Origin of the sequence: Nonomuraea sp. NPDC052634 (genome assembly GCF_040678535.1) — a bacterium.
Lineage (GTDB): Bacteria > Actinomycetota > Actinomycetes > Streptosporangiales > Streptosporangiaceae > Nonomuraea > Nonomuraea fastidiosa.
In genome coordinates, this window is record NZ_JBFATY010000011.1 from 1 (window position 1) to 229847 (window position 229847).

Here is a 229847-nt window from a genome sequence, read left to right on the forward strand (position 1 = left end):
GGCGACGGCACCAATATCGAGCGCGCCTCTGCCACCAGCGATGGCATACCTACGCCGAGACAACACCATGATCACAACAATCTACGGCTGCCGTATTTGAGCTGCACAACCGCTACGGTAGGAGCTCGACTCGCAGCGCTCCCCTGCAAGTTCCTCTCACCCAGGACGAGATAGCAAATTGGATGGGCTGCAGTCGGCAAACGGTCAATCACGCACTAGCAGAACTGGTAGCAGAAGGCATCATCGAATCAGGGCATCCCATCACCGTTCGGGATGAAAACCTGCTACGCGATCGAGCGTTCCAAGAGCCTCGTCGCCGCTCCGCACGCAATTGATTCGAGCCTTCGCAGCCGAGACGCTGCTAATTGTTCTGTACAGACGCTGCAAGCGGGAAATCATTCCCGCTTGCAATCTTGTGTTGGCCGCTCTACCCCAGCAGCACGTGGCATGCCCGGTTGCGGATCCGCTGCTCGGGCCGGGACGGCGGGAACATCTGGTCGCACCTGTTGCCGAACATCGAAAGCCTGCGCGGCGCGCGGTGAACGTGCCGACGTGCCTCGGCCCGCTTGGGACGGTGCACCCGGTGCTGCTGTCCCCCACGACTCCTCACCGGAGGCGGGAGCGGACGACGCACGGCTGGTGCGGCTCGTCGCCGATGCTTCCTGTCCTGTTTCGCAGCCTTAGGTGGACGCGGCCGGGCCTTCGCCTTCGCGGAGGGCGGCGGTGTTCGGGGAGGCCCGCTGGAAGGCGGGGAGGTCGGAGACGGCGTAAGCGTCGTCACCGGGGCCTCCGCAGTGGGCATCGCGGCGGTTGCTTTCTGCGGCGAGGAGCCGTTGGCCTGCCATGAGATCGACCAGACGCCGACGCTGATGCACCCGAGCAGCCCGGCGACGATCACGGCCCTGGGCAGCCGCAGACGCCGGCCGCGAGGACCGGGCGGGGTCGGCGTGGCGTACCGTCTCCAGCTGAGCGAGTCGGACAAGGCGGTGGACCGGCGCCGGTCACGCATCGGCAGTCCGTACGGCGGGCGCCCCACGCGGCGCGGCTCTTCGGAGGTTCTCGGATCGCTGGTCATGGTCCTCCTCTCGCTGCCCGTGCACGTCAGAGTGGCCCAGCACGACGGGCACCTGCGGGAACGACTCGGGTATCGAAGGTCAAGGCCCCGGCCGGACCGGGGCCAAAACTGGTGAGAACGGGATCAGCCGTTCAGAGCGTTGTGGATCTTGCCGTTGATCCGGTCCTGCTGCCCGTCGATGCATTTGGCATAGACCCGCAGGAGGACGTCGACGCTGTGACCGGCGCGCTTGGCGACCTCGACGGCCGGGACTCCGGCGTTGAGCCAGAGCGAGACGGCCGCGTGACGCAGGTCGTACGGGCGGGCGGCCAGCGACGAGGCGACCTGCTCCGGCGTGAGGGCGAGCCTCCGCGCCTCCTGCCAGACGTAGGAGTGCGCCGAGCTGGAGTAGGTGCCGCCGGTGCTCGTATGGAAAATGCGCCCGTCGTCGGCGGTGCCGTACGTGGCGATGTGCTCCCGAAGCATCGTGACGAGGACGGGCGGGATCGGGATCTCGCGGGTCTCCCTGTCGGCGCGGTGCTTGAGGCTGCGCGACTCGTGGGTCTCGCCGGAGTTGGTCCACCGTTTCGTGCCCTGCGGCCGGGCCTTCTCCAGCACGATCAGCCCCCATCCCTCCTCGGGCAGCGTGCAGTTCCGCAGCCGCAGGTCGGCGGCCTCCTCCGGCCGGAGCGCCGCGTAGTACATGCAGGCGAACATCGCCTTGAGCCGCGCCCCTCGCTTGCGGCCGACCTTGGCCACGGCCTCCAGAAGCATCCGGGCTTGAGCCGGGTTGACGACGGTGCGGGGATCGACGGAGGTGACCGCCTTTGGCACGTTCCATTTGATGCCGTCGAGCGGGTTGCTGCTGAACGCCTTCTGCTCCACCGCATGCTCCAGCAGGTGATGCAGGACGGCTCGCTTGCGGCGCACCGTGTTCGCCCCTGCCGGGGTTCCGGAGAACGTGACCGTGATGGCATCGAGCGCCCTGTGCAGCACGTCCGCCTCCCCCAGCGCCGACAGAGGCAGAGACGCTCCTTCCAGCCAGCGCAACGCCGCGGCTTGCGACGGGTTCAGCGGGACGCGCCTGCTCTCCGGAAGGAGGGCGTGGATGCGCAGCACCTCGCGCAGTGCCTCGTCGGCGGGGCGGTACGGAGCGTCCTCGACCAAAGCGGGGATCAGCGTGAGCAGCGCGTACGCGTCTGTCTCGCGGGTCCGGGCCGCCGAGGAGTTCCAGCGCCGCAAGACGTACGCCTGCCCGAACTCCAGGAACGACGGCCCCTCCGGCTCGGCCGCCAGCATCGACACCGGCAGGCCGGTGGCGACGTCGAACTCCTCCCCTGCCTTCGCCGCCTGCCACAGGTCCGATATGAAGGCGTTGGCCAGCCCCTTGGTGCGGAAGCTCTTCGACCTCTGCTTGCCGGCCACCCGCCAGCGGGCGATGAACGAGCTGGCCCGGTCGGTGCGCTGCTGGACCTGGTCGAGCTTGACGTCGTACGTGGTCTTCACTTTCCCTCCCGCCGCGCGTTGAGCCAGGTCATGAGGTCGCTCCGCCAGATACGGAGCTCGTGGTTGGGAAGCTGGACGCAGGCCGGTGCCTGGCCGAGCTCCCGCCAGCGGTAGAAGGTGCGGCGAGAAACCCCGCCCAGTTCGGCGCAGACCTCCGGGACGGTCATCAGCCGGTCGTTCCTGGTCATCGAGGACCACCACCCACGCTCGGTAGGGGGACGCCGGTCAGCGCCGCCGCCAGGAGTTGCTCGCCCAGGGACAGGCCCTGTCCGGCGTACTGCCAATGCGCGACCACCAGGACGGTGTCCTCATCGAGGAGCGGCAGGCGCCCGGTGGTGATCTCCTCCGTACGCCGGTGCTCCTCGCGGGCGGCACGCAGAGCGCCCAGGGTGGTGGAGTACCGGCGGCTCTTGGTGGAGAAGTGACCGCGGAAGCCGAGCATGTGCGCCCAGTGAGTGAGCCGCAGGTCGGCCAGCGCGACGTCGCTGCCCAGGCGCATGCAGGCGGCGATCAGGCGGCGGGCGTGGTCGCGAACGGGAAGGGCGTCGAGGTCGTCGAGCGGCTGGACGCGGCGGTCCAGGGTGCCGACGCATTCGGCGGCCTTGGTGGCGTACTTGGCGATGTACGCGGCCACGGCCTGCTCGGTGAGGTCGCCGTCCAGGCTGATACGGCGGATGTCGAGCTGCGTCCCCCAGCGGAAGGTCCGGCCCAGCGGTTTGACCTCCGCCGTCACGACGGCCGCCGCATGACGGACGGCCTCCTCAAGAGAGTCAGCCCAGGGCGGTGGCGGTGAGCTGGGCCCGTCCGGGCCGTCGAGGCGGATGACGGCGTGGAAGTGGACGACGCCGCGTCGCTGGTATTCGGCGACCTTGGCGAACGCGATTCCGGCGTACTCGCTGAGCGCTTTGACGGTCAGGCCGTTGAGCCGGGCGAAGCGGCGGCGCAGGGCGAGCGTGAAGCGCCGCCACAGCTCGGGGCTGATCGCGTTGAACAGGACCGAGCCGTCGTAGTCGTAGCAGTCCGGGCAGAGCGGTTCGCCCAGGCAGGGATCGTCGGCGCGGTGCCGTTGAGTGCAGGACATCGTCCGGCCGTGCGGGCAGGTCCCGGCGTCGCGGCGGGCGTGGCAGGGCAGGGCCTTGCCGTTGTTCTCCCGTCGCGTGTGGACGGCTCCGAAGGACGGTGCGGTGAGGGTGATGAACAGGCACGGGTGCGTGCTGACCGTCTCCGGCACGCCCTTGCCACCGACGAGGCCGGCCCGGATGAGCTGGTAGGTGTCGGCGCGGTAGACCTCGGCGCAGGCCGGGCAGCGGGAGGCGCGGCGGGTTTTGCAGGGCACGCGCAGGACGCCGTTCGGCTCGTGCAGCGTGCTGTATCGGCGCAGGAGGCGGCCGGTCGCGCGGTCGTAGTGCTCGACCTTGCCGCGCAGGTGGATCGGCTGGCGGCAACCGCCGGCGCGCTTGATCTGGCACGCCCAGCGGCTGAATTCTGGGTCATGGAGCCGGGCGATCATCCCGGCGATGGCGTGTGGGTGATGCAAGATGGATCCGTCCTATCCGGATGAGATCTGGATGGGGATGGCCCCTCACCTGGCGCGGAACTTGGCGGTTGTGTGGCCAGGTGAGGGGTTCTTCGGCTATGCGCCGTGGTTGTCGATGCCGGTGCCGTGGCAGTCGCGGCAGGTCTCGCCGTCTCCGTCGAGGCCGGTGCCGTTGCAGGTGCAGCAGCGGCCGCGCGTGACGGGTTCTTCAGCGGTCATCGGTCACTGGTCCTTGCGCGGGCTGATCGTCAGATAGATGCGGTACTGCCGGGCCCGATGGCGGGCGGGGTAGGCGCGCGACATGGAGGTGACGGTGAAGAGCTGCCGGAGGTGGATCATGCCGAGGGTGAGTTCGGCTCGGCTGCCTTCGAGGCGGATGCGCATGGTGCTGTCTCCCTAGAGGTTGTCGATCTGGATGGAGTCGCGGTAGCTGTCGACGGCGGCGTGGCGGGCACGCGCGGCGGCGAGGATGGCGGTGAACTCGTACCGGACCGGCCCGAACTCGATGGCCGTCTTGTAGTGGCCGTACGGCGTGAGGTCGGGGTCGATCTCGGTGCCGAGCAGGGCGGCGACCCGATCGACCTCGGCGCGCATCTCGTCGTCCGGTCCCTTGGCCGGGAAGGCATGGGCGATGACCGGGAACGGCAGGGGCAGCTCGGGCTCGGCCTTGAGGAGGCCGGCCAGGGCGATGAGGCCGGCGATGAGGGTGTCTCGGTCGTTCTGCATGGTGATCTGGCCTTTCATGTGGTGTGCAGGGTGTGGAGGAGGTCGGTGGCGAGCTGGTCGGACACGCCCAGGCGGGCGCGGAGCGCGTCCCGGGTGATCGCCTTGCCGTGCTTGGCGTGGTGCTCGGCGGCGACCCGGCGGGCGAAGTCGACGAGTGCGGGTGACGGTCCGGGCCGCTCGTCCTGGCCGGTGTCGAGGGCGGGACGATCAGGGGCGGGTACGGCTGGTGGCGCCGTCTCAGGGGCCTGGACCGGCGGAGCGGTGTCAGCGCCCGACGCCCGGCGTTCGAGCATCGAGACGGCGACGAGGAAGGCGGCCGGTGGTGTCGCGGCGGTGATCCAGCCCCAGACGGTCGGTTCGGCTTGGGCGAGGTTGGCGGCGAGTGACAGGACGATTCCTCCGGTCAGGACGAGGACGGGCCAGGAGATCGGGCCACGCCGGGCGCGGCCGGTCTTCTTGTCGCGCTGGCGTTCGCGGGCGGCCATGACGCAGGTCAGCTCGATGCAGACGGCCACGGCCCAGGCCATCCAGCCGGACTGGCCGTGCTCGCGGGCGGTGTCGCGGATGTGGGTGAACGAGCCCGCCCCGGCGATGACCGCCAGGACCAGAACGGGGCCGGTGTCGATGAGCCAGCGGGCCAGGCATCGCATCGGCCTCACGCCTTCCGCGGGTTCGGGATGGAGTCGAGGAAGTCGGCGAGGTCGGCGTCGCTCATCCGGGCGGCATTGCCGGAGACGAGGTCCTCCCATGACGGGGCCAGCTCGGCGTACGCGGTGGCGGCGTGTTCGGCGTCCTGCTCGCTGACGTAGAAGGAGCGGGCGCGGTACCACTGGCCGTCCTGCGAGGCGACGATCGCGACGCCCGGAGTCTCGGCGGGGATGGCCCGCGCCGAGGCGAGGGCGGCGGGGTCGAGGTCGCCGAGGGTCATGGTGGCGGTCTCGGGATCGTTGACCCGGTGGCAGATCCGCCCGGAGCACTGCGCGCGCAGGGCGGTGACGCCGGGACCGAGGTCGGAGCCGATGCGCTGCCCGGAGCAGAACAGGTAGATCCCGAACGCCCTTCCGAGCTGCGCGACCCGCAGGAGCGCGGTGGAGGTCCTGGCGACCTCGTCCTTCTCGCTCTTGTCGGCCATCAGATACAGCTCGGCCAGCTCGTCCACCAGGACCACGACGGGTGTGGGGCGCTGCTCGTCCGGCAGTTGCCAGATGTTGCGGGCGCCGGCCTCGCGGCACACGGCCATGCGGCTGGTCATCAGGCTGACAAGGTCGTCGAGGAGCGTGACGGACTCGGCCCTCGTGGTGGCCAGCGCCGAGAGCCTCGGCCCGTACGGCGTCAGCTCCACACCGCCTTTGAGGTCGAAACCGACCAGAGCGACCGGTTGCGGGGCGAGGCCCTGTACCAGGACGTTCGCGAGGTTGGACTTGCCGGACTGCGTGGCACCGGCGTTGAGCCAGTGCGGGACGGTCCTGAAGTCGATCACCCACGGCCCGCCGGTCTCCAGCCTGCCTACGATGACCTTGAGCAGTTCGGGCGAGGCGGGCACCGTATCGACCCGGACGAGCGGATCCCGCACTGTGGCGGCCAGGACGACGCGCCCGGGTCGCGGCGAGGAGACGCGAACGGCATGGACGCCCCAGGAGTGCGCCAGCCGTTCGGCGGCGTTCGCATAGTCGGCCGGGATCTGTCCTTCGAGGGTGTGGACGGTGACCCGCCATCCGTGCCGGGTCGGCTTGGGCAGCCACATGAACGGCCTGGTGTCCACGGCCACGCGCTGGAACCTGCGCCTGACCCGTACGACGCCGGTCGAGGCGACCATCCCCGGCACGGTGGTGAACCAGAAGCACTGCCGCTTCTTGGTCAGCCCGCAGCCGAGGGCGACCTTGCGCCAGGTGGCCCACACGCTGATCGCAGCGAGCGGGAAGGCGACCACCAGCCAGTACGACCGGTAGTGCCAGCGGCGCCAGGCCCAGAGCCCGGCCGCCGCAGCGGCCAGGACTCCGAGCACCAGGGAGAGCGTGTCAGACACGGAGGGGCTCCCCCGTGTCGGCCGGGACGATCGTGTCGGCGCGGTACGAGATGCCCCACCGGCCGGCCATCTCCCACACGTAGCCGACGAGGCCGGTCGGGTTGACCTGCTGGCCGGCGGTGATGGGCGGCTCGCCCGAGGTGCCGATCCTGACGAGCTCGATCCGGCCGAACTCGTCCTCGACCGACACGGTCACCTCGTACACGGTGTTGCCGTTCTTGTCGGTCTTGATCTCGCCCGTGTCCTTGTTGAGGAGCCGCGGCTTGGGCGACTTCACGCAGGTGATCACGAGCTTGGAGGTGTCGACAGGGATAGGGATAGTGCGCATGAGAGCTGATCTCCTTGAGTCGATGTTCTAGATACAAAGATACCTAGGTATCTAGACTTCGAAACTGAGTTAGCTGGTGGGAGCCCCAAGTTTCCCGAACCATTGCCCAGAGACCTAGGCACCTAGAACCGCTACTGTGGAGGTATGGCAACCACCGACCGGCGCCGGCCCTACCTGAGGATCGCCGACGACATCCGCCGCGACATCGCATCAGGCCGGTACGCGGTCGGCGAGCGCCTCCCGGTGGCCCGCGAGCTGGCCGACAAGTACGGCGTCGCCATGATGACCATCGGCAACGCCCTGGCCGTCCTCCGCGATGAAGGACTCATCGAGACCCGCCAGGGCGCCGGCAGCTTCGTCAGCCGTACACCCGACGACGACACCGCCGCCGGCACCACTCCGGGCGGATACAGCGAAGAGTTCCGCATCATCTCCGAGCAGCTACGCGAGATCCGCGAGCACGTGGAGAAGCTGACGATCAGGTTGGACGAGCTGGACGCTCGGACTCGCCCTGATCGAGACGAGAAGTGATCCTGCTTGCACGGCGCTGAAGCTCGGCCAGGTCCGCCGCGAGTTCTGCCAGCTCGCGGAGCAAGACCTGCCTTTCCATCTCACTGAGACCCACGAGTTGCTTCCCCGTTCGTGAAGGCAGGCCGCCGAAGCGACCCCGGGTTACCTGACGGGTGGGGATTCGGCCCACCACTGCGGTGAGCCGCGTTGTCGAGGCCGAGCATCCCGCCCACCGCCTCGGCGGGCATGATGCTGTCGTGCCGTCGGATGTCCAGCCCGTACGCCGGCGGCTCCCCCGATACCGCCGACGTCTCCTCCGGCCGGGCGCGAGGAGGCATCACTCGGCGCCCTTGAGACCGTCCTCTTCCTTGTGGGTGAGCGTCGCGGATCGCGCCGTACGCGTCTCCGCCGTCATGAACGAGTACACCGCGCGGCCTCGCCGGCCCGCACGGACCTTCGCCGCCGCGTCGACCTCAGCCTGCACCTGAGCGAACGACGGCGAGAGGAGCGTTTCCAGCACTTCCCCCGATACGTTGTTGACCGCCGTGGCCCCAAGCCACGGGCTACCTTCCGGCGACGACACGGAGCGCACCCGTCCAGCCGTAGCCTTGTCCCGCACCGCCGGGACCAGTCGATGCTTCATGCTCTTGCCGAGCACCCTGGACCTTCTCCTCACAGCTCGCAACCGCGCGACCGGGCGGTTGTGCGTACAGCGAGGACAGGACCTTGCAGGGCCAATCGCAACTCCTTGCGCGAGCTTGTCGGTACGCCAGAGTAACGGTTCGGCTACATTCCGCAGTTCCCGTGTTTTCGCAGCTCAGAGCCGCGGCTATGAGTCGGGAGGCAGATGAGCCACCCCCCGATAGCACCCCAAACGCGGCAATTACCGACACTCCCCCGCACCGACAAAGGGGCTACATCGCCGCAATGATCGCACCGATGAGCCGCTGCTGTGATTCACATCACATTGGCTCGCAAGCGAGGTCTTGCACCCACAGACGACCTCCGGGCGTCACCTGGCCTCACCGGTCATGAGCCGCTGCCACAGAAGCTGCGCCTCGGAAACCCTCACCCAAGGACTGTCCGCTATGACCACTGCAGCGCCCGTACGGTCATAGCGCCTGACGAACCCGAGCCCGCCGGCCACGCACTGCTCGAAGAACACAGGCACACAGTCGCAGGTGTACGCGCGTACGCGGACACTGCCCGCCCGCTTCTGCTTCCGCCCCCACTGGACCGGAACCGCGTCGGGACGAGGCGGGACGGGGTGCACGCCGTAACACTCACCGAACTCAGCCATCAGGCCACCACCCTTCGCGCGCCCACATCCGCGCCCGCCGACCGGACGTCCAAGAGCCACGGATACAGAGAGGGCGTTGGTGAGCGAGCATCGGACGTCAGCCGTGCAGCGCGCTCTAGCGGGACCCGCCTGGGAGCGCGCGAGATACCCCACCCGGAGGGGCTCGCGGCCGTCGCTCACCAACGCCACACCCTGAGGCTACCAAGCCTGTAAGTACCTGTCCACACCATGCAGCTCCATGGAACTGCGTGATCCGGTAAGAAGGGCCGTGAAACGCCCTCCTACTCTCATATCGTGGCCAGATATGTCGAGCACACGCGCACCTGGGTCTTCGACGAGGACCGCTCCCGCTGGGAACAGATCCTTGAGGTCCTGCTTGAGCGCATCGACTCGGCCGAGTGGGGGCCGAAGTTCAAGATCTCCGAGGTCAAGCTGATGGAGGAGTTCGGCGTCTCCCGCCCCACCATACGTAAGGCCATGGAGCGGCTGAGGGCCGCCGACAAGATCTACACCGTCCCCAACCTCGGCAGCTTCGTCAAACCCCACGACCAGGCCGGCGAAAGCACCCCGTCCAGCGACGCCAAGAGCTGAGCGAGACATGGCAGCTGTGAAGGCAGCCACGCCGATAGCCGTGCCCCCGCCGCATCGACAACCGCTAAGACAGCTACTCGACCGCAGCCACGGCTATAGGGCCACGGAACCGCAGGTCAGAGCCCTCACACCTTCGAACACAAGATCGCTCGATGAGGACTTTCTTCACGACTTCAAGGCCGGCCCGCCTACGGCGGCCCGGCGCGCGTCGGGGCGGCAAGCGGGCCGCGCTGCGGCTCTCCGGCCGGTCGCGGCCCGCGCCACCCACGCGCTAGATGTTCTGACCTGAGAGGTTAGGTACGCGGCTAGCTGGTGGGTGCCCGCCGAGTGCGGTGTGTGCTCGGTGGTGATTGTAGGCATGCAGCCAGGGTCCGAACGCTTGTCGGCGTTCGGACTCGCTGGTGTAGGGCTGGGCATAGGCCCACTCGTCGGCCAGGGTGCGGTGGAAGCGTTCCACCTTGCCGTTGGTCTGGGGCCGGTAAGGGCGTGTGCGTTTGTGGCTGATGCCCAGGCCGGCGAGGGTGTCGCGCCACAGGAAGGACGTGTAGCAACTGCCATTGTCGGTCAGCACCCGGCGGATGGTGATGCCCAGGCCGGCGAAGTGGGCGTGGGCGCGGTGCCAGAAGGCGGCCGCGGTCTGCTTGGTCTCATCCGGCAGGATCTCGGTGTAGGCCAGCCGGGAGTGATCGTCGAGCGCGGTGTGCAGGTAGCTGTAGCCGATCTTGGGTTTGCCGTGCGGGTAGCGGGCGGTCGTGGTGGCCTTGCGATGGTGGTGTCCGGTTTGCCGGTCGGTGATCCGGTGGCCGCCGCCATCGGGGATGTTGCCGAGTTTCTTGACGTCCACGTGCACCAGATCGCCGGGTCGGTCGTGTTCGTAGCGCCGAACCGGACGGGCGGTAGCCCGATCCAGGTGCCGCAGTCGGGCCAGGCCGTAGCGGGACAGGACCCGGTGCACCGTGGAGGGATGCAGGCCCAGCAGATAGGCGATGCGGGCCGGTCCCCACCGGCGCAGGATGCGTATCTTGATGGTGCGTCGTTCGGTCCGGGTCGGGGTGCGGCGGGGGCTGTGATGCGGTCGGGAGGATCGATCGGTCATCCCAGCGGGGCCGAGCTGGCGGTAGCGGTCGGCCCAGCGCTTGGCCGTGCTCACCGCCACCTGGAAGCGTTCCGCGGCACGACGCAGGGGCCAGCCGTCCTCCACGACACAGCGGGCGAGGCAAAGCCGCCCGCGCTCAGACAGCAGCGCGTTACTGTGGGGCATGAAGGGCCTCCGGAGCTTGGCGTAGATATCGCAATCCACACCGAATCCGCAGGCCCTTCCTCCTTTCAACGACCCGAGAGATCGTGTCGCCCCATGTACTCAACCTCTGTGGTCAGTACAGCTAGACGAGTAAGTCCTAAGTCGTTTGGGATGCAAGCACGACGAAGGGTGTTGACGATCGGTTCGTGACAACAGACCTCAACACCCTTCTCACCGCACTGTATGTGACGATCGACGACTGGCTCGGCAAATCACCCCGGATGGGACGTCCGCCCAAGCTGACCGACGCCGAATTGCTGACCCTGGCGGTGGCCCAGGTCCTGCTCGGCATCGACTCTCAGGCACGCTGGCTCCGCTACGTGCCCGGGCATCTGCCCGGGGCCTTTCCGTACCTGCCCGGCCAGTCCGGCTACAACAAACGCCTGCACAAGGCCCTACCCCTGCTCAAATCCGCGATCCGTGTCCTGGCAGCCGACACCGACCTGTGGCAAGACCCCGGTCTGGGTGGTCGATTCCACCCCCGTCGAATGCGGCCGCTCCCGGCCCACCGTCCGCCGCTCGGCGCTGGCCGGCTGGGCCGGCTATGGCTACTGCCGCGCCCACTCCCGCTGGTATTGGGGCCTGCACCTGATCTGCACCCCCGCCGGGCTGCCCATCACCTGGGCCCTGGCCAGCCCGACGATCGATGAACGCCAGGTGCTGATGGCCATCTGCGACCACGACCCGCAGTTGCTGGCCGAGCGCCCCGGCCTGCTCCTCATCGCCGACAAGGGCTACATCTCCGCCGAACTGGACGCCTTCCTGGCCGAGCGCGGCGTGCGGCTGCTGCGCCCGTCCTACCGCAACCGCACCCCTCGTCCCGGCGAGCACCTGCTCAAACCGATCCGCCAGCGCATCGAATCGGTCAACGACACCCTCAAAGGCCAGCTCGGCCTGGAGTTACACGGCGGCCGCACGGTCAGTGGCGTAGGCGCTCGCATCGCCCAGCGCATCCTGGCCCTGACCGCGGCCATCTGGCACAACCGGGCCACCGGCCAGCCCATCACCCGATCCTTGATCGCCTACGACCACTAACCGACTTAGGACTTACTCGTCTAGACGTCCACCGGGCAAACATTCGGGCCAGGAACGCCTTCCGGGCTAGCAGCAATTCCTCCGAAGGCTGTCGCATGGCTTCAGTTGCTCAGACCTGGCGGTCTGCAATGCGGGTCCACTCGCCATCGAATGAGGCAATGACGTCCTTCTGAAGGCGGCAACGGCCCGCTTCACGGAGAGCATCCGCGAGGCGGGCCTGAGCAGTTGGGCACATGAACCAGCCCTTCAGAGGTGGCAGACAGAGCAGCCAGCCTCGTCATCATCGGAGTCGAGGGCGTCGCTGAGAACTTCCAGGAGGGGGCGGTTGGGCTTGACGCGCTTGGCGGCGCGCTCCAAGGCCTCCTGGTGCTTAGCCTCGATCTCATCCTTGCGCGCTATTAGCTCCAGAAGGGACTCACCCTGCGACCAGGTGTAGTTGCGGCCCTTCATGGCAGTGTGGCGGTATCGGACCTTCTTCTCGTACTCGACGGCCCGTTCAAACAGGTCGGGGTGACGCTCCTTGAGGCCGACCCACTCGTGCTTGCGCTGGAAGAAGCAGAAGTAGCAGCCTGAGCGAGTGCGCCACTCGTAGTAGTCGGGAAGACCGATGCCAGCCTCGTCGAGGATCCGCATCACGCCGTCCTTGTCGATGCCGTCCTCGCGGAAGGGAAAGACGGCCTCGATGTTCGGCTTGGTGCTGACGTAGCCGAGGCGGTTCTCGTCAGCGCGGATGGCTACGTAGGAGATGACCTTGTCATCGCCAACCCAGTCTTCCAGGGGCTTGATCTTTAGGTTCTTCGTGCACCAACGCATCTGGGGGCTGGGCAGGGTGCCCTGGTAGACCTCCATCCAGTGGTCGAAGTCACGGTCGGCGTTCAGCCGCACGATTGACTTGCCCAAGGCGGCCTCAAGCCGGTTGAGGTACTCGTAGGTCTCAGGCAGCTCGGCGCCGGTGTCGCAAAAGAAGTATTCCATCTCCGGGACTCGGTCGCGCATATAGACAGCGAGCGCGGAGGAGTCCTTGCCGCCGGAGATACCGAGCACGTGTCGGACCTTCTTGGTGCCGGCTCCTTCAATCATCCCTCTGCCTTCCTTTCACTTGCCGCTGTGGCGGCATCGGTCACGCGCTGGACGAGGGCAGCGAGCAGAATGCGTGCTCCATCCGGGCCGAGCGTCTTCTCGGCCTGGTTTAGAACGTCGACGGCGAGAGTGTCGGCCTCGCCGCGGACCTGTTCGGGCATGTAGATCAGGGTGCGCTGCTCTACGCCGGCACTGTCGGTCAAGGTCAACAGCTGCGCGTCGAGCTTCTCTTCCCGGCCACGGATCTCACGCCCGGCATGGTGCAGGTGCCCGACGCGGTCGAGGGCTGCAGCCATTGCCCGGGCTTTCTGGGGGAAGACCTTGGCTTCGTGGTCGTCCCAGTCTCCGAGGGCGGAGTTGGTCAGGCGTACGACGATGGGCTCAAGCCAGTCGTCGTCTTCGAGGCTGTCACTGAGGACGAAGTCGACGAAGCCCCGCAGTTCCGGTGTCAGCACGGCGTCTGCGAAGCCTCGCAGACGGGCCGCGAGCTGGGTACGCAGCTGGGACAGTTCGGCCGGTAGGCGGAACTCCTTGGCCAGTACTCGGACGACCTCCGCGCGCAGCCGCTTGTCGATCGCGACGAGTTCGTCGGCAGCCGCGGTGAGGCGTTCGACGTAAGTATTTGCCGCCTCCGTGTTGGCGCGCGTGCGTGCGGGGACCTCTGGGAGGCCGAGAGCCTTCGGCAGTGCGTGGAAGACTAGCTCGTCGGGATCCACCGCCTTCGCGATGGTCTCGCGCACGGCGCGAGCATCGGCGGAGATATTCTTGGTGGTGCGGGCGTACTTGCTGAGGTCGGCCACCCGCATGATCAGGGCACTGGCGACCGCGAGCAGGTCGGGGTTGCGCAGAGCCTTAGAGCGTGGTGCTTCCACGCCGAGAGAGACCATCAGCTTCTTAATAATGCTGCCGCGCTGGCCGTCCCCGGCTGGCGTGTACTTCACCGAGAAGCGTCCCGGGCCCTTGACGAGGCGTTCGACCACGTCGATGGTCAGCCGAGGCAGGTAGGTGCCTTCCTCGAACAGGGCGACGTCGTGCCGGCGAATGACGAGGGCTGGCACGAGGAACACCGGAATGACTCCGGCCTTGAGCCCGAAGGGCGGGCTCATCAGGGTCCGGATGACCTTCTCCATGCTCAGGCGCTCGGTGGCACCGGTGAGTACCTCGTTCAACGCGTTCCAGGCGGGCTGGGCGTGCTCGTGACCTTCGCCAGGCGGGGAGAAGCCGTACGGGAGCAGGCTTTCCTGCTGGCTCTCGGCCTGGGCCACGCCGTTCTCGCGGTGCAGGCCGAGGTAGGCCAGCGCGCCGCTGTACATGGCGCGCTCGGGCTTGTAGCCGTCCGTGAAGCCGAGGTTCTTCTGCCCTGAGGCGGACAACATAGCCGTCAGCAGTATGCCGCGGGCCTGGGCGGCCTGGCTGGTCAGGACGTGGCGGCCGAGCATCTCGTTGCGGATGTGAGGCGTGTGCGGGTACACCGACTCGCAGGCCAGGGAGACCAGTCCGCTGAGGCTCCGGGCCGTCAGGTTGGAGGCGGTCGGTTCTTCGCCGGGGGCGATGCCGCTCTGCCACAGGCTCCATGACGCCTTGGAGGATGGCGGGTAGAAGGCGTCCTGCATCAGCTCCAGCAGTTCCGCTTCGGCCTGCACGATCCGCTCGGTGACTTCCCGCCGGGCGACGTGGTCGAGGCCCAGGTCATTACTGAGTTCCTTCAGCGCGACCAGGTAGGTCGCCGTTGTGAGCACCACGTCGGGGTGTGGCGTGGTGCCGACGAGCACTGGCAGGGGTGAGTCGACATTCGGCCGGTCGGCGTCGGTGCCGAGGTGGAAGACGACGAGACCGTCGGCAGGCTCCCTCAATTCGTCCGGGGCGGCAACTGTCTTGGTCCCCGGACCGCTGACCGCGGTGTAGAACACGCGCATCATGCCGGTGACCTGGCTATGGCGGCCAGCTACGAATGCCTGCGGGACGAGACTGCCGAGACGATCGATGACCGAGGCTTCATCGAAGCGGCTAATGATTTCCTTGAGCCGGCCGTCGATGTCGACGTCCGTGCCCTGCCAAACCCGGTACTCACCACTGAACTCACGGTGGACCACGAAACCCCGGCGGACAAGGTCGGCGAGTCGCTCTTCGAGCGCCGCGAAGGCCTCGGGATCGGCGACCTCAGTAGGGTCGTGGAGAGCGAAGTGGATCATCGGCGCGGTGGCGCTGAGGACCCCATCGGAGTCGATCAGGTTGAGGACACCGATGGTCTTCAGAATGTCCTGATCGGTGTCCGGAAGGCCGTTGGCCTCCCGAATGCGCGAGTCGACCTCGATCCATCGGCTGGCGTTGGCGGAAGCGAGCAGGGTGGTGCGCCCAGAGTTGAGGAAGTAGTCGTACAGCTGCGGCAGTCGCACCGTGCTGGCACGGTCGGCCTTCTCGCTGCTGTGCCGGGCTAGCGAGTGGCGGACGGTATTGGGCTCCCCGCTGTTGAGGAAGCCTGAGATGCTGCGGTCGTGCTGGCCGATTTGGGCAGCGAGGATCGGTGCAGCGAGGGCCGTGATCGGGTGCAGCGGATAGAGGTCCGCGAAGTGATCGGGTCCGAGTTCAGCTAGAACCCCGAGACCACGCTCTGTCCAGATCTCCGCGGATGCCTGGGCCGACACGGCAATCAGTGCATGCCCTGCGGGGCTGACGGCCGAGTGGTCGAGGCAGCGGCGCAGCAGGTGCAGGGAGTCGCCGTGGTGAGGGACGAAGGTGATGTCCTCGAAGCGCCCCTGAATCTTGGCCCATTCGCGGGTTTTGAGTTCGCTGGATCGTGAGGCGTAATCCATGAACGACAGGTGCTGGAGGGTCATCAGGTAGACGGGCAGCCCATTGGGGCCGGCCGACTTCTCGGCGAGTTCCTGCAGCAGGAATAGGTCGTGCTGGGCGTCGGCGAACTCATTGTGGCCGGCGAGGTGTTCCAGCGTCTTACCGAACTCGTCGATGATGAGGAGTAGGGGCTGCTGCCCATCCGCCGTCAGTGCGGTAACGGCGTCGAGGATGTCCTTGGCGCTGGCAGTGTCGGGGTCGTCGCATGCCGCGAGGGCCGCAGTGATGGCCTTAGAGATGTGCTTGCCCCAGCGTCGCTCCACCGCAGTGTGCAGGGCCCGGGCGAGCGTAGCCACCAAGGATTCGCGGCGTGCGGTGGCTACGGCGCCGAGGAACCCGTCGGGGGCGATGGCGTCGCGTGCTGCGGCCAGGCGCTGGGCGAGGGCCGGGCTGGCCTCGTCGAGGATGCGCTCGGCCTGGCTACGCCGCTTGGCGTCCCGCCCGAGCAAGGCGTCGATGAAGTTGGCCAGGGTGGACTTGCCGGATCCGTATGGGCCGGTGAACGACCAGGCGCGGGTCCGGCGTTGGTCGGCCAGCGCGCTTGCGATGCGTTCCAGAACGTCGACCGCTCGGGCGCCGACGTAGGGGTCGTGCAGTGCATCCGTGACGTCCCGCTCGAGGTTCGTCGAGCGCATCTGGGAGCCGACGAGTTTGATGCCGGCGGGAAACTGCGGGGCGGAGGTTGCGGGGCTGCTAGGGGTCCGCGTGGGGATTGTGGTGGTCACGCGGTCTCCTCAAAGAGTGGCTCGGCGGTGTCGGCGGTATTGATGGTGAGTTCCTTCTGCTCGGCCTCGGCGAGCTTGGGGAACTTGGCGGCCCAATCTTCGCGGGTAGGGAAACCGGGGCGGTGGGTGACGAAGCCGTACTGCTCGTCGAGCACCTCCCAAGCCAGGACGAAGGGGTCGGCCGCGAATGCGAGGCTGCGCTGTCCCACGGCCTCGGTCAGGTTGAGTTGCGGGTGGTCCGCGGCGACCTTCTGCAGCGCCATGACGATCTCGTTTTCTCTAACGCGGAAGGCGCGCCCCGGGGAACCCGGCTCGTTGGCCAGGCGGGCAACAGAGATCGAGTTGGCCTGACGGGAAAACTTGGCGGCGTAGTCGAGGCAGGCATAAGCCAGGACCCGGGCGGGTAGCGTGGTGCGGTGCCCGCTAGTGAACTGCCACTCCGGCTTGCCACGCGTGCCAACAAAGGTAAGCAGGTCAAGGTCGCGGAAGGGGCAAGCGAGCAAGTCCTCATAGCTGCCCGGGGAGCCGGCCTTCTCCGGAGCGCTGCGCGCGTACATCTTGGTCAAGCAGTCGATATCACGGACGATCGAGGCTTCGACCGGGCTCTCCTTGTAGGAAAAGTTCACGTGCCGGGTAACAACCTGCGTCATGTCCGCCACCGTGAACCGGGAGAACGGCGCGAGATGGAAGGCCGTGTACCAGGTCGGCGCCCAGCATTTAGCCCCGGGACGGGAAGAGACCAGCCACCAGTGCAGCAACCATAGGCTGCCGTTTTCTTCCAGGTAGGGGTCAGCGCCGTCATCGTCGAGCAGCCAGCGGGCCTCCCACGTGGGGAAGGAGTACTTGGAGCGCGCCCCACTCGTCGGGTAGTGCTCGCGGGTCAGCTTGAAGGCCCGCGACCAGTAGCGCATGGCGTTGACCATGTTCTTGCCCACGCCGAACAGCACCGGGGCGTCATCCGCGAGGAACGCACTCGGGTCGTCTTTGATCTGCGTATACGCCTTGCGTAGCCAGCCGAAGCGGGGCGCGAAGGTCTCATGTCGCGCGAAGGAAAAATGGGCGGCTTCCCCAAGCCGGCTGTCTGACATTAGGAACCTCTCCGTGTTCAAGTACGGTTGCCCTAAGGAGGTGTTTAAACGGGGTAACAGTTAGCGAGGGCCATCGGCTTCGGCCAGCGCAGAACGAACCTGCGTCACGGCCCGTACCACGGCTCGCGCCGCGTGCTCAATCTCGTCGTCCGTGGTGGCGTAGCCCAGCGAGAAGCGGATCGTGCTGTCTGCGTCCTCACGCGACAGTCCCATCGCCAGGAGCACGTGACTCGGCGTCGGGGCACCGGATGCACACGCGCTGCCCTCCGAAGCAGCGACGTCGGGCATGGCCGCCAGCACAGCATCCGCTGGCACCCCCGAGAAGGTGATGCTTGTCACACCGGGGAGCCGCTGATCCCGCCGGCCATTGATACGACAGTCAGGCAGAGCACGGGTCAGCAGGCTTTCGAGGCGGTCGCGCAGTGCGGCGACACGCTCGGCTTCCTCACCGAGGTTGCGTCGTGCAGCGTCGGCCGCAGCACCCAGACCAATAATCCCCGCCACGTTCAAAGTACCCGCGCGCCAGCCACGCTCTTGTCCGCCACCCACCAGGAGTGGCCGGTGCCGCAGTGGCGTGCCACGTCGCACATACAGCGCGCCGACGCCCTGCGGGCCACCGAACTTGTGAGCCGACAGCGACAGCAGATCAACATCGAGTTCAGCAACGTCTACAGGCAGGCGGCCGACGATTTGGGTGGCGTCCGTATGAACGAGGGCGCCAGCCTCACGGGCCGCCTTGGCCACGACTCGAAGGTCGGTTAGGACACCAGTCTCGTTGTTCGCTGCCATCAGGGAGACGATCCCACCGCTTCGTTTCGCGAAGACCTGCTCTAAGGCGTTGAGATCCACCAGGCCGTCGGAGCCGACCGGCAGCAGCACAAGATCCTCTGGCCGTTCGGCGGTCATCATCCGGGCTGTCTCTAGAACAGCAGGATGCTCTACCGGGCTCGTCACCAGGGAATTTCCAGGGATGTATGTAGAGTGGAGGGCCAGGTTGTTCGCCTCCGTCGCCCCGGACGTGAAGATGATCTCGCCCGGTGAGCAGTTGAGCAGGTCGGCTAGCTGTCGACGAGCAAGGTCGACCCGATGCGCCGCCTGTCGTCCCGGTTGGTGCGTACTTGAGGCGTTTCCGACCAACTGCATGGCTTCAATGACGGCTGCGGCGGCCTCGGGTCGGATCGGTGCGGTGGCATTGTAGTCAAGGTAGGCGATGCCCGACCCATTGAGCCTGTTCATCATCTGCCACTCCGTCTCACTTGTGTCACACCCAATGTACTACTGGGGGAAAGCGCGCCCCGCATCCGGGTTTCCACCAGGAGCAAGTCGATCCTAGTCATACAGCAAGATCCACTGCTCGAATCACTCAAACGCATGGCGTCAGAGGCCACTTACTGAACGAATGTTCTACACCTGGCACTTGGGCGTGGCGCGCAGCTCGCCTGTAGCAAGAGGCGCTCAAGGGCCGAGGATTCTGGTCGAAAAGGTGACAAATCCCCGCCCTTGGCTGGGTTTTCGACTAATAGTGCCCCTGCTGTCAGTGCCCCTTATTAAGGTGGTTCGCACGCTGCGACGTTGCAGTCCCTGGGCGTTGGGGTGGTGCTTGGCGTCATGGAGGTGGGGATGGAAGTTCATGACAACTATGCCGACCGAGGCGCATGTGGGCTGTTGTCTGCTCCGCATCGGCAGGTGAATCCGTGACGACTTGGTCACCGGGGATGTCCTTCAAGGCGCTCCTCGCTGATGCGCCCGTGTCGTACATCCGGGCACATCTCGGCGAGCGGCTGTGTGCCCTGCTCGATCTGATCGAGGGGGGCACAGCGCCAGACGACCGGCTGAGGGCTGTTGCCCCGATCGTAATCGACGCCGAGCGCCTGGTCGCTGACGAGGCCGAACGCTCAGCTCTCTTAGAGATGGTTCCGAGCCCCAAGCAGGCTGAGCTGGCACAGCGGCTTGGCTCCGTAGGCGATGTACAGGCACCGCTGGACTATCTGCAAAGCCTGAAGTGGACGGCTGACGAGCGGCGCGAGCTGCTTGAGTTCTTCGGCTTCACGATCGACCGGGCGCCGCCCCTCCCGCCAGCGTTCAAGCAGGAGGCGACGCCCGAGTATGCCTTGTTCCCGCATCAGCGTCATGCGGCGGCTCGGGTCAAGGAACTGCTGTACGACGGCTCGCGGCGGACAGTGCTCCATCTGCCCACTGGCGTTGGCAAGACCCGAACAGGCATGAGCCTGATCTGCGATCATCTACGGCAGCGCGAACCGACCGTGGTGGTGTGGCTGGCGCACGGGCAAGAGCTGCTGGAGCAGGCCGCCTCAGAGTTTGAGCGCGCCTGGGCCAAGGTCGGTGACCGTCCGCTCCCCGTTCTTCGTGTATGGGGCAACGCCCCTGTAGAGCTCACGGGGATGACCGATGGGCTGGTCGTCCTCGGCCTGGAGAAGGCCGTCTCGACAGCCAAGTCGGATCCGCAATTCCTGGCCACTCTTGCGGCACGCAACACCCTTACCGTCTTCGATGAGGCTCATCAGATCATCGCTCCCACCTTCCAACGAGTGGTCGATGAACTGACGATCCGCCATGACGCTAGCCTCCTGGGGTTGACGGCCACGCCGGGACGAACGTGGGCGGATATCTCGAAGGACGAGGAGCTCTCCGACTACTTTTCGCGGCAAAAGGTCATGTTGGAGATCGAGGGCTACACCAATCCGGTGACGGCCCTAATTGAGCAGGGATACCTGGCCAAGCCGCTGATGAGAACAGTGGCCTCTGAGCCAGGTATACACCTGTCGGCTCGAGATCAACAACTCCTTGCGCGGTCGTTCGACATTCCGGCTGTGATGATGGCCGAGATCGCGCGGGACGAGCAATGGAACCTCAAGATCATCCAGGTGATCATGGAGCTGCTCCAGCAGCACCGCCGGATTCTGGTTTTCGCCGCCTCTGTCGACCATTGCCGGCTGATCGCGGCCGTCCTGTCCGCGGCTGGCATCGATGCTGAGTTCGTGACCGGCGAGTCCTCCCCTCGACATCGCAGCCAGGTGATCTCTCGGTTCAAGGGCGCCAGTCGGCGCCCCATGGTTCTGTGTAACTTCGGGGTCTTGACGACCGGCTTCGACGCCCCCGCCGCTAGCGCTGCAGTGATCGCCCGCCCGACCAAGTCCCTGGTGCTCTACAGCCAGATGGTCGGCCGCGTCATCCGCGGTCCAAAGGCTGGCGGGACTGCCACCTGCGAGATCATCACCGTCGTGAACCCAGAGCTTCCCGGGTTCGGCGACGTGGCAGAGGCATTCACCAACTGGGAAGACGTATGGGAGACAGCGTGACCAGTGACGGCAGCAACTACCGGATCGTCAGTCCCTCGCTGACCGTCAAGGCCATGCGGGACAGTGGCTACAAGAACACCGCCTACGCCCTCGCCGAACTGATTGACAACAGCATCGACGCCAAGGCCACCCTCGTAGAGGTCTTTGCCTGCGAAAACCCCGTGAAAGTCGGCGCTCGGACCAACCACCGTGTGGAGACCATCGCTGTCCTCGACAACGGCCACGGCATGGAGCCGACGCAACTGCGGCGCGCCCTGAAGTACGGTGATGGACAGGGCGCCGACCCCACCCGCATCGGCCGTTTCGGCATGGGCCTGCCTAACTCCAGCATGTCCCAGTGCACCCGTCTCGACGTCTGGTCCTGGACCAACGGCGCGGGCAACGCCATGCACACCTACCTCGATCTCGAGGAGATCGAAATGGGGCTGAGCGATGACGTCCCCGAACCCACACACGACCCGCTGCCCGACTACTGGCGGAACCTGAGCGAGGGGCTCGGCGATACCGGCACGCTTGTCGTCTGGACCAAGCTGGACAAGGTCAACTGGTACGGAGCCGCGGCCACCCTGAAGAACACCGCCGAGCTGATCGGCCGCGTCTACCGGCACTACCTCCATGAAGGACGGGTCGACATCCGAATGGCGCCCGTCCGAGAGGGCAAGGTCGTCGATGGCGAATACCACGCTGTACCCAACGACCCCCTCTACCTGATGGCGCCCACTTCCACCCCGGCGCCGTTCTCAGATAGGCCGATGTTCATGCCTTTCTCCATGGGCAGCGAGTCCGAGCCCGGCGTGACACGCTTCCCCGTGCTCCATGAGGGCAAGAAGCACAACATCACGGTCCGGGCCTCCATCGCTCGCCCGGAGGCACGCCGCGCCGATGTCGAAGGCTACCCGTGGCCCGACGGAATCAGCCGCGCGACCGACCCTGGAACTCTTCCGTGGGGCAAGCACGCCAGGCGCAACGTCGGCATCTCGCTCGTACGCCAGGGCAGGGAACTCGACCTCGACGCATCCTGGGCCATCGGGTACGACCCGACAGAACGGTGGTGGGGCATCGAGGTGGAGTTCCCGCCGGAACTCGACGCCATCTTCGGCGTGACGAACAACAAGCAGAGTGCCACCGTCTTCTCCTCCCTGGCTCACTTCGACTGGAAGGCCCACGCTGAGGCCGGCGAGTCCTTCAAGGGGTTCAAGGAGCGTCTTGCCGAGTTCAGCGATCCGCGTCTTCCTCTCATCGATCTCGTGCTCTACCTAGAGGAGAAGCTCCTGCCAGCCATTCGGCGGCAGCTGAAGCAGCAGACGGTCGGCACACGTAAGAGCAAGAAGCGGCACGACGATGACGTCGCTTCCAGGGCCACCGACGCCGTCAAGCGCCGAAGCGAGGAGGGCTACACCGGAAAGACGGACGAGCTGGAGGAAGGGGCGACCACCGAGACCAAGCGGCAAGAACAGGTCGAGGCCCTCACCCAGCGACACCATCTTGACGAGGACACTGCACAGTCCATGGTCGAAGAGGCCCTGGAGAAGGATCTCCGCGCGCGGTGGATCTCCAGCTTCCAGGACACCCCCGCCTTCTTCAGCATCGACCTCATGGCCGGCATGCTGCAGGTGATTTTCAACGAGAAGCACCCCCTGCACGCTCAGTTGATGGCGGTCCTTGAAGACGTCCCGGAAGACGCGGACGTGGACGACCTGCGCGACCGGCTCAACCGTGTCGCGGAGACCTTCAAGCTGCTGCTCTTCTCCTGGGCGCGTATGGAGGACGAGACCTACCCCGAACGCGAACGCGAACGCATCGCGGACGCCCGCCGTGAGTGGGGAAAGTACGCCCGCGACTTTGTGGACGGAAAGGCCAGCGACGCGTGACCGACCCTGCCCACATCTGGCGGCAGATCGAAGAACTGATGATGGGCGCCTATGGACGCGTAACCCTTGTGGCGCCCTTCATCAAGCGAGAAGTTCTGATAGCCGCACTCTCCGCCGTCCCCGCCTCTGTCGAGAGCATCGAGTGCACCACACGATGGGTCCCCGAGGAGGTGGCGGCAGGAGTATCGGACCCCGAGATCATTGAGCTCGCAGAGAACGACAAGCGGCTGCGCATCGCCCTGTGCCCGAGCCTGCACGCCAAGCTCTACCTCGCAGACGAGCGTTGTCTGATCGGGTCGGCCAACTTGACAGGGAAGGCCACCGGGCGGGTCACGAATCCGAACATTGAGATCCTTATCGAGGCATCCGCGGCACATCCGGAAGTCGGACGCGTACTCGCTGAGATCGAGGCATGTGCAATCGAGGCGACGCCCCACATGGCCGCCTTGGTGAGAAGACAAGCGGAGCTGCTGAAGGAACACCGCCCAACTGCCTCCGACCAGCTACGAGAGGAAGCACGGCAGGGCTGGTACCCGGTTACACGACGCCCGGAGGCCGTCTACCTGTACTACAGCGGAAGGGCTCGATTCGGGCGATCCGTGGAAACAGCCATCCTGCGGGACCTTGCGTTCCTGGGCGTACCGGTAGGCTTGACCGAGGCGGAGTTCTCAGACTGGGTCGAAAGCCGCCTGCGGGAGATTCCTGCCCTCCGGGCGCTGGTGGAGGGTGATCGCCTGACCAACGTGGAGCTGCAGCATGCGCTGCAGGACCAGGCAGGCTTGACCGATGAGCAAGCCAAAAGAGCGACCGAGACCATCGCCGCGTGGCTTCGGCACTTCGGCCGCTTCTATACCGATGTCGGGACGTGGGAGATCAGGCACGGACGGGAGCTGTCGTAGCCGCCCGCCTGAAGTGACGCCGACATCGGTACTGAGGTCGGCCGCTACCCGAAACCTGATTGATGTTGAGTCGCTGTCGGCCCCGGCCCTGACCCGCTGGTGTGCCTAGGATCTGTACGGACAGCCAGGTGTGGCAGCAGCGTACCGCCTGGCGGTCTTACGGTAGGAGCGCAGATGCTGGGATGGTTCTCATGGCTCAAGTGCGGGTCCCGTACCTGCTCGGGCACGCTGAGATCGCTTCCCTCTTCCGAGTCGCGCGCCAAACGTCACAGAAGTGGCGCACAGAAGGCACACTTCCCGAGCCCGACCTAGTCGCTTCCGGCAATCCGTACTGGCTGCTGGCGACGGTATTGCGCATCAGCGATATCGGAGACCGTCAGGTTGATGAGAGGCAGCTCGAGGCCTACAAGGCCGCCATCCCTCACGGCTATGTCCTGCAGGACAACGAACAACTGCCTGTCATCCTCGGCATTCAGGAGGTAGGTCGTGTCCTCGGTCGAGATGCCCAGACGGTTTCCCGGTGGCGTAACCGGCGACGTATCGCCGAGGCAGACCTCGTCCTCTCCGGTTCTCCCCTCTGGCTCCTAGAAACGATTCTCGCGGACGCGCAACACCGGCAGCGATCCGTGGTTCCCGCCGAAATCACCATGCTCCGCGCGGGACAGCGCGCTCCACAGAAGCCCCGCGGCCGCAGGTCCGGCAGCCCCACCGTGGTGCGTCCACCGCAAGAGGTGCTGCCCGCAGCACGTACGTTCACGGGCGCCGACCAGGCCGCCGCTGTGGAGTTCCTCGCATCGATACTGGCCCAGGGCTACTCCGTCGTGATCAAGCCTCAGCCCTGAGTCAACTGTCCGTCCACAGTTACGACGCACGGTGCCCAACGCCGCCTGCGACTGGGTACCCCATCGGCCGACAGCTATGAGATAAACACTTGATGTGCTAGCGGGGGATCCATAATATCTCTCACATGTCGATCCTGCAGCGTACCCCCGGAGCCCATGGCGCCAACCCAACCGCCTCCGATCTCCAGGCCGCTTCCGGCCAGCCGAGCCTCACCTCCGTGAAGGTCGTCTCCTACGGAGGTGGCGTGCAATCAACAGCGCTGCTCGTGCTAGCGGCTCGTAGACAGATCGATTTCCAGACCTTCCTCTTCGCCAACGTGGGCGACGACAGCGAGCATCCGGCGACACTCGCCTACGTTCGTGAGATCGCCATCCCGTACGCGGCCCGAGCGGGGCTCGAAGTCCATGAGCTCAGGCGGCGCCAACGTGACGGAACCACCGAGACGCTCATGCAGCGCATGAACCGGCCGGCCACGCGATCGATCCCCATCCCAGTGCGTATGGCGAACGGGGCTCCGGGCCGGCGTAACTGCACGACGGACTTCAAAATCAAGGTGATCGGGCGGTGGCTCCGAGAGCACGGAGCCACCGCAGAGCATCCTGCTGCGGTGGGGATCGGTATATCGCTCGACGAGATCCACCGCGCCAACCGGCGCCGACGAGAGCCCCACGAGCTCATCGAGTACCCCCTTCTCGATCTTGGGCTCCGCAGGAGCGACTGCGAGCACATCATCACGGAGGCCGGCATGCCGGTGCCACCAAAAAGCTCCTGCTTCTTCTGCCCCTTTCGCACCGTCGACGAGTGGCGACACCAACGTAGGCACGAACCCGAGCTGTTCGCCCTTTCAGTGCGGCTTGAGAAGACGATCAACGAACGCCGGGCTGCGCTTGGGCGAGATTCTGTGTATCTCACGAGGTACGGTCGCCCGCTCGCGCAGGCAATCCCTGAAGACGGCTTGGCAGACAGCACCGTCGACCAGGGGGATGGTTCCTGCGACTCCGGCTGGTGCATGACCTGAATCAGCGGGACGGGGGAAGCCTAGCTTCCGTCCCCGTCCGTCGTTCCCTCCTGCCAGATGCAGAACAGAGCCGACCGCCAAGTTGGAGCACCTGAGTCAGCGCTCGGGCGGCTCGCCAGGCTCAAGGTGGAGAACTGCAAGATACTCGCTGTAGGGCATCTCTTCATCCACCCACCGGCTGCCGCCAGCGCGATCGGGGATCCACCTGCCATCGAAGAGGTACTTGTCCTCGTCGAGAACCGCGACCCTCCCCTCGGCCAGCGCTGCCGCCAGCAAGCTGGATGCCCAGCATTACGGCCGTGGAAGCCTCCCTGGCGGCGCAAATTTCCTCGTGACCGGCTGCGTGGATCTTCGCATCCGCGTCGGTGATCGGCTCGGGGACTCCTGCGAGGCCGTGCACCGCCTGACGGTGCACGGCGATCGCCTGGGCGACACCGGACGCGACGGACACAGTGGTGCTGTCAGCCCGATCCCGGGCGTGGGCCGTGAGGTGCTGGGCGACTTCGCGTGCGTGTAGTGGCCAGACGTCGGTGCGGCGAGACAGCTGGTGCTCCGCCCTTTCGATGGCGATAGCGGGCTGCGAGCCGTCCGAGCACAGCACTCTGACGAATCCTTCGAGCGCCGCTCGAACATAGCCGAGCCGCACTAGGTGCAGCTGCCACTCCGCCATCATCTCCGACCAGACGGCGTCGAAGTCGCCGCCGACGGCGCACATATCCCCATCGTCATACGACATGTCGAAGGTCACTGTGCGTAGCCCCTGGGCAAGCCGGAGCCACTTATAAGCGCTCTCCCAACCTGCCCGTTCGGCAGCCCCACCGCGTACGACAGAGGCGTGCTCCACCCAATCGGTGAGCTCACGGACGTGTTCCTCGGGCGCAGCGAGCGCGAGTGCCGCCAGCGTGCGGTAGGAGGGCAGGCAAACGCCCTCCGTGTGATTGGTGGTCATAGGGGGGAGCGTCTCACGCCTGACTGACAACACCAACCGAGCTAACCAAGTTGAACTCGTAGAGTTCGAGCGATCACCAGGGCTCGACGGCCAGGCCGGTCTTGGCTAGACAGCCCTCGATCAGGTGGAGCTGATACTAGATCTTCTTCAGCTTGCGTTTGATGATGCGGACCAGGCAGTCCACGTTGGCCGCGGTGAAGTTGGCCATGGCGCGCTTGAGCAGGGACCAGACGCCTTCGGCAGGGCTGAGCTCGGGGGCGTAGGACGGCATCTGGAACACCCGCAGCCACTGCTTGTTCTCCCGGGCAAAGTCGGCCAGCGCCGACGCCAGGCGAAGGTTGAGGTTATCCCAGCACCACACCACCGGCGCGTCCAGCCGCCGATGCACCGAGATGATCAGGTCCCGGTAGTGGTACCAGGCAAACCCCTTCGGCTCGCCCTTGCGTCGACGCCAGACCAACACCTGGTAGAACAGGCGCGAGCGATCGCCGGGGCGAAAGCACACCACGCCGGCGATGCCGACCTGACCCCCTCCCGCGCCACGCACGACCACCACCGGGCGGGCCCCGCGCGGCGCCCAGGTGCGTCCCTTGGGCGGACTCAGCCCTTGCCCCGCCTCGTCCTCGAAACAGATATAGGCGCCCAGATCCGCGGCCACGCTTTTACCTGCGGCCACACCTCGGCCTTCCGTGCCTCGATCGCCTCGGCGTCCCGTTCGGTCGCCTGGCGGACCGGGACCTGGACCGGCCAGCCGTGCCGCCGCATCAGCTTGCCCGCCCCCTGAACCGTGTATCCCACATGGAACAACCGGCCAATCACGGTCTTGATCCGCTTCAGCGTCCAGCGCTGGTCATCGGCGAACCCGTGGACCAGGGGCCCTTTGGCCAGTTCGGCCTCCAGCCGGGCCCACTGCCGGGGGCTCAGCCTCTCGCGCGAGACCGGCCCGGTCGACTTCAGTGCCTCGGTCCCGCCCTGGCGCCAGGCCCGGCGCCACCGCCGCACGCTGCTTGCCGTGATCCGCAGGTCGGCGGCGATGCCGCCGGCGCTGTCTCCGTGCGCGAACCGCTCGGCCGCCTGCAGCCGCAACCGCTCACGCCGCTGCCGCTCGGCGGGCGTGTACCCGCCCCGCTGCGCATACCTCATACTCCCGGCATACGCCAGCAACCACAAGATCACGACCCGGCGGACTCTACGAGTTCAACTCGGTTAGCGGGCACATGGGCGTATGAGCCAGCCTTCGCGCTTCCAGTTCGTCCCGGGTCACCGCCAATCCCCTTGCTATCGGGGTGATTCCTTTGACGATTAGCCGTTCCAATGTGGATGATGTTGTGGTCGCCGGCGGATCAGCTTTCACCCCGGCGTTGTGTCGACAGGGCATGGTGGAGGTGAGAGAACTGACCGCGTCTGGATGGATCGGTCCGCCCCAACCAGCCGTGGACACGTATCATCGACGTGTTCGATGATGTCCTCGTGGAGGACGGTGGCGATGACGCCTGCATGGCGTGCCATACCTAACCTGACCAACCTGTTACATTCGAAGGACGACCCATGCCCACCCAGGCCAGAGAGATATTTGAGGCGCAGAGCAAGAGCCTTCGTGAGTTGCTGTCGGACAATGGCCTCGGCCTGTACCTTCCCCCGTATCAGCGACCGTATGGCTGGGGCAGGGACAAGGTCGAGAAGCTGCTCGACGACACCCTTCATGGTTTGAAGAATCTCGGCGAGGCTCCCGACAGCTTCACCTTCCTGGGCACCGTGATTACCATCCATGACGTCAACCACGTTACGGTACAGCCGATTGTAAAGCCCGAAGTGCCGTCCAAGGTGCTCACTGTGATCGACGGGCAGCAACGTCTGTCGAGCCTGCTCCTTATGCTCGTGTGCCTTCACAATCTGATCCGCCAGCACTCATGGAAGGTCTTCAAGGGTCAGACATCCGATTTTACGGACGCTGCGCACGCCTCGCTCTACTCAGAAACCGTCGGCATCTTGCAGACCCTCAGCACTGCTTTCTACGAGCGAAAGAACTTCGGCGACGCGCCGATCTACCCCCGCTTGATCCGTGCCTTCGTCGACCAGTGGTCCAAGGATGCAAAGCTCAAACTTTATGAGTCTCCGATTGCGAATCTGATCTATACTTACTCAGTCAAGGCAGACGCGGAGCCGCCGACCGCGAAGCCGACTGACTTCAAGCCGAAGGCGCGTTCCGGTGCGGGTGAAGGCGAAGACGATCTAATCAAGCGGTTCGGCGAGATCCGTGCTGCCCTGATCAAGCTTGCTCACCTTAAAACGATTGAGGAGCTTGAGGATTTGCCGCCGCTCTCAATCTTGGCTGATAAGATCGAGTTTCAGCGTGCGCTGTTCAACCATGAACTCGATCCCGAGCTGTGCAAGTGGCTTCGTGAGCTGGAGAACGAGCCCGAGGCTGTGCTGATGCGGCTCGTGATGTTTGCCGCGTACGTCCTGAACCGCATCGCGCTGACTGTGGTGCAGGGCAAGGACGAGGACTACGCCTTTACCATCTTCGAGTCACTGAACACGACCGGTGAGCCCTTGACTGCCTTCGAGACGTTCTTGCCGCGCGTAGTGATGGCGGAAAGAGTTCAGGACTACCAGGGCTCTGACGCGCACAAGCACATGAAGGCCGTCCAGAGCTACCTCAATCGATTTGGCGTGGGAGAGAAGCTGCAAAATGCGACCCGCGAGCTGCTGGTGACGTTTGCCCTAGCAGAGACGGCCAAGAAGCTCTCGAAGCGGCTACCTGAGCAACGCGTCTACATGAAGGACACCTTCGACCGTCATAAGGATTCCGACGATGATCGCGTTGCTTACTTACGTCATCTGAGTGACACGGCGACCTTCATTGGCGCGACATGGGAGCCGGCGAAGGATGATCCTCGTCAGCTCGTCGGGCTCCCCGCCTCCGCCATGACGGACACGGTCAAGCTCTGTCTAGGGTTCTTAAAAGATCTCAACCACACGATCGCCATTGCACCCCTGGTGCGGTTCTACTCCGAGGCTGTTCATGCAGAAGAGGGTGAGGAGCGGGATAAACGAGTCGCGGAGTTTGAAACGGCTATCAAAGCGATTACCGCCTTCACGGTCTTCTGGCGAGCAACGCGACGTGGCACCGGGAACATCGACAGCCAGTATCGAGCCGTCATGGCGGGTGACTCGCTGACTGGCATGGGACCTCTCGCGCGTCAGTGGGCAGTGCCAAACTCAGAGAAGCCTGAGCCAACGGTGGACGCTGAAGCCCTGAAGAAGGAGCTCGCGGCGCGCTTGTCCAATACGGACAAGAAATACGGCGGCATCCCGAATCTTGCGTCGTTTCTGGCGGCGGCAAAAGCTCTGCCTCTCTACAAGATCAGCCGACCGCTGACACGCTTCCTTCTGCTGGCGGCCTACCACGACACCATTGAAGACCCTGAAAATCCAGGCCTTATAAAGCAGGGAAAGGCAGGGGTGGCTCCGTGCTTCACATCAGACGGCTGGTCTGATGAAACTCACTTCACGATCGAGCACATCGCTCCGCAGCAAGAGACTGGTGGATGGGATCAGGGCTTTTACAGTGAGAAGGAGACCGTTGACAAGATCGGCAACTTGGTCCTTGCACCAGGGGCCGCCAACGCGTCACTAAGTTCGCGACCATGGACTGAGAAGAAGGTGCTGTACGCGGCACTTGGTGCTACGACCACCGAGGAGGCAAAGGCCATCCTCAAGGGTTCGGGCTTCGCGTTCGCGCAGTCGACCGAGGAACTGGCCAAGATGTCTCGATACCTGCCGCACCTGCGAGCACTCGGGCAACGCGATGTGGAGTGGGACCCAGAGTTCATGGATCGGCGAGCTGATGTTCTCCTTCGACTCGCCTACGCACGGCTGAAGGACTGGCTCGGCATCGCGTGGTCGGAATCGACGACTGATCCAGTGGTCCGCCATGTCGATGACGAGGTTGAACCTGACGAAGATGACGACTCCACGCAGGCCACCGTCTGATTCGGCTCGAGATCGCATGGCAATCCACGCATCGGTTCACTTGGCGAGTCGCCGACGTGATTGGAGAAACTACGGCCTCTGAGCGTACGGCTGCCTTACAGCAGCCGTACCGCAACGCCGTCCTACACAATCACAACTCACCAGCCAGTACCTATCGACCGAGCAGAGCGGCAGGCCATCGCGAGAGGCCTGCCTTTCCTATGGATCACGTCGGGTCTTATCACTGAGTGACGTGATGTGGCCAGCCTCGGAGGGTGCGGAACATGTACGAGATGATCTTGCAAAGGACGCGGGTTGAGCGGGACGTTCACGCAGTTCACATCGGTTGAGCCAGCCGTACAGCCACCGCTCTCCTAAAGCGGGTGCCGCAGGTTCGAATCCTGCCGGGGGCACTCACCTAGATCGCCAGAAATGGCCCCTGACCTGCGGTTTCACAGCCGCAACTCTTGTGTTTCGCCACCCTCGACAGGGCAGCGGACAGCGCCCGTACGCAGCCGTACGACCATGATCAGGGGGCATATGGGGGATGATCTTGGCGCTGTTTCCCCAGGTCAAGGCTGTAATTCCGGCCGCTCCAGCCTCCGGCTACCGCTGAAACCGCCCGAGCACGCACCAGCTCATCCGCTGATCGTGCCGAATACGTGCGCAACGCAGAGCGGCCGGTGATCAGATCCGCGCCCCGCCATGCCAGGAACGGCGTGGCCGTCATCATCGACAGGCGGACGGCAGCGTGATCCTTCCATGAGATCAACGGCGTGGGATTCAAGACGCGTCGGAATAGCCGCCAACGGCGTAGCCGACAACCGGCTCGGTCAACTCCGCCGATCCGGCCTGGCTGACGTGGTCGGCGACCATGCCGCGCCAGGAGTCGGCAGGGCGTCCAGAGGACGGATGCGCGTCTCTGCCAGATGGCGGCGTAGCGGTATGGAGCCCGTCTTGCCGAGGGCGGTTGGACAGTAGGTGACGACCTCGTCGCGGACGTCGCGGGCGGTCAAGCTGCGGGCTTGCGCGGCATCTGGGTCGACCGAGGGACGTGGCCAGGGCATTTGGCAGGCCCGCACTGCGTGTCTTCCACCGAGATTGCTCGTCGGCCGCGGCAAGGGGCCGGTGTTCATCACCGAGCGGCGCGCCCCCGGATCACGCCTCGGTCGCCAGTCTGGCCCGCTACACCCGCCTATATCTTTCGACGCCCTCACCCGTTGGCAAGCCCGGTCCCCATCGCGGAGTCTGACCGGACCGAACTTCTCTCGGCGGCCCCTTTCCGCCGCATTCCGGTGGCACCCCATGGGGAGGGGACAGCGCAGCCAGGGCGATGCTGCCGCCCGCTCGGGCCGCCAGATCCATTCCATCGGCCTGGCGGCCCCACCGGCGGGCCTCACGCTCGCGTACCTCGGCGCTCAACCGGTCCAGCGGGCCGCTGAGGTCGGCCGGCTCGCTCGCGCGGACCGCCGCTCCGGATGAGCTGCTGCTCCTTCTCCGCCGGCAACCAGGCGAACTCCGGGGACACGGGGTCGAATACGGCCGGCTCGGCGGCCTCGGCCGGTCAGGAGCGGGCGGGCGCTCAGGTGGCCGGTACGGCGACGGGTGAAGGAGCGGCGAGCAGTTCCCGCACCGCGGCGTCGATGAAGGCGGCGTCTGCGGGATTGGCGCCGCCACCCGACATATGGCCCCAGATCCCCGGGATCACGCGGACTTCCCCGTTCGGGATGTGCCGGACAGCACGGACCTCGTCCTCCGGAGGGAAGTACAGGTCCTTCTCCGCGGGAAGCGCGATGAGCTTGGCCTGGATGGAGCCGAGGGCCGCTTCGATGTCACCGTCGTGTCCTGGGGTGCCCGAGACGTCGGCGTCCTGCCACGTACGGAGCATCGCGAGGAGGTTGTTGGCGTCCTGGCCGATGAAGTTGGCCTCCCAGAAGCCGATCACGAACTCCTCCCGCGACCCGAAGCCCAGCCGCCGCCACGCTTCCTCCCAGTAGAAGGCCTGGGAGAAGCCCCATCCCGCATAGATGCGGGCGAACGCCCTGATACCGGCCAACGGCGGCTCCTGATAGCGCCCGCCGTCGAAGGCCGCGTCGAGCGTGAGAGCCGCCCGCAGGCTCTCGATGAAGACCGCATTGTGCGGCGAGGTCCTCGGGGACCCGCAGTACGGCAGGGCGCGCTCGACCATGTTCGGATGGCTGACCGCCCACTGATAGGTCTGCAGGGCTCCCATAGAGCAGCCGAGGACCAGCGCCAGCCGTTCGATGCCGAAGTGCTCAGTGACCAGCCGGTGCTGCGCCCTGACGTTGTCACGGATGGTGATCGTGGGGAAGTCGGCGGCGGCGTGGGGCGGTGGGGTGTTCGACGGCGAGGAGGACAGGCCGTTGCCGAAGAGATTCGGCACGATGATGAAGTACTTCCGCGGGTCCAGCGCCTTGCCCGGACCGATGAGCCATTCGTTGGAGGTGTGGTCCCCGGCGAACCAGGTGGGGAAGAGGACGGCGTTCGTCCGGGTCGCGTTCAACTCGCCGTACGTCCGGTAGGCGAGCCTGGCCGGGTCGAGGACGGCGCCGCCGTCGAGGTGGAACGACGGCAGCTCGTAGATCTCATACATGGACTTCTCCGGTAGATGTGCAGAGTGCGGCGGTCTGAAAGAGCAGATGCTCACGGCCGGGCAGGCAGACGAGCTGAAGGCCGACGGGGAGACCGTCCACCGTTCCGGCGGTGATGCTGAGCGCGGGCAGGCCCAGCACGTTCCATGGGCTGGTCAGCGATAGGAGGGCGTCGCGTACGGCGACGGGTGTGCCGTTCACGTCCACCTCCCGCCGGCCGAGCGCCGGCGCGGTGATCGGAACGGTCGGCATCGCCAGCACGTCGTCGTGACCGAACAGCGAGCGGACCGCCTCGGCCAGTCGGCTGCGGGCCCCCATGGCGCGGGCGTAGCGCCCGCGCGACACGGTGGCGGCGGTACGCAGGCGTTCCAGCACCTCGTCGTCGAACAGGCCGGGAGCCTGCGCCATGCGCCCGGCGTGCACCTCGATCACCTCGTGGCTCTGGATCGAGAAGAACGTCTCGCGCAGATCGTCGGCGTCCTCCCGTGACAGGCGGCGCTCCGGCGCGGGCCCGGCTCCTCCCTCCAGGAACCGGCGCGTGGCGCGGACGACCCGCGGATCGCAAGGGATTACGGCACCGGGGTCGAGCCAGGCGACCCGCGGGCGCTCGGCCCCGGGTCGCCTGGGGGGAAACTGACGGTCGCCGGGCATGAGAGCGCGGTAGGCGACGAGGCAGTCCTGGGCGTCGCGCGCGAACAGCCCGACGTGGTCGAGGGTCTTCGACAGAGGGAAGACGCCGTCCGCCGGGAGCACCCCGTAGGCGGGCTTGAAACCGGTGGCCCCGGACAGCGCAGCCGGGATCCGGACCGAGCCGCCGGTGTCGGTGCCGAGCGCGAGCGGGATCATGCCCGCCGCTACGGCGACCGCGCTGCCGCCGCTGGAGCCGCCTGACATGCGGGAGACGTCGCAGGGGTTGCGCGTCGGCCCGGCGGCGGAGCGGTCGCCGGTCGGGCCGTACGCGAACTCATGAGTGTTCGTCATGCCGACGATGACGGCTCCCGCTTCGCGCAGGAGGGTCACGCAGGAGGCATCGGCATCGGCCACATGGTCGGCGAAGTGCCGCGAGCCCATGGTCGCCGGGAGGCCCTTGACCATGATGACGTCCTTGACCCCCGCCGGCATGCCGTGCAGCGGGCCCCGGTCCACGCCCCGGGACAGCTCGGCGTCGGCCTGGCGGGCGGCGGCCATCGCACCTTCGGCGTCCACGGTGATGAACGCATTGAGCAAGGGGTCGAGCGCGGCGATGGCGTCGAGGGCGTGCCTCGTGAGCTCCACCGACGTGATGCGCCCGGCGCGCAGGTCCCGCCCGAGCGCGCCGAGCGTCCACCCGGTGAAATAGCCTTCGGGCGCACGGAGGGAGCTTTCGGCTTCCAGCATGAAGTCCCTTCTCGTCATGGTGCGGCCGGTCGTGGTCGAGGCGTCGTGGGTTCGGTCATGTTTGTCAGAAACCAGGAAGCAGGTCGAGGAGCGGGATGATCGTCGCCGTGCACACGGCCATGGACGCCGTGTAGGCGACCATGGGGTGGACGTCGTCGGGCAGATGCCGGGCCAGCGCCGCGGCGAGCGGAGGAGCGATGGCGGCGCCCAGCACGGCTCCGGCGACGATCGAGGGCACGGTGCCGCCGAAGGCCAGCACCGTGGCCGGCGTTACCGAGACGATGGGAACGAAGGTCGGGTACCAGCCGGAGGCCGCCCACCGCCCGCCCCACATCAGCACCCCGCAGGCCGCGGTCAGGACCTGCGCCGCCAGCAGGTGCGGCAGCAGTCCGCTGCCGTACGCGGGTGCGGCGGGATTGAGGAGATAGTGCAGGACGCAGCCCAGCAGCAGCCCCGCTCCCGCCCACTCGTTGCCGAAGAAGTGCGCCTCGGTGAAGTCGGCCAGGATGCGGCGCGGCACCCATGACGCTCCATGCCGGACCGGTGCCGTGGACGACGGCTCGGACGACGGCTCGGATGGTGGCGGCGTCCACGGCGGTGGCAGCCAGGGCAGCCTCCGGCACAGCCAGAAGGCGCCGAGCCCGCCGACGGACATGGCCAGCGTGCTGCCGACCACGGGCGACAGGCCGAAGGGCGAGAACACCAGGTTGACCAGCACCATGGCGAGCGGCGTGATCACCGTCGCGCCGAGCAGCGCGCCGGTCACCGCTACTCGCCAGCCGGGGCCGTACACGATGACGACAGCCGGTGGCACGGACACCATCGGGGCGAACGTGGGCTGCCAGCCGTCGATTGTCCAGCCCCACAGCAGGTTGCTCAGCAGCAGCCCCAGCCCGGCGGCGACCAGCACCCACGGCCACAGCACGCCGGTGCCGCAGGCCAGGGCGAATCCCTGCCAGCGCTTCCCACGGAGGCGCGCGGTGTGCGCCAGCCAGGCCCCCGCGATCATCAGCAGGCCGCCGAACGCCGACTTGGCCAACGTGGCTTCGGTGGTGTCACCGATGATCCAGTACACGTACCAGGTCAGGTCGGTGTACCCCAGGTCCCAGGAGGTGTAGTCGGGCACGATGGCCGGCAACGCGGGCCGGATGGCCATCAGCCCGATCGCAAGCAGTGCGGCCAGGGCCGCGACCGTGGCAGCGGCGGCAAGACGGCGACCGACGGCGCTACCCGGTGCAGTGACGGTAACCATGTCAGCGCGGCGCCACGTGGCCCAGTGTGTAGCCGAGCAGCGGGTCGTACAGGTCGGTGCGCCTGTCACGGATCAGGTCGTTGAGATCGGTCCAGATCGGGGCGCTGCGTTCGGCACGTACCGGGGCAAGACGCTGCTCCCCGCAGGCACCCGTCTGGTCGTGGTGAAGGCCGACGGTTCATGGACGCTCAAGCGCCGCTGACAGGAGAACGCCGTGCACCTCACCGTCCGGCTCGACATGAGCGCCGTCCCCCAGAACAGGGACCACGACGTCACTCTGTTGTTGCAGCTCGTCGCCCCGCCTTCCTCACCTGCCGACCGGCCGCCTGTGACCGTGCAGGTCGTCCTCGATCGCAGTGGATCGATGGCCGGCGCCCGCCTCGCCGGTGCCCAGCGTGCACTGCTGGGCCTGGTGGACCGCCTCACTCCTGCCGACACCTTCGGCCTGGTCAGCTTCAGCGACACTGCCCAGGTCGAGGTGCCGGCCGGCCCGCTGGCCGACAAGGCCGCAACAAAGCGGGCGATCAACACTCTGCACCCGAGCGGATTCACCGACCTGTCCAGCGGTCTGCTCCGTGGCATGCAGGAGGTCCGTCGCGTCATCGGCGATCACGGCGCCACAGTGCTGCTCATCTCGGACGGTCACGCCAACGAGGGCATCGTCAATCACGAGCTCCTCGCGGACATCGCTCGCGACGGCCACCGGAACGGCGTCACCACGACCGCCCTCGGCTACGGCCTGGACTACGACGAACGCCTCATGGCGGCGATAGCCGACGGCGGTGCGGGAAGCTCCCTGCACGCCACCGACGCCGACAGCGCCGTCCGGCTCATCGCAGCCGAAATGGGCGTCATCATGTCCAAGGTCGTCCAGGCCGCCAGTCTCACGATCACACCGCGCATGCCCGTCCCCGGCCTCCGGCTGTACGGCGAGCTGCCGTGCACCCGCCGCACCGACGGCACCGTCGTCGCGGAACTGGGCGACTTCTACGGCGGTGAGACGCGCAAGCTGCTTCTGCACCTGCCCGTGCCCCGCATGGCGACTCTCGGTGCGATCGTCGTCGTCGAGCTCACGCTCACGTATGTGGAAAGCCGGACGCTGACGACTCGCACCGTCACCAAGCCGGTGTCGATCCGTGTCATCCCCGGAGATCGGGCGGCCGAGGTCGTGCCCGACCTCGCGGTGCGAGCCGAACGGCTCTTCCACGATGCCCAGGAAGCGAGGCTTCGTGCCGCGGACGCCTTGCTTCGTGATGACATCGACGCGGCCGAGACCCTCCTCTCCTCGGCCATCGAAGCCCTCGATCAGGGCCTGTCCTGGGTGCCGGACGCCGATGAGTTCCTGACCGAGATGGCGATCCTGCGGAGGCACGTCCGCGATATACGACATGACGGGGCCCGAGTCTCCAAGCAGGTCCGCTCCGAGTGGCACACACGCACCCGCAAACACGGCCGCCCCTACGACTGACCCGGGCCGTCTTCGTAGCCGGTGGCCACCTCCTCGAACAGTTGGACGGCGGTCGCCACGCGCCTTAGGTGGTCGCTGGTTCAGAAAGGTGCTGATCCAGCGTTCCAGGCCGCCGACCAGCTCGCGCGTACGCCGGGCGCGGCGAGGCTGCCGGCATCGACGTTGGCGAACGGGTTGGCCAGATACCGGACCTGGTCGTACTTGGGGCCTGCCTTGCTGACCGTGACCAGTGCGAGGCGGTAATGCGGAGCCGAGTTCATGCCGGTAAGGACCTCGTTGTGGGTGACGAAGAAATCTTCGGCCCCTTCAAGGCGTGCCTTGACCTCGATACGGATGGATGGACCATTATCAGATGGCAGAGATAGGACGTCGTAGCCAGGGTTGTTGAACGCCTGCTCTTGCGGCAGGCGGCCGAGCGCACGCTCTGCGGCCAGCACCGCATCGATCCCCCGCCGTTCGACGACCGCGGCCTCCTTGGCGTGCAGAGGAGCGCTCGCGGGAATCTCGGCGGCCACCATGGCCAGCGGCAGCACCAGCGCGGCGGTCATCAGCTGCGGTGGTTTGGTGGCCAGCTGGGCCTGCTGGTCAAGCAGCGCCAACCGTGCTTGCCTGCGAATCTTCAGGTCGTGCGCCTTCCGCATGAGGCTGTCGGAGCTTTCCTTCGGCTTGATGCCCGCCTGCTCTTTGCTCATGGCCGCCCTGGCCTCATCGGCAAGCCGGCGGTACTCATGGCTCAGGCGCTGGTCGACCCGCTCACGAGTCCTTTGCAGCTCGACGAGCCGGCGAACCGACACTTCGGCGAGGAAGTCCTTGAGCTGGTGACCGATGATCCACGTGCGGGCCTGTGACTCAGCCACGCTGAGCCAGGGCAACCTCGTGGCCGCGACTACAGAAGGAGTCCGCGGAGCCGGCATGCAGTCAAGATACGGTGCGGGCCCCGCCGGGCGGACCTCGCCGGCAGGATTGACAAAGGCGTAGCCGAACCTGCGCGCGATCGACTCTCCGGTGCCGTCTACGACCTCCTCCACCACTCCGACCAGAAGGGTGGGCTCCTCGACCTGTGGTGACACCAGAACGGTGCCGCGCTCAAGGCAGTGCCGCAGCTGGCCAATGGTGAGCTCGGCAACGGCGTCGTGGAGAGGATGTCCTGGGGCGAGCAGGTCGGCACGCGGCCTGCCGTCGACGTTGATGCGTTCCAAATCGAAGGTGACACGCTCGTAGCGCACGGCGACCGGCCCGTGCTTGGTGACCGCCCGGACCGCCGGCGGAACCTGGGTTATTTCGTACCGGCCGGGCTCGCGTCGCGTGAGTCGCCCACCGAGGCGCTGAAAGGCACGGCGGAACGCCCACTCGATGTAGTACGGCTGCAGCCGACGGGCTCGGGCCTCTTCCATCATCCGCTGAGTGTGCGCCAGATCGATCTCTGACATGGCGTCGTTGGCGAGTGCGCGCTCTTTGAGGAGTTCATTCAGGCCATTGGCGACCGAGTCATCGATCACCTGTTCCATCCTTGCCCGCGTCTCCGGCAGGTCGCCGTACCGGATGGCGTCGATCAGCAGTTCGCGGAGCGGCGTCTCGTCAAAGGCCGCACCGAGAACGTCGAAGACCTTGCCGCCGTAGGCTTTACGCTGCTCTTCGACCTTGTGGAGCAGCCGGGCGAATACCTCGCCCTCCCGGGTGTTTGCGGCCACGAGGTTCCATAGGCGGCAGACCTCGGTCTGGCCTATGCGGTGAATGCGGCCAAAACGCTGTTCGATGCGGTTGGGGTTCCACGGCAGGTCATAGTTGACCATGAGGTGCGCGGCTTGAAGATTGAGTCCTTCGCCGGCCGCATCGGTCGCCACCAGCACCTGGCAGGTTGGACTCTTGGTGAATTCCTCGGTGATGGCGCGCCGTTCGGCCCGGCGCATACCACCGTGGATGGTCTGCACCGTGTCGTTCCTGCCGAACACCGCGCGAATCTTGCGAGCAAGGTAGTGGAGGGTATCGCGGTGCTCGGTAAAAATGATCAGCTTGCGTGGTTTCGCTGCGCCGGGGTGGATGAGGTCGTTGTCCTCCAGAATCTTTCGCAGCTCGACCCACTTGCGATCCGTGTCAAGGTTGCGAACTCGCTGCGCGAGATGGATGAGCTGGTCGAGGTCGGCCAGCTCGGCATTGAGCTCCTCGATGGTGCGCGCCGCAGTGGCGGTGTCGATCAAGTCCTCCTCGACCTGCTCGATGTCGGCGGCGCTGCGTTCCTCCTCGTCCCAGTCGTCCAAATCGACTTGTGCGAACTCATCGGCGACGCTACGGCCGTTCAGTAGGTCGTCGCGGCGGCGCCTCAGCCGGTCCGCACGTCGGACCAGAGACTGATGGATCGCTTCCGGGCTTGACGCCAGACGCCGTTGCAGCACCGTGAGCGCGAATCCGACGGTGTTGCGGCGCTTGTCATCCAGCCGCGCGGCCCGGTTCATTCCTTCGCGCACGTACTCGGTGACGCACTGATAAAGGTGCTGCTCGTCGGCAGTGAGCTGATAAGGGACCGTCTGGGCGATCCGCTCAGGGAAGAGGGGTTTGCCGTCGAAAGTGAGCAGGTCCTCCTTGACCATACGACGCATGAGTCCCATGGTGTCGGCGTTGTGGATACCCGACTTGAACCGGCCCTCAAAGCCGTCGCGCTCGAGCAAGGTGAGGAACAACTGGAAATCCTCTTCCTTGCCTGCGTGCGGGGTGGCGGTCATCAGGAGCAGGTGACGGGTGTGGTCACGCAAGGTTTCGCCGAGTTGGAACCGGCGAGTCTTGTTCAGCTTGCCGGCGAAGTAGTGCGCGCCCATCCGGTGGGCCTCGTCGACGATAACGAGATCGAACTCGGCCTCATCGAGCTGCGCGAACATACTGTCGTTCCGGGCCAGCTGGTCCATCCTCGCGATGAGGAGCGGGTATTGCTCGAAAACGTTTTGCCCGAACGCGCCGTCCACCATTGCTGGGGAGAGAATGTCGAAACGCAGCCCGAACTTGAAGTAGAGCTCGTCCTGCCACTGCTCCACCAACCCGCCAGGGGCCACGATCAGACACCGCTTGACGTCGTCACGGAGGAGCAATTCCTTCACGTACAGGCCCGCCATGATTGTTTTGCCGGCGCCCGGGTCGTCGGCGAGAAGGAAGCGCAGCGGTGTGCGGTCCAGCATCTCGCCATAGACGGCCCGAATCTGGTGTGGCAATGGCTGTACGTCGCTGGTCGCCACGGCGAGCATCGGATCGAACAGCCCGGCTAGGGAGATCCGCTGTGTCTCAGCGGCCAGCCGAAAGTCTTCGGCATCGGCGTCGAACGGACGGCTGCCGGAATCAGACAGGCTGAGCCTGCTTTCATCCGAGCGGAAGAGCACTTGCTGACGCAGCCCTCCGTCCAGGGTCTTGTAGGTCAGCTCCAGAGCGTCGGAGCCGTGCCACTGTGCGGCGATCACCAGAACGGACTCGCCAGGCATGACTCCGGCTACCCGCACACCGGAACAGAGATCCTCAAGCCGCACCGGCTACCTCCAGAGTGTCAGGCGTCCGGCCTCATCGGCGAACGCCGGGTGAGCCGTCTAAGGCTATTCCTCCATAGGAGGTAGGTGCTTTACCATCACGTACTCTGATGTCCATCCATCACTTAACGAGGCATGAATAAAACAGATCGCACAGAGATACGGCGCCTCGTAGCGGACTTCCAGCAGTGGGGCCGGCAAGCCGCCGGCGTACGAGCTTGGCACTCGGCCGTGCACGTAGCCGCCGATCGTGCAGAACAAGGATTGGCCGCACGTAGCGTCGGGATCGCCCGAGCAGGCGAGATCGCCTGGGGAGTGGTTCCCCTCGGGATGGACGACAGGGACGTCGTCAGGCTTCTATGGGAACGGGCGCATCTTCCTCTGGTCACGGCAGAGGATCACGCCGTCATGCGGCTGCTCACCGACGACATCCCCCGCGCCATCGACGATGTTCAGCCTCTTCTTGGTATGCGCCGTTTCTTCACCGGAGCGGCGACGAAGCAGACGGCAGAGGCCGCCGCCGCATTCCTGCGCGGTCACCACGCGGCGCTCACCGGCTGGCCGAACCGGGCGGAGCGGCTCGGCGCCTTCAGGGGCACCTTCGACCAGGGGCGCTCGGGATTCGGCGCGCTTCTCGATCCCGCCCTTGGTTTCTCCCTTGTGGCCAGGTATGCGAGTTCGCGGCCTGAGCTTTTGGACAGTTCGATTTTCCAGGGTCTGCCTGAGGCTCTGGACGTCATCGCCAGGGTCATCGCGAGCGAGGAGCAGTACCGTGCTGCCGCATCCGATGCGGCCGAGAAGGTACGGCGCGCCGACGTTCGGCGGATGCTGCAGGAAATGCCGGTCGATGCCTTGCGTACCGCCACCCGCGAACGCCTTCGGGTAGGCGTCCTGTCCCAGGCAGGCATTCGAACGGTCCAGGAGGTGCTCGACTGGGACGCAGCCCTGACAGAGTTACCGGGCATCGGAGGGACGTCCGCCTGGCGGATACTGGGAGCCGCACACACGTTGTGGCAGACGACCTACGACGAGATGCCGGTACGGATCGACATCAGCAACCGATCACCCGAAACAACCACACTCCTGCGGCGACTCGCCGAGTGGGACTCATGCCGCCAGACCAGAGGCGCATCAGCCGACCTTGAACGTGCCGCCGAGCTCGCTCCGCTGAGGACGACTATCACCGGTGGAACGAGCCATCTCCTGGTGATTCCGACCAGGGAGCTCACTGCCGGGGAGCTCCGTGAGAGCATCCACATCGTCAAACGGCGTGCCGAGCTGCTCGACTCCTCTCTGTCGTCCGGCGGGCCGACTCTTGGTGGCGACCCATGGGATGACTTCCTCAGCCGTCCCGCGGACTACTACGCCATGCTCGCGGAACTGGGCTTCATCACCGAAGACGAGAACGCAGCGCACGGCGACCTGCCCGAAGAGATCATCAAGGCCGTTCGCGACCAGACACTCAGCGGTGAACACATGACCGCGTCTCTTCGTGGTTACCAGAGCTTCGCGGCCCGCTTCGCCCTGGTACAGCGCAAGGTCATCATCGGTGACGAGATGGGCCTCGGGAAGACCGTCGAGGCCATCGCGGTCCTCGCCCATCTACGAAGCCGGGGTGAAAGCCACTTCCTGGTGGTTTGCCCGGCAGCGGTGGTGACCAACTGGATGCGTGAGGTGGCCGGCAAGTCGAAGCTGCGGGCGCATCGAGTCCACGGTCCTGATCGGGAACGTGCCAGCCGAGCCTGGATGCGAGACGGCGGAGTCGCTGTCACGACGTACGAGACGCTGGCGTGGTGGGGACCGACCTTGAGCCGGCACCGTGACCTCGCATGCATCGTGGTCGATGAGGCTCACTACATCAAGAACCCGCAGGCCAAGCGCACGGTGCGGACGACGGAGCTGATCGCGCGCGCCGATCGGGCGATTCTCCTCACGGGCACACCGCTGGAGAACAGAGTGGCCGAATTTCGAAATCTCGCGTCGTACGTGCGCCCCGACCTTACTGTCGACGCCTCCGATCTTTCGCCACGGATGTTTCGGCGGCAGATAGCACCGGCGTACCTCCGTCGCAACCAGGAGGACGTGCTGACCGAGCTTCCCGAGCTCATTGAGATTGATGAATGGTTGCCGATGAGCTCGGCTGATGCTTCCCGTTATAGAGCGGCCGTGCAGAGCGGAAACTTCATGGAGATGCGGCAAGCAGCCCTCTTGGAAGGGCGCGACTCCGAGAAAATGAAACGGCTCATCGAGATCGTCCGTGAGGCCGAAGAGAACGAGCGGAAGGTCATCGTTTTCTCGCACTTCCGGCGGGTATTGGACCTGGTTTGCCAGTCCCTTCCCGGCCCGGTGTTCGGACCGTTGACGGGGTCGATTCCGGCGCATCACCGCCAGCACATGGTGGACCAGTTCTCGGCGGCCAGGCACGGCGCGGTGCTCGTCGCTCAAATCGTGGCCGGTGGCGTGGGGCTCAACATCCAGTCCGCGTCTGTCATCATCATTTGCGAGCCGCAGCTCAAGCCGACCACAGAGGCCCAGGCCATAGCCCGCGCACACCGGATGGGCCAGGTCCAATCGGTACAGGTCCACCGGCTGCTGTCGGAAGACAACGTCGATCAACGGATAACCGAGCTGCTCGCGGAGAAGAAGGCCCTGTTCGATGAATTCGCTCGAGTGAGCGAGATGGCCGAGTCGACGCCAGAGGCCGTGGACCTCACCGAGGCACAACTTGTCAAGGAAGTCCTTGCCGCCGAACGCAAACGTCTGGCTGAACAAGCCTCAAATAGGCACGTGTCACACTGACACCAGCCGTCGTTAGTCGACCTGTATGTAGACCGGTTCTCAAGGACGGGTGGCGAGGACGGCTATGGCTATTTCGCCGTTGACGGCGTGGTTCGCCACCCGTGGTGCTACCACGCTGTCGACGATCACCGTCGCTTGGGAGGCTGAGCCGGAGCTGTAGCTGACGCCGTCCACCACGGCTTCCTCCGCGATGACGACCGGTTCCGTGGCGTGGTTTCTGCGGCTCGGTACGTGGATGAGCTGGACGCGTTCGCCCCGTCGCAGGTCGTAGGGGGCTTGGCCTGGCTTGAGTGCCAGGCCCAGGCGGACGGGGTGTCCCGCCGTCGTGCCGCCATCGGCGCCTGCGACCATCGCCGGGGTGAGGAGCGTGCCGGGCGGGACCGTGACCGACGCCACCGTGGTCGCGAGCCGAGCCCGTTGCGACCAGGGCCAGTACGTGCCGCCGTCGTCGGCGACACGAGCCTCCTGCAGCACGGCGGGGCCGAAGGGCTGGCCGGCGCCGACCCGGCCGGTGACGCGGATGACGGACATACGCTCATCGGCGCTCATCACCAGCATCATCGTGGTCAGTGCGCCGCCGAGCACCAGCAGCACGGCCAGGGCGGCGAGGCCCGGCTTGCGCTGGCGGGACCACTGGGGAAGCTGACGGGAGGCGGCGTCGGTCAGCACACCCGCTCCTTAGCGTCTTCTGTAAGCCTTCTGTCGGAGTTGTAGGGGGTTCCGAAGCTCTCTGTCAGGCTGCGGGGGTCGGGCGTCTTCTCCTGGAGTTGCGGGGTTAGGACTTTTCTCTTGGGCTTTTCGAGTTGTGGTGGTCGGGGCGTCGGTGGATCGGCGGGGGCATGGTCGCTTCTGAGCGGCGGGCGCGGGCCGGCCGGTGTTCAACGCCCTGCCGATCACGCCGCCACATCTTGTCACTCAGGGTGATCGGCCGCAATCCGTTCGTGTCAACCGCTCATGGGGCCCGGCGGCAGACGTCCTGATACGGCGCTCCGCCCAGGTACCGGTCCCACTCGGCGGGCGTCAACGTCCGCCCGACACGGTCGCACGCCTCCTCGGGCACCCGCCGCCCGTCAACGGGGATCGTCCGTACGGCACCCTCCATCCCGGCGTGCAGGGCCGTCCCGTCGGCGTTGAACGCGAGCGACCACGGCCGGCCCGCCCGCACCAGGTAGGAGCCGCCGAGCCGGCGCCGGGCGGGGATGTCCCAGAGCTGGAGTACGCCGTCCAGCGAGGCGGTGGCAAGGGTCTTGCCGTCGGGTGAGAAGGCCAGGAAGTCGACCTCGCCGGCGGCCCTGGGGAGGGCGGGGAGTATGCCGCCTGAAGGGTCGGACGCGACGTCGGTCGGCTCGCCGTCGGCGCGGTGGTCGAGCACGGTGTGGCGGGTGCGCAGGTCCCAGACCTGGACGTCCCGGCCGCGGAAGGAGACGAGGTGGCGGCCGTCCTGGCTGAAGCGCAACCGGCCGCCGGTTCCGCAGGCGTCGCAGGGGACGGCCGCGCCGCGCGGTCGGCCTGAGACGGCGTCGACGAGGGCGATGTCGGTACGGCCGCCGCAGGCGAGCGTCTTGCCGTCGTCGCCGATCGCCACCGCCTGCGGCCGCTTCGCGCAGGCGGCGAACGGCCGCTCGCTCCGCCACCCCGGCAGCGCGATCTGATCGAGGCGGTCCCCCGGCAGCAGCAGGCGTTTTCCTGCGGGGTCCGCGACAGGGTGGTTCCTGTGGGGTCCACGACCGGATGGCTCACCACCTTCCCGCCGCGCCGCTCGGAGACGGGCCCGCCGAACCGCTCGCCGGTCGCGACGTCCAGCAGGTATGGCGCGCAGCGTGGAGTCGGCGGCGACGTGCAGCACCTTGACCGCGACCCGGTTGCCGGCGTCGTCGTAGGCGTCGTGGACGACGCCCTGGCCGCCGGAGCCGAGCCGCCCGGCGAGCCAGTGGTCGCCGATGCGCTGGGAGTCCCCCGGGGACAGCGCTTCCATGACGGGTTGAATGTCCTCTTTCTGGTGAACGGTGGGCACGGCAAAAGAGGACCGGCGCGGCCATTCAGCCGGTTCCGGTGTTCAGCAGCCTCGGATGGTACAGAGGGCCACCGACAGCCGTTCAGGACTCCCCGACATTTCACCACTTAAGGCGAAATGTCGGAATTCACAACCGAACATCATTCGTGCTGAGGGGCGCCTATCGCGCGAATTGCCTGGTCGCCGACGCGCCGCGAAAAAACCTCAGATCGCCGCGAACCTCTGCCGCCACAGCGCTATCCAACCTGATGCACCACGGGACAATGAGCTTCCAGAGGGGACATATACCGATGCGATCCAAGCTCGCCGCCCTGATCCTCACGGCCGTCACCGCCGGCGCCTGCGTCGCCGCTACCGCCTCGCCCGCCGCGGCGACGACGTCCGCGTACGGCAAGAGCAAGTGGATCAGCGCCACCAAGGGCTGGCAGCACACGGGCGTGTACGTCGAGCCCGGCGACCTGGTGCGGATCCGCGCCACCGACGGCCGCTGGACGGTCGACCACCGCAAGTTCCCGTACGTGTCGGCCAACGGCTACCACCGCTACACCGACCGCAAGATCTACCAGGGCTGCAAGATCCTGCGCGGGCTCCCGTACGGCACGCTGATCGCCAGGGTCAACGGCGACCACTACCGGGTCGGGACGCGCGGCGTCTTCCGTGCCCGCCAGGCCGGTTTCCTGCAGCTTCGCGTGAACGACGCCGACGGCTGCCTGAAGGACAACGACGGCACCGTCATCGCCAAGATCAGGGTCAGCAACTGACCCCGTTGGAGATCACGGGGTGAGCGCGCATCCAGTGGCGCTCTGCTTCCAGCTGGATCTGCGGGGGACACGCTGTTCAGCGTGAACGGCGGCCCAGGCAGGGGCGCCTGGGCGACACGGGGAAGCGTCCGTCATAAGACGACGCGTACGGGGTTTTCAACGGGGAATTCTTCATCGGCGAAGTCAATGACCTGACTCGCATTCGGCTTAGACAACGCCGGTCTCTTCTTCGAACGTCACCATCCTCTTATGGTCGGAGAATGATGACGCCTGCCCAGGTCTCACCATGACCAAGGCAGGCGTCGCCTTTTGGGGAAGCCGGTGAAGTGTGAAGCGGCTGCGCCGGTCATGCCGTAGGAGCGATTCGGCTCGACGGGCGTGTGGTGGCCTTTCTTGCGCGGGAGCGTGCGGATCAACGGCGTGCATCCGCCCGGTGGACTATGCGGCCTCAGCGGTGATGATTCCGGTGACGAGGGCGAGCAGGCCGTCCATGCAGACGGTCAGGCCGACGATGAGCCCGTGGCGTACGTTGATCTTGCCGGTTTAGGGTGAGGGCGTGTGGTTCGCGCTCGCCGCCGTCGCGGTGCTCGTCGTCGTTCCGGCGGTCGTCGCCCGGCGCAGGCTCGTCGTCGTCCAGGTGAGCGGCGTGAGCATGGCGCCGACCTTCCTTCCCGGTGATCGGGTGCTGGTACGCAGGACCTCGGCGGTGCGGCGCGGCCAGGTGATCGTCTTCGAGTCGACGCGGCCCGGCGGGTGGGGCACGGGGCCGCCACGGCCGCCGTGGGCGATCAAGCGGGTGACCGCGCTGCCCGGCGATCCCGTGCCGGATGACGTGGCCGGGGCGGCCAAGGCCGGGCCGGGTGAGCGGGTGCCCGAGAGGGCGCTGGTGGTCGTCGGTGACGGCACGTCCAGCGCCGACTCCCGGGTGTACGGCTATCTGCCCGCCGACCGGGTGCTCGGCGTGGTCGTACGCAGGCTCTCGGCAGGCCCGTCGTCCCCCGCGCCGCCGGACGAGCCGGTTTCGTAGCCGGCCGCCTGCAGCGTGAACAGCCTGGCGTACTCGCCGTCCGACGCCATCAGCTCGTCGTGCGTACCGCGTTCCGCGATGCGGCCCTCGCTCAGCACCACGATGAGGTCGGCGTCGCGTACGGTGCCGAGCCGGTGCGAGATGAGCACGCTGGTGCGCTCGCCGCGGTAGGCCCGCAGGCCGGTGTGGACCTCGTGCTCGGCCTGGGCGTCGAGGCCGGAGCTGGGCTCGTCGAGAATCAGCAGGTCCTGGCGCTGCCGCAGGTACGCGCGGGCCAGCGCGAGCCGCTGCCACTGCCCGCCGGACAGCGAGACCCCCGACTGCTCGTCGCGGTCGCCGAAGAGGCGGCTGAGCATGGTGTCGTAGCCGCGGGGCAGCGCGGCGATCGTGTCGTGGACGCCCGCCCGGCGGGCCGCCTCCCGCACCTGGTCGCGCCCCGCTGACAGGTCGCCGAGCTGGATGTTCTCGGCGGCGGTGAGGTCGTAGTCCATGTAGTCCTGGAAGACCGCGCCGATGCGCCCGCGCAGGTCGGCCGGGTTCACATCGCGCAGGTCCACGCCGTCCCAGGTGATCCGGCCCTTGCTCGGGTCGTACATCCGGCACAGCAGCTTGACCAGGGTGCTCTTGCCCGCGCCGTTCACGCCGACGAGCGCCACCGTGCGGCCGTACGGGATGAACAGGTCCACCCCGCGCAGGATCCAGGGGTGCTCGTCGCTGTAGCGGAACCACACGTCGCGCAGCTCGATCCCGCGCCGCAGCGCGGGCAGCGCGACGGGCTCGCGCGGGACGGGCAGGTCGGGCTCGGCCGCCACCACCTCCATGTAGTGGCCGAACATCAGCAGCGCGTTGTGCACGTCGGCCCAGTGCCTGACGATCGCGGTCAGCGCCGCCTGGACGCCCGCGACGGCCGCGACGAAGACCGTCACGTCGCCCACGCTGATGTCCCCCGACGCGGCGCCGGCGATGGCCCAGATCAGCCCGCCGGCCGCCACCGCGCTGCCGAGCAGCGCCATCGCGCCCTGGCTGCGCAGAGCGCGGCGATCGACGTCGCGCTCGGCCCTGTTGATGTCGCGCACCTCGTCGAGCATCCGGGTACGCAGATAGTCGCCCAGCCCGAACAGCCGCACCTCCTTGGCCGCCTCGGGCCGGGTGAGCAGGTCACCGAAGAACACCTGGCGCCGCATGGCGGGGGTGATGTCCCACATCACCTCGGCACGTTTGCGGCTGAGCATCAGCTCGACGCGCGCCGTGGGCAGCGCGGCGAGGGCGATGACGACGATCATGAGCGGGTTGATGGCGGCCAGGCTTGCGGCGAAGCCGGCCAGAGTGATGATCGCCTGCCCGATGGCCAGCACGCCGATGACCAGGCGGTCGGGGGCGTTGCCGCTCGCGTCGTACGCCAGCCTGAGCGTGTCGTGGAAGCCCGGCGTCTCGAACCGGCTGAGCCCTGGATGGCGGTTGACCGCGCGGAACAGCCGGTCGTAGATGAGCACGCGCAGCGACCTGCGCAGCTGCGCCTTGGCGTATTCGGCCAGGTGCGGCAGCACGATCACGGCCAGTCCCGCGACGGCGAGCCCGGCCGCCGCCGGGGCCAGCGCGGCGAAGCCGTCGCCCCTGATGATCGCGTCCAGTACGAGCTTCGTCAGCCAGGCGGTCGCGACCGGCGCCACCCCGCTGAGCACGCCGAGCACGGCCGCGCTGACGGCGGCGGCGGGGTGGGCCGTCCAGGCGAGTGCGGCGGCGACGCGTATACGGCCGAGCAGGGGGTTCGCCATGACGGTCAGAGGGTCGCCGGGATCGGCAGCTCGTCCGTGGAGCGCGCCGACGCCGTCACGACGCCCGCGCCGTCCACGAGGTAGAAGCCGGGGAACGGCGGGCGCCCGAAGGCCGTGTACATGGGGCCGTCGCGCTGCTCGGTGACCACGGTCGCGACGTCCGCGAGCGCGGCGGTGAACGTCTCCTCCTTCGGCCCGCCGCCCACGACCAGCGCCACGACGCGGTCGCGGCCCAGGTGGCGGATCCGTTCGGCGAACACGGGCAGGTGCTCGTCACAGGCGGAGCAGTCGGTGGAGAACATGCCGACGACGGTCGGCCCGCCTCCTGCGCCGAACGTGGCCCTGCCGGCGGCCGCGCCGGTGACGGCGGTCGCGGTGAAGTCCGGCAGCCTGGTGCCCGGCGGGGTGAAGGCGGGCGGCGCGGTCACGTGCCGCAGGACGTTCGCGTGCTCGCGCAGGCGGCGTATGACGGCGAGGAGCAGGAAGAGGTTGAGGGCGCTCAGCGCGCCGACGAAGACGACGGCGGCGACGAGGAAGGACATCGGCGACCCTTACGTACGGTTGAACGGGGCGGAAGGGGGCGCGGCGTGGGAGGCGGGGACTCAGGGCTCGGGGCCCGGGGCTCGGGGCGGGCAGGCACGGCGCGTGAGCTCAGTGCGGCTTCGCGAACAGGTCGGCGAGGTCGTCGGTGAAGACGGCGAGCAGCGCGAGCAGGCCCCCGGCGGCGATCGCCAGCACCGCCCCGGCGACGTGCAACCGCGCGTCCCCGTACGAGGTGGCCGCCCCGGCGACGGCCACGGCGACGAGGGCGAGGTTGCGTACGAGGTGTCTGCGCCCGAGCGGCGCCGCCGGCGTTCCGAAGCAGTTGCAGGAGGCCCGGGTCCCCGAGCGGAGCGCGTGCCCGATGCCGAGGGAGAAGGCCAGCAGCGCGGCACCGGCCAGGACCAGCCCGGCCGGTGCCGTGGACCTCGTCGTCAGCAGCACGACGGTGGCGGACTCGACGGCGACCACCGCGGCGGGCAGCGCGGCCGGCACCCGGCCCCGCGGCAGCGGGACGAGCGCCGGCACCGAGCGCCGGAACGCCTCGAACGCCGCACGCCCGCGCACCTTGCCGACCACCGCCACCAGGAAGACGATCCCCAAGGTGCAGCGGGCGGTCACCGCGACGTACTCCATGCCGCTGATCCGTGAGGCCGGGAACTCAGCGGCAGTACGTCTTGCCGGCGTAGATGCAGCAGTGGATACCGGTGTCGGTCCACCAGCAGGGCTCGGCCTCCGCGGTGGTGGTGGGCAGGAACCTGCTGAGCAGCCGGTCGCTCAGCTCGTTGAGTGCACGGATCACAGGGGTCCTCCTTGTGGTGCGAGCCGGCGGCGGAAACGCCGGCAAAGGGGCGCCGTTCGCGATTTGGGTGATCTACGACGACACCTGGACAATAACCACGGATGATCAACTGACATAAGCAGTCAGCGCTGGCAGCATGCTGTAGTGCCGTGCAGCTTCCTGTCACGTCCATCGGGAGCCACATGAGCCTCAGCAGTCTCGGACTGACCGATTTCGAGGAGTGCGTCTACCGAGACCTCCTGAGCGGCCGCGAGACGGCGACGGACGATCCGGACGACTTACCTGCCGCGCTGCACCGGCTGGCCGATCTCGGCCTCGTACGCTTCGACGAGGCCGGACACCCCGTCCCCGTGGAGCCGGAGATCGGCGTCAGCCGCCTGATCCGGCGGCGGCTGCTGGAGACGCACGTGCAGCAGCGGCGCATCTCGGCGGCGTGGGAGGCGGTCCACCTGCTGAACGCGCAGCAGCGCGACTCCTGCCGTACGGTCACCATCGAGCAGATCGACGGCACCGACCGGATCTACGAGCGCATCTGCTCCCTGGCGCTCGACGCGCAGGAAGTGCTGATCATGCAGCCGGAACACCTCCGCCCGTGCACCGACGGGCTCTCGGCCCGCCTGCAGCGGATCGCGGAGGGCGCCCGCTGGCGCACGATCATCTCCAGGAAGAGCCTGCTGGATCCGGCGGTCATGGATCTCTGCGTCACGCTGCACCGCGCCGGCGACCACCATCGGCTCATGGACGACGACGGGCAGGCCATGGTGATCGTCGACCGGTCGGTGGTGTTCGTGCCCAGCGAGCCCGACGGAGGCCACCGGAGCGCCCTGATGATCTCCCAGACTGGGGTCGTCGCGGCCATGACCGATCTGTTCGAACGCGTCTGGGCGCACGCGCAGGACCTCGAACCCTGCCACGCGCCCGGCCTCACCCCGCGCGAGCGGCGGGTGCTCTACCTGCTGGCCAGCACCCATAAGGACGAGGTGGCGGCCAGGGAGATGGGCGTGAGCCTGCGGACATACCGGCGGCACGTGGCCGCGCTGCTCGAACGGCTGGGTGCGGCGAACCGCTTCCAGGGCGCGCTGCTGGCCAAGCAGCAGGGCTGGATCTGAACGCCGAGCCAGAGGCGCGGGCTCCCCGACCGGCTCCGAGCACGCGCCGAAAGGACCGGCTCCGAGCGCGCGCCGAAAGGCTCCGCGTTGAGCGCGCGCCGAAAGGCTCCGCGTTGAGCGCGCCGAAAGCGGGGGTCGCCGGGTCAGCGGGGCATCGCGCGGGCGTGCCGCGCCACCAGCTCCGCCCATCGGGCTTCGGCGCCATCCCCGGGCAGCCGGGTGCCGGGGCCGCTCACCTGATCGGGCCGAGCCCCGTCGGCAGGCCCGTCTCCGGTGCGAGGGCCTCGGCCGTACGCAGGAACAGCGCGGAGACCCCGTTCGACGGGTTCCACAACACGTCATCGCCTACCCGGTAGTACCGGCTCACCGCACCTCCTCCGACGCCGCCGCTGTCCCTCCGGTCGATCATGAGGTGGAGTGAGGGTGGGAAGCAACCCGATGAGGCATCCGTCGGATTTATCAGTAGATGCGGTACTTCTTGCCGCAGTTGTCGAACTTCCCGGCCCAGCAGGAGAACGTGTACACCTTCTGGATCCCCCGGCCACTCCACGTACCGACGACCTTGCCGTCCCACGCCTTGTTGAACTTCACCCAACGGCCGTTCCGGTACACCTCGAACCAGACCCAGCCCTTCTTACCACCGCGCTTGTCCACGCCGTACCACTTCGTGAACACCTTGCCGTGCGACTTCCACGTCTCACCGAACGTGTACGCCTTGTAGTCGCTGGAGAAGAACCTCCCCCAGCTCGTCCCCGCCGAGGAAGCGGCGCTCGCGGTCGTGGCCGAAGCGGCCTGCGCCGGACTGCTGATCGCCAGGCCGGTAACGGCCATCGAACCGGCAAGGGCGGCGATCGCCAAGGTCTTCCGCATTTCGGGTTCCTCCCCGTCATTCGGTGTGTTCCGCTTGATGACAGGGACAGTACGGAGCTTCACCCCGATCAACTGTGGACGAATACGCACAACGACCGTGACGGCCGTCACACGCCCGCCGCTGGGACCCGCCTCCCTCGCAGAACGCCCGGTATGTGGCGACGACGGCGGCGAGCACGGTGGCGAGCGAGCCCGCGACGATGACCAGGGTGTGGTCGTGGAAAGCGAGAACCGTCAACGCGGTTCCCGCCACTACGAGGAGCACGGCCAAGGTACTGCGGTAATTCCCACGCATGGCGATGCCGGCCTTTCTCGGAATGACGACAGGAAGAGATGGAAGGAGCCGCGGAAAAGCGGCGCCCTGCGACGTCTACAGCGAAACGCATGGCCGGCGGCGGACGCCAGATTTCGAGCTGAGTTGGGACGGCTTAAGCCGGCTCCCCGCCGTATAGAGACTTCGTGGGCCGCACCGGTACGCGGAAAACCACCCCGAGGACGGATTGGGACGCTGTACGCTCGGGCCGGGAGTCAAGCTGAGACCGATTGGGACACCTGACGACCGGTCGAGGACGCTCGTCAACCGCCCGCCATCGGTACGATCACGCCATCGATGGCCGCTCTCGGTACGGCCGCCCCCCTCGCCGCACTACCAAGGAAGGAGTAGTGCTCGTGCCATGTGCAAAACAGCTGTGACCACCGACTTGAGCACCATCACGACATGGCCGGAGGCCATTGCCGAGCTGAGGAAGATACGGGCGACGAAACCCCGGCAGAGCTACCGCCACCTGCATGACAAAATGGTGCGCGGCAACCGGGACAACGTGCTGACCTCGGACAGCGTCCCCAGCAAGTCGACGCTGCAACGCATATTCACCGGCGAAAAGCGGCCCAGGGTCAGTTATCTCATCGGCATTCTGTACGCCCTCGACGTCCCGCGCGAGCAGTGGTGCGCCTGGCGTGACCTCGTGAGCCGTCTGGAAACCGCCGAGCAGGGCGATTGTCCGGCGAGTTCCAAGACGGCGCACGATGAGCTGGCGTTCATGAGGTTCCGGCTGGAAAGCGTCGAGAAGGAGATGAAGGCGCTGCGCAACCTCGTTCTCGAAAAGGAGGACAAGCCGGAGAAGGCGCTGCGTCAGGTCCAGGAGCTGCAGGAGCGGCACGAGAGCGCCGCCGAGCGGCTGCAGACATGGGAAAGACCTGCGGCTCCGCGCGGCGAGGTGCCGGCCGTGAAGCCCGGCTTCATCAAGACGCGGGCGAAGCCCGAGCAGCGCCACCTCAGCCCAGGCTCCAACGTCTCCCTCATCCGCCCCTATGTGTACGGCGAGACGTGCGGACGCAGCGCCTGGCCGGGCGACAGGAGCAAGCCCGCAGCCGAACGCGAAGCCGGGAAACCGTCCTCCGTATGAGTGGAGGGGCCCGCGTGGGCCCCTCCGAGCCGGGCGGTCGATCGTGTGCGCGGTGTTGCGCCTCTTCTCCAAGACCGCGACGACGTCGCGCCACCGGCCACCGTGGGCACTCAACCGGTCGGCATACGGGTGAACAGCGTGACGCCGAGCTCCCGCTCCAGGTTGCGGATCTACTGCGAAACGGCCGGCCGGGCGACCGCAGCACCTCGGCCGCCGCCGTCACCGAGCCCTCCTCGGCCACGAGACGTGGGCCTGTCAGTCCATCAGAGCACGGGCGGGTCGAAGTCGAAGTCGAGGCGCCGGCCCCTCTCCGCGACGAGCACATCGGGGTGCCCTCGGCCCAGGATCTGCGTGTAACGCTGCAGCGTCTCGTTCCTGAGCGCGTCCGCCTCGCGGTACGCGCCGAGCTGCCGGAGATCGACGACCAGGTTCGCGGACGCCGCCAGGGTGAGCGGATGCTCAGGGCCGAGTAGATCGCTCAGCCGCTCCTTCGTTGCCTCCCCAAGTGAGCGTGCCTGCTCGTGCTCGCCCATCGCGGCCAGGTCGCTGGCAAGGTTGATCGCGCAGGTGAGGGTGAACTGGTGATGGCGGGTCAGCCTCCGCTTGAGGCCCTCGAACGCCTCTCTGTCGAGGTCGACCGCCTCCTGCACACGTCCGTTGATCCTCAGCAGCAGCGCGTGGTTGGTGTCGCAGCCGAACTTGAACGGGTGATCCTTGCCGTACATCTTCTTGAAGCGCGGCGACAGATCCTCAAGGAGCCGCAGCGCCTCGACCACCTCTCCCGAGGCCCGCCGCGCGTTGGCCAGGCACAGGCCGGCGGCCAGGGTGTCGGGGTGGTCGAGGTCGACGTTGCGCACCTGCACCTCGAAGGTGCGGCGCGCCAGCTCCAGGGCCTCCTCGATCCGGCCGTCGCGCCGCATGGCGATGGACAGGTCCTTGGCGACGCGCAGGGTCCACGGGTGCTCGGGGCCGAGTTGCTCGACGCCGTACTCGTAGGCGTCCTCGCCGATGTCACACGCCTCGCGATACTGACCGAGCAGCCGGGTGAGGCGGGCGAGGCCGTTCCACGACGATAGGACGTTCATGCTGCTGACGTCGGTGCGCGCCCGTTGCGTCTCAAAGGTCTTCTGCTGCAGCTCAAGGGCTTCTGTGTACTTGCCGAGCAGCAGGTAGTCCAGCGCCAGGTTGTTCTGTGCCCGCAGCGTGCGCCGGCTCTCCGGCCCCCATTTCTCCTCGTGGAGGCGGAGCGACTCGCGGTCGTGTTCGAGCGCCGCCGCGAAGTCGCCTCGGAACCGGAGGTCGGCGCCATGGCTGTTGAGCAGCAGCAACGTCTGCTCGTGATACTCACCGAGCACGCGACGCATCCGCTCGAGAAGTCGCTGGTTCAGCGCGAACGACCCCTCGATGTCCCCCAGCTCCCGGCGGATGATGGCCTGGTGGCGCTGCGCGGCCAGAACGTGTTCGCCGTCTTCGCCGTCGGCCCGCCACTTCTCGATGAACCCCTCGACCATCACCTGCGCCGACTTGAAGTCACCCGAGGAGTAGAGATAGCGGACGATCTTGAGAGCGAACTCCCGAATGCGCGGATCACGAGAGCTGCGCACCTCGGAGGGCCCGATGTGGCCCAGGAGGGCGCTGTAGCGAGGCCAGGACGCGTTGCTGTCCGGCTCGGACGAGGCCACCGAGGCCGCGAGGAGGCGATGTGCCTCACCGCGCATCGCGGCGTGCTCGACTTTGGGCAGTTCGTCACGGAGCAGCGCCTGGATCAGGCGGTGCACCTGGAGCGTACGGCTGGCGGAGTCAATCTTGACCAGGGCATAGCGGCCGAGCTCGCGGATGACGCGGCTGGTCAGGATGGGGTCGGCGAGAATCTCCGCCAGTCTCGAGCCCTCGGCGTAGCTCTCGGGCAGCCGCTGGAAGAGGTCGCGCGGGATCGGCTCGGGCCCGAGGAACGCGCAGCAGCGCAGCAGCTCGACCGCCACCGGCATCCGATCGGTGAGCTGTGTCACCGACAGGGCCCATGCGGCCGACATCGACAGCGGGTAGTCGGCCGGCTTGTTGGTGCCCAGCAGCCGGGTCGTCTCCCTTTCGAGCAGCTCCAGGTAATCCTCGACCGCGATGCCGGTCTCGACCTGCAGGGCACCCGCCTGCTCCAGAGCCAGCGGCAGGTCCCCCAGCGCCTCGGCCAGGCGGTCGGCCTCGGCCTCCGTGATCCCCTGGCGGGACCGCTTGATGAGGAACTCGATGCTCTCCTCGCGCGGGAAGACGTTGACCGGCACCGTGGGAACCACGCCCTGCCAGCTGTGGTTGCGTGAGGTGATCAGCACGTGGCCCGGCCCTCGGGGCGCGATCCTGTTGATCTCGTCGACCTCGTCGGCGTTGTCGAAGATCAGCAGCCACTTCTCGTACGGGTCACCGCGCCGCAACGCGTCGAGCGCGGCGTCGGCCGCTTCCTCGACACCCGTCGAGGCACTGACGGGCAGCCGCAGCTCGCGCGCCAACCCGGCCAGCGATGACTTCACCAGCATCGGCTGGTCGGCAGGGATATACCAGACGACGTCGTATTCACGGCGATAGCGGTAGGCGTATTCGATGGCCAGCTGCGTTTTGCCCACGCCCCCTAGTCCATGGAGCGCATGCGGAACGACCGCGGCAACGTTGGACATCAAGCTTTCGTGCAGCTCTCGCAGCAATTCGGCGCGGCCCGTAAAGTTGTTGTTGCGCTGAGGCACACGTCCCCAGATGGGAGGCACACGCCCCGAATCCGGCGAAAGGTGCGAAACCGACACAATACCGCCTACGCTAGAACCGGACTTTGAAATCAAGCTTAGACGTCACGCCGACTCTGGTGAACCCTTTGTGGCGGGGCGGTATCGCCATGCCGTCCTAACCATGGGAAGATAAGGCTGAACTATCACAGCTTATGGATCGGGGAACACCATGACCAGCAAGGAGACAGAGTACGGCGGCGGCCTTGTCGACGTGAGCGGGTTGAGCTTGACCGAACTTGAAAGCCTGCCGGCCTCCCGCTTGACCACGGCTCTGAAGCGCCTTGTCGATGAGGTTGACTCCGGACCGGTCGCGGGCTTTCAATCAGCTCTTTGACTTCTGACTGACACGTTCTAGCCTGTACCAAACAATTATGTACGGCGGCCTTGGGCAGGCGACGTGACGGTCGGGGCGGGTGTGTGAGAGAGCCGGATTGGGAGCGGCTGATCAGACAACTGAGCCGTGGAGACTGCACGCCTCTGCTCGGCGCCGGTGCATGTTTCGGACGCTTACCGACGGGCAGCCAGCTCGCCCAACATTTCGCAGAACGTTACGAGTACCCCTTCGCCGACACGCATGACCTGGCCCGAGTCATGCAATACGCGGCCTGGGCGAGCGGCGACCCCGTGGAGTTGAAGCACGAGGTCTGCACCTATCTTCAGGAGTACCTGCCGACGGACGATGTCTGCGACACGGACCCCCATACAATCCTGGCAAATTTCCCCATCAAGACGTATCTCACCACAAACTATGACGATTTCATGATGCGGGCCTTGCAGCAGGAGAGCGGGGGGCGCAAGCAGCCGGTCAGCCAGGTCTGCACCTGGTGGGACGTCGGGGAGAAGAAGCCGTACCTCGAGCAGCCGACCGAGGACGAGCCGCTGATCTACCACCTGCACGGCCGGTGGAACGATCCCCGCTCGCTGGTGCTCACCGAGGACGACTACCTGACGTACCTGGGCAACCTGGTGGAGATGAGCGCGTCCGCCGAGTCACCTCTGCCCAGCCCGGTGCTGAACACCATGACCGTCAGCCCGTTGCTCTTCGTCGGCTACAGCCTGCGCGACTGGAACTTCCGGGTGCTGTTCTACGGACTGCTCAAAGGAATGCCGGCGAACATGAGACGGCGGCACGTGAGTGTCCAACTGATGCCGGATCTCAACACGTCCGTGGCGGATGCCGCGAACAAAGCGCGGGAATACCTTCAGCGGTACCTCGACGGCTGGAACATCACGATCTTCATCGGCAGTACCGAGGAGTTCTTCGAAGAACTGCGTAGCAGGATGTGAGGGGGCGCATGCCAGTGACGGACCCGCAGGTGCAACCGTACGTGGGATTGCGTCCTTACCGCCGTGAGGAGAGCGCGCTTTTCCACGGGCGCGGCCGGGAGGCCCGGGAGGTCGCGACGCTCTGGCAGGCCGCGGGACTCACCGTCCTCTACGGCGCCTCCGGCGTGGGGAAGACCTCCCTGCTGCACGCCGGGGTACTGCCGCTGCTGGAGCCGGATCGCACCGACGTGCTGCCCGTCGCGCGCATCGCTCCCCGCATGAACAGGCCCAAGGCAGGCGAGAACCCGTACGTCATGGCTCTGCTGTCGTCCTGGGCGCCGGACCTCGACCGCGAGCGCCTCGCCGGCATGACGATCTCGGACTTCCTGAACGACCGGCCGGAGCGTACGGACATGTACGGCGATCCCGTACCGATCCTCGCGGCCATCGACCAGGCGGAGGAGATCTTCCACGGCTCGCCGGTGCTGGAGAAGGAGCGCAAGGCCTTCCTGGACCAGCTGGCCAAGGCCGTCGCCAAGCACCCCGGGCTGCACGTCCTGCTGGCCCTGCGCGAGGAGTACCTGTTCCTCGTCCTCCCGCACGAACGCCGGATCGGGCAGGGCTCGCGTACGCGTTTCCACCTGGAACCCCTCACCCCGGAACAGGCCATGGAGGTGGTGCACGGGCCGTTGCCGCAGACCGGCAGGACCATCACACAGGCCGCCGCCGAGCTCCTCATCGACGACCTCCGAACGGTCGTCTTCGTCAACGAGGCGGGCGAGACCTCCACCATCCGGCTCGACACGGTGGAGCCCATCCAGCTCCAGGTGGTGTGCTCCGCCCTGTGGGAGGCGCTGCCGCCGGAGGTCACCGAGATCACCGAGGAACACGCCCGCCTGTACGCCAGGGTGGAGGAGTTCCTCTTCGCCTACTACAAGCGCACCGTGGCCGAAGTGGCCGCCGAGCACGGCCTGCCGGCGAGCAAGCTCCGCCTGTGGATGCGCAACGCCTTCATCACCGAGCACGGCACCAGGAACGCCGTCTATGAAGGACTGACGGAGACCAAGGGCATGCCGAACGCGGTGCCGCGTGCCCTTGAGGAACGCCATCTCCTCCGCGCCGAGCACCGGCTCGGCATCCGCTGGTACGAGCTGACCCACGACCGGCTCATCGCCCCCGTCACCAGATCCCACTCGCCGGAGTCCTACCTGAAGGAGGCTCGCCAGGCGGTGGAGGAACACGACTGGGACCGTGCGGAACGCCTGGCGGACGCGGCCGAACGCGCCGCCGACGTGGGCGAGGCATGGGTACGCGCGGAAGCGGCGGAGATCTACGCATGGGTTGCGCACGCCCGGGGCGACATCCCCAGCGCCCGGCGGCACTGCGAGGAGGCGGCGGGGATCTTCTCCGAGTACCAGCGCTTCGACGGCGTGGCCCGCGTACTGACCAAAGAGGGGCTCCTGTGGCTGGACCAGAACGACTCAGTCCAGGCCATCCAGCGCATCAAGACGGCGCTGGACTATGCGCCCAACGACGTGTCGGCCCAGATAGCCCTGGCCAGGGCCCTCAAACGGTCGAGCACCCCCAAGGCCGCCGAGACGATTCTCGCCGGTCTTCCGTCAGGTCTTGTCCAGGAAGCGCTGCGGACACTTCGCGATCCGGACTGATTCATTATGCTCACGCCCATGACGCACGCTTCACGGGCCGGCAGACATTGCCCGAATGGCCGCTGACTCTCGATGTGGCCGCGCTGGCCGGGACCGGCCGGCGGCCGACGCCGTTCAGGCAGTTCATTCTGAAGATCCACAGCAGATGTGATCTGGCCTGCACTTATTGCTACATGTACGAGATGGCCGACCAGAGCTGGCGGTCACGGCCGAAGCGCATGGCGCCCGACGTGGTCGAGGCGGTGGCGGCGCGGATCGCCGAGCACGTACAGGCTCACGATCTCCCGTCGGTCGAGGTCATCCTGCACGGGGGCGAGCCGCTCCTCATGCGTCCCGAGGAGATCGACAAGCTGGTCGGAACGGTACGCGGCACCGTCGACGTCCCCGTCGACCTGAGACTGGTCACCAACGGGACGAGGCTGGACAGAGCGTATCTGGACCTGTTCGACCGGCACGAGATCGGTGTGGCCGTCAGTCTCGACGGGGGCGAGCAGGCACACGACCGCAACCGCAGAACCGCCGACGGCCGAGGAAGCTACCACAAGGTCGCAGCCGGCCTGCGGATGCTGACAGAACCGCCCTTCCAGCGCCTGTTCCGCGGCCTGCTCTGCACGGTGGACCTGCGCAACGACCCCCTTGAGACCTATCAGGCGCTTTTGGCATTCGACCCTCCGACCATCGACCTGCTGCTTCCGCACGGCACATGGTCGGAACCTCCTCCCGGGCTGGGCAGCGGCGATCCCGCCACGCCCTACGCCGATTGGCTGATCGCGATCTTCGATCAGTGGTATTCCACGCCGGCTCAACCAGTCGGCGTGCGGTTGTTCGACGACATCATCCACCTGCTTCTCGGTGGCAGGTCCACCAAGGGCGAACAGGTCGGCCTGGCCGCCGCCGCCATGGTGGTCATCGAGACCGACGGTGAGATCGAGCAGTCGGACATCCTGAAATCCGCCTACCCGGGTGCGCCGAGCACCGGATTTCACGTCTTCCGCGACTCCTTCGATGACGTTCTGCGGCTGCCGTCCATCGCGGCACGCCAAATCGGCTGGTCGGCGCTCTCTGACACGTGCAAAGCCTGCCCTGTGGGCCGGGTCTGCGGCGGTGGTCACTACGCTCATCGTTATCGGCCTGGCAGCGGCTTTCTCAATCCGTCTGTCTACTGCGCCGACTTGCTGCGGCTCATCACACACATTCGAAACACGATCCAGCGCGACATCACCGCACTGCAGAAGGACCACAGATGAACCTCGCAGAGCACCGCATTTCTGCTGCGGCCTTCGACGAATTGGCCTCTGGCGCCGGGGGAACGGCAACGGTAGAGCAGCTCAAGGCCGGCCAGCGCAGCAAGCATCTTCTGCTGCTCCGGGGCGTTCTCGAGAAGACGCGCACCGACGGTCATCCGAGCTGGCCCGAGGTGCGCCGGGCCTACGACCTGCTCGCCGGCATCCAGGCCGCGCACCCCGAAGCGGTCAACGCCGTGGTGCACCACCCCTCCGTCGGCGCGTGGGCGCGGCACACGATCCAGACCCTTGAGGCTCCCGAGCAGATGTCCGCGCTGGCGGCCGCCGCGGCCATCCGGGCCGGCGTCGCGTGCGACCTCGACGTCGCCGCGATGGACGGAGTGATCAACCTGCCGTCTCTCGGGCAGTTCACCGTGGGTCACGGCGTCGCCGTCGCGACCCTGCACTGCTCGCCCGACGGCGTGGAGGTCTCCGCCGGGGGCAGGTTCCTGGAGCTCACCGACGACGAGCCGAACTGGCGGCCGCTGCGCCCGCTGTCCGCGCAGGCCGACGACCTGCGGCTCGATGTACTGATCGACGACCTGGACCCGCACCGCATGCCCGGGTCCGACGCCCTGCGCGACCCCCTCACTCCGGAGGAGGCGCGGCGCTGGCAGGATCTCCTGGAAGAGGGATGGGACCTGCTGGTACGCAACCACCACCCGGTGGCCGAAGAGGTGTCGACGGCGATCAGCGTGTTCACTCCCCTGGCCCCGCCGCCCGACGGCATGTCCAGCGCCACCTCGCGGGAGACGTTCGGCTGCATCGCCATGTCGACTCCGCCCGACGCCCACGCGCTGGCCGTCACCCTGACGCACGAAACCCAGCACGCCAAGCTCTCGGCCCTGCTCGACGTCGTGCCCCTGACCAAGCCCGACAACGGCGCGCGCTACTACGCGCCGTGGCGTCCCGACCCTCGTCCGGCCGCCGGCCTGCTCCAGGGCACGTACGCCTATGTCGGCGTCACCGACTTCTGGGAACGCCAGCGGCACCTGGAGAGCGGGGAAGCGGCGATTCGCGCGAACGCGGAGTTCGCCCGCTGGCGTGCCGGGGCACGCCAGGTCGCGGACACCCTCCTCGACAGCGGCGCGCTGACCGAGCCCGGCGAGGTCTTCGTCCGGCGCATGGCGCGCAGGCTCGACGAGTGGGCGCGCGAGCCCGTACCGGCCGAGGCCGCTGCCCTGGCCGCCGGAGCCGCCGACCGGCATCGCTCCCTTTGGCGCGAACGCAATCAATGACGTATCGGGTCATGACACCTTTCATTTGACGGCGCCCGCATTCTCCGAGTGCGGCCTACCATCAAAGGGGAGGTGTCATGCTCCAATATGCCCGGCGCGTACTCCACGACATACGCGAACGCAGGAATATCGAGGCCTACGTCATCTCCCTGCTCGCCATCGTGTTCGCGGCGCTGACGCTGATCGGCGATAAGGTCGATGATCAGTTGAAGTGGGCCGTGCTGCTGGCCGGCGTAGGCGTCCTCGTCCATCAGATCACCGTGCCTCGGAACGAGGGCGCCTTGACGGATCGGGTTCTCGAGGACCGGACCGGTTTCGAACGCGTCTCCTTGAAGGACCGGCTGCGCACGAGCCAGGAAATCTGGATGTTCGCGCCGTCGGGCGTCAACTTCCTGTCAGAGGACCACTGCGGCGCGATCCGTTCGACGGTGCTGAACCGGCATGATGGGAGCGTCAAGATGGTGGTCCTCGACCACGAGGAGTCCGAGGCGGTGCGGATCGCCACCCAGCAGCTCGACAACGGGCTGGAATATCCGCTGCAGACGCTGGCCGACAGCATCGTCGCCACGAGAAGCAGAATGGCCGCGATGGCGTCGTGGCCGTTGCCGGGCGGCCGCGAATTCCGGCTGTTCGGCTACAATCCCGGATTCAGCCTGGTGGCGTTCAACCCCACCCGGCCGGACGGGGTCATCATCGTCGAGATCCACGGGGTACGCAATTCATCGACGTCCGGCAGAATGCATTTGGAGTTGACCAAGAAGAACGCGCCGTATTGGTATACGTACTGGCTCGACCAGTTCAACGCGATCTGGAACGCCGCCAAGCCGTTGCCCCTGCCACCCAAGGCGCCGGCAGGAAACCTAGACTAAAGCCCACGAACCTGGACGGCGCATAGCACAGCCTTACAAGTCCGGAAATATACGCCATTCACCTTCGTAGCGCGATAGAACACTACGGCACACGGGCTCTTTCGAAGATCTTTTGGGGTTTCGCTGGGCCGCACTTTTGACGAGCCAGCAAACTGAAGGCCGTGACGAAAGATCTCACCGACGCGCGGGACCGCCTGATCTCCCCCCGCGAGCTTCACCAGGTTGCGGCCCTGCTGAACATGCCGCGTCTCGACGAGAATGCCGTGCGCGAGGACGGGGCTCCGTACACGAACCACCAGGCCGCGCTGTACGCCGGCATCGCCGCGTGGGCGCGGCTGTCGGCAGAGGCGGCCGAGCAGCTCGGCGCGTCGGAGGAGCCTGAAGCGCGCCAGGAATTCGCTTATCTCATTGAATACACCGACCGGCATGCCAAGGGCTGGTATCCGGCGCCCAGCGATGAATCCAGTGGAATGACGCTGGCGGACCGGGCCGAGACGGTCGCGCAGACCGTGCTCACCAGCTACATCAACCACCTGGCCGACAACCGGGACGACTACGAGCTGTGGCTGGTCGACTCGCTGTCCTTGCGGGCCAGCGTGTGGCACGTGAACACCGCCGAGTCGTACCCTCGCGGCCTCGGGCCCGACCGGCCCTCCTCCCCGTACGCCTTCTCGGACGCGGCGATCCCGCCGCACGCCGTCGAGATCCGCACCCCCGTCCAGATCCACCGGGTCATGGACCACCGCATCGCCCCGTGGCCCGACACCGTCTTCTGGGAGCCCGAACCGGCGGTCGGCCTCAGCCCGGCCTACCTGGCCTCCACCGACCACCGCCAGAACTGACGCCCTCTATGAGGTGGGTGAGGGCACGCCGGTCCTCACCCACCTCACCATGTCACGTGCCGAAGGACCAGGCGAAGATGTGCGCCGTGGCCGCGGTCGCCGGTGCGGGCAGGGTCAGGGACTTGACCTGTTTGCCGGGGTCGAGCTCGATCGGGGTCGTGGCGAAGACGTACACGTTGATGTCCTGGCGGCCGCCACCGCCGTCCAGCCGGTACGGCGTGCGCAGGACGATCTCGTTGCCGAAGCGGGGCGGGTAGGCGTCGCGGGCGAGCGCCCAGTCGCTGAAGCCCACCCGGGCCTGCTGGGTCGAGCCGTCGGTGTACGTGATGGTGATGTCGGTCTCGATGTCGCCGGAGGCGCCGGCGCCGAGGAAGGCGAGGGTGGTGGCGCCTTCGGGGGCGGAGACGTCGATGGTCTGGCCGGTGGCCTGGACGTTGTCCCACTCCCCCGGCGCCCGGTCGGGCCAGGTGAACGTGTGGCCCTTCCAGGTGAGCTCGGCGCCGGGGCGGGCGCCGGCGGCGGCGAGCGCCTGGGCGCTGTAGCTCCAGCCGATGCCGTCGAAGTTGGCCAGGCCGGCCTGCTCGTCGTCGCCGATGCCGGCGTTGTTCTGGTGCCACTCGATGGTGCCGCGCTCGGCGACGTTGAGCTTGACCGCGGCGGTGACGCCGTCCGCGTCGAGCTCGACGGGCACGGTGGTGAAGCCGGTCGGCAGATCGGCGGCGGTGGCGAGGGTGATCTCGGCGGTGGCCTTGCCGTTGGCGGGGACGTCGAGGGTGCCGCTCTCCGGGGTCACGGTGACGCCGGTGGGCGGCTCGGCGGTCCAGGTGAGCGTGCCGCCCTCGCCGACGGCCTGGACGGTGAGCGTGGCGGTGACGGTTCCGCCGGGTTCGACGGGGGACGCGCCGGGGTCGAGGCTCACCAGGTACGGCTTCATGCCCGCCTGGAAGCTCGGCGGCGGCTCCTCCGCACCGAACGAGGTGTCGGGCCGGGAGCCGAGCGCGAAGTCGAGCCTGCCGCTGGTGAACCCTTCGGGCAGCCACGCCCGGTCCGTCGCCTTGCCGTTGACCTTGACCGCCTGGATGTAGCGGTTGGTGTCGGAGGCGCCGGGGGCGTTGATGGTGATCGTCTTGCCGTTGGAGCGGGTGACGGTGATCTTCTCGAACGCGGGGCTGTGGAGGATCAGCTCCGCACGCCCCGGGATGGCGGGATAAATCCCCATCGATGCCCAGACGTACCAGGCGCCCATCGTGCCCAGGTCGTCGTTCCCGGTCAGGCCGTCCGGCGTGGGCTTGAACAGCTCGTTCCTGGCCCGCGCCACCAGATCCTGCGTCTTGTACGGCTGACCCGCCCACACGTACAGCCACGGGCTGAGCAGCGACGGCTCGTTGCCCAGGTAGGCGTGCGGCTTGTTGGGCCCGGCGTTCAGCTCGGCGAAGAACTCATCCAGCCGCGCGATCGCCTTGTCGACCCCGCCCATGGCGTCGAACAGCCCGCGCGGGTTGTGCGGCACCATCCAGTGGTACTGGGCGCCGTTGCCCTCCACGTACATGGACGGGCTGGCCGGGTCGAAGTCCGGCGTGAACGAGCCGTCGCCGAAGCGCGGCTGGATCCAGGCGTTGGCCGGGTTGTAGGTGTTCTGCCAGGACTGGGCGCGCCGCATGAACGCATCGCGCGTCTTCGTGTCGCCGAGCCGCTCGGCGAGCTGGGCGATGCCGAAGTCGGCGATGGCGTATTCGAGCGTGGTCGAGGGGTCCGTGGGGACGTAGCCGTTCTTCAGGTACGAGGCGTTGCCCGGCCGTTCCGTGTAGCCGGTGGCCGGGTCGGCGCCGATGCGCTCCGCGCCCTTGACCATCGCGGCCAGCGCGCCCTTGGCATCGAAGTCGCGCGCGCCGAAGGCGTGGATGCTGGAGATGATCGAGTGGTACGGGTCGCCGTTCATGACGCCGGTGATCGTGTTCTGGTGCGACCAGCGGTCCCAGACGTCGCCGATGGCGTGCGCGTTCTCGTACATGGACTGGGCGATGTCGCTCGCCACGTCGGGCGCGAGCAGCGCGATGAGCTGCATCTGGCTGCGGTAGACGTCCCAGCCGGAGAACGTCGCGTAGTGGTGGTGTCCGCGCCTGACCTGGTGTGTGCGGTAGTCGAAGCCGGTGTAGGTGCCGTCCACGTCGTCGAAGACGTACGGCTGGAGCAGCGCGTGGTACAGGTTGCTGTAGAACGTGCGCTTCCTGCTCTCGTCGCCGCCGGTCACCTTGATCTGGCCGAGGCGCTCGTTCCAGACGCGCCTGGCGTTCCCGGCGATGCGGTCGAAGCCCTGAGAGCCGACCTCGGCGCGCAGGTTGCGCTTCGCGCCGTCGATGCTGACGTACGACAGGCCGACGCGCATCTGCACCGGCGTCTGCGGGTCGAACTGGAGATACACCCCGATGCCCGGGCCCTTGACGATCACGTCACGCGCGGCCTGCCTGGCCTGCCGCTGTTCGGCGGGCGGGCTCGGCTGTACGGCGGGCCTCCCCTCCCCGGCGGCGGGCTCCCCCTTCCCGGCGGCGGGCTCCCGCTTCTCGGCGGGGGCGGTCGTGACGCCGGCCAGGCCGTGCGGCTTCACCGCGGGCGGCACTTTAGCGCCGGAACGGCCCTTCACCCGCAGCTCGCCGGGCACAACCGAGCCGTCGCGCCAGGTGCCGAACGCGCGTACCGGCTTATCGAAGGTGGCGTGGAAGTAGACGTAGTACCGGCTCTGCGCGCCGCAGAAGCCGCCCGTCTTGGCCCAGCCGCTCACGGTGAGACCACCGTCGCGGCTGATCGTGGCCTCGGCGTCGTCCACGCCGTTGACGGAGCCGCTGACGTTGAGCAGCAGGGTGAGCGGCTGGCCCGCGGGACCGGTGAAGCGGCCGACGCCCGCCCTGGTCGTGGCGGTGACCTCGGCTTTGACACCGCTGTCTAAAGTGACCCCGTAATAGCCGGGCGAGGCGCTCTCGTTCTCGTGCTTGAACGTCTGGACGTAGTCGTCGAAGTCCGTGGCGGGGGAGCTCTCGACGGTGCCCGAGATGGGGAGCACCGGGAAGTCCTGGGCGCCGGTGCAGCCGGGGCCGGAGATGTGGGTGAGCGACAGGCCGCGCAGGCGGTTGTCCTCGTACTTGTAGCCGCCGCCCGAGGCGCGGACGGTGTCGGGGCTCCACTGCATCATGCCGAACGGCAGGGCCGCGCCGGGGAAGTTCATCCCCGCGCCGCCGCCGTGCCCGAAGTCGGGGCCGCCGTCCTGGGTGCCCATGAACGGGTTGACGTACGCGGCGAGGTCGGCCGGCGGGGCTGCGGCCTGGGCGGGTAAGGAGAGGCTGGGGAGTGTGACGGCGGCGGCTAAGGCCGCCACCCATGCTGAACGGGACAAGGCTCCTCCATGAGGGGCTCGCGTTGCTGCGGGCCCGCACTGCCGCGGTCGGCGGGTCCGCCCGTAGACAACGTTGTCAACCTAGGGACCACTAAACGATCCCGACCGGGGTCTGTCAAGGCGAGTCATCCCACCGTCCACAGCCCCTCCCGCCGCCGTGCGTGCACGGCCTTTTCAGGAGGGGAGAAGGCAGGACCTGTCGAGGCACGTCCGTCCACAACCTCACCCGCCGCCAAGGGTGCACGGCCTCGAGGGAAAAGGGGGCCTTCCCCCACCGAGCCGAGCGTGCGCGGGGGAGGCAGGGCCGGGCTGCCCGTGCGGGGAGGCAGGGCCGGGCTGCCCGTGCGGTGGAGGCGGAAGCCCGGCGGCACGCACGGCGGGCAGGAGCCGTCCCGGCTAACCGGGGGCTTTCAGCAGGCGCTTGTCCGGCTTGCCGTTCGGGCCTGCGGGCACCTCGTCGATGACCGTGATCGTGGCGGGCACGCAGGCGGCCCCGAGCCGCTCCCTGACCAGGTGGCGCAGGGCGTCGAAGTCGGGGGTGCGGCCGGGTGCGGGGACGACGAAGGCGTGCACGGCCTCGCCGGTGTCCTCGTCGGGCGCGCCGATCACGTACGCCTCGGCGAGGTCGGGCGAGGCGGCCAGGGCGCGCTCGATGGGGCCCGCGTAGTGCAGCTCGGCGTTGACGATGATGACGTCCCTGGTGCGGCCGATCAGGTGGAGGCGGCCGTCGGCGTCGAAGTGGCCGAGGTCGCGGGTGCGCACCCAGCCGTCCACGAAGACCCGCGCCGTCTCCTCGGGGTCGCCCCAGTAGCCGACGGCCTGGGACGGGGTGCGGACGTACAGCTCGCCGTCCTGGCCGGGCGGCACGGGGGCGCCGGAGGCGTCCCTGATCGAGATGTCGATCACGTCGGGCGGGACGCCGAGCGACGGGGGCGGGTCGTCGGGGGTGGCCATGGAGATCGTGCCGGTCTCGGTCTGCCCGTAGCCGTGGAACACGACCGGGCCGAGCACCTCGCGGGCCTCGCGCAGCCGGGCGGCCTGGACCGGCGAGCCGGACACCATGAGCGCGCGCAGGCTGCTCAGGTCGGCCGGGGTGGCGCGCTGGGCGGCCACCAGCTTGTACAGGCGGGGCACGGTGATGACGCCGGCGCTGGCCCGGTGCTTGACGATCGCCTCGGGCAGCGACGGCGCCTCGGCGGCGACGAGGGTGCCGCCTGCGGCGAGCGTGAGTATGCCGTACTCCATCATGACCTGGCTGCTCAGCGTGCCGAACACGAGATAGCGCTGGAGCCGGGAGGCCAGCTCCCTGATCGCGGGCGGCCACGACTCGGGGCGGGCGGTCCAGGCGGCGTTCATGGCGGCGTACGTCTGCGCGCACGCCTTGGGCGTGCCGGTGCTGCCGCTGGTATGGACGATCCTGGCGACGTCGTCATGACGGCCGGACAGTACGAGTGGCCCGCCGTCGTCGGGCGCCGACAGCAGGTCGTCCAGGCGCAGGTCGCCGGGGCCCGGCTCCCCGTCGGTCACGGCGGCGGTGATGTCCTGGCTCAGCAGGTGGCGGAGCTGGGCGTCGGGCAGTCCGGGACGGACGCCGACGACGCGGGCGCCCACGACATACCCGGCGATGATCGCGGCGAACGCCTCGGGCGAGATGCCGAGCAGCAGCGCCAGCCCGTCACCGGGGCCGACGCCGGCGGCGCGCAGCCCGGCCGCGCACCGGCGGACCATGCCGAGCAGCCGCGCGCCGGTGACCGCCCGGTCCCCGTGCTCGAACACGGGGCGGTCGCCGGCGGCGGCCAGCAGGTCGAGGACGGGACGGGGGTACGGATCAACCGGCATCGGCCAGGCATTCCTTGGCGAAGGCGGTCAGCGGCTGGCGGTGCACCACCGGCAGGTCCCACTCGTTCTCCAGGTTCTCGGCCAGGTGGTGTACGGCGTTCAGCTCGCCGTCGCGGTAGTAGCGCACCACCGGGTGCAGGTAGCTGGAGTCCTGGGCGTGCTCCCAGTCGTTCTCCTTGACGCGCGGGACCGAGATGTCGAACGGGTCCGTGGTGTCGTGGCCGGGGCCGTATTCGAGGGTGACGACGAACCGGTGCCTGGCCGGGCCGAGCCCGCCGTCGGCGACGTACGCCACCGGCACCTCCTCCTGGTAGAGGGCCCCGCCGTTGACGGTGACGACGTCCCCGAGCACGGAGAACTGCTGCCACAGCGCCGACGACCTGTTGACCCGCTCGATGATCGCGTCGCTGACCGCCTCGGGGCTGGGCTCGATCTCGTTCGCCGGCCAGGAGCCGCCGTGGTAGCGGGTGGTGAGGATGCGGTGCAGGGCGCGCACGCCGTACCTGAAGCCGTGGATGAAGCCGCTGGTGCCCTTCTTGAAGTCGCGCTGCTGGGTGAGCGTGCCGGCGAAGTACAGGTCGGGGACGTTGACGGACTCGTACGCGGAGGTCTGCTCGGGGAAGCGGTCGTTGACGACGAGCGCGGGCCGGCAGGAGTCGTCGAACACCGAGGCGTCGAACCGGAAGCCGGTGCACGCGATCACCCGGTCGTAGCGCAGCTCGCGCAGCGCCTCCACGGTGCGGGCGTAGCGGAAGATGACGCGGTAGCCGCCCTCGGGGAGGGGCTCGATGCTCTCCACCGTGCCGTCGAGCACCGAGTTCTGCGACTTGAGCTGGTAGGTGTCGAGGAAGTTGTTGTTGACCGCGCGCAGGTGGCCGACGTAGTGGGACTGCCAGGCCATCCTGATCGAGTGCGGCCCGGCGACGTGGATGACGGCGGCCTTGGCCACGAGCGCGTCGGCGGTCTCGAAGCCGGAGTTGCCCTTGCCGATGACGAGCACCCGCTGGCCGGTGAAGGAGGCGGGGTCGGTGTCGAACGTGTCGTAGCGCTCGGCGTGCTCGATGCCGGGGATCGGCGGGACGTACAGGCGGGAGACGCCGGTGGCCATGATGAGCCGGCGGCCCCGCCAGGTGCGGCCCGAGGCGTCGAGGATGCGGAAGCCGTCGTCGTCGCGGCCGATCCGCACGACGTCCACGCCGTACTCGGCGCGCACCCCGGTCCGTTCGGCGTAGTCGGCGAGATAGCGCACGAGGTCGTCGGCCTGCGGGAAGTACTCCTCGCTGTAGCGGGTGAACAGCAGGTCGGGATCGTCGCTCAGCAGCGAGTTCCAGTCCATGCGCAGCCGCAGCTCCGGGTCGGCGTACCCGGTGTGCACCTTGTTGATGGAGATGAGCTGGCGGTGCCGCGGGAAGCGGGTGAAGAAGGTGCCCGGCCCCGACCCGCGTTCGAGGACGACGTAGTCATGACCGTGGCGTTCGAGAAGTGCGGCGAGCTGCAGCCCGGCCGGTCCGGCTCCGATGATCACGTAGTCATGCGCCATGATCTGGAAGCTAGGGACGAATTCTCAGAGGATTCTGAGAATCACCGCCCTATCGTCCGGTCATGCGCGACATCGAACTCACCGCTCCGCTGTGTCCCGCCGATCTCCGCCGCGCCGCGGCTCCCGTGTCCGTTCTCGTCGATCCGAGCGTGCGCGGCCGCGTCGAGCGCGGCCGCGGCTACCTGCGCGAGGTGCTGAGCGAGGAGGATCGCCCGGTGTACGGCGCGACCACCGGTTTCGGGGCGCTCGTCGGCTTCGCCGGCCGGGAGGATGAGGCCGACCAGTGCGACAACACGCTCGCCCATCTCGGCGCGGGTCAGGGCCCCGACCTGCCGCTGGAGGTGGCCAGGGCGGCGCTGCTGGTCCGCGTGTGGTCGCTGGCCCAGGGCCTGTCCGGGGTGTCGGCGCACGTGGTGGACGGGCTCGCGGCGATGTTCGGCACGACGTTCGTCCCGGCGGTCCCCCGCTACGGCTCGGTGGGCGCGAGCGGCGACCTCATCCCGCTCGCCTACGCCGCCCAGGCGCTGCGCGGCCGTGGTCACGCGTACGTGGACGGGCGGCGCATGCCCGCCGCCGACGCGCTGGACGCGGCCGGGCTGAAGCCGCTCTCGCTCGACGGGCGGGACGCGCTGGCCCTCGTCAACGGCACCTCGCTCACCACCGCCGCGACCGCGCTCGCCCTGGACAGCGTGCGCGCCTCGCACCGGGCCGTGCAGACGCTCACCTGCCTGCTGGCCGACCTGCTCGGCTGCGATCCGCAGTTCCTCGATGCCCGCCTGCTCGCCGCGTACGGGCATCGCGGCGCGGCGGACGTCGCCGGCGGCATGCGCAAGACGCTGTCGGGGACACGGCCTTCGGGGACGCGGGCGCTGCAGGAGCCGTACAGCATCCGCTGCTCGCCGCAGCTCCTGGGCGCGGCCGAGGACGCGCTGCGGTACGTGGACGGCGTCGTCGCGGCCGACCTCGCGAGCGTCAGCGACAACCCGCTGTTCTTCCCTGAGGACGACCTCGTGGTGCACGGCGGCAACTTCTTCGGCCAGCCGGCCGCGTTCGCATCCGACGTGCTGGCGATGGTGATCGCGCAGCTCGGCAACCTCGCCGAGCGGCAGCTCGATCTGCTCGTCGATCCGGGGCGCAACGGCGGGCTGCCGCCGATGCTGGCCGCCGGGCCCGGCCGGCAGCACGGCATGCAGGGCGTGCAGCTCGCCACGACGGCGTTCGTCGCCGAGCTGCGGCGCGCGGCGGTGCCGGCGGGGATGCAGAGCCTGCCCACGAACCTGCACAACCAGGACGTGGTGCCGTTCGGGACGCAGGCGGCGCTGCGGGCGTACGACATGGCGGGGCTGCTGCGGCTGCTGTGCGGCTCGCTGGCCGTGGGGCTGCGGCAGGCGGCGCACGTCGGCGCGCGCCGGCCCACCGCCCCGGCCTGCGCGGAGCTGCTCGACGCGCTGGCCGAGGCGATCCCGCCGATCGACCCGGACCGGCCGCTGGACGAGGACGTCCGCACGGCCGCTGATCTGCTCACCGGGGTGAGTCAGTAGGGCGGCGAGTCAGCAGGGCCTCGGGTCAGTAGAGTGACGGCGTGGCAGGTGAGCAGCAGCCGAGTGCGCGCGTGGACAGCTGGATCTGGGCGGTACGCCTGATCAAGACCAGGTCGATGGCGGCCGACGCCTGCCGGGGCGGTCACGTGCGGGTCAACGGCGTACGCGTCAAGCCCGCCCACGCCGTCCGCCCCGGCGACGAGGTGCGGCTGCGCCACGAGGGGCGCGAGCGGATCGTCGTCGTCTCCAAGATCATCAACAAGCGGGTGGGCGCCGCCGTGGCCGCCGAGTGCTACGTCGACAAGAGCCCTCCGCCGCCGCCCCGCGAGGAGATCGTGCCGGTCGCCGTACGCGCGCGTGGCGCGGGCCGCCCCACCAAGCGCGAGCGCCGCGACATCGAGCGGCTGCTCGGCCGGCAGGCCCGCCGCGACTGAGCGCCCGCCGTGCGGCAAGCGCTCAGCGGGCGGGCGTGCGGGGCCGGTTCCACCACAGGGAGAGCCCCAAGGCGGTGCCGATGAGCAGCGCTCCCCCGGCCGCGAACAGCGCGGCCGTGTCCACCTTCTCCCGCACCACGGTGAACGCGGCAGGCAGGGAGCCGAGCGCGGTCTGCAGCTCGTCGGCGTTCTCGGCGCGGTGGTAGGAGCCGCCGGTGGTCTCGGCGATCTTCTTCAGCGTGGCCTCGTCGATGTTGCGGACGTTGCGTCCGCGGTCGAAACCGCCCCTGCCCCAGCCGCCCCATGAGCCGAAGCCGCGCCCGTCGAACTGGGAGCTGTCGCACACCATGGGCGCGGGGGTGGTGGTGCCGAAGCCGATCGGGAAGACGCGTACGTGGCGCAGCGCCGCCTCCTGGGCGGCGGTCTGCGGATCGACTCCCTGGGTGTTGGCGCCATCGGTGAGCACGACGATCGCGGCGGCGGCGTAACCGGCCTCACCGGCGGGCGGGGTGGCGCCGGTGGGCGCGACGGACGGGTCCACCTCGGCGATCGCGTCGATCGATGTGAGCATGGCCTGCCCGATGGCGGTGCCGCGGCCGGTGACGAGGTCGTCCAGGGCCTCGATCAGCGCGTCGGTGTCGTCGGTGGGCGGGACGAGCAGTCCCGAGGTGCCGGAGAACGTGACGAGCCCGATGCGCGGCCCGCCCCGCTGCGACTCGACGAACTCGGCGGCGGCCTTCTTCGCGGCGGTCAGGCGGTTGGGTTCCACATCCGTCGAGCACATGGACATGGACGTGTCGAGGGCGAGCAGGATCGTCGCCGACCGCTGCGGCACCGGTACCTCCGCCTGCGGCCGGGCGGCGCCGACCGCGAGCAGCGCGAGCCCCGCGACGAACAGCGCCGGCGGGACCTTCCTGATCCACCGGGTGCGTCCCGGCACGGCGGCGCGTACGAGCGCGATCGAGGTGACACGTACGGCGGCCCGTCTGCGGCGGCGCAGCGCCCACCAGCGCACGGCGAAGATCAGCGGGATGACCAGCGCGAACAGCAGAGCCCACGGCCACGAGAACGTCACGTCAGATCACCCCCGAGCATGTCGATGTCGGCGGCATTCAGATCACCCGTCCAGAGCGGAGCACGGTGAGCGCCGCTCCTGCGGTGAGCAGCGCGATGGCGAGCCAGATGAGCCCTCCGGCGAGGGGCAGCGGCTCGTCGGAGACGGTGAGCCGCAGGTCGATGGAGTCGGCGATGCCGTCGAGCCGCGCGGCGTCGGAGGCGGGGTGGTACTCGCCGCCGGTGGCGCGTGCGATCTGCGTCAGGGTCTCCTCGTCCAGCGAGGTCTGCAGGTGGTAGCCGTCCACCTTGACCGTGGCCCCCGCGGTGGTGCCGACGCCGACGGTGTGCACCTGTACGCCGGCCGTCTGCGCGATCTCGGTGGCCTTTTCGAGGTCCCGGCCCTGGTTCTGGCCGTCGGAGAACAGCACGATCGTCGCCGACGGCCAGTAGCCGATGTCGGGTATGTCGCCGTCCTTGCCGATCGTCACCTGCTTGCCGCTGATCGCCGTCAGCGAGACCGCGATGGCCGCGCCCAGCGAGGTGCCGCCGGAGATCTTCAGCCGGTCGATGGCCTTGAGCGCCTTGGCGTGGTCGGGATCGGGGCGCGCGGTGGTGAGCGCACCGCGTTCGAACGCGACGACCCCGATGTCCACGCTGTCGGGCTGCGCCTCGACGAACGCGCGCGCCGCCCGCTGCGCCGCCGCCAGCCGGTTGGGTGCGACGTCGTCGGCGCCCATGCTGTTGGAGACGTCGATGGCGAGGATGACGGTGCCCGCCGTACGGGGCACCGGCACCATGGCCGTGGGACCCGCCGTGGCGATCGCCAGGACGGCGACGCCGGCGATCGTCAGGCCGGTGCCGAGGCCGGCGCCGAACGACGTACGGCGGCCTCCTGACAGGACGACACCCGCGGCGGCCAGCGCCGCCCTGCGGCGGCGGGCCGAGACGACGGCCGCCCAGGCGAGCGCCGCCGTCACGAGCAGCCCGGCGACGAGCAGCAGCGGGGAGGACAGGGTCATGACGCCTCCTCCACCGGGGCGATGGGTCCTGTGATCATGAGCGCCTGTCCCTGGTCTTGGCGACCACCTCGACGAGCGTCTCGGCCAGGTCGCGGTCGGTCTCGACGCGGTGCACGGGCACCCCGGCGCGGCGCATGCCCGCCGCGAGCCCGGCGTCGCGGGCCTCCACCGCCTCGCGGAACCGCACCCGCAGCAGCGGATCGGCGGAGTCCACGACGAGCTGCTCGCCGGTCTCGGCGTCCTCGACCACGATCAGCCCGGCCTCGGGCAGCACGTCGTCGGCGCTGTCCACGATGCGCAGCGCGACCACCTCGTGCCGGCGGGCCAGGCGCTGCAGCGAGCGTTCCCAGTCGCCCTCGCCGATGAAGTCGGACAGCACGAGCACGAGGGCGCGGCGGCGGGCCAGCCGTCCGGCCGCGTCCAGCATCGCGGCCAGGTCGGTCGTGGCGCCCCGCTTGGCGGCGCGCTCCGCGGTGCGTTCCAGCTCGGCGGCGATGCGCAGCGCGTGCTTGCGCGTCGTCCCGGGTGGCACCACGCGCAGCATGCCCGTGTCGTACAGCAGCGCGCCCACCCGGTTCCCGCTGCGCCCGAACAGCCGGGCGAGAACCAGCGCCAGCTCGGCCAGCACGTCATGCTTGGCCCGCCCCGGGCGGCCCGCCGCCATCGAGGCCGACCGGTCCAGCACCAGCCACACGGTCAGCTCGCGGTCCTCGGTGAAGACCCGCAGGTGCGGCTCGTCCAGCCGGGCGGTCACGTTCCAGTCGATGTGGCGGGCGTCGTCGCCCTCGCTGTACGCGCGCAGCCCCGTGAAGTCGATCCCGGCCCCCCGGTACGTGGTGCGGTGGGCCCCCTGGAGCCGGCCGTCGAGCCTGCGCACGACCTTCCACTCCAGGCGGAGCAGGAGTTTCTCTGGGGCGGTCGCCATGGCGGCTCAGCGGTTCTGCAGGACGACGTCGGGGGCGCGGACCGCGCCGAGCACCCTGGTGACGATCGTGTCGGGATCGACGTCGTCGGCGAGGGCCTCGTACGACAGGACCAGCCGGTGGCGCAGCACGTCGAGCGCCAGTTCGGCCAGGTCGTGCGGCAGCACGTAGTCGCGGCCGCGCAGGAACGCGAGGGCCCTCGCCCCGGTGACGAGCGCGATGGAGGCACGCGGGCTGGCGCCGTGGGTGACGTACCGCTCCAGCTCGCCGAGCCCGGCGGTCGCCGGCGAGCGGGTGGCGGAGACCAGGCGGACCGCGTAGTCGATGATCGACGGGTCGACGTACACCTGGCGGGCGCGTTCGCGCATGGCCATCAGGTCGCCGGGGGTGAGCATCGGCTGCGGCGGCTCCGGCGGGCGCAGCGCCCGCGCGACGATCGCGTGCTCCTCTGCGTTCGACGGATAGTCCACGATCACCTTCATCATGAACCGGTCCACCTGCGCCTCGGGCAGCGGGTACGTGCCCTCCGACTCGATCGGGTTCTCCGTCGCCATGACCAGGAACGGCTCCGGCACCTGGAACGTCTCCCGGCCGATCGTCACCTGGTGCTCCTGCATGACCTCCAGCAGGGCGCTCTGCACCTTGGCGGGGGCACGGTTGATCTCGTCGGCGAGCAGCAGGTTCGCGAACACCGGGCCGAGCTCCGTCTTGAACTCGCCGGAGTGCTGGTGGTAGACGCGGGTGCCGATGAGGTCGGCGGGCACCAGGTCGGGGGTGAACTGCACGCGCTGGAAGGTGCCGTGGACGGCGGCGGCCAGCGACCGTACGGCGAGGGTCTTGGCCAGGCCGGGCACGCCCTCCACCAGGAGGTGACCGTCGGCGATGAGCGCGACCGCCATGCGTTCGAGCAGCACGTCCTGCCCGACGATCGTACGTTTGACCTCGAACAGCACCTGTTCGAGCGGGTGGGCCTGGTCCGGCTCTGGTCGGGTCATGGGGTCCCTTCGCGTCATATCTGCAGCCCTTCGCCGGGCGGTCCTTCGCCGTCGTCGCCGCCCAGGGCCGCGCCGATCGGCACCGCGAACGCGATGCCGGCGAACGCCTCGTCGCCTCCCGGGTCGGCGATCGAGACGACGATCCCGATCACCAGGCCGCGCGAGTCGAGGAGCGGGCCGCCCGAGCTGCCCGGGTTGGCGGCGGCGTCGAACTGGATGAGCCCGTTCAGGTCGCCGTCGTCGGAGTCGCGGTCGGCGGACCTGTTCAGGCCGGACACGACGCCGGTCGAGACGCTGTAGGTCAGGCCGAGGGGGTTGCCGATCGCGATCACGGGCGCTCCGACGGACACGGCGCCGCCGAGCGTCGCTGGGACGACGACCTCGGGCAGCTTCTGCGGCTTGAGCGTGGCGACGTCACGCTTGGGGTTCGCTGAGGTGACGGCGGCCTTGCTCTTGGTGCCGTCGGAGAAGCGCAGCGTGACGTCCTTCGCGCCTTTGATCACGTGGTACGCGGTCAGGACCGTTCCGTCGTCGGCCGCGATCACTCCGGTGCCGAGCGACTTGCCCGCCTGGATGACCACCACCGACGGCCCGACCCGTTCGAAGACGTCGGACACGCTCAACGTGGCACTGGGTGACGGCGTCGGGCTGGGGCTCGGCGCGGCCTCCCGGCCGCCTGCGCCGATGCTGCCCAGGGCGTACGCCAGCACCGCCACGATGACCAGCGCCGCACCCCCGACGACGAACCATCGGACCCGCTTACCGGCTTCGGCTTTCGGGGGCGTCTGAGCCTCCTGAGCCTCGGCCGCGCCGTCCGCCTGCGGCACGCGCTCCATCGCCCCATAGTCATAAATCTCAGGCGAAAGTGCTACAAACTTCGCCTGAGAACTTCATGAGAACCGGCTGGGAGTCTGGGTTTTGTAGCGGCGGAGGTAGCAGTGCCGACCACCCGCATATCCGACCACCAAGTATCCGACCACCAAGGCCAGACCGTCCACGCCCGCGTTCCGCCTCCCCCTCTCCACGCCTGGCCCCGCAGCCGCGCGCCGCCCCCTCTCCCCAAGAAGCCCCGCAGCCGGGCGACGCCGCCACCACCGGACTGCGTCCCCTTCTCAGCGATCGGCCCGCAGCCGAGCGGCGGCCCCGCCACCGGGTTCCGCCCTCCTTTCTCTTCCCCATGAAGTTCGCAGCCGCGGCGGTGGGGTGATCGGGGGCGCCGGTCCGGCCGGGACAGCCGGAAGCCGCACCGCAATGCTTCCACCCCGCGGCGGGGTGTGGAGGTTTGGGGGCGCGGGGCGGGGTAGGCGTCGGCCCCGGAGGACGCGGCGAGGGAGGGCTTCGATGCGCCGGTTGCTGGCGATCGTCAACGCGGCGGCGGGCGGCGCCGCCGACGACGTCGTCTCGGACATCGTGAACGTGCTGCGCGAGCACGCCGACACCGCAGAGGTCCGGCTCGACGCGCCCGATGCGCTGGCCAAGGCCCTGGACGAGCATCCCGACCGGGACCCGGTGGTGCTGGGCGGCGACGGCAGCCTGCACCGCCTCGTCGCCACTCTGGCCGAGCGAGGAGAGCTGGCCAGCAGGACCGTCGGCCTGATCCCGCTCGGCACCGGCAACGACCTGGCGCGCGGACTCGGCGTACCACTCGATCCCAAGGAGGCGGCGCGGGCGGCGGCTCTGGGCCGGCCCCGGCCGATCGACCTGCTGCGCGACGACGAGGGCGGCGTCGTGGTCAACGCCGTGCACATCGGCGTGGGCGTGGAGGCCGCCCGTACGGCGACGCCGCTCAAGCCGGTGCTGCGCAGCTTCGCGTACGCGGTCGGCAGCCTGGTGGCGGGCGCGCGTACCAAAGGATCGCCGCTCAAGGTGGAGGTGGACGGCCGGGTGGTCGCGGACGGACGGCGCAGGGTCCTCATGGTCGGCATCGGCAACGGCACCTCGATCGGCGGCGGCACGCCCCTCACCCCCGGCGCCCACCCCTCGGACGGGCAGGCCGACGTGGTGGTCTCGTTCGCCACGGGGCCGTGGCAGCGGCTGCGGTACGGGGTGCTGCTCAAGCTCGGGCGGCACGTGGACAGGCCGGAGGTGGCCGCCGTGCGCGGGACGCGGGTCCGGATCAGCGGTCCCGCCGTGCACGTGAACGCCGACGGCGAGCTGACCGGCCCCTACGCCGAACGCACCTGGACCGTCGAGCCCCACGCCTGGCGGCTGTCCATGCCGGAGGTCGCGTCTCAAGCGACTTGAGGTCCGATAGTGGCGGGCATGGACGAGCTCTACTCGATCGGGGACGCGGCCCGCCGTACCGGGCTCAGCGTCAGCGCGATCCGCCTCCACTCCGACGCCGCCATCGTCGCTCCGCGCGGATCAGCCGCTTGTTCCCCGGTGGCCTTGGATGCTCTCGATGAGTCGCCAGACGCCCGAACTCGGGTTGGATCTCGGGGGTGAGCCGTCACCCTCGTGTTTGGTGTCCAGCTTCTGCGCGCGGTCACGGGCGACGTCGTAGCGGTCGGTCAGCTGCTCAAGCGCACGTGGGGTCAGCGCCTTCTCGCAGGACAGGTGCTTCTTGGCCAGCGTCTGCGCTAAGCCTCGTTCGAGCGCGGCCGTCTGATTCTGGAAGTGGAGCAGGAACCACAGCTCGACACACGGGTTCGAGACAGCGATGTTGATCTGGTTGTCGGCGGCCAGCCGATAGGTCTCCGGGAGGTTCGGGAACTCGTCCACATCGAACATGCACCAGTACTCGTCGAAGGCACTGCCACGACCGCGTTTCGCCTCACGCTGGTCCGCTCGTTTGCGAGCACAGGCAGCGCGTACGAGGTCGAGCGGAACGCCATGGAAGTCATCGATCTCCACGATGACGCGCTCCCTGCAGAGCCGATACCAGTACTGCAAATACAGCACCTCGGTCTTGGTGCCTTCGGTGAACACGTAGAGGGTGCGCCTGGTGCTCTGCGCCGCCGGAACCCTTTGCGAGCGGCTTCGCGGTTTGCGGGTCACTGGTGACCGCCCGCTATGAGACGAGCGACTTCGATGAACTCCTCGTGGCTGACGATCGGCGTCGCACCGTAGCGGCCGGAAAGGTACCGCTTCCCTATGGCTTCCTCCTGGCGCGGCGACAGATCCGACAAGGGGTAGAGACGGCTGCGGCCATCCGCGAGCTTCTCGGTGAACCAGATCTGATCGCGTCCCAGGGACCGCGAACGCGTGGTGCTGCCCAGAAGCGACGGAGCATGGGAGCTGAAGATCAGCTGCGCACCGTGGGGGTTGGCCTCCGGGTCCTGGAACAGACCGATGAGCCGCTCCGTGAGCAGGGGATGCAGACTCGACTCCAGTTCGTCGACCAGGAGGACGGTCCCCGACTGCAGAGCCTCGAAGACGGGCCCCACGATCCCGAGCCAGACGAGAGTGCCCAGCGACTCCTCCGACACGTTGAAGTCCACGTCATCCCGCACGCCGCGGTGACTGAGCACTAAACCCAGCTCAGTGAGGTCGATCTCCGGAAATCCCTCGGCATCGTCCTCATGCCCGGCCAGGATGAGAATGGCGCGGCGGACCCGTTCGAGCACCTTGGGGTCGGGTGGCCGGATCCTGACATCCGCGATGCCGAGGTCCGCGGCGCGAAGCAGCGCCAATACCTGCTCCCGGCTCGCGTCCTCGCGAAGGAGCTGTGCGGTGAACGCCCATCGCGCCTGCCTGCTCGACGCCTCCGCGAGCTTCAGGTTGCGACCGAACCAGTCGTAGAGCGGAAGCAGATCCGGATGCTCGCCCGCTGCCGCAGCCGACAGGAAGAGGGCGTTCGGCCTGACGATGCGCTCGATCGCCCTTCCTATCGTCCGCTTTCCTGCGGGTATCTCGATCTGTTCGCCGTGTGTCCGGTTGAAGATCAAGGCCGCGCGGCCATGCGGATAACGGTATGCCCACTCCTGGAGAACGCGCCGGCTGTCCACGATGACGCCGTACTCGTGACGGACGCCGTTGAGCACGAGATCGATCTCGTAGCGGGTCGGCTTGTCGGCCGCCTCGGGATCGAGCCGGAAGCTGTGCCGGTGAACGCCCCCAGACGGGTCACCGGACCGAAACGAGAACAGCACGAGGTCTCTGAGATGGTGCAGCGCCTTGAGCAGGTTGGTCTTGCCCGAGGCGTTGGCGCCGAACACGCCTGCCGCGGGGAGAACCCGGAGGGGACGGCCGCCTTTGCGGTGCCAGTGAACCTCTCTCGGCACGCCCTTCTCCGCTTGAGCCGTCGCCTCAAGCGAGAAGTCCAACTCGTCATAGAACGAGTAGGCATTCTCCGCCCGGAACGCCAGAAGCATCGAGAGCTGACCCGCCTCGCCGTCCGCCATGAGCGCGATTATTGCGGGAAATCTGCAATTTAGCAATTGAGCCTGACCGAAGTCGCGCTGACAGAGCCTCCATAGGCCGTGCGCAAATGGCTAGAAAATCGGACAACCGCCGATTAACAGAAACCTCCCGCCTCGACGGCCCGACTGGCGCTTAGCAGGGGCACACCTACAGGCCTTAAACAGTCTGTTCAAAACGTTATGTTGACAACACTGCATGAGGCGCGGGACCGTGGGTTCATGCACAGTGAGCAAACCGACCCCTTTGCCGCGCCGGATCCCGAACGGGCGCGCGCCGGGCGGGTCCACGCCTCCCTCTTCCGCATCGCCGAGCGCCACGCCGCCACCGACGAGCAGCGCAGCCGTCAGGTCCACCCCTCGGCGCTCGCGCCGCACGAGGCCGTCAGGCTTGTGACGTTCCTGCTCAGCGGGGCCGCACAGCTCGACGACGGCGAGCCGGAGGTGGACAGGGCCGACATCACCGCCGCACTGACCCTCGTCCCGCTGGTGCGCGGCGAGCTCGACGCGCTGGAGGCCGGGCTGCTGCGGATGGCGCGCGGACGCGGCATGACCTGGCAGGAGATCGCGTACGGCCTGGGCCTCGGAACGGCGCAGGCGGCGAGACAGCGCTACGAGCGCCTGGCCGGACGCACCGCGACCGCCGAGGAGGGCGCGGGCTGACTTTGGGCCTTGCGCGGGGCCAGGGCGTCCGTTAACTCTTAGGAAAGTTTCCTAAGAAAATCGAGGGAGAGATCTCGTGCGTAGACTCCTGGCCCACCTGGCCGCGTTATGCCTGGCCGCGGGGGTGCTCGCGGTGCTGATGCCGAGCGCGGCGAACGCCGCCGCCTGCGCGAGCCCCTGGAGCTCCTCGGCGGTCTACACCGGCGGGGCGCTGGTGTCGTACAACGGGCGCAACTACCAGGCCCGGTGGTGGACCCAGGGCGAGACCCCGGGCAGCGCCGAAGTCTGGTCCGACCAGGGCTCCTGCACCGGCGGCAGCAGCGGGGGCGGGACGAGCTGCAATTACCCGAACTGGGTGGCCGGGCAGTGGTACCCGGTGGGCAGCATCGTCCGCTACACCGACGGCAACCACTACATCGCCGTCCACGAGAACCCCGGCTACGACCCGGTGATCAGCCACTGGTACTGGGACCCGTACACCTGTGACGGCGGCTCCACCGACCCGAACCCCGACCCGTCCGGGTTCGTGGTGAGCCAGGCGCAGTTCGAGCAGATGTTCCCGAACCGGAACGGCTTCTACACCTACAGCGGCCTCGTCGCGGCGCTCAGCTCGTTCCCCGCCTTCACCGAGACCGGCAGCGACACCGTCAGGAAGCAGGAGGCGGCGGCCTTCCTCGCCAACGTCAGCCACGAGACCGGCGGCCTCGTCCACATCGTGGAGCAGAACACCGCCAACTACTCCCACTACTGCGACACCCGCCAGTCGTACGGCTGCCCGGCCGGCCAGTCCGCCTACTACGGCCGCGGCCCCATGCAGCTGAGCTGGAACTACAACTACAAGGCCGCCGGTGACGCGCTCGGCCTGCCGCTGCTCACCAACCCGTGGCTGGTCGAGCAGGACGCGTCCGTCGCCTGGAAGGCGGCCGTGTGGTACTGGATGACCCAGACCGGCCCCGGCATCATGACCCCGCACAACGCGATCGTGGGCGGGCACGGCTTCGGCGAGACCATCCGCAGCATCAACGGCGGCGTGGAGTGCAACGGCGGCAACCCGGCCCAGGTGCAGAGCCGGATCACCACCTACCAGCGCTTCACCCAGATGCTCGGCGTCTCCCCGGGCGGCAACCTGTCCTGCTGATGCCTCCCCGGACAGCCCGCTCTTACCGAGCGGCGGTCCCTTCCTGGACGGCCCGCCCGCCCCCGTGTGGCGGGCCGTCCCATGTCCCGTCCGGCCCTGCCGGCGCTCCGTACAGTCCGGCTGGCTCCGTCCGGTCCCGTCGGCTCGGTCCGGTCCGCAGTTCCGGACGGGCCCGTCACATGAAGCCGGCGAGCCGATCCCCCGACACCAGCGCGCCGACCCTGCGCACCGCCTGGTAGTACGACCAGGCCAGGCGGTCGCACACTCTCCTGCGCGCCCCTTGGTGACCCGCGCACACCTGGCGCATGTCATGCAGGAAAGCGTCGTCCACGTGGGCCTTGTTCTCGTCGAACCGGCTCACCGCCTTGTAGTTGCGGTAGCCGAAGTCGTGCCGCGTGCAGGGCATCGTGAAGTCGAAGCCGAGCGGCTTGTCGGGGCTCGCCGAGCACTGGTCGGTGGACCAGTCGAAGGCGTACGCGGCCCATGACGCCTGATCGGCCCAGGCGCTCCGCCAGGCGGCGGCGCTTTCGTCGGTGGGCTGGGTGAACGCGGCGAGCGCGGCCAGCTTCTGCTCCAGCGTCACGGCGTACGCCGGAGCCGGGTACACCAGGACGGCGGTGGTCATGGCGAGAGCGGCGAAGGATCGTCCGAGCATGAGAGCCTGCCTGTCGTGCCGGAACCTGTCCAGGCAAGCGTCACCTGATCACCCGTCGCGGCACGGGGAGACACGCGGCGGTTCTCCCCAAGTTCCGCTCATGATTCTCAGTAGATGCGGTACTTCTTGCCGCAGTTGTCGAACTTCCCGGCCCAGCAGGTGAACGTGTACACCTTCTGGATCCCCCGGCCGCTCCACGTGCCGACGACCTTGCCGTCCCACGCCTTGTTGAACTTCACCCAACGGCCGTTCCGGTACACCTCGAACCAGACCCAGCCCTTCTTACCACCGCGCTTGTCCACGCCGTACCACTTCGTGAACACCTTGCCGTGCGACTTCCACGTCTCACCGAACGTGTACGCCTTGTAGTCGCTGGAGAAGAACTTCCCCCACGTGACCGTTGCAGAGTGAGCGGTGCTCGCGGTCGTGGCCGAAGCGGCCTGCGCCGGACTGCTGATCGCCAGGCCGGTAACGGCCATCGAACCGGCAAGGGCGGCGATCGCCAAGGTCTTCCGCATTTCGGGTTCCTCCCCGTCATTCGGTGTGTTCCGCTTGATGACAGGGACAGTACGGAGCTTCACCCCGATCAACTGTGGACGAATACGCACAACGACCGTGACGGCCGTCACACTCCGATGTTGAGACGCTCACTTATGCAGATGAGCGTAATGACCATGGACCGTCTCACTGTATGGCCGTCACCATGAAGGCATGCTGGTTCTGGCTCTCGTCACCCTCCTGCTGCACGGCGCCCTCATGGGTCTCTTCTACGCCTTCTCCATGTCCGTCATGCCGGGCCTGAACGCCATCGACCCGGCCCACGCGGGGGCGGCGATGCGCAGTATCAACCGCAAGATCCTCAACCCGTGGCTGTTCATCGTGTTCATGGGCTCGCCGCTGGCGGCTTTGGTGACCGGGATCGTCACCGGGTCCGTCTGGTTCTACGCCGCGGCGGTGGCCAACGGCGTCGGCTCGTTCCTGGTCACCGTGGCGATCAACGTACCGATGAACAACGCCTTGGACGCGGGCACGATGCCGTACCAGAAGTACGCGCCGCGCTGGACGCGCTGGAACACGATCAGGACCGTGGCCTGCGCGGTGAGCCTCGTCCTGACCGGTATCGGCCTGACCGCGCTCTGACGCCGGCACCACCCGCGAGGCGGTGCCGGCGCTGATGGCAGGATCGGGCGTGTTCCACCTCACGCGTCATGAGAGGCACCCGCAGATGGCACCCAACATCGCCACCGCCCGCCGCGTCGAGCTCCCCGAACTGCTCGACTTCCTCCGCCCCCGCCACCACGGCCTGCTCTCCACCACCCGCTCCGACGGGCGGCCCCAGCTCTCGCCGGTCTCATGCGGTGTGGACGACTCCGGCCGGATCGTGGTCTCCACCTACCCCGACCGCGCCAAGGCCATCAACGCCCGGCGCGACCCTCGGGTGTCGATCTGCGTGCTGTCCGACGACTGGAACGGCCCGTACGTGCAGGTCGACGGACGGGCCGAAGTGCTCGACATGCCGGAGGCACTGGAGCCGCTGGTCGAGTACTACCGGTGCATCGCGGGCGAGCACCCCGACTGGGACGAATACCGCGAGGCCATGCGCCGCCAGGACAAGTCGCTGATCCGCATCACCATCGAGCGGTGGGGGCCCATCGCGACGGGCGGCTTCCCTGCCCGCCTGTTCCAGAACGACTGACCGGTCCCCGCTGCGGCGGACCGTCACCCCTTCAGGGCGCAGAGGGCCTTGTCCAGGGCGCCCTCGACGTGCTGCTGCCCCTCGACCGTGGTCGGCAGGTGGGTGACCGCGATGGCGGCGGCGCGGCCGTCCTCGGTGGCGGCATTCGTCGTGTAGTAGCCGGGGATGGCGCCGCCGTGACCCCACGCCGTGCCGCCGCAGGACAGCTTGACCGCGCTCAGGCCGAGCCCGTACCGGCCGCCGGGGCCGAGCTGGGGCGCCTTGACCGTGGTGCGCATCTGCTTGAGCTGCGCGGGCTTGAGCAGCTTGCCGTCGAGCAGCGCGGTGAAGAAGCGGTTCAGGTCGCTCGGCGTCGAGATCATCTGGCCGGCGGTCCACGCGCTGGACGGGTCGGAGACGGACACGTCGGTCATCGGCTTGGCCGGGTCGTCACGGTGGTAACCGGTGGGGTGGGGGTCGCGGATCTTCTGCTCGCCGACGCCCGGGAAGTAGGTGTGGGTCAGGCCGATCTTCTTGATCGTCCGCTTGGTGATCTCCTCGGCCGCCGGACGGCCGGTGACCTTCTCGATGATCAGGCCGGCGACGATGTAGTTGGTGTTCGTGTACGACCACTTCGTGCCCGGCGCGAACTGCGCTTTCTTCTTCAGCGCCATGTCCAGCAGGTCACGCGGCTGGAAGTAGCGGTGCTGGTACGGCAGCGCGCCCTTGGCCAGGAAGTCCGTGTACTCGGGCAGGCCGCTGGTGTGCTGGAGCAGCTGCCGTACGGTGATGCGGCGGCCGTCGATGCCCTTGCCGCGCAGCAGCCCCGGCAGGTACTTCTCGACCGGGCCGTCCAGCTTGATCTTGCCTTCGCCCACGAGCTGCAGGATCGTCACCGCCGTGAACGTCTTGGTGTTGCTGCCGATGCGCACGTACCCGTCGGCGGGCGGCTCGCCCTTCCCGGCCGTGTAGTCGGTCATCTCGCCGTCCCTGTCCTGCACGGTGGCGATGGCGGCGGGGAACTTGTCCTTGGTGACCAGGTCGTCGAGGAGGTCCTGCACGACGGCGCCCGAGGCGTCGGCGGTCTTGGTGGCGTACATGGCCGTGGCGGCGTGTGCGGCGGTCACGGCGGGGCCGGCCAGGACGGCGAGGGCGAGGGCGGAGGTGCCGGTCCAGCGAAGGGTGCGTCGAGTGATCATGCGCCCAAGCTACTGACGGGCACCTGGCGCCATCGATCCCGCAGACGCGACACCCTAGGTAGGGCTACCTGTACCATCCCGGCACCGCCACGGGCGGAGTGGCGGCTATCCGCCCGGTCGAGAAGTTGCGCACCCTCCCTTCACGATCCCGCTGATCACCGCGTGCAGGGCAGCGGTACACCCGCCCGCGCCTGAACGCCCGCTGATCACAAGGGTCGAGCAGCGGCCCGCCCGCCCGGCCGAGGACGTCCGCACCCGCCATCACGGGCCCCGCCGACCGGCGGATCGCCGCACCTGAGCCCCCGTCCTCCCGCCTACGCCTCCCGGGCGCGCAGGATCGCCTCCAGTGCCGCCCGTACGGCGGCCCGCGTCGGTTCGAGCATGACCCCGCGTTCCCGCAGCAATCCGACGGACTTCTCGCGGAGCAGGCCGAGCAGCATGTGCTCGGTGCCGACGTAGTTGTGCCGCAGCTCGGCCGTCTCCAGCAGCGCGGCCTGGAGGGCGCGGCGGGCGTCAGCGCCGATGGGAAGCGTGTCGGGTGACCCGGGGCCGGTGGTGAGCTCCCGTTCGAGGTCGGCGCGGAGCACGGCGGGGTCGGCGCCCTGGGCGGCGATCGCGCGTACGGCCAGCGTCTGCTGATCGTCGAGGATGCCGAGCAGCAGGTGGTCGGCGCCGACGGCGGTGCTGCCGGTGCGGCGGGCGTGCGCCTCAGCGCGTTCGAGCGCCTCCTTGGCGCGGGCGGTGTAGCGGTCGAACGCACCGGTCTGCGCGAGGTCGGCCACGGTGAGGCTGGCCCAGCGGCGGCCGTAACGCTGCTGGGCGGCCTGGCGGCTGATGCCGAGGTGGTCGCCGATGTCGGACCACGAGCAGCCTTCGGCCCTGGCCAGCTCGACGAGGTAGCCGAGCAGCCGGTCGCCGACGCCCTGCAGCTCCGACAGCACGCCCTCGGCGACGGAGAGGCGGGTCAGCGGGTCGGCGCTGTCGCTGCGTTCTTCGACGATCGACAGCAGGGCGGTGAGGTCGGGTAGCTCGGGCACCCTCCCATTATGCTGTCAACGTAATCCTTGACACTTTGCGAACGTCAAGGACATCGTTGACGCATGGACATCGCGAAGCTGGCGGAGGCACTGGACGTCCTCACGCCGGAGATCCTCGACCACTGCGGCGCACCCGGACTCTCCCTCGCCGTCGGCGTGGGCACCGAGGTGGCGCTGACCAGGGCGTACGGGCTGGCGGACGTCGCCAGCGGCCGCCCCATGACCACCGACACGGTCGGCCCCACGGGCTCCGACTGCAAGGCGTACACCGCCGTCGCCGCCCTGCAACTCGTCGAACGCGGCCTCATCGGGCTGGACGACCCGCTGGACGAGCACGTGCGCAACCCGCTCGGGGAACGTTCCATCACGCTGCGGGACCTGCTGACCCACCGCAGCGGGCTGGGCACGAACATGGGCAACTGGGACCACGTCCCGCCCCCGCCGCTGGGCGAGCACCTGCGGCGCGTGCTCACCGAGGCCAGGTCGGACGCGTACGGGGGCACGCTGCTGCCGTTCTGGGCCGCGCCCGTCGGCGAGCGCTACACCTACAGCAACATCGGCATCGCCCTGGTCGGCCACCTGGTGGAGCTGCTCAATCCCGACGGGGTGAGCTTCTCCGAGTGGGTGGCGCGGCACGTGTTCGAGCCGCTGAAGATGGGCTCGACCGTGTTCCCGCCGGCGCAGCACCCCGACCACGTGCCGGCCGAGCTGCTCGCCCGCCGCTCCACCGGGTACGCCACGCTGCCGGGTCTCCGGCTCACGCTGCCGCCGCTCTACCCCGGCGACTATCCGGCGGGGTCGGCGCTGAGCACGCCGTCCGACCACGCCCGCTTCATCCTGGCCCTGCTCAACGGCGGCCGCCTGGACTCGGGAGCGGTCCTCGCGCAGGAGACCGCCCGGCAGATGATCACCGCCCAGGCGTCCGGCGGCACCCGCATGGGGCCCAGCCCTTCGGCGTCGGTCGGCTTCGTCTTCAACGTGTTCGACGGCGGCGAGCACCCGTACATCGGGCACGGCGGCGAGTACCTGTGGGGCTGGAACCACTTCACGCGCGGCTGGACCGAAGACCGCGTTGTGCTGGTGATCTCCACCAACCAGTACGACCTCGGCGACCTCGGCCTCTCCGACCGTCCGAGCCACGCCGCCGCCCGCCTCGTCGCCGACATCGTCACCGCCTGGGTCCACGGCACCGACCCGCGCCCCCGCCGCTCCCCGGCCTCAGGCCGCAGCTACCTGGCCGGCCTGCTCGTCGGCGACCGCCTCACCACCCGCCTCGGCATCCCCACCCCGCCCACCGCCGAGCAGATCTCGGCGATGGCGTCCACCGCCGAGGCCAAGGGCGGCTGGGACCCGGACGCCTTCGCCCAAGGCGTCCGCCGAGTCCGCCTCACCGCCAACCCCCTCCTCGACAACGCCCTCACGATCCGCCGCGAACTCCCAGACCACGAGGCAGAGCTGCTCAAACGCCAACTAGGCGTCCCGAACCTGGGCGCCCGCGCCCGCACAACGTCAGCCTCGTAAGCACCGCAGACGCCCTCAGCAGTCCGCTCAGGAGATCCCCCATCTCCACCGCGGCGCCGTCGTTGTGCACCTCGGTCGAATCGAACGTCGGCCGAACCCTGCGAACGGACGCTCGCGAGCCCACCCGCATGCCGTTGGCACCGAGCTCAGTCGCGCACCGGCTCCCCGCCGCCCTGCGCACAGAGTCCCGGGCTCGCTCACGCACCGGCCCCTGCGCACGACCGCACACCGGCCGGCGGGGCCGACCACGCACCAGCCCCAGGCTCGGCCCCGCCCCGGCCCCCGCGTCCACTCGCGCACCGCCTTCCGGGCCCGACCGAGCACCCAGCCCTCAGGCGCGACCACACGGCCGCCCGAAAACCCACCCACACACCGACCCCCGGCCCAACCACACACCCAACCCTCAAGCCCAACCACACCGCCACCCGAAAACCCACCCACACACCGACCCCCCCCAGCCCAACCACACACCCAACCCTCAAGCCCAACCACACCGCCACCCGAAAACCCACCCACACACCGACCCCCCGGCCTCGCCCGCCCACCGGCACGCGAACGCCGACCCCGAGGTGAGTCCCCGCACAGCCATCACCCCGACGCCGCGTCCCACGCCGGCTCCCCGAGTGTGTTCGCGCGCCACCGCCGGCGCCGCCGCCCTCAACCGGTGCCGGCGGTCTCGCCGGTGCCCACCGGGACGAAGCCCGTGCCTGCCCGGTAATTCGGCGACTGGTGGCGGAAGTAGGTGTTGTAGACCTGGCAGTAGCGGCCGCCGCGGGCGAGCAGCGTGGCGTGGTCGCCCTCCTCCACGATGCGCCCGTGGTCGAGCACGATGATGCGGTCGACGTGCTCGATCGTGGACAGCCGGTGGGCGATGACGATGGAGGTGCGGCCGGCGAGCACCACGTCGAGCCCTTCCTGGATCTGCGCCTCGGTGAGCGGGTCGACGCTGGCGGTGGCCTCGTCCAGCACGACGATGGCCGGGTCCTGGATGAGCAGCCGGGCCAGCGCGACGAGCTGCCGCTGCCCCATGGACAGCGCCCGCCCGTGCTCGCCGACGTCGGTCTGCAGCCCGTCGGGCAGCGCGTCGATCCAGTCGCCGCCGCCCACGGCCGAGGCGGCGGCGAGCACCTCGTCGTCGGTCGCGTCGGGGCGCGGGTAGCGGATGTTGTCGGCGACGGTGCCGCTGAACAGGAACGGCGCCTGCGGCACCGCGCCGATCTGCCGCCGGTAGGAGGCGAGGTCGAGGGTGCGGATGTCGTGGCCGTCGATCAGCAGCCGGCCGTCCTGGAACTCGTAGAAGCGGGTGATCAGCTTGCTGAGCGTGGACTTGCCGGCCCCGGTGTGCCCGACCAGCGCCACGCTCTCGCCGGCCTCGATGGTCAGATCGAAGTCGCGCAGTACGGGATGGGCGGGGTCGTAGCCGAAGGTCACGCCGTCGAACTCGATGCGCCCGGCCAGCCGCCCGACCTGCCGCGCGTCGGTCTGCACCACCCGGGGCGGCGCGTCGATCAGCGCGAAGACGCGTTCGGACGCCGACAGCCCCTGCTGGAACTGCGACCAGAACGCGGCGATCGAGGTGAGCGGCATCCAGAAGAGCGCGACGCCCTGCAGGAACAGATACCAGTCACCGGCGCTCAGCCGCTCGTCCAGCACGGCGGTGCCGCCGAGCTGGACGAGCGCGACGGTGGCGAGCCCCGCCACGAGGAAGAGCACCGGGAAGATGCCGGAGAAGACGAACCCCTGGCGCAGCGTCACCTGGTAGCTCTGCTGGTTGATCGGCCGGAACTCGTCGTAGACCTGCTGCTCCTGGCGGAAGTTCTTCGCGACGGCGATGCCGCCCATCGTCTCCTGGAGGTTGGCGTTGACCCGGCTCAGCGAGCGCTGGGCCTGGCGGGTGCTGGCCCGCGCGATGCGGCGGAACAGCAGCGCGAGCCCCACCACCACGGGCGCGACCAGCAGCGTCAGCAGCGCCAGCTCGACGCTGCGCAGGAACAGCAGGAACGTGACGAACCCGACCATCAGCACCTGGCTGATCAGGTCCATCGTCAGCGTGGAGACGGTGGCGAAGTCGTCGGTGTCGGAGGTCACCCGGCTGACGATGCGCCCGGACGGCGTCTCGTCGTAGAACGACATGTCGCGCTCGAGCACCGCGTCGAAGGCGTCTTCGCGCAGCTTGAGCACGACGTCGCCGGTGACGCGGGCGCTGAAGTATTGGCGTACGAAGTTGAACACCCACCCGAGCGCCCCGGTCAGCAGCAGCCCGACGACGAACATCCAGCCGACCCGCCCGATCGTGCCGTCGGCGATCGCGTCGACGACGTAGCTGGTCAGCAGCGGCACGAACGCCTGGCTGGTGGACGACAGCACGATCATCACGGCCACCAGCACCATCGACCAGAGCTTGGGCCGGAAGTAGGACAGGATCCGGCGCAGCAGGTCGCGGTCGTTGTAGGTGCGGTCGTAGTCCTCGGCGTCGAGGCCGTCCATGATGAAGCCCATCAGCGCACGCTCCCCTGCTCGCCACTGAGAACAGCCGTCCCGGCCCCGGACCCGGACGCGCCTTCCCGGGGTCCGTCATCCTTGGACATGTCTTCCGGAGGTCCGTCATCCTTGGACGCGGCGTCGCCGGACGGGCCATCCCCGGCCATGCCACCATCGGCCCCGCGCCCTCCGGCCACGCCGGCCACGGCCGCACCGGCCCCGGCCTCGGCCGCGCCATCCTCAGCCGCGCCGGCCCCGGCCTCGGCCGCGCCATCCTCAGCCGCACCGGCCCCGGCGGTGCCGTCTCCGGCCGCTTCACTCGCTGAGACGTCGTCGTCGCCCACCGGGCCGTAGTCGGCCTCGTCGTAGTGGGCGAAGATGCGGCGGTAGAGCGGGCTGCGGGCGATGAGCTCGTCGTGGGTGCCGCAGTCGACCAGCTCGCCCCTGCGCAGCAGCACGACCTTGTCGGCCCAGCGGATCTGCGAGAGCCGATGAGTGATCATCAACGTCGTACGCCCTTCCAACACCCGCTCGATGGCCTGCTGGATCTTGTCCTCGGTGGCCGAGTCGATGGCGCTGGTGGAGTCGTCCAGGATGAGGATCGCCGGGTCGGTGAGCAGCGCCCGCGCGATGGCCAGCCGCTGCCGCTGCCCACCCGACAGCGTGACGCCGCGCTCGCCGATCACCGTGTCATAGCCGTCGTCCAGCTCGGCGATGAACTCGGCGGCCTGCGCGTCCTCCGCCGCCCTGATCACGGCCTCGCGGTCGGCGCGCTGGCCGAGGCTGAAGGCGATGTTCTCGGCCACCGAGCGGGAGAAGAGCACGATGTCCTGCTCGATGGTGGAGATCTGGGAGCGCAGCGAGTCGAGGTCCCATGCGCGTACGTCGACGCCGTCGATGAGGATGCGCCCCGACGTGACGTCGTAGATGCGCGGCACCAGCTTGGTCAGCGTGCTCTTGCCCGACCCGGTCTCGCCGACGATCGCGACGGTCTCGCCGGGCTTGACGGTGAAGCTGATGCCGCGCAGCGCCGGCTCCCCGCCGTCGTCGTAGCCGAACGTGACATCGTCGAAGACGATCTCGCCGGAGATGCGTGCGGCGTGGCCGTCGGCGGGCTGGCACAGCTCGGTCTCGGCGGTGACGATGCCGAGGATGCGGCCGGCGGAGGCGATGCCGATCTGCACCAGCGAGAACGTCCAGATCGACATCTGGGTGGGAAAGCCCAGCATGACCATCAGCCCCATGAACGCCACCAGGTCGCCGACCGTGATCACGCCGATGCTCTGGAGGTGGATGGCGTGCCACAGGGCGGCGGCGAGCGCGCCGGCGAACAGCAGCGTCGGGAGGTAACGGGCCTGGACGAGCCCGTTGCGTACGAAGGAGTCACGGTAGCGGCGCGCGCGGGCGCGGAACCGCGTGCGTTCCTGCCCCTCCTGCGCCATCACCTTGATCACTTCGATGCCGCGCACCGCCTGGCTGAGCCCCGCGTTGAGGTCGCCGAACTCTTCGCGCATGCGCGTGGCGACCGGGTTGAGCTGGCGCATGTAGTGCCACAGCGCGAGCACGAAGACGACCGCGAACGCGCAGGGCACCAGCAGCAGCCGCGGGTCGATGGCGGCGATGAAGAGCAGCGGCACCAGCCCGGCCAGGCTGGAGTCGACGATCAGATCGACCCCCGGCGAGATCATGACGGACAGCTGCCTGATGTCGTTGGCGGCGCGGGCCATCAGGTCGCCTACCCGTTGCCGGTTGTGGAAGGTCTGGCTCTTGCCGAGCAGGCTCACGTAGAGCTCGTCGCGCGCGTCGCGTTCGAGCCGCTTGGCCAGCACCTCGCTGGACAGCCTGGCCATCAGGTCGAACAGGCCGCGCGCGAGCACGATGACCAGCAGCACGAGCACGATGAGCGTCAGCGCCCTTGCCGGGTCTCCGCTCGTGCCGAGCACGGCGTCGAACGCGGCCCCGGTGAGCTGCGGGACCGAGGCGTTGAGTGCCGTCATGATGACGGAGCCGCCGAGGAACCCGACGAGCTGGACCGGATGCCGGCGCAGGTGGGACCAGAGCCAGCGCACCGGCCCGCGCTGGTCGTAGCGCGGCCCGGAGACGTCGAACTCGGAGTTCGTCGTGGTGGCGGGCGTGGTGACGGACATGGCCTCCCCCAGGCCGGTGACGGTGGGTGTGCGTGGACTTGATGTGTACCACCGAGAACCGACAATTTCTGGCCGCCGGTCCGCCGCGCCCGTCACCAGAAGTTATGGCAGTGGACCGCACACCCCAGGCTCATGTAGGGCCCCGCGTCACGGGTGCGCCAGGCTTACGGATGTCCGTCCGCCACGGAGGTCCGCAGGCTTGCGCAAGGCCACCTCTCACAGGATGCGCAGGCTTCTTACGTAAGGCCGCCACTCACAGGATGCGCAGGCTTCCTACGTAAGGCCGCCCGTCACAGGGGTGCGCAGCACGCCGAGGCGGTCGATCTCCACCTCCACCACGTCGCCGGGCCGCAGCAACCACGGCGGGTTGCGCACGTAACCGACCCCTTCCGGAGTGCCGGTGGCGATCACGTCGCCGGGATTGAGCGTGAGCGTACGGCTGATCAGCGACAACACCTCGCCCACGCCGAAGATCATGTCGCGCGTGTTGCCGTCCTGGACGAGCGTCCCGTTCACCCTGGTACGCACCCGCAGCCCGTCACGCAGGTCGCCCACCTCATCGGCGGTGATGATCGGCCCGAGTGGGCCGCTGCGGTCGGCGTTCTTGCCGAGCGTCCACTGGCTGGTGAGCTTCTGGGCGCGGCGGGCGGTGAGGTCGTTAAAGGTGGAGTAGCCGAGCACGGCCTTCAGCGCGGTGTCGGGGTCGGCGTAGCGCAGCGGTTCGGCGACGTACGCGGCCACCTCGCCCTCCCAGTCCAGCCCGTCCTCGCCAGCCGGGACCGCCACCGGAGCCCCGCCCACGCTCAGCGACGCCGTCCACCGCCCGAACAGCGTCGGATGCTCCGGCACCTCGAACGCCCCCTCCGCCGCGTGCGCCCGGTAGTTGAGCCCCACGCAGATCACCCGCGCGGACGGCGGCACCGGCGGCACGAACTCCACCGCCTCGGTGGACAGCGTGGCGTGCTCGTCGGCCAGCCGCAGCCCGCCGCGGATGCCGGCCACCTCGGCGACCAGCCACCGCGCGTCCGCCCAGAACTCGTTCACCTCGGCGAGCAGCGTCACCGTCTCGCCGTCGAGCCGCGCCACCCGTACGACGTCGTCCCCGCGCACACGGACACCGACCAGCTTCACCGCTCCTCCTTCCAGTCGAGCGGCACCAGCTTGAGGTCGAACTCGATCTCCTCGTACGGCCCGTCCATCCCCCATCCCTCCGTACGCGGCACCGGCTCGCGGATCAGCTCGTCCTTCACCGCGTACGCGGCGTCGGAGCCCAGGTAGGGGTCGCCGGCCAGGAACACGTGCGTGGTCAGCGGCCGGTATCCGGTGGCGGTGACCCGGTAGTGGAAGTGCGCGGGACGCATGGGGTGGCGTCCGATGGCGTCCAGCAGCCGTCCCGCGGTGCCGTCGGTGGGCACGGGGTAGCTGCTCGGCCGGATCGTACGGAACCAGTAGCGCCCCTCCACGTCGGTGGTGAACAGGCCGCGCAGGTTGCCCAGGTCCTGCCTGTCGTCCTGGGTGTCGTACAGGCCGGTGTCGTTGGCCTGCCAGACGTCCACCACCGCGCCGGGCAGCGGCATGCCGTCGCAGTCGAGCACCCGCCCGTGCACCACGGTCGGCACGCCGCGCTCCCGCTCGGGCCCGTTGCTGATCCACGCGCCCGGCTGCCGCTCCGGGGCGGGCGAGTGGAACGGGCCCTCCACCGACGATGGCGTCATGCCCTCGGGGCCCTCGTTATTGACCGCGTCCACCGCGCTGGTCAGGCCCAGCATGTCGGACAGCAGGATGAACTCGTTGCGGTGCGCGGTGCACATGCGGCCGGTCTCGATGAGGAAGTCGAGCCCTGCGTTCCACTCGCCTTCCGTGGGCCGCACCTCCTCGACGAAGGCGTGCAGGTGACGGACGAGCGCGGAGACCACCTCGTTGATCCGGGGGTCGGGCCCGTCGATCTGGCTCAGGACCTGTCGCAGCAGCGGGGTCACATAGTCCTCCAAAGGCTTGACCGGAGCGTAGCGCCGCCGCGCTCGAAAGACCAGAATGGTTCGGGTGTTTTCTGGTACGCCTCCGACCCGCGCCGAGTCCCTGGCCGCCGACATCGAAGCGCTGATCGCCGAGCGCGGTCTCGGGCCTGGCGACCTGATCGGCACGATGGACGAGTTCCGTGACATGTCGGGTTACGGCCGCGCGACCATCAGCGAGGCGGCCCGCCTGCTCAGCGACCGCGGCACGGTCGAGATCAGGCCCGGCCGCAACGGCGGCCTGTTCGTGGCCGCGCCCAACCCGATCGTGCGGCTGCGGCACACGCTGCTCACCGTACGCTCGATGCCGGCCACGGTGGCCGACGCGATCGCCGTACGCGAATCTCTGGAGCCCCTGATCGCCGCCGACGCGGCCCGCCACCGCACCCGCCAGGACATCACCGACCTGCGCAGACTCCTCACCGCGCTCAAGCGATCGACCGCCGACCGCGACCGCTTCATGCGCGCCAACTGGGCGCTCCACGAGCGGATCGCCGAGATCACCCCCAACCACCTGGCCAAAGCGGTCTACCTGGCCATGACCCGCTGCGTGTCCGACCTGTCGGAACGCGCCGACCCCGACGGCAGCGCCGACCAGGACGAGTACCTGCGGCATCGCGTCGAGGTGCACGCCGAGCTGGTCGAGGCCATCGCGGCGGGCGACCTCGCGCGCACCGCCACCGCGGTGGAACGCCACCGCGGCGCTCGCCCGCTGACCACCTAGGAGTCGACCCAGGCGTCAGCCCCGCTCGCGACCACCTGAAAGCCCTCGACCAAGGCACCGGCCACTTGACCGCCTGACAGCAGGCGAGCACCACCGCGCTGGGCCGGCCACCGACCACCTGACGGCCGTCGAACACCACCGCACCGCATCAGTCACCGGCTTGGGCGTGGCCGCCATCCTGAAAATCGTGTCGCGGCACATCGCCGGGCCGCCGTCGTGCCGCATGAGAACGTCGCGAAGCCGCCACTGACACACACTCAAATGCGCAATAGCGACGAACCGTATTCGCGTTTCCATGCCTTCTCGGTTGTACGGCGCAACGAACGCCCGCTGCAGCGCGTCACCGCTGGTTACGCTGTTCGCGTCACCCAGTTGTCGGCAGCCTCAGGGGACGCGGAATGGCGACGCAGGAGCAGATCGACGCCGTGCGCCGGCAGATCGAGCAATTGCGGGATCAACACGGTGGCGACGTCCGCGGGGTGATCCACCTCATCAACTCCGGCGCGATGAAAGGCCCCGCCGCCGACGCGCTGGTAAGCGAGGCCCAGGGCTGGGATCGAGCGCTGAAGGGCATGTTCGACCGCGCCCTTGCCATGCTCGACACGCTCCGCCCGGACGGTGCCGGCCGATGAGCCCGCAGCCCGTGCCGCTCGGCATCGACCCGGCGCTGATGACGCAGCTCATCAACCTGATGAAGCGGCTCAGCACCACCATCCCCGACATGGGCGCCCAGGTGGACAGAAGTCTCGCCACGGTGCAGCTCCAGCTGTACGGCCCCGGCACAGCCCGCGACATCGGCCGGCAGATCGCCGGCAAGGTGCCCGACCTGCAGCGGCGGCTCGACCTCATGCTGGCCGCGCAGAAGGTCGCGCTCGACACCTCGAAAGCGCTCTGGGCCGACGAATCCAAGTGGCTGTCCGACACGCCCGCCGCCGGCGCCGCCACGGCCAAGCGCCTCGCGGACGCGCTGCGTACTGGATTGAAGAAGGGCACGATCGACGCCAAGACGCTCGCCGAGCTGCAAAAGCACCAGGAGGACCCGTACTTCGCCGTGGCGTTCGCCACCCAGATGCCGCCGCACGAGCTGAAGAGCCTCATCGCGAAGCTCTACCGCGGCCAGACCACCCCGGCCGGCGCCGACCCGGAGGTCATGGCCCAGCTGGACAAGCTGTCGGCCGCGCTCGGCACCATCCTCGGCACCGCATCACGTGGGGCCGGCGGCATGAAGCTGCCCAAGGGGTACGTCGATGAGCTGCTGAAACACCTCGACATCCCGGAGACCGCGTTCGCGCTGAACAAGCTCCTGCGCAGCGGCACCTACGACGACGCCTTCCTCCTCGAGATCGCCACCAAGGTCTACGACTACGAGCGCAAGCAGCCCCGGCAGTCCCCGTACTGGCTTAACTTCACGCCCACCACCCAACCGGCCAACGATCTCCCGGCCGCCTATAAGGATCCGATGGCCGCCGTCGCCGCCGCGCTCGCCAACAATTCCCGGGCCGCCCAAGACTTCTTCACCGACCCGAAACGCAAGCCCCTCGACTACCTGATGCGCGAACGCCCCTGGCACGAGTACACCGACACCGACCTCGGCAACGCCCTCGAAGCCGCCACCAGGACCTTCCGCGACCACGACCAGCCGCCGGAGCAGTCACGCGGATACAAGTCGGCGCTGATCGCCTCATGGGCGATGCACTTCTGGGGCAACCCGCAGGTGCAGAACAACCTCCCCCACACCCGGCAGAACGTGGGGAACATCATCAGCGCGTACATGAGCGACTTACACCGCGCTTCTGTGGATCGGGTGGCTCACAAGCCGGGGGTGATCACGCGCGACCCCGACACAATGCTGGCCGGCACACAGCCGTACGGTGCCGTCTTCGATCGTGACGGTATCAGCGGCGTCATGAAGTGGGCCTTCGCGGACACTGACGTGCTCAAGACCGTCGTGACGGGCCACGGCCAGTACAGCATCGAAGTGCTGGACGAGCGCGCCGCAAGGCTCGCTGAGCAGAATCGCGCCGATTTCGAGAAATGGCACAAGGCACACCCGAACGCGACCGCCGCCGAGATCGCCGCGCAGCGTCAGAAGATCCTGGAAGAGCGGATGAACGGCGCGGACGGCGCGGTTTTCAGCCAGGCCATCGAACGGCTCAGCCGCACCCTCTTTGTGATCACGGATGCGGGCAACATCGCCAAGATCGAAAGCGCAGACCAACACGACAAAATGTTCAACGCCTTCAAAGAAGCGGTCACCAGCGTGGCGGACCTGGCCCCCGGTCCTCAAGGGAAGATCGCCGGATGGCTCTTCGACAGAGCCAAATCCCAGGTGGCAGACCAGTTCACCGCCGGGGCAGGAGCGGCGGCGCGCAGCGAGGCCGCCACGACGACGGGTCAGACCGTGGACATGTTCATGGACCTCACGGCCGACGCGATGATGCGGCACGGGCTCTTCGGCGACGGAGAGGTGCCGGCGAGGACCCACCCGCACGCGTCGGTGAACTACCCGCGCGGCTCGGAGGGCGACTTCATGGACGGCGACAAGATCATCCCGTGGAGCAAGATGACCGCCAAGCAGCGTGAGGCGTACACGGAATGGATCACCAGCCCTGACACAGGAGCCGTGTTCCGCAACCCTTCCAACGCTGTCACCGAGGGCTTCAACCAGGCCAACGACGCCGGAGGACAAGGCGGATGAGAAAGGTCTCCCTCCCTGCGCTGCTCATCGCGGGAGCACTCGTAAGCGCGGCTTGTTCGCCGTCGCCTCCACCCCCCGACACCCGCCCTCTGGGCGATGTGATGGCCGGACCGCAGGAGTGCGGTCTGATCTCAAGGCAGGTCATCGCCCGCATCACGGGCCTGGACGAGTTCCGCGCCACGGGCAGCCGCCCCGGAGAGCCCTTCGACCGCTGCATCGTCAGAAAAGAGGGAGGAGACGCGATCGGGGCGGCGCTGTCGATCACCTTCGACAACCCGTCCGCGCTCACCGTGGAAGAGCTGGAGGGCACCAAGCAGCACGACCGCGGCCAAGACCTGCCAGCCGACCTCGGCCCTGGCTTCACGGCACAGATCGAAGGCGAGGACGGCATGAAGACGTACGCCTACGCCTGGACCCCCGACGCCAGCCGCCGCCTCTCCATCTGGATCGCCCCGGGCGCACCAGGCAGAGACCACCGGGCGGACGCCATCGAACTCGTCCGGCAGCTCAAGCCGATCTTGTTTAAGGAGTCCGGATAACTTGGGCGCCTGACAACTTCGCGGCCGGCCCAGATTCTTGGCGCCGCCTCCGTGTCACCTGCCGATCGGCCCAGGCGCCGGGTGGGTACGCCGACGGGTTCACACCTCCTGGAGGTCGCCAGTGATTCGCAGAAGAGCGCGAGCGTCCGCGATGTTGCCGACGTCCATCAGGTGACCCACCACCGCGAGGACTTGCGTGCCAGGCCGGCGTCCGACCATCCTGAGCAGGGTATCCACAGCCTCCGCCAGTCCCCAGTCGCGGCAGGCCTGTATTGCGTCAGCAGCCTCCTTCGCAGGTGCCCTCCCGCCGGCATAGTCGAGCATGCCCATGGCGTGCTCATAGCGAGCGTTGTCCACATGCTTGGCGAGCTCTTCGATCGGCCACCGGACGTATGCCGTCAAGCAGTTGCGCCGGTCCCCTCCTCCCACCAGGACCGGCGCAACGTGTGGAGTACCGGGACCGGCGGTCGTCGTGCCGCCATCGGCAAGTGCACCAGCCGGCCTGGCAACATGCGGATCCTCATCCCACACTTGCTGCACCAGGCGTTCCAGCTCTTCTTCCGTCATAGTCACGGCCGGATTTTTGCGGGCCGCGAGGCGAAGGAGGTTGAGGACCGTCTTTTTGTCGGGATATCCCACCTGTCCCGCGGCCAAGCGACCGAGAGCGGAGCGAGAACTATGTATCTGGTTTGCAACGCTTCGTAACGACCCGCCCGCATCATCTAAAAGCGTTCGCACCGCCTCAGCGAGTTCACGCCGGGCAGGCGAGAGAGATGCTGGAAGAGGCTTCCTTCGCGCACGAGGAGGCATGGTCAGCTCCTTGGTATCCCCTCCGGTTCTGGAGCCATCTTGACGGACGCCTGTGACAAATTACGCCTTTGCCGGATCAGCGAGACACAGCGGGACACCACGCGGGACACACCGGGACAGAAAAGACTTCCCTGAGGTGCCTGGATCCGCTTCGCTAACAGACAACGCAGCGGGTCTCTCTGTCGCTTATCTCCCATGAGAGGAACAGACGAATGTTGGCGATGCCGTCCTGGACGGACAAGAAGCTCGGCACCATGAAGCGGGTAGCGCTGTGGCTCATACAGGAAGTCGGACCAGGAAGCATCTTCACCAAAGAACAGCTGCGCGCAGCGTTCGACGGAGTCAGTCAAATCGACCGCCGCATGAGGGAGCTACGGGACTACGAGTGGCAGATCGACACAAACCGGGAGGATTCGACTCTGGAGTCCTGGGAGCACAGGTTCGTTCGCCAGGGGCTTCCCGTATGGGAACCGGGCGTCGCTAACCGGAAGGCCGCGGAGGCTATAAGCGCGTCACAGCGCCGTACCGTTCTCATGGAGGACAACTATCTATGCCGATCGTGCGGTATCGGCATCGGCGAAGCGTATTCCGACGGCTACGGAACCACTTCACAGCTCGATATCGCACGCCGGCAGGTCACGCTACCCAGCGGCGACAAGGAAGTGCAGCTCGTCACGGAGTGCAACCGGTGCCGTGTGGGGGGACGCGATGTTGTCAGCGACCTGCGGACTCTCACAGCGGCGCTGGAGCGGCTGTCAGCCTATGAGCGCAAGATGCTGTCCGCCTGGATTGAGCAGGACTCCCGCAGCTTCAACGATGTCGAGAAGCTGTGGGGCCTCTACCGCACCTTGCCGACGCCCGCACGCAACCAATTCCGCAGCATGCTCCTGCAGCCCTGAGCGGAAGGCCGGCGCCGAGCACAGCCGGCCACCGCCCCCTCCGATCCCCTGCTGACTTACTCCTGGAAGGAACTCAACCATGTCGATCGACTTTGGCCAGCCTCGCGAGGCTGCTAGCAACCGCGAACTCGTAGAACAGCGGCTCAAGGAACTGCGGAATGGCAGCGGAGTCCCGGAGACTCTGACGGTCGAGTGGCGTGGCAAGCTCACGCACGTCGAAGTCATCGACATGCCGGTTGAGGCACTGCGGTATAACCCTGGCACCCACCGTATCCGTGCCCAGCGTGCCTTCGACCCGATAAGGGACCAAGCCCTGACCGACGATCCGTGGAGCCCCGAGAGCCAGGACTATCTGCACTTCTTGCTGAAGGCGTTGCCGGCGGATCCTTCCGTGACCGACAAGGCCTTCGAGGATCTCATGGAAAGCCTGCGCGAGTACGGCCAGAACGAACCTGGCCTCATCACCCGTGATGGCATCTTGGTCAACGGCAACACACGACGGGCCGCTCTCAAGGAGATAGGACGGCCCAGCATGCGAGTAGGCGTCCTGCCCGCAAGCTGTACATGGGACGACATACACGCCGTTGAGCTTTCACTCCAGCTGCGCCCGGACAGGCGCCGGGAGTACTCCTACATCAATCATCTGCTCGCCCTGGAAGAGCAGGTAAAACTTGGTAAGCCACTACCGGAGATCGCCCGGAACTTCCACACCACCACGCCGGCCTGTGACCGTGACTTGTGGATTCTCGCTCAGTTGAGGGACCTTATCGACCGCAGCGCCACAGGCACCACGTCGCTGCGGCTGATGGACTTCGAAGACGCGAAAGAACGACTCTTCGAGCTTTATCGGGCGTACAAAGCTGAGGCCGCGCGTAACCAAGAACGCGCAGATCTGATAAAGGAGGGGCGCTTCGCCGCTATCGTGCTCGAGTTCGCCAAAACAGACGTCCGGTTCATCCAGCCTGATTTCTATGAGCGCTTCCTGAATCAGCGGCTTCCCGCCGATCTTATGCCAGATCCCGAGCCCGAGGCTGCGGCTGTCGCGATTCCTGGCCTCGGCCGTACTGTCCAAGCGGCCGGAGTCAGGGTCACGGCCGCAAAGGCTCTTACCGACTCTCTCCTGCGAGTCAAGGCTGTCAAGGCTCCTGGGTCCACCGCCACCGAGGAGGAGCGGAGTACAGCAACCGAGCAGTTCAGGCGCGCAAAAGACGTTTTCAATGAGGCGCTGGAGTTCGCAGGCAGGGACTTCCGGCTCCGCAAGAAGCGCCTCGCCGCCCCTGACCGCGTGACTGACGCATGTAAAGACCTAGAGCAGTGCGTCACCGACCTCGTCCTGGCCCGCGGCAACGGAAGCCTGGATGAAGGCGCCTTTGACGACGCCCTGCTGCAGCTGCGCTCCATCTTGGAGCGCGTCGCCAAAGAGGCCAGCAAGAGCATTACCCTGCCAGGCGACGGGCTCACCTGGCTGCAGAAAGCTGTAGGGAGAGACCAGTGACCGCGCCACATTCAGAGCCGTCTCTGCGGATTTCGCTCGATGTCTCGAAGACACGCGTGGTTCTCCGCAGCAGGCCGGGGTACGAGCAGGATTTCGCGGATCTGGCTGCCCGCATCGCGCCAGGGGGGCAGCGTGCGCCGCTGGTGGGAGAGTTCGATCTTGACGACTTCCTCGACCGCCTCATCGAGCTCGGCAACTGGCATCACGATGATGTTGAGTGGGATGAGGCGCTTCTCCAGCTCGTCAACAGCGTCCTCGATGACGCCGAACAGGCCGAGCGCACGCTCAGCGGCGAAGCTGACCTCCCCGGGAGAACGATCGCGCCAGGTGACGTACTGAAGATGCTTGGCGAGAACTGGATTGGTGATCTCACCGACTTCCAGCTGCGTGATGCAGCCCATCTGCTGTCACTCAGTCACGGTGCGAACTTCAGCGTGCCTGGTGCCGGCAAGACCCGGGTGACCCTAGCCGTCTACTCTGCTATCCGCGAGCAGGGCCTGGTCAGGCGGCTCCTCGTTGTCGGGCCAAAGTCCGCCTACGAGGCTTGGCTGTCAGAAAGCCAGGTGTGCTTCCGCACACCGCCACGCGCGGCAGTGATGGGCCGGGCGCCGGACTATGACGCCGAGATAATGCTCGTCAACTACGAGCGGCTATCCCGGGCTGTCCCCGGGCTCGTGTCGTGGCTGACCAGCGCACCTTCGATGCTGGTGCTCGACGAGGCTCACCGCATGAAGCTTGGCGCCAGCGGAACCTACGGATCAGCATGCCTGACGCTTGGGCCTTCTGCCGCGCGGCGGCTCATCCTTACGGGCACCCCTGCCCCAAACGGGGCTCGAGATCTGGAGAATCTGCTGTCGTTTGTCTGGCCTGGACGGGGCAAACGCGTGGTATCCGATGCCGTACGTGGTGGCGATCTGGCCTACGCCAGTACCGTACTGAGGCCGCTCTTCACCCGCACCACCAAGAGCGAACTAGGCCTCCCTCCGTTCGAGCCGAAGATCCGCTACGTCAAGCTCCCACCCATTCACCGCGAGATATATGAAGCGCTGAAGGGAAACTTATCTGCACGGGCCGAAGCTTCCCGCGATGATATTGAAGCGCTCGGCCGTACTGCGCTGCGTCTGATTATGGCGGCCACAAGCCCGGCTCTTCTCATCGAGGGAGGCAGCCCATATGAGCCACTCGCGTATAGGCCAGCCCCTCTGGAGATCAACCCTGATGACTCGCTCTACGACCTGCTGCGCAACCTGCCCAGCTATGAACTATCACCTAAGTATCAGGAAACAATTCACCTGATTGCTGCCAACGCAACACTGGGCCGCAAGACGATTGTATGGACAAACTTCGTACGTAACATTACTACTTTGGCACACCTGCTCGCTCCTCACCATCCCGCCGTTGTTCATGGCGGAACAATAGATCGAGACGAGCAGATACGGCGGTTCCGCGAAGATGCAGACTGTATGGTGCTGATCTCAAATCCTGCGACCCTTGGGGAAGGAATCAGTCTCCATCAAGTCTGCCATGACGCGATCTACATTGACCGTGATTTCATGGCCGGCCGATTCCTCCAGAGCTTGGATCGAATACACCGCTTAGGTCTCGCACCCGACGCAGAAACCCGGGTCACCGTACTCGCCGCGGAAGGAACTATCGATGAAGTGGTCCAGCTACGCCTCAAGACAAAAATGGAGTTCCTAGGAAGCATCCTGGACGATCCGGATGTGCGCCAGCTAGCCGACCTCGAGGAGGCACCTGCCGATAGCTATGGGCTGGATGCCGGAGACATTCGGGAGCTCCTGCGACATTTGGGCTGATCTGCAGAGCGGAGCACCACAAACACGCGAGCGATCAAGGGGATGCCCATACAGGCCGGAAACCTAGTGCAGATGACCCATCGGGGAGGCATGATAAGGGGCGCAAATGATCGGGTTCTACGCAGAGACAGGAAGCGGCGATGGACGATTACGATCCCGCACTGGAAGAAGTCTTCTCACATCTCATGATGCTGGATGAACTTGGACCACGGCTAGGAAAGGTAGTCCGCCGCACCTTCGACATGCTTCTTGACGGCCAGCACACCGGCCGCTTCCGATGGGAGCAACTCCATAAAACGGAAAAGACGCACTGCGGAACGCTGATTGAGATCAACCTGCAACGCGAGTTCGGATTCGCTGATGGACATGTTCTCGACTACTCCATCGCGGGACATGAAGTTGATTGCAAATATGCACAGAACATAGCGAGCTGGATGATTCCCCCCGAGGCTGTTGACCAACTCATCCTGGGGCTCTGGGCCAACGACAAGAAGGGGCGCTGGAGCGCTGGTCTGGTCCGAGCCAGCGAGGAAAACCTCAACCCTGGGAGAAACAGGGACGTCAAGCGCACCTTAAATCATACCGGCCGACAGGCTATTCGCTGGCTGTTCAAGGACGAACCGCTTCAGGAGAACATCCTCCTCTCCTTGCCCGACGACGACATCGACGCCATCTTCCGCTCCACGAGCGGGCAGAAGAGAATCAATGAACTTTTCCGGCGTGTCCAGGGCAGACGCATAAGCCGCACGGTAGTTGCAACGGTGGCGATGCAGGAGGACTACATGAAGCGGGTACGCGGCAATGGCGGGGCTCGTTCAGCACTACGTCCGGAAGGCATCGTGATTTTCGGGCAGTACCGTAATCACGTTGAGGCAGCCAAGGCTCTTGGCCTCCCTACCCTTGGCCCCGGAGAGTCGATGAGCATTCGGCTGGCGCGTAAGCGTGCACACCATGCTGGGCTGCCGTCCATCACGCTGAACGGCGAAGAATGGGTGGCAGCCTTGCCAGATGATCCTCCAGAAATGGCACCCGAGCTACCCGACATCGGCCCGCTAGGCAGATGAGACACGCTGCCACGCGCCTACCGACGGCGTCAGCATCGGCTTAGGCAAAAAGGCGATAAGCACCAGATCAGCTTCAGCCGACGGGGAGAAGCCGGGCCTCCTTCGAGAGGCTGCTTCTCCCCGCTACGCATCTTCCACTGAAGCCACGCCGAGTGCCGGATACCCGCAACTGCGGCTTAGATGGATGGCGAACCTAGCAGTATCAGCTGATCTTCGACCGATACTTATTGAACAACTCGTGCCGTCGATGGTCTTCCTGCCCGAGGAACGCCTTGAACTCACCGAGCTTGTACGCCACGTCACCATTCGATCGGGGAACTTCCAGCAGCTCGAAGTCGTGACTGAGATGGTTGAGATGGCGTTCGACCTCAGGCAGCTCCATCGGCTTGCCATCATCCGCAAGCTTCTGCACGATCTGCTCGACAGTTAGCGGCCGACTGTTCTTGACCAGGATCTTGTAGACCGGATCGGTCGGCGTATCGGTGTCTTCCACCAAGGTGCGGCGCGGGCCTTCCTTGAGCAGCGCTTTTCTGATAGCTACGCCTAGCGCCTTTGCTACAGGCGGGGGAAAGGCATTGCCGATCTGCCGGTACTTAGACGTCTTCCCGCCAAGAAACTCCCAAGCGGCGAATTCCTCGCCGTACCATCCCTGAATGCGAGCCACCATTTCGACGGTCAGCATCGGATGCTTGGCGCCCTTCACCCGTGGATTATTGGGCCCAGGCGGGACGTCGGCCACGCCCTTCCCATCCACTCCCATCGCTTCCCACGCGGCCTTGGCTCTACTGGGGCCGAGGTCTGCTCCACCATGCTTCTTTGACCCTCCCACGATGGTGGGAGCGATGTCGTTCGCCCCTCGAACCCACTCTTCGAGCCTCTCGGGCGACCAGTCTCCGCGGGCCATGAGGTCCCTGAGCAGCTCGCCCACCGTAGGCGGCTTTTCGGTATTCTTCTCAGGCCAGTCAAAGTACTCTGCGTATTCGGGCCGCAAAGCGACCAGCACGAACCGGGGGCGGAGCTGCGAGACGCCGTAGTCGTTTGCCTGCAGGAGCTTCCACTGGGCGACATAGCCATGCTCCTTCAGCCGGTCTAGGACACGCTGGCGATAAGCGGTGAACCTGGTGCCAGCCAGACCTTTGACGTTCTCTAGCAGGAGCGCCTTCGGCTTCATCTGGCCACACAGTTCCACCGCCCACGCAAACAGATCGCGCTCGTCAGTGGCTCCAAGCTGCTTGCCCGCGATGCTGAAGGGCGGGCATGGCACGCCTCCAGCTAGCAAATCCACGCCCTCGTATTCCTTTGGCTTCCACACGGAGGGGTCAGCCACGTCGCCAATCCTGACGGTTTCCTCAGCCTCCTTCTTGTCATAGTGAAAAACTTTGACGAGGTTATGCCGGAGTGTCTTTGCTGCTTGCGGGTCGAGCTCAATCGCCAGGGCATGCCGGAAACCTGCCCGTTCCAGCCCGAGGGACTGCCCCCCAGCGCCGGCACAGATTTCCACAACTCTGAGTGAGCCCTCAGGCGTCCCCGCCAAGGTGCTGGCGGCATCGGACATCGCAGCTTGATCCCGCTCTGAGCTGGCACTTCCCGGGCTTACTGGCTGATCATCAGCTTTCGCCAGGGTCTCGAGGACGTGAGAGTGCTTTCTGGTCACAAGGACCCCTTTCGTAGCCCAGAGGAGGCAAGGGACAAGCGGTCAACTGTATCTTCGCGGAGAGCACTGTTGGCTGTACGCCCGTTGGGACGAGTGTGAGCGAGAGCAAGAGAGCCCAAGCCCGGCAACGGGCTCATGAGCGGAGGACCTATCCTGCGCCGCTCAACGAGGGTCGGTCGCGCAACATGCAGGCCAATCGGCGATCTAACACCAAACCCGAGGTTGCCCTGCGGAGTGCGCTGCACCGCCGTGGCTTGCGCTACAGAAAGGACCTCCGCCTTGATCTGGGCGAGGTCAAGGTCCGCCCTGACATCGTCTTCACGGCCAAGAAGGTCGCGGTCTTCGTCGACGGCTGCTTCTGGCACGTCTGCCCGGAGCACGGTCGCCAGCCCACGACGAACGAGTGGTACTGGGCGCCAAAGTTGCGCCGGAACATGGAACGCGATCAGCGCGTCAACGCCGCCCTCGAAGCAGCCGGCTGGCGGGTGATCCGGCTTTGGGAGCACGAAGCACTGGCCACGGCCGTTGAGACGGTAGTGGCCGCCGTGCAGCCAGATGCCGAACATACGAGCGAGACTAGCGCGCCTGGCTGACAATCCCGCAATCGGAACCGGACAATTGGCACCGCACCAAAGGTAAAGAATTTCCGATCTTCTGCGGAGCCTCAGGGGACACCTAACCCCCTGAGAGCGGTCCTCTAGTACACGTTTGTGCACCCCGGCAACAGTTCCGGCGACCCGTCCTTCGCATCCGTGGCCAGCTCCCTCACGATCGCCGGCGTGCCTGTGCGTTCGTGGCAGGTGAGTCCCAGTTATGCCGGATACGCAGGTAATCGAACCTGTCTTCCCGCTCCTCCCGTACGCGCTGGTGACGTCGGCGGAGGGGCGTGGGTGTGATGCGGAAGCTCGGGCTGATCGCGGCGGTGCTCGTGGCGCTGGTCGGTGGGGTGGCGTATGCCGTTGACTCCGGGGCGGCCGATGGGCCTCGCCCGGCTATGCCGCTCATCTACGAGGCGTATACCGAGCGGGCGCATGCGCAGATTTCCGCCGACAGCCTGCGGGATCGGGGGGCCGAAGGTGGTGGCGGCCTCTGCAGGTGGGCGGATCACGCTGACCGGGTTGCTGGGGAGCCGGCGGCTTGAGGAGACCTCGTCGGTGGCGCGGTTCCGGATCGAGTGCTGGGTCCGGAGCCACGTTTCGTTCACCGCCTACCAGCGGGTGACCTTTCCTCCCTACATCGATCCGACCGTTCCGCCTGAGACGGTGCCGGTGACGGGGACGATGGAGGTTCCGCCTTGTCAGCGGGTCACGAACGGGTGAACGGTCCCTACAGCGGCCAGATCTGCATCGTCGTCGGGGCTCGGGAAGGGGATGACCTCGGGGCGTCGTGCCGGCAGTTCCTTGTCGTGAGCGGGCAACTGCCGGGGCCTGAGCTGCCGGCGCTTGAAGCGGCCGGGGTGGTGACGTTATGGAGGGCCGTACTGAGGCGGAGCTGAAGTCGGTCGAGGAGAAGGGGGCCTACACCGTCATTCAGGGGCTTGAGGGCAAGTACTTCTTTCCGACGCGGGAGCAGGCGGAGAGTTTCAAGCGGCTCGCCGGGGAGCGAGGATGGGGGACGTACGTGGTCACGCAGGCGGAGATCGACGCGCGGCACCTGGCGAAGGCGGAGTCCATCGCGGCGGCCGGGGAAGGGCCCGCGTACTTCCTGCGGAACGGGCTGGTGCGGCTGGTCAGGCTGGTGAGGGTTTTCCGATGACGGTGCGGGCGAGGGTGGCGTTGCGGGTTCCTGGGCTGAGGCAGCCGATGCCGCTCCCGACTCGGTCGCTCATGGCTCGTATCGGGACCGATGAGCAGGGGCGGCCGCTGCTGCTCGGGGCTGAGGTGGACGTTCCCGGTGCGGTCTCACTAACCCCTGGTCAGGGCGAGGTCGTGGGTGAGGCTGAGTTCTGGTACGAAGACGCGGCCCAGTACGTCGTTCCCGCCGCCGAGCTTCCCCTTTGGGCGAAGTCGGCAGGCTCAGGGTGCTCGACGTGCTCAGCCGTCCCTGACACGGGTGGGGAGGGGCTATCCAGCCTTCTGTTGCGGCGGTGTCCGACTCGTCGGGGGTCGGGGTGGCGGCCTTTGCCGGTTTTCGCGGGGGTGGATGGCGACAGCCGCTGGGCTCAGGAGGTGTGGCGGCTCTTTCCCTCCGTGACGCCTTCTCCAATAACAGGGCAGGTAGAAGGGGTGATTCCAGGGTGGCGATCATGAGGGTGGCGGACATGTGGTTCGATCCGTCCTGCCCGTACTCCTGGCTGACCTCGCGCTGGCTGCTCGAGGTGAGCCGGGTGCGGCCGGTCGAGGTGCGATGGCACGTCTTGAGCCTGTCGGTGCTCAACGAGGGCCGTGACGAGGACCCGGAAGGGGACACCGAGGGCTATCTGTGGGTGCCGGCGCGGGTCTGTGCGGCGGTCAGGCGCGCGCACGGGCAGGAGGCGCTGGGACGGTTCTACACAGCACTGTGGACGACGGGCGAGGGCGACTGGCCCGGTGATCTGCGTACGGCGCTGGAAGCGGCCGGTCTGCCGCCCGACCTCGCCGAGGCAGGGCTCGGAACCGAGTACGACGACGAGCTGCGGGCCTCGACGGCCGAGGCTCTGCGCATCATCGGCGGTGACCATGTGGGGACTCCGATCGTGGCCGTGAGCGAAGAAGGAGCCGCCCCGGTCGCGTTCTTCGGGCCCGTCATCTCCAAGGTGCCCACCGGTGAGGACGCCGGGCGGCTCTGGGACGGGACGTTGCTGGTCGCATCAACCCCGGGCTTCCACGAGCTCAAGGGCGGCCCGCCCCGCCAACCGGAGCCTTACGGAACGTGAAGAGTTGAGCCGATTCCGTGATACGGGCCCGCCGGCGGAGCTATCTTGTGGGACATCCCCGCACAGCGACGGACAAGAGTTCTCATGGACGAGCCGCACGTGATCACCACCGAGTGGGTCGACGCCCCCGACGACATCTCCTACCGCGACTACGTCGCGGGCACGTACAACACCTTCCGCTGCACCTGCGCGGTCCCGCTGCTGGACCGGGAGGCGGCGACGCTGCACGCGGCCGAGTGGGGCCGGTGCGTGGTGTGCCTGGGGTCGGGCACGGTCTCGATCGCCCCTTTCCACAGCGACGGCTGCGAGAGCTGCGCCGGCTCGGGAGCGGGCCGGCCGGGCGCGGTGGTGGTGCAGGCGCAGGTGACCGAGGACTTCGTCAGGGAGGTGGCGGAGCTGCTGCCCGCGGAGTTCGGGTTGCCGGATGTGGTGGCGGTGCTGCAGGAGCACATGCCGCCGGAGTGCGGCTCGATGGAGACGGTGTTCTCGGTGGCGGCCGGGCTGATCCGTTATCTAGAGGTGCAGGGTCTCGTGGTGCTGGCCACGGCGCCCGACTTCGTGCCGGGTGAGGGGGTGGAGCAGCGGTACGGCGACCCCCGGTGGATTCGCACCCCCTGAGAAGACGACCTTCCATCCCATCGGACGGCGGTATCGGCCCGTCGGACGTCTGTTTCGGCATTCAGCGTCCTGCTGCAACGTCCGTGACAGCGAGCGTCCGCTAGAAGATCGGCAGGACGTCCACGCCGCGTTCCTCCTCGCTGCGCACCCCGAAGATGCGGCGCTCCGACTCGGCGATCCGTACGTCGTTGATGCTGGCCTCCCTGCGCCGCATCAGCCCCGACTCGTCGAACTCCCACTGCTCGTTGCCGTAACTGCGCCACCACTGCCCTGACGGGTCGCGGGACTCGTACTGGAAGCGCACCGCGATCCGGTTGCCGAGCACCGCCCACAGCTCCTTGCGCAGCGCGTAGTCCAGCTCCCTGGCCCACTTGCGGCGCAGGAAGTCGATCACCGCGGCGCGGCCGATCAGGTGCTCGTCGCGGTTGCGCCAGACGGTGTCCTCCGTGTACGCGAGCGCCACCTTCTCCGGGTCGCGGGTGTTCCAGGCGTCCTCGGCGGCCTGGACCTTGACGCGGGCGGTCTCCTCGGTGAAGGGCGGGAAGGGCGGGCGTGACATGTGCAGGCCTCCTCAGCTGATCGTCGGTCGGGTCAGCTTAGGCACGTACCCACGACAGGCCCGCCCAGCCGCCTCACAGCAGCTTGTCGAGTGTGATCGGCAGGTCTCCGACGCGCTTCCCAGTGGCGTGCCGTACGGCGTTCGCGACCGCCGCCGCGACCCCCGTGATGCCGACCTCACCGATGCCGACGACGCCGAGCGGCATGGTCGGGTCGGGGACGCCGACGTCGTGCACCTCGATGCGCGGGATGTCGGCGTGCACCGGCACGTGGTACTCCGACAGGCTGGGGTTCACGATGCGGCCGTTGCGCGGGTCGACCAGCGTCTGCTCCGACAGCGCGAGCCCGATGCCCATGACGACGCCGCCGCGCATCTGGCTCGCCGCCGTCTTGGCGTTGACGATCCGGCCGGCGTCGAAGGCGCTGAGCCAGCGCGCGACGCGCACCTCCATGGTGTCGGGATCGACGCGCACCTCGCAGAAGTGGACGGCGGTGGCCGCCTTGACGTAGCGGCGGCGGTCGCGCAGCGTGCGCAGGACGAAGCCGAGCATGCCCGACTTGATCGCGGCTTCGACGTGGTCGCGCCCCGCGGCGGTGAGGATGTCGGCGTACGTCTGCCCGCCCCCGGCGTGGTGCAGGCCGCTGTCGCGGGCGTGGAGGTCGTCGAGGCGGTGGCCGCGCAGCGGCGAGCCGGGCACCCGGCGGGCCAGGGCGAGCACCTCCTTCTTCACCTTGGCGCAGGCGGCGATCACACCGGCGGCGACGCTCGCGGTCTGCACCGAGCCTCCGGCCATCGGGCCGTCGGGGAGGTCGGAGTCGCCGTACTCGACGCGTACGGACTCAAGGGGCACCCCCAGCTCGTCGGCCGCGATCTGGGCCTGCGCGGTCGCCGCGCCCATGCCCATCTCCTGCATCCCGCAGCGCACCACCACCGTGCCGTCGGCGTGCAGCCGCACGGTGACGCTCGCGGGCAGGATCATCGCCGGGTGGTACGCGGTGGCCACGCCCATGCCGACGAGCAGCCGCCCGTCGCGCATGGCGCCGGCACGCGGGTCGCGCCGCCGCCAGCCGAACAGCTCGGCCCCTTTCGTGTACGCCTGCCGCAGCGTCCGCCGGGTGAGCTGCTGCCCGCCCACCGGGTCGCGCTCGGGCAGGTTGGCCAGGCGCAGCTCGATCGGGTCCATGCCGAGCTTCCAGGCCAGCTCGTCCACGGCCGACTCCAGCGCGAAGGTGCCGATGGCCTCGCCTGGAGCCCGCATGAACGTGGGGGACAGCAGGTCGAGGGTGATGCCCGACTCGCGCAGCAGGATGTTCGGTGCCGCATAAAGGTGGCGGGAGGCGGAGGTGATCGGCTCGGGCGCGCCGCCGATCCTGCTGGTCCTGGCCACGCTGGTGTGGATGAGCGCGGTCAGCCGGCCCTGCTCGTCGGCGCCCAGCGCGACCCGCTGCGTGCTGGGGGTGCGCCCGCCGACCGTACGGTAGACGCCTTCGCGGGTGAGCACGAGGCGTACGGGGCGGCCGGTGGCGCGGGCGGCCAAGACGGCGAGCAGCGTGCCGGGCCAGACCGAGCCTTTGCCGCCGAACCCGCCGCCGACGTACGGCGAGAGCACCCGGATGTCGGGCTCCGGCACCCCGAACCGCTTCGCGAGGTGCTTGCGCAGGAAGGCGATGCACTGCGAGGGCTCGTGCACGGTCAGCTTGTCGCCGTCCCAGACGGCGGTGGTGGCGTGCGGCTCGATCGCGTTGTGGTTGAGCGGCGGCGTGGTGAACGTCAGATCGACGGAGACCGGCGCGGCGGCCAGCGCCGACTCGGCGTCGCCCTTCTCCGCGTTGTGCTCCATGATCATGCTGTTCTTGAGCGGTACGGCGTTGGGCAGCTCGGCGGCGAAGTCGACCACCGAGGGCAGCTCCTGGTACGTCACCTTCACCAGCCCCGCCGCGTACCTGGCGGTCTCGGGCGTCTCGGCGACCACGACCGCGACCGGCTGGCCGTTCCAGTGCACCTCGTCGGTGGCGAGGTAGTCGACGTTCGTGCCGGACGCCATGGCGCTGAGGTCGATCGGGCCCCCTTTGCCGAGTGGCTTCATGGCGGGGGCGTTCTCGTGGGTGAGCACCTCGATCACGCCGGGCACCGCGCGGGCGGCGGAGGCGTCGATGGCGGTGATGCGGCCCCGGGCGACCGTAGAGTGCACGAGCGCGGCGTGGGCGAGGCCCGGGTAGTGGTGCTCGGCGGCGAAGCGGGCCTGGCCGGTGGCCTTGGCGGTGCCGTCGATCCGGTCCACGGCCCGGCCGACGTAGGGGGTGCGGGTGACGGGCTCGGCGCGGGTGATGGTGGTCATCGGGCGGTTCCTTCCGTGGTCAGCTCGCGCAGGGTGGCCACGATCGTGCTGCGGGCGAGCCCGGCCTTGAACGCGTTGGCCGGACGTACGGTGGCCGCCGCCAGCTCGGCCTCGGCGGCGCGGCGGAAGGCGTCCTCGTCGGCCGGGCCGCCGGCCAGCAGCCGCTCGGCCTCCCTGGCCCGCCACGGCTTGGTGGCGACGCCGCCGAGCGCCAGCCGGACCTCGGCGATCACGCCGTCGCGCACGTCGAGCGCCGCCGCGACCGAGACGAGGGCGAAGGCGTACGAGGCGCGGTCGCGGACCTTGCGGTAGCGGGAGGGCGCGGCGAACGGCGGCAGCTCCACGGCGGTGATCAGCTCGCCGGGCGCCAGCGCGTGCTCCACGTCGGGGGTGTCCCCGGGCAGGCGGTGGAAGTCGGTGAGCGGGATGCGGCGGGTGCCGTCGAGACCTTGTACCTCGACGACGGCGTCGAGGGCGGCCAGCGCCACGGCCATGTCGGAGGGGTGGGTGGCGATGCAGTGCTCGCTCACGCCGAGGATCGCCGAGCCCCGGTTGAACCCGTCGAGCGCGTCGCAGCCCGCGCCGCGCTCGCGCTTGTTGCAGGAGGCGTCGGTGTCGTAGAAGTACGGGCAGCGCGTGCGCTGCAGCAGGTTGCCGCCCACGGTGGCCATGTTGCGCAGCTGCGCGGAGGCCCCGGCGAGCAGCGCCTGCGACAGCATCCGGTAGCGGGTGCGGACCCGCCGGTCGGCGGCCAGGACGCTGTTGCGGACGAGCGCGCCGACCCGCAGCCCTCCGCCGGGCAGGTCGTCGATGGTGTCGAGCGGCAGGCCGGTGACGTCCACGACGGTGTCCGGCTGCTCGATGCCCTCGCGCATGAGGTCCACGAGGTTGGTGCCGCCGCCGAGGTAGCGGGCGCGCGGCTCGGCGGTGGCGGCCCGCACGGCGGCCTCGATGTCGGCGGGCTTGACGTACGTGAACGGCTTCATCGTCCCGGCTCCCCCGCCCCGTCCGTGGAAACGTCCAAGATCGCCTGGACGATGCCGTTGTAGGCGCCGCAGCGGCACAGGTTGCCGCTCATCCGTTCCCTGATCTCCTGCTCGGTCAGACGGGGCGGCGCGTCCTGCCCGGTCGTGACCACGCTGGGCTGGCCGGCGGCGTGTTCGGCCAGCATGCCGATGGCCGAGCAGATCTGTCCCGGAGTGCAGTAGCCGCACTGGAGGCCGTCGTGGCGGACGAACGCCTCCTGCAGCGGGTGGTCGACGCCCTCGATGGTGGTGATCTCGCGACCGTCGTACTGGACGGCCAGCGCCAGGCACGAGTTGATCCGGATGCCGTCGACCAGGACCGTGCACGCGCCGCAGGCACCCTGATCGCAGCCCTTCTTGGGGCCGGTGACGCCGAGCCGGTCGCGCAGCGCGTCGAGCAGGCTCACCCATGGCTCGATGTCGAGGCTGACGACGTCGCCGTTCACTTTCATCCGTATATCGGTCACGCGATCTCCTCACGGTGCGGTCTAGGCGGGACGGTAACAGGACAGCGTTCACCTAACAAGAGAACGGCGTTCTCTTATCGCCGCGAGCTATGCTGCTGAAGTCATGACGAGGGCGGCGTTTCGCCGGGCCAGGCGGCCCGAGCACAAGCAACAGCGGCGGGAGGCGATCCTCACCGCGGCCCGCGAGCTCGCCCGTACCTCCGGTGTGCGCAACGTCAGCCTGGGCGCGGTCGCCGAGGCCGTCGGGCTGGCGAAGTCCAACATCGTCCGCTATTTCGGCACCCGTGAGGAGATCTACCTCGTGCTGCTCGCCGAGGAGTGGCGCTCCTGGGCCGACGCCGTACGCGCCGCTCTCCGCCAAAGCTCCGAGCCCGGCTCGCCGCATCGGATCGCGACGCTGCTGGCCGACACCCTGATCGAGCGCCCGCTCTTCTGCGACCTGCTCAGCCACTCGTCGACCACTCTGGAGCACAACGTCTCCGTCGAGGCCGCGCGCGCGTACAAGGTCACCGCGCTCTCGCTGGTCGCCGAGCTGGGCGAGCACGTGGCCGCGGCCGCGGGGCTGAGCCCGCGCGAGGGCGCGGAGCTGGTCGGCGCGGCGTGCGCGCTGGCCGGCATGCTCTACCAGGCGTCCAACCCGCCACCCGCGCTCGCCCAGGTCTACGCCGAGGACCCCGCGCTGGACGCCGCCTGCCCCAAGATGGAGCCCTCGCTCGCCCGCGCGCTCACGGCGCTCGCTGCGGGCCTGCCGGCGCTGCGCGAGCAGCAGCCGGGCTGAAACTTTCACCCGGATCCAGGCATTCCCGACCGCCTGAGCCCCTCGACCTGTACATCGGAGCGATTTGCACGGACCATGTGTGCCCGCCAACCTAACCGGTTAACAGAGAAGGGCACCCCTCCATGAGCACACGATTCGGGGCCGCCGCGGCGGCGCTCCTGTCGCTCCTCCTCACGATGCTGATCGCCCCCGCCTCGCCGGCGCAGGCCGCCGCCGGGCTGCGGGTGGACGGCACCAGGATCGTCGAGGCCAACGGGAACGCGTTCGTCATCCGCGGCGTCAGCCACGCGCACACCTGGTACACGAGCCAGACGGGCGCCTTCGCGCACATCAAGGCGCTGCGCGCCAACACCGTACGCGTGGTGCTGAGCGGCGGCAGGTGGCCGGCCAACGGCACATCCGATGTCGCCAACGTCGTCTCGCTCTGTCGGCAGAACCGGTTAATATGCGTGCTCGAAAACCACGACACCACCGGGTACGGCGAGCAGAGCGGCGCGTACACGCTGGACCAGGCCGTCGACTACTGGAACAGCGTCAAGAGCGCGCTCACCGGCACCGAGGACTTCATCATCGTCAACATCGGCAACGAGCCGTACGGCAACAACAACGTCTCGGCCTGGACGGACGCCACGATCGACGCCATCACCCGCATGCGCGGCCTGGGCTTCCAGCACCTGCTGATGGTGGACGCGCCCAACTGGGGCCAGGACTGGCAGTTCACGATGCGCGACAACGCCCAGCGGGTGGCCGACGCCGACCCGCAGGGCAACACGGTCTTCTCCATCCACATGTACGGCGTCTTCGACACCGCCGCCGAGATCACGGCGTACCTGGACGCGTTCAGGACCGCCGGGCTGCCGCTGGTGATCGGCGAGTTCGGGCACAACCACTCCGACGGCGACCCCGACGAGGACACGATCATGGCGCAGGCCCAGGCGCGCGGCATCGGCTACATCGGCTGGTCGTGGAGCGGCAACGGCGGCGGCGTCGAATACCTCGACATGGTCGATGATTTCGACCCGGCCAGCCTGACCTCCTGGGGTGAGCGCATCTTCAACGGCGCGAACGGCATCGGCCAGACCTCGCGCGAGGCGACGTTCTTCAGCGGCGGCACCTCCGACACCACCGCCCCCACGACGCCCGGCACCCCATCCGCGTCCGGCGTGACCGCCACCGGCGCCACCCTCACCTGGGCGACCTCCACCGACGCGGGCGGCTCGGGCCTCGCCGGCTATGACGTCTACCGCGAGCAAGGCGACGACGACACGCTGCTCGGCCAGAGCGCCACGAACTCGATCACGCTCACCGGCCTGACCCCCGGCACCGAGTACGAGGTGTACGTCAGGGCCCGCGACGGCGCGGGCAACCAGTCGGCGGCCTCGCCGGCCACGACGTTCACCACCGAACCCGGCGGCGGGAACGGCGACGGCGGCTGCACCGCCGAGGGCACCGTACAGACCCAGTGGAGCGACGGGTACGTGGTGCAGCCGGTCACCGTCACCAACGACGGCGACTCCGGCATCACCGGCTGGACGGTCACCTTCACGCTGCCCGCCGGGCACACGCCGGCCGGGTCGTGGAACGCCTCGCTGTCGGTGAGCGGCCAGACGGTCACGGCCAGGAACGCCGCCTACAACGGCACGCTCGCCCCGGGCGGCTCGACCGGCTTCGGCTTCCAGGTGAACCGGCCGAGCGGCGACACCGCCACCGTCTCGTCCTTCACCTGCGCGGCCTCCTGACGTGGAAGAGCCCTCCTCCCCCATAGCTACCCAGGGGGAGGAGGGCGGCCCGTCCCGGCCCCGGCGGAGGGTTCCGGGGCCGGGACAGGCGTCAGCGGACCGTCACGGTGGCCTTGGCGGCGATGGTCGTGCCCGCCACCTGCCCGGTCACGGTGAACGTGCCCGGCTCGGCGTACCGCTCGGGATCGACGGCCTCCCAGGTGACGGCCACCGAGCTGTCCTTGGAGCCGTCGTTGTACGTCGCCACGACCGTCTTCGGCAGCACCGGCGCGACCCCCGCCCTGGTCGTGACGGCCTCCTCGGCGATCGAGGTGATGGTCACCGCGTCGGTGGCGCGCACGTACACGGTGGCCTGGGCGGGCTCGCGCACGCCCTCGGCGAGCCCGGCGACGGTGAAGCCGGTGCCGCCGGTCTCGACCTGGTCGGGCGGCACCTGCTGCCAGGTGACCGGAGCCCGGCTGCGCGCGCCGTCGGCGTAGACGGTCTCGACGGTGTCCGGCAGCTTCGGCAGCACGCCCACGAGGGTGGGCACGTGCACGGGCCGCATCTGCTGTCCGGGCAGACGCGGACCGTGGGGCTGCTCACCTCCGACAGCGTCGGCCGGTTCGGCATCCCGGTGCTGCTGGGCGCGGAGGACGCGTTCGGGGCAGGAGAGATGGCGGTGCTGCTGTGCGACGCGCGCGGCGACGCCATCAGGGAGCAGCACCACATCCGCGCGCTGCTGTCGCGGCGCGTCGACGGGCTGATCGTCGTGGGCGAGAGCACCAACCCGCGGCCGTCGATCAGCAAGGACCTGCCGGTCCCCGTCGTGTACGCCTACGGCCCTTCCGAGGACCCCGACGACGTCTCGTTCGTCCCCGACGACGTGGGCGCCGCCGAGATGGCCGTCAACCACCTGCTGGCGCTCGGCCGCCGCCGCATCGCCCACATCACCGGCCCCATGCACTACAAGGCGGCCCGCGACCGCGAGGAGGGCCTGCGCAGGGCCCTCGCCGCGGCGGGCGTCGAGCAGGCGGGCGGCACCCTGTCCGGCGTGTGGTCGCAGCGGTGGGGGCGGCACGCCGCCGAGATGCTGCTCATGGCCGAGCCGGAGATCGACGCGGTGTTCTGCGTCAGCGACCAGATCGCCGCCGGGTTCGTCGAAGCCGCCCGGGAGCGGGGCCGCCGGGTGCCCGACGACATCGCGGTCGTCGGCTACGACAACTGGGAGGTGCTCTCCACCGAGACCAGGCCCGCGCTGACCACCGTGGACATGAACCTGGAGGTGCTCGGCAGGACGGCGGCCCAGCACCTGTTCGCGGCCATCGACGGCAAGGCGACGCCCGGCGTGCACGCGCTGCCCTGCCAGCTCGTCATCCGCGACAGCACGGCCCCACCCGGCATCTCCTGACCGGCCGTGGGCGCGGGCCCATGCCCGCCTTGGCCCGAGAGCCGCGGACCCGCCACCCCGGAGCCGGCGCGGCCCTGCCTCCGCAGCGGCTCGCGATCGGCCGCCACCCCGGAGACCCGCGTCGGGCGCACCGCCCGCCCCTTCCCCTGGACCGCACGCCCGGCCACCGGCGGGCGGGCGGTTCGTGAGGGCGGTGCGGACGCACGATCTCCGGGGTGGTTTCCTATACCCATGCCTGATCTCGTGGTGGACGGCGGCGACAAGCTGTGCGTGCAGTTGCTCATCGAGTTGCGCGGCCACGTGCGCAAGGCCGGCCCCGGCGCGGTGATCCACCTCATCGCCACCGATCCCGCCGCCTCCGTGGACCTTCCCGCGTGGTGCCATCTGACCGGGCACACCTACCTCGGGCCCGTCGAGGGGGCGGAACGCCCGACGTACGCGCTGCGCGTGGCCGCGGGCGCCAAGGAGACGCAGGACACCAAGCCCTGGCACGCGGCTTAAGCGGTTAATATCAGTCCGTGAAACGTCCCACGATCGCCGACATCGCCAGCCGGGCGGGGGTCTCCAAAGTAGCGGTCTCCTACGCGCTCAACGGTCAGCCCGGGGTGTCGGAGGCGACGCGGGCCAGGATCGTCGCCATCGCCGAGGAGATCGGCTGGCGGCCCAACAGCGCGGCCCGCGCACTCAACGGCGCGCGGGCCAACTGCGTGGGGCTCGCGCTCTGCCGGCCCGCGCGCGTCCTCGGCGTCGAGCCGTTCTTCATGGAGCTGATCAGCGGCATCGAGGGCGTGCTCGCCGACCGCTCGTACGCCCTGCTGCTGCAGGTCGTCACCAGCCACCAGCAGGAGATCGAGGTCTACCGCACCTGGTGGGGCGAGAGCCGCATCGACGGCGTCTTCCTCGTCGACCTGCACTACTCCGACTCCCGCGTGGCCGAGCTCGAACGCCTCGGCATGCCCGTCGTGGTCATCGGGCACCCGTCGGAGTCGGGCTCGCTGTCGGCCATCTGGTCCGACGACGGCCAGGCCGTACGCGAGACCGTCGGCTACCTGGTGGCGCTCGGCCACCGCCGCATCGCCAGGGTGGCCGGGCTGCCCGAGCTGGTGCACACGGCGGTGCGCGACCAGGCGTTCGTGCAGGCGTGCGAGGGCGTGGCACAGCACGTCATCGTGCACACCGACTACACCGGCGAGGAGGGGGCGCGCGCCACCAGGCGGCTGCTCAGCTCGCCCGACCGGCCCACCGCCATCGTGTACGACAACGACATCATGGCCGTCGCCGGGCTGTCGGTGGCGCAGGAGATGCGGGTGGAGGTGCCGCGCGACCTGTCCATCGTGGCATGGGACGACTCGCCGCTGGCCCGGGTCGTACGCCCGCCGTTGACCGCTCTCACCCGCGACATCCCCGCGTACGGCGCGCACGCGGCACAGCGCCTGCTCGCCTTGATCGCGGGCGAGAGCGTGCCCCCGTACGAAGACCAGGCCGCCAGCCTCACCCCGCGTGGCAGCACCGGCCCCGCCGCCTGACGGAGTCCCTGCGCGGCACGTGCCGCGGGCGATGGGCGGGGCGGCTGGCAGACCGCCTCTCCCCGCTCTCGCGGCACGTGCCGTCCCCTCCTTCGCGGCGTTTCCTTCAGGGCCGCCTCCGCGTCCCCCGCGCGGAGACGGCTCCGTACAGAACGAGTGCGCGAGAGACCTGCTGAGTACCTCTGTACCCGAACGTGACCTGAAAGGGAGCTAATCGTAACCTTTCGCGCAGGGTCGCAGGCGTTCCGCGCAGGGTCGCAGTCGGTGCGCGAAGGGACGCGGACGGTTCGCGCAGAGACGCAGGCGATGCGCGCAGGGGCGCAGGCGGTTTCGCGCAGGGTCGCGGGCGGCGGCAGAAGGCGCGTAAGGCCAGGTCGGCCGGGTAGGCGGCCCCGTATGACCGATGCCTTCGACACCGACATGCTGTGGGAGCAGTTCCACCGGACCGTCAACATGAACTCCGAGGAGCTGCGCGTCTTCCTGCTCGCCGACGCATCCGGCGAGGAAGGCTCCCCCGCCGACCCCGACCTGGGCATCGACGAGCTGGGCCGGGGCGTGCTGCATGTCCTGGCCAAGCGCAAGGGCGACCTCACCGGCACCGACCTCGACGTGATGCGCCGGGTGGTGGAGCTTGTCGAGACCGTCGGCGACCGTACGGACGACGAGTCCAGAAGGGAGCTGATGACGGTGGGGCACGACCCGCTGAGAGGATGACCGCATGATCGACCCGCGTCCCTGGATCGAGGGGTACGTCCGAGCCTGGAACTCCAACGACCCTGACGACATCGCCGCCCTGTTCACCGAGGGCGCGGTGTACTACCCGGAGCCGTACAGCAGGCCCTGGCAGGGGCGCGAGGAGATCATCTCGCAGTGGCTGGCCCGCCAGGACAAGCCGGGCGAGACGGACTTCCAGTGGCATCCGGTTTGCGTCACCGATGACGTGAGCATTATCCAGGGAGTCACGACATATCCGGACAAAACGTTCAGCAATCTATGGGTGATCCGGTTCGCACCCGACGGGCGGTGCCGGGAATTCACCGAATGGTGGATGCGGCACGACCTCAAGTGATGCAATGGGCCGAGCCGTTTTCACCCGAGGAGATCCGTTGAGAGACAACCTCGACCTCGCCGCCAGCGCCCAGGAACTCGCAGACGCCGCCCCGACGGGATCGATCGACCGCGCCGCCGCCACGTCCGTGGCCATCACCCTGGCCACGACGCGCGACATCGACTCGGCGAGAAAGACCCTCGACGGGGTGACCCCGGCCGAAGTCCGCGAGGCCGCCCTGGCCCTGTTCGACCGCCTCGCCACCGCCGACGCGTGACGAGATACCGGCACTGACCGCGCCGGTGGCGCCACCCAGCGTGCCGTCGATCGCCGTCGCGCTGCCCGCCTGAGCGACGCGCCCCGCCCGACCGGAGCGCGGGTCCCGGCATGCTCACCCCGGCTCAGCAGGGGGCGGCCGTTTCCGGCCGGCGCGCCTCTCCCCCGAGTCCCCGAGACCCGCCTCGCGCGATCAAGATGCGGCGCGCCGGCCTCCACACGCCCCTGACCGGTCAGGGGGTGGCTCCTGCCGTCTTGCCGTTCGGGGTGCCGAGGCAGGCGGTGAAGGCTTGGCGGGCGCGCTCGCCCAGGCCGACCACGCCATCAGGGCGGGCGCCGCCCCCCGCGCCCTGGTCGTCGGCGCCGACATGATGACCGCCGTGACCGACTGGACCGACCGCACCACCTGCGTGCTGACCGGCGACGGGGCCGGCGCGGCCGTCGTCGAGGCGGCCGATGAGCCGGAGATCGGGCCCGTCGTGTGGGGTCCGCGCCCGAGCTCGGCACCGCCGTACGCATCGAGGGCACCCCCATCCGCTTCTCCCAGGACGGTCAGACCGTCTACCGGTGGGCCACCACCCGGCTGCCCGAGATCGCCAGGCAGGCATGTGAGCGCGGCGGCGTCCGTCCCGAGGAGCTGGCGGCGGTCGTGCTGCACCAGGCGAACCTGCGCATCATCAAACCCGTCGCCGCCCGGCTCGGCGCGGTCAACGCCGTCGTCGCCAAGGACGTCGTGGAGTCGGGCAACACCTCGGCCGCCAGCGTGCCGCTCGCGCTGTCGAAGCTGCTGGAGGAGGGGAAGGTGGCCAAGGGGGCGCCGATGCTGCTGTTCGGGTTCGGCGGCAATCTGTCGTAGCCGGGATGGTGGTCCGCTGCCCGTGATGCGGCTCGATGCGTACTGTGGACTGCGGCACGCGGGCGTGGAGGGGCGATGCGGGTCGGGATACTGGGGCCGCTGCGGGTGGCGGGCAGCGAGGTCGGCGGCGCCCGCGTACGCGCGCTGCTGGTCCGGCTCGCGCTCGACCCCGGCCGGGTGGTCACCGCCGAGCGGCTCATCGACGACCTGTGGCCCGGCGACCCGCCCGCGCATCCGCCGGCGGCGCTGCAGTCGCTGGTGTCCAGGGCCCGCAGGGAGGCGCCGGGGCTCATCGCCTCGCATCCCGCCGGTTACCTGCTCGACGTGGCGCCCGACGAGGTGGACGCGTGGGCGTTCGAACGGCTCGTCCGGCAGGGCGACGTACGGCGGGCGCTGGCGCTCTGGCGGGGCGCGCCCCTCGCCGACGCGGCCGCACTGCCCTTCGCCACGGGTCCGGCCGCCCGGCTTGAGGAGCTGCGCCTGACGGCCCTGGCCGCCCGCATCGCCGCCGACCTCGACCTCGCCGCATCCCGCACCGTCTCTTCGAGTGCCGCCCGCTCGACCTCCTCGCCGCCCGTCGCCACCGGCCCCGCCGCGGCCCCGCCTGTCGCTCCCGGGCCTGAGGAGCTGGTGGCCGAGCTGGAGGAGCTGGTGGCGGCGCATCCGCTGCGTGAGCCGTTCCACGCGCTGCTCGTCCGGGCGCTGACGGCGGTGGGGCGGCGGGCCGAGGCGCTGGCGGCGTTCGAACGGATCAGGAACGCGCTGGCCGAGGAGCTCGGCGTGGACCCGGGGCCGGAGCTGCGCGAGGCGCACCTGGCGGCGCTCCAGGACCAGGAGCCGTCGCCCGGCCGTGGCCCAGAGCCGCCCGGGAGCAATCTGCCGGCCCGGCTGACGAGGTTCGTGGGGCGGTCGGAGGACATCGCCAGGGTCGGCCGGCTGCTCGGCACCGCCCGCCTGGTCACGCTCGTCGGCCCGGGTGGCGCGGGCAAGACCCGCCTCGCCATCGAGACCGCCTCGGCGATGATCGGTCCTTCCGTCTCCCCCGCCGCCCGGATGACTCCGCCTCTCCAGCAGGCCGCCTCGGTGAGCAGCGGCCGCGCGGAGTCCGGTGCGGGGGAAAGAGCGTCGTCGTTCGTGCCCGAGCGGGTCTGGATGGTGGAGCTGGCGGCGGCCGGTGATGTGCGGGCGGCCGTCGAGCAGGTGCTCAGGACGGCCGACCCCGTGGCGACGCTGCGCGCCGCCCCAGGACCGGCGCTGCTCATACTGGACAACTGCGAGCACGTCATCGACGACGCCGCCAGGGTCGCCCAGTGGCTGCTGTCGGAGGCGACCGGACTGCGCATACTCGCCACCAGCAGGGAGCCGCTGGACGTCCCCGGCGAGAGCCTGCACCACGTACGGCCACTGCCGCCGGGCCCGGCGGTGGAGCTGTTCCTGGACCGGGCGGCGGCGGCCAGGCCGGACGCTACGGTGACGGCGAAGGACGCGGAGCGGATCTGCCGCGAGCTCGACGGCATCCCGCTGGCGATCGAGCTGGCCGCCGCCCGCCTGCGGACGATGCCGGTGCCGGTGCTGATGCGGCAGCTCGGCGACCGGCTGGCGTTCCGCGGCGGCCGCACGTCGGAGCCCCGGCACCGCACGCTGCGCGCGGTCATCGACTGGAGCTGGAACCTGCTGTCGGAGCCGGAGCGTGAGCTGCTGCGCGGGCTGACGGTGTTCGCGGGCGGCGCCACGTACGAGGCGATCGCGGCGGTCTGCGGCGGCGACCTGGACCTGCTCTCCTCACTGGTGGACAAGTCGCTCATCGCGCTCCAGGGCGACCGCTACACGATGCTGGAGACGATCAGGCAGTACGCCGCCGCCGACCTGCCCGAGCTGCGCCGCGCCCACGCCCGCTACTACACGGAGCTGGCCACGACGGCGGACGCGTACCTGCGGACGGGCGAGCAGCTTGAGTGGCTGGCGGTGCTGGACGCCGAGCGCGGCAACCTGGACGCGGCGCTGCGCCACACCGACGACCCGCTGGGGCTGATCGCGTTGCGCTTCTGGCCGTGGATCGTCCGCGGCCGGCATCGCGAGCTGGTCGAGCAGGCTCGCGCGGTGCTGGCCAGGGTCGGCGACGTGCCGCCGCCCGGCAGGGAGCTGGAGCACGGGTTGTGCGTGGCGATGACGGGCGGCCCGGTGAGCGACGTCGTACGCGAGTCCGACCACCCCGCGGCGCTGGCCGCGTGGGCCGTGGGCGGCGCGAACGGCCCGCGCGGCGAGGTGGTGGAGCTGGCCGAGAAGGGCCTGGCCCGGCTGCGCACCCACCCCGACCTGTGGACCCGGTCGGCGGCGATGCTGCTCGCGGGGGCGGTGCGGTTCGAGTACGGCGCGGTGACGGGCGCGGAGGACCTGCTGGAGCCGGCACTGGCCGGGTTCAGGCGGACCGGCGACCGGTGGGGCCAGTGGGCCACGTACTACTTCCTGTCGCTGGCGGCGGAGAACCGCGGCGACTTCGCGGCGGCGGTCGCGCTGACCGAGGAGCCTGAGCGGCCGGCGGCCGAGCTGGCGATGCTGGAGACGCCGCTCGGCCCGATGACGTTCCTGATCCGGCTCGGGCAGCTCAAGGCGCGCGCGGGCGACCACGCGGGTGCGGCGCGGGCGCTGGAACGCGCGTGGGCGGCCGCCGTGCGCTCGAAGGACGACGCCGTGGTGGCGCGGGTGCTGCACGCCCGCGCCGAGCTGGCCCGCAGGACCGGCGACCGGGAGACGGCCCGCGAGCTGCTCGAGCGGGCGCGGGCGCTCGGCGTCCAGGAGTCCGCGCAGTTCCGGGCGCTGATGGCGGTCGAGTACGCCCGCGTCTGCCCCGACCCCGAGGAGCCGCTGCGCCAGGCGCTCCACCTGATGGAGGGCTGCTCCGACCGTACGATCAGGGCCGCCGTGCTCGAGGGGGTGGCCGAGCACGTGCCGCCGGGGCTCGCGGCCGAGCTGCTGGGGGCGGCGCGGGCGCTGCGCGGCATCACCGAGTCGGCCGATCCCCACGTCAACGCCCTGGCCGCCCGCTGCGAGCAGGCGCTCGGCGCCGCCGCCTACCGGGCCGCGCTGGACAGGGGCGCGGCGATCCCGAACCCCGAGAGGTACGCGCTCAGCCCGCTCTCGTCCCCGTGATAGCCGATGTAGCCGTCGGGCCTGACGAGGATGACGCCGCGCTGCCCGTCGAGCGGCGGCAGCACGATCTCCGCGGTGGACGCAAAGCCGGGAGCCCGGTCGGCGAGTAGCAGGAAGCCGGTGCCGCGCTGCTCGGCGAAGTAAGCCCCGAGCCGCTCGCCCCCGCGCTCGCCCACCGACAGCGCGCTGCCGAGGTAGGCGAGGTCGAGCTGGTTGGTGTCGTCGCCGCGCCTGTGGTCGCCCTCGCGGTAGAGCCGGGTGCTCAGGCCGAGCACGTGCTCGGCGACCGCCTTGCGCTCGTCCTCGTACGTCTCCAGCAGCGCCTCCGACCCGATGGCCAGCTTCCACCCCAGGTTGTACGCGTCCTGCACGCCGGTGTTGAGCCCTTGACCGCCCGCCGGCGTGTGCACGTGGGCGGCGTCGCCGGCGAGGAAGATCCGGCCGGCCCTGAACCGCTCGGCGAGCCGGATGTTGACCCGGTACTCCGAGCGCCACACGATCTCCTCGATCCGTACGTGGGGCGCGTGCTCGGCGACGAGCGCGGCCAGGTCGTCGTGGCCGGGGTAGGGCGCCACGAGCTGGAAGATGTCGGTGCCGGGCAGCGGGCACAGCGAGAAGTGCAGTGACCGGCTCTGCAGCGACCCCCACAGGTGCCAGTGCTCGCGGTCGACGCCACGGGCCTTGACGTCGGCCAGCAGCATGCGCTCGCTCTCGTGGGTCACGCCGGTGAACCCGATGCCGGCCGCCTTGCGTACGGTGCTGCGCCCGCCGTCGGCCCCCACCAGGTAGGCGCTGCGCACGCGCTCGCCGGTGGCGAGGGTGGCGGTCACGCCTTCTGCGTCCTGCTCGACGCCGGTCACCTCGGCCCCGTACTCCACGCGGTGTCCCAGCTCGGCGAGCCGGTCGCGCAGGATGCGCTCGGTGCGCCACTGCGGCTGCATGATCACGTTGGGGTAGGGCACGCCGGGCGAGGGCTCGCGCAGCTCGTCCATCCGGCCTTCCCACACCACCTCGTCCCCGATGTAGCTGCGCAGCCCGGGGTAGACGGCGCCGGTGGCGAGGATCTCGTCGATCACGCCGAGGTCGTCGAAGACCTCAAGTGTGCGGGGTTGCAGGCCCTTGCCGCGCACGCCGCCGGGCGGTCGCGGCGAGCGTTCGACGATGCGCAGGTCCACGCCCCTGCGGGCGAGTTCGATGGCGAGGGTCAGTCCGGCCGGCCCGGAGCCGACGATCAGTACGTGCGTCATGCCCGTGACGGTGCCCGAGCCCGCTGCCGGATCGCTGTCAGCGTCCTGCCGGACCGGTGCCGGAGATGACAGCGGACGTCACACGATGACCTGATCATGGAGTACGTGGCGTCCTTTCAGTTTGCTGCGGGATGCGCCATGGTTAGGGCAGATCCCACCGCGAGGTAAGAGGTAAGGAGACCTGTGGCCAATACCGGCACGATCGACACGCGAGGCAGTGACTACGCCCGACTCGCCCAACGCATCGCGGAGGCCGGCCTGCTGGACCGGCGTCCCGTCTACTACGCCGTGCGGATGAGCATCGCCGCCGTCGTCTACGCCGGTTGCTGGGCGCTGTTCGCCTGGCTGGGCGACTCCTGGCTGCAACTCCTCGTCGCCGCCGCGCTGGCCGTGGTCTTCGGGCAGTTCGGCTTCATCGCGCACGACCTCGGCCACCGCCAGGTCTTCAGAACCCGCCGCCCGAGCGACATCGCCGGGCTGATCGTCGGCAACCTCTGCATCGGCCTCGGCTGGGGCTGGTGGAACACCAAGCACAACCGCCACCACGCCAACCCCAACCACGAGGACCACGACCCGGATGTCTCCCCCGCGGTGATCGTGTGGTCGCGGGATCAGGTGGCGCACAGCTCGGGATTGCCTCGTTTTATCGCGAAATATCAGGCTTTCTGGTTCTTCCCGCTGCTCACCCTCGAAGCCTGGCACCTGCACGTCGCCAGCTTCAGAGCGCTGATGAACCCCGCCGCCAAGCGCCGCAAGCTGGAACTCGCCCTGCTCATCGTGCACTTTGTCATCTACGTCGGTGCGGTCTTCGCCGTGCTCTCCCCCGGCAAGGCGGTGCTCTTCCTGCTCGTCCACCAGGGGGTGTTCGGGCTCTACCTGGGCTCCACGTTCGCGCCCAACCACAAGGGCATGCCCATGCTCACCAAGGAGGACAAGCTGGACTTCCTCCGCAAGCAGGTGCTGACGTCACGGAACGTGCGCGGCGGGCTGTTCATCGACATCGCGCTCGGCCAGCTCAACTACCAGATCGAGCACCACCTGTTCCCCAACATGCCGGCGCCCAACCTGCGCAAGGCGCAGCCCATCGTCGAGCGGTACTGCGCCGAGATCGGCGTCCCGTACCTGCAGACCGGGCTGTTCGCGTCGTACGGGCAGGCCCTCGGGCACCTGCACGAGGTGGGCGCGGTGCTGCGGCGGCCTCCCGCCCAAGGCGCGGCCGTCGGCTGACGCCTACCACCCATGGCGCGGCGGTCGGCTGAGGCGTACCGCCCAAGGCGCGGCGGTCGGCTCAGGCCGTACGCGGGATGGAGGGCGTGGTCAGCGCGCGCCCTCCTCCTGCTTCAGCCGCTGCAGCAGCCCGTCGCGGCGGCGTTCCAGCTCGGAGATCAGCTCGGCCTGCTCGTCCGCCTGGCTGATCATCGACGCGATCTCCACCTGATCGGTCGCGCCGATGTCCCGGATCTGGTCGCGGATCTCCTGGTTCTCGGCGCGTAGCCGGGCCAGATCCGCCTCGACCTGCTCCAGTTCGTCCTTGATGCTCATGAACGGGCACTACCCAGCAGCGGCCGTCCGATTACCGGATGTCGAGCGCAACGTCCACAATGGTAGCCATGCCGAGGCCCTCCACCAGCACGATCGTGTCGCTCGCGACCTGCGCCGCCGTGCTCGCCGGCCTCGTCATCACCTACGCGCTGCGCCCCGCCCGGCTCAACGCGCTCGACTTCGTGCTGCCGCTCATCGCCTGCGGCGCGCTGCTGGCGCGGCGGCGGCACCCGGTCGCGGCGCTGATCGTGGTGTCGGTCTGCGCCGCCGTCTACTACCCGTTCGCGGGGCTCGACGGGCCGCTCGTCGTGCTGGTCTTCGTCGCCCTCTACACCGCCGCCGACCAGGGGCATCTGGCCGCCGCCGTGACGACGGGCGGCGCGTCACTGCTCGCCATGGGGTGCGGCGAGGCCGGCGGCGTCCGGCACGTGGACGACAGCTTGTTCGTGATGATCGCGGGCTGGGTGCTGGCCGCGATCGCGTTCGGCGGCGTCACCCGCAACCGGCGCGCGTACCTGGAGGAGGCACGCCGGCACGCGCTCGACGCGCTGCGTACGAAGGAGGAGGAGGCCAGGCGGCGGGCCGGCGAGGAGCGGCTGCGCATCGCCAGAGAGCTGCACGACGTGATCGGCCACAACATCTCCATGATCAACGTTCAGGCCGCGGCGGCGCTGCACGGCCTGAAGAAGCGGCCGGAGGACGCCGAGGCGGCGCTGCGCACGATCAAGGAGACGAGCAAGGAGACGCTGCGCGAGCTGCGCAGCACGCTGGGCGTGCTGCGCCAGGTGGACGAGGATGCGCCGACCGGTCCCGCCGCCGGGCTCGCGCGGCTGGACGAGCTGGTGGCGGCGTCGGGGCTGCAGGTCCGTACGGAGACGTCGGGCCCGCTGGACGCGCTGCCCGCCGAGGTCGATCTGGCCGCCGTCCGCATCATCAGGGAGGCGCTGACGAACGTGTCCCGCCACGCGGGCACCGACCAGGCGACGCTCACCATCAGCAACACGTCCGGAAATATCATCATTTGCGTGGAAGATGATGGTCCGGGCAGCATGTACGAGGAGGGCAGCGGCTACGGCATCCAGGGCATGCGCGAGCGCGCCATCGCCCTCGGCGGCTCGCTCGAGGCCGGTCCCCGCCCCGAGGGCGGCTTCCGCGTCACCGCCCGCCTCCCCCTGAGTCCTCCGGCGAGCTCATGAAAGAACCCATCGGCCACCCCGCCGCCTCATGACCCGCCCTGCCGGTGAACCCACGATCCACCCGTAAGCCCCACCCATGAACGAGAGCCGATGATCCGCGTACTGCTCGCCGACGACCAGACCCTGGTCCGCGCCGGGTTCAGGTCCATACTCAGCGACGAAGACGACATCGAGGTGGTGGCCGAGGCCGCCACCGGCGAGGCGGCGATCGCCGGAGCCCGCGAGCACCGCCCCGACGTGGTGCTCATGGACATCCGCATGCCCGAGCTCGACGGCCTTGAGGCAACCCGCCGCATCGCGGGCGACCCGGCGCTCGGCGACGTCAAGGTGATCATCCTGACCACGTTCGACCTGGACGACTACGTCTACGGGGCGCTGCGCGCGGGCGCGAGCGGCTTCCTGGTCAAGGACACCGAGCCCGCCGAGCTGATCCACGCCGTCCGGGTGGTGGCGAGGGGCGACGCGCTCATCGCGCCGTCGATCACGCGGCGCCTGATCGCCGAGTTCGCCGGCCGGGTCAAGCGCCCGGAGCCGGGCCCTGAGCTCAACGCGCTCACCGAACGCGAGCGCGAGGTCATGACGCTGGTGGCCGGCGGCCTGTCCAACGACGAGATCGCGACCCGGCTCGTGCTCAGCCCCGCCACGGCGAAGACGCACGTCAGCCGCATCATGACCAAGCTCGGCGTGCGGGACAGGGCGCAGCTCGTGGTCATCGCGTACGAGGCCGGCATGATCACCCCGGGCTGGCTTACTCCCTGAGGAGTACGCCGGCGGGCGGCTGTCATCCCGGGAAGTACGCCGGGTGACCGCCCGAGGCTGACGCGGCAGGCGAAACCGTGCACGCAAGCTCGTCAGCATGGACACCGTTGACCTCGCCCGCTTGCAGTTCGCGCTTACTGCGGGCGCACACTTCCTGTTCGTGGCGCTGACGCTCGGCCTGGCGACGCTGCTGGCGGTCGTCCAGACGGCGGCGACGCTCTCACGGAACGACGTGCACCTGCGGATGACGCGGTTCTGGGGCCAGCTCTACATCATCAACTACGCGATGGGCATCGTCACCGGCCTGGTGATGGAGTTCCAGCTCGGGCTGTCGTGGAGCGGGCTGACGAACTACGCGGGTGACGTGTTCGGCTCGGCGCTGGCGATCGAGACGCTGGTGGCGTTCTTCGTCGAGTCGACGTTCCTGGGGCTGTGGATCTTCGGCTGGAACAAGCTGAACCGGTGGGCGCACCTGGCGCTCATCTGGGTGGTGACGCTCACCGCGTACGCGTCGGCGTTCTGGATCCTGGTGGCCAACGGCTTCCTGCAGAACCCGGTGGGCCACGTGGTGGAGAACGGGCGGCTGCGGCTGACCGACTTCGGCGCGATGGTGGCGAACCCGGCGGCGCAGGCGGCGTTCTGGCACGTGCTGGTCGGCGGGCTGATCGTGGGCGGCTTCTTCATGGCGGGGGTGAGCGCGTACCATCTGCGCCGCCGTACGCCCGAACACGAGGTGTTCCGCAAGTCGCTGCGCATCGGCGTCGGCGTGGCGCTGCCGACGACCTTCCTGAACGCGGCGTTCGGCGGTATCTCGTTCGGGACCCTGCAGCCCGCGAAGGCGGCCGCCTGGTCCGGCTCGGCGAGCAAGCTGGCCGAGGTGCAGGCGGAGTTCGCCGCCAGGTTCGGGCCCGGCGACTACCTGCCCGACGTGGGCTGGGTGCGGACCGGCGGCATCGTGATGATCATGCTCTGGCTGCTGATGATGATGGTGGGCGTGCCGAGCTTCCTGCTCATGTTCGCCAAGCCCGCCGTGTACCGGTTCCGGCCGTGGCACTGGGTGCTGACGCTGATGATCCCGGTTCCGTTCGTGGCCACGCTGGGCGGCTGGGTGTTCCGCGAGATGGGCCGCCAGCCCTGGGTGGTGTACGGGCTGCTGCGCACGTCGGAGGCCATGTCGCCGGTCACGAAGGCACAGGCGACGCTCTCCCTGCTGGCCTTCACCACCGTCTTCGCGGCGCTGATCGCGGTCAACACCTGGCTGCTCGCCCGGTACGCGCGGCGCGGGCTCGGCGCGGTGGCGCTGGGCGACCGGCCGATCGAGGCGCCTGTCCCCGTCCCTTCGTTCTGACAAGCCTCTGGGAGCCCGCAGATGGAGATCTTCGTACTGGCCTTCTTCGCGCTCGGTTACCTCGTGCTGGCCGGGGCCGACATCGGGGTGGGGATGGCGCTGCCGTACCTGGGCAGGACGCCGGGCGAGCGGCGTGAGGTGATCGCCGCGATCGCGCCGTTCTTCCTCGGCAACGAGGTGTGGCTGGTGGCCACGGCCGGGGTGCTGGCCGGGCTGTTCCCCCGGCTGGAGGGGGAGCTGCTGCACGGCAACTTCACGATGGTGGTCACGCTGCTGCTGTCGTGGGTGGTGCGCGACGCGGGGCTGTGGCTGCGCGGACGTGTGCCGGGGACGCGCTGGCAGACGTTCTGGGACGGCGCGATCGTGGCCGGGAGCTGGGGGCTGGCGCTGAGCCTGGGCGTGATCCTGTCCGGCGCGCTGCTCGGCTTCGGGGGGCCGGTGGCGCTGCTCGGCGCGCTGGTGCTGGCCGCGCTGTTCGCCGTCCACGGGCTCGCGTTCGCGGCACTGCGGCTGCAAGGCGCGCTGCGGGCGCGGGCGGCCCTGCCGTCGGGGCCGCCGTCGGGCGGCGCGGGCGAGTGGCGCACGTACGCGCTGACCTCGGTGGCGCTGCTGGTGGTGGGGGTGCTGGCCGGGATCCGGCTGCCGCTGGAGCCCGGCACGTCGGGGCCGCTGCTGGTGCCGGTCGTCCTCACCCTGCTGCCGTTCCTGGTGGCGGCACAGGCGTGGGTGTGGTGGACGTTCCGGCACCGGGTCAGCGGGCCCTCCTACCTGTGACTAGAACAGCGGCTCGCCGTCCCTGGTGAGCTTCCAGTTGGCGACGGCGAAGTCGGCCGGGTCGATGGTGCCCTGCTCGGTGGCGTACTCGATGAGCGCCTGCCGGATCTCGACCTGCGCGTTGTAGACCACCTCGGCCCCGGTGACGTGCGGGAACCCGCCGCCGCCCGACTGGCGGTAGTTGTTGATCGCGACCACGAACTCCTGGTCGTCGGCGACCGGCTGGCCGTCGTAGGTCAGGTTCGCGATGCGCTGCCCGGCCGGCTTGGCGACGTCGATGTCGTACGAGACGCCGGAGAGCTGGTCGTAGTTGTAGTCGGGGGTGCCGCCCGCGTTGGTGAGCTTGGAGACGTCCACCGGCTCGCCGGGCGCGAGCTGGTTGAAGTACTTGGCCGAGTACTCCAGGTACTCCTTGATCTGCGCGCCGGTCAGCTTCACGGCCATGAGCGTGTTGTCGTAGACGTACAGGCCGGCCACGTCCCTGACGCGGACGTCACCCGCGGGGAAGACGGCGCTGCGGCTGAACGGCGCGGCGATCGACAGCACCGGCAGCGTGTTGCCGGGCAGCGCCTGCTTGACGGTCTCGACCTGCACGTGCTGGATGTAGTCGAGGATCGGGGTGTCCTTGTAGGGCGACTCGGCCGCCGACAGCTCCTGCGCCGACTTGGCGACGGGCTTGTTGACGTAGCCGACCGTGGCCTCGTGCTGCGGCTTCAGCAGCTCGACGATCTTCGGGTCCTCGGGGACCGTGTTGGTGTTGAGCGTGGTGGCCGACTTGCCGGTGACCACCCACTTGCCGCGCTTCTTGGTGAGCTGGAAGTCCAGCACCGACAGGCGCTGGCCCCACTTGCTCGGCTCGCTCAGCAGCACCTGCTGCCCGGTGACCTTGTTGGTCACGAACTTCTCGGGCACCTCGTTGTGCGCGTGCCCGAACAGCACGGCGTCGATGCCCGGCACCTGCTCGGCCACCATCGCCGAGGCGTTCTCGATCGGCAGCTCGTCGCCGTAGGAGGACATGCCGTCGTCGCCCGCGTGCGCGGTCACCACGACGACGTCCGCGCCGTGGCCGCGGATGACCGGCACCCACTTCTTCGCCGACTCGACGAGGTCGGTGAAGCGGAGCTTGCCCTCGACGTTCGCCTTGTCCCAGATGGCCACGCCGGGGTTGGTGAGCCCGAGCACGCCGACCTTGATCGGCTTCTCGCCCTTGACCTTCATGGTCTTGATGACGAACGGCTTGTACGCCGGCAGCCCGGTCTTGGCGTGCACCGCGTTCGCGCCGAGCACGGGCGCCTTCATCTGCTCGATCCAGGTGGCGAGCAGCGGCAGACCGTAGTTGAACTCGTGGTTGCCCAGGGTCACGGCGTCGTAGCCGATGGCGTTCATGGCCTTGGCCATGGGGTGGATCTGACCGGTCGTGGTGATCGGCTCGATCTTGGCGTAGTAGTACGCCAGCGGCGTGCCCTGGATGGTGTCACCGGAGTCGAACAGCAGCGTGTGATCCGCTCCCCGCTCGGCCCTGATCTTGTTGACGAGCGAGGACACCTTCGCGAGGCCGATGGAGTTGCCCTGGCTGTCGGCGTAGGCGGCGTCCTTGTAGTAGTCCCAGTTGAGCGCGTTGCTGTGGATGTCGGACGTGCCCATGACCGTGACCGTGACCGTCTTGGCCGGTTTGGCGGCCTGCGCGGGAGGTGCCGCCAGGACCAGCGCGCTGAGCGCGGCGGTCCCGGCGATGGCGAGTCGTGTGGTCTGCATGGTTGGCGAGGCTAACTGGGATGAATCACCCGTTGGTCTCATCGGTGACGAAATTCCTGATCAGCCGGGTGACCTCGTCCGGGTGCTCGTGCAGCACCACGTGGCCGCTGTCGATCTCGGCGTACGCGCTGCCGGGGATGGCCGCGTGCAGCGCCCGGTGGTGCTCGACCGGGATCAGGTAGTCCTTGGTCGCGCCGATGACCAGGGTGGGCACGGCGATCTTCGGCAGCAGGTCCCTGACGTCCACGCGCAGGGCCAGGTCGATCTGGCGCACGGTGCCGGGCGGCGCCTCCCCCGCCATCAGGGACTTGGCGCCGACCGCGCTGACGAAGCCGGGGCTGAAGGCCACCAGCGGCCCGTACGCGGCGAAGCTCTCGGGGTCGGTGTCCGCCAGCCGCGCCCACGTACGCAGGCCCAGCTCGAGCCGGGAGTCGGCGAGGTGGGTCCAGCCCGCGATCAGCACCAGCCGCCTGACCAGCTCGGGCCGCCGGGCCGCGATGGTGACCGCGACCGCCGAGCCCAGCGAGAACCCGACCAGGTCCGAAGGCCCGTCGAAGGTCGCGGCGACCTGGTCGGCGAGCAGGTCGAGCGTGAGGTCGCCGCCGGGGCCCTCGGTCCGGCCGCTGCCGGCGTAGTCGGGGGCGATGACCGTGCGGATGTCGGCGAAGCCGGGCATCAGGTGGGCCCAGTTGGTCTCCGCGTCGCCACCCGCGCCGTGCACCAGCACCAGGCCGGGCCCGCCGCCCTCCTTGCGGTAGTGGACGGTTCCTGTCTCGTGAGAGATCTGCGGCATCTCGAACACTCCTATCTTTAGCGATCGCTACAGAACATAACATAGCGATCGCTATAGAATGGCCGTATGGCCAGACGGCGGGGGTTCGACAGGGACGAGGCGCTGGAGAGCGCGTTGCGGGAGTTCTGGCGGCACGGCTACGAGGCCACCTCGGTCGCCACGCTGACGGCCGCGATGGGCATCAACCCGCCCAGCCTGTACGCCGCGTTCGGCGACAAGCGCGGCCTGTTCGAGGAGGCCGTCCAGCGCTACCAGCGGACCTACGGCGCCTTCACCGCCCGCGCCCTGGCCGAGGAGCCCACCGGCCGCGAGGCCGTCGAGCGGATGCTGCGCGAGGCCGCCGACGAGTACTCCCGTCCCGACCACCCGCACGGCTGCATGATCATCAGTGCCGCCGTCAACTGCGAGTCGGCCGAGGTGACCGAGCTGCTGCGCGGGTTCAGGGAGGCGACGAAGGCGGCGATCAAGCAGCGCATCGACGGCGACGTCAGCGCGGGCCGGCTGCCGCCCGGCACCGACACCGCCGGGCTCGCCACCTTCTACGCCGCGATCATCCAGGGCATGTCCACCCAGGCCCGCGACGGCGCCACCCGCGAGGAGCTGCTCGCCATCGCCGATCGCGCCATGGCCGCCTGGCCCTCGGCAGAGACCGTCACCGCGACGTGACGCCCATGACCGCCTGGCCCCGCGGCGAGGGCGTGCCCGCGACGTGAAGCCTATGAGCGCCCGGCCCCGCGGCGAGGGCGTGCCCGCGACGTGCCCCTGCGGCCAAGGCGTCAGCGCGACTTGACCGAGGCGTCTTCCGGCGCGACCGCCGGCTCCGACGCGCGCAGCCAGCGGCACCCGTACGCGTCGAGCGTCAGCCGCACCACGCCGTCGTCCGGCACCTCCACCGCCCCGTCCACCAGCAGGTCCGTCAGCCGGCAGCCCTCGAGGCCGGCCAGCCGCAGCTCCACGTCCTGCGGCGCGTCCGACAGGTTGTGCGCGACCACCACCGTGGCACCGTCGGCGTCGCAGCGGTGCGCGAGCACGGCGTCCGGGCCGCCGTCCAGCACCGTGTACTCGCCCCATGCCAGCTCGGGACACTCCCGGTAGCGCTCGATGAGGAGCTGGATCCAGCGCAGTAACGAGCCGCCGTCCCGCTTCTGCGCCGCCACGTTGACGTGCTCGGGGCCGAAGTCGCCCTTGGGCATCGCGCGTACCGGCTCGGCCCGGCCGAAACCGCCGTCCGGCGACCACTGCATGGGCGTGCGGACCGCCATCCTGCCCTCCGCCCCGAGGTCCTCCCCCATGCCGATCTCCTCGCCGTAGAAGATCACCGGGGTGCTGGGAAGTGAGAACAGCAGGCTGTAGGCCATCTTCACGCGCCGCTCGTCGCCGCCCATCATCGGCGGCAACCGGCGGCGCAGGCCACGCCCGAAGATCTGCATGTCCTCCTCGGGCCCGAACGCCGCGAAGACCTCCTGCCGCTCGCCGTCGGTGAGCTTGTCCAGCGTCAGCTCGTCGTGGTTGCGCAGGAACATCGCCCACTGGCAGTCCTTGGGCGGCTCGGGACGCGCGCGCAGCGCCTCGGCCAGCGGCCGCGCGTCGCCGCGTGCCAGCGACAGCCACGCCCGCTGCATGCCGACGAAGTCGAAGCACATGGTGAGCTGGTCGCCCAGGCCGTCGCCGAAGTACGACATCAGCTCCTCGTAGTGCAGGTTCACCTCGCCGAGCAGGATCGACCCGCCCATGCGCCGGGTCATGAACGCCCGCAGGTCCGCCAGGAACTCGTGCGGGTTCGCGAGCTGCGGGTCGACGTTCTCGATGAGGAACGGCACCGCGTCCACCCGGAAACCCGACAGCCCCAGCTCCATCCAGAACCCGAGAATGCGCGCGATCTCGTCCCTGACCTGCGGGTTGCTCACGTTGAGGTCGGGCTGGTGCCGGTAGAAGCTGTGCAGGTAGTACTGGCCGGTGCCCTCGTCGTACTCCCAGACGCTGCTCTCCTTGTCGGGGAAGACGATCTGCTCCGGGACGTCGGGCTCCGGGACGTCGTTCCAGACGTACCAGTCGCGCAGCGGCGAGTCCCGGCTCGACCGCGACTCCACGAACCACGGATGCCGGTCCGAGGTGTGGTTGACCACCAGGTCCGCGATGACGCGCAGGCCGCGGTCGTGCGCCGTGCGCATGAACTCCACGAAGTCGCCCAGCGTGCCCAGGCGGGGATCGACGGTGTAGAAATCGGTGATGTCGTAGCCGTCGTCCTGGTTGGGGGTCGGGAAGAACGGCATGAGCCACAGGCAGGTCACGCCGAGCCCCGCCAGGTAGTCGATCTGCTGGGTCAGGCCACGGAAGTCGCCCACGCCGTCGCCGTTGCCGTCCTTGAACGTCTCGACGTCCAGGCAGTAGACGACGGCGTTCTTATGCCATACGTCGCTGGTGCAGGTCAGTCGCATCCGCTTCCGCTACCCAGCTCCGCCGCCCGCATCCCCGGCTCAGTCGAGCGTTCTGATGGCGTCCTCCACGAGCCGCCAGAACGCGGGCACGTCCACGCCGGTCGCCACGTTCGCGTTCGGCGGGCGGTTCAGCTTGCCCAGCAGGTCCACGCACGTCGCGCCCGCCGTCTCCGTGCCGTGCAGCTCGACGTCCACGCGGGTGCGCACCGTCGTCACCAGGCCCGGCCTGGCCACCAGCGCCACCGCCACCGGGTCGTGCAGCGGGCCGTCCGGCATGCCCTGATCGGTCTCGTACGTGGAGTTGAAGAAGTTCAGCAGCTCCACCCCGAACGCCGCCGTCCTGTTGCCCACCGCCCCGATCCTGGCGATCACCTCGCGCGTGGCCAGGACCTGGTGGGTGACGTTCAGCCCGACCATGGTGAACGGCACCCCGGTGCCCAGCACGATCGCCACCGCCTCGGGGTCGGTCCAGGCGTTGAACTCCGCGTACGGGGTGACGTTCCCCCGCCCCGTCGAGCCGCCCATCCAGACCACCTCCTTGATCATCGGCAGGCGGTCGGGGCAGGTGCGGGCGAACATCGCCACGTTCGTCAGCGGGCCGGTCGCCACGATCGTCACCGGCTCGTCGGAGGCGTCGAGGGTGTCCCTGATCAGCTCGATGGCGGTGCGCGGGTCGGCCTCGACGGTGGGCTTCGGCAGCTCGGGGCCGCCCAGCGCGTTGTCGCCGTGGATCCATTCGGCCGGCTTCAGCAGCCGCACCATGGGGCTGTCCGCGCCCGGCGCGATCGGCACGCCCTTGATGCCCGCCAGGCTGATCACCACCCTGGCGTTGTAGGTGGTGTGGTAGAGGCGGCCGTTGCCGCCGACCGTGGTGACGGCCCGCAGGTCGATCTCGGGGTCGCCGGCCGCCAGCCAGATCGCGAAGACGTCGTCGTGCCCGGGGTCACAATCGAGGATCACCGGTGTCGGCATCGCCCCATGCTAGGCGTCCCGGCCCTGCCCGCCCAGGCGGACACGGCCGGAGTCAGCGGGTGGCGAGGGCCGCACCTCGGCCAGCGCGCTGATCAGCGCCTCGTCCTTGAACAGCACCATCGTGGCCATGTGGTCGGAGCACCGCAGCAGCCCGCCGGGCAGGACCTGTGCGCGCGCACGATGTCCGCGGGTGCACGCTTCTCGCTGGTGTCACTCGGTTGGCGATCGTCCCTCCTGCCGCCACTGTGACGTGGGCAACAGGAGGACGCTAAGCAAGTGCTTGTTTGTTATCACTTCCGAAGAAAAGCGCCGAACTCCTCCACGTCGATCAGCCCGTCGCCGTCCTTGTCCAGCTTCCGTACGCCCTCCTGCGCGGCCTCCAGCGTGACCGGCTGGCCGAGCACGTCCATCAGCCGGACCAGCTCCTCGGCCGAGATACGGCCGTCCTGGTCGGCGTCGATGAGGTGGAAAGTCGTCGCGTAGTCGCTCATGAGGGCTCGCCCTTCCGGTTGATCCGTTCGTCGGGTCAGACCTTAGTGGCGGCATGCCGCAACGCGTCGACGAATGCCATCACTTGCGGCCTGTTATCCCTTTCGCGCCAGGCGATGGCGAGTTCTCCTGGAGGCAGCCCGCTCACGGGCCGGTACGTCACCCCAGGCCGGCGGTACAGCTCGGCGTTGCCCTCAGCCACCAGTACGACGCCGAGGCCGCTCGACACCGCCTCGAACACCTCCTCAGCGGTGCTCGCGGTGACGCCGATCACCGGCGGGCGGGTGCGCTGCCCGACCGCGAGCCAGAAGTCGCGCAGCGGCCCCGCCTCGGGCGGCAGCGCGATGAACGGCTCGTCGGCCAGCGCCTCGAACGGCACCTCCGCCAGATCGGCCAGCGGGTGATCGGCGGGCATGGCGACGCCGCGCCGCTCGGTGGCCAGCACGTACGCCCGCACACCCGGCGGCAGCGGCAGCCACAGGAATGCCACGTCGGACGTCCCGTCGGCCAGCCCGCCGCTGGGGTCGTCCCAGCCGACGAGCCGCAGCGACACCTCCCACCCCGGCATCACGGCGCGGAACCGGCGCAGCGCCTCCTGCTGCAGCCCACGGCCCACGGCGGTCTGCAGCCCGATGACGAGGGTGCCCGCGGACGCCGCCGCGCGTGCCTGCTCGACCCCGGCCTCCCAGCGTTCGAGCACGTCACGGGCGACCGGCAGCAGCTCGGCGCCCTGCCGGGTGAGCGTCACCCCGCTCGGCACCCGCTCGAACAGCCGGTACCCGAGCCGCCCTTCCAGCGCCCTGAGCTGCTTGGACAGCGCGGGCTGGGAGACGAAGAGCCGCTCGGCCGCGCGGGTGACGTTCAGCTCGTCGGCCACGGCCACGAAGTACCGCAGCTCGCGCAGGTGGACGTCCATAACCGATGGTTATCGCAAAGGGTCTTGGACGCGCCAGCGGCCGCGGCCGCACGATCGACGGCATGAAGACACGAACTCTCGGCGAGCTGGAGGTCCCGGCGATCGGTTACGGCGCGATGGTGCTGTCGCCGGGCATCTACGGTGAGGTGGACGACGCCCGCGGCGAGGCCGCGATCAAGGCGGCGCTCGACGCCGGCGCCACGCACGTGGACACCAGCGACGCCTACGGGCCTGACGGCCACAACGAGCGCCTGGTCGGCCGGGCGATCAAGGGGCGCAGGGACGAGGTGGTGGTCGCGACCAAGTTCGGGCTGGCGGTTCCGGAGGGCGAGCCGAGCCGCGCCCACCCCGTCGGCTACGCCTTCGGCGAGCTGCACGTGAACGCCGAGCCCCGCCTGGTGCGCCGCTACGCCGAGCGCAGCCTGCGCAACCTGGGCATCGACGCCATCGACCTGTACTACCTCCACTATCCGGACCCCGGCGTGCCCATCGAGGACACGGTGGCAGCGATGGCCGAGCTGGTGCGCGACGGGCTGGTCAGGCACATCGGCCTGTCCAACGTGACGGCGGGCCAGGTCAGGGCCGCGCACGCGGTGCATCCGGTGACGGCGGTGCAGTACGAGTGGTCGATGTGGCGGCCGATCGACGCCGAGCTGCTCGCCGCGACCCGCGAGCTGGGCGTCGGCATCGTCGCCTGGAGCCCCCTCGGCAACGGCTTCCTCACCGGCACGGTCACCGAACTGGGCGTGGACGACTTCCGCCACAACGCGCCCCGCTTCTCGGCCGAGAACCTGACGCGCAACAACGACCGCTACGCGCCCGTCAAGGACCTCGCCGCGCTGCTCGGCATCACCCCGGCCCAGCTCGCCCTGGCCTGGCTGCTGCACCAGGACGAGCACGTGGTGCCGATCCCGGGCAGCCGCACGCCGGCCCACATCGAGGAGAACCTGGCCGCCGCCGACATCACCCTGCACCCGGACACGCTGGCCAGGATCGACGAGGCGCTGTCCCGCTTCGAGGTGAGCGGCGGCACCCTCCTGTGACCCCGCCGACACGGCCTCTGAAGACGGGGGATCAGAGGCCGTCGGTGGCCAGGCGGCCCCTGACGGCGGTGGCGAGCCAGACCGAGGCGAGCGCGGCGTACGCGGCGAGCAGCGCCACGGCGGGCCACCCGAAGACCACCCCCGCGGCCGCGGCCAGGGCGAGCAGCCCGGTCCAGCCGTACAGGACGGCTCTGCGGCGGGGCGCGCCGGTGTGCGCGGCCTCCTGCGCGGGGGTGACGAGCGCCATGACGGCCACGCCCGCGGTGCTCAGCGCGTCCTGGCCGACCGCGATGCCCGTGCCGAGCAGGGCCGCGCCCGCCGCGACCAGCAGCAGGCAGGCCGCCGCGACCCGGGCGGGCGCGCCTTCGAACAGCAGCCGGGTGGACGTGCCGACGGCCAGCCGCAGCGTGGTCCACGCCTCGGCCACCCACGCCACCCAGTGCAGCAGCGCGAGCACGATGAAGACCGCGATGAGCGGCGGCGCGACGGGCAGCAGGAAGATCAGCCGCCACCCGCCGGGGAACCTGCCGCGCAGCCGCGACAGCCACCGGTAGATCGGGTTGCGCTGCTTGAGCGCCACCACCAGCAGGTCGCCGGCCGCGCCGTAGCCGGGGTCGAGGCGCAGCACCTCGCGGAAGGAGTCGGCGGCCTGCCGCGCGTCGCCGAGGCGCAGCGCCACCCGCCCGTAGACGAAGTGCGCGGCGGGGCTCTCGGGGTCGAGCCGTACGGCGTGCGCGGCGGCGGCCCGCGCCGGCTCGGCCTCGCCCGCGTTGGCGTGGGCCAGCGCCAGCAGGCTCACCAGGTCGGTGTCCTCGGGATCGATGGACAGCCCCTGCCGGGCCGCGCCCGCCATGAGCGGCCACTCGCCTTTGAGCATGTGGACGCGTGACAGCACCTCCCAGGCGGGCGCGTACTGCGGTTCGAGGTCGAGGGCCGCGCGTACGGCGGCCATGGCCCTGTCGAGGTCGCGGGCGCGCAGGAACACCTGGGCGGCGGCGTAGTGGGTGAACCACTGGTCGGGCGCGAGGCGTACGGCCTCCTCCGCCTCCGACACCGCCTCGGCGACCTTGCGCTGCTCGATGAGGGCGAGCCCGAGCAGGGCGTGGCCGGAGATGTGCTGTGGCTCCTGTGCCAGCAGGCCGCGCAGCTCCCGCTCGGCGTCGGCCGGGCGGCGCATCTGCAGGAGCGTGCGCGCCCGCTCGACGGGGTCGCCGACCTTCACCACTTGCCCTTGACCCAGGGCATGAGCTCGTCCCAGGCGCCTGAGTCGTTGGCGTGCATGACGTAGTTGCGGGCGGTGGCCATCCATTCGCGTACGGCCGTCGGGCGCACGGTCTTGGCCGCCGCGAGCAGGTCGGCGGTGGTCAGCGGGATCGGGCGGCCCGCACTGATCGACTGCTGGAGCTTGGCCTCGACGGCGCGGTCCACCAGGCCCTTGAGGTCGGCGCCGACGAAGTGCTCGGTCACCTTGGCCACGGCGTCGAAGTCCATCTCGGCGAGCGGCTTGTCGCGGCACAGGATGCGCAGGATGGCGGCGCGCGCGGCGGCGTCCGGCGGCGGCACGAACACCGGCTGGTCGAGCCGGCCGGGGCGGCGGAAGGCGGCGTCCACGTACCAGGGGGCGTTGGTGGCGGCCAGCACCAGGACGCCCTCGTTGGCGTTCTGGTCCACGCCGTCCAGCTCGGCGAGGAACTGGTTGACGAGCTGCCTGGTGTGCGCCTGGCGCATGTCGGAGCGGCGGGCGGCGAGCGCGTCCACCTCGTCGAAGAAGAGCACGCACGGGCGGTTGCGGCGGGCCATGTCGAAGGTGGCGTGCAGGTTGCGCTCGCTCGACCCGATGTACATGTCGAGGATGTCGGCGAGGCCGACGTTGATGAACGCCGCGCCGAGCTCGCCGGCGGCCGCCCTGGCGAGGTGGGTCTTGCCCGCGCCCGGCGGGCCGTACAGCAGGACGCCGCCGCCCGCGCGCTTGCCGAACGCGGCGAACAGGTCCGGCTGCTGGATCGGCAGCAGCAGCTTGATGCGCAGCGCCTCCTTGACCGACTCCATGCCGGCCACGTCGGCGAACGTCAGCCCGGCCTGCTGCACCTCGGCGTTGCTCTCGGGCTCGGGCGGCGAGCCCGGCCGCGGGTTGACCATGGGCTGCCCGTACGAGGCCGCGGGGGCCGCGGTGAACGCCGTGGCGGGCCCGTTCGGCGTCTGGGCGACGGGCTGGGGGGCGGCGTACGGCGGGGTCTGCGGCTGGGCGGAAGGCTGGGCGGAAGGCTGGGGCTGCGGCGGGGTTTGAGGCTGCGACGGCGGGTTCAGCCGGGCGGCGAACTCGGGGTCGGCGAGCGAAGGGTCCCTGGAGATCGCCTCGAAGTACCGGTACGCGGCCCGCGCCAGGTCGCCCTCGCCCGCCAGCGCCCTGGCCGCGAGCACCCCGATCTCGGGCGGGTAGCCGGGCTCGGCGAGCAGCGGTTCGAGCGCGGCCAGCGCCTCGCCGTACGCGCTCTGCCTGACGAACGCCTCCGCCAGCCCGGCGATGATCTCCGGGTTGCCGGGCGAGAGCACGAGCGCCGCCCTGAACTCGGCCTCGGCGTCGGCGAGGTAGCCCTTGGCCAGGAGCTGCCCGGCGAGGTGCTGGCGAAGTGGCAGGTTGTCCGGGGACAGGCGGGCCGCCTCGCGGAGCGCCTGCAGGCCGGCGTCGTCGGGCACGTGCCGTTCCCTTCTGTCGCAGGTTGTCGGGACTCTTTCGCAGCTACGCAAGATACCGAACCACTGCCTACCGGACTTATCGGACGACCGAAACGGCACACGAAGGCAGGCGCCCCGGCCGTACAGGACCCCCTCATGACGAAGGCCGGGCGCCCCGGCGGAGGAGCGCCCGGCCTCGGCGAAGCCGGTGACAGCGGCGGAAGCGTCAGGCGGCGTGCAGGTAGACCTGGCCGAACACCTCGGACAGGTGCTTCAGGTCGGTGGCCGGGTCCACCTCGGGGTTGGCCGGGTCGTAGAGGGTGGCGAGGCGGGGCCGGATGGAGCCGAGCTTCTTGAGCTGCTCCCAGGTGTCGCTGGCCTGCCACTTCTCGCCGTAGACCCGGTTGACCTCGCCGCTAGCGTCCTGCCAGCGGGTCCACAGGGTGACGGTCTGGGCGGCGGCGTCCTGCAGCGGGGCGGCGACGCGCTCGGAGATGGCCTGGGTGAGCTGCTCGCCGGTGAGCTGGGTGCCGGCGAAGGTGGCGTCCTCGGCGGCGATCTGGGCGTAGGCGTCCCAGGCGCGGGCGCGGACCTGGATCCACTGGTTGCGCTGGGCCTCCTTGGCGTCGATCTGCCAGGCGGCGTACAGGGTGGCGAGGTGGCCGTCGTCCAGGGCGAGCTGGTCGATGTAGCCCTTGCTCAGCCAGGCGCCGATGCGCTCGGGGTCGAGCAGCGGGTACTTCTCGGTCATCGCGGCCTTGCAGGCGTCGTTGGCGCCGCAGCCGAACAGCGGGACCACGGTGTGCGCCGACAGCTTCTTGCCCGGCAGCACCTTGCGCAGCGCGGTCGCGGTCTGGCTGACGAACGCGTCCAGCTCCTCGGCGGTGCTGAAGGTCTGGTTGTAGCCGAGCTGCGAGGTGAACCTGACGCCCACGACGCCGGGCTGCGCGGCGACCAGCGCGGCCACTTTCTTGACGGCCTCGTCGAGCTTGCCCGCCTTGTAGTCGTCGGCGAGCTCGGTGTCGATCCAGACGCGCATCGGGGTCTGGGCGGCGGCCTGCGCGGCCCGGCCGGCCGGGGTGGCCTTGGCGGCGCTCTTCTCCGCGGCGGTGACGCCCGTCGGGTCGATGTAGCACTCCTCGCCGTTCTGGCACTCGGGGGTGCCGCCGTCCTCGGCGCCCGGCACGTCGGGGTCGCCGATGTCGTGCATCTCGCCGTCGCCCTCACCGCCGGTCGGGCACTCGGTGCCCGGCTCCTGGCAGTCGATGGTGATCCGGTCGAGCGGGCCGGAGTCGATCATGTTCTGGCCGTCGTCGTCGAGCCAGAACCTGGCGATGTCGGCGGCCTCGTCGGGCTTGGCCAGCCAGGTGCAGACGACGAACGCCGGAGTGTCGGCGGCCATCAGGTCGTTGCAGTTGCGGTCGCCGTCCTCCGACCACGCGGGAACGCCGATGCCGAGGAGGGAGAGGGTGAGCCCGATGATGAGGACCTGCCGTAGCCGCCGTCTCATGGCACCTTTACTTCCAGGGGGTGATCGTTGGCATATCGCACACTATCGGGATGATCACCATCGTTCAATGAGATCAGTAACGTTTTTCACCCATTTCTCCACGGGCTGTAGCCATCGCTGTCGACGCCGTGCACCGGCCATTCATCCACCCGCCGCCGCCCGGCTCACCTGCGCGTTCACCGCCTGACCCGCACCCCGGAATATGTTCGCGACAACGCCCCGCCCACTGAGACACAATGACGGGGTTTGGCATCTTTCAGGGGGTCGGGCGTATGCGTTCCTATCTTGGCGATCTCGGGCTGCTTCGGGACCGCCGCTTCGCCCTGCTGCTGTCCGCGCGCACCATCTCCATGCTGGGCAGCGCGTTCGCCCCTGTGGCGCTGGCGTTCGGCGTGCTCAACCTGCCCGGCGCCACCGCCTCGACCCTGTCGGTGGTGCTCGCCGCCCAGTCGGTGCCCCTGATCGCGTTCATGCTGGTCGGCGGCGTGATCGCGGACCGCATGCCGCGCCAGCGGGTGATGATGGCCGGAGAGCTGCTGATGGCCGCCGGGTACGCCGGGCTGGCGCTCATGCTGCTGATCGGCTGGACCCCGCTGCCCGCGCTGGCCGCGGCGGCGGCCCTGACCGGGGTGGCCAGCTCGGTCGTGTATCCCGCGCTGACCGGGATCATCCCCGAGGTCGTCCCTGCCGACCGGCTGCAGACCGGCAACGCGCTGCTCGGCCTGGGCGCCAACTCCTCCCGGGTGGCCGGCGCGGTGCTCGGCGGCGGCACGGTCGTGCTGTTCGGCGGCGGCTGGGCGCTCGCGGTCAGCGCCGCGATGTTCGCCGTGGCCGCCGCGATGATCGCCAACCTGCGGCTCAAGCCCGGCGAGCGCGCGCACCAGGAGGCCCACTCGGTGCTCGCCGACCTGCGCGAGGGCTGGCGCGAGTTCCGCTCCCGCCAGTGGATCTGGGTGGTGGTCGCGCAGTTCTCGCTGCTGGTCATGGCGGTGCAGGCCGGGCACGGCGTGCTCGGGCCGCTGATGGCCAAGGAGTCGCTCGGCGGGCCCGCCGCCTGGTCGGCGTTCCTCACCGGCGAAGCCGTGGGGACGATCGCCGGGGTGCTGGTGTCGCTGCGGCTGCGCCCGCGCAGGCCCATCCTGGTCGCGGTGCTGCTGTGCCTGCCGCCCGCGCTGCCGTACGTGGTGCTCGGGGTCGGCGCGCCGCTCTGGGCGATCGTGGGCTCGGCGTTCGTGCTCGGCGTCTGCTTCGACGTCTTCGGCGTGCTCTGGCAGACCACGATGCAGCGCGAGGTGCCGCCCGAGTCACTGTCGCGGGTCAGCTCGTACGACGTGCTCGGCTCGCTGATGTTCGGCCCCGTCGGGCTGCTGCTTGCCGGGCCGGCGGCGACGTTCATCGGCACCAGGGAGTCGCTGCTCGGCTGCGCGGCCATCATCGTGATCTCCACGCTGGCCGCGCTGCTCTCCCCCGGCGTGCGCAACCTGCGCGCGCCCCGGCCGGAGCCGCGCGCCGCCGCACAGCCCGACGCGAGCCCGCTGTGAGCTACCAGGTCTGACCGCTGGTGCGCAGGCCCCGGCTGGGGGTGCGCGGGTGGTCGCCGAAGCGCGGTTCCGGCTCGTACGCGCCGTCGAGCACGCCCGCCACGTAACCGGCCCAGGCGGGGCCGTGCTTGAAGCCGTGCCCGGAGTCGCCGCCCAGCACCCACACGCCGGGCGAGATCTCGGTCAGCAGCCACTCGGCGTCGGGCGTCAGCGCGTACTGGCAGACCTGGCTGAACAACACCGGCGCGTCGGCGAGGCCGGGGAAGCGGCGGCGCAGGTAGCCGCGCGCCTGCTCGACGCTGTCAGGGTCCACGGCGCGCGAGCCGTGCTCGGGCTCGTACGGCGGCCCCTCGGCGTCGGACGTGGCCTTCATACCGGTCCCGTCCACGTCGCCGTGGCCGTAGGCGGACGCGCCGTGGTCCACCCAGGCCGGCGTCTCGGGCAGCGACCACGCGGACGGGACGGCGAAGTGCAGGGTGTCCTGCTTGGTCACGGTGATCGGCAGGCCGTCGAAGAGCCTGGGCAGCCACGCGCCGCACGCCCAGACCACCCGGTCGGCGTGGTGCGTCTCGCCGTCGATCTCGACCGCGCTCCGGTACCGCGTACCGTCGCCGGGGACCGGCGTCGCCCTGCCTCTGACCAGCCGCACGCCCGCGTCCTTGGCGAGCGCGGCGGTGACCTGGGTGGCCCGCCTGGCCCGCAGCACGCCGGCGCTGGGCTCCCAGAGCAGGAAGCTGAGGTCGTCGCCGCGGAACTCGGGGAAGAAGCGGCCGCCGTCGCTCGGGTCCAGCACCTCACACCCGATGTCCAAATTTTTCAGTACTTGGGCGCTGGCGTGCTCCCACCCGTCGGGCGTCCTGGCGAACCACACCATGCCCGCCTCGATGTACAGCTCCTCGCCCGCGCGCTCGCTCAGCCGCAGCCAGCCCTCCCTGGCCTGCCATGCGAGGCGGGCGTACCAGTCGTCGGACCCGTGCGAGCAGCGCAGCAGCCGGGTCTCACCCGCGCTGGACTGCCGTACGTGTCCTGGTTTGTGCTGCTCGACCAGCGTCACCTGCCAGCCGGTTTCGGCCAGCCGCAACGCCAAAGACGTCCCCCAAATACCGGCTCCAACCACAATGACCGATTTCATGCCTCCACGGTGACCACAAAACCGGGCCGCCGCAAGAGCGATCAGGACAGCGATCAGAACAGCGGTCGGAACAGCGGTCGGAACAGCGGTCGGACAGCTATCAGACGACGATGAGCCGGACGACCACGCCCGCGCAGTTGCCGGCCACGCAGATGCGCACCGGCACCTCGGAGATGCCGGGCTTGACCGGGACGCCGCCCACGTGGCCGTCGGGGCCGATGCTGACCCCGGCGGGCACCTTGTCGTGGTCGGTGACGGTGAACGTGGGCATCACGCCGCTCGGGCCGCCGTTGATGCCGATCTCGCCGTCGAGCGGCGTGCCGACCCGTCCTGGGAAGGTCAGCTCGCGCGGCTCCCACGGCTCGTACGACAGCACCACCAGCGTCAGCTCCTGCTCCTTGCACGAGCCTGCCGAGCAGACGCGTACGGGGGCGCTGTAGGTGCCGGGATGCTCGGGCCTGCCGTAGAGGCGGCCTTCGCCGTCGACGCGCAGCCCGGAGGCGAGGTAGGCGGGCGTGAACGTGACGCCCTTGTCCCTGGGCAGCAGCCGCTGGCTGACCTCGATGCCCTGGGTGACGTAGAAGGTGTCCTCGACCAGGCTGTCGCTTTGGGGGGTGGCGAGCGAGGCCTGGTGGACGAGGCTCGCGGTGAGCGGCGGCACGGCAGGCGACAACGCGCACACCGCCAGCCCGGCGAGCAACAGAACCCACCCAAAGCGCATCTTTCAACCCCCCGGCTCGTCCCCTGCCCTTACGTACCCCTCCAGCAGCGCAGCGTCACCACGACCTGCGGCCGGCTGGATAATCGGTCGCATGGCCGCAGAATCCGCTCAGACCCTCGAACGCGGGCTCCGCCTGCTGCGCCTGCTCGCCGACGGCAAGGGCGGGCGCACGCCGACCGAGCTGAGCGGCGAGCTGTCGCTGAGCAGGCCCGTGGTCTACCGGCTGCTGACGACGCTGCTGGCCGAGGGCTTCGTACGCAGGGACGCCGAGGGGCGGGTGCACCTCGGGTTCGGGGTGCTCGCGCTGGCCCAGGCCGTGCAGCCGCTGCTGCGCGCGGCGGCCACGCCGACGCTGCGGCGGCTGGCCGAGGAGGTGGGCGCGACCGCGCACCTGACGGTGGCCGAGGGCGACGACGGGCTGGCCGTGGCGGTGGTCGAGCCGTCGTGGACCGACATGCACGTGGCCTACCGCGAGGGTTCGCGCCATCCGCTCACCAAAGGCGCGGCGGGGCGGGCGATCCTGGCGCTGCGCGACGGCCGGCACGACCACCGCGATTACTTCGTCACGGAGGGGCAGTTGCAGGAAGGGGCACGTGGCGTCGCCGCGCCCGTCACCGGGTTGCCGTGGCTGGAGGCGTCGGTCGGCGTGGTGACGTTCGGGCCCTTGGGGGAGTCCACGGGGCCGCGCGTGGTGGCGGCGGCAGCCGAGCTGGCCGCGGAGCTGACCGCCGGGCTCGGTTGACATCTCCCGGCCGATGACGGACGGTTGTTCCACATAAAGGACACTGCCGTCCGATAAACGGACATGTGTGGAGGGTGGATGCCGTACTACCGCGTCGTGGGAGAGGTGCCGCGAAAGCGACACGTGCAGTTCAGGCGTCCGGACGGCGGCCTCTACGCCGAAGAGCTGATGGGCGAGGAGGGCTTCTCGTCCGACTCCTCGCTGCTCTACCACCGCCACCTGCCGACGGCCATCGTCAAGGCCGAGGCCGTCACCCCGTCCGTGGAGACCACGCTGCGGCCCAACCTGCCGCTCTCGCCCCGCCACTTCCGCACCCAGGAGCTCGCCAGCGCAGGCGACCTCGTCACGGGCCGCATGGTGCTGGCGGGCAACGCCGACGTCCGGCTGTCGTACGCCACCAGCGACCAGCCGAGCGAGCTCTACCGCAACTCCATGGGCGACGAGTGCGTCTACGTGCAGCGCGGGCGGGTGCGCTTCGAGTCCACGTACGGCGTCATCGAGGCCGGCGAGGGCGACTACGTGATCGTCCCGACCGGGACCATCCACCGCTGGGTCCCCGACGGCCAGGTCAACGTGCTGGCCATCGAAGCGTCCGGGCACATCAGGCCGCCCAAGCGCTACCTGTCGCAGTACGGCCAGTTCCTCGAACACGCCCCCTACTGCGAGCGGGACCTGCGCGCGCCCACCGAGCCGTACATCGTCTCGGGCGAGGAGGTGCCGGTGCTGGTGCGCACGCGCGGCGGGCTGAGCCGGCTCGTCTACCGCCACCATCCGTTCGACGTGGTCGGCTGGGACGGCTGCCTCTACCCGTACGCGTTCAACATCAACGACTTCGAGCCGATCGTGAAGAAGACGCACGCGCCGCCGCCCGTGCACCAGACGTTCGAGGGGCCCGGCTTCGTGGTCTGCTCGTTCTGTCCCCGGCCGCTCGACTACCACCCCGAGGCGGTGCCGATCCCGTACAACCACCACAACGTGGACTCCGACGAGTTCATGTTCTACGTGGGCGGCGACTACTCCGCGCGGGCGGGCTCCGGCATCGACGTCGGCTCCATCTCGCTGCACCCCGCCGGGTTCACCCACGGGCCGCAGCCCGGCGCGGTCGAGGCGGTGATCGACGCCGTCGCACGGGGTGTGACCGCGACGAGCGAGATGGCCGTCATGGTCGACACCTTCCGCCCGCTGGACCTCGGGCAGGGCGCGCTGTCCTGCGAGGATCCCAACTATGCCTGGACGTGGGCACGATGAAGCTTTACGCCGCACTCGTCGACGACGCAGGACTGTTCCCGCCGTCGTCCCTGCACATGACCGAGGCGCTGGCCCGCAACCGGCGCGACCTGGAGCACGGCAACGAGGTGCTCACCCACCGCTTCCTCTGCCCGGCGAGCCGGCTCGACCGGCTGCGCGGCTCCGACTACCGGCCGCGTCGCATCGGGCTCATCGCCGACACCGACGAGCTGCCCGACTTCGGCGACCTGCCGGTGGACTACGTCGAGACGAGGCTGCCGCCGGACAGCACGGTCGAAGAGCTGGCCGGGCGGCTCGGCCTGCCTCCGGGCGTGCGGCTGTTCGCCGAGGTGCCCGCACACAAGACGGCCGGCGACGTGCCGCCGGGCACCGGGCTGAAGGTGCGCTGCGGCGGTGCGTCGGCCGAGGAGTTCCCGCCGGTCGAGCACCTCGCGCAGTTCATCAAGTCATGCGCGGACACCGGCATCCCGTTCAAGGCGACGGCCGGGCTGCACCACGCCGTACGCCACTTCGACCCCTCGCTCGGCGTCGACCGCCACGGCTTCCTCAACCTGCTGCTCGCGGTCTGCGAGGCCGTCGAGGGACGCGACCCGACGCACGTCCTGCGCATGACCGACGTGCCCCGCCTCGTGCACATGGCCCGCGCCGTGTCCGACGGGACCGCAGAGCGCGCCCGGCGGCTGCTGGTCAGCTACGGCTCGTGCAACACCACCGCGCCGCTCGACGACCTGCGCGCGCTCGGACTCATCGAGGAGGGCACCCGGTGAGCTGGGGTGTCGACAACCTGCCGTACGGGGTCTTCTCCTGTCCCGGGGAGCGGCCCAGGGTCGGCGTCAGGTACGGCGACAGGGTGCTCGACCTGGCGCCCGCGCTGCACGACGAGATCTTCGCCGCGCCTTCGCTCAACCCGTTCATGGCAAGGGGGCGCGCGGCCTGGCACGCCACCAGAGAGCTGATCCGCAACAAGCTCACCACCGACCTGGCGGTCATCGAGGACCACCTGATCCCGCTCGACCAGGTGCGCCTGCACATGCCGTTCGAGGTGGCCGACTACGTCGACTTCTACGCCTCGCTGGAGCACGCGAGCGCGCTCGGCCAGATCCTGCGCCCCGGCACCGAGCCGCTCCAGCCCAACTGGCGGCACCTGCCCGTCGGCTACCACGGCAGGGCGGGCACGGTCGTGGTCTCCGGCACGCCGGTCAGGCGGCCGGGCGGGCAGCTCGGGCCCGGCGCGTTCGGGCCGTGCAGGAAGCTCGACATCGAGGCGGAGCTGGGGTTCGTGGTCGGCGTGCCGACCGAGCCCGGCGAGCCGGCGGGGCCGCTCGAAGAGCACGTGTTCGGGGTGACGCTGGTCAACGACTGGAGCGCGCGCGACATCCAGGCCTGGGAGTACGTGCCGCTCGGGCCGTTCCTCGGCAAGTCGTTCGCCACGTCGATCTCGCCCTGGGTGACGCCGCTCGAGGCGCTGCCGCGCGTACCCGGGCGGGCGCAGGACCCCGAGCCCGCCGCGTACCTGCGGCGGCAGGGCGACTGGGGGCTCGACATCACCCTTGAGGTACTGCTGAACGGCGAGGTGATCTCCCGTCCGCCCTATTCCGGCATGTACTGGACGCCCGACCAGATGCTCGCCCACATGACGGTGAACGGCGCCTCGCTGCGCACCGGCGACCTGTTCGCCAGCGGCACGATCTCCGGGCCCGAGCGCGATCAGCGCGGCTCCCTCATGGAGCTGACCTGGAACGGGGCCGACCCGATCAAGCTGGCCGGGGGTGAGACCCGCACGTTCCTCGAAGACGGCGACACGGTCACGATCCGGGCCACGGCCGGCGACCTGACCTTGGGGGAGGTTTCCGGAACCGTCGGATAAGTAACTCGACGTGCTTACATCGTGACGCACCGCTACCCTGGGATCTCCCTCTCCCTCGGAAAGCAGGAGTCACATGCGTCGTGTCGCGATGTTCTGTGTCGCCTTCCTCCTGGTCTGCGGGTGTTCGTCCGTCACGGCGCAGGCCCCGGCCGCGCCGCCCGTCGTGCGGGTCTGGCCGCCGTTCGACAGCAAGCGTGCCAGGCCCGATCGGGGGCTCATCGTCAGGGCCCAGGGCGGCACGCTCAGCCAGGTGCTCGTCTACCAGGACGGCGAGCCGGTGCCCGGGCGGCTCGACGCCTCGCGTACGACGTGGCGTACGAGCTGGACGCTCAAGCCCGCCACCGAATACACGGTCACCGCCACCGCCACCCGCGAGGGCGCGCCCGCCACGGTCGCCATGGGCCGCATCCGCACGCGCGCGGTCTCCAGCACGTTCCACGTGGCCCGCACCACGCCGCTGCCCGGCGAGACCGTCGGCGTCGGCATGCCGATCATCCTCGAGTTCGACACCCCGGTCCGCGACCGCGCCGCCGTCGAGGAGGCGCTCGAAGTGCGCGCCGCCGCCCCCGTCGAGGGCGCCTGGCGCTGGCTCGACGACGCCAGGGTCGTCTACCGCCCTCGCCGCTTCTGGACGCCGCGGCAGCAGGTCACGGTCACCGCACACCTGGCCGGCGTGCGCGCCGGCGACGGATTCTACGGCGGCACCGACACCACGTTCGCCTTCACCGTGGGCCGCAAGCAGACCAGCACGATCGACACCAGGACCCACCAGATGGTCGTCTACCGCGACGGAAAGGTGGCCCAGCGCATGGCCATCAGCGCCGGTATGGCCACCACCGTCGAATACACCACGACCAGCGGATGGCATTTGACCATGGACAAGGGCCATCCGGTCCGGATGATCTCTCCGGGCAGGGAAAAAGGCGACCCCGGTTATTACGACCTGATGATCGACCACGCCGTACGCATCTCCGACAGCGGCGAATACGTGCACGCCAAGGACAATGTCTGGGCCCAGGGCAGGGTCAATGTCAGTCACGGATGCGTCAACGCCCGCCCCGACCAGGCGGCCTGGTTCTACGAGACCTCACTGCGCGGCGACCCCGTGCTCATCACGGGCACCGACCGCCCGCTCGAATGGCACAACGGGTGGGGCTATTGGCAACTGCCGTGGGAGAAATGGCGGCAGGGAAGCGCGCTGCCGAGAACCGTGGCCGTGCGCGGTGTGGTGCCGAGGGGTTGAAATCAGGATTACGGTGGAGATTGAGGGAACCAGATAAGAGCGCAGGCCCGTTATACCTTAAAGGAGGGCCGACATGGACGAATGGGTCATCTGGGTAATCCTCGCGATCGTCCTCGGTGTGGCCGAAATCTTTACTTTGACGGCGTCCCTCGGTCTGCTCGGCGTCGCCGCTCTGCTCACCGCCGCGACCGCGGCCATCGGACTGCCCGTTCCACTGCAGTTACTGTTCTTCGCCCTGACGTCCACCGCCGGTTTGCTGGTGCTCAGACCTATCGCGATGCGCCATGTCAAACAACCGCAATTGCCACGGTTCGGCGTGGAAGCGCTCGTAGGCAAGCCCGCCTACGTCGTCTCCGAGGTGACGGGCAGAGGCGGTCGCGTGCGCATCGGGGGCGAGGAGTGGTCGGCGCGCGCCTATGACGAAACCCTGGTGATCCCTACCGGGGCGACCGTCGACGTCATCGAGATCGAAGGGGCGACAGCCCTCGTATATCCCCGGGAGTGATCCATGGACCCGCTGTTGCTGGTCGGAGTGTTCGTCATCCTGTTCGCGGTGATCACGCTGCTGAAAGCGGTGCGGATCGTCCCGCAGGCCCGGGCGCGCAACGTCGAGCGGCTCGGCCGCTACCACCGCACGCTCAAACCCGGTTTGAACTTCGTCATCCCGTACATCGACCGCGTCTACCCCATGATCGACCTGCGTGAGCAGGTCGTGTCCTTCCGCCCCCAGCCGGTCATCACCGAGGACAACCTCGTCGTCGAGATCGACACCGTGCTCTACTTCCAGGTCACCGACCCGCGGGCGGCGGCGTACGAGATCGCCAACTACATCCAGGCGGTCGAGCAGCTCACGGTCACCACGCTGCGCAACGTCGTCGGCTCGATGGACCTGGAGAAGACCCTCACCTCCCGCGACACCATCAACAGCCAGCTCCGCGGCGTGCTCGACGAGGCCACCGGCAAGTGGGGCATCCGCGTCAACCGCGTCGAGATCAAGGCCATCGACCCGCCCAAGACCATCAAGGACGCGATGGAGAAGCAGATGCGGGCCGAGCGCGACAAGCGGGCCGCCATCCTCACCGCAGAAGGCCAGCGGCAGTCGCAGATCCTCACCGCCGAGGGTGACAAGCAGAGCCGCATCCTGCGGGCCGAGGGCCAGCGCACCGCCGCGATCCTGGAGGCCGAAGGCCAGTCGCGGGCCATCGACCAGGTCTTCCAGGCCGTGCACCGCAACGACCCCGACCCCAAGCTGCTCGCCTACCAGTACCTCCAGGTGCTGCCGCAGCTCGCCCAGGGCAGCGGCAACACGTTCTGGGTGATCCCCAGCGAGGTCACCTCCGCGCTGCAGGGCGTGTCCAAGGCGTTCACCGAGGCGCTGCCCCGTACCGCGGCCAGGGAGGACCTGCCCGAGACCTCCGCCGCGGACGAGGAGGTCGCCAAGGCGGCGGAGGCGGCGGCCGAGGCGGTCGCCGACGCCCAGGAGGGCGACTCCACCGGCCCGCGCCAGCTCACCCAGGCCGTTCCGGAGCCGTCGCCGTTGGGCGACCTCGACAAGCAGCCCACCGAGGCCGAACGCCACTGAGGCCGAGCACCGCTGGGGCCTCACGACGCCGCCCGCCGAGGCCGGGCGAGCTGAACACGCGCGACGCCGCCCACCGGGCAGGGGCGGCGTCAGGCGGCTTCCTGCCGGCCTCGCGCGGCGGGCGGCCTTGAGCAGGGCTGGCCGGCCGCTCGCTCCCCCGCGCGTGACGGCGTCAGGCCTCGCGGGACGGGCCGCCTCAGGGGCCGGCCGCTCGGTCCCCTCCCGAGGTGAAGACGTCAGGCGGCTTCTTGCTGGCCCCGGTCGAAGTAGGCCGCGAGGTCGGCGTCCAGCGGCGGCACGTCGTACGGCCGGCCGCCGTCGCGCAGCGAGCGCGTGGCGAGGTAGCCGGCCGCGACGCTCATCCTGGCCGCCACCGGCGAGGTGTCGGTCACCCCGCCCTCCCTGGCGAACCGCACGAACTCCGACATGATCTGCACGTCCGCGCCACCGTGCGTGCCCTGCGCGTCGGGCACCTTGTACGCGATGTCGCAGTCCTCCCGATACTGCGTGGGCCCGGTGTTCCACACCTTGACCGTGGCCCCCGGCCCGTCGCCGAAGTTCTCCAGCCGGCCTTCGGAGCCGATGACCGTGTAGTTGCGCACGTAGTCGGGCGTGAAGTGGCACTGCTGGTAGGCGGCGATGACGCCGTTGTCGAGCCGCATGTTCATGACGGAGACGTCCTCGACGTCCACGACGGGGTTGAGGTCCTTGCGCGCGGTGGGCGGCCAGTCGTTCTCCATCAGCCAGTCGTCCGGCCGGGGCGTGCCGGGGGCGCGGCGCGGCAGGTCGCCGTGGAGCAGCAGGTCACCGAGCGCGTTGACCCTGGTGGTGTAGCCGCCGGCCAGCCAGTGGACGACGTCGATGTCGTGGGTGGCCTTCTGCAGCAGCAGCCCCGTCGTACGGGTGCGGTCGGCGTGCCAGTCCTTGTAGTAGAACTCGGTGCCGTAGCCGACGAAGTGACGTACCCAGACGGTCTTGGGCTCGCCGATGACGCCCTTGGCGATGATGTCGCGCATCAGCCGGACGACGCCCATGTGGCGCATGTTGTGCCCGACGTACAGGCGGGTGCCGCTCTCGCGCGCGGTGCGCAGGATGGCGTCGCAGCCGTCGATGGTGATGGCCATCGGCTTTTCCAGGTAGACGGTCTTGCCGGCGCGCAGCGCGTCGATGGCCAGCGCCTCGTGCGTGTCGTCGGGGGTGTTGACGATGACGGCGTCGATGTCGGGCCGGTCGAGCAGCTCGCGGTGGTCCCGGGTGAGGAAGCCGGCCGAAGGGAACTTCGCCGATTGCCGCTTGAGCACGGCGGGATCGAGGTCGCACAGGGCGGCCACCACGGCGCCCTTGCCCGGCCGGTCGGCGGCCAGGGCGATGCTGGTCCGCAGGCCGAGCCCGATGACTCCGATGCGCAGATCTTCCACTGATGTCCTTCCCGCGGTCGCTGCGAGCCGGCGATGCCCTGGGGCCGGGGCAGCCCATGCATTACGTAAGTTGGTTGCCTAAATCTGGCACGCTTTTCCGAAGCAGGTCAAGACACCGGGGAATCGCGCACGAGCGCGCAGCGGATCAGTCAAGCGGGCAGCGTAAAAAGGTCACGTTCGGCGTGGTCGAGGGCCCATCTGATCGCGCCCAGCACGACGCACTCGCGGCCCAGCGTCGAGGCCACCACCGGCGGCGGATAGAGGCAGACGTCCGCGAAACGCTCCGCGATCGGCCCGAGCAGCAGGTCACCGGCCTCGGCCAGGACGCCGCCGATCACCACCAGCTCCGGATCGAGCGGGCTGACCACGGTGAGCAGGCCGTCGCCGAGGTGGCGGGCGAACGCGCGGACGGCGGCGACGGCCTTCTCGTCCCCGGCCCGCGCCCGCTCGATCGCGAACTCGGCGGCCTCGCGCTGCGAGCGCATCTCCCCCGGCTCGGCGGCGAGCGCGTAGTCGACGACGTGCCGGTGCGCCAGCCAGTGATCGCCGGATCGGCGGCCGATCTCGCCCGACGCCGTGTGCGCGCCCCGGTGCGGCCGGCCGCCGATGAGCAGGCCCAGACCGAGCCTGCTGCCGGTGAACAGGTAGACCACGTCGTCGTGGCCGCGCGCCCGCCCGCGCCAGTGCTCGGCCAGCACCGCGAGGCGCATGTCGTTCTCGACCAGCACGGGGGCGGGCAGCCTGCGGGCCAGCTCGCCGCGCAGGTCGAGCCCCGTCCACCCGGCCAGCGCGACGCTCTTGACCACCCGCCCCGAGCCGTCGACCGTGCCCGTCGTGCCGGCGCACACCGCCGCAAGGCCCGACACCGGCAGCCCGGCCCGCGCCGCCACCGTCTCGACCAGCTCCGCGATGGCGTCGAGCCGGTCGGCCGCGGGCATCGAGGCGTGGTGGCGTACGCGATGCGCGGCCACCACCGTGCCGTCGAGGTCGCTCACCATCGCGCGCAGCCAGGACGAGCCGACGCCCACGCCTGCCACGTGACCGGCAGCGGCCCGGAACCTGAAGCGGCGCGCCGGGCGGCCCCGCCTGCGGTCGGCGGGCTCGTCGCCGCACTCCTCGGCCCAGCCGCCCGCGACCAGCTCGTCCACGATGACCTCGGCTGTGGGGCGGGACACCCGGGCCGCGCCCGCCAGCTCGGACACGGTGGACGGTCCGCTCTCGCGCAGGACGCGCAGGATCGCCGCCGAGTTGAGCCTGCGCAGGAGAGAGGCGTCGCCGCTTCGCCGGGTCATCGCGGCCTCCCCAGGAGGGAGGCGTCACCGCTTCGCCGGGTCATCCGGCCTCCCCTCCGTTTATGCCAAGTCGGTTGCCTAATTCTGCCACCCTCAGCGCGAAACGGGTCCGCCTGCGGGCCCCAGTCGTGGAAGCCGGCCCGGCTGCCACAAGGGCCGCGTGAAGCGGGCCGACTTTGCGCGAGGGGATATGGGGGGCAGATCCGCCTGGCGTGGGGCCGCGTGAAGCGGAGCTGTGGGGGCACTTAAGAACTCCTCGATGGACACGTCCCGAGCCGAAGCGGCACAGTGCGTTCCGACGAGTCACATCCGGCGGCTCGCCGGCCCTGCGGGGCGGCGGGGTGACGGGCCGGGGGCTCGTCAGTAGGTTGTGACAGGGGGAGCGACGTCATGAAAGCGCTGGTCAAGAACCAGGCCGAGCCTGGCCTGTGGCTGGTGGACGTGCCCGAGCCGGAGGTCGGTCCCGGCGAGGTGAAGATCCGGGTGCTGCGTACCGGGATCTGCGGCACGGACCTGCATATCCGGAAATTTGACGATTGGGCGCGCCACACGCTGGAGCTCCCGCTCATCGTGGGCCACGAGTTCAGCGGCGAGGTCGTCGAGGTCGCGCCCGGCGTCGAGGACATCGCGGTCGGCGACCTGGTCAGCGGCGAGGGCCACATCGTCTGCGGCAAGTGCCGCAACTGCATGGCGGGACGCCGCCACCTGTGCCGCAACACTATCGGGCTCGGCGTCAACAGGGACGGCGCCTTCGCCGAGTACGTCACGCTGCCCGCCACCAACGTGTGGGTCCACCGCAACCCCGTGCACCCCGACGTCGCCGCCATCTTCGACCCCTTCGGCAACGCCGTGCACACCGCGCTGTCGTTCCCCCTGGTCGGCGAGGACGTGCTGATCACCGGCGCGGGCCCGATCGGCCTCATGGCGGCCGCCGTCGCCACCCACGTGGGCGCGCGCAACGTGATGATCACCGACGTCAGCGACGAGCGGCTCGACCTGGCCGGCAAGCTCGGCGTCACGCTCGCCGTGAACGTCGCCCGCTCCTCCATCGCCGAGGGCATGCGCCAGCTCCACCTGCGCGAGGGCTTCGACGTCGGGCTGGAGATGTCCGGCAACCCGGTGGCCCTGCGCGACATGATCGCCGGCATGACCCACGGCGGCAAGATCGCCATGCTGGGGCTGCCCGCCGAGGAGTTCGCCATCGACTGGTCGACGGTCGTCACCTCCATGCTCACCATCAAGGGCGTCTACGGCCGTGAGATGTACGAGACCTGGTACAACATGTCGGTCCTGCTGGAGAAGGGCCTCGACCTCACCCCGGTGATCACCGACCGGTTCTCGTACCGGGACTTCGACGCCGCCTTCGACACGGCGGCGAGCGGCCGTACGGGCAAGGTCATCCTCGACTGGAGCGAGTGAGCCGTGAGCACGGGCCACGAGCCGACGGAGACCGCAGCGTCATCGACCATGAACAGGAGCGCTTGATGTTCACCAACGTGCGCGAGCAGCTGCGTGCGACGCTCGACGAGATCACCGAGGCCGGGCTGCTCAAGCCCGAGCGCGTCATCTCCACCCCGCAGAGCTCCCAGGTGAGCGTGGCCGGGCGCGAGGTGCTCAACTTCTGCGCCAACAACTACCTGGGCCTGGCCGACGACCCCCGGGTGATCGAGGCGGCCAAGCAGGCGCTCGACCGTTGGGGGTTCGGCATGGCCTCCGTGCGGTTCATCTGCGGCACCCAGGAGGTGCACAAGGAGCTGGAGTCCCGCCTGTCCGACTTCCTCGGCATGGAGGACACCGTCCTGTACAGCTCCTGCTTCGACGCCAACGGCGGCGTGTTCGAGACCCTGCTCGACGCCCAGGACGCGGTGATCTCCGACGCGCTCAACCACGCCAGCATCATCGACGGCATCCGCCTGTCCAAGGCCAAGCGCCTGCGCTACGCCAACCGTGACATGGCCGAGCTGGAGTCGCGGCTGAAGGAGGCGTCGGACGCGCGGCGGCGGCTCATCGTGACCGACGGCGTGTTCTCCATGGACGGCTACGTCGCGCCGCTGCGCGAGATCTGCGACCTGGCCGACCGGTACGACGCCATGGTCATGGTCGACGACTCCCACGCGGTCGGCTTCGTCGGCCCCACCGGGCGCGGCACGCCGGAGCTGCACGGCGTGACCGACCGGATCGACATCATCACCGGCACCCTGGGCAAGGCGCTCGGCGGGGCCAGCGGCGGCTACGTCTCGGCCCGCAAGGAGATCTGCGAGCTGCTGCGGCAGCGCTCCCGCCCGTACCTGTTCTCCAACTCGCTCGCGCCCGTCATCGCATCGGCGTCGCTGCGCATCCTCGACCTGCTGGAGACCACCAGCGAGGCCCGTGAACGGCTGCGCGCCAACACCGTGCGCTTCCGCGAGGGGATGACGAAGGCCGGGTTCGACATCCTGCCGGGCGACCACCCGATCGTGCCCGTCATGATCGGCGACGCCGCCGAGGCCGCCGCGATGGCCGAGCGCCTGCTCGACCTGGGCATCTACGTGATCGGCTTCTCCTACCCCGTCGTCCCGCACGGGCAGGCGCGCATCCGCGTGCAGCTCTCGGCCGCCCACTCGCCCGAGGACGTGGACCGCGCGATCGAGGCGTTCACCCAGGCCCGCGCCGCCTGACCACCGCGCCTCGGGGCTCCGCGCCTGGGGACTCCGCGCCTCGGCTCCGGGCCCGCCCGGCCCTCAGCCCGCCAGAACCCAGAACAGGGTGGGGCCGGGGCCGCGGGAGCGGCTGAGCAGCGTATTCTCGCTGCGTGATTGACACGCGGCGGCTGCGTACGCTGCGGGCGGTGGCCGACCACGGCACGGTCACCGCCGCGGCGGCCGCGCTGCACCTGACGCCCTCCGCCGTGTCCCAGCAACTGGCCGCGCTGGAGCACGAGGTGGGCCACCGCCTGCTCAATCGCGACGGGCGCGGCGTGCACCTCACCGCTGTCGGCAAGATCATGCTGGCCCATGCCAACGAGGTGCTCGCCCAGCTCGAACGCGCCGAGGCGGAGGTGGCGGCGTACACGACGGGCGAGGCCGGCGAGGTCACCGTGACCTGCTTCGCCACCGCGATCAGCGCCGTGCTCTCCCCCGCGATCACCGCGCTGCGCACCACCGCGCCCGGCGTGCGCGTCCGCGTCCTCGACGCCGAGGGCGACCAGGGCCTGGCCATGCTGCTCGACGAGCGCGCCGACCTGGCCATCGCGGTGGAGTACCGCGGCGCGCCCGACGCCGCCGACCGCCGCCTGTCGCGCCATCCCCTGTACGCCGAGCCGTTCGACCTGGTGCTCCCCCGCGATCATCCGCTGGCCGGTTCCGCGACGCTGGTGTCGCTGGCCCGCGAGACCTGGATCGGCCCCTACCCGGGCAACCCGGTGCACGACGTGATCACGTTCGCCTGCCAGCAGGCCGGTTTCACGCCCGACCTCGTCCACTGCTCCGACGACTTCCGCGCCGTGGTCGCCCTGGTCGGCGCCGGTGCCGGGGTGGCGCTCGTCCCCCGGCTCGCGCTGCGCGACATGGCGCTGCGCGGGGTCGTGGTGCGCCACACGCCGGGTCCCGAACGCCGCGTCTTCGCCGCCGTACGCCGGGGCTCCGACGCCCATCCCCTGCTGCGCCCGCTCCTCGCCGCGCTCCGCGAGGTGGCCGGATCGCTCGGAACGGGCTGAAACACTCCTGTCATATCCGGACATCTCCTCGGGTGTGTTCGCCGATCGGAAGGACCACTCCATGGGCCCACCTGAGCCCGAGCAACGCTTCGAGGAGCTTTATGTGGCGACTATCCCGCCATCGCCACATATGTCAGGCGGCGCGCGTCCCGGACGACATCGCCGACGTGATCGCCGAGACCTTCACCACGGCCTGGCGGCGGCTCGACGACATCCCCCGGCGCGAGGAGGAGGCCAGACTCTGGCTGTACGGCGTCGCCAGGCGGGTGCTCGCCAACCACTTCCGCGCCGAGGAGCGCAGGACCGCCCTGGCCGCCAGGCTCCGCGAGGAGGCCGCCTCCTGGGCCGTGCCCGACAGGACGCACGACCCGGCATACCAGGCGTTTCAGCGACTCAGCGACGACGACAGGGAACTGCTCTCGCTGGTCGCCTGGGAAGGACTCAGCGGACCCGAGATCGCCAAGGTGCTCGGCTGCTCGCGCGGCGCCGCCCGCATCCGGCTGCACCGCGCACGCAAGCGGCTGGCCAAAGAGCTGGCCGCCCTCGACCCCACATCGCCGCCTACGGCAGCCGTGCCGTCTCCCTAGCGAAGGGACACTGACCATGACCAAGCAGGACATCGACGACGTCGTCTCCCGGTTCGCCGCCCCCGCCGTCACCTCCGTCAGCGAGGGCGCCCGCGACCTGATGCACCAGATCATCGCCGCCTCGCCCGCCCCCGCCCCCGCGAAGTCCCGCAAGCGCCTGGGCCTGCGCGTGGCGCTCCCCGCCGGCGCGCTGCTCGCCGCCGGCGCCGTGGCCGCCACCGCCTGGGTCTTCCCCGCCCAGCCCGCCTCCGCGCTCAGCATCAAGCAGGAGGGCGGCTACTACGTCATCGAGATCAAGGACCTGTACGCCAACCCTAAGGTGTACGAGCAGGAGCTGCGCAGGGTCGGCCTCGACATCACGCTCCGCGTCCGGCCCGCGACCGCCGCCTACGAACGCCTGATCCGCCCCGTACGGCCCGACTACACGTACATCAAGGAGATCAAGAGCATCCTCCCGCCGGGCCCTTGCCACAACCAGAGCGGCTGCGCCGTCGGCGTCAAGATCCCCAAGGACTTCTCCGGCACCGCCACGATCGACGTGTTCCGCCAGGCACAGCCCGGCGAGAAGTATGAGAGCATCACCGAGTTCAACGCCAAGGGCGAGCCGATGCACTGTGTGCGCTACCTCAACAAGAGGGTCAGCGACGTGCTGGCCATGCTGAAGGAGCGCGGGGTGCGGGTCAACGAATACTTCGACTCCACCCTCGTCGGCAGGGACGACGGCACCGCCAGGCTCGAATCGGTGCCCGGCGACTGGCACGTCGACGGCGGCGCGCTCACCGAACCCGGCGTGGCTTTCCTGTCGGTCTCGAAGGACCCGATGCCCCAGGAGAAGATCACCTTCCTGAATGAGAAGTCGCTGCGGGCGTACGGCTGCCCGATCGTGTGATCTTCGCCAGGTAGCCTGCGGCGCATGACGCGCGACGGGCCGGGCGGTCTCCCCTACCGGAGGCTGCTCGGCCTGCCCGGCGTCGCGGCGCAGGCCGTGCTCGGGTTCCTCGCCCAGCTCACCCAGCAGGTGGCGCCCGTCGGCATCGTGCTCGTGACGCAGCACGCCACCGGGTCGCTGGCCTTCGCGGGGGCGACGGCGGCGGCGTTCTCGGTGGGCGCGGGCATGGGACGTCCGGTGCAGGGGCGGCTGATGGACCGGCACGACGCCGGGCCGGTGCTGGCCGGCACGGCGCTCCTGCACGTGGCGGCGCTGCTGGCGCTGCTCGCCTGCGCCCGCGACGGCCTGCCGTGGTGGCCGCTGCCGGTGCTCGCCTGGACGGCGGGCATGGGGCTGCCGCCGATCTCGGTCAGCATGCGCATCGCGTGGGGCGCCAGGATGGCCGCCGAGGGGCGCACCGCCGCCTACAGCCTCGTCTACCTGGTGCAGGAGCTGGCCATGATGATGGGGCCGCTGGCGTTCGGGCTGCTGATCGCGGTCACCTCGTCGTCGATGGCGCTGGGCGTGGTCGCGGCGGCGGCCGGGGCCGGGACACTGGCCTTCGCCCGCGCGCTGCGCACGGGGAGGACCACGGCCATACGGCAGCGGGGGCGGGTGTTCGCCGACCGGCGGATGCTCATGCTGCTGGCCGTCACCACGCTGCTCGGCGCCGTCGTCGGGGCGCTGCAGGTGGGCGTGCCCGCGCTGGCCGCCGCCCGCGACATACCCGCCGCCACCGGAGTGCTCGTGGCCGCCCTATCGCTGGGCGGCATCGCGGGCGCCGCCGCCTACGGAGCCCGCGTCTGGCGGCTGCCCGTCCCCGTACGGCTGGCCGGGCTGCTGCTGGCGCTGGGGCTCGTACTCGCGCCGCTGATCCTGGTGGGGGCGCTGGCCGTGTTCTGGATCATGCTCTTCGCGGGCGGGCTCATGCTCAACCCGTCTCTCACGACGTCGTCGCTGCTGGTGGACGAGTACGCGCCCGCCGCGCAGGCGGAGGCGTTCGGCTGGGTGTCCACGACGCTCGGCATCGGCGGCGCGCTGGGATCCGCCGCCGCCGGTACGGTGGGCGAGCATGTCGGCCCCTCGGCACCCTTCCTCGCCGCCGCCGCATTCGCCTTGGGCGGCGCCGCCCTCGCCGCCACCCTCATCCGCCGCCGCCCCCTCTGAGTGCCTCAGCCGCGCGCCACTTCGAGCGCCTCGGTGAAGCGGGCGTAGGTGGCGAGTTCCGCCTGGGCGGGCTCGATCACCAGCTCGTGGCCGACCTGGCCGATGGCCGTACGCAGCGCCTTCGCCGTACGGCGGGCCCTGCGCCGCCCGCCTGCCCAGGCCGCAAGGCGTGACAGCAGCGCGATGACCACGCCCGCTACCGCGCCGCCCACCAGCAGCACCGTCGGCCACGGCACCGGCCCGGCGGTCGGGAGCGGCGGCTGCGGCAGACGCAGATAGTCCATCGCGAACAGCACGCCCAGCCAGATCGCGCCCGCCAGCAGGGCGGCGAAGACCAGCCACTGGAGGAGGTTCACCGCCCGCCACCACCGTGGCCGCCTGGTCGCACCCGCCGAGGTCGTGGCCACGACCCGGTCGACGGCGTCCGTCAGCTCGGTGGCGCGCGACCTGGCCGCCTGCCGTACGGCGGCCGCCCAGGGGCCCGGCAGCCCGCCGGCCGCCACCTCGGCGACGTCCCTGATCGCGGTCTCGACCTGGGCGCGCTGCGCGACCGACGCGGCGGGCACCGACGTACGCCCGACGACCTCCCTGCCGTCCCCATCCCGCCTGCCCCGTGGCGGCTCGATGCGCAGCCTCCGCAGCGGATCCGGCCTGAACCTCCGCAGCCACCTCGTCACCGGCCACCCGGTGGCCACCACCGCGCGGTGCCGGTGCCCCTTCGCCACGGCCTCCACGATCACCGGCACACCGGCCGCCGCGCACAACGCCCCGGTCAGCCCCCGCCCGGCCCCGTCCAGCCGCTTGGCCACCTCGTCCTTACCAGGACCGCCACCAGCGGCGATCGCGGGCGGCTGACCGGGGGCATGCCGGCCACCGGGTGTCGCGGACGGCTCGCCGGGAGCAAGGTGGACGCTGCCGATCGGAGGCGGCTCGCCGGGAGCAAGGTGGACGCTGCCGATCGGAGGCGGCTCGCCGGCGGCGAGGTGGTCGGCGGCGGTCGTGAGGTCGGCCGACAGGCGGGCCGACCACGAGCGGCGGTCCGCGACGCGCTGGGCGAGCAGCGTACGCAGGGCGTCGAGGCCCTGCCCGGTCGTGGCCGAGACGGCGAGAACAGGGACGCCGGTCAGCCCGTCGCCCTCCAGAAGGCGGCGCAGATCGTCGAGACAGCGCTCGACGGCGGCCGGAGGCAACCTGTCCACCTGGTTGAGCACCATCACCGTCACATCGCGGTGCCCGGCCAGCGGACGCAGGTAGCGTTCGTGCAGCGCGGCGTCGGCGTACTTCTGCGGGTCCACCACCCACACCAGCAGGTCCACCTGGCTCACCAGGCGGTCCACCTCCAGGCGGTGCGACAGGCGGATGGAGTCGTGGTCGGGCAGGTCGAGCAGGACGAGACCGGCCAGGTCGCCCGCCCCGGTCGCCTCGCTCGCCGAGTGGCGGTACGGCACCTCCAGCCAGTCGAGGAGCGGGCCCGCGCCGTCGCCGTCCCACAGGGCGGCCTGGGCGGCCGAGGTCGTGGGCCTGGTGACGCCGACGTCCGCGAGCTTCTTCCCGGCCAGCGCGTTGTACAGCGAGGACTTGCCGCTGCCCGTGGCGCCGGCCAGGGCGACCACGGTGTGGTCGAGTGACAGCTCGCGCCGTGCCCCCGCGCGTCCGGCCACCTCGCGGGCCGCCGCCACGGCCTCGTCGGGGAGCCGTCCCGCGCCCAGGTCGGCGGCCTCGATCAGGGCGGCGAGCCGGGAGTCGAGCGACGGCCCCTCCTTGCGGCGCAGCAGCTTCACGCGCCCTCCCCCCGCTCAGGACGCCCGCCCGGCCCGCGCTCCCCGGCCCCGGGTTCCGGCCCCCCTGCCCCAGGCTCCGGTCTTTCGGGACCGCCGCCCAGCCCTTCACCACCCGGCCCTTCACCGCCCAGCCCTTCACCACCCGGCCCTTCACCGCCCGGCCGTCGGCCTCCGCCGCCCCCAGTCGGCTCCTCGCCACCGCCCCGCAGACCCTCGCCGCCCTGAGCCGGGCCCTCGCCACCTTGGCGCGGGTCCGCGTCCGGCGACGCGCCTTCTCCAGAGCCAGGGCCGGGCGGGAGAGGGCGGTCTTCGACCGCGCCAGGGACCGGAAGCTCGGCCGTCGGGGCGGTGCCGGGGAGTTCGGTGCGGTGTTCCTGGATGCGGCGGGCGGCCAAGCGGAGGGCGTCGGCGGTGTCCCCGGGCGGTTCGACGGTCGCCAGGAGGTCGAGGAACCGGTCCGCCTCCTCGGCGAGCAGCTCCCGCACGCGCTCCCGCAGGTCCTCGCGGGCCAGGGCGGTGAGCGTACGTACGGCCTGATCACCGAAGACGGCCTCAAGGAGCTTCTGCGACAGCACGCTGGTGCCGCCCGCGATGCCGACCTCGATTCCGGTGAGCCCTCCGGTGGAGGCGAAGACGGCCAGCATGAGCAGCAGCCCGGCGCCGTTCACGCCGAAGGAGGCCGCCCGGGCGGCGGTGCGCCGTTCGGCGCCCTCCTCGCGGACGAGGTCCAGCACGTACGCCTGCCACCCCCGCACCGCCGCCTCGGCCCGCCGTCCGAGATCAGGGGATGCCCGGCCGAGACGAGCGGACTCGACGGCGCCGAGGCGGTCGAGCAGCCCAGGACCGCCTGGCGCGGCCGACCAGCCTTCGAGCGCCCGCTCGGCGGCCCCGTCGGCGGCGCCTCTGATGAGCGATTCGACCCCGCTCTCCAGTGCGTCGCGGAGCTGCACCTCGGGCATCCGCCCGGTGAAGAACCCGACGACGCGGTCACGCAGCCACCCGACGCGGCTCTCCAGGGAACGCATGAGATCGCCGGTGCCGATGAAGTCCTGCCAGCGGGCCAGCACCTCGCCGCGCAGCAGCGAGCCGTCGCGCATGCCCTCGTCGAAGTCGGCCATGCCGCCCGCGTACGCGGCCTCCACGATGTCGCGCAGCCCGTCGAAGGCGTCCTGCTGGCGTTCGACGGCGGCGGCGAGCGCCGGCACGCGGGTGGCCAGGCTGTCGAGCGCCCCGGTGAGCGTCTGCCGCACGACCATGGACCGCTGGGCGGCGTCGGCGGCCAGCCCGGCCAGCCAGTCGGCGATGGGCCGTACGGACTCGGCGGGCAGCCGGGCCTTCTCATCGGGCAGCGCCGCCTCGGGCACGGTGAACAGCCGGGTGCCCTCAAGACCGTTCTCGCGCAGCAGCCGGCCCAGGTCGCGGGAGACGGGCTCGACGGCTTCGGGCGGCACCCGGTCGAGTACGACGGCGAGCGCGGTGCTGCGTTCGCGGGCCGAGCGCAGGAAGCCCCACGGCACCTCGTCGGCGTAGCGGGCGGCGGTGGTGACGAACAGCCACAGGTCGGCGGCGGCCAGGAGCTGGGCCGCCAGCTCGCGGTTGGCGGTGACCACGGAGTCGATGTCGGGCGCGTCGAGCAGCGCGAGCCCGGCTCCGAGCGCGGACGAGGTGACAAGGCTCAGGTCGCCGGGCCCTTCGCCGGTGGCGCGCGACAGGCCGGGCAGCACGTTCTTGCCCATGAACCAGGCCCGGTCGGCGGGGTTGACGACGAGCGTGGGCACGAGCGTGGTGGGCCGCAGCACGCCAGGCTCGGCGACGTTGGCGCCGACGAGCGAGTTGACCAGCGTGGACTTGCCGGCGCCGGTGGAGCCGCCGACGACGGCGAGCAGCGGCGCGTCGAGCGCGCGCAGCCGGGGCAGCAGGTAGTCGTCGAGCTGCCCGGTCAGCGCGCGCAGCGCACGCCGGTCGGCCGCGGCGTCGCCGACGGCCAGCGGGAACAGCTCCCGGTCCAGCGGCCGACGCAACGACTCGAGCGCGCCGAGCAGGTCCATACCTGCACGCTAACCCGCAGGTGGCTCCCTCAACACGTAACCCACGCTGCGCAGCGTGTGAATGAGCCGCGGCTCGACGTCGTCCACCTTGCGCCGCAGGTACGACACGTACGACTCGACCACGCCCGCGTCGCCGCCGAAGTCGTAGTTCCACACGTGGTCGAGGATCTGCGCCTTCGACAGCACCCGACCCGCGTTGATCATGAAGTAGTGCAGCAGCTTGAACTCGGTCGGCGACAGGCGTACCTGCCGCCCTGCCCGCCACACCTCGCGCGTCTCCTCGTCCAGCTCCAGGTCGGCCACCTTGAGCTTGCTGACCGGCGCGGCGTCGCCCCGGGTGCGGCGCAGCACCGCGCGGATCCTGGCCTGCACCTCTTCCAGGCTGAACGGCTTGGTCACGTAGTCGTCGCCGACGCGCAGCCCGGCGATCTTGTCCTCGGTGGCGTCGCGGGCGGTGAGGAACAGCACGGGCGCGTCGATGCGCTTGGCCACCTCGAACCCGTCGAGGTCGGGCAGCATGACGTCGAGCACCACAAGGTCGGGCGAGGCGCGTACGGCGACCTCGACGGCCTCCTCGCCGTCGGCGGCGGTCAGCACCTCGAACCCGGAGAAGCGCAGGCTGGCGGCGAGCAGGTCCCTGATGCTGGGCTCGTCGTCCACGACCATGATCAACGCCTCGGCATTCGTCACCTACTTAGAGTGACGCAGCATTCTGAGGGTTAGCTGAACGCTCACTCCAAGGCGAGTGGGAGTTCGACGCGGAAGGTGGAGCCGGCCTCGGGCGAGCTCTGCACGGTGACGGTGCCGTCGTGGGCCTCGACGAGGGCCTGCACGATGGCCAGGCCCAGGCCGCTGCCGCGGTCCTCGGCGGAGCGGCGGCGCGAGCGGGCGGAGTCGGCCCGGTAGAAGCGCTCGAAGACGTGCTCGACCTGCTCGGGCGTGAGTCCTGGGCCACTGTCGACGACCTCGACGAACACCTTGTCGGCGGTGCCGCCGGCCCGCACCACGATCGGGGAGCCCGGCTCGGTGTGCACGATGGCGTTGGTGACGAGGTTGCTGATGACCTGGCGCAGCCGCACCTCGTCGCCGGAGACGATGAGCGCCGCACCGCCGACCACGTCCAGCTTGATCTCCCGGTCGGGGGCGAGGATCCGGGCATCCTGTACGGCGTCCGCCGCCAGCGCCAGCATGTCCACCGGCTGCATGCGCAGCGGACGCTGCTGGTCCACCCTGGCGAGCAGCAGCAGGTCGTCCACCAGCAGGCTCATCCTGGCCGCCGCCTTCTCCACGCGCTGCATCAGCTCGGCGGAGTCGGCCTGCGGGTTCTGCCTGGCGTACTCGGCGAAACCGCGGATCGAGGTGAGCGGGGTGCGCAGCTCGTGGGAGGCGTCGCCGACGAACTGCCGCATGCGGTCCTCCGAGCGGCGGGCCGCGGCCTCGGAGGCCGACCTGGCGGCGAACGCGGCCTCGATCTGGGCCAGCATGCCGTTGAGCGACCTGGCCAGGCCGCCCACCTCGGTGCGGGGGTCGCCGTCGGGCACCCTGCGGCCCAGCTCGCCGCCCGCGATGGCCTCGGCCGTACGCTCGATCTCGGCCAGCGGACGCATGCTGCGCCGCACGATCGTGACGCCGGCGACCGCCAGGATGAGCAGGATCCCGCCACCGCCGCACAGCTCGATGAGCACGAGCCTGCGGGTGATGGCGTCCACCTCTTCCAGGTCGACCGCGACGACGAGCGTGCGCCACGGCCCCTCGGTCTCCAGCACCCGCCACTCGCCGTCGCCGCTCACGGCGGGCGCGGTGTAGGGCTCGTGGCCCGGCCTGGCCGCGAGCACGGGCTTCGGCTTGGCGTCCACGTCGCGGTCGTTCAGCATGGGGACGAACTCGCCGCCCCGCTCCTTGACCAGCGCGATCGCGTCGGACTCGATGAGGATCGGCCGCTCGGGCGTCTCCCTGTCCTTGCGCCAGTCGCTCCTGACCTTCTTCTCCATGCGCGCGCTGAGCAGGTGGAGCTGGCTGTCCACCCGGTCGATCAGGTAGCCGTGCAGGACGGAGACGCTCACCAGGCCGATGAAGAACATGCCGAGGCCGAGCAGCGCCAGCATCGACGCGATGAGCTTGATCCGCAGCGGCAGACCGCGCATCAGCTGCCCGGCGGCAGGCGCATGACGTATCCGACGCCGCGCAGGGTGTGGATGAGCCTGGGGCTCCGGTTGTCGATCTTGCGGCGCAGCACGGACACGTACGACTCGACGATCCCCACCTCGCCGCGGAAGTCGTAGTCCCACACGTGGTCGAGGATCTGCGGCTTGGACAGGACGCGACCCGCGTTCGTCATGAAGTAGCGCAGGAGCTTGAACTCGGTGGGCGACAGCGCGACGGCGGTGCCGCCGCGCCACACCTCGTGGCTCTCCTCGTCCAGCTCGATGTCGGCGAACGTCAGCCTGGGCGGGGCCGCCTGCGCGTCACCGCTCGTACGGCGCAGCACGGCGTGGATCCTGGCGACCACCTCCTCCAGGCTGAACGGCTTGGTCACGTAGTCGTCGCCGCCGATCGTGAGACCGCGGATCTTGTCCTCGGTCTCGTCGCGCGCGGTCAGGAACACCACCGGCGTGTGCATCCCGCCGCCGCGCATCCGCTTGACGATCTCGAAACCGTCCAGGTCGGGCAGCATGACGTCGAGCACCACGAGGTCGGGGCGGTGGCGTTGGACGGCGGCGACGGCGTCGAGTCCGCTCTTAGCCGTGGTCACGTCGAAACCCGCGAACCTCAGGCTCGCGGCGAGGAGTTCGAGGATGTTCGGGTCGTCCTCGACTATCAGCAGGCGTGATTCCATCACATCCAAGGATGCCCTCATCGGACGAGTGCTGGGACAATTCCGGCAATGTGCCGGGCGATCGCCAGGCTCGACGTGGCCGCGGGTGAGGGCGCGTTGCGGACCAGGACGACCTTGCCGTGCACGTCCACGACGAAGTCGTCCACCAGGCGGCCGTTTCTGGCGACGGCCTGGGCGCGGACGCCGCCCGGAGCTCTCTCCAGGTCATCGGCGGTCAGCTCGGGTACGTAGCGGCGGGCGGCTTCGAAGAACGCGCCCTTGACGAGCGAGCCGTAGATCTCCTTGATGCCGGTACGCCAGTGGGCCCTGGCCATGCGCAGCGTCCCCGGCCACCCCAAGATTTGCCGAAAATTGCCGAGATTTCGCCACTTGTAGCCTTCGTAGGCGAGCGCCAGCACCGCGTTCGGCCCCACCAGCACGCCCCCGTCGATCCGCCGCGTCAGATGCACGCCCAGGAACGGATACCGCGGGTCGGGCACCGGGTAGATCAGGCCGCGCACGAGGCCGGCTGCGGCGCCCTTGAGCGCGTAGTACTCGCCCCTGAACGGCACGATCCGCACCTCGCCCGGCGCGCCCGCCATCTCGGCCACCGCGTCGGTGCCCAGGCCGGCGCAGACCACCAGGCGGTCGAAGGCCAGCCGCTGCCGCCCGGCCACCACCTCCACCTTGCCTGCGCGTTCCCTGATGGCCCTGACGGGGGCGGACAGGCGTACCGAGCCGCCCAGCTCGGCCACGTCCTGGGCGAGCCGGCGCGCGACGGCGGGGAAGTCGCAGATCGCGGTGCGCGGCGAGTGGATCGCGCCGACGCCGACCGCGTGCGGCTCGATCTCGCGCAGCCCGAGCCCGTCCAGCTCGGCGACGTCCGGCACGCCGTTGGCGCGCGCCCGCTGGGCCAGCGCCGCGAGCAGCGGCCGCTCGGCACGGGTGCTCGCCACCACGAGCTTGCCGACCTCCTCGTACGGCAGCCCGTGCCCGGAGCAGTACTCCTTGAGCAGCGCCACGCCCTCCCTGCAGAGCCGCGCCTTGAGCGAGCCCGGCGGGTAGTAGATGCCCGCGTGCACGACGCCGCTGTTGTGGCCGGTCTGGTGGGCCCCGACGCGGTCCTCCTTCTCCAGCACGGTCACCTCGGCGCCTCTGGTGCCGGCCAGCTCGCGCGCCACCGCCAGCCCGACGATGCCCGCGCCCACGACTCCGATCTTCTCCGTCACACGCCGATTGTCCGACTTACCGCCCGTCGCCGCCATATCCGGCTGGTCCGGGACCGCGCCGGGGCGCCCTCCCACCCTTAATCGAACTTCAGTACGATTGGCGGTATGTACGTCCCGCCAGAGTGGCCCGCCGAGGTCCGCCCGCCCAGCGTGCCCGACTGGGAGACCTCAGCCGTGGCCTGGCTGCTCGATGCGGTGCCGCCGGACTATCGGGCGTACGAGGTGCTCAGACGGCACCCCGTGGCGCTGGCCGCGATGGCCCGCCACCACGTGAAGTCCGCCGTCGAGGCCGCCCGCGCCGGCTACCGCGCCGCCGCCGTCGACCTGAAGGGCCACCTGCCGCCGCACGCCATCGAGGCCGTGCTCGACACCTACCGCGAGGAGGGGCCGCGGCTGGTGCGGCTGTCGCGCTCGATCGAGGTGGTCGAGCGCGCGCTGAGAGGCGACATGTTCACCGCCACCATGCGCCCCGAAGGCCGCGCTCACCGTCCCCGACCGGCACCGACCGGCCGCGACCGGACCGGACCCAACCGGCCCGACCAGCCCTGACCGGACCCAACCGGCCCGACCAGCCCTGACCGGTCCTGAGCGGCCCGACTGGCCAGCCTGTCCAACCCCGACCCGGCCTGACCAGCCTGCCCTGCCTCTGATCGGCCCTGACGGGCGCTGACGAGCGCCGACGCGGGCGCGCTCGCGAGCACCGGCAAAGCCGCGAGTGCCAGCAAAAGCCGCGTGCACTGGCAAAAGCTCGCGGGCACCGGTGAAAGCCCACAGACCCGGCGGCGGTTCAGCGGGTGCGGCGGGCCAGGAACGTGATCACGCTGATCGCGATGGCCGCGGCGGCCAGCCAGATGAGCACGTCCCTGCCGGTCAGCCCGCCCGACGAGTCCGCGGGCGCCGCCTGTGGGCTCTCACCGTCACCGCCCCCGTCCTTCGATGACGTCTCCGACGGGGTCGGCGTCGGTGTGGGCGAGGGCTCGGCGGAGCTCGGGAGCGGCACCCGATAGACCGGACTGCGCGGCCCCTCGCTGCCGGTGAGCAGCGCCTTGCCGTCGGCCGTGTACGCGATCGACTCGGCCTGCTTCAGATCCGGCATCGTCACCCTGGCCAGCACCTCGCCATTGGGCTTGTAGAGGGTGGCGGAGAAGTAGGTGCGCACGACGTACGACGACCCGTCGGGCGCGTACGCGGCGTCCGTGGCCATGATGGGCGCGGAGGCGACCCGGCGCAGCACGTTGACCCGGTCGCTGCGCAGCTTCTTCGGCGCGGCGTAGACCGACCCGGCGAACTCCTTGGACACGACGTACAGCCGCCCGGTCTTCGGGTGCACCATGATGCCCTCGGCGTTGCGCGCCCCGTCGGCGTAGCGGAGGCGGTAACGGACGGCGGGCAGCGTGGCGTCGGCGAGAGTGCGCGGCTCGGCCACCTTGTAGACGGAGACGTCGGGCCACGCGCCGTCGAGGTTGTCGCCGATGTCGGCGAACCAGAGCACGCCGCGACCGGTCGCCGGGTCCTTGCTCGCGGCCATGGCCTCCCAGTCGCGGGCCTCGGCGCCACGGAGATGGAAAGTGGCGAGCGTGCGCCCCTTGCCGTCCACCGCGTAGAAGACGGGGGCGGCTGAGCTGTCGTTGTGGGTGTAGTAGACGCCGTCGTGGGTCGGCGACACGGCCAGGCCGCTGGACTCCGTGATGCGTTCGTCCCGGAAGGTGAACAGCTTCTCCATGCCGTCATCGCCAGGCGCCGCGAGCGCGGGCGCGGCGGGCAGCAGGCACACGGCCGCGACGACGGCGAGCATCCTGATCACGAAGTCCCCCACGCTCGCCATCATGCACCACAAGCCGGGCATCCCGGCCCAACGCCGCGCTCAGACGGTCACGGCCGCGCCGACCCTGGCGCTGTGCCGGTGGAAGCCCAGCCCCTGCAGCACCACCAGCAGCGCGTTGGCCGCCGTCATGGCCGTCCACAGCCCGGTGATGCCCCAGGTCCGCGCCACGGGCACGACGGAGAGGAGCAGCAGCCCGTACGCCACCGCGAAGGAGCCCAGGCTGGACGACGACCGCTTGAGCGCCGTGAGACCGAAGCCGCGCACCGCCTGGGCGGCGTCGAGCGCCGCCGAGAGCAGCATGAGCGGCAGCAGCCCGAGCACCCGGTCGCGCACGGCCGGATCGTCGGTGAACAGCGCCGTCAGCGGCCCGCCCGCCATAAGCAGCAGCGCCGCCATCACGAGCGTCCCCGACACGGCGAGCAGCGCGGCGACCCGCCCGGCCCGCCGCGCGCCGGCGGTGTCGGTGGCGCGGGCGATCTCCGGCACCGCGGCCTGCGCGATGGCCAGCGACATCATCATGATCAGGCTGGTCAGCGTGGTCAGCACGGCGTGGGCGGCGGTGTCGCGGGGGCTCGTGGTGCCGGCCGCGAACGTCACCGCGCCCAGCACCGCGAACTTGATGAGCACGGTGGCGGCCAGCGGGATGCTGACCCGCGCCAGCTTGGCGATCTCGCGCGGCCGCGGCCGGCTCTGTCCGATCGGGCGGCCCACGGCCAGCCGTACGTTGAGCGCCCCCACCAGCGCCGACACCACGCCGCCCGTCAGCCAGGCGATGCCCGCCCCGGTCAGCCCCATCGACGGCACGAGCAGCGCGGTGAGCCCGCCCTGCACCAGGCCGAAGCCGAGGGTGGGCCAGAGCATGTTACGGCTGCGGCCGAGCGCGACCAGGATGGTGCCCGCGCCGCCGGTGGAGGCGAAGAGCAGCACGTACCCCGCAAGGAACCAGGGCAGCAGCCCCATCTCGGCCACCACCTGGCCGGGCACCCCGGTGGCCGTGGCGAGCAGCGGCACGCATAAGACGGCGAGCGCGCCCATCGTGCCGACCGACAGGCTGAGCCAGCGCGCGTCGCGGATCACCGGAACGGCGGACGCGGGGTCGTCGCGGAAGGGCGCGACGAACGGCCCGAGCCCGCGCAGCGCCCCCGTCACGGCCGAGGAGGCCGGGTTGAGCACGGCCGTGACCACCGCGTACGCGGCCAGCGTCACCGTGTCGTGCTGCCCGAGCACCGAGGTGACCAGCAGCGAGCCGATCATTCCGGCGATCATCGCCAGACAGATCGGCACGGCCGAACGCAGGAGGGTGATCGCTAAGGAAGGGGGACGGCCGCCGGATGCCGTCGCGCCGGAAATCACCCGAGAAATGGTATGGCCTGGAGTGCACTCCAGGTCTTTAGGGTTGTGAGCCATGGATTACGTCAACCTCGGACGCAGCGGACTCCTGGTGAGCCCGCTCTGCCTCGGCACCATGAACTTCGGCCCGCGGACGACGGAGGAGGACTCCTTCGCCATCATGGACCGGGCCCACGAGCTGGGGATCAACTTCTTCGACACGGCCAACGTCTACGGCGGTGTCAAGGGCGAGGGCATCACCGAGACCATCCTGGGCAAGTGGTTCGCCAAGGGCGGGGGCCGCAGGGAGCGTACGGTCATCGCGACCAAGGTCTACGGCGACATGGGCGACTGGCCCAACGAGCGCCGGCTGTCGGCGCTCAACATCCGCCGGGCGTGCGACGCCTCGCTGAAGCGGATGCAGACCGACTACATCGACATCTACCAGGCACACCACGTCGACAGGCTGACCCCGTTCGAGGAGTTCTGGGAGGCCATGGAGGTCCTGCGGCAGCAGGGCAAGATCATTTACGTGGGTTCGTCGAACTTCGCCGGCTGGCACCTCGCCAAGGCGCAGGAGACGGCGGCCCGCCGCAACTTCATGGGCCTGATCAGCGAGCAGACCCACTACAACCTGCTGACCCGCGCGCCGGAGCTGGAGGTGCTGCCCGCGGCCGAGGACTACGGCCTCGGCGTGATCCCGTGGAGCCCGCTGGCCGGCGGCCTGCTCGGCGGCGTGCTGCGCAAGATCGACAAGGGCCGCTCGGCCGCCGACAACATGGTCAAGCAGCTCGAGAAGCACCGCGACAAGATCGAGCAGTACGAGAAGTTCTGCGACGAGCTGGGCGAGCACCCGGCCAACGTGGCGCTGGCCTGGCTGCTCAAGCAGCGCGCGGTCGCCGCGCCGATCATCGGCCCGCGCACGATGGAGCAGCTTGAGGGCAGCCTGCGCGCCCTGGAGATCGAGCTGGACGAGGCCGCGCTGGCCCGCCTGGACGAGATCTTCCCGGGCCACCGCACCGCCCCGGAGGACTACGCCTGGTAAGCCGGCCGCGTCTTGAGGTGTGACCGTTCGCCGGCCGCCCGCCCTGGGCGGTCGGCGACGCGGCCCATCATCAGGCACGCACGCCGGCGAGCCGGGCGGTCAGGCCAGCACGGCTCCGACGATCACGATCAGCAGCAGCAGGCCCAGAACGACGGGCAGCAACCAGGGGCGAGGACGGTCCACGCCCTGGAGCCTAGCCCCGCTCGGCGGGTGCCAGCGCCCATTCGGCGAGTGACTCGTACCTCATCGCGGGACCGGTGTGGCTGCGGACGAGCCGTACCCGCTCGGCCCGCCACCGCGACCCGCTGAACCCCGACAGCGCCTCGACCAGCGGCCGCAGATCGGTCTCCGTCTTGGCGCGGGCCAGCGTGAGATGCGGATGGAACCGTTTCTCGTCCGTCTGCGCGGCCCCGGCCCGCCGCGCGCCCGCCCTGACGGAGTCGGCCAGCCTGACCATCGAGTCGCCGGTGACGCCCGCCCAGAACACGCGTGCCCGGCGTGCGGACGAGAAGGCTCCGAATCCTTCGAAGGCCAGGTCGAGCGCGGAGTGGCGGCGTACGGCCCGGGCCAGGCGCACCTCCAGCTCCGGCAGCACCGCCTCGGGCACCTCGCCGAAGAAGCCGAGCGTGATGTGCCACAGCGCACGGTCAGGCCAGCGCAGGCCGGGCACCTGCCCGACGTAGGGGGCGATGGCGTCGGCGATCTCGTCCAGCACCGCATCGGGCGGCACCACCGCCGCGAACAACCTCATATCTCCTCATCCTGCCGAACCATCGGCGGCAGGAAAAAGGATCGTCCGCCTGCCGGGCCCGTCAGGAGAGGTCGAACTCCCCCTTGGACGCACCGTCCAGGAAGGCGCGCCACTCGTCCCGGGTGAAGGTCAGCACCGGCCCCTTCCCGCGGTCCTTCGTGTCACGCACGAGAACGCTGTCGTCGGCACGCCGCATCACCTCGACGCAGCTGCCACCGTTTCCTCCCGACGCCTTGGCCTTGGTCCACACGCCAACGGTCAGCCCGCCCGCATCAGCCATAGCTCGCCATCACCTCACGGATCGTCTCCCGGCTCTGATCGACCGGGTACGCGATGCTGGAAAGAATCTCCCACCGCACGATAAGGGCTTGCACGGTCTCGGCGCGACAAGTGACCCGCCCTTCCTCCGCGCTTTCCAAATAGGCGTGGTCCGCGCCGCCGTCCATGAGCGTCGCCACCTCGAACGCGCCGAGACAGCCCGTCGTCAGGCCCGCGGCCAGCGGCACGATGCGCACCGTGACGTACGGAGGACGCAGGACGTCGAGGATCTTGGCCAGCTGCGCCCGCATCACCTCCTTCCCGCCGACGGGGCGCCGCAGGACGCTCTCGTCGATGAGCGCGGAGTACAGCGGCGGGCGGGCGCGGGAGAAGACGGACTGCCGGTGCATCCGGAAGCGCACCGCCTGCCGCGTCTCCTCGTCGGTGGCCCCCGGCTCGCCCAGGAACACCCGCGTCGCGTAGCCCTCCGTCTGGAGCAGGCCGGGGATCAGCATCGGCTCCCACGTACGGATCGTGTGCGCCGACGTCTCGACCCTCGGCCACTCCCTGAACCACTTCGGGGCCATGGTCTGCCCCTGGATCACCGGCACCAGCTCCATGAGCTGGCCGTCCAGGCCGAGCGCCCGCTCGACCGCGCGCGTGTAGTCGCCGGTGGGCTTGCGCACGAGGCGCTCGACGTGGCCCACGGCGCTCTCGCTGTACGGCAGCAGGCTCGCCAGGCGCTCCTGGCTCAGGCCCCTGCCCAGCCGGAAGCTGCGCTGCCGCCTGGCGTACTCCCGCCACGCCTCTCTGCTCGGATCGTCCCCCTCTGGTGCCATATCGCGCTCCTTGGGTAATTCGGCGGATCGACACGCACCGTGCTCGGCTACTAACTGTACGGAAACTGTACGCCCGAATTCCGCCCCCAACCCGGCCGATGAAAGCCCATGCTGATGAGACCCCTCCAGCGCGCGCCGGATGGCGTGCGGCGGGAGAGCGTACGAGCCGGGATCGGCGTTGTACGCCTGACGGGCCGAGGTGACCATGCAGAGAGCGGTAGCAGCGAACTCGTACACCAGCGTGAAGGTCTGGCTCATCGACGACCTGGACGACCCGGGCCGGCTGCCGGCGCTGGCGCGGCGCGAGCTGCGCGAGTGGGTGCCGGACCATCCGGCGCTGGCGGATCTCCAGCTCGCCGCCTCCGAGCTGGTGGCCAACGCGCTGGAGCACGGAGGCGGCCCGTGGGTGCGGATGAGCCTGCTCCCCGTACAGGAGGAGGGCCGGCACTACTGGCGGCTCGCCGTCATCGACCCGGGCAGGAACGGAGATGTGCCGCTGCCGCGCACGCCGGGGCCCGAGGACACGCGGGGGCGTGGCCTGTGGCTGGTGCACGGCCTGACGGGCGGCTGCTGGGGCACGGGCCTGACGCGGATAGGCGAACGCGTCGTCTGGGCCCTGTTCGCCCGCTGACGGCACTCAGCCGTACGGAAAGCCGTGTACTCAGCACGGAAAGCCGCGCACTCAGCCGTACGGATAGCCGTACGAAGAAGCAGCCGGGCGAAGAAGCAGCCGGGCGAAGAACAGCCGGGCAGAAGACCCGGGCAGAGGACAGCCGGGCAAAGAAAACGGGCGCCCGCGTACGGACGCCCGCCTCTCCCCACGTTCAGCACCCACGACGTGGGCTCATGACTCATGCCACCGCGAGCGCCGACCTCCCCACCCGAGCGGTGATCAGGCGGGTCATCAGCACCGCCAGGCCCGTGCCCACGAGGACCAGCACGCCGGAGAGCAGCACGCCCATCCGCGGGCCGCCCAGCTCGGACAGCCAGCCGATCAGCGGCGCGCCGAGCGGCGCCCCGCCGGTGAAGACGAGCATGTAGATGCCCATGACGCGGCCCCGCATGTCGGGCGAGGTGGCGATCTGCACGCTGGAGTTCGCGGCCGTGTTGATGGTGATCAACGCGATCCCGGTCGGCACCAGCAGCAGCAGGTAGATCGGGTAGAACGGCGCGACGGCCGTGGCGATCTGGAACAGCCCGAACCCGATCGCCCCCGCGAACAGCACCTTGCGGGTCAGCCTGGCCCGCCGCGCGGCCAGCAGGGCGCCGGCGAGCGCGCCGACCGCGAACATGCTGGAGGCCAGCCCGAACGAGGACGCACCCGCGCCGAACACCTCGCGCGCCATCAGCGCGATGGACATCGAGAACGACTGCGAGAACATCGACACGAACGCGATCAGCAGCACCGGCATGAGGATCTCCTCGTGCTGCAGCACGTACTTCAGGCCCTCGCGGAGCTGCCCCTTGGCCCGCGGCACGGGTTCGGACTCGTTCAGCTCGGACTTGCGCATGAAGACCAGGCTGGAGATCACGCCGCCGAACGTCAGCGCGTTGATCAGGAAGATCGGTCCGGTGCCGCCCAGCACGTAGATCAGCACACCGGCCAGAGCCGGGCCGACCACGCGCGCCAGGTTGAAGATGGAGCTGTTGAGCGCGATCGCGTTGGGCAGGTCCGTACGGCCGACCATCTCGACCACGAACGCCTGCCGGGTCGGCACCTCCACGCAGGAGATCATGCCGAGCAGGAACGCCATCACGTACACGTGCCACACCTGGGCGCTGCCGGTCATCGTCAGGATGCCGATGGTCAGCGCGAGCCCGGCCATGAGGGTCTGGGCCGTGATGAGGATGGGCCGCTTGGGGTAGCGGTCGGCGAGCACGCCGCCGAACATCCCGAACAGCAGCATCGGCAGGAACTGCAGGGCGGTGGCCGTGCCGAGCGCGGAGGCGCTGCCGTGCGTCAGGTCGAGGACGAGCCAGTCCTGGGCGGTGCGCTGCAGCCAGGTGCCCACGTTGGAGACCGCGCCCCCGGCTGCGAACATGCGGTAGTTGCGAACCCTGAGAGACCGGAACATTCCGGTCCTGGGTTCTTCAGGCTCTAGATCTTGCTGAGCTTCTCCAGAATCGGCGCCGCCTGTCTGAGCACGGCTCTCTCCTCCGGTGACAGCTCCTTCAGTCGTTGCGCCAGCCAGGCCTCCTTGCGCCGGCGCTCCTCCTTCAGCAGCTTCTGGGCGGGCTCGGTCACCGAGACGGTCACCTGCCGCCGGTCGGTCGGATGCGGGGTGCGCGAGACCAGGCCGCGCTCCTCGAGCGCGGCGATCACGCGCGTCATCGAGGGCGGCTGCACCTTCTCGAGCTCGGCCAATTCGCCGGGGGTTATCCCGGAATGCCGTTCCACTGCGGCGAGTGTCGCGAACTGGGTGGGCGTCAGTGAGTGCGCCGCCGCCTGTCGTCGGAGTCTTCGGTTCAGCCTGGCGAGTGAAACGCGCAGCGCTGAAGCGAGACCTGCGTCGCTGCGCAGGTCCATCTTTGGCTGGGTGTTGGTTAGCATGAGTCATTACCTTTGCTAACTATACGGCATGGCAAGATATTTCCTTGAGCAAAGACTCTTGCCCCCTTGATACCCGAGAGCCGCCCCGCGTGCGCGAAGCGGCTCCCTGACCGGTCCTTCGGGTCCCCCGTACGGCCGGTTTCTCAGATGCCGAGCAGCGCCCTGATGGGCCCGATCGCGAAGTACAGGCCGAACAGCACGGCCACGACCCACAGCAGCGGGTGCAGCTCGCGCGCCTTGCCGCGGACGACCTTGATCAGCACGTAGCTGATGAAGCCGGCGCCGATACCGTTCGACACCGAGTACGTGAACGGCATGATCACGACGGTGAGGAACGCCGGGATGGCGATCTCGAAGTCGTTCCAGTCGATGTCACGGACCGCGGTCATCATCATGAAGCCCACCAGCACCAGCGCCGGGGCGGCGGCCTCGTACGGCACGACCGTGACGAGCGGCGCGAAGAAGATGGCGATGAGGAAGAGCACGCCGGTGACCACGCTGGCCAGGCCGGTGCGCGCGCCCTCGGCGACACCCGCCGCCGACTCGATGTAGGTGGTGTTGGAGGAGACCGAGCCCGCGCCGCCGGCCGCCGCGCCGATCGAGTCGACGAGCAGGATCTGCTTGGTACGCGGCAGCGTCCCGTCCTCCTGCACCAGGCCCGCCTGGCGGCCGACGCCGACCATCGTGCCCATGGTGTCGAAGAAGTCGGTGATGAGCAGGGTGAACACGAACAGCCCCGCCAGCAGCACATCGATGCGTACGAAGCCGCCGAACGGGTCGAACTCGGTGAACAGCGTCAGCGGGTTGTGGAAGCCGAAGATCTCGTCGGGCACGGTGGGGCGGTTGAGCTGCCAGCCGCCGGGATTGTCGGGCGAGAACGACCCGGCCTTGGCGATCGCCTCCACGATGATCGCCAGGATCGTGGTGCCGACGATGCCGATGAGGATCGCGCCCTTGACCTTGCGGGCGACCATGGCGGCCGTGGCGAGCAGGCCGACGATGAAAACGAAGATCGGCCACGAGGTGAGGTTGCCGGCGATGCCCAGCTCCAGCGGCGTGCCCTCCGCCTTGCGGACGAACCCGGCGTCCACGAACCCGATGAGCGCGATGAACAGGCCGATGCCCACGCTGATCGCGGTCTTCAACGGGGCGGGGATGGCATGGAAGATCGCCGTCCTGAGCCCGGTCAGCACCAGGATCGTGATGATGATGCCCTCAAGGAAGACCAGGCCCATGGCCTCTTCCCAGGTCATCACCGAGGCGATGGTGAACGTCACGAAGGCGTTCAATCCGAGCCCGGCCGCCATGGCGAACGGCACCTTGCCGATGACGCCCATGAGAATCGACATCACACCGGCCACGAAGGCCGTGCCCGCGGCGACCAGCGCGATGTTGGGGGCGGAGCCGTCGCCGATGTACTCGCCGGTCACGTCCTTGCCGGTGCCGATGATCAGAGGGTTCAGCACGACGATGTACGCCATGGTGAAGAACGTGGCCAGACCGCCACGTATCTCCTGGGAGATCGTCGAGCCGCGTTCGGAGATCGCGAAGAAACGGTCGATTGCAGAACGAGTGTCACTCACGGGCGAAGAGTGGCAGTAGGTCGTGAGCTGCGAAAAGAGCCAGTGATGAGATCGAGACCCTATTGGAAGCTAGGCTGGATACGTGGACAAGCAGTGGCATCCCGACCCGCCGCCCATCAAAACGAACGACACGGCCGCCATCGCCGTCGGCACCGGCCTTTGGGCGCTCGCGCTGGTCGTCCTGCTGATCTTCCGCCCTGTGCCTGAGAACACGTGGTGGATCTGGACCTGCGTGACGGGCGTGGCCTTCGGCCTCTTCGGCATCTGGTTCGTCCGCCGCCCCGGCCGCAACTGACCCCCGGCCCCGGCACCCGCACCCCGCCCCACACAGCCGGCCGAGCCGGCACCCGCACCCCGCCCCACGCACGCCAACCCGCAGCGCCGACGCCCTTCCCTCGCCCCGCACTTCCACCCCCGTTCCCGTCGTAATCGCCCAACTGACAGCCATTCCTCCGGCCCTCCCCACCCCAACCACCCTCGGCCACCAGGGCGTCCCCCTGACCCCGTGGCGCGCCGACCGGGCGGCGGGGCACTGGAGCGGAGCGGCGAGGCGCTGAGACCGGACAGCACGGCAGGGCGGCGGGACGGCAAGACGGCAGAGCCTGGCGGCGAGGCGCCGGAGCAGGCGACGGGTGACCGACACGATGCGGTGGAGGGCGGCGGACGACGAGGGGGTTCTGACAGGGGTCCTCGGTGGGAGCTGACATTCGTCATCCCGGGCCGCTCGCCGAAGTCATCAGGAAGTGGTGTTATCACCCACTACATCGGCATATGCCCGCCAAATCATGCTGGACGGCATGAAGAAGCCCATCGTGACGCTCCTTCTGGGAGCTGCGTTCCTGACCGCCTGCGGCACCGGAGGCTCCACACCGCCCGCCACGACCCCGGCGACGAGCGACGGCCAGGCGGGCGCGATCGCCTGGGGCCCCTGCACCGACCTCATCGGCGCCGACGGCAAGCCCGCCACCCCCGGCCCCGGCGTCGAGTGCGGCAAGCTGCCGGTCCCCCTCGACCACGCCAAGCCGGACGGCGAGAAGATCGACCTCGCCCTCATCCGCGTCAAGGCCACCGGCGAGCGCCTCGGCTCGCTCGTGTTCAACTTCGGCGGCCCCGGCGCGTCGGGCGTGGACACCCTCGCCACCACCGCGCCCATATTCGCGGCGCTGGGCAACCGCTACGACCTGGTCAGCTTCGACCCGCGCGGCGTCGATCGCAGCGCCGGCGTACGCTGCGGCGACACCGTCGACGAATTCCTCTCCGCCGGCCCCAGCGCCGACCAGGACAAGCTCGCGGCGGAGTTCGCCGCCGCCTGCGAAAAGGACTCCAGCAAGGTCCTGCCGCACGTCGGCACCGTGAACGCCGCCAAGGACCTCGACCTGCTGCGGGCCGCGCTCGGCGACGACAAGCTCAACTACCTCGGCTTCTCCTACGGCACCCACCTCGGCGCCGTCTACGCCACCCACTTCCCCGGGAACGTCGGCCGCTTCGTGCTCGACGGCGCCTTCGACCCGACGGGGACGTTCGAGGAGCGGGCGGTCACCCAGGCGCGCGGGTTCGACGCGGCCTTCGAGGCGTTCGCCAAGGACTGCGTCGCCAAGGGCTGCGAGATCGGCGGCTCACCCGCCGAGGTCGAAAAGACCGTGGTGAACCTGCTCGAACAGCTCGAGACCAAGCCCATCAAGGTGGGCGAGCGCGAGCTGACGTACGGGCTGGCCCAGTTCGCCGTCATCACCCCGCTCTACGCCGAGCAGACCTGGCCGGTGCTCGAGCAGGCCGTGGCCGCCGCGCGCAAGGGCGACGCCTCCATACTGCTCTCGCTGGCCGACGCCTACACCGGGCGGCGCGCCGACGGGACGTACAACACGATGATGAGCAGCCTGCTCGCCATCAACTGCGCCGACACCAGCGAGCGGCCCACCCTCGCCGAGGCCGCGAAGCTCGACGCCCGCGTTCGCAAGATCTTCCCCATCCTGGCGACCGGCGGCTCCACCTCGGCGTGCGCCCACTGGCCGGTGGAGGGGGACGACGCGGCCAAGCGCATCGACGCCACCGGCTCGGCCCCCATCGTGGTCATCGGCGGCAAGGGCGACCCGGCCACGCCGTACGAGTGGGCGACGAAACTCACCGACCAGCTCAAGACGGGCGTCCTGGTCACGTACGAGGGCGAGGGCCACGGCGCCTACCTGAGCGGCAGCCAGTGCGTGGCGGGGCTGGTGAACGCGTACCTGGTGGACGGCAAGCTCCCCGCCTCCGGCACCACCTGTCCCGCCTGACGACCAGGCCGGCATCACGGCCCGCCCAGGCACAGCGGGGGCAGCCTGGGCGGGCCTTCCATGCCAAGCCGCTCGTCGTGACCGCTCAAGACGGGACGGTAGGCGCCCGTCTGTGCCGCTCAGGCAGGGCCGCTGCCAGAGCTCATGCGGGCGCGGAAGGCCGCCGCCTTGACGCGGCTCTGGCACGAGCGCGAGCAGAACTGGCGTACGGCGTTGCGTGAGGAGTCGACGTACACGCGGTCGCACGGCTCGGCCCGGCAGACTCCGAGCCGCCCGCCCAGGTCGCTGCCGATGGCCAGGGTGAGCGCGGAGGCGAAGCCCGCGCTCCAGCCGACGGAGATCGAGTCGTCGGCCCCGTGGAAGTGCACCTGCCAGGGCTCCCCCGGCGCCCGGTCGAGCTGCGGCCGGGCGCCGGTGCTGATGATGAGGGCGTTGACGACGGCGGCGGCGTCGTCCTCCCTGCCGGCCTCCATGGCCTCGAAGACCCGCCGCACCTTGAGCGCGGTGCTCGCCAGGTAGAGCGCCTCGTCCATGGACACCGTCACCCCACCCGGCAGCACCTCCTCGATGGCCGCCGGGAGCGCATCGCCTCTAGGCGCGGTGTACGGCCTGCTGCCCTGGTGACCGTCGGTCAGCGCGTTGACGAGCCCGACCGCCGTGTCGAGCAGGATCGCCACATGACTATCGAATAGCACTTGACCAGTCACCTCTAAGACCATAGCGTGCATCGGTAACTCACGTTATCACTTTCGATGGTCATCGCAGGGGGACACACTCAGATGCCGCGCACCGTGTGGTGGCTGCTGCTCGCACGGGCTGTCAACCGGCTCGGAGCCTTCTCCGTAGGCTTCCTCACCGTCCTGCTCACCACCGGTTTCGGCACCGATCCCGCGATCGCGGGGCTCATCACGGCCGCGTTCGGTGCCCGGCCACCTCGCCGCCACGGTCGTGCTAGGCGGCGGCGAGCTGCTGATGTTCGGCCGCATATACGCTCAGGTGTCCGGCATCGCCCCCGAGCACGCGCGTGCCCGCTACCTGTCGGTCTACGGCACCTCGTGGGGATTCGCCCTCGTGCTCGCCCCGCTGTGCGCCACCCGGCTCATCGCGTACGCGGGACCCACGGGGCTGTGGGGCACGCTGGCGCTCATCGCCCTGCTCCTGGCCGTCGCGCAGCCGCTCGTCGTCAGACCGCTGCTCGGCCGCCCCGGCCTGACGACGAGATGAGACCGGACCTCAGAGGTTCAGCACGGACTCGGCCAGGTCGGCCTCGGCGAGCAGCAGCGGCACCGCCGCAGGGTCGCGCAGCAGCGCGGCCACCGCGAGCCGGTCGTTCCACTGGCCGGTCGCCCAGGCAAGCCCCCTCGCCAGCCCGTCGACGCCCGTGCAGTGGACCGTGCCCTCGAAGTAGCGCCACGCGCACTCCACGCCGTCGACCAGCAGCTTCTCGTGCTCGACGTACGTCTCGGGCGCGGTGGGCAGCAGCGAGCGCACCTCGGCCGGCACCGGCCGTGTGACGCCCTCCGAGGTGACCTCACCGGCGGTCAGCTCACCGGCGAGCGGCAGGTCGAGCAGCTCGGACAGCGCCTCGGCCAGGTCGTACGGGGCCAGGATCAGCGGCCTGTCGGTGACGAGCTGGAGCAGGTCGGGCGCCTCCACCACGACGGCGTCATCGGCCGAGGCCACCACGATGTCGCCGCCGAGCACGGCACGCACCTTGGCGGGCGGCGCCACCCGCGACGGGTCCACACCCGCGAGCGCCACCCACAGCGCCCGCAGCTGCGCCCGGTCCACCTCGATCGACTCGTCGGCCATCAGGTCGAGCAGCTCCTCGGGGCCGCCGTGGGAGGCCAGCAGCTCGGGCAGCGTCGTACGGACGCCGATCATGGACAGCGCGGCCTCGTCGAGCCCGGCGGGCGCGTCGGCGTAAAGGCCCTGAAGCAGCGGGTCGGCGCCGGGCAGCCGCAGCTCAAGCGGCTTGCGGCCGTCGAGCACCGGATGGTTGGCCAGCCACCACGCGGTGTAGGACGGCACCTCCACGCCCTGGATGCGCAGCGGGTGCAGCGCGGCGCGCAGCGGCGGGGTGGTCAGCAGCCGCAGCGCGGCCGGCCAGTCGGCCACCAGCTCCAGGTCGCGTACGGCCATGAACTCGGGGATCAACGGCGGCACGTCGAGGTCGGGCAGCAGGTCGAGCACGTGGTCGATCCAGTCGGCCTCGCCGTCGAGGTCGTGGTCGCAGTCGTCGGGGTCGAGCAGCACGTCGGCGTCGCGTACGACGGCGAACCCGTCGAGCACGCCGGCCGCCGCCAGCACCCTCGGCCCGTAGGTCTCCTCCAGCTCGGACGCCGCCACGCCGAGGTGCGTGTCGGGCTCCAGCAGCCCGGCCAGCGCGCCGTCGGCCAGCATCAGCTCGCCGGCCGGGTAGAGGTCGCCGTCGGTGCCGCGCAGCGCCAGCTCGGCCAGCCACGGAGCCTCGCCGGGCGCCAGCCCCGACGCCTCGACCAGCGACAGCACCGCCTTCGCCACCGGCTCGGGGTCTGGGCTGTCGAGCGACTGCGCGACCGCGGCCTTGGTCAGCGGGTCTTCGAGGACCGTGCGGGGCGTCGCCTCGGCCGCGCCGAGCCGCAGCAGCACGGGATGGGCCGCCTCGGGGTGCACGATGCGCAGCCCCAGCGGGGTCAGGTCGAGCTCGGCGCCGCCGTCGCTGAGGATGAGGGTGCCGCGCGGGCCGCGTACGAGCCGGCCGTCGGTCAGCGGCACCGGCAGCGCGCCCAGCGACTCGGGGTCGTCGACCGGCAGCACCTCATAGAGCGAACGCCACCACGACGGCTCGCGCCCCTCCAGCGCCTCGCCCGACAGCATGTCGACCACGTCGGCCAGCTCCACCCGGCGCACGCCGAGCGAGGCCATCGCGGGATGGCGGGCGTTCCAGCCGGAGGGCAGCAGGCCGGGTACGAAGTCGGACACCGCCGCCAGGAACTCCGACGAGGCCCCCGGCACGACGGACGCCTCGCGGCCCGACACCACCCAGCCGTCACCCTCGGGCTCGGGCACGGGATGCTCGACCCGCCACTGGGCGTCGGGCTCGTAGACCCGCTCCTCGGCGAACGACGGGGTCTCCACCACGGGCGCGGGCGCCGACAGCGCGGGCAGCAGCGGCGTGCCGGGCAGCCGCTCCAGCACCGCCCGCCGGATGCGGGCGTCGAGCTCGCCCTTGCCCATCAGCGACGGCACGAGGTCGAGCAGCTTGGGCGTGCGGGGCAGCTCGCGCAGCAGGCGTACGTAGGCGTCGGCGACCCGCTCGACCAGGAAGTCGGTCAGCGGACCCTTGGCGACGTGGCGCCGGTCGGTGGCCATCGGGAACGACGCGATCAGCAGCGCGGGCAGGTCGATCGGCTCGTCGCTCGGCGTCGGCGCGTGGAGCACCGGCGGCACGGTGGACGGCAGCGGCCCCGGCTCGCCCGTCTCGGTGACGGGGACGGCCCAGCGCAGCGACCAGTAGGGGCGGGCCCGCTCCTCGGTGGGCCGGTCGGCGAACAGCCTCGCGACCTCTTCCTGGGTGAACTCGCCGGACTCCGACACCACGTGCCAGCCCTCGGCGACCACCGTGCGGGTCTCGCCGTCGAGCTCGATCTCGATGCGCTCCAGCGCAGGCAGGCCCAGCAGCAGCGCCGGGCTGGTCTCGGCCAGCATCCGCCGGACCGCCTCGACGCTGTCCTTGTCACGCAGCGGCAGGCGTACGAGCGTGTCGAAGCCTTCGGGGATGTCGATGAACGGCGGCTCGTCGAACGGCAGCCGCAGCAGCGGCACATGGCCGCCCCGGTCGGCCAGCTCACCGGCCAGCTCGGGGATGTCGGCCACCAGGGCCGCCGTCTCCGTACGGGACCAGCGGACCGCGCCGTGGCCGCGCGAGCCGATCGCTGGCGCGTCGCAGACCGACACCACCGCCGCGAACCCGACACCGAACCTGCCCGCCGCGCCCGCCTCGTCACGCTTGCCCGAGGCGCGCAGCGTGGACAGGCTCTCCACTCCTGTACGGTCGAGCGGCGCGCCCGTGTTGGCGGCCGTCAGCACCTCGCCGCGCAACGTCAGCCGCAGCACTCCAGGCACGCCCGCCCGCAGCGCCGCGTCGGCCGCGTTCTGGGCCAGCTCGACGATCAGCCGGTCGCGGTAACCGCCGAGCGCGAAGTCCTCCTCCGCGTTGGCGTCTTCGCGGAACCGGGCGGGCGAAGCCGTCCACGCGGACAGGACGGCCGCGCGCATCCGGTCAGTGCCGTAGGTGTCGCTCATCGATCACGATCCTGGTAGAGGGTTGGGGGCCACCGTAGGTTAGCGGCCTTCACCGACACTCACGATCAGGAACCGACACTCACGATCAGGAGTGGCCGAGCTCCTCGGAAGCCGACTCGTCGACCGAGCCCTCCTCCTCCATGAGGTCGTAGCCCAGGTCGTCGAGGATCGGGATCGCCTGCTCGACGGGCGGCGGCTGCACCGCGGCCTCGGAATGGGCGCCGCAGCCGTGGTCGGCCGAGACGACCTTGCCGTCGTCGGGTGCGTACTCGTTAGTGCAAACTCCGAACATCTGCCGCAGACCACCCGAGAGCATCCAGTAGAAGCCGCAGGTGGAGCACTGCGCGGGAGCGGCGTGTGCGATCGGCGTGTGCGGCCCGTGCTCGCCCGAGTGCCAGCGTCTGGCAGCCCGGTCTCTGCCGATGGCCGAGAGCACACGTGCTCGGCCCAGGCCGTACTCGAAAACCGCCTGATGCTCGACGTCGTCGTCGGTCTCTGTGAAACCCGGCGCCAGCCTGTCGTCGTCTTCAGGGGTCGGCAGCAGGTCGCCCACGCCGAGGTCGCCAGGACGCAGCCGCTCACTCCACGGCAGCCACTCGGGCGCCAGCAGCGCGCCCGCGCCGGGCAGCAGGCACGCCTCGCTGACCGTGACCTTACGCGCGCGCGAGGCACGCGTGACGGTGACGGCCCAGCGCCAGCCGCGATAGGCGCGATCCTGGCAGGCGAAGTAGTGGGTGACGATCCGGTCGCCTTCGCTCTCGTAGCCGAGGTGCTCGCCGGGCTCGCCCGGCCGCGCGAGCTCCTCGGCCGCGGCGCGCGCCAGATCGACGGCGGCGACACAGGCCTGGTCGGGAGCGGAGACACGGGCCCTGGTGCGGCTCATCGGCCCGCCTCCGCCGAAAGGTGCTGTTCGCTCACACTTCATTCTCACCCATCGAAGGACCCGCGGGGCCCACAACCGCGCATCCCGCCCCCAAATCCCCCGCACCTTCCCACCGATCGGAACCCGCCCTTCTCACTTTCCGAAACCCACCCTTCCCACCACCCGGACGCCGCCTGAACACCTCACCGCCCCAACACCTCACCGCCTCAGCCCACCCCGCCCACCGACCTCCCGCCGCACCGCGACCACCCCGCCCACCGACCTCCCCGCCGCACATCGACCACCCTGCCCACCGGCGCGCCTCCCCTCCCTCCGGCGGGCCTCGCCACCCGCCCAACGAGCCTCCATGCCCACCGACGGGCCTCCCCGCCGACGGCCTGCCCCCTTCGTCCGCCCATCCCCCCGCGCCTCCCCAGGCCGGCGATCCGCACACACGCCGAGCCGGCGTCGGCCCCACTGACCGCGCCCGGCGTGCCGCCGCCGCGACGGGTGACGCCGCGGTGCCCGGCACACGTGCCTCAGGTCAAGTCGCCCGGTGGGCGCACACCAGCGGAGGCGAGTGCCCGCGAGGCACCGGTCGCGTTCGACGTCAGCCGGAACCACCGCCGGCGAAGCAGCCGAGGTCGGAGGCCGGACCCGCACTGAGATCGCGTAGCCGGTCGGGTAAGACTGGAAGGCGTGGAGGGTGGTGGCTGGGAGCGAGCACGCGAGATCTCGCGGCGGGTGGCGCGCGGCGCCGCCGACGCGGGACGTGCGACCGCGCGCGCGACCAAGGCCACCGCGAGCGGCACCATACGAGCGGGCAAGGCCACGGCCACGGGAGCGCGCAAGGTCGGCCAGGCCACCCGGCGGCTCACCCACGCCAACGGCGCGGGCCGCACCGGGCTCGGCCGCCTGATCGAGCTGTCGGCGGGCAACAGCGCCGGCGACGCGCTCGTCACCGTCGCGCTCGCCAGCACCGTGTTCTTCGGCGTCCCGGTCGGCGAGGCCCGCGGCTCGGTCGCGCTCTACCTGGTCATCACGATGTTGCCGTTCGCGCTGCTCGCGCCGTTCGTGGGGCCGATACTCGACCGTTTCCGATCGGGCCGGCGCTATGTCATGGCCGGCACGCTGTTCGGGCGCGGCCTGCTCTGCTTCGCGATGGCCGCCGCCGTGGGACCCGGTGACCTGCCCACGCTGTTCATCGGGGCGCTCGGCGTGCTGGTGCTGTCGAAGGCGTACAACGTGTCACGGGCGGCGATCATGCCGTCGGTGCTGCCCGCCGACATCACGCTCGTGTCGGCGAACGCGCGGGTGGCGCTGTTCACGCTGGTCTCCGCCGGGATCGTGCTGCCGATCGGCGCGGGGCTGACCGCGTGGCTGGGCAGCGCGGTGGTGCTGCGCGTCGCGATGGTGGCGTTCCTGCTGCTCGGTGTCGTCGCCGTACGCCTGCCGCGCCACGTCGACTCGCCCGACCTGGAGGAGGAAGGCGCCGCGCCGCGCTGGCGCACGCTGCTCAAGGTCGGCCCCACGGTCGCGGAGGCCGTCTGGGCGAACGTGGCCATCCGCGTCTTCTCCGGCTTCCTGCTGTTCTTCCTGCTCTTCCTGGTGCAGGACGCGGCCGTGCCGTGGCTGTCGGCCGACGATCCGGCGGCGCGCGACCCGTTCTTCGACGTGACGAAGACGATCGCACTGCTGGCGGGCGCGGCCGGGCTCGGCGGTCTGGCCGGTGCCGTGGTCGCGAACTGGACGCGTAAGAACGCGCCGCAGCTCATCGTGCTGCTCACGCTGGCCGTCGCCGTGGTCGCCATCATCCTCACCGCCGTCTTCTTCGGCGTCTGGGCGGCGCTGGGCATCTCCCTCGTCACCGCCTTCGCGCAGGAGCTGGGCAAGCTCGCGCTCGACGCGATCGTGCAGCGGGAGATCGGCGAGGAGGTGCGGTCGTCCACGTTCGGCGTGGTCGAGGCGGTGTTGCAGCTCGCGTGGGTGTTCGGCGGGCTGGTGGGGCTGGTGCTGTCGCTCACGCGGAGCAGCACGGCCGGGCTGGTCACGCTCGCCGTCGCGCTGACGGCCGCGCTCGGCCGGCTCCTGGCGACCCGGCGCCGTCGCGTACGCGCGGTCGAGGAACGGCTTGACCGCGAACGCGCCACCGCCGAGCCTGCGCACCGCCCGGACCCTGTCGACCCCACCAAGCCCCTGACGAACCCCAACACCTGATCGGCGGACACCGGCCTCCCCCGGTGAAGGACGCGCTCCAAAGGACTCTCTCACGTAGCCCGCACCCTGTCTCAGGCGACGGCGAAGCCGCAGAGGGTGCGGAACGGCCGTCCTCACGAGGAACGGAACGGGGGACGCCGCGTTGCCGCTCCTCCCTCGCGAGCAGGGAGGAGCGGACCCGAAATCGTGCCGTATGGGGTGGGGGCGGGGTGTCAGGCGTCGAGGTCGTCGGCGACGGCGCGGAGGACCTGGGCGATCTTCCTGGCGTGCCCGGCGTCGGGGTGCTTGCCTCGCCGGTACGACGTCGAGACGTCGTCGAGCAACTTGATCAGGTCTTCGACGATGACCACCATCTCGTCCGGCTTCTTCCGCTTGCTCTTGGCCTTGACCTTGGCGAGCGACGGCGGCTGCTCCAAGATCCTGACCGACAGCGCCTGCTGGCCCCGGCGGCCCTCGGCAACGCCGAACTCGACCTTCTGGCCGGGCTTGAGCGGCCCCGCACCGGCGGGCAGCGCGGATGAATGCACGAAGACCTCACCGCCGTCGTCGCGGGTGAGGAAGCCGAATCCCTTGTCGGCGTCGTACCACTTGACCTTGCCACTCGGCACAGGAGGACCTCGTTCAAACAGTCGAAAAGAAGGACGGATGGAAGTAGGTTATGCCCCGGGAAGCGCCAGGGCGACCGGGTAAATGCCGGAGAATTACGCGGGAGCCCCTTGATCGCACCATCGGTCGAACCAGGCGGCGAATTCGGTCAGGTCGCCCAGTGCCACATCCGCTCCGTGCTCACGCAGCTCTCCCACCGTGTAAGGACCGGTCGCGACTGTCACGCTCACGGCGCCGCCTGCGCGTGCCGCCTCGATGTCCGCGACATGGTCACCAACATAAGCCGCCGCGCCGAAGCGCGCGAGTGCCGATCCCTTGGCCGCACCGAAAAGCGAGCCGACCACTTCGTCCACCTCCAGGCCCAGCGTCCGCACGGTGCCGACCGCGTCCCGGGGATTCTTGCCGGTCACGACGATGACCCGGCCGCCGGCGCGGCGCACGGCGTCGATCGCCTCGTACGCGCCGGCCATGGGCTTGTGCACCGGAACTCCGATTTTCGGATATATCTCGCGATACAGGTCGGCGGCCGCGGGCACCTCCTCGGGCGGCAACCAGTTGGCCAGCTCCACCTCCAACGGCGGCCCCAGCCGTTGCACGATCGCCGCACTGTCAAAAGGCACGCCCAATCGCACGGCCAGCTCGTCGTAAACGGCCGCGATGCCCTCCCGCGTGTCCGCCAATGTCATGTCAAGGTCGAATCCCACCGAAGTCGTCACGTGTGAAGGATGCCAAACGCTCCCCTACCACCCGTAACGGGCCTTGTTCTGGGAGCATGGGAATGGGAAGAAAGGAATTACTTATCGGAGAGGAGCGGCCGTGACCGACCCCCCACCCGCCGCACGCCGGAGACCGGCTCGTCGCCTCCACCGCCGCGTCCCGCACCGCGAGCTCTTCCGCAGCGCCGCACGCGAAGAGCGGCCCGGCCGCGCCGCACGCCACCGGCGGTCCCGTGGAGCGGGTGGTATCGCGCGCCGAAAGCGACTCCGCAGGGCCGCACGCGAAGAGCGGCCCGGCCGCATCGCGCACCGAGCGTGGCTCCGCGCCCCGTCCGCACCGCCCCGCCCGTCCCGGCGGCAGGGGCGCGACGCCGTGGCGGCGCGTGACGGGCGTGCTGGCCGGGCTGGTGAGCCTGGCCGCCCGGGTCGCGGCGCTGTCCGTGCTGCTCTACGCGGTACGGCCTCGCGGCGATCGTCTGGTTGATCATCGGCTCCGCCGTGGCGGGCCTCATCCGGCGTACCTCGCGGTAGCGACTACGCTCCTTACGGAGGTATCAGCACAGACATGAGCAGATCGACCCGCGAGCGGATCGTCGACGAGGCCCTGCGACTGTTCGCGGAACGGGGCTACTCAGCCACGTCCGTGGCCGAGATCGAGGCGGCATCGGGGCTGTCTCCGGGCGCCGGCGGGCTCTACCGGCACTTCAAGTCCAAGTACGAGGTCCTCGCCGCGGCCATCAACGAGCACGCCGCGCGTACCAGGATCCAGGTGGCGGAGAGCCTGGCGGAGCTGAGCGCCATGGAGACCTCGGTCGCCCTGGAGGAGCGCCTGGCGCACGTGTGCCGCGCCGGCCTGGCCAAGGTGCGCGAGGAGTCGGAGCTGACCCGGGTCTTCTTCCGCGACCTGAGCCAGTTCCCCGAGCTGGTCGCGGTCGTCCGCGAGGGCCTGCTGCAGCCGATGTTCGACGCCATCGTGAGCTGGTTCAAGGAGCAGCCCGAATACCGCGACGCCGACCTCGACTGGACCGGCATCGCGGCCGTGCTGGGCGGCTCGGTGGTGCACTACCGGCTGTTCCAGGAGACGATCGGCGACGTGCCGGGCCACGCGGAGAAGGACCAGTTCGTCGCCGCCTGGGTACGCCTGGCGCTCGGCCTGCTGCCCAGCCCCGCCCCGGTCAGCTGACGTTCAGCGGTCCTCGAGCGCGAGCAGCCGGTAGCCCAGCCAGACGACGCCCAGCCCCGTACCGATCATGAACATCGTGCCGCTGACGTCGAAGAACTGCGTGACGAACGGCTGCCACCCGGCCTCAAGACCGACCCGCAGGCCGCCGACGAGCACCCCGCCGACGGAGTAGCCCAGCATGGGCGCGCCGATGCCGAGCAGTTTGTCGCGTACGTTCCAGTTCTCGCTGAACAGCACCAGCGCCGCGCCGAGCGCCCACACCACCACCGGCACCTGGAAGATCGCCAGCGGCGCCAGGTGGAACGGCACCAGCAGCGCGGCCAGCACGAGGATCACCAGGGCGGCCGCGTCGCGCGGGTACTCCTTGACGATGGTCCTGGCGTCCCTGCCGCCGGTGGCCAGCGGGTTGGCGCGCGACATGGCCACCCTGCGCAGGCCCGCGAACGGCAGCCCGTAGCCCCGCTCCTCCCTGGCGAGCCGCTCGTGGGCGAGCCTGCGGTACACGCGTACGCCCGGCGGCGCGTCCCGGTCGTCCACGAGGGGCGGCAGCCGGCGCGTGCCGTTCGCGGCGACGGGGAGGATCGCCGTGTCACCGCCCGCCGCCGCCCCGCCGTTCTGAGCGGCAGGCTCGGATACGGGTGCGGCGAGCGGGACCGAAGCGCCTCCCGAGGCCCCGGCCTCGGCACCGGCCGTCCCTGCCATGGCGCGGGCCGTCACAGCGGGCCTGGCGGTGGCCCTGGCAGCGGGCCTGGCGGTGGGCCCGCCGGTGGGCTCGCCCGCCTCGGCCAGCCTGCGGACCTCCCGCTCGACCAGCGCCACCGGATCGCCGTACCTGGCCAGCACCCGCTCCACGTGCCGCGCGTCCGCGCTGCCGCCGACCTCCGCCTCGATCCTGGCCCGCAGCCGCCGCGTGAAGTCGAGCCGCTGGTCGGCGCGCAGCACGCCGTGGGCGGCGTCGGCGGCCTTGGAGACGTAGTTCAGCACGAGCTGGTCAGCGCGCTCTCTCACGCCTAGCAATGCTGCCTCAATGAGGTGGGACATACCATGGCAACGATGGAGTTCACGGAGTGGATCAGGGGGCGCACCGACGAACAGCTACGGGCGCTCGTCTCCGCGCGTCCCGAGCTGATCACTCCGGTGCCCGCGCATCTGGAAGGTCTCGCCTCCCGCGCGGCGAGTCCGTCGGCCATCGCCAGGGTGCTCGACCGGCTCGACCGGTTCACGCTGGCGGTGGTGGAGACGCTGGCCGTACGCGAGGAGCCGCTGCCGAAGGACGCCCTGCGCGATCTGATCGCCGCCGCCCTCTCCGATGATGATGAAGCACGTGATCCCGAGCCGGCGCTGACCTGCGCGCTCGACAAGTTGCGCGAGCTGGCCCTCGTGTACGGCTGCGACGACGCCCTGCGCCTCGGCCCCGGCGTCCGCAAGGTGCTCGACGACCCGGCGGGGCTCGGCCCGTGCGCGGCCGACGCGTTCCGCCACCACGCACCCGAGCAGCTCGCGGAGATGGCCGACGACATCGCGCCCGGCACCACGGGCTCGGGCAAGGAACGCCTCGCGGCGGCGCTCGCCGACCCCGCCGACTTGATCGCCGACGTCTCCCCCGAGGCCAGGGCCGCGCTCGACCAGCTCGCCTGGGGCCCGCCGACCGGCCGCGTACCGAACGCCAGGCGCGAGGTGCGCATCGCCTCGGCCCGCTCCCCCATCGAGGAGCTGCTGGCGCGCGGCCTGCTCGCGGCGACCGGCGAGGAGAGCGTGACGCTGCCCCGCGAGGTCGCGCTGTATCTGCGCGGCGGCCGGGTGCACCGGGGCCTGCTCGCCGTGCCGCCGCCGCTGCGGGGGAAGGCGCGCGATCAGAAGCTGGCCGACCGTACGGCGGCGGGGCAGGCGTTCTCGTTCGTCAGGTCGGTTGAGGAGCTGTGCGAGCGGTGGAGCGTCGATCCGCCGGGCGTGCTGCGTACCGGTGGGCTGGGCGTCCGCGATCTGAAGCGGACCGCCGCCGAGCTCGACGTGCCCGAGTGGGTGGCGGCGCTGGTGGTGGAGGTCGCGCACGCGGCCGGTCTGATCGCGGCGGGCGGCGGCGTGGACGGCGAGTGGCTGCCGACCTCCGGCTACGACCTGTGGCGGGTCAGGCCCACCGCCGACCGGTGGGTGACGCTGGCGTCCACGTGGCTGCACATGGACCGCGTGCCGGGCCTGGTCGGCGACCGCGACGATCGTGACAGACCGCTGAACGCCCTGCACACCGACCTGCGGCGCTCGTCCGCGCCCGGGGTGCGGGCGGCCACGCTGGGCGTGCTCGCGGCGGAGCCCGGCCTCGCGCCCGACCGCGACTCGGTGCTCGAACGCCTGGCGTGGGAGCAGCCGCGCCGCCGGGGGCCGCTGCGCGAGCAGCTCACCGAGTTCACGCTGCGGGAGGCCGAGCAGGTGGGCGTGACGGGGCTGGGCGCGCTGTCCGTGCACGGGCGGCTGCTCGCCGAGGGCGGAGACGCGGCCGCCGCGCTCGCGCCGCTGCTGCCCGAGCCCGTCGATCACGTGCTGCTCCAGGCCGACCTCACCGCCGTCGCACCGGGGCCGCTCACCAGCGAGCTCAACCGGTGGATGACGCTGACCGCCGACGTCGAGTCGAAGGGCGGCGCCACCGTCTACCGCTTCAGCGAAGAGTCGATCAGGCGGGCGCTCGACGCCGGGCATGGGGCCGAGGAGCTGGTGTCGATGCTGGCCCGTCACTCGGCGACGCCGGTGCCGCAGGCGCTGTCGTACCTGGTGACCGACGTCGCCAGGCGGCACGGCCGGATCCGGGTGGGCACGGCGAGCGCGTACATCAGGTGCGACGACCCCGCCCTGCTCGACCAGATCACCGCCGACCGGCGCTCTGCCGCGCTGCGGCTGCGGCGGCTGGCCCCGACCGTGATCGCCTCGCGTTCGTCCAGGGCGGCGCTGGTCGACTCGCTGCGTGCCATGGGGTACGCGCCGGTCGCCGAGTCGCTCGACGGCGACGTGATCATTTCGCAGCTGGAGAGCCGCCGCACCGAGGGCGTCGCCCCGGTCCGCGCGGTGTCGGCGCCGAACGGCCTCGATCCCGAGGTGGCGGCGGCGGCCGTACGCGCGCTACGGGCCGGCGACGCGGCGCACCTGTCGCGGCGCGAGCCCGTGGACGCCCCCGGCGGCATCCCGCGCGGGCCCGCCACGGCCACCATCTCGGCCCTGCAGGAGGCCATCAAGCAGGGCGTGCGCGTGTGGATCGGCTACCTCGACTCGCAGGGCAACGCGACCTCGCGCATCCTGGAGCCGGCCAGGATGGAGGGCGGTTATCTCACGGCGTACGACGAGACGCGCGCCGCCGTGCACCGCTTCGCCCTCCACCGCATCACCGGCGTCTCCGGCCTGTGAGCGCCACCGGTCAGGGCAGCAGGGCCAGTGACTGGGCGGCCACCGCGCCTACCGGGCCGCCCGCCGACTCCAAGTCCCGCAGGCGGCGCAGGCAGTCGGCCGGGTAGCGGACGGCGGTGCCGCCGCCGAGCGCCACCGCCGCCACCTCGGCGCGCCGGTCGCGGGGGTCGTCCGACCACTCCAGCGCGATCCGCAGCGCCTCGGGGGCGAGGGTGTCGTCGGCGCACATGTACGACAACACGTTGGCCGCCGCCACCCGCTCCGCCGCGCTCCCCAGCGCCCACACCTCCAGGAACTCCTGGCGTACCTCCTTGACCGAGTGCCGCGCGAGCAGCGCGAGCCCGGCGGCGGCGCGCACCTGGACGGCCGCCCCTTGCGAGGGCAGCGAGCGCACCCAGGCGCGCAGCGGCTGCCACAGCCAGAACCCGTACCGCCCGGCCAGCTCGGCGAGCACCTGCCCGCGCTGGTGCGCGGCGCGGAAGGTCACGCGCCCGTCCGCGACATCGACGAGGGGGCCGCCGATCGACCGGGTGAGCGGTCCTGCCGCGGTGTCGCGGCAGAGGCGTTCGAGCCGGGCGAGCTGCTCGTCGAAGGCGCGCTCGGCGAGCCGGTGCGTGAACGCCAGCGCGGCCACGGCCAGCACCTCGCCCATGGGCGGCTTGGTGTCGAACCAGGTGGCGACCTCGTCGGCGGGCGGCTCGCCGCGGGCGAGCCGGGCCGCCAGGCGGACGACCTCGGCGGGGGTGGGCAGCCGTAGCGCCAGCTCCCTGCCGCGGGCCAGCTCGTCCGCCGCGACGCCGGCGCGCCGGTCGAGGCTGCTCAGGCACAGGTCGTACAGCTCGCCGGGGTCGGGCGCGGCCCACGCGAGCTCGACCTCGGCGGCGGCCGACAGCGCGCCGCTCCTGGTGACGACCAGGTACGACCCCAGCTCGGCCAGCTTGCGCGCCAGATCGACCAGGTCGGTGCGGCCCGCGGAGGCGGCGATCCAGTCGTGCAGCAGGTACGCCCGGCCCGGCTCGTACTCGATGCCCGTCAGCAGCTCCGCCACGCCGGCGGCCGGGGACAGCACGGTGATCGTGCTCTCGGCCAGCGACATGCGCGACAGCAGCGCGATGGCTCCGAGCCGCCGCCCGCTGTCCTCCTCGCCGACGAGAACGAGCAGGTGGCGCGCGGCGAGCCGCCGCACCGCCTCGGGGAAGCACCCCGGCTCCAGGTACGACCTGAGCCGCGCGTCGGCCTCCCGCCTGGTCAGGTCTCCGGTGGCGGGACCGGCGGTGGCGCGCAGGTGGTCGTTGACCGCTTTGATGCTGCCTGTGAGCGTTAAGTGGTCGAGGTCTATCTCGCCCGGATCAGGCGTATCTGTCACGAAGCACCTCGTAATAGGGCGGAAGTTTTCTCCGGAAAGAAGACCCACGCGTCAAGGGGTTTCTTTGTTTTCGCACAAGAGGTGACGGAGCGTCATCATCCCGCGCCTGACCTGCGGAAATCCGCCGCCCTTCACAACGGTTCAGACATGTGGATCATGCCTGGCATTGCCCTCTTCGAGCCTCACGGCCCGTAGATATCAACCAATACACGATCGAAGATCGTATGCAACCTCCAAAGCCAATATAGCGAGATTTATCTCTATTTACGGGCTACGACACACATGTCCACAATGACGAGTCAAGTCCCCGGCTCTTGACTCCCTGTCCCCGCTCCCGTCAGGTTGTGAATGTGACCGAGCACGCGCTGGGTCGCCCGGCCGAGGAGTCCCGGCAGCGTTTCGACGGCTACGACTCGGTGTTCGACGAAGGCGTGTGGCATCGCGGTCACGCGCTCACCGAACGCGCCCGCCGGATGTGCGGCGGCTCCACGGAGGCGGGCATCGGGCCCGGCGACCGGGTCGTGGTGATGATGGCCGACTCCCCCGAGGCGCCGATCGTCTACCAGGCGCTGTGGGCGGCGGGCGCGGCGGTGGCGCCGGCGGTGTCCCTGGTGCCGCCGGACGAGCTGGGCAATGACGCCTTGCGCGATTCGGGCGCAGGACGCCCGGCGTGCAGATCCTGGAGGGCTACGGCCACACCGAGACCAGCGCGGTCACCCCGTTCGACCCGCCGGGCCGCCGGGTGGCTAGCGCCGGCCTGCCACCGGCCGACCGCCCTGACACCGGGGTGGGCTCCTGCCAAGCCCCGCCAGAGACGCCGCGCTCAACCGGGCGCCGCACCGATCACGCCGGGAGAGACTGCTCCCCCAAGCCCCGCCAGAGACACCACGCCCGACCAGGCGCCACACCGACCACGCCGGGAGAGACTGCTCCCCCAAGCCCCGCCAGAGACACTGCGCTCAACCGGGCGCGGCGCCGGGCCTGCGAGGGTTTCGCTCTTCTACATACCGGTCAGCCACGTGCCGATTCCGTGATATCTGTTGATCCGTCTGGAGGTGAAGATGAGCCAGGAAGACTCGTCGGGCTACCCGTACATCCCTTACGGGGCGCCGTACGGCGAGCAGCCGCCGCCCCAATACGGTCATGGCTACGGCTCTCCTCCGCCCGCCCCCAGCAGCGGCCCCACGGCCAACGCCATCGTCGCGCTCGTGCTCAACTGCTTCTCGGTCGTGTCCTGCTGCAACATCTTCGGCATCCCGGGCGCGATCCTGGCCGGTCTCGCGCTCGGCAGGGCCACCACCCGCCCGCAGACCGCCCGCACGATGCTCGTCTGGAGCTGGGTGCTCTTCGGCGCGGGCCTCGTCTTCACGCTCGGCACGTTCGTGTTCCTGGGCGCCAACGGCCACCTGGACGACTGAGGCCGGACCCGCACTGGCGCCGTCCAGGACTAATCCTGGCGTGTCCGTTGTTGGAGACACGGAGCGGGGGAGCCGGGATCACGAGACGATGGTCCCGATGCGTCAGAGCCCCGTCCGCAACCCCACGGAGACAAGCCAGTGAGCGATGGACCGCTGATCGTCCAGTCGGACAAGACGCTGCTGCTCGAGGTCGACCACGAGCAGGCCGACGCCTGCCGTAAGGCGATCGCGCCGTTCGCCGAGCTCGAGCGCGCTCCAGAACACGTCCACACCTACCGCGTCACGCCGCTGGCGCTGTGGAACGCCCGAGCCGCGGGCCACGACGCCGAGCAGGTCATCGACGCGCTCATCACCTACAGCCGCTACCCGGTGCCCCACGCGCTGCTCGTGGACATCGCCGAGACGATGGCCCGCTACGGGCGGCTGCGCCTGGAGAAGCACCCCGTACACGGCCTGATCCTCACCTCCACCGACAAGGCCGTGCTCGAAGAGGTGCTGCGCTCGAAGAAGATCCAGCCGATGCTGGGCGAGCGCGTAGGCGACGACTCGGTCATCGTGCACCCGAGCGACCGCGGCAACGTCAAGCAGGCGCTGCTCAAGCTGGGCTGGCCGGCCGAGGACCTGGCCGGTTACGTCGACGGCGAGGCCCACCCGATCAAGCTGCGCGAGGACGGCTGGGCGCTGCGCCCCTACCAGCGCGAGGCGGCCGACGCGTTCTGGAACGGCGGCTCCGGCGTGATCGTGCTGCCCTGCGGCGCGGGTAAGACGATCGTCGGCGCGGCGGCCATGGCCCACGCCCAGGCCACCACGCTCATCCTCGTCACCAACACGGTCTCGGCCCACCAGTGGAAGACCGAGCTGCTCAAGCGCACGTCCCTGACCGAGGACGAGATCGGCGAATACTCCGGCAACAAGAAGGAGATCCGCCCGGTCACCATCGCCACGTACCAGGTGATGACCACCAGGCGCAAAGGCGTCTACAGCCATCTGGAGCTGTTCGACGCCCGCGACTGGGGCCTGATCGTCTACGACGAGGTGCACCTGCTGCCCGCGCCGATCTTCCGGATGACCGCCGACCTCCAGGCGCGCAGGCGCATCGGCCTGACCGCGACGCTGGTGCGCGAGGACGGCCGCGAGGGCGACGTGTTCTCGCTGATCGGCCCCAAGCGCTACGACGCGCCCTGGAAGGAGATGGAGAACCAGGGCTGGATCGCCCCCGCCGACTGCGTCGAGGTGCGGGTGACGCTGACCGACGACGAGCGGCTGGCGTACGCGATGGCCGAGGCCGAGGAGCGCTACCGCTTCTGCGCCACCACGCCGTCGAAGACGCGCGTCACCGAGGCGCTGGTGCGGCGGCACCTGGGCGAGCAGGTGCTGGTCATCGGGCAGTACATCGATCAGCTCGACGAGCTGGGCGAGCACCTCAACGCGCCGGTAATCAAGGGCGACACCAGGGTCAAGGAGCGCGAGCGCCTCTATCAGGCGTTCCGCGACAAGGAGATTCAGGTGCTGGTGGTGTCGAAGGTGGCCAACTTCTCCATCGACCTGCCGGAGGCGGCCGTCGCGATCCAGGTGTCGGGGACGTTCGGCTCCCGCCAGGAGGAGGCGCAGCGGCTCGGGCGGGTGCTGCGGCCCAAGGCCGACGGCGGTGGCGCCCGGTTCTACACAGTGGTCAGCAGGGACACCGTCGATCAGGAGTTCGCGGCGCACCGGCAGCGGTTCCTGGCCGAGCAGGGATACGCGTACCAGATCATCGACGCCGACGACGTGCTCGGCGGGGTGTGAGGATCGGTCGCGATGCCCGGCCGCTCTCACCCGAGCGGCCGAGCATTCACCGTGGTGTCACGTCCACGAGACTCCGCGGGCCGACGACATTCGAACCACCCCCCTCACCTGCGTACTATCACGCCGCCTGCGACATACCCCCATGATCCGACAAACGCACCTGAAATGCCCGAATTTTTCGGTATTTCCAGGATGACGGCTGTCGCACCTTTCCGCCCGGCTCAGCGCGCCAGCAGTCCCCCGAGGAACAACACGCCCTCGGCCACGATCCAGGCCAGCACCCCCGCGCCCATGAGGCGCGCGAACGTGCGCGAATCGGCCCTGGACCACGGGAACAGCCAGGCGGCCGCCGTGCAGCAGGCTGCCAGCGCGGCGAACAGCGCGGACACCGTGGAGACGGTATCAAGCCGCTGCGCGCACGTCGATGGGCTCTCATCGCCGGCGCAAAACGCCTGAAGCCCCCAACCGGCGAACACCGAAGCGGCCCACAGCGCCGCGAGCAGGAAGCTCGCGATCGTGGGCACGATCGGTGAGACACGGAGCCGGAGCACCTCCTATGCGTACCCGGTCGCCCGCGAGTAAATGCTTTGGAGGGCCGCCGGACTCGGCACTAAACTGGCGGATTCGCTGCCTTGACCACCTCCGTTCACGTACTCCAGGGAGGCACTTCCGCATGCCCGGACACCAGATGGCCCCTGACATACGCCCAGCGACCGGCCCGGAGACCGGCCCAGGGACCGGCCCAGGGAGCGGCCCAGGGAGCGGCCCAGGGAGCGGCATCGACGCCGACGACCCATCCGACGTACTCGCGGCCGAGCAACGGCACCTGGCGGAGTCCAGAGCCGCGCTCAAGGCCATGCGTGAGCATGCCGAGTCCCTGTCGGCCGACGCCGCCGGCGACTGGGTCTCCCAGCAGATCCTGCAATCCCTGCTCGACCAGCGGGTGGCCGCGCTGGCCGACCACCCCGACACCCCGCTGTTCTTCGGCCGGCTCGACCGCGCCGAGGGCGACGAGCTGCCCGGCACCATCTACGTCGGGCGCCGCCACGTCCACGACGCCCACAGCAAGCCCCTGGTGATCGACTGGCGGGCGCCGGTGTCCCGCCCGTTCTACCAGGCCAGCCCGGCCGACCCGATGGGCGTCATCCTGCGGCGCCGCTTCGGCTACCAGGGCGGGACGCTCACCGCGTACGAGGACGAGCCGCTGGCCGAGGGCGGCGAGATCGGCCCGTCGAAGATCCTCACCGAGGAGATCGAGCGCCCCCGTACGGGCCCGATGCGCGACATCGTCGCCACCATCCAGCCCGACCAGGACGAGATCGTCCGCTCCACGCTCGCCAAGACCGTCTGTGTCCAGGGCGCGCCCGGCACCGGGAAGACCGCCGTCGGCCTGCACCGCGCCGCCTACCTGCTGTTCACCCACCGCGAGCGGCTGGCCAGGTCGGGCGTCATGATCGTCGGCCCCAACCGGGCCTTCCTGTCGTACATCTCCTCCGTGCTGCCCGCGCTCGGCGAGGTCAAGGTCGACCAGACCACGGTGGCCGGGCTGCTCGGCGAGCACGCCGCGCCCGAGGCTCCCGAGGTCGCCGCCGTGAAGGGCGACGCCAGGATGGCCGCCGTCCTGGAGCGCGCGCTCTGGCTGCACATCACCAAGCCGGAAGACGGCCTCGTCTACACCAAGGGCGCCTACCGCTACCGGGTGGCCGACTACGAGGTACGCGAGATCGTCGCCTCCCTGCGCGGCACCACCCGCTACAACCCGGGCCGCGCGGCGCTCGCCCAGCGCCTCGCCCACATGGTGCTCGTCCGCATGGAGCAGCGCGGCGAGTCGCCCGACGACCGCGTCCAGGACGCGGTGGCCAGGTCGAAGCCGGTCAAGCAGCTCGTGGACGCCGTCTGGCCCAAGCTGACGGCCGACCAGGTGCTCTACCGCCTGCTGTCAGACCCCGGCTTCCTCGCCAAGGCCGCCAAGTCCGACCTGACGGCCGAGGAGCAGGAGCTGCTCATCTGGCGCAAGCCGTACCGGAGCTGGAAGTCGGCGAAGTGGTCGGCGGCGGACGCGGCGCTCCTCGACGAGCTGAACGACCTCATGGAACGCACGCCCTCCCTCGGCCACCTGGTCGTGGACGAGGCCCAGGACCTGTCCGAGATGCAGCTCAGGGCGCTCGGCCGGCGCTGCCGCAACGGCTCGGCCACCGTGCTCGGCGACCTCGCCCAGGGCACCACCCCGTGGTCTGCCACCTCGTGGGAGACCGTGCTCGAACACCTCGGCCAGCGCGACGGCGAGGTGACGGAGCTGACGCTCGGCTTCCGCGTGCCGCGCGAGGTGCTCGACTACGCGGCCCGGCTGCTGCCGTCCATCGCCCCCGGCCTGGCCGCACCGCGCTCGCTGCGCCCCGGCGTCGGCTCGCTCACCGTGCTGCCCGGCGGCTCGGTCGCCGAGGCGGCGGAGCAGGCGCTCGCCAAGGAGGGCTCGATCGCCGTCATCGCCCCCGACGCCCTGGTGGAGACCGTCTCGCAGGCGCTGTCCGCCCTGCCGCACGCCGTGCTCGACCCCGACTCCACCGAGGAGCACCGCCTGCTCGTCGTGCCCGCCACGCTGGCCAAGGGTCTCGAATACGACCACGTCATCGTCGTCGAGCCGGCCGACATCGTGGCCGCCGAGCCCAGGGGCCTGGCCCGGCTGTACGTCGTGCTGACCCGTGCGGTCACCTCGCTGACCGTCCTGCACGACAAGCCGCTGCCCGCCGAGCTTCAGGTGTGAGCTGCGCGGGCACGGCCGCTTCTAGGATGGCTGGGCAAGCACCTAGCTCTCACCCAAGGAGGATGCCGTGCCCGCACCGCTTCCCCATGAATTCCTGCCATCGGTCCCCGCGCTCGTGGTCGAGAGCGACGACATCCAGGACGGCGAACGCCTGCCCGACCTCCACGTCTTCAACGACTGGGGCATGACGGGCGGCAACCTGTCGCCGCACCTGCGCTGGTCCGGTGCTCCCGATGGCACCCGCGGCTACGCCGTCACCTGCTTCGACCCCGACGCGCCCACCGGCAGCGGCTTCTGGCACTGGGTGCTGTTCGACCTGCCCGCCTCGGTGACCGAGCTGCCCACGGGCGCCGGCACGGCCCCCGACTTCAAGGGCCTGCCCGAGGGCGCCGTGCACGCCCGCACCGACTACGGCACCAAGGCGTACGGCGGCGCCGCCCCGCCGCCCGGTGACCCGCACCGCTACGTGTTCACCGTGCACGCGCTGAGCGTCGAGAAGCTGGGTGTGGACAGCGACGCCAGCCCCGCCGTGGTCGGCTTCAACATCAACGCCAATCTGCTGGCCCGCGGCTTCATCGTCGCCCACTTCGGCGTCTGATCAGCCCATCCGAGTGACCTTTTCCGACGGGCCTGCCGGTCCTTTCCCGGCAGGCCCTTTTTCACGCCCCCTTTTCCGGCGAACGCGTTCCGGCACGCGCCGCAGCGAGCGACCGTCCGCGAGACGTCGAGCGGCGTGCGCTTGCCGCAAGCGAACATCCGCCACTCCTTCGTGTTCGTGCCAGGGGAAGTCGCGGCCACTCCCCCTTCCTCGCCAGAGGTAGCGGATCCCATACGGAAAGTACCGGCCGGTCGACAAGAAAAGAGCGGCCCGGAGAATCCCGGACCGCTCTTCGTCTGTGCGACGGATGAAGACTTAGAAGTCCATGTCGCCGCCGCCGGGCATGCCCGCGCCGGCAGCAGCCGGAGCCTTCTCCGGCTTCTCGGCGATGACGGCCTCGGTGGTCAGGAACAGCGCCGCGATGGAGGCGGCGTTCTGCAGCGCGGAGCGCGTCACCTTGGCCGGGTCGATGATGCCGGACTCGAACATGTTGACGTACTCGCCGGTCGCGGCGTTGAGGCCCTCACCCGGGGTGAGGTTGCGGACGCGCTCGACCACGACGCCGCCCTCGAGGCCGGCGTTGACCGCGATCTGCTTGAGCGGCTCCTCCAGCGCCTTCTTGACGATGGCGGCACCGGTGGCCTCGTCGCCGTTGAGCTCCAGCTTGTCGAAGGCCTTGGCGCCGGCCTGCAGCAGCGCCACGCCACCGCCGGGGACGATGCCCTCCTCGACGGCCGCCTTCGCGTTGCGGACGGCGTCCTCGATGCGGTGCTTGCGCTCCTTGAGCTCGACCTCGGTGGCGGCACCGGCCTTGATGACGGCGACACCGCCGGCCAGCTTGGCCAGACGCTCCTGGAGCTTCTCGCGGTCGTAGTCGGAGTCGGTGCGCTCGATCTCGGCGCGGATCTCGTTGACCCGGCCGGCGATCTGCTCGGCGTCACCGGCGCCGTCGACGATCGTGGTCTCGTCCTTGGTCACGACGACCTTGCGGGCGCGGCCGAGCAGGTCGAGGGTGGCGTTCTCGAGCTTGAGACCGACCTCCTCGGCGATGACCTGGCCGCCGGTCAGGATCGCGATGTCGTTGAGCATCGCCTTGCGGCGGTCACCGAAGCCCGGAGCCTTGACGGCGACGGAGCGGAACAGGCCGCGGATCTTGTTGACGACCAGGGTGGCCAGGGCCTCGCCCTCGATGTCCTCGGCGATGATCAGCAGCGGCTTGCCCGACTGGACGACCTTGTCGAGCAGCGGCAGCAGGTCCTTGTTGGCGGAGACCTTGCTGTTGACGATCAGGATGTAGGGGTCTTCGAGAACGGCCTCCATGCGGTCGGAGTCGGTCACGAAGTACATCGAGGTCATGCCCTTGTCGAAGCGCATACCCTCGGTGAGCTCGAGCTCCAGGCCGAAGGTGTTGCTCTCCTCGACGGTGATGACGCCTTCCTTGCCGACCTTGTCCATCGCCTCGGCGATGAGCGAGCCGATCTCGGGGTCGGCGGCGGAGATGGAGGCGGTCGAAGCGATCTGCTCCTTGGTCTCCACGTCCTTGGCCAGCTTGGAGAGCTCCTCGCTGACGCGCTCGACGGCGGCCTCGATGCCCTTCTTCAGGGCCATCGGGTTGGCCCCGGCGGCGACGTTACGCAGACCCTCGCGCACCAGCGCCTGGGCGAGCACGGTGGCCGTGGTGGTGCCGTCACCGGCCACGTCGTCGGTCTTCTTGGCGACCTCCTTGACCAGCTCGGCGCCGATCTTCTCCCAGGGGTCCTCGAGCTCGATCTCCTTGGCGATGGACACACCGTCGTTGGTGATCGTGGGGGCGCCCCACTTCTTCTCCAGCACGACGTTGCGGCCCTTCGGGCCCAGGGTCACCTTCACGGCGTCGGCGAGCTGGTTCATACCGCGCTCGAGACCGCGCCGGGCGTCCTCGTCAAACGCGATCATCTTGGCTGCCATAAGGCTAGACCTCCCAGTTGCAGGGTGGCTTGTCGTGGACCGAGCCGACGCCCGCGACGGCATGGGTCAGCATCTCCTTCGGCAGACCCCATCGTCCCGATCCGGTGTTGGCACTCTACTGCACAGAGTGCCAACGAACTGTTTAGCACTCTACCCTGCCGAGTGCAAGCGAACGCCCCTGCTCTCCCTGCTTTCTCCCAGGTCAACGGCCTTTTGCTGGTCTGCGCTCATATGCGCCGGTACGGCGAGCCGCCGGGCGGCCCACCGTACGCGAGTCGACGAAAGAGTGATGAGGGCTCGCACGGACTGCGCTGCCGTGCGAACCCACCCGGTGCGTACCAGGTCGTGGATCAGACAGTGCGGACGGACTCCGCCTGCGGTCCCTTCTGGCCCTGCGTGATCTCGAACTCGACGCGCTGTCCCTGCTCGAGAGATCGGTACCCGTCCATCAGGATCGCTGAGTAATGGACGAATACATCCTTACCACCGTCTACCGCGATGAAGCCGTAGCCCTTGTCCGCGTTGAACCACTTGACGGTGCCCTGCGCCACTTCCGACTCCTCTTACTGGTCTACCAGATCTCGCCCATTCCTCCGCGAGACCTGTAATCGCCCGACTTAACGGAAAATCAGCCGGACGATCGCCTCGACCATACCTGTGGCAAGGGGTTTGGCAACAGAGTCAATCTGCAAACAGCCTATTTCACCCATCCGAAGGTCGTTCAACGTTGAATTGGGCCTGGAAAAGGAGAAGGCGCCCACTAGGGGCGCCTTCAGGATGTGATCCTCGACACTCAGCCGCCGGCGACGGCCGGGATGATGGAGATCTGAACGCCGTCGGGGGCCGGAGTGTCGAGCCCCTGGGCGAATCGGACGTCCTCTTCTCCCACGTAAACGTTGACAAAACGACGAATCTTGCCCGATTCATCCAGAATTCTGGCGCCGATGCCCGGGTAGTCCGCGTCGAGCTTGGTGAGCACGTCACGAAGAGTCGCGCCCTCGCCACTGACCTCGGCGTTGCCCCCGGTGTATGTGCGCAGAATGGTGGGAATCCGCACAGAAACGCTCATGGTTATAGTCGCCTTTCCTGATTGATCAGACAGTCGCGCGGAACGCGTCGAGGGAGGGCCGGATCACGGCCGTGGGTACGGCGTCGTCGCTGATCGCGTCGAGCGTCTTGAGCCCGTCACCGGTGTTGAGCACCACGGTCAGGGCCTCGGGGTCGAGCACGCCGTTCTCGGTGAGCTTCTTCAGCACGCCCACCGTGACGCCGCCCGCGGTCTCGGCGAAGACGCCCTCCGTCGAGGCCAGCAGCTTGATGGCGGCCACGATCTCCTCGTCGGTGACGTCCTCGACGGCCCCGCCGGTGCGCCGGGCGATGTCCAGCACGTACGGCCCGTCGGCCGGGTTGCCGATGGCCAGCGACTTGGCGATGGTGTCGGGCTTGACCGGCCGCACGACGTCGTGGCCCGCCTTGAACGCGGTGGACACCGGCGAGCACCCGGCCGCCTGCGCGCCGAAGATCTTGTACGGCGTGTCCTCGACGAGCCCCAGCTTGATGAGCTCCTGGAAGCCCTTGTCGATCTTCGTGAGCTGGGAGCCGGAGGCGATGGGGATGATGATCTGCTCGGGCAGCCGCCAGCCGAGCTGCTCGGCGATCTCGTACGCGAGCGTCTTGGAGCCCTCCGCGTAGTAGGGCCGCAGGTTGACGTTGACGAAGCCCCACTTGTCGCCGAGCGGGTCGCCGATGAGCTCCGAGCAGAACCGGTTGACGTCGTCGTACGTGCCCTCGATGCCGATGAGCTTGCCGCCGAAGACCCGCGCCATGGCGATTTTCGCCTGCTCCAGGTTGGCCGGGATGAACACGCACGCCTCCAGCCCGGCGCGCGCCGCGGCGGCGGTGACCGCGCCCGCGAGGTTGCCGGTGGAGGAGCAGGAAAGGGTGTGGAATCCGAAGTTCCTGGCCGCTTCCACGGCCATGGCGACGACCCGGTCTTTGAACGAGTGGGTGGGGTTGCCCGAGTCGTCCTTCACGTAAAGGGACTTGATTCCGAGCGTTCGACCGAGGTTTCCGGCCTTGACCAATTTCGTCCAGCCGGGGTTCATATTCGGCTTTTCGGTCACGTCGGCCGGCACCGGAAGCAGCGCCCGGTAACGCCAGATGTTGGCGGGACCCGATTCGATCTGTTCGCGGGTCACTTCGCCGAAGTCGTAGGCCGCCTCAAGCGGCCCGAAACACTCCAGACAGGCGAAGCTGGGACCCAGCGGGTAACGAGCGCCGCACTCGCGGCAGGACAGACCGACGGCAGGACCAAAGTCAAGCGACATGAAGCGAGGCCTTCCCTCATCTTCGCCCGCGGCCACCTTGACCGCGAACCGGAATTGGCACCTTGTCCCGGTCGGCCTCGCCAGGTCGCGAGTCTCGAAAGCCGGGAGGGTTGCCGGGGCTTCACAGGGCCGGTCCCTCCACCCCTCTGGATGAGCTGTATGAAGTTGTTGAATTGGACTCTACCCGCTGAAGTGGACGAAATTACCACCCGTCTCAAGATGTGAGACGGGTGGTCTCATCGGTAGTCCTCTCCCAGCACGCTCTGCACGTATTTGCGGGCCTGGTGGATGCGGGACTTCGCGGTGCCCAGCGGGATGCCGAGCTGCTCGGCCACCTCGTTGTAATCGAGCTGGACGATGTCGCGCAGCACCAGCGCCTGCGCGAGATCGGGCTTGTCGGCCTCCAGCGCCTCCATGGCGTCGAGCAGGTCGAGCCGCGAGCCCGCGATCACGCTGACCCGCCGCACGTCGGGCTTCTGCACGGGCAGCTCGTCCGAGCTCTGCTCGGCCGCCCGACGCTTGAGCGACCGGTACGTCGTGCGGGCGCAGTTGGCCGTCACGATGTGCAGCCACGTACTGAACCTGGCCCGCCCCTCGAAACGGCTGATATTGCGCGCGACGGCCAGCAACGTATCTTGCGAGGCCTCCTCCGCGTCCTGGTGATAAGGCAGGATTCGGGCGCAATGCCGCATCACATCGGGCTCTATCCGCGCCAGGAGCTCACCGAGTGCGCGATGGTCTCCGGCGGCGGCTGAGCGAGCGAGTTCCTCGGTTAGCTCATCAAGCGCCATAGCTGGGATCCTATGATCGAAAGGAGCCTGGATGAACAGCGTGCTGTTGGCCTCCAACAGGGGGCCGGTCTCCTTCACCGTCTCCGACGACGGCGAACTCACCATGAAGCGCGGCGGAGGCGGTCTCGTCTCCGGGCTGTCGGGCGTGGCCAAGGGCGACGGCGTGCTGTGGGTCTGCGCCGCGCTGTCCGACGGCGACCGCAGCGCCGTACGCCTGGCCGGCGGCGGCCGCATCGACCACGCCGGCTACGACACGGGCCCGATGCGCATGCTGGACATCGCGCCCGCCACCTTCCACCGCGCCTACAACGCGGTGGCCAACTCGACCCTGTGGTTCGTCAACCATCTGCTCTACGACATCCCCAACTCGCCCAATTTCGGCACCCGTTTCGAGCGCGAGTGGGAGTCCTACCGCGACTACAACGGCGCCTTCGCGCTGGCGCTCGCCGAAGAGGCCGGGCACGGCGCGCGCGTGATGGTGCAGGACTACCACCTTACGCTGACGCCGGCCATGCTCAGGGCCGAACGGCCGGACCTGCGCATCGCCCATTTCAGCCACACCCCCTGGGCACCGCCCGAGTACTTCTCCCTGCTGCCCGACGACGTCGCCAGAGAGGTGCTCGAAGGCATCCTCGGCGCCGACCACGCCGGGTTCCTCACCGACCGGTGGGCGCAGGCGTTCATGGACTGCTGCGAGCGGCTGCTCGGCGCCGAGGCCGACCGGGTCGGCCGCAGCGTCACCCACGCGGGCAGGACCACCCGCATCGGCGTCCACAGCCTGGGCGTGGACGGCGCGGCGCTGTGGGAGCGGGCCAGCGAGCCCGACGTCGAGTCGCACATGGCCGCGCTCAGGGAGCAGGTCGGCGAGCGCAAGCTGATCGTCCGCATCGACCGCACCGAGCTGTCGAAGAACATCGTGCGCGGGCTCATCGCCTACCGCGAGTTCCTCGCCGCACACCCCGAGTGGCACGGCCGCGTGGTGCACCTCGCCTTCGCCTACCCCAGCAGGCACGACCTGCCCGAATATCGCGAGTACACCGCCTCGGTGCAGCGCTGCGCCCAGGAGATCGAGGACGAGTACGCCACCGAGGACTGGGACCCGCTGATACTCAACGTCGACGACGACTACCCGCGCTCGCTGGCGGCCTACCGGCTGGCCGACGTGCTGCTGGTCAACCCCATCCGCGACGGCATGAACCTGGTGGCCAAGGAGGGCCCCGTGCTGTCGCCGCGCTGCGCGCTCGTGCTGTCGCGGGAGGCGGGGGCGGCGGCCGAGCTGGGCCCGCACGCGCTCATGGTGAACCCGTACGACATCAGCGGGACCGCCGCCGCCCTGCACCAGGCGCTGATGATGCCGGAGGACGAGCGGCGCATGCGCCGCGACAGGCTGCGCGCGGCCGCGACCGCGCTGCCGCCGCAGAAGTGGCTCGCCGCCCAGCTCGAAGCCCTGGCCTGAGATCATCGCCGTGCTCAGCGCCACCGGGCGCGCGCCAGCACGCCGGAAAGGCCCGGCGTGTTCCACTGGTCCACGACCAGGATCCGGGTCTGGGGCAGGTACCACTCGCGCTGGGTGAGGCGGGATTTGACCTTGCCCGTGGTGGAGCGGCAGACGACCGCCCACTCGCGGTAGGCCGCCTTGTGCCCCGGGCCGACCTGGCGCAGCCCCTGCACCCTCGGCTTCGCCGAGGCGAAGGACAGGCCCCACTTGCGGTCGGCCGGGCAGAGCTGCACGTCGGTCGCGGGGTAGAAGGGCGTCTTGCCGGTGTAGGGGTTGAAGCTCTCGTGCCCCACCTTGATCGCCTTGGGGCCGAGGATCCAGAACCCGTCGCATCCCGGAGTGAAGTAGCTCCCCTTCGGCTTGGCGCACCTGCCGGTGACCACGCGGGTCCAGTCGGAGCGGACCTCGTACACCCTCCACTCGGCCGGAAGCCGGAGCGTGAGCCCGCCTCTGAGCTCGAGCGTGCGGGTGGACGCGGCTTCGGCGGGCAGCGCCGTCAACAGCGCCGCCACCGGGGACAGCGAGACGAGAGCGGCCGCCGCCACTCCCGCGGCGGCGAAACGAGACGTGATCATGCGAGCACTGTACGGAGTCCCGCTTACTGACGGCTGAAAACCGCCTGTCCCGACCGAGGGCGAAAACCGCGGGACGGCCCGCAAGCGCGGCTCACGTGCCGCCGATCGCCGAGACCAGCTCTTCGAGCAGCGCCACCACGCCGTCGGGACCGTCCACCACGATGTCGGCACGCTCGGCGAGCGCGGTCACCTCGGCCGAGCCGCTGCACACGGTCACGCCGGGCAGCCCGGACGCGCGCACGGCCTCGAACGCCGCGAGATCGCCGAGGTCGTCGCCCACGAACATGACCGACCTCGCCGAACGCTCGGCCAGGAACAGACTGAGCGCCTGCCCCTTGTCCATGCCGGGCGGCCGCAGCTCCAGCACCATGCGGCCGGGCTCGACCACCAGGCCGTGCTCGCCGGCCAGCTTGGCCAGCGGCTCGCGCAGCGCCTCCAGCGTGCCCTCGGGGTCGGGGCTGCGCCGGGTGTGCACGGCCACGGCGCGCCTTTTGTCCTCGATGCTGACGCCGCGCACGCCGAGCGACTCCAGCAGCAGCGGCAGCTCGGCCTTCGCGCGCGGCACGCCGGGCGGCGGCGGTGGCGCGGAGATGCGGCCGTCCTCCCAGCGCTCGAAGCCGTAGTGGCCGAGCACCACCAGGCCGGGCACGTCGGCCAGGCCGGGACCGAGCTCCAGTGCGGTGGCCGCGGGCCTGCCGGTCACGATGGCCACCGCACGGACGCGGGCGCCCAGCTCGGCGAGCACGCCGGGCGCCTTCGGATGGATCACGGCCTGGGCCGGGTCGGGCACGATCGGCGACAGGGTGCCGTCGAAGTCGAGCCCGATCACGGCGCCCGCCGGATCGTTCACGATCGCTTCCATTGCAGGGATGTTCTTCACGCGGCTGCCGTACCCAGAGGGTCAGGGACGCATGCCGAGCCTCCTGGCCGCACGATCACGCCTGCGCGCAGAGCGTAATCTGCGCAACCGCTTGACCAGCATGGGGTCCTGTTCGAGCGCCTCAGGCCGGTCGATCAACTCGCCGAGAAGCTGGTAGTAGCGCGTGGCGGAGAAGCCGAACGTCTCCTTGATGGCCTGCTCCTTAGCGCCCGCGTAGCGCCACCACTGGCGCTCGAAGGCGAGGAGATCGAGATCGCGTTGGGTAAGTGGTCGTCGGGACGGTTCCTGGGCAGCATTGTCACCGCTGAGCGGTGCTCCCATGGTGTCCTCCTCGAAAGGGGCGGGTGACGATCTCGCCGCCCGCACGCGGCCCGTTCGCCATCGTAATGTGCGAAGTGCGGCTGTTCACGATGGATTGGGAGACGTACAGTCACGAAATGTGACCTCTGTCATCACGCTCCTCACCGACTACGGGTTAGAGGATGGGTATGTGGCGGCCTGTCATGGAGTGATCGCCCGGCTGGCCCCGGAGGCCAGGGTGATCGACGTCTGCCACCTGATCCCCGCGGGCGACGTGCGGCGCGGCGCGGCGGTCCTGGCGCAGACGATTCCGTACCTTCCCGAGGGTATCCACATCGGCGCGGTCGATCCCGGAGCGGGTGGCTCCCGGCGCGCGGTGGCCATCGAGGCGGGCGGCCGGGTGTTCATCGGGCCCGACAACGGGCTGCTGTCGTGGGCGGTGCACGCCGGCGGCGGCGCGCGGGCGGCGTACGAGATCAGCAACGACGACTGCTTCCTGCGCCCCGCATCCCCGACGTTCCCTGGACGCGACGTGTTCGCGCCGGTGGCCGCGCACCTGTACGGCGGGCTGGCCCTAGCCGAGGTAGGGCCGCAGGTACCGGTGTCCGGGCTGGTCACGCTGCCCGAGCCGACCACGGTGCTGCGCGACGGCTCGGTGGAGGGCGAGGTGGTCTCGGTGGACCGCTTCGGCAACACGCAGTTGTCCATCGGCGCGGGCGATCTGCAGGCGCTGGGCGTGCGGGTGGGCGACACGCTGGGGGTCTGGCTGGGGCGGCGGCGGTTCTCGCTGCCGTATCGGGAGACGTACGCGGCGGTGCCGCCGGGCGAGCTGGTGGCCTTCACGGACTCGGCGGGGCTGATCGCGATCGCGGTCAACTGCGGCGACGCGGCCCAGCGGCTGGGACTCCCGCCCGGCGCGCACGTCCGACTTTCACCTACTTATAGGAAATAGAAGACAGTTCGGAACTACTCCACGTATCGGACTGTTTACGGAAGCGTCCTTACGTCGGCGCACACGCGTGTCAGAATGCGAGCTGACCGGAGGTCCCTCCCCTCCTGCCGAGGTCGACGTGTTCCAGTTGTCCGTTGTACTGATCTTGCTGCTGTCCGCGGCCTGGCCCGCTCCCGTCACCCCCGTCTCCGAACGCTGGCGCTCCTGGCCGGTGGCCCGCATCTTCCCGCCGCTGGTGCCTGGGCACAGCCCGTCGGGGGCGCGGGTCACGTACGTGCTGGCCGGGGTCGCGCCCGAGACCGCCTGCGCGTCCGCCTTCCAGCCCGGCGCCGTGCGGCCGGGCTGCCGCGTCGCCCTGCGCGCCACGTACGCCGACAGCACGCAGACCTTCGTCGTCACCGCCGGCATCGGCGTGCTCGACGGCCCCGGGACGCCCGTCCACCGCTCGGGGCGGCCCGCGACCGTGCGGCCGGCGGCGTTCTCCGGCGGTCCCGCCGCGCGCTTCGGCGACCGGCAGTACGTCACCGGCGTGGTGCTCGGCTCGGGCGAGCGTTACGTGGTGGCGACGGCGGCCGGGTACGCCGACGGGCGGGCGTACCGGCCGGGCGCGCCCGTCCCCTCCCGCCTGCGCGGCGCCGCCCGCCAGGTCGCGACCGCACTGCACCAGGCGCTGACGCGATGAAACCGATCGTCGCATGCCTGGTGTCGGCCGCGCTCCTCGCCGGGAGCGCTCCCGCGGCGTTCGCCGGCGGCATGGGAGACGGCGCGGGAGACGGCGCTGACGAGGTGGCCGCGGCCGCGAGGGCCGGGCAGTGGCAGCTCGGCGCGCTGCGCCTGTCCGAGGCGTGGCGGACCACCAAGGGCGAGGGCGTCACGGTGGCGGTGCTCGACACCGGTGTCAACGCCGACCACCCCGACCTGAAAGGCGCCGTCGTCCAGGGCCCCGACCTGACCGCACCCGGCGGATCGGGGAACGGGCGGCGCTGGGGGCCGCACGGCACAGCGATGGCCGGGCTGATCGCCGGCCGCGGGCACGGCGAGGGTCACAAGGGCGGGGTGCTCGGCATCGCGCCCGCCGCCCGGGTGCTGTCGATCAGGGTCACGCTGGAGAACGGCGACCCGCGCCGCGCCCGCAGCCGCCCGAGCTGGCGCGACGCGCTGGCCAGAGGCATCAGGTACGCCGCCGACCACGGCGCCGGCGTGATCAGCATGTCCCTCGGCGGCGGCAGCGGCGCGTGGGAGGGCTCGGCCGCCGAGGAGGAGGCCGTCCAGTACGCCATCGCCAAGGGCGCGGTGCTCGTGGCGTCGTCGGGCAACGACGGCGCCACGGAGAACAGGAAGAACTTCCCCGCCGCCTACCCCGGGGTGATCGCCGTGGGCGCGGTGGACCGGCGCGGCAGGGTGGCCCGCTTCTCCAACAGGCAGGACTACGTGTCGGTGGTCGCGCCGGGCACGGACATCGTCACGGCCGACGGCGACGGCTCGTACGTGGTGAGCGACGGCACCAGCTCGGCCGCCGCCATGGTGGCGGGCATCGCCGCGCTCATCAAGTCGGCGCATCCGCACCTGTCGCCGTACCACGTGCGGATGGCCATCGAGATGGGCACCAGGCGGCGACCGGGCCAGGACGGCTACAGCCCCGCCTACGGTCACGGGGTGGCGAACGCGGCGCTCGCGCTGCGCGCGGCCGCCAGGCTGGCCGCCCCCACCGCCGCGCCGCCGCGTCCCGGGCCGTACTTCGGCTCCGGCCCCGCCTCCAGGACGGCGGTGGTCGCGGGGATGGTGGTGCTGGCGATCGCGATGTCGGGGTGGGTGGTGCTGCGGTCCCAGTCGCGGCGCGGGGATTCGACCTAGCAAGCCCGGCGCGGCTCCTGCCCCAACCCGCGCTGCCGGCCTGGCCGCGAACCAGGGCCTGTTCGGCCACGGCTCGGCGCTGATCGCCACGGCCTGAGAACGCGAAGACCCCCTGGGGCTCCCCAGGGGGTCTCCATGTGTCGGTTCAGCCCGCGTGCACCACGTCGTGCGTTTCGGCGAAGTGGCAGGCGCTCTCGTGCCCGATGCCGGGCCTGATCTGCAGCAGCGGCTCCTCCTCCGCGCAGATCTCCTGCGCCTTCCAGCAGCGGGTGCGGAAGCGGCAGCCGCTCGGCGGGTTGGCCGGCGAGGGCGGGTCGCCCTGGAGGATGATCCGCTCCCGCTGCTCGCGCCCCTCGGGGTCGGGCACCGGCACCGCCGACAGCAGCGCCTGCGTGTACGGGTGCGCGGGACGGTCGTAGATCTCGGCGTCCTTGCCCAGCTCCACGAACTTGCCCAGGTACATCACGCCCACGCGGTCGGAGATGTGGCGCACCACCGACAGGTCGTGGGCGATGAAGATGTAGGCCAGGCCGAACTCGTTCTGCAGCCGCTCCAGCAGGTTGACCACCTGCGCCTGGATCGACACGTCCAGCGCGGAGACCGGCTCGTCACAGACGATGATCTCCGGCTGCAGCGCCAGACCACGGGCGATGCCGATGCGCTGCCGCTGGCCGCCGGAGAACTGGTGCGGGTAGCGGTTGATGTGGTCGGGGTTGAGGCCGACCACCTCCAGCAGCTCCTGCACCTTCTTGCGCCGATCGCCCTTGGGCGCCACCTCGGTGTGGATCTCGAACGGCTCGCCGACGATGTCGCCGACGGTCATCCGGGGGTTCAGCGAGGTGTACGGGTCCTGCATCACCATCTGGATGTTGCGGCGCATGCGCTTGAGCTCGGCGCCCCTGGCCTTGGCGATGTCCCGGCCGTTGATCAGCACCGAGCCCGACGTCGGCCGCTCCAAGGCCATGAGCAGCTTGGCCAGCGTGGACTTGCCGCAGCCCGACTCGCCCACGATGCCCAGCGTCTCGCCCTTGTGCAGGTCGAACGAGACGCCGTCGACGGCCTTGATCGCGCCGACCTGCTTCTTGAAGAGGATGCCCTGGGTCAGCGGGAAGTGCTTGACCAGGTCGCGTACCTGCAGGATGGCCTCACTGCCGCTCGCCATCGAGGACCTCCCTCCAGTAGTGGCAGGCGCTGCCGCGCGTGCCGCTGATCTCGTACAGCGGGGGGGCGTCGGTCTGGCAGTTGTCCTGACGGAACGGGCACCGAGGATGGAACGCGCACCCCTTCGGCAGGTTCAGCAGGTTGGGCGGCAGGCCCTTGATCGCGTACAGCTCCTGGCCCTTCTGGTCGACCCTGGGGATCGAGTCCAGCAGGCCCTTGGTGTACGGGTGCGCGGGGGCCTTGTAGATGTCGTACACCGGGGCGTGCTCGACGATGCGGCCGCCGTACATGACCGCGATCTTGTCGGCCACGTCGGCCACGACGCCGAGGTCGTGGGTGATGAGGATCAGGCCCATCTGGCTCTCGCGCTGCAGCTCGGCCAGCAGCTCCATGATCTGGGCCTGCACGGTCACGTCGAGCGCCGTGGTCGGCTCGTCGGCGATCAGCACCTCGGGGTCCAGCGCGATCGACATGGCGATCATGATGCGCTGGCGCATACCGCCGGAGAACTGGTGCGGGTAGTCGTTCACCCGCTGCTTGGCGGCCGGGATGCGGACCCGGTCCATCAGCTCGACGGCCTTCTTCATGGCGTCGGACTTGGACATGCCCCGGTGGACCCGGAACATCTCGCTGATCTGCCAGCCCACGGTGAACACCGGGTTGAGCGCGGACAGCGCGTCCTGGAAGATCATCGCGATCCGCTGGCCGCGCACCTGCGTGCGCGCCTCCTCCGACAGCTTGAGCAGGTCGGTGCCCTTGAAGCGGATCTGCCCCTTGGGGATCACCGCCGGCGGCATGTCGAGGATGCCCATGATGGCCTGCGCCGTCACCGACTTGCCCGAGCCCGACTCGCCCAGCACCGCGAGCGTCTCGCCGGGGTTGACCGTGTAGCTCACGCCGTTGACCGCTCGTACGACGCCGGCCCGCGTGTGGAACTCCACGTGCAGGTCGTCGACCGCGAGCAGCGGCCCGTCGCCCGGCCCTCCCTCGGCGGGCAACACATCCGTTTGCGTCTTCTTCACGTGATCCCCCCTTCTACCTGAGCTTCGGGTCGAGCGCGTCGCGCACCGCGTCGCCCAGCATGATGAACGCGAGCACGGTGATGCTCAGGAACACGGCGGGGAACACCAGCGGCAGCGGCGCCTCAAGGAACCTGTTGCGCGCGTCGGCGATCATCAGGCCCCACGAGATGTCCGGCGACTGCACGCCCACGCCCAGGAACGACAGCGCCGCCTCGGCGGCGATGAACGTGCCCAGGTTGATCGTGGCGACCACGATGACCGGCGCCAGCGAGTTCGGCAGCAGGTGACGGAACATGATCCGGCCCGCTCCCGCGCCCAGCGCTCTCGCGGCGACCACGAAGTCCTGGCTCTTCGCCGTGATCACCGCCGCCCGCATGATACGGAAGACCATCGGCCAGCCGAGCACCGTCATCGCCAGGATGACCAGCAGGATGCTGTTGGCCTTGCCGCGGAAGGTGGCCGCGATCAGCAGCGCGCCGAGGATCGAGGGGATCGCGAAGAAGATCTCCGTGACCCGCGAGGCGACCGTGTCGGTCACGCCGCCGCGGAAACCGGCGATGATGCCGAGCAGACCACCGATGAGCGTGGTCATGAGCGTGGTGAGCACGCCGATGACGATCGAGTTGCGAGCGCCGTAGATGGTCCTGGCGTAGACGTCGCAGCCCAGGTTGTCGCGGCCGAACAGGTGACCCGGCCCGGGACCCTGCCGCGCCGTGGACAGGTCGCAGGTCCTGGCGTTGTACGGGTCGATCGCGCTGAACAGCGACGGCCAGAACGACATGACCAGCAGGACCAGAATGATGATCACCGAGATGATGAACATCGGACGGCGCCGCAGGTCGTGCCAGGCGTCGGTCCACAGGCTGGCGGGCTTGCCGCCCTTGCCTTCACCGCCCTCGGGCTCGGTTGCTGGGGCGGCGACCGTGTCGGGGACCAGCGTCTGCGTCTCCGGGAGTCCTGGCCCGCCCGTTGGGGTTGGGTTACTCATAGCGGATCCTCGGGTCGAGCACGGCGTACAACAAGTCGACGACCAGGTTGGCCAGGATGTAGATCAGCACCAGGATGGTGACGATCCCGACGACAACCGGCTGCTCACGCAAGTAGACCGAGGTGAAGAGCTGGTTGCCGATTCCGTGGAGGTTGAAGATCGTCTCTGTGATCACCGCGCCGCCCATGAGGTTACCGAGGTCGGCGCCCAGATAGGTGACCACCGGGATCAGCGCGTTGCGCAGGCCGTGCCTGCCGATGACGCGCCGCCTGGTCAGGCCCTTGGCGACGGCCGTGCGAATGTAGTCCGCCCGCAGCGTCTCGACCAGGCTCGTCCTGGTGAGCCTGGTCAGGTACGCGACGGACACGCCGGCCAGCACGAAGCCCGGCAGCAGGTAGCTGCGCAGGCCCGCGAACGTGCCCGCGACGGGGAAGATGTCCACGCCCGTCCACTGCCTGAGCTGCACGCCCAGCACGAGCTGGAGCACGAAACCGGTCACCAGCGTGGGCACCGAGATCAGCAGCAGGGTGGAGGCCAGGATCATGGTGTCGGTGGCCCGGCCGCGGCGCAGCGCCGCCCACAGGCCGAGGCCGACGCCGATGAGCGCCTCCATGACCAGGGCGACCAGTGCGAGGTTCAGCGTGACCTGGAACTTGCCGGCGAGCATCTCCGAGACCGGCACGTCGGCGAAGTTGACGCCGAAGTCGCCCCTGAAGAGCACGCCGCTGATGTAGTACCAGTACTGCAGAAGCAGCGGATCGTTGAGGTGGTACTGCTCGCGCAGCACCTCGGCCACGGCCGGATCCGGCCGCTTGTCCCCGAACAGTGCCGCGATGGGGTCGCCGGGCAGCGCGAAGACGATGCAGAAGATGAGTAGCGTGGCGCCGAGCAGGACGGGTATCGCCTGGATCAAGCGCCTGATGACATAACGGCCCATTAAGCCCTCCGGTACACACTTGGAGGCAGCCCTCGGAGTCCGTGATTCAGCCGGTCCGAGTGACTGCCTCCAAGCTCAGCCCTCCGACGGGCGGGCGGCAAGAGCCGCCCGCCGGGCGAACGACGTCAGGCCTTCTCGATGTCCGCCCACTCAATCTGGTTCAGCAGATTGAGCTTGACGTTCTTGACCTTGGTGGAGTGGCCGAAGTTGCTCCGGTAGAAGTAAACCGGGATGTAGGGGAGGTCCTTCAGCAGGATGTCGTCGGCCTGCTGGTAGAACTTCAGACCCTCCTCGGCGGTCGGCGCCTGGTCGCCCTTGGCCACCAGCTCGTCGAACTCCTTGTTGGAGTAGCCGCCGTAGTTGGAGCCGGTGGCGATCGCACCGGTGCCGAAGATCGGGGTCAGGTAGTTCTCGGCCGACGGGTAGTCGATGGCCCAGCCCATACGGAACAGGCCCTTGTACTCCTTGGCGTCCAGGGCGTCCAGGATGCCCTGGAACTTCTCGAACGGCTTCGGCGTGACCTCGATGCCCAGGTTCGCCCGCAGGTTGTTGGCGACGGCCTCGATCCACTCCTTGTGGCCACCGTCGGCGTTGTACCCGAGCTCGATGCTCTTGGGGCCACCGGCCTGCTCGTACAGCTTCTTGGCCTCGGCCGGGTTGTACGTGCACGCCTCGCAGGCGCCCTGGCGGTAGCCGGGGATGGCCGGGTTGATGAAGTCGTCGGCGGGGGCGCGGGTGCCGGAGAAGACCGTGTCGGCGATCGTCTTCCGGTCGATGGCCATGGAGATGGCCCGGCGGACGTCGACGTTCTCGAAGTCCTTGTTGTACTTCAGCGGGACGCCGATGTAGCCGACGGAGGCGTCGGGCTCGTCGAAGTAACGGTCACCGAGGACGGACTTGGCGGTGGCGATGGCGGTCGCCGGCAGGGAGTCGTGGATGTCCAGTTCCTCGGCCTGCAGGTCGTTCCAGGCGGTCTCGGAGCTGGTGTAGACCTTGAACTGGAGCTTGGTCCAGTTCGACGGCTTCTTGCCGGGGAACTTGTCGTAGACCGACAGCTCGATGGTCGGGTCGGTGCCCTTCTTGTACGGCTTGTCGAGCTTGAACAGGCCCTGCCCGATCGGCTTCTCACCGTACTCCTGCGTGACCTTGCCGTCGGGGCCGATCGCCGACTCCGGCATCGGGTAGAAGCAGGTGTAGCCGAGCATCGTCTTGAACTGCGAGAACGGCGCGGACAAGGTGACCTCGAGCGTCAGGTCGTCGACGACCTTCAGGCCCTTCATCTCCTTGGCGGTCGGCTTCTTGCCCTCACCCGGGTGGACGTCCTCGTAGCCCTCGATGCGGCCGAAGAAGTAGGACGACGACATGGCGTTGTCCTGGTACGCGGCGTAGTTCCACGCACGCGCATAGTCGGCCGCGGTGACGGGCTTGCCGTCGTGCCACGTGTAGCCGGGCTTCAGCTTGATCGTCCAGACCTTGCTGTCCTCAGTCGTGATCGACTCGGCGGCCTCCTCGACCGGCTGCTTGTTCTCGTCGTAACGCACGAGCGGAGAGAAGACGGCTGCGAGAACCTCAGAGCCCTCGGTCTCAGTGGTGTTCTGCGGGTTCAGGAGCTCCTGGGGCTCTCCGATCTCCATGCGGACCGGCGTGTCTGAGCCGCCCGCGGCGGTGCCACCGTTGTCCGAGGCACCGCCGCCACACGCGGCAACCGCGAGGGCGAGCAGCGCGGTACCGGCGACGATCCGTGCGCCCTTAGTAACACGCATGGTGAAAGAATTCCTCCCTCTACAGGTTGGGCGCCAAGCGCTGAGCTGCGGTGATCGTGAGCAGCCTGACGGGGAGTTCCTGGTATCCCCCCGGATTTGGCTGACATGGTCAAACCAGCCGACGCCCTGCCAGTCGATCGCGACTATCCCTTACTCCTTGCCACCAGGGAGTCTCTGGCGCGTTGCAGTTCGGTCACACGTGTGCCTATCCAGCGTCACAGACAATCCGCCTGATGCCTCGCAAATAGTACAAAACTCAACAGACCGACCAAGCCGGGGTGTGAACAGTCGATGAAAATTACCCCCTACAGGACCGTGGTCGCGCCTCCGCCCCCGCGCGCCCGCTCCCTGAGCTACGGTTGACCAGGTCTTGGCAGCGCCTTGGAACCCGGCGCCGCCTTCGATCGTCCAACTGTCTGTCGTCGATCCGTACGACAGGCACCCCACCCACCGGGATCCAATAGAGTCCTTGCCATGAGCCAGCCGGAATCCGCTGTCGCGGACGCCCAGGCGGGCGGCCGAAGCGGGCAGGAGCCGCTGGCCAAGCTCGCCCAGAGATACGGACTTCGCCGTGCCATCGCGCGGCCGAGGTTCCCTGTATATCTGCGCCAGCTGTGGGAGCGGCGACACTTCATCCTGACGTACGCGACCTCGCGCAACGTCTCGAAATACTCCAGCTCCACCCTCGGGCAGCTCTGGCAGGTGCTGACCCCGCTGCTCAACGCCGCCATCTACTTCCTGATGTTCGGCCTCATCCTGGGCGGCGGCAAGGACATCGAGAACTACCCGGCGTTCCTGCTGACCGGGATGTTCATCTTCACCTACACCCAGCGCACGGTCACCGCGGGCGCCAAGTCGATCTCCAGCAACCTGTCGCTCATCAGGGCGCTGCACTTCCCGAGGGCCTCGCTGCCACTGGCCTACACGATCCAAGAGCTCCAGCAGCTCGTGATCTCGATGGCCGTGCTGCTGGTCCTGGTCGTCATCACCGGCGAGATGCCCACGTGGTTCTGGCTCATGATCCCCGTGGTGCTCCTGCTGCAGACGTTCTTCAACATCGGGGCCGGCCTGATCGTCGCCCGGCTCGGTGCGACGATGCGCGACCTCAACCAGCTGCTGCCCTTCATCACCCGCACCTGGCTGTACGCCTCCGGCGTCTTCTTCTCCATTCAGGACAAGGTCGTGGGGTCGGCGCACCTGCCCCAATGGGTGGCCGATGTGATGTATCTCAACCCGGCCGCGTCGTTCATCGAGTGGATGCGCGAGATCCTCATCGCCACCTACAGGCCCGAGTTCGGCCACCACCCCCCGCCGATGGTGTGGATGTCTTGCGTATTCTGGGCGGTGTTCGCACTCGGCTTCGGCTTCTGGTACTTCTGGCGGTCCGAAGAGAGGTACGGGCGTGGCTGAACTGACCAAGGAGCTGTCACAGGTGAAGGGCGACAAGCCCGCCGTCCCCGGCAAGGACGCCAAGAAGCGTCCCGCCCCGGAGCCTTCGGGCAAGCGGCCCCTCGACGTACCCACGGGCACGCCCACGGTCATCGTCGACGACCTCCACATCGTCTACCGCGTCTACGGCGCCGCCACCGACGCCGAGAAGGGCAACGCGGTCAACGCGCTCACGCGCATTCTCAAGCGCCAGGGCCGCCCGCAGATGAAAGAGGTCCACGCGGTCAAGGGCGTGACGTTCGTGGCCTACCACGGCGACGCCATCGGCATCGTGGGCCGCAACGGCTCGGGCAAGTCCACGCTGCTGCGCGCCATCGCCGGCCTGCTGCCCCCGCACAAAGGCGCCGTCTACACCGACGGCCAGCCCTCGCTGCTCGGCGTCAACGCGGCTCTGATGCGCGAGCTGACCGGTGAGCGCAACATCGTCCTCGGCTGCTACGCCATGGGCATGACGCCCGCCGAGGTCAAGGAGAAGTACCAGGAGATCGTCGACTTCTCGGGCATCGACGAGTTCGTCCAGCTGCCCATGTCCACCTACTCCTCCGGCATGGGCGCCCGCCTGCGCTTCGCCATCTCCTCCGCCAAGACCCACGACGTCCTCCTCATCGACGAGGCGCTGGCGACCGGTGACCGCGAGTTCCGCAAGAAGAGCGAGGCCCGCATCCGCCAGATCCGCGAGCAGGCCGGCACCGTCTTCCTCGTGGCCCACGACCTGAGGGTCATCGAGGAGACCTGCAACCGCGTCATCTGGCTGCACAAGGGCAAGATCCGGATGGACGGCGACCCCAAGGAGGTCATCGCCGCCTACAACAAGGGCTGAGCCCCGTCACTCTTCCTAGGACCCCCGCTCCTGATGGCGGGGGTTTCGCATGTCCAGGTCCGATTCGATCCTCCGTGCGAAACGGGAGCGACGCCTGGGGCGAAAGACTGACAGCGCGGTGACCGTTCCGCTAGAATTCGAACGTCAATTCGATCCGAGGAACGGTGATGGAGTGGGGGCGCGCCATGGGAGAGCTGTCGGCCGCGATTGACCACCTGGCCTCCGAAGACGTCTCCGAGATCCCGCGGATGCAGCTGGCCGAGCAGCTGCTGGAGCTGCACTGGCAGATGGCCCGGCTGCAGGCCCAGATCGCCCGCCGCACGGGCGTCCGCATCCCCTGAGCGCCGCAGGGAGGCTATCCCCCTGAGCGCCCGCAGGAGAGCGCCGTACGCGCCTCTCCCGGGCTCTCAGAGGCCGATGGGGCCACAGGACCGATGAGCGTCGCTTGGGCCGGGCATGCGAAAGCCGCCGACCCCCTGGGGGCCGGCGGCGGGGCGGGGCTCGCGTGGCGCCGCTGCCCTGCAGTGGCGGCGCCGCGCGCGAGCACGCCCGGGGCGAGGGCGCGTCCGCCCTGGCCCGTCATCGGACCGTCCGCGCGGTGCGAAGGTCCCTACGTCATCCCCTGCGCGTCAGTGCACCGGACGTCCGGCACCTGAGACGACCTGGTCGCGCTGCCGCGCTCGGCCACGGCCACCGATGCCCCGCTGATAAGGGGAGCACCGGACCGGCCGGAGACGACCCGCCACAGCGGCCGGAGCACCCGAAGGAGGTCCCGGCCCGCCGAAGGCGTGATCTGTGTGGTGGCGGTCGATCCCGTAAGAGAGGGACACCGGCCCGCCAGGAGCGGCACCTGCTCGTGGCCGCCGGCCTCTCGCCGGGAAGCGCTGGATCCGCCGGAGGCGGATTGCCGCGGCGTTCCGGCCTTCCGCCGAGGAAGTGCCGGACCGCCGGAAGCGGGACCTGTGGCACCCCGCGAGGAGCGCCGGACCCGCCGGAAGCGGGACCTGTGGCGCCCTGCGAGGAGCGCCGGACCCGCCGGAGGGGGAATCCGCCGTGTCACGACCGGTCGTTCCACTGCGGGGAACGCCGATCGCAGGAAGGGAGCCCGTCATGGGGAGCGCGCGAAGCGCGTCGTGTCGCCGGACGGAGACGAGGGCGTCGGCACCTAGAAGACGCCCGCGGACCTCCATACCGGCTCACCGGACGAGTCACGCTCGCGAGCCCACCCGGCCCGCGGGCTTAGTGGTGGGCGGCCACGCCGCGCACCGATCCGGTCAGCGCGTCGGTGGTCCAGCCCAAAGCGGTGACCACGTCGCTGTAGGCCCCGGCGGCCTTGACGCCGCGGCTCGCGACGAAGGCGGCGGAGCCCGACACGAGCGGCGCGAGCTCGTCCACGGCGACGGCCTGCGAGGTCGCGGGCAGCGCCTCGACGACCGGCGCGACCTCGGCGGGCGCGACCTTGCCGACCACCGGCGCGAGCCGGCCGTTCCCCGCGTGCGGCAGCGCCTGCGCGGCGGCCTCGCTCAGCCCGGCCACGAAGCGGTCGGCCGAGACGGCCTGCAGGCTCTTGGTGGCGCTCTTGACGGTGCCGGCGGTGAGGACGCCGGCGTCGGCGACGCCGCTGCCGGAGCCCGGCAGCAGGGCGGTGCCGGGCAGCCCGCCGAACGCGCCGCCGACCGGCGAGGCCAGGACACCGTTCACCGTGCTGAACGCCGCCTCGGCCGGGACAGCGCGATCGGCCTTGACGGACGGCTGCGCCATGCGCGCCGCGCCCAGGAGGGGCAGCGACGAGGTCAGGGCGCCGCCGCCGAAGGCCATGTTGGAGACGATGGGCGAGATCTCGGGAATCGGACCGCCGGTGCGGGTGATGTCCTCGAACCCGTTGCCCCTGGCATCGGCCCGACGCTGCGCCTGCAGCTCGCTGAGCCTGTCGCGCTCGACCTCGCTCATCTGCCTGGAGGGGAGGGCGACGGACTTGGCCTTGCCGAGCAGGCCGCCCAGCAGGTCGCCGCCCAGCAGATCGCCGCCGGTCAGGCCGCCGAGGATGCCGCCGAGCGGGCCTGCCGCAGTGGTGCCCCCGGCGTCGACCGTCGCGTGCGCGGCGGTCTCCTTTTGACCATCGGCTTGCGCCGGCACGGCCATGGCCGCCGCCGCCAAGCCGAATGCTGTGACGGCCAGGGCCGTCTTGACTACTCGATTCATGGTTGCCTTCCCGGCTCGTGATCGATCGCTCTCGAATGCGATGGAAATGCGAATCGATAACCCCCGTATGCCGTCGCGTACGCGCTATGGGCACCACACTGAGCGTGTCGCAACGGCTGAGCTACGCAGGAAGTTCTACCACCCGCGGGGAACGGCTCGCAGGCGCATGAATGCCCATGTAGCAGGGGTTTGCAGCCCGGTTACCGAGTAAAGGGGCGGCGTTGAGCGGGGAGACAAAACGGATTCAGGCGGCCTTGTTTCCGATATAGCACGCACAAGACCGCCTGAAATGGGGAGCGCCCCGGCGGCCCGTGAACAAAGGGTCGCGAAAACAAATGTCACGGGCCGGGGGCGCGGTATTTTCCGGGTCGCGATGGACGCGCGCGACCGGATCAGGCGGGCAGCAGGGCGTCCGCCGACTCGAACGGAAAACGGTCGGCGAAGGCCGGGCGCAGGTCCGTCAGCCAGACCGCGTTGGGGTCGAAGCGCGCGAAGAAGGGCCGTCCCACGAGCGACGGGTCGCGAGCCTGGATGAAGTGGAGGACGAACACCTTCTCGCCGGCGATCTCGGTGACGCCGTCGACGCACACCTTGCCGGGCGTGGCCGACATGGACGGCCCGCGTACGGTCCGGCACAGACCGGAGACCGAGGCGTAGGCGTCCCTGAAGATCTCGTACGCCCGCGCCAGCGGGACCGCGAAGTAGTCCTGAGGACCGGTGTCGCGCTCGACGAACATGTAGTAGGGGATCATCCCCATCCGGAGCTGCCGCCGCCACATGCCCGCCCAGATGGCCGGGTCGTCGTTGATCGACTTGATCAGCGGCGCCTGCGTCCTGATCGTGGCCCCGCTGCCGAGGATGTTCTTGACCGCCTCCTCGACCAGCGGCGACTCCAGCTCCCGCGGGTGCGAGAAGTGGGCCATGAACGCGAGGTTCTTGCCCGACGCGACCACCTGCTCGAACAGCCGCAGGGTGTCGCCGGCGTCGGGGTCGCTGGTGAAGCGCTGCGGCCAGTAGGCGAGCGACTTGGTGCCGATCCTGATGCTCTCGAGCTGCTCAAGCTCCATGAGCGGCTCGATGTAGCGCCTGACCACGGGCTCACCCATGATCATCGCGTCACCGCCGGTGATCAGCACGCTGGTCACCTCGGGGTGCTGCCGGATGTAGCCGACCATCTGGTCGATGTCGTCCGAGGCGAACTTCAGGTCCGCGTCGCCGACGAACTGCGCCCACCGGAAGCAGTAGGTGCAGTAGGCGTGGCAGGTCTGCCCCTGTTTGGGGAAGATCAGCACGGTCTCCGGATACTTGTGCTGCAGGCCAGGGATGGGCTCGTCGTTGATCTTCGGGACGTTGAGCTCCTTCTGGCCCGCCGGGTGCGGGTTGAGCTGGGCGCGGACTCGATTGGCCTCGGCCTGGATCTCAGCGTTCGGCGCCTCGGCCTTGAGCAGGTCGGCCAGCCGGGCGACGTCGGCAGCGGGCAGCATGTCCTCCTGTGGGAAGACGAGCCGGTAGATCGGGTCGTCGGGTGCGGCCGACCAATCTATGAGTTCATCCACGACGTAGGCGTTGGTCCGGAAAGGCAGCACCGTGGCGACGGCGCGCACCTTGAGGCGCTCGTCGTCCCCGAGCCCCGCACGCCGCAGAAGCTCGTCGAGGTGCTTGGACGTGTACGCCCGGAAGCGTCGCGTGCCAGCTTGGTTCAAGATCACTAGGCCTTTCCCATCTTTTTTGTTCGATCGGGTGTAAACCTCACGACCCTGTCGCGCGTCTACGGTTCTTAATACCCGGACGCGCGCACTACCGTCACCGGTTCCGCCGGTCTCCAAGTTTTCCTTGAGGTTCGGGACACTCGCGACATATCGCGATCCGGCATAGACTGACTTATCGTGACCCAGGATCCAGAGCTCCGCGCCTCAGACGCCGACCGCGACCGCGTGGCCGCCATCCTGTCCGAGGCGCTCGCCACAGGAAGACTCACCAGCGTCGAGCACGCCGACCGCCTGGACCTGGCGTACAACGCCAAGACCGTCGGCGAGCTCGTCCCCCTCACCCGCGACCTGCCCGACGTGTCCGCCTCCGGGGTGCCCTCGACCATCGAGAAGCAGGTCATCAACTCCACCTTCAGCAAGATCGTCCGCAAGGGCCGGTGGGTGGCCTCCCGGCACCTCACGCTCTCGGCCGGCTTCGGCGCGCTCATCATCGATCTGTCCGACGCCGTGCTGCCCGGCCGCGAGATCACCCTCGAGACCAGGGCGCATTTCAGCAAGGTCATCGTCAGGGTGCCCGCCGACGCCCACGTCATCGACGAGGGCAGCTCGATCTTCGGCAAGCGCAACGTGAACGCGGGCGACCGCGGCGACGGCCCGCTGATCAGGCTGACCGGTTCCTCGGCGTTCTCCAAGGTGATCGTCACGCGCGGAAAGGACGACTGGAACCTGCACTAGCCTCGACGTGCGAGTGGAACGCCCCCGGCCGGGCACCATGAGGGCCTACCTGCCGGTTA

The 229847-nt window shown here is 69.5% G+C and carries 203 protein-coding genes, 4 pseudogenes and 1 riboswitch; of the genes and pseudogenes, 99 read left to right on the top strand and 108 right to left on the bottom strand.

What is annotated here, in order from left to right; all coding sequences use genetic code 11:
• The first annotated feature begins 143 nt into the window (after nt 1-143).
• Nucleotides 144-335, top strand: coding sequence for a helix-turn-helix domain-containing protein (locus AB0K67_RS33090; protein ID WP_364068377.1), 192 nt, complete (start codon nt 144-146; stop codon nt 333-335).
• 863 nt (nt 336-1198) lie between these two features.
• On the opposite strand, the gene AB0K67_RS33095 is transcribed toward AB0K67_RS33090, so the two are convergent.
• From AB0K67_RS33095 to AB0K67_RS33135, 9 genes are all read right to left on the bottom strand, one after another.
• A complete protein-coding gene (locus AB0K67_RS33095) occupies nt 1199-2560 on the bottom strand; it encodes a tyrosine-type recombinase/integrase (protein WP_364068057.1) in 1362 nt (453 codons plus the stop codon).
• The gene (locus AB0K67_RS33100) at nt 2557-2748 is read right to left on the bottom strand and encodes a helix-turn-helix domain-containing protein (RefSeq protein ID WP_364068058.1); all 192 of its coding nucleotides are present in this window, start codon (nt 2746-2748) and stop codon (nt 2557-2559) included. Before AB0K67_RS33100 ends, AB0K67_RS33095 begins: the two co-directional genes overlap by 4 nt.
• Nucleotides 2745-4097, bottom strand: a complete 1353-nt coding sequence (locus AB0K67_RS33105) for a replication initiator (protein WP_364068059.1) — start codon at nt 4095-4097, stop codon at nt 2745-2747. The genes AB0K67_RS33100 and AB0K67_RS33105 overlap by 4 nt, the downstream gene beginning before the upstream one ends.
• A 96-nt stretch (nt 4098-4193) precedes the next feature.
• Nucleotides 4194-4316 (bottom strand): hypothetical protein, encoded by a 123-nt coding sequence (locus AB0K67_RS33110; protein ID WP_364068060.1) that lies wholly within the window; start codon nt 4314-4316, stop codon nt 4194-4196.
• Nucleotides 4317-4319: 3 nt separating this feature from the next.
• Entirely contained in the window at nt 4320-4481 is a 162-nt protein-coding gene (locus tag AB0K67_RS33115; protein ID WP_364068061.1) for a hypothetical protein, read from the bottom strand.
• A 12-nt stretch (nt 4482-4493) separates the two neighbouring features.
• On the bottom strand, nt 4494-4841 hold the full coding sequence (locus tag AB0K67_RS33120; protein WP_364068062.1) for a hypothetical protein: 348 nt from the start codon (nt 4839-4841) through the stop codon (nt 4494-4496).
• A complete protein-coding gene (locus tag AB0K67_RS33125) occupies nt 4838-5473 on the bottom strand; it encodes a DUF2637 domain-containing protein (RefSeq protein WP_364068063.1) in 636 nt (211 codons plus the stop codon). Before AB0K67_RS33125 ends, AB0K67_RS33120 begins: the two co-directional genes overlap by 4 nt.
• Nucleotides 5474-5478: 5 nt before the next feature.
• Nucleotides 5479-6849 (bottom strand): FtsK/SpoIIIE domain-containing protein, encoded by a 1371-nt coding sequence (locus tag AB0K67_RS33130; protein ID WP_364068064.1) that lies wholly within the window; start codon nt 6847-6849, stop codon nt 5479-5481.
• Entirely contained in the window at nt 6842-7177 is a 336-nt protein-coding gene (locus AB0K67_RS33135) for a hypothetical protein (protein ID WP_364068065.1), read from the bottom strand. The genes AB0K67_RS33130 and AB0K67_RS33135 overlap by 8 nt, the downstream gene beginning before the upstream one ends.
• A 144-nt stretch (nt 7178-7321) precedes the next feature.
• Between AB0K67_RS33135 and AB0K67_RS33140 the strand changes: the two genes are divergently transcribed.
• On the top strand, nt 7322-7708 hold the full coding sequence (locus AB0K67_RS33140; protein ID WP_364068066.1) for a winged helix-turn-helix domain-containing protein: 387 nt from the start codon (nt 7322-7324) through the stop codon (nt 7706-7708).
• 316 nt (nt 7709-8024) lie between these two features.
• On the opposite strand, the gene AB0K67_RS33145 is transcribed toward AB0K67_RS33140, so the two are convergent.
• Nucleotides 8025-8345, bottom strand: a complete 321-nt coding sequence (locus AB0K67_RS33145) for a hypothetical protein (RefSeq protein WP_364068067.1) — start codon at nt 8343-8345, stop codon at nt 8025-8027.
• Between the two features lie 936 nt (nt 8346-9281).
• Between AB0K67_RS33145 and AB0K67_RS33150 the strand changes: the two genes are divergently transcribed.
• A complete protein-coding gene (locus tag AB0K67_RS33150; RefSeq protein ID WP_364068068.1) occupies nt 9282-9578 on the top strand; it encodes a winged helix-turn-helix domain-containing protein in 297 nt (98 codons plus the stop codon).
• A 271-nt stretch (nt 9579-9849) separates the two neighbouring features.
• Here AB0K67_RS33150 and AB0K67_RS33155 read toward each other — a convergent pair whose 3' ends face one another.
• A complete protein-coding gene (locus tag AB0K67_RS33155; protein WP_364068069.1) occupies nt 9850-10839 on the bottom strand; it encodes an IS481 family transposase in 990 nt (329 codons plus the stop codon).
• 185 nt (nt 10840-11024) lie between these two features.
• Here AB0K67_RS33155 and AB0K67_RS33160 point away from each other — a divergent pair.
• Nucleotides 11025-11913, top strand: a pseudogene (locus AB0K67_RS33160) (IS982 family transposase).
• A gap of 246 nt (nt 11914-12159) precedes the next feature.
• Here AB0K67_RS33160 and AB0K67_RS33165 read toward each other — a convergent pair.
• The 4 genes from AB0K67_RS33165 to AB0K67_RS33180 are packed head-to-tail and all read right to left on the bottom strand — an operon-like array spanning nt 12160 to nt 18898.
• The gene (locus AB0K67_RS33165) at nt 12160-12993 is read right to left on the bottom strand and encodes a phosphoadenosine phosphosulfate reductase family protein (RefSeq protein ID WP_364068070.1); all 834 of its coding nucleotides are present in this window, start codon (nt 12991-12993) and stop codon (nt 12160-12162) included.
• Nucleotides 12990-16571, bottom strand: a complete 3582-nt coding sequence (locus AB0K67_RS33170) for an ATP-binding protein (protein ID WP_364068071.1) — start codon at nt 16569-16571, stop codon at nt 12990-12992. The genes AB0K67_RS33165 and AB0K67_RS33170 overlap by 4 nt, the downstream gene beginning before the upstream one ends.
• On the bottom strand, nt 16568-17659 hold the full coding sequence (locus AB0K67_RS33175) for a DUF4007 family protein (RefSeq protein WP_364068072.1): 1092 nt from the start codon (nt 17657-17659) through the stop codon (nt 16568-16570). The genes AB0K67_RS33170 and AB0K67_RS33175 overlap by 4 nt, the downstream gene beginning before the upstream one ends.
• Before the next feature lie 60 nt (nt 17660-17719).
• Nucleotides 17720-18898 carry a cysteine desulfurase family protein gene (locus AB0K67_RS33180; RefSeq protein ID WP_364068073.1) on the bottom strand — a complete coding sequence of 393 codons (1179 nt, stop codon included), beginning with the start codon at nt 18896-18898 and terminating at the stop codon, nt 17720-17722.
• A gap of 476 nt (nt 18899-19374) precedes the next feature.
• Between AB0K67_RS33180 and AB0K67_RS33185 the strand changes: the two genes are divergently transcribed.
• The 5 genes from AB0K67_RS33185 to AB0K67_RS33205 all read left to right on the top strand — a co-directional run bounded on the left by AB0K67_RS33185 (nt 19375) and on the right by AB0K67_RS33205 (nt 25610).
• Nucleotides 19375-20979: a DEAD/DEAH box helicase family protein gene (locus AB0K67_RS33185; RefSeq protein WP_364068074.1), complete on the top strand. Its 1605-nt coding sequence runs from the start codon at nt 19375-19377 to the stop codon at nt 20977-20979.
• The gene (locus AB0K67_RS33190) at nt 20976-22850 is read left to right on the top strand and encodes an ATP-binding protein (RefSeq protein WP_364068075.1); all 1875 of its coding nucleotides are present in this window, start codon (nt 20976-20978) and stop codon (nt 22848-22850) included. Before AB0K67_RS33185 ends, AB0K67_RS33190 begins: the two co-directional genes overlap by 4 nt.
• The gene (locus tag AB0K67_RS33195) at nt 22847-23749 is read left to right on the top strand and encodes a phospholipase D family protein (RefSeq protein ID WP_364068076.1); all 903 of its coding nucleotides are present in this window, start codon (nt 22847-22849) and stop codon (nt 23747-23749) included. The genes AB0K67_RS33190 and AB0K67_RS33195 overlap by 4 nt, the downstream gene beginning before the upstream one ends.
• Nucleotides 23750-23940: 191 nt before the next feature.
• On the top strand, nt 23941-24591 hold the full coding sequence (locus AB0K67_RS33200; RefSeq protein ID WP_364068077.1) for a hypothetical protein: 651 nt from the start codon (nt 23941-23943) through the stop codon (nt 24589-24591).
• 125 nt (nt 24592-24716) lie between these two features.
• Nucleotides 24717-25610 (top strand): phosphoadenosine phosphosulfate reductase, encoded by an 894-nt coding sequence (locus AB0K67_RS33205; RefSeq protein WP_364068078.1) that lies wholly within the window; start codon nt 24717-24719, stop codon nt 25608-25610.
• 163 nt (nt 25611-25773) lie between these two features.
• Here AB0K67_RS33205 and AB0K67_RS33210 read toward each other — a convergent pair whose 3' ends face one another.
• The 3 genes from AB0K67_RS33210 to AB0K67_RS33220 form a co-directional block, all read right to left on the bottom strand.
• Nucleotides 25774-26559, bottom strand: coding sequence for a hypothetical protein (locus AB0K67_RS33210; RefSeq protein WP_364068079.1), 786 nt, complete (start codon nt 26557-26559; stop codon nt 25774-25776).
• Between the two features lie 136 nt (nt 26560-26695).
• Nucleotides 26696-27217: a transposase gene (locus AB0K67_RS33215; protein ID WP_364068080.1), complete on the bottom strand. Its 522-nt coding sequence runs from the start codon at nt 27215-27217 to the stop codon at nt 26696-26698.
• A complete protein-coding gene (locus AB0K67_RS33220) occupies nt 27160-27702 on the bottom strand; it encodes a winged helix-turn-helix domain-containing protein (RefSeq protein WP_364068081.1) in 543 nt (180 codons plus the stop codon). Before AB0K67_RS33220 ends, AB0K67_RS33215 begins: the two co-directional genes overlap by 58 nt.
• A gap of 405 nt (nt 27703-28107) precedes the next feature.
• Here AB0K67_RS33220 and AB0K67_RS33225 point away from each other — a divergent pair, with 405 nt between their 5' ends.
• A complete protein-coding gene (locus AB0K67_RS33225) occupies nt 28108-30555 on the top strand; it encodes a DUF262 domain-containing HNH endonuclease family protein (RefSeq protein ID WP_364068082.1) in 2448 nt (815 codons plus the stop codon).
• A 959-nt stretch (nt 30556-31514) separates the two neighbouring features.
• A pseudogene (locus AB0K67_RS33230) lies at nt 31515-31976 on the top strand (HAD hydrolase-like protein); the annotation flags it as partial.
• Between the two features lie 140 nt (nt 31977-32116).
• Here the strand turns inward: AB0K67_RS33230 and AB0K67_RS33235 are convergent.
• From AB0K67_RS33235 to AB0K67_RS33245, 3 genes are all read right to left on the bottom strand, one after another.
• Complete coding sequence (locus AB0K67_RS33235) at nt 32117-33148, bottom strand: alpha/beta fold hydrolase (protein ID WP_364068083.1); 1032 nt, start codon at nt 33146-33148, stop codon at nt 32117-32119.
• Nucleotides 33141-34523 carry an amidase gene (locus tag AB0K67_RS33240; RefSeq protein WP_364068084.1) on the bottom strand — a complete coding sequence of 461 codons (1383 nt, stop codon included), beginning with the start codon at nt 34521-34523 and terminating at the stop codon, nt 33141-33143. The genes AB0K67_RS33235 and AB0K67_RS33240 overlap by 8 nt, the downstream gene beginning before the upstream one ends.
• Nucleotides 34524-34587: 64 nt before the next feature.
• A complete protein-coding gene (locus tag AB0K67_RS33245; protein ID WP_364068085.1) occupies nt 34588-35679 on the bottom strand; it encodes a hypothetical protein in 1092 nt (363 codons plus the stop codon).
• Between the two features lie 310 nt (nt 35680-35989).
• Here AB0K67_RS33245 and AB0K67_RS33250 point away from each other — a divergent pair, with 310 nt between their 5' ends.
• Nucleotides 35990-37243 carry a VWA domain-containing protein gene (locus AB0K67_RS33250; protein WP_364068086.1) on the top strand — a complete coding sequence of 418 codons (1254 nt, stop codon included), beginning with the start codon at nt 35990-35992 and terminating at the stop codon, nt 37241-37243.
• 80 nt (nt 37244-37323) lie between these two features.
• Here AB0K67_RS33250 and AB0K67_RS33255 read toward each other — a convergent pair whose 3' ends face one another.
• Nucleotides 37324-40752 carry a helicase-related protein gene (locus AB0K67_RS33255; protein ID WP_364068087.1) on the bottom strand — a complete coding sequence of 1143 codons (3429 nt, stop codon included), beginning with the start codon at nt 40750-40752 and terminating at the stop codon, nt 37324-37326.
• A gap of 405 nt (nt 40753-41157) precedes the next feature.
• Here AB0K67_RS33255 and AB0K67_RS33260 point away from each other — a divergent pair, with 405 nt between their 5' ends.
• Nucleotides 41158-43548, top strand: coding sequence for a DEAD/DEAH box helicase (locus tag AB0K67_RS33260; protein WP_364068088.1), 2391 nt, complete (start codon nt 41158-41160; stop codon nt 43546-43548).
• A 39-nt stretch (nt 43549-43587) separates the two neighbouring features.
• Here the strand turns inward: AB0K67_RS33260 and AB0K67_RS33265 are convergent, their stop codons facing one another.
• Together AB0K67_RS33265 and AB0K67_RS33270 are read right to left on the bottom strand one after the other, a co-directional pair.
• Nucleotides 43588-44217, bottom strand: coding sequence for a hypothetical protein (locus AB0K67_RS33265; protein WP_364068089.1), 630 nt, complete (start codon nt 44215-44217; stop codon nt 43588-43590).
• Between the two features lie 283 nt (nt 44218-44500).
• Nucleotides 44501-45523: a protein kinase family protein gene (locus AB0K67_RS33270; protein WP_364068090.1), complete on the bottom strand. Its 1023-nt coding sequence runs from the start codon at nt 45521-45523 to the stop codon at nt 44501-44503.
• 329 nt (nt 45524-45852) lie between these two features.
• Here AB0K67_RS33270 and AB0K67_RS33275 point away from each other — a divergent pair, with 329 nt between their 5' ends.
• Nucleotides 45853-46323: a hypothetical protein gene (locus AB0K67_RS33275; protein ID WP_364068091.1), complete on the top strand. Its 471-nt coding sequence runs from the start codon at nt 45853-45855 to the stop codon at nt 46321-46323.
• Nucleotides 46324-46879: 556 nt separating this feature from the next.
• Nucleotides 46880-47350, top strand: coding sequence for a S26 family signal peptidase (locus tag AB0K67_RS33280; RefSeq protein WP_364068092.1), 471 nt, complete (start codon nt 46880-46882; stop codon nt 47348-47350).
• Here AB0K67_RS33280 and AB0K67_RS33285 read toward each other — a convergent pair.
• The 4 genes from AB0K67_RS33285 to AB0K67_RS33300 all read right to left on the bottom strand — a co-directional run bounded on the left by AB0K67_RS33285 (nt 47257) and on the right by AB0K67_RS33300 (nt 50467).
• On the bottom strand, nt 47257-49125 hold the full coding sequence (locus AB0K67_RS33285; protein WP_364068093.1) for an ABC transporter ATP-binding protein: 1869 nt from the start codon (nt 49123-49125) through the stop codon (nt 47257-47259). The two genes, AB0K67_RS33280 and AB0K67_RS33285, sit on opposite strands and share 94 nt — an antisense overlap.
• 5 nt (nt 49126-49130) lie before the next feature.
• Nucleotides 49131-49667 (bottom strand): hypothetical protein, encoded by a 537-nt coding sequence (locus AB0K67_RS33290; RefSeq protein ID WP_364068094.1) that lies wholly within the window; start codon nt 49665-49667, stop codon nt 49131-49133.
• A gap of 109 nt (nt 49668-49776) precedes the next feature.
• The gene (locus tag AB0K67_RS33295) at nt 49777-50301 is read right to left on the bottom strand and encodes a MauE/DoxX family redox-associated membrane protein (RefSeq protein WP_364068095.1); all 525 of its coding nucleotides are present in this window, start codon (nt 50299-50301) and stop codon (nt 49777-49779) included.
• 25 nt (nt 50302-50326) lie between these two features.
• A complete protein-coding gene (locus tag AB0K67_RS33300; RefSeq protein ID WP_364068096.1) occupies nt 50327-50467 on the bottom strand; it encodes a hypothetical protein in 141 nt (46 codons plus the stop codon).
• A gap of 182 nt (nt 50468-50649) precedes the next feature.
• Here AB0K67_RS33300 and AB0K67_RS33305 point away from each other — a divergent pair, with 182 nt between their 5' ends.
• Nucleotides 50650-51576, top strand: a complete 927-nt coding sequence (locus tag AB0K67_RS33305) for a LuxR C-terminal-related transcriptional regulator (RefSeq protein ID WP_364068097.1) — start codon at nt 50650-50652, stop codon at nt 51574-51576.
• 232 nt (nt 51577-51808) lie between these two features.
• On the opposite strand, the gene AB0K67_RS33310 is transcribed toward AB0K67_RS33305, so the two are convergent.
• Both AB0K67_RS33310 and AB0K67_RS33315 read right to left on the bottom strand, forming a co-directional pair.
• Nucleotides 51809-51943 (bottom strand): DUF6086 family protein, encoded by a 135-nt coding sequence (locus AB0K67_RS33310; RefSeq protein WP_364068098.1) that lies wholly within the window; start codon nt 51941-51943, stop codon nt 51809-51811.
• Nucleotides 51944-52035: 92 nt separating this feature from the next.
• On the bottom strand, nt 52036-52446 hold the full coding sequence (locus AB0K67_RS33315) for a hypothetical protein (RefSeq protein WP_364068099.1): 411 nt from the start codon (nt 52444-52446) through the stop codon (nt 52036-52038).
• 689 nt (nt 52447-53135) lie between these two features.
• Between AB0K67_RS33315 and AB0K67_RS33320 the strand changes: the two genes are divergently transcribed.
• On the top strand, nt 53136-53852 hold the full coding sequence (locus tag AB0K67_RS33320) for a hypothetical protein (RefSeq protein ID WP_364068100.1): 717 nt from the start codon (nt 53136-53138) through the stop codon (nt 53850-53852).
• Between the two features lie 263 nt (nt 53853-54115).
• Here the strand turns inward: AB0K67_RS33320 and fxsT are convergent, their stop codons facing one another.
• Nucleotides 54116-56641 (bottom strand): FxSxx-COOH system tetratricopeptide repeat protein, encoded by a 2526-nt coding sequence (gene fxsT / locus AB0K67_RS33325; RefSeq protein ID WP_364068379.1) that lies wholly within the window; start codon nt 56639-56641, stop codon nt 54116-54118.
• A 151-nt stretch (nt 56642-56792) separates the two neighbouring features.
• On the opposite strand from fxsT, the gene fxsA reads away from it, so the two are divergent.
• The 7 genes from fxsA to AB0K67_RS33360 all read left to right on the top strand — a co-directional run bounded on the left by fxsA (nt 56793) and on the right by AB0K67_RS33360 (nt 63788).
• On the top strand, nt 56793-56957 hold the full coding sequence (gene fxsA / locus AB0K67_RS33330) for an FxSxx-COOH cyclophane-containing RiPP peptide (RefSeq protein ID WP_364068101.1): 165 nt from the start codon (nt 56793-56795) through the stop codon (nt 56955-56957).
• A gap of 83 nt (nt 56958-57040) precedes the next feature.
• Complete coding sequence (locus AB0K67_RS33335) at nt 57041-57910, top strand: SIR2 family protein (RefSeq protein WP_364068102.1); 870 nt, start codon at nt 57041-57043, stop codon at nt 57908-57910.
• Nucleotides 57911-57918: 8 nt separating this feature from the next.
• On the top strand, nt 57919-59556 hold the full coding sequence (locus AB0K67_RS33340; RefSeq protein WP_364068103.1) for a tetratricopeptide repeat protein: 1638 nt from the start codon (nt 57919-57921) through the stop codon (nt 59554-59556).
• A gap of 74 nt (nt 59557-59630) precedes the next feature.
• Nucleotides 59631-60803, top strand: a complete 1173-nt coding sequence (locus AB0K67_RS33345) for an FxsB family cyclophane-forming radical SAM/SPASM peptide maturase (RefSeq protein ID WP_364068104.1) — start codon at nt 59631-59633, stop codon at nt 60801-60803.
• Complete coding sequence (locus AB0K67_RS33350; protein WP_364068105.1) at nt 60800-62077, top strand: HEXXH motif domain-containing protein; 1278 nt, start codon at nt 60800-60802, stop codon at nt 62075-62077. Before AB0K67_RS33345 ends, AB0K67_RS33350 begins: the two co-directional genes overlap by 4 nt.
• 77 nt (nt 62078-62154) lie before the next feature.
• Nucleotides 62155-62946, top strand: a complete 792-nt coding sequence (locus tag AB0K67_RS33355) for a hypothetical protein (RefSeq protein ID WP_364068106.1) — start codon at nt 62155-62157, stop codon at nt 62944-62946.
• 161 nt (nt 62947-63107) lie between these two features.
• A complete protein-coding gene (locus AB0K67_RS33360; RefSeq protein ID WP_364068107.1) occupies nt 63108-63788 on the top strand; it encodes a hypothetical protein in 681 nt (226 codons plus the stop codon).
• A 52-nt stretch (nt 63789-63840) separates the two neighbouring features.
• Here the strand turns inward: AB0K67_RS33360 and AB0K67_RS33365 are convergent, their stop codons facing one another.
• From AB0K67_RS33365 to AB0K67_RS33375, 3 genes are all read right to left on the bottom strand, one after another.
• Nucleotides 63841-67176: a GH92 family glycosyl hydrolase gene (locus tag AB0K67_RS33365; protein WP_364068108.1), complete on the bottom strand. Its 3336-nt coding sequence runs from the start codon at nt 67174-67176 to the stop codon at nt 63841-63843.
• Between the two features lie 396 nt (nt 67177-67572).
• Entirely contained in the window at nt 67573-69015 is a 1443-nt protein-coding gene (locus tag AB0K67_RS33370) for a fatty acid--CoA ligase family protein (RefSeq protein ID WP_364068109.1), read from the bottom strand.
• Nucleotides 69005-70555, bottom strand: coding sequence for an NAD(P)-binding domain-containing protein (locus tag AB0K67_RS33375; protein WP_364068110.1), 1551 nt, complete (start codon nt 70553-70555; stop codon nt 69005-69007). Before AB0K67_RS33375 ends, AB0K67_RS33370 begins: the two co-directional genes overlap by 11 nt.
• A gap of 62 nt (nt 70556-70617) precedes the next feature.
• Between AB0K67_RS33375 and AB0K67_RS33380 the strand changes: the two genes are divergently transcribed.
• Nucleotides 70618-72096, top strand: a complete 1479-nt coding sequence (locus AB0K67_RS33380; protein WP_364068111.1) for an aromatic amino acid ammonia-lyase — start codon at nt 70618-70620, stop codon at nt 72094-72096.
• Between the two features lie 41 nt (nt 72097-72137).
• Nucleotides 72138-72530, top strand: a complete 393-nt coding sequence (locus AB0K67_RS33385) for an RNA-binding S4 domain-containing protein (protein ID WP_364068112.1) — start codon at nt 72138-72140, stop codon at nt 72528-72530.
• Between the two features lie 22 nt (nt 72531-72552).
• On the opposite strand, the gene AB0K67_RS33390 is transcribed toward AB0K67_RS33385, so the two are convergent.
• Genes AB0K67_RS33390 through AB0K67_RS33410 form a run of 5 tightly spaced genes read right to left on the bottom strand, consistent with a single transcriptional unit; the run spans nt 72553 to nt 77359 of the window.
• The gene (locus AB0K67_RS33390; protein WP_364068113.1) at nt 72553-73605 is read right to left on the bottom strand and encodes a VWA domain-containing protein; all 1053 of its coding nucleotides are present in this window, start codon (nt 73603-73605) and stop codon (nt 72553-72555) included.
• Between the two features lie 37 nt (nt 73606-73642).
• Nucleotides 73643-74605, bottom strand: a complete 963-nt coding sequence (locus AB0K67_RS33395) for a VWA domain-containing protein (protein ID WP_364068114.1) — start codon at nt 74603-74605, stop codon at nt 73643-73645.
• A gap of 34 nt (nt 74606-74639) precedes the next feature.
• Nucleotides 74640-75530 (bottom strand): DUF58 domain-containing protein, encoded by an 891-nt coding sequence (locus tag AB0K67_RS33400; protein WP_364068115.1) that lies wholly within the window; start codon nt 75528-75530, stop codon nt 74640-74642.
• Nucleotides 75531-75536: 6 nt separating this feature from the next.
• A complete protein-coding gene (locus AB0K67_RS33405) occupies nt 75537-76523 on the bottom strand; it encodes a MoxR family ATPase (protein ID WP_364068116.1) in 987 nt (328 codons plus the stop codon).
• Between the two features lie 14 nt (nt 76524-76537).
• Entirely contained in the window at nt 76538-77359 is an 822-nt protein-coding gene (locus AB0K67_RS33410) for a trypsin-like peptidase domain-containing protein (RefSeq protein ID WP_364068117.1), read from the bottom strand.
• 505 nt (nt 77360-77864) lie between these two features.
• Between AB0K67_RS33410 and AB0K67_RS33415 the strand changes: the two genes are divergently transcribed.
• The gene (locus AB0K67_RS33415; RefSeq protein ID WP_364068118.1) at nt 77865-78767 is read left to right on the top strand and encodes a diacylglycerol kinase family protein; all 903 of its coding nucleotides are present in this window, start codon (nt 77865-77867) and stop codon (nt 78765-78767) included.
• Nucleotides 78768-78785: 18 nt separating this feature from the next.
• Nucleotides 78786-78881 (top strand): annotated as a pseudogene (locus AB0K67_RS33420) (MerR family transcriptional regulator); the annotation flags it as partial.
• A gap of 6 nt (nt 78882-78887) precedes the next feature.
• Here AB0K67_RS33420 and AB0K67_RS33425 read toward each other — a convergent pair.
• Both AB0K67_RS33425 and AB0K67_RS33430 read right to left on the bottom strand, forming a co-directional pair.
• The gene (locus AB0K67_RS33425) at nt 78888-79451 is read right to left on the bottom strand and encodes an RloB family protein (RefSeq protein WP_364068381.1); all 564 of its coding nucleotides are present in this window, start codon (nt 79449-79451) and stop codon (nt 78888-78890) included.
• A 65-nt stretch (nt 79452-79516) separates the two neighbouring features.
• Nucleotides 79517-80866, bottom strand: coding sequence for an ATP-binding protein (locus AB0K67_RS33430; protein WP_364068119.1), 1350 nt, complete (start codon nt 80864-80866; stop codon nt 79517-79519).
• Between the two features lie 237 nt (nt 80867-81103).
• On the opposite strand from AB0K67_RS33430, the gene AB0K67_RS33435 reads away from it, so the two are divergent.
• Together AB0K67_RS33435 and AB0K67_RS33440 are read left to right on the top strand one after the other, a co-directional pair.
• A complete protein-coding gene (locus tag AB0K67_RS33435) occupies nt 81104-81544 on the top strand; it encodes a DNA-binding protein (RefSeq protein ID WP_364068120.1) in 441 nt (146 codons plus the stop codon).
• Nucleotides 81545-81620: 76 nt separating this feature from the next.
• Nucleotides 81621-82682, top strand: coding sequence for a glycoside hydrolase family 19 protein (locus tag AB0K67_RS33440; protein WP_364068121.1), 1062 nt, complete (start codon nt 81621-81623; stop codon nt 82680-82682).
• A 175-nt stretch (nt 82683-82857) separates the two neighbouring features.
• Here AB0K67_RS33440 and AB0K67_RS33445 read toward each other — a convergent pair whose 3' ends face one another.
• On the bottom strand, nt 82858-83337 hold the full coding sequence (locus tag AB0K67_RS33445; protein ID WP_364068122.1) for a phospholipase: 480 nt from the start codon (nt 83335-83337) through the stop codon (nt 82858-82860).
• Nucleotides 83338-83444: 107 nt separating this feature from the next.
• Nucleotides 83445-83855, bottom strand: a complete 411-nt coding sequence (locus AB0K67_RS33450) for a hypothetical protein (RefSeq protein WP_364068123.1) — start codon at nt 83853-83855, stop codon at nt 83445-83447.
• A gap of 193 nt (nt 83856-84048) precedes the next feature.
• Between AB0K67_RS33450 and AB0K67_RS33455 the strand changes: the two genes are divergently transcribed.
• The gene (locus AB0K67_RS33455) at nt 84049-84477 is read left to right on the top strand and encodes an anthrone oxygenase family protein (protein WP_364068124.1); all 429 of its coding nucleotides are present in this window, start codon (nt 84049-84051) and stop codon (nt 84475-84477) included.
• An 85-nt stretch (nt 84478-84562) separates the two neighbouring features.
• Complete coding sequence (locus tag AB0K67_RS33460) at nt 84563-85033, top strand: PPOX class F420-dependent oxidoreductase (protein WP_364068125.1); 471 nt, start codon at nt 84563-84565, stop codon at nt 85031-85033.
• Nucleotides 85034-85056: 23 nt separating this feature from the next.
• On the opposite strand, the gene AB0K67_RS33465 is transcribed toward AB0K67_RS33460, so the two are convergent.
• Nucleotides 85057-86211: a serine hydrolase domain-containing protein gene (locus tag AB0K67_RS33465; protein WP_364068126.1), complete on the bottom strand. Its 1155-nt coding sequence runs from the start codon at nt 86209-86211 to the stop codon at nt 85057-85059.
• Between the two features lie 314 nt (nt 86212-86525).
• Nucleotides 86526-87248: a Clp protease N-terminal domain-containing protein gene (locus AB0K67_RS33470; RefSeq protein WP_364068127.1), complete on the bottom strand. Its 723-nt coding sequence runs from the start codon at nt 87246-87248 to the stop codon at nt 86526-86528.
• Between the two features lie 63 nt (nt 87249-87311).
• On the opposite strand from AB0K67_RS33470, the gene AB0K67_RS33475 reads away from it, so the two are divergent.
• Nucleotides 87312-88769 (top strand): serine hydrolase domain-containing protein, encoded by a 1458-nt coding sequence (locus AB0K67_RS33475; RefSeq protein ID WP_364068128.1) that lies wholly within the window; start codon nt 87312-87314, stop codon nt 88767-88769.
• Nucleotides 88770-89426: 657 nt separating this feature from the next.
• Here AB0K67_RS33475 and AB0K67_RS33480 read toward each other — a convergent pair.
• From AB0K67_RS33480 to AB0K67_RS33495, 4 genes are all read right to left on the bottom strand, one after another.
• Nucleotides 89427-91268: an ABC transporter ATP-binding protein gene (locus AB0K67_RS33480; protein WP_364068129.1), complete on the bottom strand. Its 1842-nt coding sequence runs from the start codon at nt 91266-91268 to the stop codon at nt 89427-89429.
• Nucleotides 91268-93397, bottom strand: a complete 2130-nt coding sequence (locus tag AB0K67_RS33485) for an ABC transporter ATP-binding protein (protein WP_364068130.1) — start codon at nt 93395-93397, stop codon at nt 91268-91270. Before AB0K67_RS33485 ends, AB0K67_RS33480 begins: the two co-directional genes overlap by 1 nt.
• Nucleotides 93398-93670: 273 nt before the next feature.
• Complete coding sequence (locus AB0K67_RS33490; RefSeq protein ID WP_364068131.1) at nt 93671-94528, bottom strand: fumarylacetoacetate hydrolase family protein; 858 nt, start codon at nt 94526-94528, stop codon at nt 93671-93673.
• Nucleotides 94525-95388 (bottom strand): dioxygenase, encoded by an 864-nt coding sequence (locus AB0K67_RS33495; RefSeq protein WP_364068132.1) that lies wholly within the window; start codon nt 95386-95388, stop codon nt 94525-94527. Before AB0K67_RS33495 ends, AB0K67_RS33490 begins: the two co-directional genes overlap by 4 nt.
• 52 nt (nt 95389-95440) lie before the next feature.
• Here AB0K67_RS33495 and AB0K67_RS33500 point away from each other — a divergent pair, with 52 nt between their 5' ends.
• The 4 genes from AB0K67_RS33500 to AB0K67_RS33515 all read left to right on the top strand — a co-directional run bounded on the left by AB0K67_RS33500 (nt 95441) and on the right by AB0K67_RS33515 (nt 99373).
• On the top strand, nt 95441-96136 hold the full coding sequence (locus AB0K67_RS33500; RefSeq protein ID WP_364068133.1) for an FCD domain-containing protein: 696 nt from the start codon (nt 95441-95443) through the stop codon (nt 96134-96136).
• 398 nt (nt 96137-96534) lie between these two features.
• Nucleotides 96535-96768: a hypothetical protein gene (locus tag AB0K67_RS33505; protein WP_364068134.1), complete on the top strand. Its 234-nt coding sequence runs from the start codon at nt 96535-96537 to the stop codon at nt 96766-96768.
• Nucleotides 96765-98834 (top strand): DUF6571 family protein, encoded by a 2070-nt coding sequence (locus AB0K67_RS33510; protein WP_364068135.1) that lies wholly within the window; start codon nt 96765-96767, stop codon nt 98832-98834. The genes AB0K67_RS33505 and AB0K67_RS33510 overlap by 4 nt, the downstream gene beginning before the upstream one ends.
• A 101-nt stretch (nt 98835-98935) precedes the next feature.
• On the top strand, nt 98936-99373 hold the full coding sequence (locus AB0K67_RS33515; RefSeq protein ID WP_364068136.1) for a hypothetical protein: 438 nt from the start codon (nt 98936-98938) through the stop codon (nt 99371-99373).
• 99 nt (nt 99374-99472) lie between these two features.
• On the opposite strand, the gene AB0K67_RS33520 is transcribed toward AB0K67_RS33515, so the two are convergent.
• On the bottom strand, nt 99473-100027 hold the full coding sequence (locus AB0K67_RS33520) for a hypothetical protein (RefSeq protein ID WP_364068137.1): 555 nt from the start codon (nt 100025-100027) through the stop codon (nt 99473-99475).
• Between the two features lie 368 nt (nt 100028-100395).
• Between AB0K67_RS33520 and AB0K67_RS33525 the strand changes: the two genes are divergently transcribed.
• From AB0K67_RS33525 to AB0K67_RS33540, 4 genes are all read left to right on the top strand, one after another.
• Nucleotides 100396-101082 (top strand): hypothetical protein, encoded by a 687-nt coding sequence (locus tag AB0K67_RS33525; RefSeq protein WP_364068138.1) that lies wholly within the window; start codon nt 100396-100398, stop codon nt 101080-101082.
• 79 nt (nt 101083-101161) lie between these two features.
• Nucleotides 101162-102577, top strand: a complete 1416-nt coding sequence (locus AB0K67_RS33530; RefSeq protein WP_364068139.1) for a transcriptional regulator — start codon at nt 101162-101164, stop codon at nt 102575-102577.
• The gene (locus AB0K67_RS33535; RefSeq protein ID WP_364068140.1) at nt 102574-104394 is read left to right on the top strand and encodes a DEAD/DEAH box helicase; all 1821 of its coding nucleotides are present in this window, start codon (nt 102574-102576) and stop codon (nt 104392-104394) included. The genes AB0K67_RS33530 and AB0K67_RS33535 overlap by 4 nt, the downstream gene beginning before the upstream one ends.
• A 140-nt stretch (nt 104395-104534) precedes the next feature.
• The gene (locus AB0K67_RS33540; protein WP_364068142.1) at nt 104535-105458 is read left to right on the top strand and encodes a NaeI family type II restriction endonuclease; all 924 of its coding nucleotides are present in this window, start codon (nt 104535-104537) and stop codon (nt 105456-105458) included.
• Between the two features lie 202 nt (nt 105459-105660).
• Here the strand turns inward: AB0K67_RS33540 and dcm are convergent, their stop codons facing one another.
• Nucleotides 105661-107112, bottom strand: a complete 1452-nt coding sequence (gene dcm, locus AB0K67_RS33545; RefSeq protein ID WP_364068144.1) for a DNA (cytosine-5-)-methyltransferase — start codon at nt 107110-107112, stop codon at nt 105661-105663.
• A 95-nt stretch (nt 107113-107207) separates the two neighbouring features.
• Between dcm and AB0K67_RS33550 the strand changes: the two genes are divergently transcribed.
• The 4 genes from AB0K67_RS33550 to AB0K67_RS33565 all read left to right on the top strand — a co-directional run bounded on the left by AB0K67_RS33550 (nt 107208) and on the right by AB0K67_RS33565 (nt 110584).
• Nucleotides 107208-107705: a very short patch repair endonuclease gene (locus AB0K67_RS33550; RefSeq protein WP_364068146.1), complete on the top strand. Its 498-nt coding sequence runs from the start codon at nt 107208-107210 to the stop codon at nt 107703-107705.
• A gap of 874 nt (nt 107706-108579) precedes the next feature.
• A complete protein-coding gene (locus tag AB0K67_RS33555; RefSeq protein WP_364068148.1) occupies nt 108580-108867 on the top strand; it encodes a hypothetical protein in 288 nt (95 codons plus the stop codon).
• Nucleotides 108868-109357: 490 nt separating this feature from the next.
• Nucleotides 109358-109966: a disulfide bond formation protein DsbA gene (locus AB0K67_RS33560; RefSeq protein WP_364068150.1), complete on the top strand. Its 609-nt coding sequence runs from the start codon at nt 109358-109360 to the stop codon at nt 109964-109966.
• An 84-nt stretch (nt 109967-110050) separates the two neighbouring features.
• Nucleotides 110051-110584, top strand: coding sequence for a hypothetical protein (locus tag AB0K67_RS33565; RefSeq protein WP_364068152.1), 534 nt, complete (start codon nt 110051-110053; stop codon nt 110582-110584).
• Nucleotides 110585-110684: 100 nt separating this feature from the next.
• Here the strand turns inward: AB0K67_RS33565 and AB0K67_RS33570 are convergent, their stop codons facing one another.
• The 4 genes from AB0K67_RS33570 to AB0K67_RS33585 form a co-directional block, all read right to left on the bottom strand.
• Nucleotides 110685-111149, bottom strand: coding sequence for a nuclear transport factor 2 family protein (locus tag AB0K67_RS33570; protein WP_364068382.1), 465 nt, complete (start codon nt 111147-111149; stop codon nt 110685-110687).
• Nucleotides 111150-111216: 67 nt separating this feature from the next.
• Nucleotides 111217-113481 (bottom strand): xanthine dehydrogenase family protein molybdopterin-binding subunit, encoded by a 2265-nt coding sequence (locus AB0K67_RS33575; protein WP_364068153.1) that lies wholly within the window; start codon nt 113479-113481, stop codon nt 111217-111219.
• Complete coding sequence (locus AB0K67_RS33580; RefSeq protein WP_364068155.1) at nt 113478-114467, bottom strand: xanthine dehydrogenase family protein subunit M; 990 nt, start codon at nt 114465-114467, stop codon at nt 113478-113480. The genes AB0K67_RS33575 and AB0K67_RS33580 overlap by 4 nt, the downstream gene beginning before the upstream one ends.
• Nucleotides 114464-114958 carry a 2Fe-2S iron-sulfur cluster-binding protein gene (locus AB0K67_RS33585; RefSeq protein ID WP_364068384.1) on the bottom strand — a complete coding sequence of 165 codons (495 nt, stop codon included), beginning with the start codon at nt 114956-114958 and terminating at the stop codon, nt 114464-114466. The genes AB0K67_RS33580 and AB0K67_RS33585 overlap by 4 nt, the downstream gene beginning before the upstream one ends.
• Nucleotides 114959-115076: 118 nt before the next feature.
• Here AB0K67_RS33585 and AB0K67_RS33590 point away from each other — a divergent pair, with 118 nt between their 5' ends.
• The gene (locus AB0K67_RS33590; RefSeq protein WP_364068157.1) at nt 115077-115751 is read left to right on the top strand and encodes a TetR family transcriptional regulator; all 675 of its coding nucleotides are present in this window, start codon (nt 115077-115079) and stop codon (nt 115749-115751) included.
• 122 nt (nt 115752-115873) lie between these two features.
• On the top strand, nt 115874-117490 hold the full coding sequence (locus AB0K67_RS33595; RefSeq protein WP_364068159.1) for a cellulase family glycosylhydrolase: 1617 nt from the start codon (nt 115874-115876) through the stop codon (nt 117488-117490).
• 91 nt (nt 117491-117581) lie between these two features.
• Here AB0K67_RS33595 and AB0K67_RS33600 read toward each other — a convergent pair whose 3' ends face one another.
• Nucleotides 117582-118028, bottom strand: a complete 447-nt coding sequence (locus AB0K67_RS33600) for an Ig-like domain-containing protein (RefSeq protein ID WP_364068161.1) — start codon at nt 118026-118028, stop codon at nt 117582-117584.
• On the opposite strand from AB0K67_RS33600, the gene AB0K67_RS33605 reads away from it, so the two are divergent.
• The 9 genes and pseudogenes from AB0K67_RS33605 to AB0K67_RS33645 all read left to right on the top strand — a co-directional run bounded on the left by AB0K67_RS33605 (nt 118023) and on the right by AB0K67_RS33645 (nt 125736).
• Complete coding sequence (locus tag AB0K67_RS33605) at nt 118023-118880, top strand: substrate-binding domain-containing protein (protein WP_364068163.1); 858 nt, start codon at nt 118023-118025, stop codon at nt 118878-118880. The two genes, AB0K67_RS33600 and AB0K67_RS33605, sit on opposite strands and share 6 nt — an antisense overlap.
• 231 nt (nt 118881-119111) lie before the next feature.
• Complete coding sequence (locus AB0K67_RS33610) at nt 119112-119381, top strand: sulfurtransferase TusA family protein (protein ID WP_364068165.1); 270 nt, start codon at nt 119112-119114, stop codon at nt 119379-119381.
• Nucleotides 119382-119398: 17 nt separating this feature from the next.
• Nucleotides 119399-120406: a LacI family DNA-binding transcriptional regulator gene (locus AB0K67_RS33615; protein ID WP_364068167.1), complete on the top strand. Its 1008-nt coding sequence runs from the start codon at nt 119399-119401 to the stop codon at nt 120404-120406.
• Between the two features lie 396 nt (nt 120407-120802).
• Nucleotides 120803-121120, top strand: a complete 318-nt coding sequence (locus tag AB0K67_RS33620) for a DUF3140 domain-containing protein (protein WP_364068169.1) — start codon at nt 120803-120805, stop codon at nt 121118-121120.
• Nucleotides 121121-121124: 4 nt separating this feature from the next.
• Nucleotides 121125-121475 carry a nuclear transport factor 2 family protein gene (locus AB0K67_RS33625; protein ID WP_364068171.1) on the top strand — a complete coding sequence of 117 codons (351 nt, stop codon included), beginning with the start codon at nt 121125-121127 and terminating at the stop codon, nt 121473-121475.
• A 37-nt stretch (nt 121476-121512) separates the two neighbouring features.
• The gene (locus AB0K67_RS33630) at nt 121513-121731 is read left to right on the top strand and encodes a hypothetical protein (protein ID WP_364068173.1); all 219 of its coding nucleotides are present in this window, start codon (nt 121513-121515) and stop codon (nt 121729-121731) included.
• A gap of 289 nt (nt 121732-122020) precedes the next feature.
• A pseudogene (locus AB0K67_RS33635) lies at nt 122021-122152 on the top strand (3-oxoacyl-ACP synthase); the annotation flags it as partial.
• Nucleotides 122153-122211: 59 nt separating this feature from the next.
• Nucleotides 122212-122586 (top strand): 3-oxoacyl-[acyl-carrier-protein] synthase III C-terminal domain-containing protein, encoded by a 375-nt coding sequence (locus AB0K67_RS33640; protein ID WP_364068175.1) that lies wholly within the window; start codon nt 122212-122214, stop codon nt 122584-122586.
• Between the two features lie 75 nt (nt 122587-122661).
• Complete coding sequence (locus AB0K67_RS33645) at nt 122662-125736, top strand: BTAD domain-containing putative transcriptional regulator (protein WP_364068177.1); 3075 nt, start codon at nt 122662-122664, stop codon at nt 125734-125736.
• Here the strand turns inward: AB0K67_RS33645 and AB0K67_RS33650 are convergent.
• Nucleotides 125658-126983, bottom strand: a complete 1326-nt coding sequence (locus AB0K67_RS33650) for an FAD-dependent monooxygenase (RefSeq protein WP_364068179.1) — start codon at nt 126981-126983, stop codon at nt 125658-125660. The genes AB0K67_RS33645 and AB0K67_RS33650 overlap by 79 nt on opposite strands.
• Nucleotides 126984-127244: 261 nt before the next feature.
• Between AB0K67_RS33650 and AB0K67_RS33655 the strand changes: the two genes are divergently transcribed.
• Nucleotides 127245-128210 carry an acyl-CoA desaturase gene (locus tag AB0K67_RS33655; RefSeq protein WP_364068386.1) on the top strand — a complete coding sequence of 322 codons (966 nt, stop codon included), beginning with the start codon at nt 127245-127247 and terminating at the stop codon, nt 128208-128210.
• Between the two features lie 90 nt (nt 128211-128300).
• On the opposite strand, the gene AB0K67_RS33660 is transcribed toward AB0K67_RS33655, so the two are convergent.
• Nucleotides 128301-128525, bottom strand: a complete 225-nt coding sequence (locus tag AB0K67_RS33660; protein ID WP_364068182.1) for a hypothetical protein — start codon at nt 128523-128525, stop codon at nt 128301-128303.
• Between the two features lie 68 nt (nt 128526-128593).
• On the opposite strand from AB0K67_RS33660, the gene AB0K67_RS33665 reads away from it, so the two are divergent.
• The 4 genes from AB0K67_RS33665 to AB0K67_RS33680 all read left to right on the top strand — a co-directional run bounded on the left by AB0K67_RS33665 (nt 128594) and on the right by AB0K67_RS33680 (nt 132602).
• Complete coding sequence (locus tag AB0K67_RS33665) at nt 128594-129721, top strand: sensor histidine kinase (protein ID WP_364068184.1); 1128 nt, start codon at nt 128594-128596, stop codon at nt 129719-129721.
• Nucleotides 129722-129811: 90 nt separating this feature from the next.
• Entirely contained in the window at nt 129812-130480 is a 669-nt protein-coding gene (locus AB0K67_RS33670) for a response regulator transcription factor (RefSeq protein WP_364068186.1), read from the top strand.
• A 97-nt stretch (nt 130481-130577) separates the two neighbouring features.
• Nucleotides 130578-131828 carry a cytochrome ubiquinol oxidase subunit I gene (locus AB0K67_RS33675; RefSeq protein ID WP_364068188.1) on the top strand — a complete coding sequence of 417 codons (1251 nt, stop codon included), beginning with the start codon at nt 130578-130580 and terminating at the stop codon, nt 131826-131828.
• 21 nt (nt 131829-131849) lie between these two features.
• Nucleotides 131850-132602, top strand: a complete 753-nt coding sequence (locus AB0K67_RS33680; RefSeq protein ID WP_364068190.1) for a cytochrome d ubiquinol oxidase subunit II — start codon at nt 131850-131852, stop codon at nt 132600-132602.
• Here AB0K67_RS33680 and AB0K67_RS33685 read toward each other — a convergent pair whose 3' ends face one another.
• Nucleotides 132603-134357 (bottom strand): 5'-nucleotidase C-terminal domain-containing protein, encoded by a 1755-nt coding sequence (locus AB0K67_RS33685; RefSeq protein WP_364068192.1) that lies wholly within the window; start codon nt 134355-134357, stop codon nt 132603-132605.
• A 25-nt stretch (nt 134358-134382) separates the two neighbouring features.
• Nucleotides 134383-135150: an alpha/beta fold hydrolase gene (locus AB0K67_RS33690; RefSeq protein WP_364068194.1), complete on the bottom strand. Its 768-nt coding sequence runs from the start codon at nt 135148-135150 to the stop codon at nt 134383-134385.
• A 66-nt stretch (nt 135151-135216) separates the two neighbouring features.
• Here AB0K67_RS33690 and AB0K67_RS33695 point away from each other — a divergent pair, with 66 nt between their 5' ends.
• Nucleotides 135217-135816 carry a TetR/AcrR family transcriptional regulator gene (locus tag AB0K67_RS33695; RefSeq protein WP_364068196.1) on the top strand — a complete coding sequence of 200 codons (600 nt, stop codon included), beginning with the start codon at nt 135217-135219 and terminating at the stop codon, nt 135814-135816.
• A 110-nt stretch (nt 135817-135926) separates the two neighbouring features.
• On the opposite strand, the gene AB0K67_RS33700 is transcribed toward AB0K67_RS33695, so the two are convergent.
• The 4 genes from AB0K67_RS33700 to AB0K67_RS33715 form a co-directional block, all read right to left on the bottom strand.
• Nucleotides 135927-137588 (bottom strand): alpha-amylase family protein, encoded by a 1662-nt coding sequence (locus AB0K67_RS33700; RefSeq protein WP_364068198.1) that lies wholly within the window; start codon nt 137586-137588, stop codon nt 135927-135929.
• 39 nt (nt 137589-137627) lie between these two features.
• Nucleotides 137628-138560, bottom strand: a complete 933-nt coding sequence (locus tag AB0K67_RS33705; RefSeq protein ID WP_364068200.1) for a nucleoside hydrolase — start codon at nt 138558-138560, stop codon at nt 137628-137630.
• Nucleotides 138561-138850: 290 nt separating this feature from the next.
• A complete protein-coding gene (locus AB0K67_RS33710) occupies nt 138851-139051 on the bottom strand; it encodes an EF-hand domain-containing protein (RefSeq protein WP_364068202.1) in 201 nt (66 codons plus the stop codon).
• A 35-nt stretch (nt 139052-139086) separates the two neighbouring features.
• The gene (locus AB0K67_RS33715; RefSeq protein WP_364068204.1) at nt 139087-139965 is read right to left on the bottom strand and encodes a LysR family transcriptional regulator; all 879 of its coding nucleotides are present in this window, start codon (nt 139963-139965) and stop codon (nt 139087-139089) included.
• Between the two features lie 62 nt (nt 139966-140027).
• Between AB0K67_RS33715 and AB0K67_RS33720 the strand changes: the two genes are divergently transcribed.
• Complete coding sequence (locus AB0K67_RS33720) at nt 140028-141008, top strand: aldo/keto reductase (protein WP_364068206.1); 981 nt, start codon at nt 140028-140030, stop codon at nt 141006-141008.
• A gap of 31 nt (nt 141009-141039) precedes the next feature.
• Here AB0K67_RS33720 and AB0K67_RS33725 read toward each other — a convergent pair whose 3' ends face one another.
• From AB0K67_RS33725 to AB0K67_RS33735, 3 genes are all read right to left on the bottom strand, one after another.
• Nucleotides 141040-142230, bottom strand: coding sequence for a tetratricopeptide repeat protein (locus AB0K67_RS33725; RefSeq protein ID WP_364068208.1), 1191 nt, complete (start codon nt 142228-142230; stop codon nt 141040-141042).
• Nucleotides 142227-143705 (bottom strand): ATP-binding protein, encoded by a 1479-nt coding sequence (locus AB0K67_RS33730; protein ID WP_364068210.1) that lies wholly within the window; start codon nt 143703-143705, stop codon nt 142227-142229. Before AB0K67_RS33730 ends, AB0K67_RS33725 begins: the two co-directional genes overlap by 4 nt.
• Before the next feature lie 205 nt (nt 143706-143910).
• A complete protein-coding gene (locus AB0K67_RS33735; protein ID WP_364068211.1) occupies nt 143911-145194 on the bottom strand; it encodes a hypothetical protein in 1284 nt (427 codons plus the stop codon).
• Nucleotides 145195-145466: 272 nt separating this feature from the next.
• On the opposite strand from AB0K67_RS33735, the gene AB0K67_RS33740 reads away from it, so the two are divergent.
• On the top strand, nt 145467-146735 hold the full coding sequence (locus AB0K67_RS33740) for an MFS transporter (protein WP_364068213.1): 1269 nt from the start codon (nt 145467-145469) through the stop codon (nt 146733-146735).
• Between the two features lies 1 nt (nt 146736).
• Here the strand turns inward: AB0K67_RS33740 and AB0K67_RS33745 are convergent, their stop codons facing one another.
• Together AB0K67_RS33745 and AB0K67_RS33750 are read right to left on the bottom strand one after the other, a co-directional pair.
• Nucleotides 146737-147867, bottom strand: a complete 1131-nt coding sequence (locus AB0K67_RS33745) for an FAD-dependent oxidoreductase (RefSeq protein WP_364068215.1) — start codon at nt 147865-147867, stop codon at nt 146737-146739.
• A gap of 100 nt (nt 147868-147967) precedes the next feature.
• Nucleotides 147968-148588 (bottom strand): hypothetical protein, encoded by a 621-nt coding sequence (locus AB0K67_RS33750; protein ID WP_364068217.1) that lies wholly within the window; start codon nt 148586-148588, stop codon nt 147968-147970.
• A gap of 91 nt (nt 148589-148679) precedes the next feature.
• Here AB0K67_RS33750 and AB0K67_RS33755 point away from each other — a divergent pair, with 91 nt between their 5' ends.
• The 7 genes from AB0K67_RS33755 to AB0K67_RS33785 all read left to right on the top strand — a co-directional run bounded on the left by AB0K67_RS33755 (nt 148680) and on the right by AB0K67_RS33785 (nt 155270).
• Nucleotides 148680-149330: a helix-turn-helix domain-containing protein gene (locus AB0K67_RS33755; protein ID WP_364068219.1), complete on the top strand. Its 651-nt coding sequence runs from the start codon at nt 148680-148682 to the stop codon at nt 149328-149330.
• 78 nt (nt 149331-149408) lie between these two features.
• Nucleotides 149409-150578, top strand: a complete 1170-nt coding sequence (locus tag AB0K67_RS33760) for a homogentisate 1,2-dioxygenase domain-containing protein (RefSeq protein ID WP_364068221.1) — start codon at nt 149409-149411, stop codon at nt 150576-150578.
• The gene (locus tag AB0K67_RS33765; RefSeq protein WP_364068223.1) at nt 150575-151345 is read left to right on the top strand and encodes a hypothetical protein; all 771 of its coding nucleotides are present in this window, start codon (nt 150575-150577) and stop codon (nt 151343-151345) included. The genes AB0K67_RS33760 and AB0K67_RS33765 overlap by 4 nt, the downstream gene beginning before the upstream one ends.
• Entirely contained in the window at nt 151342-152445 is a 1104-nt protein-coding gene (fahA, locus tag AB0K67_RS33770) for a fumarylacetoacetase (protein ID WP_364068225.1), read from the top strand. The genes AB0K67_RS33765 and fahA overlap by 4 nt, the downstream gene beginning before the upstream one ends.
• 73 nt (nt 152446-152518) lie before the next feature.
• The gene (locus AB0K67_RS33775; protein ID WP_364068226.1) at nt 152519-153688 is read left to right on the top strand and encodes an Ig-like domain-containing protein; all 1170 of its coding nucleotides are present in this window, start codon (nt 152519-152521) and stop codon (nt 153686-153688) included.
• Nucleotides 153689-153761: 73 nt separating this feature from the next.
• Nucleotides 153762-154193: an NfeD family protein gene (locus tag AB0K67_RS33780; protein ID WP_364068228.1), complete on the top strand. Its 432-nt coding sequence runs from the start codon at nt 153762-153764 to the stop codon at nt 154191-154193.
• 3 nt (nt 154194-154196) lie between these two features.
• A complete protein-coding gene (locus AB0K67_RS33785; protein WP_364068230.1) occupies nt 154197-155270 on the top strand; it encodes an SPFH domain-containing protein in 1074 nt (357 codons plus the stop codon).
• Nucleotides 155271-155506: 236 nt separating this feature from the next.
• On the opposite strand, the gene AB0K67_RS33790 is transcribed toward AB0K67_RS33785, so the two are convergent.
• Nucleotides 155507-156688 (bottom strand): Gfo/Idh/MocA family oxidoreductase, encoded by a 1182-nt coding sequence (locus tag AB0K67_RS33790; RefSeq protein WP_364068232.1) that lies wholly within the window; start codon nt 156686-156688, stop codon nt 155507-155509.
• Between the two features lie 149 nt (nt 156689-156837).
• Nucleotides 156838-157980, bottom strand: coding sequence for an ROK family transcriptional regulator (locus tag AB0K67_RS33795; RefSeq protein WP_364068234.1), 1143 nt, complete (start codon nt 157978-157980; stop codon nt 156838-156840).
• A gap of 390 nt (nt 157981-158370) precedes the next feature.
• Here AB0K67_RS33795 and tdh point away from each other — a divergent pair, with 390 nt between their 5' ends.
• The 6 genes from tdh to AB0K67_RS33825 all read left to right on the top strand — a co-directional run bounded on the left by tdh (nt 158371) and on the right by AB0K67_RS33825 (nt 164356).
• Nucleotides 158371-159399, top strand: a complete 1029-nt coding sequence (gene tdh / locus AB0K67_RS33800) for an L-threonine 3-dehydrogenase (RefSeq protein WP_364068236.1) — start codon at nt 158371-158373, stop codon at nt 159397-159399.
• A gap of 65 nt (nt 159400-159464) precedes the next feature.
• Complete coding sequence (locus tag AB0K67_RS33805; protein WP_364068238.1) at nt 159465-160637, top strand: glycine C-acetyltransferase; 1173 nt, start codon at nt 159465-159467, stop codon at nt 160635-160637.
• A 134-nt stretch (nt 160638-160771) separates the two neighbouring features.
• Nucleotides 160772-161674, top strand: coding sequence for a LysR family transcriptional regulator (locus AB0K67_RS33810; RefSeq protein WP_364068240.1), 903 nt, complete (start codon nt 160772-160774; stop codon nt 161672-161674).
• Nucleotides 161675-161775: 101 nt separating this feature from the next.
• The gene (locus AB0K67_RS33815) at nt 161776-162261 is read left to right on the top strand and encodes a sigma-70 family RNA polymerase sigma factor (RefSeq protein WP_364068242.1); all 486 of its coding nucleotides are present in this window, start codon (nt 161776-161778) and stop codon (nt 162259-162261) included.
• 16 nt (nt 162262-162277) lie between these two features.
• On the top strand, nt 162278-163150 hold the full coding sequence (locus AB0K67_RS33820; RefSeq protein WP_364068244.1) for a hypothetical protein: 873 nt from the start codon (nt 162278-162280) through the stop codon (nt 163148-163150).
• Between the two features lie 24 nt (nt 163151-163174).
• Entirely contained in the window at nt 163175-164356 is a 1182-nt protein-coding gene (locus AB0K67_RS33825; protein WP_364068246.1) for an MFS transporter, read from the top strand.
• Between the two features lie 5 nt (nt 164357-164361).
• On the opposite strand, the gene AB0K67_RS33830 is transcribed toward AB0K67_RS33825, so the two are convergent.
• From AB0K67_RS33830 to lhgO, 6 genes are all read right to left on the bottom strand, one after another.
• On the bottom strand, nt 164362-166137 hold the full coding sequence (locus AB0K67_RS33830; protein WP_364068248.1) for a YfjP family GTPase: 1776 nt from the start codon (nt 166135-166137) through the stop codon (nt 164362-164364).
• Nucleotides 166134-168185, bottom strand: coding sequence for a GTPase domain-containing protein (locus AB0K67_RS33835; RefSeq protein ID WP_364068250.1), 2052 nt, complete (start codon nt 168183-168185; stop codon nt 166134-166136). Before AB0K67_RS33835 ends, AB0K67_RS33830 begins: the two co-directional genes overlap by 4 nt.
• A gap of 9 nt (nt 168186-168194) precedes the next feature.
• A complete protein-coding gene (locus AB0K67_RS33840; RefSeq protein ID WP_364068388.1) occupies nt 168195-168851 on the bottom strand; it encodes a response regulator transcription factor in 657 nt (218 codons plus the stop codon).
• Between the two features lie 65 nt (nt 168852-168916).
• Nucleotides 168917-170329 carry a HAMP domain-containing sensor histidine kinase gene (locus AB0K67_RS33845; protein WP_364068252.1) on the bottom strand — a complete coding sequence of 471 codons (1413 nt, stop codon included), beginning with the start codon at nt 170327-170329 and terminating at the stop codon, nt 168917-168919.
• On the bottom strand, nt 170329-171021 hold the full coding sequence (locus tag AB0K67_RS33850) for a response regulator transcription factor (protein ID WP_364068254.1): 693 nt from the start codon (nt 171019-171021) through the stop codon (nt 170329-170331). The genes AB0K67_RS33845 and AB0K67_RS33850 overlap by 1 nt, the downstream gene beginning before the upstream one ends.
• Nucleotides 171022-171038: 17 nt before the next feature.
• Nucleotides 171039-172265, bottom strand: coding sequence for an L-2-hydroxyglutarate oxidase (lhgO, locus tag AB0K67_RS33855; protein WP_364068256.1), 1227 nt, complete (start codon nt 172263-172265; stop codon nt 171039-171041).
• Between the two features lie 69 nt (nt 172266-172334).
• Between lhgO and AB0K67_RS33860 the strand changes: the two genes are divergently transcribed.
• Nucleotides 172335-172778, top strand: a complete 444-nt coding sequence (locus AB0K67_RS33860; RefSeq protein WP_364068258.1) for a hypothetical protein — start codon at nt 172335-172337, stop codon at nt 172776-172778.
• 238 nt (nt 172779-173016) lie between these two features.
• Here the strand turns inward: AB0K67_RS33860 and AB0K67_RS33865 are convergent, their stop codons facing one another.
• Both AB0K67_RS33865 and AB0K67_RS33870 read right to left on the bottom strand, forming a co-directional pair.
• Nucleotides 173017-174045 carry a hypothetical protein gene (locus AB0K67_RS33865; protein WP_364068260.1) on the bottom strand — a complete coding sequence of 343 codons (1029 nt, stop codon included), beginning with the start codon at nt 174043-174045 and terminating at the stop codon, nt 173017-173019.
• Between the two features lie 48 nt (nt 174046-174093).
• The gene (locus AB0K67_RS33870; protein WP_364068262.1) at nt 174094-175338 is read right to left on the bottom strand and encodes an MATE family efflux transporter; all 1245 of its coding nucleotides are present in this window, start codon (nt 175336-175338) and stop codon (nt 174094-174096) included.
• Between the two features lie 121 nt (nt 175339-175459).
• On the opposite strand from AB0K67_RS33870, the gene AB0K67_RS33875 reads away from it, so the two are divergent.
• Nucleotides 175460-176428 (top strand): aldo/keto reductase, encoded by a 969-nt coding sequence (locus AB0K67_RS33875; protein ID WP_364068263.1) that lies wholly within the window; start codon nt 175460-175462, stop codon nt 176426-176428.
• A gap of 193 nt (nt 176429-176621) precedes the next feature.
• On the opposite strand, the gene thpR is transcribed toward AB0K67_RS33875, so the two are convergent.
• From thpR to AB0K67_RS33890, 3 genes are all read right to left on the bottom strand, one after another.
• A complete protein-coding gene (gene thpR / locus AB0K67_RS33880) occupies nt 176622-177179 on the bottom strand; it encodes an RNA 2',3'-cyclic phosphodiesterase (protein WP_364068265.1) in 558 nt (185 codons plus the stop codon).
• A gap of 61 nt (nt 177180-177240) precedes the next feature.
• Nucleotides 177241-177459 carry a DUF397 domain-containing protein gene (locus AB0K67_RS33885; protein WP_364068267.1) on the bottom strand — a complete coding sequence of 73 codons (219 nt, stop codon included), beginning with the start codon at nt 177457-177459 and terminating at the stop codon, nt 177241-177243.
• Nucleotides 177452-178276, bottom strand: a complete 825-nt coding sequence (locus AB0K67_RS33890; RefSeq protein WP_364068269.1) for a helix-turn-helix transcriptional regulator — start codon at nt 178274-178276, stop codon at nt 177452-177454. The genes AB0K67_RS33885 and AB0K67_RS33890 overlap by 8 nt, the downstream gene beginning before the upstream one ends.
• A 205-nt stretch (nt 178277-178481) precedes the next feature.
• Here AB0K67_RS33890 and AB0K67_RS33895 point away from each other — a divergent pair, with 205 nt between their 5' ends.
• Nucleotides 178482-178907 (top strand): ATP-binding protein, encoded by a 426-nt coding sequence (locus AB0K67_RS33895; protein ID WP_364068271.1) that lies wholly within the window; start codon nt 178482-178484, stop codon nt 178905-178907.
• Between the two features lie 220 nt (nt 178908-179127).
• On the opposite strand, the gene AB0K67_RS33900 is transcribed toward AB0K67_RS33895, so the two are convergent.
• The 3 genes from AB0K67_RS33900 to AB0K67_RS33910 all read right to left on the bottom strand — a co-directional run bounded on the left by AB0K67_RS33900 (nt 179128) and on the right by AB0K67_RS33910 (nt 182410).
• Nucleotides 179128-180351, bottom strand: coding sequence for an MFS transporter (locus tag AB0K67_RS33900; RefSeq protein WP_364068273.1), 1224 nt, complete (start codon nt 180349-180351; stop codon nt 179128-179130).
• Nucleotides 180352-180374: 23 nt separating this feature from the next.
• Nucleotides 180375-180827: a MarR family transcriptional regulator gene (locus tag AB0K67_RS33905; RefSeq protein ID WP_364068275.1), complete on the bottom strand. Its 453-nt coding sequence runs from the start codon at nt 180825-180827 to the stop codon at nt 180375-180377.
• Between the two features lie 143 nt (nt 180828-180970).
• The gene (locus tag AB0K67_RS33910; RefSeq protein WP_364068277.1) at nt 180971-182410 is read right to left on the bottom strand and encodes an NCS2 family permease; all 1440 of its coding nucleotides are present in this window, start codon (nt 182408-182410) and stop codon (nt 180971-180973) included.
• Between the two features lie 82 nt (nt 182411-182492).
• Between AB0K67_RS33910 and AB0K67_RS33915 the strand changes: the two genes are divergently transcribed.
• Both AB0K67_RS33915 and AB0K67_RS33920 read left to right on the top strand, forming a co-directional pair.
• Entirely contained in the window at nt 182493-182705 is a 213-nt protein-coding gene (locus AB0K67_RS33915; RefSeq protein WP_364068279.1) for a DUF2530 domain-containing protein, read from the top strand.
• A 502-nt stretch (nt 182706-183207) separates the two neighbouring features.
• Nucleotides 183208-184683 carry an alpha/beta hydrolase gene (locus AB0K67_RS33920; RefSeq protein ID WP_364068281.1) on the top strand — a complete coding sequence of 492 codons (1476 nt, stop codon included), beginning with the start codon at nt 183208-183210 and terminating at the stop codon, nt 184681-184683.
• 119 nt (nt 184684-184802) lie between these two features.
• Here AB0K67_RS33920 and AB0K67_RS33925 read toward each other — a convergent pair whose 3' ends face one another.
• Nucleotides 184803-185378 (bottom strand): CGNR zinc finger domain-containing protein, encoded by a 576-nt coding sequence (locus tag AB0K67_RS33925; protein WP_364068283.1) that lies wholly within the window; start codon nt 185376-185378, stop codon nt 184803-184805.
• 226 nt (nt 185379-185604) lie between these two features.
• Here AB0K67_RS33925 and AB0K67_RS33930 point away from each other — a divergent pair, with 226 nt between their 5' ends.
• Nucleotides 185605-185907, top strand: a complete 303-nt coding sequence (locus AB0K67_RS33930) for a hypothetical protein (RefSeq protein ID WP_364068285.1) — start codon at nt 185605-185607, stop codon at nt 185905-185907.
• A 9-nt stretch (nt 185908-185916) separates the two neighbouring features.
• Here the strand turns inward: AB0K67_RS33930 and AB0K67_RS33935 are convergent, their stop codons facing one another.
• Both AB0K67_RS33935 and AB0K67_RS33940 read right to left on the bottom strand, forming a co-directional pair.
• Nucleotides 185917-188970, bottom strand: coding sequence for a hypothetical protein (locus AB0K67_RS33935; RefSeq protein WP_364068287.1), 3054 nt, complete (start codon nt 188968-188970; stop codon nt 185917-185919).
• Nucleotides 188971-189055: 85 nt separating this feature from the next.
• Entirely contained in the window at nt 189056-189853 is a 798-nt protein-coding gene (locus tag AB0K67_RS33940) for a DUF3027 domain-containing protein (protein WP_364068289.1), read from the bottom strand.
• A 678-nt stretch (nt 189854-190531) separates the two neighbouring features.
• Here AB0K67_RS33940 and AB0K67_RS33945 point away from each other — a divergent pair.
• Entirely contained in the window at nt 190532-192049 is a 1518-nt protein-coding gene (locus AB0K67_RS33945) for an MFS transporter (RefSeq protein ID WP_364068291.1), read from the top strand.
• A 212-nt stretch (nt 192050-192261) separates the two neighbouring features.
• On the opposite strand, the gene AB0K67_RS33950 is transcribed toward AB0K67_RS33945, so the two are convergent.
• Complete coding sequence (locus tag AB0K67_RS33950; RefSeq protein ID WP_364068293.1) at nt 192262-192657, bottom strand: cold-shock protein; 396 nt, start codon at nt 192655-192657, stop codon at nt 192262-192264.
• 93 nt (nt 192658-192750) lie between these two features.
• Nucleotides 192751-193371, bottom strand: a complete 621-nt coding sequence (locus AB0K67_RS33955; protein ID WP_364068295.1) for an HAD family hydrolase — start codon at nt 193369-193371, stop codon at nt 192751-192753.
• A gap of 565 nt (nt 193372-193936) precedes the next feature.
• Between AB0K67_RS33955 and AB0K67_RS33960 the strand changes: the two genes are divergently transcribed.
• Complete coding sequence (locus AB0K67_RS33960; RefSeq protein WP_364068297.1) at nt 193937-194554, top strand: helix-turn-helix domain-containing protein; 618 nt, start codon at nt 193937-193939, stop codon at nt 194552-194554.
• A gap of 3 nt (nt 194555-194557) precedes the next feature.
• Here the strand turns inward: AB0K67_RS33960 and AB0K67_RS33965 are convergent, their stop codons facing one another.
• Complete coding sequence (locus AB0K67_RS33965; RefSeq protein ID WP_364068299.1) at nt 194558-195562, bottom strand: hypothetical protein; 1005 nt, start codon at nt 195560-195562, stop codon at nt 194558-194560.
• A gap of 45 nt (nt 195563-195607) precedes the next feature.
• Here AB0K67_RS33965 and AB0K67_RS33970 point away from each other — a divergent pair, with 45 nt between their 5' ends.
• On the top strand, nt 195608-197947 hold the full coding sequence (locus tag AB0K67_RS33970; RefSeq protein WP_364068301.1) for a helicase-associated domain-containing protein: 2340 nt from the start codon (nt 195608-195610) through the stop codon (nt 197945-197947).
• Between the two features lie 10 nt (nt 197948-197957).
• Here the strand turns inward: AB0K67_RS33970 and AB0K67_RS33975 are convergent, their stop codons facing one another.
• Nucleotides 197958-199313 carry a hypothetical protein gene (locus AB0K67_RS33975; protein WP_364068303.1) on the bottom strand — a complete coding sequence of 452 codons (1356 nt, stop codon included), beginning with the start codon at nt 199311-199313 and terminating at the stop codon, nt 197958-197960.
• 350 nt (nt 199314-199663) lie between these two features.
• On the opposite strand from AB0K67_RS33975, the gene AB0K67_RS33980 reads away from it, so the two are divergent.
• From AB0K67_RS33980 to AB0K67_RS33990, 3 genes are all read left to right on the top strand, one after another.
• Nucleotides 199664-200347: an AMP-binding protein gene (locus tag AB0K67_RS33980; RefSeq protein ID WP_364068305.1), complete on the top strand. Its 684-nt coding sequence runs from the start codon at nt 199664-199666 to the stop codon at nt 200345-200347.
• A 27-nt stretch (nt 200348-200374) separates the two neighbouring features.
• The gene (locus tag AB0K67_RS33985) at nt 200375-200731 is read left to right on the top strand and encodes a DUF4190 domain-containing protein (RefSeq protein ID WP_364068307.1); all 357 of its coding nucleotides are present in this window, start codon (nt 200375-200377) and stop codon (nt 200729-200731) included.
• 138 nt (nt 200732-200869) lie between these two features.
• The gene (locus AB0K67_RS33990; protein WP_364068309.1) at nt 200870-202516 is read left to right on the top strand and encodes a DNA repair helicase XPB; all 1647 of its coding nucleotides are present in this window, start codon (nt 200870-200872) and stop codon (nt 202514-202516) included.
• 221 nt (nt 202517-202737) lie between these two features.
• Here AB0K67_RS33990 and AB0K67_RS33995 read toward each other — a convergent pair whose 3' ends face one another.
• Nucleotides 202738-203040, bottom strand: a complete 303-nt coding sequence (locus AB0K67_RS33995; RefSeq protein WP_364068311.1) for a hypothetical protein — start codon at nt 203038-203040, stop codon at nt 202738-202740.
• Between the two features lie 332 nt (nt 203041-203372).
• On the opposite strand from AB0K67_RS33995, the gene AB0K67_RS34000 reads away from it, so the two are divergent.
• Nucleotides 203373-205280, top strand: coding sequence for an AAA family ATPase (locus AB0K67_RS34000; RefSeq protein ID WP_364068313.1), 1908 nt, complete (start codon nt 203373-203375; stop codon nt 205278-205280).
• A gap of 67 nt (nt 205281-205347) precedes the next feature.
• Nucleotides 205348-205878, top strand: coding sequence for a YbhB/YbcL family Raf kinase inhibitor-like protein (locus AB0K67_RS34005; RefSeq protein ID WP_364068315.1), 531 nt, complete (start codon nt 205348-205350; stop codon nt 205876-205878).
• 315 nt (nt 205879-206193) lie between these two features.
• On the opposite strand, the gene groL is transcribed toward AB0K67_RS34005, so the two are convergent.
• From groL to AB0K67_RS34030, 5 genes are all read right to left on the bottom strand, one after another.
• Complete coding sequence (groL, locus tag AB0K67_RS34010; RefSeq protein ID WP_364068317.1) at nt 206194-207825, bottom strand: chaperonin GroEL; 1632 nt, start codon at nt 207823-207825, stop codon at nt 206194-206196.
• 350 nt (nt 207826-208175) lie between these two features.
• Nucleotides 208176-208376, bottom strand: a complete 201-nt coding sequence (locus AB0K67_RS34015) for a cold-shock protein (protein ID WP_043633553.1) — start codon at nt 208374-208376, stop codon at nt 208176-208178.
• A 242-nt stretch (nt 208377-208618) separates the two neighbouring features.
• Nucleotides 208619-208894, bottom strand: a complete 276-nt coding sequence (locus AB0K67_RS34020) for a MoaD/ThiS family protein (RefSeq protein WP_364068319.1) — start codon at nt 208892-208894, stop codon at nt 208619-208621.
• A gap of 25 nt (nt 208895-208919) precedes the next feature.
• A complete protein-coding gene (gene thrC, locus AB0K67_RS34025; protein WP_364068321.1) occupies nt 208920-210152 on the bottom strand; it encodes a threonine synthase in 1233 nt (410 codons plus the stop codon).
• Between the two features lie 13 nt (nt 210153-210165).
• Nucleotides 210166-210309: riboswitch (SAM riboswitch) on the bottom strand.
• A gap of 79 nt (nt 210310-210388) precedes the next feature.
• On the bottom strand, nt 210389-210943 hold the full coding sequence (locus AB0K67_RS34030) for an RNA polymerase sigma factor (protein WP_364068323.1): 555 nt from the start codon (nt 210941-210943) through the stop codon (nt 210389-210391).
• A 31-nt stretch (nt 210944-210974) separates the two neighbouring features.
• Between AB0K67_RS34030 and AB0K67_RS34035 the strand changes: the two genes are divergently transcribed.
• A complete protein-coding gene (locus AB0K67_RS34035) occupies nt 210975-212399 on the top strand; it encodes a trehalose-6-phosphate synthase (RefSeq protein WP_364068325.1) in 1425 nt (474 codons plus the stop codon).
• A 14-nt stretch (nt 212400-212413) separates the two neighbouring features.
• On the opposite strand, the gene AB0K67_RS34040 is transcribed toward AB0K67_RS34035, so the two are convergent.
• From AB0K67_RS34040 to AB0K67_RS34050, 3 genes are all read right to left on the bottom strand, one after another.
• Nucleotides 212414-213016, bottom strand: coding sequence for a hypothetical protein (locus tag AB0K67_RS34040; protein ID WP_364068327.1), 603 nt, complete (start codon nt 213014-213016; stop codon nt 212414-212416).
• A 91-nt stretch (nt 213017-213107) separates the two neighbouring features.
• Entirely contained in the window at nt 213108-213878 is a 771-nt protein-coding gene (gene otsB / locus AB0K67_RS34045; protein ID WP_364068329.1) for a trehalose-phosphatase, read from the bottom strand.
• Between the two features lie 39 nt (nt 213879-213917).
• Nucleotides 213918-214217: a DUF3263 domain-containing protein gene (locus AB0K67_RS34050; protein ID WP_364068331.1), complete on the bottom strand. Its 300-nt coding sequence runs from the start codon at nt 214215-214217 to the stop codon at nt 213918-213920.
• Nucleotides 214218-214335: 118 nt separating this feature from the next.
• On the opposite strand from AB0K67_RS34050, the gene AB0K67_RS34055 reads away from it, so the two are divergent.
• The 3 genes from AB0K67_RS34055 (at nt 214336) to AB0K67_RS34065 (ending at nt 217002) form a co-directional block, all read left to right on the top strand.
• Nucleotides 214336-215148 (top strand): SAM-dependent chlorinase/fluorinase, encoded by an 813-nt coding sequence (locus tag AB0K67_RS34055; protein ID WP_364068333.1) that lies wholly within the window; start codon nt 214336-214338, stop codon nt 215146-215148.
• 127 nt (nt 215149-215275) lie between these two features.
• Complete coding sequence (locus AB0K67_RS34060) at nt 215276-215830, top strand: hypothetical protein (protein ID WP_364068335.1); 555 nt, start codon at nt 215276-215278, stop codon at nt 215828-215830.
• Nucleotides 215827-217002: a S8 family serine peptidase gene (locus tag AB0K67_RS34065; protein WP_364068337.1), complete on the top strand. Its 1176-nt coding sequence runs from the start codon at nt 215827-215829 to the stop codon at nt 217000-217002. The genes AB0K67_RS34060 and AB0K67_RS34065 overlap by 4 nt, the downstream gene beginning before the upstream one ends.
• A 145-nt stretch (nt 217003-217147) precedes the next feature.
• Here AB0K67_RS34065 and AB0K67_RS34070 read toward each other — a convergent pair whose 3' ends face one another.
• The 5 genes from AB0K67_RS34070 to AB0K67_RS34090 form a co-directional block, all read right to left on the bottom strand.
• Entirely contained in the window at nt 217148-218164 is a 1017-nt protein-coding gene (locus tag AB0K67_RS34070; protein ID WP_364068339.1) for a dipeptide ABC transporter ATP-binding protein, read from the bottom strand.
• Complete coding sequence (locus tag AB0K67_RS34075) at nt 218148-219185, bottom strand: ABC transporter ATP-binding protein (protein WP_364068341.1); 1038 nt, start codon at nt 219183-219185, stop codon at nt 218148-218150. The genes AB0K67_RS34070 and AB0K67_RS34075 overlap by 17 nt, the downstream gene beginning before the upstream one ends.
• Nucleotides 219186-219198: 13 nt before the next feature.
• Nucleotides 219199-220173: an ABC transporter permease gene (locus tag AB0K67_RS34080; RefSeq protein WP_364068343.1), complete on the bottom strand. Its 975-nt coding sequence runs from the start codon at nt 220171-220173 to the stop codon at nt 219199-219201.
• Nucleotides 220166-221110 (bottom strand): ABC transporter permease, encoded by a 945-nt coding sequence (locus AB0K67_RS34085; RefSeq protein WP_364068345.1) that lies wholly within the window; start codon nt 221108-221110, stop codon nt 220166-220168. The genes AB0K67_RS34080 and AB0K67_RS34085 overlap by 8 nt, the downstream gene beginning before the upstream one ends.
• 125 nt (nt 221111-221235) lie before the next feature.
• Nucleotides 221236-222744 (bottom strand): ABC transporter substrate-binding protein, encoded by a 1509-nt coding sequence (locus AB0K67_RS34090; RefSeq protein ID WP_364068347.1) that lies wholly within the window; start codon nt 222742-222744, stop codon nt 221236-221238.
• 603 nt (nt 222745-223347) lie between these two features.
• On the opposite strand from AB0K67_RS34090, the gene AB0K67_RS34095 reads away from it, so the two are divergent.
• From AB0K67_RS34095 to AB0K67_RS34105, 3 genes are all read left to right on the top strand, one after another.
• Nucleotides 223348-224283 (top strand): ABC transporter permease, encoded by a 936-nt coding sequence (locus tag AB0K67_RS34095; RefSeq protein WP_364068349.1) that lies wholly within the window; start codon nt 223348-223350, stop codon nt 224281-224283.
• Nucleotides 224276-225142: an ABC transporter ATP-binding protein gene (locus AB0K67_RS34100; RefSeq protein ID WP_364068351.1), complete on the top strand. Its 867-nt coding sequence runs from the start codon at nt 224276-224278 to the stop codon at nt 225140-225142. Before AB0K67_RS34095 ends, AB0K67_RS34100 begins: the two co-directional genes overlap by 8 nt.
• Before the next feature lie 167 nt (nt 225143-225309).
• Nucleotides 225310-225483, top strand: coding sequence for a hypothetical protein (locus tag AB0K67_RS34105; RefSeq protein ID WP_364068353.1), 174 nt, complete (start codon nt 225310-225312; stop codon nt 225481-225483).
• A gap of 898 nt (nt 225484-226381) precedes the next feature.
• Here AB0K67_RS34105 and AB0K67_RS34110 read toward each other — a convergent pair.
• Nucleotides 226382-227344, bottom strand: a complete 963-nt coding sequence (locus AB0K67_RS34110; RefSeq protein ID WP_364068355.1) for a hypothetical protein — start codon at nt 227342-227344, stop codon at nt 226382-226384.
• Between the two features lie 392 nt (nt 227345-227736).
• Nucleotides 227737-229053 carry a lysine 2,3-aminomutase gene (locus tag AB0K67_RS34115; protein WP_364068357.1) on the bottom strand — a complete coding sequence of 439 codons (1317 nt, stop codon included), beginning with the start codon at nt 229051-229053 and terminating at the stop codon, nt 227737-227739.
• Between the two features lie 177 nt (nt 229054-229230).
• On the opposite strand from AB0K67_RS34115, the gene AB0K67_RS34120 reads away from it, so the two are divergent.
• Complete coding sequence (locus AB0K67_RS34120; protein ID WP_364068359.1) at nt 229231-229788, top strand: DUF1707 domain-containing protein; 558 nt, start codon at nt 229231-229233, stop codon at nt 229786-229788.
• Nucleotides 229789-229847: the final 59 nt, after the last annotated feature.

Excerpts from the sequence above, each read along its gene's own strand:
- AB0K67_RS33555 (WP_364068148.1), top strand. The coding sequence starts at position 108,580 with ATGGAGGGCCGTACTGAGGCGGAGCTGAAGTCGGTCGAGGAGAAGGGG.
- AB0K67_RS33235 (WP_364068083.1), bottom strand. The coding sequence starts at position 33,148 with ATGTATGAGATCTACGAGCTGCCGTCGTTCCACCTCGACGGCGGCGCC.
- AB0K67_RS33710 (WP_364068202.1), bottom strand. The coding sequence starts at position 139,051 with ATGAGCGACTACGCGACGACTTTCCACCTCATCGACGCCGACCAGGAC.
- AB0K67_RS33750 (WP_364068217.1), bottom strand. The coding sequence starts at position 148,588 with ATGCGCTTTGGGTGGGTTCTGTTGCTCGCCGGGCTGGCGGTGTGCGCG.
- AB0K67_RS33285 (WP_364068093.1), bottom strand. The coding sequence starts at position 49,125 with ATGGCGAACCCCCTGCTCGGCCGTATACGCGTCGCCGCCGCACTCGCC.
- AB0K67_RS33970 (WP_364068301.1), top strand. The coding sequence starts at position 195,608 with ATGGAGTTCACGGAGTGGATCAGGGGGCGCACCGACGAACAGCTACGG.
- AB0K67_RS33395 (WP_364068114.1), bottom strand. The coding sequence starts at position 74,605 with ATGACCCTGTCCTCCCCGCTGCTGCTCGTCGCCGGGCTGCTCGTGACG.
- AB0K67_RS33745 (WP_364068215.1), bottom strand. The coding sequence starts at position 147,867 with ATGAAATCGGTCATTGTGGTTGGAGCCGGTATTTGGGGGACGTCTTTG.
- AB0K67_RS33580 (WP_364068155.1), bottom strand. The coding sequence starts at position 114,467 with ATGAAGCCGTTCACGTACGTCAAGCCCGCCGACATCGAGGCCGCCGTG.
- AB0K67_RS33850 (WP_364068254.1), bottom strand. The coding sequence starts at position 171,021 with ATGGAATCACGCCTGCTGATAGTCGAGGACGACCCGAACATCCTCGAA.
- AB0K67_RS33505 (WP_364068134.1), top strand. The coding sequence starts at position 96,535 with ATGGCGACGCAGGAGCAGATCGACGCCGTGCGCCGGCAGATCGAGCAA.
- AB0K67_RS33525 (WP_364068138.1), top strand. The coding sequence starts at position 100,396 with ATGTTGGCGATGCCGTCCTGGACGGACAAGAAGCTCGGCACCATGAAG.
- AB0K67_RS33590 (WP_364068157.1), top strand. The coding sequence starts at position 115,077 with ATGACGAGGGCGGCGTTTCGCCGGGCCAGGCGGCCCGAGCACAAGCAA.
- AB0K67_RS33430 (WP_364068119.1), bottom strand. The coding sequence starts at position 80,866 with ATGGCGGACGGCGAGGCGGGTCAGCTCTCGATGCTTCTGGCGTTCCGG.
- AB0K67_RS34110 (WP_364068355.1), bottom strand. The coding sequence starts at position 227,344 with ATGAATCGAGTAGTCAAGACGGCCCTGGCCGTCACAGCATTCGGCTTG.
- AB0K67_RS33305 (WP_364068097.1), top strand. The coding sequence starts at position 50,650 with ATGAGCCTCAGCAGTCTCGGACTGACCGATTTCGAGGAGTGCGTCTAC.
- AB0K67_RS33960 (WP_364068297.1), top strand. The coding sequence starts at position 193,937 with ATGAGCAGATCGACCCGCGAGCGGATCGTCGACGAGGCCCTGCGACTG.
- AB0K67_RS33815 (WP_364068242.1), top strand. The coding sequence starts at position 161,776 with ATGTGGCGACTATCCCGCCATCGCCACATATGTCAGGCGGCGCGCGTC.
- AB0K67_RS33935 (WP_364068287.1), bottom strand. The coding sequence starts at position 188,970 with ATGAGCGACACCTACGGCACTGACCGGATGCGCGCGGCCGTCCTGTCC.
- AB0K67_RS33765 (WP_364068223.1), top strand. The coding sequence starts at position 150,575 with ATGAAGCTTTACGCCGCACTCGTCGACGACGCAGGACTGTTCCCGCCG.
- lhgO (WP_364068256.1), bottom strand. The coding sequence starts at position 172,265 with ATGGCGGCGACGGGCGGTAAGTCGGACAATCGGCGTGTGACGGAGAAG.
- otsB (WP_364068329.1), bottom strand. The coding sequence starts at position 213,878 with ATGGAAGCGATCGTGAACGATCCGGCGGGCGCCGTGATCGGGCTCGAC.
- AB0K67_RS33680 (WP_364068190.1), top strand. The coding sequence starts at position 131,850 with ATGGAGATCTTCGTACTGGCCTTCTTCGCGCTCGGTTACCTCGTGCTG.
- AB0K67_RS33155 (WP_364068069.1), bottom strand. The coding sequence starts at position 10,839 with ATGCCCCACAGTAACGCGCTGCTGTCTGAGCGCGGGCGGCTTTGCCTC.
- AB0K67_RS33245 (WP_364068085.1), bottom strand. The coding sequence starts at position 35,679 with ATGGCCATCCGGCCCGCGTTGCCGGCCATCGTGCCCGACTACACCTCC.
- AB0K67_RS33760 (WP_364068221.1), top strand. The coding sequence starts at position 149,409 with ATGCCGTACTACCGCGTCGTGGGAGAGGTGCCGCGAAAGCGACACGTG.
- AB0K67_RS33480 (WP_364068129.1), bottom strand. The coding sequence starts at position 91,268 with ATGGGCTTCATCATGGACGGCCTCGACGCCGAGGACTACGACCGCACC.
- AB0K67_RS33135 (WP_364068065.1), bottom strand. The coding sequence starts at position 7,177 with ATGCGCACTATCCCTATCCCTGTCGACACCTCCAAGCTCGTGATCACC.
- AB0K67_RS33415 (WP_364068118.1), top strand. The coding sequence starts at position 77,865 with ATGCGCCGGTTGCTGGCGATCGTCAACGCGGCGGCGGGCGGCGCCGCC.
- AB0K67_RS34095 (WP_364068349.1), top strand. The coding sequence starts at position 223,348 with ATGAGCCAGCCGGAATCCGCTGTCGCGGACGCCCAGGCGGGCGGCCGA.
- AB0K67_RS33125 (WP_364068063.1), bottom strand. The coding sequence starts at position 5,473 with ATGCGATGCCTGGCCCGCTGGCTCATCGACACCGGCCCCGTTCTGGTC.
- AB0K67_RS33575 (WP_364068153.1), bottom strand. The coding sequence starts at position 113,481 with ATGACCACCATCACCCGCGCCGAGCCCGTCACCCGCACCCCCTACGTC.
- AB0K67_RS34030 (WP_364068323.1), bottom strand. The coding sequence starts at position 210,943 with ATGGCGCTTGATGAGCTAACCGAGGAACTCGCTCGCTCAGCCGCCGCC.
- AB0K67_RS33180 (WP_364068073.1), bottom strand. The coding sequence starts at position 18,898 with ATGATGAACAGGCTCAATGGGTCGGGCATCGCCTACCTTGACTACAAT.
- AB0K67_RS33405 (WP_364068116.1), bottom strand. The coding sequence starts at position 76,523 with ATGACCCGACCAGAGCCGGACCAGGCCCACCCGCTCGAACAGGTGCTG.
- AB0K67_RS33690 (WP_364068194.1), bottom strand. The coding sequence starts at position 135,150 with ATGCCGCAGATCTCTCACGAGACAGGAACCGTCCACTACCGCAAGGAG.
- AB0K67_RS33695 (WP_364068196.1), top strand. The coding sequence starts at position 135,217 with ATGGCCAGACGGCGGGGGTTCGACAGGGACGAGGCGCTGGAGAGCGCG.
- AB0K67_RS33565 (WP_364068152.1), top strand. The coding sequence starts at position 110,051 with ATGGACGAGCCGCACGTGATCACCACCGAGTGGGTCGACGCCCCCGAC.
- AB0K67_RS33720 (WP_364068206.1), top strand. The coding sequence starts at position 140,028 with ATGAAGACACGAACTCTCGGCGAGCTGGAGGTCCCGGCGATCGGTTAC.
- AB0K67_RS33275 (WP_364068091.1), top strand. The coding sequence starts at position 45,853 with ATGCGATCCAAGCTCGCCGCCCTGATCCTCACGGCCGTCACCGCCGGC.
- AB0K67_RS33530 (WP_364068139.1), top strand. The coding sequence starts at position 101,162 with ATGTCGATCGACTTTGGCCAGCCTCGCGAGGCTGCTAGCAACCGCGAA.
- AB0K67_RS33100 (WP_364068058.1), bottom strand. The coding sequence starts at position 2,748 with ATGACCAGGAACGACCGGCTGATGACCGTCCCGGAGGTCTGCGCCGAA.
- AB0K67_RS33340 (WP_364068103.1), top strand. The coding sequence starts at position 57,919 with ATGCCAGTGACGGACCCGCAGGTGCAACCGTACGTGGGATTGCGTCCT.
- AB0K67_RS33835 (WP_364068250.1), bottom strand. The coding sequence starts at position 168,185 with ATGGACCTGCTCGGCGCGCTCGAGTCGTTGCGTCGGCCGCTGGACCGG.
- AB0K67_RS33375 (WP_364068110.1), bottom strand. The coding sequence starts at position 70,555 with ATGGCGCATGACTACGTGATCATCGGAGCCGGACCGGCCGGGCTGCAG.
- AB0K67_RS33510 (WP_364068135.1), top strand. The coding sequence starts at position 96,765 with ATGAGCCCGCAGCCCGTGCCGCTCGGCATCGACCCGGCGCTGATGACG.
- AB0K67_RS33435 (WP_364068120.1), top strand. The coding sequence starts at position 81,104 with ATGCACAGTGAGCAAACCGACCCCTTTGCCGCGCCGGATCCCGAACGG.
- AB0K67_RS33820 (WP_364068244.1), top strand. The coding sequence starts at position 162,278 with ATGACCAAGCAGGACATCGACGACGTCGTCTCCCGGTTCGCCGCCCCC.
- AB0K67_RS33410 (WP_364068117.1), bottom strand. The coding sequence starts at position 77,359 with ATGGAGCGCGTGCCGCAGGCGGACGGCGCGGCCGAGGCTCAGGAGGCT.
- AB0K67_RS33115 (WP_364068061.1), bottom strand. The coding sequence starts at position 4,481 with ATGCGCATCCGCCTCGAAGGCAGCCGAGCCGAACTCACCCTCGGCATG.
- AB0K67_RS33165 (WP_364068070.1), bottom strand. The coding sequence starts at position 12,993 with ATGATTGAAGGAGCCGGCACCAAGAAGGTCCGACACGTGCTCGGTATC.
- AB0K67_RS33900 (WP_364068273.1), bottom strand. The coding sequence starts at position 180,351 with ATGTTCCGGTCTCTCAGGGTTCGCAACTACCGCATGTTCGCAGCCGGG.
- AB0K67_RS33210 (WP_364068079.1), bottom strand. The coding sequence starts at position 26,559 with ATGACCACCAATCACACGGAGGGCGTTTGCCTGCCCTCCTACCGCACG.
- AB0K67_RS33560 (WP_364068150.1), top strand. The coding sequence starts at position 109,358 with ATGAGGGTGGCGGACATGTGGTTCGATCCGTCCTGCCCGTACTCCTGG.
- AB0K67_RS33825 (WP_364068246.1), top strand. The coding sequence starts at position 163,175 with ATGACGCGCGACGGGCCGGGCGGTCTCCCCTACCGGAGGCTGCTCGGC.
- AB0K67_RS33465 (WP_364068126.1), bottom strand. The coding sequence starts at position 86,211 with ATGATCACTCGACGCACCCTTCGCTGGACCGGCACCTCCGCCCTCGCC.
- AB0K67_RS33670 (WP_364068186.1), top strand. The coding sequence starts at position 129,812 with ATGATCCGCGTACTGCTCGCCGACGACCAGACCCTGGTCCGCGCCGGG.
- AB0K67_RS33110 (WP_364068060.1), bottom strand. The coding sequence starts at position 4,316 with ATGACCGCTGAAGAACCCGTCACGCGCGGCCGCTGCTGCACCTGCAAC.
- AB0K67_RS33940 (WP_364068289.1), bottom strand. The coding sequence starts at position 189,853 with ATGAGCCGCACCAGGGCCCGTGTCTCCGCTCCCGACCAGGCCTGTGTC.
- AB0K67_RS33515 (WP_364068136.1), top strand. The coding sequence starts at position 98,936 with ATGGCCGGACCGCAGGAGTGCGGTCTGATCTCAAGGCAGGTCATCGCC.
- AB0K67_RS33540 (WP_364068142.1), top strand. The coding sequence starts at position 104,535 with ATGGACGATTACGATCCCGCACTGGAAGAAGTCTTCTCACATCTCATG.
- AB0K67_RS33240 (WP_364068084.1), bottom strand. The coding sequence starts at position 34,523 with ATGCTGGAAGCCGAAAGCTCCCTCCGTGCGCCCGAAGGCTATTTCACC.
- AB0K67_RS33460 (WP_364068125.1), top strand. The coding sequence starts at position 84,563 with ATGGCACCCAACATCGCCACCGCCCGCCGCGTCGAGCTCCCCGAACTG.
- AB0K67_RS33475 (WP_364068128.1), top strand. The coding sequence starts at position 87,312 with ATGGACATCGCGAAGCTGGCGGAGGCACTGGACGTCCTCACGCCGGAG.
- AB0K67_RS34105 (WP_364068353.1), top strand. The coding sequence starts at position 225,310 with ATGGAGTGGGGGCGCGCCATGGGAGAGCTGTCGGCCGCGATTGACCAC.
- AB0K67_RS33875 (WP_364068263.1), top strand. The coding sequence starts at position 175,460 with ATGGATTACGTCAACCTCGGACGCAGCGGACTCCTGGTGAGCCCGCTC.
- AB0K67_RS33660 (WP_364068182.1), bottom strand. The coding sequence starts at position 128,525 with ATGAGCATCAAGGACGAACTGGAGCAGGTCGAGGCGGATCTGGCCCGG.
- AB0K67_RS33220 (WP_364068081.1), bottom strand. The coding sequence starts at position 27,702 with ATGAGGTATGCGCAGCGGGGCGGGTACACGCCCGCCGAGCGGCAGCGG.
- AB0K67_RS34020 (WP_364068319.1), bottom strand. The coding sequence starts at position 208,894 with ATGAGCGTTTCTGTGCGGATTCCCACCATTCTGCGCACATACACCGGG.
- AB0K67_RS34090 (WP_364068347.1), bottom strand. The coding sequence starts at position 222,744 with ATGGAGATCGGAGAGCCCCAGGAGCTCCTGAACCCGCAGAACACCACT.
- AB0K67_RS33400 (WP_364068115.1), bottom strand. The coding sequence starts at position 75,530 with ATGGCGACCGCCCCAGAGAAACTCCTGCTCCGCCTGGAGTGGAAGGTC.
- AB0K67_RS33185 (WP_364068074.1), top strand. The coding sequence starts at position 19,375 with ATGTCCTTCAAGGCGCTCCTCGCTGATGCGCCCGTGTCGTACATCCGG.
- AB0K67_RS34000 (WP_364068313.1), top strand. The coding sequence starts at position 203,373 with ATGCGTGAGCATGCCGAGTCCCTGTCGGCCGACGCCGCCGGCGACTGG.
- AB0K67_RS33985 (WP_364068307.1), top strand. The coding sequence starts at position 200,375 with ATGAGCCAGGAAGACTCGTCGGGCTACCCGTACATCCCTTACGGGGCG.
- AB0K67_RS33595 (WP_364068159.1), top strand. The coding sequence starts at position 115,874 with ATGAGCACACGATTCGGGGCCGCCGCGGCGGCGCTCCTGTCGCTCCTC.
- AB0K67_RS33355 (WP_364068106.1), top strand. The coding sequence starts at position 62,155 with ATGCTCCAATATGCCCGGCGCGTACTCCACGACATACGCGAACGCAGG.
- AB0K67_RS33620 (WP_364068169.1), top strand. The coding sequence starts at position 120,803 with ATGACCGATGCCTTCGACACCGACATGCTGTGGGAGCAGTTCCACCGG.
- AB0K67_RS34085 (WP_364068345.1), bottom strand. The coding sequence starts at position 221,110 with ATGGGCCGTTATGTCATCAGGCGCTTGATCCAGGCGATACCCGTCCTG.
- AB0K67_RS33755 (WP_364068219.1), top strand. The coding sequence starts at position 148,680 with ATGGCCGCAGAATCCGCTCAGACCCTCGAACGCGGGCTCCGCCTGCTG.
- AB0K67_RS33845 (WP_364068252.1), bottom strand. The coding sequence starts at position 170,329 with ATGCGCGGTCTGCCGCTGCGGATCAAGCTCATCGCGTCGATGCTGGCG.
- AB0K67_RS33450 (WP_364068123.1), bottom strand. The coding sequence starts at position 83,855 with ATGCGGAAGACCTTGGCGATCGCCGCCCTTGCCGGTTCGATGGCCGTT.
- AB0K67_RS33290 (WP_364068094.1), bottom strand. The coding sequence starts at position 49,667 with ATGTCCTTCCTCGTCGCCGCCGTCGTCTTCGTCGGCGCGCTGAGCGCC.
- AB0K67_RS33705 (WP_364068200.1), bottom strand. The coding sequence starts at position 138,560 with ATGCCGACACCGGTGATCCTCGATTGTGACCCCGGGCACGACGACGTC.
- AB0K67_RS33485 (WP_364068130.1), bottom strand. The coding sequence starts at position 93,397 with ATGTCCGTCACCACGCCCGCCACCACGACGAACTCCGAGTTCGACGTC.
- AB0K67_RS33315 (WP_364068099.1), bottom strand. The coding sequence starts at position 52,446 with ATGCGGAAGACCTTGGCGATCGCCGCCCTTGCCGGTTCGATGGCCGTT.
- AB0K67_RS33120 (WP_364068062.1), bottom strand. The coding sequence starts at position 4,841 with ATGAAAGGCCAGATCACCATGCAGAACGACCGAGACACCCTCATCGCC.
- thpR (WP_364068265.1), bottom strand. The coding sequence starts at position 177,179 with ATGAGGTTGTTCGCGGCGGTGGTGCCGCCCGATGCGGTGCTGGACGAG.
- AB0K67_RS33780 (WP_364068228.1), top strand. The coding sequence starts at position 153,762 with ATGGACGAATGGGTCATCTGGGTAATCCTCGCGATCGTCCTCGGTGTG.
- groL (WP_364068317.1), bottom strand. The coding sequence starts at position 207,825 with ATGGCAGCCAAGATGATCGCGTTTGACGAGGACGCCCGGCGCGGTCTC.
- AB0K67_RS33380 (WP_364068111.1), top strand. The coding sequence starts at position 70,618 with ATGCGCGACATCGAACTCACCGCTCCGCTGTGTCCCGCCGATCTCCGC.
- AB0K67_RS33625 (WP_364068171.1), top strand. The coding sequence starts at position 121,125 with ATGATCGACCCGCGTCCCTGGATCGAGGGGTACGTCCGAGCCTGGAAC.
- AB0K67_RS34065 (WP_364068337.1), top strand. The coding sequence starts at position 215,827 with ATGAAACCGATCGTCGCATGCCTGGTGTCGGCCGCGCTCCTCGCCGGG.
- AB0K67_RS33740 (WP_364068213.1), top strand. The coding sequence starts at position 145,467 with ATGCGTTCCTATCTTGGCGATCTCGGGCTGCTTCGGGACCGCCGCTTC.
- AB0K67_RS33785 (WP_364068230.1), top strand. The coding sequence starts at position 154,197 with ATGGACCCGCTGTTGCTGGTCGGAGTGTTCGTCATCCTGTTCGCGGTG.
- AB0K67_RS33295 (WP_364068095.1), bottom strand. The coding sequence starts at position 50,301 with ATGGAGTACGTCGCGGTGACCGCCCGCTGCACCTTGGGGATCGTCTTC.
- AB0K67_RS33805 (WP_364068238.1), top strand. The coding sequence starts at position 159,465 with ATGTTCACCAACGTGCGCGAGCAGCTGCGTGCGACGCTCGACGAGATC.
- AB0K67_RS33860 (WP_364068258.1), top strand. The coding sequence starts at position 172,335 with ATGTACGTCCCGCCAGAGTGGCCCGCCGAGGTCCGCCCGCCCAGCGTG.
- AB0K67_RS33260 (WP_364068088.1), top strand. The coding sequence starts at position 41,158 with ATGCGGCTGCTCACCGACGACATCCCCCGCGCCATCGACGATGTTCAG.
- AB0K67_RS33610 (WP_364068165.1), top strand. The coding sequence starts at position 119,112 with ATGCCTGATCTCGTGGTGGACGGCGGCGACAAGCTGTGCGTGCAGTTG.
- AB0K67_RS33775 (WP_364068226.1), top strand. The coding sequence starts at position 152,519 with ATGCGTCGTGTCGCGATGTTCTGTGTCGCCTTCCTCCTGGTCTGCGGG.
- AB0K67_RS33455 (WP_364068124.1), top strand. The coding sequence starts at position 84,049 with ATGCTGGTTCTGGCTCTCGTCACCCTCCTGCTGCACGGCGCCCTCATG.
- AB0K67_RS33700 (WP_364068198.1), bottom strand. The coding sequence starts at position 137,588 with ATGCGACTGACCTGCACCAGCGACGTATGGCATAAGAACGCCGTCGTC.
- AB0K67_RS33140 (WP_364068066.1), top strand. The coding sequence starts at position 7,322 with ATGGCAACCACCGACCGGCGCCGGCCCTACCTGAGGATCGCCGACGAC.
- AB0K67_RS33175 (WP_364068072.1), bottom strand. The coding sequence starts at position 17,659 with ATGTCAGACAGCCGGCTTGGGGAAGCCGCCCATTTTTCCTTCGCGCGA.
- thrC (WP_364068321.1), bottom strand. The coding sequence starts at position 210,152 with ATGTCGCTTGACTTTGGTCCTGCCGTCGGTCTGTCCTGCCGCGAGTGC.
- AB0K67_RS33350 (WP_364068105.1), top strand. The coding sequence starts at position 60,800 with ATGAACCTCGCAGAGCACCGCATTTCTGCTGCGGCCTTCGACGAATTG.
- AB0K67_RS33685 (WP_364068192.1), bottom strand. The coding sequence starts at position 134,357 with ATGCAGACCACACGACTCGCCATCGCCGGGACCGCCGCGCTCAGCGCG.
- AB0K67_RS33795 (WP_364068234.1), bottom strand. The coding sequence starts at position 157,980 with ATGACCCGGCGAAGCGGCGACGCCTCTCTCCTGCGCAGGCTCAACTCG.
- AB0K67_RS33270 (WP_364068090.1), bottom strand. The coding sequence starts at position 45,523 with ATGGAAGCGCTGTCCCCGGGGGACTCCCAGCGCATCGGCGACCACTGG.
- AB0K67_RS33370 (WP_364068109.1), bottom strand. The coding sequence starts at position 69,015 with ATGCCGGTTGATCCGTACCCCCGTCCCGTCCTCGACCTGCTGGCCGCC.
- AB0K67_RS33840 (WP_364068388.1), bottom strand. The coding sequence starts at position 168,851 with ATGGTCGTGGACGACGAGCCCAGCATCAGGGACCTGCTCGCCGCCAGC.
- AB0K67_RS34050 (WP_364068331.1), bottom strand. The coding sequence starts at position 214,217 with ATGGGAGCACCGCTCAGCGGTGACAATGCTGCCCAGGAACCGTCCCGA.
- AB0K67_RS33645 (WP_364068177.1), top strand. The coding sequence starts at position 122,662 with ATGCGGGTCGGGATACTGGGGCCGCTGCGGGTGGCGGGCAGCGAGGTC.
- AB0K67_RS33715 (WP_364068204.1), bottom strand. The coding sequence starts at position 139,965 with ATGGACGTCCACCTGCGCGAGCTGCGGTACTTCGTGGCCGTGGCCGAC.
- AB0K67_RS33445 (WP_364068122.1), bottom strand. The coding sequence starts at position 83,337 with ATGCTCGGACGATCCTTCGCCGCTCTCGCCATGACCACCGCCGTCCTG.
- fxsA (WP_364068101.1), top strand. The coding sequence starts at position 56,793 with ATGACCAGCAAGGAGACAGAGTACGGCGGCGGCCTTGTCGACGTGAGC.
- AB0K67_RS33585 (WP_364068384.1), bottom strand. The coding sequence starts at position 114,958 with ATGAAAGTGAACGGCGACGTCGTCAGCCTCGACATCGAGCCATGGGTG.
- AB0K67_RS33905 (WP_364068275.1), bottom strand. The coding sequence starts at position 180,827 with ATGCTAACCAACACCCAGCCAAAGATGGACCTGCGCAGCGACGCAGGT.
- AB0K67_RS33650 (WP_364068179.1), bottom strand. The coding sequence starts at position 126,983 with ATGACGCACGTACTGATCGTCGGCTCCGGGCCGGCCGGACTGACCCTC.
- AB0K67_RS33675 (WP_364068188.1), top strand. The coding sequence starts at position 130,578 with ATGGACACCGTTGACCTCGCCCGCTTGCAGTTCGCGCTTACTGCGGGC.
- AB0K67_RS33885 (WP_364068267.1), bottom strand. The coding sequence starts at position 177,459 with ATGGCTGATGCGGGCGGGCTGACCGTTGGCGTGTGGACCAAGGCCAAG.
- AB0K67_RS33920 (WP_364068281.1), top strand. The coding sequence starts at position 183,208 with ATGAAGAAGCCCATCGTGACGCTCCTTCTGGGAGCTGCGTTCCTGACC.
- AB0K67_RS33890 (WP_364068269.1), bottom strand. The coding sequence starts at position 178,276 with ATGGCACCAGAGGGGGACGATCCGAGCAGAGAGGCGTGGCGGGAGTAC.
- AB0K67_RS34035 (WP_364068325.1), top strand. The coding sequence starts at position 210,975 with ATGAACAGCGTGCTGTTGGCCTCCAACAGGGGGCCGGTCTCCTTCACC.
- AB0K67_RS33895 (WP_364068271.1), top strand. The coding sequence starts at position 178,482 with ATGCAGAGAGCGGTAGCAGCGAACTCGTACACCAGCGTGAAGGTCTGG.
- AB0K67_RS33665 (WP_364068184.1), top strand. The coding sequence starts at position 128,594 with ATGCCGAGGCCCTCCACCAGCACGATCGTGTCGCTCGCGACCTGCGCC.
- AB0K67_RS34070 (WP_364068339.1), bottom strand. The coding sequence starts at position 218,164 with ATGGCGAGCGGCAGTGAGGCCATCCTGCAGGTACGCGACCTGGTCAAG.
- AB0K67_RS34080 (WP_364068343.1), bottom strand. The coding sequence starts at position 220,173 with ATGAGTAACCCAACCCCAACGGGCGGGCCAGGACTCCCGGAGACGCAG.
- AB0K67_RS33735 (WP_364068211.1), bottom strand. The coding sequence starts at position 145,194 with ATGAGACGGCGGCTACGGCAGGTCCTCATCATCGGGCTCACCCTCTCC.
- AB0K67_RS33205 (WP_364068078.1), top strand. The coding sequence starts at position 24,717 with ATGTCGATCCTGCAGCGTACCCCCGGAGCCCATGGCGCCAACCCAACC.
- tdh (WP_364068236.1), top strand. The coding sequence starts at position 158,371 with ATGAAAGCGCTGGTCAAGAACCAGGCCGAGCCTGGCCTGTGGCTGGTG.
- AB0K67_RS33200 (WP_364068077.1), top strand. The coding sequence starts at position 23,941 with ATGGCTCAAGTGCGGGTCCCGTACCTGCTCGGGCACGCTGAGATCGCT.
- AB0K67_RS33225 (WP_364068082.1), top strand. The coding sequence starts at position 28,108 with ATGCCCACCCAGGCCAGAGAGATATTTGAGGCGCAGAGCAAGAGCCTT.
- AB0K67_RS34040 (WP_364068327.1), bottom strand. The coding sequence starts at position 213,016 with ATGATCACGTCTCGTTTCGCCGCCGCGGGAGTGGCGGCGGCCGCTCTC.